Below are 193,234 nucleotides of genomic sequence, written 5' to 3'. Positions count from 1 at the left end.
CCCCACCACCGTCCCGGTACAGACTTTCTCGAAGGAGGCTCGCCCCCGATGGCGAACTACACCGCCGCTGACGTGAAGCGGCTGCGGGAGCTCACCGGCTCCGGAATGATGGATTGTAAGAACGCGCTGGTCGAGACCGAGGGCGATTTCGACAAGGCCGTCGAGCTGCTGCGCATCAAGGGCGCCAAGGATGTCGGCAAGCGGGCCGAGCGCACGACCGCGGAGGGCCTGGTCATCGCCAAGGACGGCGTGATGGTCGAGATCAACTCCGAAACCGACTTCGTCGCCAAGAACGCCGAATTCCAGGCACTGGCCGATAAGATCGCCGCCGCCGCCGCGGCCGCCAAGCCCGCCGATGTGGACGCGCTCAAGGTTGTGGCCCTCGACGGCGGGACCGTCGACGAGGCGCTGCAGGCGCTGGCCGCCAAGATCGGCGAGAAGCTGGAACTGCGTCGCGTCGTCTCCCTGGACGGCCCGGTCGCCACCTATCTGCACAAGCGTGCGTCGGATCTGCCGCCGGCCGTCGGTGTGCTGGTCGAGTACACCGGTTCCGGTGATGCGGCCGCCGAGGTCGCCCGTGCCACCGCCATGCAGGTCGCCGCGCTCAAGGCGAAGTACGTCACCCGCGACGAGGTCCCCGCCGATATCGTCGAGAACGAGCGTCGTATCGCCGAGCAGACCGCCCGCGAAGAGGGTAAGCCCGAGGCCGCGCTCCCGAAGATCACCGAGGGCCGCGTGAACGGTTTCTTCAAGGACGTCGTCCTGCTGGAGCAGCCGTCGGTCACCGACAACAAGAAGACTGTGAAGGCGCTGCTGGACGAAGCCGGGGTCACCGTCACCAAGTTCGCCCGTTTCGAGGTCGGACAGGCCTGAACCGGTCATTGATTCAGAACGAGACCCCCGTCGCGATGGACGCGGCGGGGGTCTCGTTCTGAGATCGGCCCTGGATGGTTCCCGCAGCGGGGCCCTAGTACCAGGGCGCGCGGGGGAGTAGGGCAGGATGGAGGCCGCTTTCTGTTGGTGCCGAGACCGGCCTGCCACATCACGCCCGGACCCGGCCGGCGCGGCCAGCGGATGGGTCTTCGGACCCCGACGACCATCCACGCGCTCGCCACCACCATGAGCAAGACCACCGAGAACACACCGATTGCCGAAGGAGACACCAACCGATGACGCACCCGGGGACCGACCGCCCAGGATACCGCCGGGTACTGCTGAAACTCGGCGGTGAGATGTTCGGCGGCGGTGCGGTGGGCCTGGATCCCGATGTGGTGGAAACCGTGGCGGAACAGATCGCCGAGATCGTGGGATCCGGGGTGCAGGTCGCGGTGGTGATCGGCGGTGGGAACTTCTTCCGCGGCGCCGAACTCGAGGAACGCGGGATGGAACGCGCCCGGTCCGACTACATGGGCATGCTCGGCACCGTGATGAACAGCCTGGCGTTGCAGGATTTCCTGCAGCAGCAAGGGGTGGATACCCGTGTGCAGACCGCCATCACCATGGGGCAGGTGGCCGAGCCCTATCTCCCGTTGCGCGCGAAACGGCATCTGGAGAAGGGGCGCGTCGTGATCTTCGGTGCGGGGATGGGCATGCCGTACTTCTCGACCGACACCACGGCGGCCCAGCGGGCGCTGGAGATCGGCGCCGAGGTGGTGCTCATGGCCAAGGCGGTCGACGGTGTGTTCAACGCCGACCCGCGGCTGGATCCCGATGCCACCATGTACCACGAGATCACGCACAAGGAAGTGATCGAACGCGATCTGAAGGTCGCCGATGCGACGGCGTTCAGTTTGTGCATGGACAACCAGATGCCGATGCTGGTGTTCAATTTGTTGACCAAGGGCAATATCGCCCGGGCGGTGGCCGGTGAGAAGATCGGCACATTGGTTCGATCCTGATACCGCGGGCCCGCGGGTCATGACGATGACGACGCAGTGGAGGAACGGTCGTGATTGAAGAAGCGCTCTTCGACGCCGAGGAGAAGATGGAGAAGGCCGTCTCGGTGGCGAAGGACGATCTCGGCAGAATCCGTACCGGGCGCGCGAATCCGGGAATGTTCTCTCGGGTCGTGGTCGACTACTACGGATCGCCGACCCCGATCACCCAGATGTCGAGTATCACCGTTCCGGAGCCGCGGATGGTGGTGGTCAAACCCTACGAGCAGGCGCAGCTGGGCCCTATCGAGACCGCGATCCGCAACTCCGACCTGGGCGTGAACCCGACCAACAACGGTGACATCCTGCGGATCAGCATCCCGCAGCTCACCGAGGAACGCCGCCGCGAACTGGTCAAACAGTCCAAGCAGAAGGGCGAGGACGCCAAGGTCGCGATCCGCAACGTGCGCCGCAAGGTCATGGAAGAGCTGGGCCGCATCCAGAAGGACGGCGAAGCCGGTGAGGACGAGGTCGGGCGCGCCGAGAAGGAACTGGACAGGACCACTGCCAGATACGTCGGCCAGATCGACGAACTGGTGAAGCACAAGGAATCCGAACTGCTCGAAATCTGAGCGAGGAGACGGCCTGAGACCCACCGGATTCACGGTGGTACCTTGCGCAGGCGTGCCGGTCACGGCCCGGCGCGCAGGATCGTCCGAGAGCGGCACGAGCGGTAGGTGCCGCGCGGAATGCGGTGTTCGTGGTGAACGGGCACCGGACCGGCGGTCGACCCGGCATCCGGCCGGTGGTCTGCCGCACAATGGGAACAGCGGAGCGAGCGACGCCCGCTTCGGGTGGGAACGAACGGAACGACGACGAGTTGAGCGACGGGACAATCGTGGCCGAGAAAGCCGCCGCGACCGGTGCGGCCCGACCGCAGCCGCCGGCCGAGGGCATAGCCGAACCGACACCGGCACCGACCGGCGCGCCCGCGGGTGCCGAGCCCAAGCGGTCTCGGGCGGGACGGAACTTACCGGCGGCCCTGGCGGTCGGTCTGACCCTCGGGGTGCTGTGTATCGCCGTCCTGCTGTTCGTGCCCAAGGTGTTCATCGGTGTCGCCGGTGTCGCGGTCGGCATCGCGACCTGGGAGGTCGCCAAACGGCTGCGGGAAGCCGATGTCCTGGTGCCCCGTACTCCGCTGATCGTCGGTGGCCAGGCGGTGTTCTGGCTGGGCTGGCCGTTCGGTCCCGGCGGAGTGACCGGTGCGTTCGCGGCCACAGCGCTGGTCTGTATGGTGTGGCGTCTGTTCGACCACGGTCTGCACACGGCGCCGCGCAATTTCCTGCGCGATACCGCTATCACGGTGTTCACCCTGACATGGATCCCGCTGCTGGCCTCGTTCGCGGTGCTGCTCCTACTGGAGGAGCCCGACGGCAATCTGCGGGTGCTCACCTTCATGATCCTGGTGGTGTGCTCCGATGTCGGCGGTTATGTCGCCGGGGTGCTGTTCGGCCGCCATCCGATGGTTCCCTCGATCAGCCCGAAGAAGTCCTGGGAGGGTTTCTGCGGTTCGCTCGTCTTCGCGATCATCGGCGGGCTGCTCACGGTGACCTTGCTGCTCGAAGCCAATTCGATGATCGGCGTGGTTCTCGGTATCGGGCTGGTGGTCGTCGCGACCCTCGGCGATCTGGTCGAATCGCAGATCAAACGCGAGCTGGGTATCAAGGATATGGGCACCATGCTGCCCGGCCACGGCGGCATCATGGACCGGCTCGACTCCATGCTGCCTTCGGCCTTCGTATCCTGGCTGGTGCTCAGCACCCTGATCTGAGGCTCAGTCGCGGTGCACAGCGCGGCGCAGCTGGACGATGCGTACCCCGCCCACCAGCGCCATCACCAGGGCTCCGGCGATCACGGACAGCAGGATGGTCACGCCCAGCGGTAGCGAGAAGTTCCAGAACAGCATCTCGACCTGGGTGCTCTCGGAGTTCTGCAGGATGAAGATCAGCAGAACGATACCGAGCAGCGCCGCTATGATCAGCGCGATCCACGCGTTGCCGACGCGGGACTTCTCCACTCCTTTGCGCCCATGGGAGTCGACTGCCGGTTTCCGGCCGGTAGCATCGGGAACGGGCTTCCGTCCGGTGGGTGTGCCGGGCACCCCCACGGGTGGGGAATCCCCGGGTAGCGCGCGGGGCTCGGGTGTCGGGTCGTCAGGGGTCGCCATATGTCGATGATTGCCGACAGCTATGGGTTGCGCACGGATTTCGGGCCCGCCGGTCGGTATCGGTCCGGGTTCGCTCGTCGCGCGGGCGGCTCGGCACAGATCACATTCCGCGAGATGACACACTGATAGGACTATGACCGCCTCCTTGCCCCTGGTTTTCGACGCACCGCGCCGTGGTATGCCGCCCCGCCACCTGGCCGATCTCGACGCCGACGGCCGCCGTGCCGCGATGGCCGAGCTGGGCCTGCCCAAGTTCCGCGCCGATCAGATCGCGCGTCAGTACTACGGGCGGTTGCAGGCCGATGCCGAACAGATGACCGATCTCCCGGCCGCGGTCCGGGAGAAAGTGGCGCAGGCGCTGTTCCCGCCGCTGCTCACCCCGATCCGGCAGATCGCCTGCGATGCCGGGGAGACCCGCAAGACGCTGTGGCGAGCCGGCGACGGAACCCTGCTGGAAAGCGTGCTCATGCGCTACCCCGACCGGGCCACGCTGTGCATCTCCAGCCAGGCCGGTTGCGGTATGGCCTGCCCCTTCTGCGCGACCGGGCAGGGCGGGCTGAACCGCAACCTCTCCACCGCCGAGATAGTCGATCAGGTCCGCGCCGCCGCGGCCGATCTGCGCGAAGGCGCGGTCGCGGGCGGCCCCGGGCGCCTGTCGAACATCGTATTCATGGGGATGGGTGAGCCCCTGGCCAACTACAAGCGCGTGGTGAACGCGGTACGCCGCATCACCTCGCCCGCCCCGGACGGTCTCGGGATCTCCCAGCGCAATGTGGTGGTCTCGACCGTCGGCCTGGCTCCCGCGATCCGCAAACTCGCCGACGAGGATCTCGCGGTGACGCTCGCGGTCTCCCTGCACACCCCCGATGACGAACTCCGCGACACGCTGGTCCCGGTGAACAACCGCTGGCCGGTGGCCGAGGTCCTCGACGCCGCCCGGTACTACGCGGACAAATCGGGTCGGCGGATATCCATCGAGTACGCGCTGATCCGGGATATCAACGACCAGCCGTGGCGCGCGGAAATGCTGGGCCAGAAGTTGCACAGGGCGCTCGGCTCCCGGGTGCACGTCAACGTCATCCCGCTCAACCCCACTCCCGGCAGCAAATGGGACGCCAGCCCGAAGCCGGTGGAGCGGGAATTCGTCCGCCGGGTCGAGGCGCAGGGAGTGCCGTGCACGGTCCGCGATACCCGTGGCCAGGAGATCGCCGCCGCCTGCGGTCAGCTGGCCGCGGAGGGCTGAGCGGTTCCGCCCGGGACGGCTGAGTCGTAATCGGGTCGCTGTGTGGACCGGCGACGTGACCCGGTGGTCAGGGGCGGTTTCGACCTGAAATGATGCCTGTATGAGCGCCCCCGAGGAGCACGAAGAACTGCGTTTGACTGCCGAAGAGTTCACCGATGGTGCCGCGGAGGGACTCGGCGATATCGAGATCGTCGATGGGCGCGTGGTCCGGATGATGGCCCAGAGTCCGCTACACAGCAGGGTTATTCGGCGGTTGGCCGGGCAGTTGGAGAGCGCACGACGTGACGGTGGGCCGTGCATGGTCGTCGATTCGGATATCGCCGCCCGGTTCGCTGATGCGGATTCCTCCGCGTCGGATCGGCGGCTCAACATCCGCTATCCGGATATCTGGATCCGGGACTGCGAACCGTACGACGTCAATTCCGTGCGGGATCACATCCTGTTGATCGTAGAAGTGACCTCCGAATCCACGATAGATGTGGATATCACAGACAAGCGAATCCAATACGCGGCGGCCGGTATACCGCGATATCTGATAATCCGGCTCGATCAGAAAGAGGAACGTATCGAGGAGATCGAGGAGTACCGCTTGGACTGGTCCGGGCGGCGGTATGCGGTGCACACCGTTCATCGGCGGGTCCTGTTGCTCGACGACCCGGTGGAAGTGACAGTGCCGTTCGATGTCATGGAACAGCCTTAGACTGGTCGGCTCGTCCGAAACGAGTGAGAGTACGAGGAGAATGCATGGCCGACCGGGTCGTGGCGATCATCGGGGCCGGGATCTTGGGGCTGGCTGTCGGCCGGGAGATGGCCCGCCGGCGACCGGGTGACCGAATCGTGGTGCTGGAGAAGGAAGACCGCGTCGCGGCGCATCAGACCGGCCGCAACTCCGGTGTGGTGCACGCCGGAATCTATTACCAGCCGGGGAGTCTCAAGGCTGTACTGTGCGCGCGGGGACGGTCGATGTTGCGCGACTACTGCGCCGAGCGGGGATTGCCCTACGAGGAATGCGGGAAACTCGTCGTCGCGGTCGGCGACGACGAGATGCCCCGGCTCGAGGCCCTGCGGGCGCGTGCGGGTGACAACGCGGTCCCCGGCCTGCGCCGGGTGGGCCGGGCGGAGATCCGCGAGATCGAACCATTCGCAGAAGGGATCGCGGCGCTGTATTCGCCGCGGACCGCCATCACCGATTTCCGCCGTGTAGCGGAGGCCTTCGCCGCGGATCTGGTGGATTCCGGTGGGGAAGTGCGGTTGTCGTGTCCGGTGGACGGGATCACTCGGACGGCATCGGGTATCGATCTCGCCACGGGCGAAGAGACACTGCGTGCGGATCGGGTGATCGTCTGTGCGGGTCTGCACGCCGATACCGTCGCCGGGCTGGCGGGTGCCGACCCGGGCCCACGGATCGTGCCGTTCCGCGGCGAATATATGAATGTGGTTGCCGCCAAAGCCGATATGGTCCGCGGGCTGGTCTATCCGGTACCGGACCCGCGGTACCCGTTTCTCGGAGTGCATTTCACCAGGCGCGTCTCCGGGACGGTGGAGGTCGGCCCCAACGCGGTGCTCGCTTTCGCGCGGGAAGGCTACCGGCGCGGAGATTTCTCGCTGCGCGACTTCGCGAACACGGTGCGCTGGCCCGGGTTCCGCCGGATGGCGCGGCAACACTGGCGGACCGGGATCGAGGAGATGTACGGGTCGCTGTCGACGGCAACATATATGCGGCGGGCGCAGCGCTACATTCCGGCCATCGGAGCCACGGATGTGGTGCGCGGGGGCAGCGGGGTGCGGGCACAAGCGGTAGACGTCGACGGCGCCTTGGTGGACGATTTCCGGATCGACCGGATGGGCCCGGTCACTGCCGTCCGCAATGCGCCCTCACCTGCTGCCACCTCGTCCCTGGCGATCGCAGAACACGTGGTCGACGTCATCGAAGGTAAGGGCACCACAGCAATCTGACCCGAGGTGTGGTCCGCAGAGGGAACGAGTGGGCCGAGCGCCCGAACCGGCCCCGACGATCGCCTCGACTCGCGCGACCATGATGCCCGGGCATCAGCTTTGATGCGTCTCCTGCTGTTCGATCATTCTCCGGAAGTCTTCGGCGTGTGGTCCGGTGACTTCGTAGGTGACAGTGGCGGGGGATGCCGGGCCCGGTTCGTCCGGTGCAGGCCCGGGCACCCAGTGCAGTACCAGATCCCGGTACCGGTCGAAGGTCAACGGTTCTGTTTCGCCTCGGAGATCGTCATGCAGGATGCCGTGATCCAGTGGTTTCGTTTCTCCGTCGGACTCGGTGTACATGATGCGTGAGCTGTCCGGATGGCGGCTGTAGTCCGGCCCTTCCGGGCGCGGCCACCACAGCGGCGCAACATCGTCATGGGTGATCAGCGCCGCGTGCAGATCATCGAATCCGATCCGACGACGGCCGTGGGAGGCGGCGATCTCCGCCGCCTCCCGGAGCAGGACGACCACAGCGGGCGCGACCCCGTCGATCGACACGCGACAGCCGTCGTGTTCGTTCGTCATGGCGTGAGCCTAGACCTCCAAACCGACGCAGGTCACCGGCAAGGGCGCGCCACCTACCCACGCGATATGCGGCCGAACACCTGCATGCCGTCGTACACCGGGTCGTTGCGGCAAGTGCAGACCGCCCGGGAAGGCTCGTTCGGATCGAGCACGATATCGACGAACCCCCCGTGGGATTCGCATTGTTCCGGGGTGACAGCGGCGGCCGATCCCGCGCCCAGTAGTACACCGACGGTTGCCGTGAACGCGATCAATGCAAGCCGATACATGAACTGTCGCATCGTTTTCCCCTCCCATTGGTTCACCCCACCATTGACCTCCGGTGAGCTTCTTCCACCCGAGTTTTCCGGAATCTCGACTTGGACGGCAGGGTTCGGCGCCGGCAACCTGCTGGTGCGACATAGGGATCGCGGACCCGTGACTACGTCGCGGTCGCACGGTCGCGCGTGCGTGATCAGGGGAAAAGCTGGATGGGATTGACGATATCGGCTGCGAGGGTGAGCAACATGTACGCACCACCGGCGACCACTACGACGTAGGTGAGTGGAAGTAGTTTCAGATAGTCCACCGGGGCGCCGGGAGCCAGTCCCTTCCATCCGCGGATGGTGTTGCGGATCTTCTCGTAGAGCACCACCGCGATATGACCTCCGTCCAATGGAAGCAGCGGCAGAATGTTGAAAGCGCCGAGGAAAAAGTTCAGACTGGCCAGTATGAGGATGAACGCGTTCCAGTAGCCGCGTTCGGCGGTCTCGCCGCCGATTTTGCTGGCGCCGTACACACTGATGGGGGTTTCCCGATCTCGCTCGCCTCCGGTCACCGCGTCCCACAACGAGACCACCTTGGCAGGCATCTGGGCCAGCGACTGGAAGGTGCGGATGAACATCTCACCGGTGAACGAGGCCGCCGCGGGAATCGCGGCGAATACGCCGTACTGGGCCGGCGGGTAGAACTCCTGGCCGACGCCGACCACGCCCACCTCTTTGCCGGGGCCGCCGTCGCGGGGATAGCGCATGGCCCACTCGGGAACGACCTCGAGGTTGAGCGTCTGCTCGTTGCGTTCGACGGTGTAGGTGAACGGCCCTTTCTGTTGCTGAGTCAGGGCTTGGAATTCGTCCCAGGTCTCCACGCTCTCGCCGTTGATCGCGGTCACCACGTCGCCGCGCTGAAGGCCGGCACGCTGGGCAGGGCCGAGCCCCGTACACGGGCCGGTGGTGCGGTCGGGGTTCTGCGGGGCGACGCAGCTCATGGCGCCGATGGTGGTCTCCGGCGGCTGGTTCAGATTGGGTAGGCCCCAGCCGATCGCCAGTACGACGATCAAGAGGAAGCCCAGCAGGAAGTTCATCCCGATCCCGCCCGACATCACGACGAGGCGTTTCCAGGTGGCCTGGCGGTACATGGCCCGGTCGATCTCTTCGGGTTCGAGTTCGTCGAGCGCCGTCATTCCGGCGATATCGCAGAACCCACCGAGCGGGAGCCATTTCAACCCGTATTCGGTTTCTCCGCGCCGGAACGAGAACACCTTCGGACCGAATCCGATGAAATACCGGCGCACCTTCATGCCGGTGGCCTGCGCGGTCCACATATGCCCGCATTCGTGCAGCGCGATCGAAATCGTGATGCCGAGGGCGAACAGCACGAACCCCAACACGAACAGCATGTGGTCTACAGCCCTCCTGCGGTGCGCAGATCATTACTCCCGGCCCGCACGGAGACCGGAGCGGCCGCGAGCACGTGTCCACAGTAACCGCCCGCGTGCGGTGCTTCGACCGTCCGCGATATCGATTACCGCTGTACGAGGATACTGGCTCGGTCTCGTGCCCAGTTGTCGGCGGCGAGTACTTCGGCGAGTTCGGTGGGTTCGCCGCGCCACTGGCCGGCGTCGCGTACGGCTTGCTCCACTGTGCGCACGATCTCCGGGAACCGGATCCGGCCGTCGAGGAAAGCCTGCACCGCGACCTCGTTGGCGGCGTTGTACACAGCGGTGACGCAGCCGCCGGCGTTACCCGCCTCGCGGGCCAGTTCCACGGCTGGGAAGACTTCGTTGTCCACCGGCTCGAACGTCCAGGCGGCAGCCGTACCGAAGTCACACGCCGCGGCGGCGCCGGGCACCCGATCCGGCCAGCCCAGCGCCAGCGCGATGGGCAGTTTCATATCGGGTGGGCTGGCCTGGGCGAGGGTGGAGCCGTCGGTGAAGGTGACCATGGAATGGACGATCGATTGCGGGTGGACGGTGACCTCGATGCGGTCGTAGGGGATCCCGAACAGCAGATGCGTTTCGATCAGTTCCAGTCCCTTGTTCACCAGGGAAGCCGAGTTCAGGGTGTTCATCGGGCCCATGGACCAGGTCGGATGGGTTTTCGCCTCGGCGGGATTCACCCCGTCCAGCATCTCGGTGGTCCAGCCGCGGAACGGCCCGCCGGAGGCGGTGAGTACCAGCTTGTCGACCTCTTCTGCCCGCCCGCCGCGCAGGCACTGGGCCAGCGCCGAATGTTCCGAATCGACCGGTACGAGTTGTCCGGGATGGGCGGCCCGGGTGACCAGTGATCCGCCGGCCACCAACGATTCCTTGTTCGCCAGCGCCAGCGTCGCGCCCGTTTCCAGCGCGGCCAGGGTCGGCTCCAGGCCCAGCGATCCGACCAGCGCGTTGAGGACGATATCGGCCTCGGTGCGCCGGACCAGTTCGGTCACCGCGCCCGCGCCGGTGAACGGAACCCCCAGTTCGGCCCCCGCGACCGGATCGGCGACAGCGACCGCGGTCGTACCGGTGGCAGCCATCTGCGCGGCGAGGAGTTCGGTGTTCCCGCCGCCCGCGGCGAGGCCGACGACTTCGAATCTGTCCGGGTTGGCGGCGATCACCTCGAGCGCCTGGGTGCCGATGGAACCGGTGCTGCCGAGTAGGAGGACTCTGCGGAGATCTGACACCCGTCCATTGTCACCGACCGTGCCCCTGCTGGCTACGACGGGCGGTCGTATGCCACGATATCGGGCAGTATCCGTTCTCTCGAGGAGGAGCGATCGTGGCCGCCACGGAAGTCGAAACCACCAGCGACAAAGTTGTCACCAAGGTGGACCCCGCAGAGGTTCCGTCGGCGGCCTGGGGTTGGAGCGGGGAATCCCGTAGGACATTCCAGGTGGCCGCGGTCGTGGTGATCATCATCCTGCTGGGGATGCTCGTGGGAAATCACGACGGAAAGGTCGAGGACCTCTACCTGATCGGCTTCGCCGCGGCCTTGGCGATCCTCGTGATCCGGGACGCGGTGCTGCGTCGTAAACCGCGGTAACAGAGGCTTCTCCGAAGGCTGCGATACCGTGGGGAACCGCCGGTTACGGCACGGTGACGTGCCGGTGCCGGTCGAGACTGTTGCCGATGTCTCCATGGCCCCCGGTGGGGGCCGGACTAGACTCGGCACCGACCGGCCGGACCAGTACGAAAGTAGGCAGCCGAAAGTGACCAGCACAATCGGATTGGGGATGCCGACCGCACCGGTCGCGGTGCTCGCACCGCGACGCAAGACCCGTCAACTCATGGTGGGCGGTGTCGGTGTGGGCAGCGACCACCCGATCTCGGTGCAGTCGATGACGACGACCAAAACGCACGATGTGAACGCGACTCTGCAGCAGATCGCGGAGCTCACCGCGTCGGGCTGCGATATCGTGCGCGTGGCGTGCCCGCGGCAGGAGGATGCCGACGCCCTGGCCACGATCGCGAAGAAGTCGCAGATCCCGGTTATCGCCGATATTCATTTCCAGCCGCGCTACATCTTCGCCGCCATCGATGCGGGCTGCGCGGCGGTACGGGTGAACCCGGGCAACATCAAGGAATTCGACGGCCGGGTGAAAGAGGTCGCCAAAGCGGCCGGTGCCGCCGGTATCCCGATCCGGATCGGAGTGAACGCCGGGTCCCTCGACAAACGGATGATGGACAAGTACGGCAAGGCCACCCCGGAAGCGCTGGTGGAATCGGCGCTGTGGGAGGCGGGCCTGTTCGAGGAATACGGATTCGGCGATATCAAGATCTCGGTCAAGCACAACGATCCGGTGGTGATGGTCGAGGCGTACCGGCAACTCGCCGCGCAATCCGACTATCCGCTGCACCTCGGGGTCACCGAGGCGGGCCCGGCGTTCCAGGGCACCGTGAAATCCGCGGTGGCGTTCGGCGCGCTGCTCAGCGAAGGCATCGGCGACACCATCCGGGTTTCGCTGTCCGCGCCACCGGCCGAGGAAGTGAAGGTCGGCGGGCAGATCCTGCAGTCGCTGAACCTGCGCCCCCGCAAGCTCGAGATCGTGTCCTGTCCCTCGTGCGGGCGCGCGCAGGTCGATGTGTACACGCTGGCCAACGAGGTCACCGCGGGTCTGGACGGCCTGGAGGTGCCGTTGCGGGTCGCGGTCATGGGCTGCGTGGTGAACGGTCCGGGTGAGGCCCGGGAGGCCGATCTCGGTGTCGCTTCCGGTAACGGCAGGGGTCAGATCTTCGTCAAGGGCGAGGTCGTGAAAACGGTGCCCGAGGCCCAGATCGTGGAAACCCTCATCGAGGAGGCCATGCGGATCGCCGAGGAGATGGGTGAGGATGCGGAGACCGGGGCACCGGTCATCAGCGTGGGCTGAGTGCCCCGTTACCCCGGCCCACCGCCGCGGCGGGCCGGGGTGTGCTGTCCCGGCTCACCGGCACGGCCACGTGCTTTCCGGATATCCGTACCGTCTCGGCTCGGTTCATGGCAGGCTGTTGTAGGTGCGGAGTCTGCTGGAGCCGACCCGGCGTGCGAAATACGTTCCCGCGCGCCAGCTCGCCAAGCGAGACCTGGCGCAGGTACTCCGGGTCCTCGACGACGATCCGGTGGCGACCTGCATGGTCGCTGCCCGGCTACAGGAATACGGTCTGGACAACCGATGCGGTCAGGGTGAGCTGTGGAGCCACAACGGCCCGTCGGAATCGCTGTGCTTCTCCGGGGTGAACATCATCCCGCTACGCGGCGGGCGTGACGCGCTACGCGCCTTCGCCGATCGCGCGATCCGGTGGCCCCGGATGTGCTCCTCGGTGGTCGGCCGCCAGGAACTGGCCCTGCCGCTGTGGGAGATGCTCGCCGACCACTGGGGTCCGGAACGCGAGATCCGAGGCGCGCAGCCGCTGCTGGCACTCACCGATACCGCCATCGCGGCCGCCGACCCCGAGGTGCGCCAGGTCCGCCCCGAGGAACTGGACCGGTACCTCGCGGCGGCGATCGCGATGTTCATCGAGGAGGTCGGAGTCGATCCCCGGGCCGGGGACGGTGGCCGCGGCTACCGGCGCCGGGTGGCCGGGCTGATCGAGGCCGGCCGGGCCTGGGCGCGGTTCGCCGACGGCGAAGTGGTGTTCAAGGCCGAAGTGGGCGCCCAGTCCCGGCGTACCGGTCAGATCCAGGGTGTCTGGGTGCACCCGGAACACCGCGGACAGGGTCTGGGAACCACGGGAACGGCGGCGGTGGCCAATTCGGTGGTCGCTTCGGGCCGGACTGCCAGCCTGTATGTCAACGACTACAACGAGGTGGCCCGGCGAGCCTATCGGGCGGTCGGATTCCGGCAGATCGCCACCTTCGCGACGGTTCTACTCGACTGATCCGAACCGGATCCGGTGTGCCGCAGGTGATCACCGGGCCCGGTCGCTTACCATCGGCAGCGATGGCGATCCGGTCGGTGCTCGTGATCGTGGTCGCGGCGCTGGCGTTCGCCGTGACCGGCTGTGGGGCGGGCTCTTCCGGACCGATCACCGCCGCGGACAGTTTTCTGGGCGCCTTCACCGCCCGCGATATCGAGACCGCCGCCGACCTGACCAACCGCCCCGAAAAGGCTCTTGCCGCATTGACTTCGGCCTGGGACCAGCTGGATGCCGAAGAACTCCACGCGAATACCGGCGCGGCACGGATCTCCGGCGATACCGCCACCGTCGACTACACCTATGAATGGCGGCTGGCCGGTGGCCGCGGCTGGACCTATTCGGGGCAACTGCCGATGGTGCGAGCCGGCGGTTCCTGGACGGTCCGCTGGAGCGGTGCGGCTGTCCATCCCCGGCTCGGTGACACCCAGACCATGGCACTGTCGGTACAGCAGGCGCCGCGGGCCCGGGTGAACGAACAGTCCGGTAGTGATGTGCTGGTGCCGGGGACCGTCTCGCGGGTGACCTTCGACGCCGCCGGCAGCGCGGATCCGCACCGGGTGGCGGCGGCGTTGTCGCAGGCCCTGGACGATATCGACGAGCGGCTCACACCCGAGCGCATCCTGGATTCCGCGCGCGCCGCCGACGGTGCGTACACAGTGATAGTGCTGAACGAGGTCGAGTTCGGCCGAGCCGGTCCCCGGCTCATCGGGTTACCGGGTGTACGGGTGACCCAGGAGTGGGATATGGCCCCTACCGACCGGAAATTCGCCCCCGATCTGATGGTGCAGGTGCGGCAGACGGTGATCGCCGATGTCGACGGCAGGGCCGGCTGGCGGGTGGTGGCTCGTAACGCCAACGGTGCCGAGACCGGGGTGTTGCAGGAGGTGGCGGCGCAGCCGGCGCCGTCCTTCGCGCTCAGCGTGGACCGCCGGATCCAGAACGCGGCGCAGCGCGCGGTCGACGGACGTCGGGAACAGGCCATGATGGTGGTGATCGAACCCTCGACCGGCGGGATTCTCGCGGTGGCGCAGAATTCGGCGGCCGACCGGGACGGTCCGGTCGCCACGATCGGTCAGTACCCACCCGGTTCGGTGTTCAAAACGGTCACCGCGGCCGCCGCGATGGCGGTGGGAATCGCGACGCCGGACACGGTCGTCTCGTGCCCGAGCGCGATCACCATAGGGGAGCGGATGATCCCGAATTACGAGGGCTTCTCCGTCGGTGACGTTCCCATGACCACCGCGTACGCGCGGTCGTGCAATACCTCGTTCGCCCGATTGGCCAGTGAATTGCCGGAATCCGCGCTCACCGACAGCGCGGCGGCTTTCGGTATCGGCCCGGATTACACCGTGGCGGGGCTGCCGACCTTTTCCGGATCGGTGCCCGCGGCGCAGGACCGCACCCAGCGCACCGAGGACGGGATAGGGCAGGGGCGGGTCGTGGTGAGTCCGTTCGGTATGGCCCTCATGGCCGCGGCCGTCGCCTCCGGGTCGGCGCCGACCCCCTATCTGATCGCCGGGCGGGACACAGCGGTCGACGGCCCGCGGCCCGGCCTCGATCCGGAAGTGGTGCGCGGCCTGCGCGCGATGATGCGTCAGGTGGTCGTCTCGGGCACGGCGGAGCGGATAGCCGATCAAGGGGAAGTGTTCGGCAAGACCGGCGAAGCGGAGGTGGAGGGAGGTTCACATTCCTGGTTCGTCGGTTACCGGGGCGATATCGCCTTCGCGACGCTGCTGGTCAGGGGCGGAAGTTCCGATAACGCCGTGGCCGTGACGCGGGATATGTTCGCTGCGCTGCCCGGCGGGTACTGATCGGCTCCGGGCGGCCGGTCACTGTCCGGCCGATTCGGTACCCGATCGAGTCGCGTAACGATGGCCTATATCGGTGATGCGGGTATCGGTGGTCACCGAATCACTGACCCGCGCGGGGGCGACGACCGATACCGTCCGGTCGGTGACCGGCGCGGACGAGGCGGTATCGGTGCCCAGGATCTCGACGACCCCGGTGCCCCCCAGAATCAATCCGGCGGTGATGAAACCAACGGTGAAACGCTTCATTTCGCGGCTCCCTCCGAATCAGAGGTTCGACAGACAGCGAGCTCGGGTCGCTGCTGAGCGACCGGACTCTGCGGAAGAGTTATCTGATGATTTGCTGCTCAGGCCAACCTAAGCCGGGAGTGCGCACCGAGACAAGATGGAAAGGTGCAGAAAATCGATGACGAGCAAATCGTGACCCGGGTCACCGAGATCCGTGATCTACTCGTTATGTCCCGTTCAGACTTTCTGCAGGCTGGCCGCGAGATGATCCTGTAAGGGCAGGCCCACAGCACCCATCTGCAGGGTGTAGTCGATGACTCCGGCGTGCATATGGATGGTCCGGCTCAGCGCGGTCACGGATTTGGCCGTCGTGCTCAGACCGATCGCGGTCGATTCCAGTTCCATGCGGATCTCGTCGTCGCCGAGCGTGAGTTTTCCCTCGCAGATCTCGGTGATCCCGGTGGGATGGGAGAGAATGAGCTCCACTCGATCGGGGCCGGGACAACGCAGGTAGCCGGTCTCCACGTGCAACGGGCGATTGTCGTCGGCGTGCCGGGTGCGCTGCCGGTAGGTCAGGAACGGGCGGCCCAAATGCCCGAATGTGATCTCCTCCAGATAGCCGAAAGGCTCGATCGTGGGGTAATCACCCTGCCCCGCACCGCGCCAGGTGCCGAGCAATCCGGCCAGCGGGGCGATATCGGGATGCGGGGCGGGTGTCTGCGGTTCGGCCACGGCCCACAAGCGTAGACCCTCATCCGGGTATCGGAAGCATTCGTACCCGTCCGCGTGCCGGGGCGTGCTATTTGTTGCGGCGACGTCCGAACGGCCAGAAGGACCGGGTGCGCCGCCGGGGCAGCGCCGCGTAGACCATGGTCATCTCGGCGAACACCCCCGCCTCGCGTTCCCGGTCGGGACCGAAATCGTCGCGGCCCAGGATCTGGGTGATCGATCCGGGCGCGATCGTGGCGAGCGCGTCGAGCAATGAGGCGTTGAGCGCCCCGAGCGAGATGCGAGTGGTGTCCGGATCCTCGGCCCCCGGCCCGCCGTGGCCCATCAGCATATGACCGATCGCGTGCAGCACGATGTGGTCGGCGTTGCGGCCCGAGGCTGATGCGTCGAAGACGATGATGTCGTCGTTCTTGCGGGCGATCCAGAGGCCGTTACCGTTGCATCCCAGATCGGCCAGCGCCGACCGGTGGGCCGGCTGTAACGAGATCGGCCGCTTCCGGTGCGCGGCCACCTCGGCGAGGTAGGCGTTGAGGTCCCACGGGCTGGGCAGGGGCACCGACCCAGCCGCATCGCCGAACCTGGCGTCCATGCTTGTCATCGGCGAATACGTTACCGATCGCGGGTCCGCTCGTCACTTCCGCGAATTCCTGCCCACCGGTGGAGAACCGGCGACCTGGGCGGGAGCGTGGCAGGCTACTCGATATCGATCCCCGGGCCCAGGGACCGCACATTGTGCTGTTTGTTCCACAGTGCGGTGAACGCCCACAGCACGACACCGACGACGAGCAGCACCCCGGCGATGACGTACTGCTGGGGATTGCGATCGGTGAACGGGGTGGCCAGATACGCACAGCACACCGCGCCGAGCACCGGCAGCGGCGTCGGGGTGCGGAAGTGATCGTGTCCGACCGTGTCGCGCCGCAGCACCAGTACCGCGATATTGACGATGGTGAAGACCACGAGCAGCAGCAGCGCGGTGGTGCCGCCGAGTTCGGGGACATCGTCGACGAAGGCGAGCAGTCCGAAGGCGAGCGCGGTGGTGAACATGATCGCGATATACGGTGTGCGGCGGCCCTGGCCGACCCTGCCCAGCACCCGTGGGACCACCTTGTGCTTGGCCATTCCGTACAGCAGCCGACTGGCCATGAGCATATTGATCAGTGCCGAGTTGGCCACGGCGAACATAGTGATGAAGGCGAAGATCTGAGTCGGGAATCCCGGTGCGCCGATCTTCACGACCTGCAGCAAGGGGGTATCACCCTCGGCGAGTTTCTCGGGTGGGACCAGGGCCACCGCGGTGATGGAGACCACGATGTAGATGGCGCCGGTGATCAGCAGCCCACTGAGCAGGATCTTCGGGAAGATCCGGCTGGGCTCTTTGGTCTCTTCGGCCATATTCACCGAATCCTCGAACCCGACCATGGCATAGAAGGCCAGCGTCGTCGCCGCGATGACTCCGCCGAACGCCGTACGGTCCCCGGTGTCGAATTCGACGATCCGGCCGAAGTCGCCGTTACCGAACCCCAATGCCCACATTCCGATACACACCACGATCAGCAGACCGGATAGTTCCACACAGGTGAGCAGGACATTGGCCTTGACGCTCTCGCCGACGCCGCGCAGGTTGATCGCCGCGACCGCGGCCATGAACGCCAGGGCGATCACGGTGAGCAGTAGTCCGTTGCCGTCGAATTCGAAGGCTTCGGCGAAGTTCGCCGCGAAGGCTTTGGCCGCGGTCGCGGCGGAGGTGATACCGGAACTCATCACCGCGAAGGTCACCATGAAGGTGACGAAATGGATGCCGAATGCCTTGTGTGTGTAGAGCGCGGCCCCGGCGGCCTGCGGGTATTTGGTGACCAGTTCCAGATAGCTGAGGCCGGTGATCATCGCGACCCCGAACGCGACCAGGAACGGGACCCACACCGCCCCGCCGACCTCCCCGGCCACGCGGCCGGTGAGTGCGTAGATACCGGTGCCGAGAATATCGCCGACGATGAACAGCAACAGCAGCCACGGGCCCATGACCCGTTTGAGCTCCGGTTGCTGCGCCGGTCCGGTCCGGTCGGTGACGTCTGCCAAGAGAACCCCTCATCCCCGCAGTGGCCGTACGAGCCGTGAATCGAACAGTCCCGGTCCGGGTACCCACTCGGTGTGGCCCGGACTCCTAGTTCACAGGCTGTTCACAAGATCAGGCCATCGCTTCGGCCGCCGCGGCGGCCTCGGCGATCACCACCGCGGAGTCCCGGGGGCTCAGTGCCATTGCCCGCAGCTGGTCGAACATGACACCGAAACGCCGGATCTCGGTATGCCCCTCGACGAGCGCGTCGCCGGAAATGCCCTCGACATAGACCAGTTCGGGATCGGTGGGGTCGGGGAAATCGAGAATTGTGAACGATCCGGCCATACCCGGGTGGGCGCCCGCGTCGAAGGGGAGGATCTGCAGGATCACGTTCTTGCGTTTGGTCGCCTCACCCAGCCGGCGCAATTGGCCGCTCATGACCTCCGGGCCGCCGACCATCCGGCGGATGGCGGCTTCGTCGAGTACCACCCATAATTCGAGCGGCTCGTCCTTGGCCAGGACCGCGGCCCGGTCCATCCGGGCGCGCGCCCGGCGTTCCAGATCCGATGCCTCCAATTTCGGCATACACGTATCGATCACGGCCATGGCGTACTGCTCGGTCTGCAACAGCCCGGGAATGAAAGAGGTCTGATAATGCCGGGCCGACAGCGCCACCGATTCGAAATTGATGTACGCGGCGTAAACCTCCGACAGGCTCGCCTCGTAGGGCCGCGACATGCCGGGCTTCTGGGCGTCGGACAACAATTCCAGGGCCTCGTCGCGCCGAACCTCTTCGACGCCGTAGAGGTCCAGCATGGTCATCAGTGTGCGACGCTGCGGCCGGGCCTGTGCGGTCTCGATGCGATACAGGGTGGTCACATTGATCCCGGTCCGAGCGCTGACATCCTCTTTGCTCAGCCCGGCGTCGTCGCGCATCTCCAGCAGCAGCACCGAGAGCCGGCGCAGGCCCGCCGTGAGGACGGTGCGTTTGCCTGCCATGTCATCCCTTTCGACTCGCGCGTGGCGTGGTCCGCCGATCACTATCGCTCGCCCGCCACGCCTTCTGTAGAGCAACAATAACGAGGAAAGACCCGCGATGGGACTGGCAGAGGTCACAAACCGGTGCTCACGGCGTGATCTCACGGCGCAACACCTTTCCGGTGGCGTTGCGCGGCAGCGGTGAGGTGGTGATCGTCCAGCGTTCGGGGACCTTGAAGTACGCGAGCCGCTGGGCGGTGAACGCGCGGAGTTCGTCGGCATCGAGCGTATCCGGGTCATCGGTGACCACTACCGCCGCGACTCGCTGACCCAGATCGTCATCGGGCACCCCTAGTACTGCGGACTCCCGCACCGCCGGATGCTCGTCGAGCACATTCTCTATTTCGATGGGGTACACGTTCTCTCCGCCGCGCAGAATGAGATCGGTACGGCGCCCGGCCATCCGGAGCGCACCACCGGAAAGGGTGCCGAAATCGCCGGTCCGCAACCAGCGTCGGCTGTCGATCGCCGCGGCAGTCGCCGCAACGTCTCGCCAGTAGCCGAGCATGACGTACGGGCTGCGAACCCATATCTCACCTTCGGTGCCCTCGGCCACGGGAATCCCGGCAGTATCGCGGATCTCGACGGATACACCCAGAATCGGGCGTCCGACGGTCTCCGGATCACCGGCGAGTTCCGCGGGTGTCGCGACGGTCGCGGCGGTACCACTCTCGGTGAGGCCGTAACTGGTGGTCAGTGCGATTCCGGTGCCGGGAAGCCGGCCCCGTAGCCGCTGCTGGAAGGCGGGTGAGGAGGGAGCGGCGTTCAGTGACAGCGAGGTGAGGGCGGACAGGTCGTACCCGCGCAGATCGTGTTCCAGTAGCCGGGCGGCCAGGGTCGGCACGGCACCCCAGTTGGTCACTCGTTCCCGTTCCATCAGTGCCAGGACCTGTTCGGCGTCGAAGGCGCCGGTGTGCAGGACTACGGCGGCGCCGGTGGTGAGCCGGGGGATCACGAGGTTGTGCAGGCTGGCGATATGGAAGAGGGGCGAGGTGAGCAGGAACCGTTTATCGCTCGGTTCCCGATGCGCGCGGCCGCCCACCGCCGCGCCCAGCGCATCGGTGTAGCGGTGGTAGTCGGTGATCGCGATCAGGTTGCGATGAGTGTGCACCACGCCCTTGGGGCGCCCGGTGGTACCGCTGGTGTAGAGGAGGACCGCCGGATCGTCCTCGGCGACCGGAACCACCGGTGCCGCGCCCCGGTGGCCGGCGATCAGCTGCGGCAGGTCCTCGGTCGTGGTGAGGACGGGGACCCCGGTATCAGCGGCCAGGACAGCGCGTTTCGTGTCCGCGACGATTACCGCCGGTTCGGTGTGCCGGATGCCGTATGCGACTTCCGGGGCAGCCCACCACGCGTTGTAGGCGACCGCGACCGCGCCGAGGCACTGTGCCGCCCAGAAGGCGATCACCCATTCGGGGCCGTTGGCGGCCAGGATGCCGATCCGGTCGCCGCGGCCGACGTCGTACCGGTCGGCGAGGGCCCGCGCCAGCGCCTGGGCTGCGGCTGCGTGCTCGGTGAACGAAATGCGCCGGTCGGCCGTGACCAGGTAGTCGCGCTCACCCCAGGCCTGCGAGGCGTCGAGCAGTTCGCGCAGCGAGCGGCGCCGATGGCGCCGGACGGCGATCGGGGCGCCGAGCACCGTCTCGGTCGACAGTTCGAACGGTCCGCCGGGGCCGGTGAGCTCGGCCGCCGCGCGCGCGGCGGCGGCTCGGGGGTCTGGGGCACTGCTCATCGGGGGACCACATCCTTGTCGACAACTGTCCAGAGAATCCATACCGCATGAGGTGGCCGTGCCGGCGACCGACCGTTGCGATCGTGTCGTGCGCGCGGGCGGCTCGATGACCGGGGAAGCGGAAATGGATCACGGTCCAGGGCATCCGAAGTATCGGCAAATACTTGGCAATCCGAATCGCGCGAGTGACCGTGCATCACGGCTGCACGACCGTTTTCCCGCCGGGTATCCCGAAAGGTCTTGTGCCGACTCCGTCTCGTATGCCCTTGACGGCGGGCGATATCGCCGGGGTCCTTGTGCCGCAGCACCATAGGGATCGGTATGGTTCCCGGTGAGCGGTGCGGATATGTTTCGGCACGGTTGCGATGTGGTCGCGTAGCGCGCGGTCGTGCCTGGTCTCGGCGGTGTGCGGGTATGGTTCGGGGCGGCGGGGATTCGGGCCGCCGGCGGGAACGGTCATGGCGGGTACGTGTTTTCGGTGGGACCGGGTCCGGTCCCGTGGGAAGGGTCGTTAGGCTTGCGCAGGACGCTGTTCGCAACATTGCGTACCGGAGTCTTGTGTTCTTGCATATGTAAGAGCATGATCCAGCTAGCCTTGTTGTGAACAACGATCCGATGTCCGGGATTACCGAATCGAGAGCCGATCATGTTGGTACAGAGTGTGATGGTGCCGGGTGAGTTCGAGGGGTGCGGATGAGCGCACCCACTCTGGGAAGCCTGCCGACTGCGCCACAACTGCTGTGCGCCTTCCAGGGGCGGCGGGTTCAGGAGCGTGTGCTGCTGCGCTTCGCCCACGCGCTGGTCGAACTGCACAAACGCCGCGCGCATGTTCGCGATATGGCGGAGGTCGCGGAAATCGACTGTCGCCGAACGGAACTCGTGGACGAGATCAACGACTGGATCACCCGGAAGATGCCGCAGCACCGCAACGGTGCCTCGTTGCATACCGAAAGCCTCGGTGCGGTGATCGACCGGATGGCGCACAGCTGGGTTGCCGCGAATCAAGCGATCGAGGCCGACGGAGTGCGCAGTGACCGGACGCACCGGCACTGGTACCACCTCGCCGAACTCGTCGACGGTTATACCGATCTGATCGCCGAGGTCGCGGTGGGGCGCCGGCGGCTGCCGGTGCAGTAGGGGTTCGGCGGACCACCGCCACGTCCAGACCTATGGACGTCGTCGAACCTCTGAGTAGGGCACACGAAGACCGCAGAATGTCGAATGGCCTAGACCGGATGGAACTCTACGGCGAATGCCCGGTTAACCCAGCGGTACAGGCCAATTGGAGGTAGTTTCTGCCATGAGGCAGACGGAAGGGGTCGTAGGCGCCGTATCGTCGCGCCGAGACCTCGACACAGTGACAGCATCGGTGCCGGGAATCGCCGCCCTGTCGAAGGTTTACCGGGTACGTGCCGAACTGGACACGATGCTCGGCGAGCTACGCCCCGGCGACCGGGTACCCGCCGAACGGGAACTGGCCGGCCGATTCGGGGTCGCCCGGGAAACAGTCCGTCATGCTCTACGAGATCTCGCGGTGGAGGGGCGCATCCGCAGGCAGGGCCGGGGCACCGTACTGGCCCGCCCGAAAGTGGTCCGCCCGCTGGCCCCCGAACCCACCGCCGAGGACGGATCCGGTGTCGTACGCAGTCTGCTGTCCTGGGAGGACGGCGAGGCCGACGCCGAGATCGCCCGGGACCTCGAACTACCGTTGCAGACCCCGATCATGACCTTGGAACGCCTGCTACACGCCGATGGCGAACCGATCGCGCTGGAGCGCATCGATCTGTCGCTGGACCGATTCGGCTGGCTGCGCGCGGGTTTCGACCCACTCGGGTCGCTATCGGCGACCATCGGTGATTCCGGGGTCGAATACGGCGGTGCCACCGAACGTATCGAGACGGTGCTCGCCGCACCCCGCGAAGCCGGACTGCTCGGCTGCCGGCCCGCTGTTCCGTTGTTCCGGGTGGTGCGCCGCGGTATGGACACCCAGGGGCGCCCGATCGAGCGGGTAGCCGCGCTCTACCGGGGCGACCGGGTCGCCTTCGAGGTCAATACGGGCGGTCGCGGCCGCTGACGCGCGGCCCGGAGCCTCGCGCCCGGGCCGGCGACACCGTTCCCGGCGACCGCCCGGCCTGCGCCGACTACTCTGGGATCATGTCCGTGCGTATCCGCCAGCCGTTGTTTCCCGGAACTCCCACCCCGATCCGCGAGGTCCCTCACCGGATCGAACGGCCGGAGTACGTCTGGAAGAAGACGGCGAAGGAGGGCTCCGAGCCCTGGGTGCAGACTCCCGAGACGATCGACAAGATGCGGATCGCCGGGCAGATCGCCGCCCGGGCGCTGGCCGAGGCTGGTAAGGCGGTCGCGCCGGGAGTCACCACCGACGAGCTGGACCGGATCGCCCACGAGTACATGTGCGATCACGGCGCCTATCCCTCGACGCTCGGGTACAAGGGTTTCCCCAAATCGTGCTGCACCTCGCTCAACGAGGTGATCTGCCACGGTATCCCCGACAACACGGTGGTAGAGGACGGTGACATCGTCAATATCGATGTCACCGCCTATATCCACGGTGTGCACGGTGATACCAACGCCACCTTCCTGGCGGGCGAGGTCGACGAAGAGGTGAAACTGCTCGTCGAACGCACCGAGGAGGCGACCGCGCGCGCTATCAGAGCGGTACGTCCGGGGCGCGCCCTCAACGTGATCGGCCGGGTGATCGAGTCCTACGCGAACCGGTTCGGTTACGGCGTCGTCCGGGATTTCACCGGGCACGGGGTCGGACCCACCTTCCACAGCGGCCTGGTGATCCTGCACTACGACCAGCCCGCGGTCGAATCGGTTATCGAACCCGGGATGACCTTCACCATCGAACCCATGATCAACCTGGGTGGAATCGACTACGAGATCTGGGACGACGGCTGGACCGTGGTCACCAAGGACCGCAAGTGGACGGCCCAGTTCGAGCACACTCTCGTGGTCACCGAGACCGGCGCCGAAATCCTCACCCTGCCGTGAGCCGGCCCGGCGGGGCACTGCTGATCGCCGGGACCACCTCCGACGCCGGTAAGAGCGTGGTGGTCGCCGGGATATGCCGGATGCTGCGGCGGCGCGGGGTGCGAGTGGCGCCGTTCAAGGCGCAGAACATGTCGAACAACTCCGTGGTCACCCTGGACGGCGGGGAGATCGGTCGCGCCCAGGCGCTACAGGCCCAGGCGTGCGGCCTGGAGCCGAGCGTCCGGTTCAACCCGATCCTGCTGAAACCCGGTAGCGACCGGCGCTCTCAGCTGGTGGTGCGCGGCCGGGTGGTGGATACGGTGGGCGCCGCCGACTATTTCACCCATCGCACCCGGCTGCGCGAAGTGGTGGCCGCCGAACTGGCCGCGTTGCGCGCCGAATTCGATGTGGTGATCTGCGAGGGTGCCGGATCGCCCGCCGAGATCAACCTGCGTGCCACCGATCTGGCCAATATGGGCCTGGCCCGGGCGGCCGGCTTACCGGTGCTCGTCGTCGGCGATATCGACCGGGGCGGGGTGCTGGCGCATCTGTTCGGCACCCTCGCGGTGCTCGAACCCGAGGATCAGCGGTTGATCGCCGGATTCGTGATCAACAAGTTCCGCGGCGACGTAGGGCTGCTGCGGCCCGGCCTGGACCAGCTGACAGCGCTCACCGGCCGTCCGACGCTCGGGGTGCTCCCGTACTGCGACGAGCTGTGGATCGACGCCGAGGACTCGCTGAGCACCGTCGCGGGCGCTCCCGTGGGCCGCCCCGCGGCCCCCATCGGCAGCGAATGGCTCACTGTCGCCGCCGTGCGGCTGCCGCGGGTCTCCAACTCCACCGATGTGGAGGCTCTCGCCTGTGAACCCGGGGTCGCGGTGCGCTGGGTGGACGATCCGTCCGGACTGGCCGAGGCCGACCTGGTCGTCGTGCCGGGTAGCAAGGCCACCGTGGACGATCTGGCCTGGTTGCGGCGGACCGGTATGGCCGAGGCGCTGAGCCGGCGGGCCGCGGCGGGTGGGCCGATCCTCGGGATTTGCGGCGGCTATCAGATGCTGGGCCGCCGCATCGTGGATGCCGTGGAATCGGGCGCGGGGGAGGTGGCCGGGCTGGGGCTCCTCGATATGGATATCGAATTCGGGCGAGAGAAGGTTCTGCGCCGCACCACGGCAGTGGGTGCACCCGGTGCGCCGGACGCACCCGCGGGTACGGCAGCGGCCGGGTACGAGATCCATCACGGGCACGTGCGGCGCACCGCCGAGGAGCCGTGGCTGTACATCACAGGCTGGGCGGACGCCGGGGCCGTGGACAACGATGCGGGGTCCTCGGGCGCGGAGCGTATCGCGGAGGGCGGCGTCCGGGGCGCGGTCTGGGGCACCCACCTGCACGGTCTCCTGGAATCCGACCAATTCCGCCGGATCTGGCTCACCCAGGTCGCCCGGTACGCCGGGCGGACCGGGTTCACCGTGGCCCCCGGCACCCGGGTGGCGGCCGTGCGCGCCGCGCAGCTCGATCTGCTGGCCGACCTGGTCTCCGGGCATCTGGATATCGCCGGATTGGAGCGCTTGCTGGCCGAGGGGGTGCCGGGCGGTCTGCCCAGTGTCGGTTCCACGTTGGAAGCGTTGTCGGGGGCGAACTGATCGGGGCCCGGCGCTGCCCGGGACACCGCGCCACGATCTCCGAGTTCCGGACCCGGACACCCCCACGGCACCGGTGGGCGGTGTAGCGTCAACCGGCATGGAATCTCGGCGCATCGCGGTCGGTGACCGGGACTGGACGGTGCGGGTGGACGGGCCGGTGACCCAGCACAGCGTACTGCTGCTACCCGATTCCGGTGATCCACCGGACATCTACGACCGGGTCTGCGCACGGCTGCACAGTTCCGATCTGCGGACCATCGTGTTCGAATCGGCCGAGGGGCTCGACACCGCCGGGGTGTACGCGGCTCTCGACGAGATCGGCGTGCCCTGGGCGAACGTCGCGGGACGGGGCTCCGGTGCCAGTGTGGCGTGGGAGGTGTGCGCGAAGGGCTTCGGCCGTTTTGTCAGCCTGGTCGTCGCCGATCGCGGACATCCAGCGGCACCCGACAGCGCCGGGGAGATACTCGATCCCGGATGCCCGGCGGTCGAACTGCCCACCACCGTGCTGGTGACCAAGCAGCTGCCCCGGCCGGTCGCCGACAGTTCCGGGCGGCATGTCTACGGCGAATTCCGGGTGGTCGGTGTCGACGTCCACAATATCGCCACCGAAGCCGATCAGGAGTTCGCGACCGAGATCGTGCTGCGCACCAGTATGTGGTGAATCAGGCCGGCCGCCCTGCCAGCCAGTCGAGCCAGTTGTCCAGTTCCCGGAACGCCTCGGTCCGGGGAACCTCGGCCGACAGGAACACATCGTGACGGGCGCCGTCGATCGGCACGATATTGGTGCGGCCGCCCAGACAACCCGCCCAGCGCTGGATCTGCGCGACATCGAGCACTGCGTCCGCGACATCCACCGTGGGCCCGTACTCCCGCGCGAACTCGGTGAGTTCGGACCGCAACAGCAGCGCGGGAACACCGATGTTCAGGCCGCGGTGCAGGCGCGCCTGGCCCAGCCGGATCGCGCGCAGCCAGCCGGCCCGCACCGGGAAACCGTCCCGCGGTTTCCAGTCCAGGTCGTAGTCCCATTCCCCGCTCATACTCTGATGCAAGCTGTCGCCATAGGCGCTGGATTTGCCGAGCGGCAACGCGGATTTGCCCCGGAAGCGGCCCACGGTATTGATGAGCTGGGTACCGACGGTGCGCACATAGGCTGGGCCCTGCAGATCGAACCACGGGCTGTTCAGGACCAGCCCGCTGATACCGGCCGCCGCGGTGCCCCCGGCGCGGTGTAGCCGGTCCAGCCACAGCGAGGTCACCAGGCCGCCGGTGGAATGAGCCACCACCAGCACGTTCGCCGTGGTCTCGGTATTGATCACCCGTAGCGCGTCGTCGAGTTCCCGGTCGTAGAACGCGAGGTCGCTGATGAAGTGCGGGGTTTGGCCGGGTTGCAGCGACCGACCGCATTTGCGCAGGTCGAGCGCGTAGAACCGGTGTCCGCGGCCGGTGAAATGGTCGGCGACGTGGCGCTGGAAGAAATAGTCGGTGAACCCGTGGATGTAGAGCACTGCGTCCGCAGTGGCCGTGGCACCGGCGTCGGGCAGATGCCGGACCAGGGTCGCGACGATATCGCCTTCACCGTCGGGGTCGGGCCCGAGTTCCAGAGTGCGGTATTCGTAATCGTCACCGAGGACATCCGGCTGCCATTCGGCGGCTTGTCCGAGGGCGCTGGTACCGGCCGCGGATTCGTTCGTCACGGCCTCCAATCTAGGCGACCGAGGAGTAGTAACGGCAGGCCCGAAGGTGACGAGGAGGAGGAATCTACGTCACAATCGCCGCCCTGGCTGCGGATTCCGGGCGTGTCGAGGTGCACAATTGGCAGTAGTGAACGACGGGTAACCTACATTCGGCCGAGCCCGGAGGGCTCACCATCGCGACCCGTACACAACTGCACAAAGTACCCGTGCCCCAGCGGGCCGCATCCCACGGATGTGCGCCCCGCGCATCAGGACAAGGAAGTCGAACACCCGTGCCGAACGCTGCCCAGACTGAAAAGACCGATGTAGTCCTCATCGGTGCCGGCATCATGAGCGCCACTCTCGGCGCGCTGCTGCGTCAGCTGCAGCCGGACTGGTCGATCTCGGTGTTCGAACGGCTCGACGCCGCCGCGGCCGAGAGCAGTGATCCGTGGAACAACGCCGGTACCGGTCATTCGGCACTGTGTGAGCTCAATTACAGCCCGCAGAAGCCGGACGGTTCGGTCGATATCGGTAAGGCCGTCGATATCAACGAGCGTTTCCAGGTATCGCGCCAGTTCTGGGCCTTCGCGGCGGAGAACGGCATCATCGGCGATCCCTCGCGCTTCATCAACCCCATCCCGCACGTGAGTTTCGTGCACGGCGCCGCCGATGTGGAGTACCTGCGCAAACGCTACGAGGCGCTGTCGCGGCACCCGCTGTTCGCGGGCATGGAGTACATCGACAGTTCCGACGAGTTCGCCCGCCGGCTGCCGCTGATGGCCCGCGGTCGCGATTTCTCCGATCCGGTCGCCCTCAACTGGTCCGATGGCGGCACCGATATCGATTTCGGCTCGCTCACCAAAGAACTGCTCGCCTATATCGGTGCCAGCGGCGGGGAGATCGGTTTCGGCAATGAGGTCCGTAACCTGTCCAAGCAGAAGGACGGTAGCTGGAAGGTCAAGGTGCGCAATACTCGTACCGGACGCACACGCACGCTGATCAGCAATTTCGTCTTCGTCGGGGCCGGCGGCGGGGCGTTGCCGCTGCTGCAGAAGGCGGGAATCGAGGAGATCCGCGGGTTCGCGGGCTTCCCGGTCTCGGGTCAGTTCCTGCGGTGTACCAACACCGACCTGATCGACCAGCACGGAGCCAAGGTGTACGGCAAGGCCGCGGTCGGTGCGCCGCCGATGTCGGTGCCGCATCTGGACACCCGTGTCATCAAGGGCAAGCCCGGCTTGCTGTTCGGCCCTTACGCCGGCTGGACCCCCAAGTTCCTCAAGGACGGCAGTAATGCCGATCTGTTCAAATCGATCAAACCCGGCAACCTGGCCCCGATGCTCGGTGTCGGTGTCACCGAGCTGAGCCTGGTCAAATACCTGGTCACCGAGTTGTTGAAATCGCAGTCCGGCCGGGTCTACACCATGGAGGAGTTCATTCCGCGTGCCGAGGGACGGGACTGGGAACTCATCACCGCCGGGCAGCGGGTGCAGGTGATCCGCCGTAAGGGCGCCGGTGGTGTGCTGGAACTGGGTACCGCCGTTATCGCCGCGCAGGACGGCTCCATCGCCGGGCTCCTGGGGGCCTCGCCGGGCGCGTCGACCTGTGTGACGGCCATGCTGGACGTGCTGGAACGCTGCTTCCCGGCCGAGTACGAGCAGTGGACGCCCAAGCTGAAGGAAATGATCCCCTCGCTGGGTGTGAAGCTGTCGGAGAATCAGCGCCTGTTCGGCGAGGTCTGGGACTGGACCGGTAAAGCGTTGCAGCTCAACCGTTCCGCCGCACCCACGTCGGTCGGTGCCGGGGTCTGATCCGCCGAACCCGGCGACGACGGCCCGCGGAGGACGAAACCTCCGCGGGCCGCGTCGTGTCGCGGTCGCTGTGGACGGTGCGCGCGGGGCATTCACGTGCATATCCGGCTGAGGTGTGATAGCAAGGCGCGATGATGTCAACGGTTGCACTCCGGCGGTCATGGGCGCAGGATCTCGATACCCCCACCCTGTACGAGTTGCTGAAGCTGCGTGTCGAAGTGTTCGTGGTCGAGCAGAAATGCGCGTACCCGGAGTTGGACGGGCAGGATCTGCTGCCGGAGACCCGGCATCTGTGGCTCGACGACGAAGGCGAGGTCATCGCGACCCTGCGGCTGCTCGAAGAGCACGACGACGGCGTGAAATCGTTCCGTATCGGCCGGTTGTGTACCGCGGTCGAGGCGCGCGGGCACGGTTACACCACCCGGCTGCTGCAGGCCGCTCTCGCGGAAACGGGTTCGCATACCGTTCGGCTGAGCGCCCAGACCTACTTGATCGACCTCTACACCAAGCACGGGTTCGAGGTGGACGGCGAGGAGTTCATCGAGGACGGCGTCGCGCACGTACCGATGCGCAGGGGCTAGCCGCGAGCTCCGCCCGGCCGTCTCGGGTAGGGGAGGGCCGGGCCGGGCGGGGCACGTTTTAGAGTGGGGCCGTGTCCTCTACCGAAACCGCCCGGCCCGCGTCCCGATCGATCGCAACCGCCGTGGACGGCGGTGAGGCCGGTTTCCCGTTCTCCGCGGTGGTCGGACAGGAACAATTGCAGCTGGCGCTGATCCTGTGCGCGGTGCACCCGGGAATCGGTGGTGTGCTGGTGCGTGGTGAGAAGGGGACCGCCAAATCCACGGTGGTCCGGGCGCTGGCCCGGCTGCTGCCGCCGGTGGTGGACGAATCGGGTGCCCGCCCGGCACGGCTGGTGGAACTGCCCGTCGGCGCGACCGAGGACCGGGTGGTCGGCTCGCTCGATCTGGAGCGGGTCCTGCGTGACGGAGAACAAGCGTTCCGGCCGGGGCTGCTGGCTGCCGCCCACCACGGCGTCCTGTACGTGGACGAGGTGAACCTGCTGCACGACCATCTGGTCGACGTGCTGCTGGATGCGGCGGCCATGGGCCGGGTACATATCGAACGCGACGGTGTCTCGCATTCGCATCCCGCTCGTTTCGTGCTGGTCGGCACCATGAACCCGGAGGAAGGCGAGCTGCGGCCCCAGCTGCTCGACCGATTCGGCCTGACCGTGGATGTGACCGCCTCCCGCGATGTGGACGTCCGGATGGCGGTTGTCCGGCGCCGCCTGGACTACGAGGCCGACCCGAACGGTTTCGCGGCCTCTTACCTCCCCGCGGACGCCGAGATCGCCGATCGCATCCTCACCGCGCGCGACCGGCTCCCCGGGGTCGCGCTCGACGATGTGGAACTGCGCCGGATCGCAGCGGTCTGCGCCTCCTTCGACGTGGACGGTATGCGCGCGGATCTGGTGGTGGCCCGTACCGCCACCGCGCACGCCGCGTGGTGTGGGCGCGGTGCCGTCACCGCCGCGGATGTGCGGGTCGCGGCCGAGCTGGCATTGCCGCATCGCCGGCGGCGGGACCCGTTCGACGAACCCGGGATCACTCCCGAACAGCTCGACGACGCGATGAGCGACGCGGACGAGCAAGCCGACGGTCGGCAGGATCCGGCGAGCGGGGACGACGCACCCGGATCCGGTGGTGGACCCGACGGCCCCGACGACGGCCCCGACGGCCCCGGTGGTGGCGCCGACGTACCCGGTGACGATACGGCGACGAGCGAGAATTCCGGCACCCCGGGCGGAACCGGGCAGACGAGCGCACCGGTCGCGGCACCGGTCCGGCCACCACGCTGGGAGGTACCGGGGGTCGGTGAAGGAGCACCCGGTCGCCGGTCCCGGGCACAGACCCGGCAGGGCCGGGTGGTGAACACGATCCCGGAGCCCACCGGCGGGCTACATCTGCTGGGTACGCTGCGGGCGGCGGCGCCGCACCAGCGGGCACGTGGACGGCACACCGGTCCGCTGGTGCTCGCGCCCGGTGATCTGCGCGGTGCCCACCGCGAAGGACGCGAGGGCAATCTGGTGCTGTTCGTGGTGGACACCTCCGGTTCCATGGCCGCCCGCGACCGCCTGTCCGCGGTGACCGGCGCGGTGGTGGCTCTGTTGCGTGACGCCTATCAGAGGCGCGACAAGGTCGCGGTGATCTCGGTGCGCGGCAGCGAGGCCGAACTGGTGCTGCCCCCGACTTCCTCGATCGATATCGCCGTCCGGCGCCTCACCGGATTGCGAACCGGCGGAAAAACTCCGCTCGCCACGGGGCTGCGCAAAGCGCGGGAGGTGGTGTACCGGGAACGCGTCCGCGACCCGCACCGCCGGCCGATGCTGGTACTGCTCACCGACGGCCGCGCCACCGGCGGGACCGACCCGGTGCCGCGCGCCCGCGCGGCGGCCGCTCAGCTGGCACGTGACGGTGTGACCTCGGTCGTGGTCGACTGTGAACACGGCATGATCCGGCTGGGTCTTGCCGCCGATCTGGCGACCGCGCTGCGCGGCGCGGTTGTCCGGCTCACCGAACTGACCGGCGCCTCGGTCGCCGAGGTGGTCCGCGCGGGAGCATCCGGCGGCGGCGCACGAGCGGCCTGATCCGATCCGGCCCGCGCCGAATCTCGAAACCCGAACCACACCGAGGAGATCCCATGCCCAAAGGGGTGCCCGAGCAAGTCCCCGACGACGGCCTGACCACGCGCCAGCGGCGCAATCAGCCGGTGCTCGCCGTGCACACCGGTCCGGGTAAGGGTAAATCCACCGCCGCCTTCGGGATGGCGCTGCGCGCCTGGAACCAGGGTTTCGACGTGGCCGTGTTCCAGTTCGTGAAGAGCGCCAAATGGAAAGTCGGGGAGGAAGCGGCCTTCCGGGAACTCGGCCGGCTGCACAGCGAGACCGGCGTGGGCGGGCCGGTGCAGTGGCACAAGATGGGCGAGGGCTGGTCGTGGACACGCAAACAGGGCACCGAAACCGATCACGCCGCCGCGGCGCTGGCCGGCTGGCAGGAGATCGCGCGCCGGTTGCGTGCCGAGGAGCACCGGTTCTATGTCCTCGACGAATTCACCTATCCGCTGAAATGGGGATGGGTCGATATGGCGGAGGTCATCGATACGCTGCGGAACCGCCCGGGTAACCAGCATGTCGTGATCACCGGCCGGGACGCACCGCCGGAACTCGTGGACGCGGCCGATCTGGTGACCGAGATGACCAAGGTGCGCCACCCCATGGACGCCGGTCGCAAGGGCCAGCGGGGTATCGAATGGTGACGCGGACCGGGGCACCCGACGGTGGCCCCGGGACGGGGTGCGCTGCCCGCCGTCCGGCCGGGGACCGCGTGCGATGACCGCCGCACCGGGAGTCGTGCTCGCCGCGCCGGCGTCCGGCAGCGGGAAGACCACTGTCGCGACCGGACTCATCGGCGCGCTGCGCCGCGCGGGCCGCCGGGTCGCTCCGTTCAAAGTGGGACCGGATTACATCGACCCCGGCTACCACGGCCTCGCCGCCGGACGGCCCGGCCGCAATCTCGATCCCGTGCTGGTCGGACACGACCGGATCGCCCCGCTCTACCGGCACGGTGCGCGCGGGTGCGATATCGCGGTGGTGGAGGGCGTGATGGGCCTGTTCGACGGACGGATCGACGAACAGGCCGTCGATCCGGTCGCGGAGGGCTCGACCGCCCAGGTGGCGAGCCTGCTGGGCCTACCGGTGATCCTGGTCGTGGACGCGCGCGGCCACAGCCAGAGCCTGGCCGCGCTGCTGCACGGGTTCGCCACGTTCGATACCGGTGTCCGGCTGGGCGGGGTGGTGCTCAACAGGGTCGGAAGTGCGCGGCACGAACAGGTGCTGCGCGCCGCCTGCGACCGGGTGGGCCTACCGGTGCTCGGCGCGCTGCCCCGGCTGGCCGAGCTCGAGGTCCCGTCCCGGCATCTGGGCCTGATCCCGGCGGTGGAGCACGGAGTCGCCGCGATGCGCGCGGTGGAGGCGATGACCGATCTGGCTGCCCGGCATATCGACCTCGCCGCGGTCGCCGCCCTGGCCGTCGCGCCGGAGTCCGGGCCGAGCTGGGACGCGGCACAGGAAATCGCGGACGACGCACCGCCGCCGGACGGACCGGATCCGGTGATCGTGGTGGCCGGCGGGCCCGCCTTCACATTCGGTTACGCCGAACACCGGGAACTACTCACCGCCGCGGGCGCCCGGGTCGCCGTATTCGATCCGCTGCACGACACACTTCCGGCCGAGGCCGCGGGGCTCGTGCTGCCCGGCGGATTCCCGGAAGAGCACGCGGGCACGCTGGCGGCCAATACCGGATTGCGTGCCGCGGTGGCGGATCGAGCCCGGGAGGGCCTGCCGATCCATGCCGAATGTGCCGGGCTGCTGTACCTCACCAGATCTCTCGACGGCCATCCGATGGCCGGTGTGCTCGACGCGGCCGCCGAATTCGGACCACGCCTCACCCTCGGCTACCGAGAGGCGGTGGCGCTGGGTGATTCGCCGCTGTGGCGGGCCGGTGAACGGGTGCGTGGCCACGAATTCCACCGGACCCGGCTGGTGGAAACCGGGGGTGCCCCGCCCGCCTGGGGGTGGCGTACCGCCGGCGACCGGGTGCGCGAGGGCGCCGTGGTGCACGGGGTGCACGCGTCGTACCTGCACACCCATCCGGCCGGGAACCCGATCGCGGTGCGCCGGTTCGTGGCCGCCGCGCGCGCCCATCAGCGCGCACGTACCGCCGCACGCGCCCGGTGACCCGGGAACACCGCGAGCTCGTGGCGCCGCATTCGGGGAAGCTCGCGGTCGGCTTGGGTCTGCGCCCGGGTATGTCGGCCGATCGGATCCTCGCGGCATTGACCGAGTCTCTTCCGGGGCAGCGGATAGGCTGCCTCGCCACTCTGGACCGCCGCGCCGGCGAACCGGGCCTCCTCGATGCCGCCGCAGCGCTGGGCGTGCCGTTGCACAGTTATTCGGCTGAGCGGATAGCGCAGGTGCCGGTGCCGAACCGGTCGGAACGGGTGGTCGCCGCGCTGGGAATTCCGGGTGTGGCCGAAGCCGCGGCGCTGCTCGCCGGTACCGGGCCGTTGCTGGTGCCGCGACAGGTGGTCGGGGGCATCGTGGTCGCCGCGACCGCCCTGCGCGGCTGACCGGTACGCCGGCGTCGTCGTAGACCTCGACAGCTAGGGCGCCACCGACAGTAGATCCGCGAAACCGGTGGGATCGTGCCGGCCGACGCTCGCGTGTTCGAACAGTCCCCATCCTTCGGCGTCACCGCAGCGGGCGTGCGCGATATGGTCGGTCACGCCCCACGGGATCCGCCCGGCGATCGCCGGATCGGTCAGGTCGTAGCTGTTGGCCCACGACCAGTCGCGGCCCTTCCACTGCCCGTGCTGCCAGTCCGGGTCGCCGCCGTAACCGCAGCCGATGTGCAGCGGTATTCCGGTGACGGTGCGGATATCGATGGTCAGCGGTTTGCCGTCGGGAGTGCGCAGTTCCAGGCTCGCACTTTCTGGATGGCGGGTCCCGGACCGATAGTCGATGGTGATCCGCGGCCAGCCCAGTTGTTCGACCGAACCGTCCGGGAACACCCGGACGGCGTCGTTGAGGGTGCGGTATCCGTCCGGGTTCTCCTGGATGATCACCACCACCGCGAAATCGTCGAAACGCAGCGGTACGTACAGCCACCAGAATCCGCCGGACCCTTCGGTGGCCGCCCGGCCGGGTGGTTCGGCCTCGCCGACGGGACGGATCCCCCAGGACCGGTCCCGGGTTCCCGTCCAGATCGCCGGATCGACCGCGATATCCTCGCCGCCCACCGCGATCGTGCCCTCCCACGCGCCTACCTGTGCGAACCGGGAAGCGTCCAGGGTCGGGCGATTACCGGCGAGCATGACGTGCGGTTGCTCCTGGATCGCGGGGAAGGCGCCGGTCCAGGTGAGGTCCAGGCCCAGATCTTCGTGATCACAGACCAGCCGGATCCGGCGCAGTGGTTCCACGACCTCGATCCGGTATCCGCCGACCGCCATATCCAGGCTCCGGTCGGTGCGGGCGTCGGAGAACCGCACCGAGGTGATCTCGTCGCCGCGGCGCAGCGCCGCGTACGCGTCGACGACGCCGAGATTGGGGTACACCCCGAATCCGGTCACCAGCATGAGGGCGCCGTCGCGGTTGTGCGCGTTGAAATAGCTGCGGTCGTAGAAGTTGCGATCACTGGACGCGGCCCGGGCGATGGGCAGCGGCGTCTGGTGGATCGGATACTCGTCCAGCGGACCCGGTGCTGTGGCCGGGGTGTGGGCGGTGGTTTCGCTCATCTCAGTCCCATCCGTAGGTGCCGTCGAGCATGGCTTCCAGGGTGGCGCGGTGCATGATGTAGTCGTCGCGCTCCGCCGGTGCGGTGTCCTCGCCCATATGGATCATGCGGCGTTTGATGCGGGCCATGACGATCGCGTGCCGCAGCGCGGAATAGGTGAGGTAGAAATCCAGGTCCCGGACCGTGTGGCCGCTGACCTTCTCGTAGTGCGCCACGACCTCGTCGCGGCGCAGGAAATCGGGGAGACCGGGAAAATCGAATCCGGTGGCGATGTCCTGGAAGAAGCGGTGCAGGAAGATCATCCACGCCAGATCGAGCTCGCGCGGGCCCAATGCGGCCATCTCCCAGTCCAATACGGCGATCGGGGAGAACTCGTCGTAGATGATGTTGCCGGGCCGGGCGTCGCCCCAGCTCAGTACATCGGGACCCGGGTCGTCGGGGAAGTTGCGATCCAGCCAGTCGAAAGCGCGCTCGATCAGCGGGATCTCGTATCCGTCGGCGGCCAGTGCCCAGTCGTACCAGGCGCGGTTCGCGTCGAGATGGCGGCGCAGCGCGGTGCCCGGTCCGTCGAGCTCCGGGAACCGTTGCGCCGGATCGGGTAGCGCGTGGATGCGGGCCAGGATATCGAGGGTGTTGCGGGTGAGTTCGGCCCGCTCGGCGGGTGTGGCGTCGTAGAGCCAGCCGGCGAAGACGTAGGGCGGGTTGTCTCCCGGGATCCGTCCCGGTACCCGGTCCATCACGAAGAACGGCGCACCGCAGGCCGCGCTGTCGGTTTCCAGCCAGCGCAACCGCGGTACCGGGACGTCGGTCGCGGCGGCGACCTCGGTGATGACGCGGTACTGCAGTTCCAGATCGTATTTCTCGAAGACCGGGAACGCGCCCTCCTCCGGGATCATCCGCGCGACGAAGGCACCTTCGCCGGGCTCGCCGCCGGATTTCCACTGCGCGTCGAACAGTACCGAGGCGCTGGACAGGCCCCCGGACAACGGGCGCCGCAGGCCGCTGATCACCGGCGGTTCGTCGGCTCCGACCCGCTGCCGTAGCCATTCGGCGAGCTGCCCGGCCAGCGAATCCAGATCACGTTCGCTGGTGGTGAGCCGCATATGTTCGGTGGGGTTCACATCGTCGGGCATCATCGTCCTCCTGACGCCATCCGGCCTCGGCGCGGAGACCGGCCCACCACCATTTCGGTGACACGCCATCGGGCCGCCCGCGTGCGGGAACTGTAACGTGTTTCAGTCCGGGTCGGGACCGATTCGGCGGATCACCGGCCTGTGGGAACCCCGCGTATCGGCCCGCGGACGCGGCAGGCCGACCATAATCCCTTCGACGACCGGGATGATGTGGCGCGCGGGAGGCCAGGGATGAACGTGACGGGGCATCGGCGGAGTGCGGGCACGCCCGGTGCGGCCACTTCGTATCGGTCGATCGGCGGGCGACGGTGAACCGCCTGCGCAACGGGTTCGCCGTTCTCGTGGCGGCCGGGTCGCTGCTGGTACTGGGGGCGGCGGTACGTCCCCTGTTCGTCGACGACCCGGCGGCACCGGAGATCCTGTCCGCCACGGAGATCGGTTTCGTCCAGGATATGGCCGCCCATCACCATCAGGCATTGGTGATGGTGCAGCGGCTCGATCCCGGCGCCGGACCCGCGGTGCAGGGGCTGGCCCGCCAGATCGAGGACACTCAGCTCGCCGAGATCGGCACCCTGCTGGGCTGGCTGCGGCTGGCCGGCGCACCGGTGGCGGGCTCCGAACCGATGAGCTGGATGCCCGGGCAGACCCACGATCACCACGCCGCACCCGATCCGAGCGCGGCCGCCATGCCGGGAATGGCCACCCGGACCGAACTCGATACGCTGTCGGCCGCGCGCGGTCGCGATGCCGCCGTCCAGTTCCTGCGACTCATGCAGCGTCACCACGAGGGCGGTATCGCCATGGCACGGGTAGCCGACGCGCTGCTCACCGAGGGAGTGGTGAAACAGGTGGCCCGGGAGATGATCACCGAGCAGACCCAGGAGTCCGGGCTGATGGCGCTGTTGCTGGCGCAACTGGAAGCGAGTCCGCCGGGCTGAGGCGGAATGAACGTCCACCGGTACGGGTTGCTCGTGATCATGAGCGCTATCTCGTTGCCCGACACCGTCAAGCAGTACATCGACGATGCCAAGTTGTACGTCACCGTGGCCACCATCGGCCGGGACGGACACCCGCATCTGACCGTCACCTGGATCGACCGGGACGGCGACGAATTGCTCTACTCCACCACCACAGACCGGGTGCAGGGCAAGAACCTGGCGCGGGATCCGCGCATCTCGGTACTGATCATCCCGCCGGACAACCCGTACATCTACGCGGAGATCCGCGGGACCGCCACGCTCACCCCGGACCCCGAAATGCTGGTCGGGGACCGGATGTCGATCAAGTACACCGGTAAGCGCTACGCCGATTTCAACCCGGCGGCGGCGGACGACGGCCCCCGGGTGGCGGTGCGGATCACCCCGACCAAGATCACCGGGAGACTGTGACCGCCCGCAACCCAGAGGACTGTCACTCCAGATGGTCAGCGTACGAGGGCTCCGCACGCGCCGCGGAGACGGCGCCATGAACACAGCGGGACCCGCTCCGTTCCGGAGTGACAGCGCGAGGAGCGCAGCGACTGAGCGGTGCAGTCGGCCGTCCCTGTACCGGACGACCATCGAGCACCGACAGAGTCGTGAACCTCCCCAGGCGATCAAGGGTCACGACAACACACACCTCTCACCTCTCGCCTACTCCGGATGGTCCGCCTTCATAGGCGGGGCCCGCCCCGGTTCTGGAGCGACGTAGCGAAGGAGCGCAGCGACTGAGCGAAGGAGTGAAGAACCGGGGTTGACAGGGCCCCGCCCAGCGGCGCCGAAGGCGCCGCAAACAAACACAGCCTCAGGCGGCCTGCGCCTCGTCCTGGGCGTGCTGGGCGCGGGCGACCTCCTGCGCGGTATAGCGCAGGGTCAGCGCGATGAGGCCCACCAGCAACCCGCCGATGGCCGCCACCAGCAGGGCGAGCGTGTAACCGTCACCGAGCGCGGTGATCTCCGCGGCCGTCATCTCGGCCGGTTTCTTGTTGGTTCCGCCCTCGGACAGCGTCCGGGAGGCGGCGATCGGGGTGAGCACACCGATGGCGATGGGCGTACCGAGGTTCAGGAACATCTGGCCGATCGCCGAGAGCGGGCCGATCTCGTCCGGCGGAACCCCGACCAGTACGCACAGTGGGATGAGCACCATGGCGATCCCGATCCCGAAACCGATCACCGAGAAGAGCGGCAGCAGCGTGGACCAGTAACCCACGTCGGCGTCCAGTGTCGAGCCGTAGCCGAGGCCGGCCATGAGCACCACAGCCGCGCCGGACAGCAGCCACCGGGGCGCGATATGCAGGGCCAGCCGGGTGGCCACCGCACTGCCCAGGCCGACGCCGACGGTGAACGGGATGAACGAGACCCCGGCCACCAGCGGGCTGTACCCGACCACGTTCTGCACGAACAGACCCGCGAAGTAGGTGGTGGCGCCCAGGATGCCGCTGGCGAGCAGGATCACCACGAAAGTGGATACGCGGTCGCGGCTGTCGAACAGAGTCCACGGCAGCAGCGGGTTGTCCACCGACCGCTCCGCGAAAACGAAAACCGGCAACAGTACCGCGCCCGCGATCAAGGTGCCGTAGACCAGCGGGTCGCCCCAGCCGAGTTCCGGTCCCTCGGTGGCGCCCCAGACGATCAGGGCGCATGCCAGGGTTCCGAGGAACGCGCCGCGCACATCCAGCGTGAGACGGTGATGGTCGGTATCGCGGAGCGCGTACAGCGCGCCGATCACGATGAGCGCGCCGATCGGCACATTGATCAGGAAGATCCACCGCCAGCTGGCCTCGGTGAGTGCCCCGCCGATCACCAGCCCGCCGACCGAGCCCAGCGCGACCATCGATCCGAAGATGGCGAAGGCCTGGTTGCGTACTTTTCCTGGGGCGAAGGTGCTGGCTACCAACGCGAACGCGGTGGGGGCGGCGAGCGCGGCGCCGGTGCCCTGGAAGGCGCGCGCGGCGACCAGCATCTCTTCGCTCTGCGCCAGGCCACACAGCATCGAGGCCAGCGTGAACAGGCCCACCCCGAGCACGAACATCCGGCGCCGGCCGAACGAATCGCCGATCCGCCCGCCGAGCAGCATCAGGCCCGCGAACGGAAGTCCGTAGGCGGTGATGGTCCAGGCGCTGCCCGAACTGGACAGGCCCATCTCCTCCTGCAGTTTCGGCAGCGCCAGGATCACCACGGTGCCGTCCAGCACCACCATCAGCTGTAACCCGCTCAGCACGAGAATGGCGAGGCCGAAGGCCCGTTTCGTTACCGGATACCGGGTAGCTGGGGGGTTATCGAGCACAGTGGGTCACTGTAACCGACGGTCGCCGGTCGCTATCGCCACGGCGCCGAACCCGGCCGTGGGCCCGATCACAATGATCGCGGGCGGCCGGATACCTTCGGCGCGGACACGTTCGGCCACATCGGCGAGCGTGGCCCGCAGTACCCGCTGGCCACGCAGGGTCCCCTCCTGGATCACGGTGGCCGGGGTGTCAGCGGCCCGGCCACCCTCGCGCAGGACCGCGGCGAACTGTTCGATTCGCTCCACCGCCATCATCAGGACCAGGGTGCCGCGCAGCCGGGCCAGTGCCGGCCAGTCCACCAGCGAATCCGGATGGTCCGGCGGGATATGGCCGCTGACCACCACGAATTCATGAGTGACACCGCGGTGGGTCACCGGGATACCGGCGGCCGCCGGAACCGAGATCGGACTGGTGACCCCGGGCACCACGGTGACCGGCACTCCGGCGTCGACACAGGCCTCGAGTTCCTCGTAGCCGCGTCCGAACACGTAGGGATCGCCGCCCTTGAGCCGGACCACGAACTTGCCCGCCCGCGCGCCCTCGACGAGGGCTTCGTTGATCGCCTCCTGTGCCATCGCGCGCCCGTAAGGGATCTTGGCCGCGTCCACCACCTCTACATCCGGTCCCAGCTCGGCCAGGAGTTCCGGCGGGGCCAGCCGGTCGGCCACCACCAGATCGGCGCGGGCCAGCAACCGGCGGCCACGCACCGTGATCAGATCCGGATCGCCGGGACCACCGCCTACCAGCGCGACGCCCGGTGTCATCGGTGTCGCATCGTCGGTGACCACGCCCGATTGCAATGCCTCGAGCAGGGCGGTGCGGACAGCGGCGGACCGCCGATGCCTGCCACCGGCGAGCACACCCAGGGTCATCCCGTCGTAGCGGGCGGTGGCCGGGGTGACCGCCGTTCCGGACTGCGCGTGATCGGCGCGGACACAGAAGATCCGGCGCCGGGTCGCCGCCGCGACGACGGCGGCATTGGTCTCGGGTTCGTCGGTGCAGGCGATGGCGTACCAGGCGCCGTCGAGATCGCCGTCGGTGTAATCACGCAGGGTGAGGGTGATCTGCCCGGCGGTGGCCATCGCCTCGACCGCGGGAGTGGCCGCACGGGTGATCACCTCGACGGCGGCGCCGGAGGCGATGAGCAGGCCCAAGCGGCGCTGTGCGACTGTGCCCCCGCCGACGACGACGACGCGCCGCTCGTTCAGATCGAGACCCACCAGGTAGTTGGAGTCCCCGGCGGACAGGTTGTCGGTATCGGCTGACGTGTTCGGCACAAGGCTCGAGCCTACGGCCCGGCACGGTGTGCGCCACAGCCGCCCGCCGCGGGCCCGGCGCAGGTCGCGGCCCGGCCGCACCGATCAGGTGAGGACGACCAGCTCGGTATCGGAGGCGATTTCGATACGCAAACCGGCTCTGCCCGCGACCCGGGCGACAGCGCGGATATCGGTGGGGTCGGCCCGGGTGAGTACCAGGGCACGGGCCAGCAGGCCCTTGTGGTGCTTGTTGAAGTGGCTGACCACGCTGCGCGATCCGTCGGGAGCCTCGGTGAGCACCGTCGCGGTGACCGCCCCCGGCACCCGTCCCAGTTGCTGGTAGGTGCCCGAACGGAGGTCCACGACCAGTTCGTCGCCGGCCGCCGCGCGCAGGGCCGGGCCCAGGTGGTCACGCCAGACGGCAGCCAGTGTCGGGCGGCCCGGCAGTTTCGATCCGCCCGACAGCCGGTAGGCGGGGATGGGATCGCCGGCGCGGACCGCGCCGAAAAGGGCCGAACCCACCGCGATCCGGTCCACAGCTTTGGCGCGCTGTGCTTTCGTGAACGAACCGGCGCCCAGCGCGTCGTAGAGGACACCTGTGTAGCGCTCCAGCGCGGGGCGGGTCGGGGAGGTGCGGACCGCGGCGTTGCGGGCCAGCTCGGTATCGGAGTTCTTGCCGAGTCCGAGCGCGACCCGGGACGCCTCCGGATCACCGGCCAGGGTGACCAGATCGCCGACCAGCCGATCGCGGATCTCGGTGAGCGAGCCGAACGCCAGCGCGGACAGATCCAGCGGGCCGCCGGAACCACCGTCGGATTTCGTTTCGGAAGGAGGGAGCAGCACCAGCACGACCGGTTACGGTACCGGTCGTCGCCCGGCGCGCCCGCCTGCCCCGGCGGCGCGGATCGGGGTGTCGCGGCTGGGTCGTACGGTCACCGTCACAGCCGTGCCCGCCACCGGTAATCGAGTGTGGCCGGCGAACGCACAGGGGCTACGCTGGGCAACCGTGATCACCCGCCTCTCCCGACTGTTCCTCCGTACGTTGCGCGACGACCCCGCCGACGCCGAGGTGCCCAGCCACAAGCTGCTGGTGCGCGCCGGCTATGTGCGCCGGATCGCGCCGGGTGTGTACTCGTGGCTGCCGTTGGGCCTGCGGGTGCTGCACAAAGTGGAGGAGGTCGTGCGCGAGGAGATGAACGCCATCGGCGCGCAGGAGATCTCGCTACCCGCGCTGTTGCCGCGCGACCCTTATGAGGCCACCAACCGCTGGACCGAGTACGGCGACGCCTTGTTCCGGCTGCAGGACCGCAAGGGCGCGGACTATCTGCTCGGCCCGACTCACGAGGAACTCTTCGCCCTCACCGTGAAGGGTGAATACAACTCCTACAAGGATTTGCCGGTCACCCTCTACCAGATCCAGGCCAAATACCGTGACGAGGAACGCCCGCGCGCGGGTATCTTGCGCGGCCGCGAGTTCATCATGAAGGACTCCTATTCCTTCGACCTGGACGAGGACGGGCTGAAGGCCAGTTACAACGCGCACCGCGAGGCCTACCAGCGCATCTTCGACCGGCTCGGCGTGAAGTACGTGATCGTCGCCGCGACCTCCGGCGCGATGGGCGGCAGTGCCTCCGAGGAGTTCCTCGCCGACAGTCCGGTCGGCGAGGACACCTACGTCGTATGCCGGGAGTCCGGGTACGCCGCCAATGTGGAGGCCGTGGTCACCGCGGCGCCCGAACCGCTGCCCCTCGAGGGACAGCCCGAAGCGCAGGTGCACGACACCCCGGACACCCCGACCATCGCGACGCTGGTGGATTGGGCGAACGGGGCGGGGATCGCCGAACGCTACGGCCGCCCGGTCACGGCGGCGGACACCTTGAAGAACGTCATGGTGAAACTGCGCCACCCCGATGGCAAGACCGAGATCATCGGTATCGGTGTGCCCGGTGATCGTGAGGTCGACGACAAACGGCTCGGCGCATCGGTCGAACCCGCCGAGGTGGAACTACTCACCGACGCGGATTTCGCCGCCAACCCGTTCCTGGTGAAGGGTTACATCGGCCCGAAGGGTTTGCAGGCCAACGGTATCCGGTATCTGGTCGATCCCCGGGTGGTCAGCGGTACCTCGTGGATCACCGGCGCGGACGCACCCGGCGAACATATCGTCGGTCTGGTGGCCGGTCGTGATTTCACGCCGGACGGCACCATCGAGGCCGCGCAGGTGCGCGACGGGGACATATCGCCCGACGGCCGCGGTCCGCTGGTCTCGGCGCGCGGTATCGAGATCGGCCACATCTTCCAGCTGGGTTACAAGTACACCGACGCGTTCGAGGTCGATGTGCTGGGGGAGAACGGCAAACCGGTGCGGCTGGTGATGGGTTCCTACGGGGTAGGTGTCTCGCGCATGGTCGCGGTCATCGCCGAACAGCAGCACGACGACAAGGGCCTGCGCTGGCCCGCCGAGGCCGCCCCGTACGACCTACACGTGGTGATCGCCAACAAGGACGAGGCAGCCCGGGCCGGGGCCGAGGATGTGGTCTCGGCCTTGAACGCGCAAGGTCTCGACGTTCTCTTCGACGACCGCACCGCCTCGCCCGGAGTGAAGTTCAAGGACGCCGAATTGCTCGGTATGCCCTACGTGCTGGTGATCGGCCGGGGCTGGGCCGAGGGCAAGGTGGAGTTGCGCGACCGGTTCACCGGGGAAACCGAGGATGTTCCCGCCGATTCCGTGGTCGAGGTGGTGCTCGCGCGGGTCCGCGGCTGATAGCAGTTCCGCTCGCCGAGCGAACGGTCAGTTCTTCGTGGCCCGCTCGGCGAGCTGCTGCGCGGCCGCGCGAACGGCCGCCGGTGCGTCCTGCTCGCCGGTGATCGAATAGCTGATGATCGCGCCTTCGTGCAGGCTCAGCAGTTGTATCGCGAGTTGCTCCGGCGCCGCCGCCCCCGCGGCGGCCGCGTGGTCGCGGAAGAAGTCGCGCAGCCAGGTCTTCTCGGCGACGATCACCTGCCTGCCCGGATGATCCGGTTCGGGCAGTTCGGCGAACGCGTTGATGAAACTGCATCCTCTGCTGCTGTCCGGTAGCCATTCGGGGAGGACGTCGAATGGAGTCAGTAACCGGCGGAGGGGGTCGGTCTCCTCGGTGAGGTGTGCGTCGATGCGGGCCCGCCAGCGACGGTCGCGATCTTCGAGATAGATCACCAGCAAGCCGTCCTTGGAACCGAAGCGGTCGTAGAGGGTCCGCTTGGTGACGCCGGATTCGGCGGCGATGGTGTCGACACCGACGGCATGGATACCGCGCGCGTAGAAGAGTTCGGCGGCGGTGTCCAGGATGCGCCGTGCCGCCGGTGTCAGTTTCGTTTCCCCGTGGTGCGCTGTGCCGGACATATCCAACTCCTTGCCTTCACAGACCTGTGTACCTATCGTATAGGAAGCAAGACTTTACAGATCTGTGTAGTGGAGGTCGATATGCAGCAGCGCACGATGCGGGGTCTGATCGGGTTCGCCCGCGATTTCGCGTACGGGGTGCATGCGGGCCATGGGATACGGCACGGTGTGCCGCAGGCGAACGGAGCCGATTGTGCGGGCGGCGACGACCCGTCCGATCGCGTCCGGGCCGAGCCGGTCGAATCCGGGCGGCGGCCCACCGCGGGCGGGTTTCAGGTCTGAGACGTGAATCGCTCGGCCGGGGCTCGGTCGAGCGATCGATATCGAATGGCGCCCGCGGTCCGGGGATCGCGCCACGGTCCGCCGGATGCGGTCAGGGCCGGACGAGGCCGGCGCCCTCCAGTAGGTCTCTGGTGTGCGCGGCGAGTCGCTCCGCCGCAATAGGGTCGAACGGGTCTCCTTCGACGTGGACCGGGGTGTCCTGCATGTATGCGGAAAGCGGTACTGCGGGCGGGGAGTCGAGATGTCGCATGATCCGGGTGACGGCGGTGGTTACGGGTTGCCCACGGCGCCGCATCCCGGCGACGGTTGCCGCATCGGCCGCGGAATAGGAGCCGGTGAATCCGGTGGCGGTCAGTCCGGGGTGTAGCAGCAGATAGCGGATGCGACTGTCCGGGTGGGCTCGTGTGAACGCGACCGCGAGCAGGTCGCTGAGTTTGCCGCACTGGTGCATGACCGCGTCCGGATCATAGGAGCGTGCGGACTGCAGATCGTCCCAATCGATCCGGGCGAGGTCACCGCCGGGTCCCGACAGGTCCAGTACGACCGGCGTGGCGGCCCGTTCCAGTTGCTCGGCCAGGCCGTGGCTCAGCAAGTAGCGGCTCAGATAGAAGAGTGCGAAGGAGGCCTCGAACCCTTCCGTGGTCACCGCGCGTGCGGACCGGTAGTAGCGCGCCCCGAGGATCAAGGTGTCGATGACCGGATAGGCGCTGGTCAACCGGTCGAGTACCCGATGGTTCTCGGAGATTAGGCTCAGATCCGCGCGGCGGAATTCGAGGCGATCGGCTGCGTCGAGCCGAGCCGCCGCGCGGAGGAGACCGGTGCCTTTATCGGCGCTCCGGCCGAGGGCTACGACTCGGTCGCCGCGCTCGAGGTGGGTGAGCGCCAGTGCTCTGCCGATGCCGTCGGTGCCGCCCGTGATCACCACGGTTTTCATGAGGACTCCGATCCAGATGCTCGATGCAGACTGATAAGTCTGCATATTTAGACTCATGAGTCTAGCTCGAGCTCGGTGTCGCTATATCCGTGAGTCCGGAAATCTCCCCTGGCGGGTCTAAAATCGGCAGATGTCCACGGCCCGAACTTCCGCCCGTCCCCATGGCCGTGTCGATAAGCAGCAGGCAATACTCGCCGCCGCCTTCACCGTCTTCGCGCGTAGCGGCTACGCGCAGACCCGCGTCGACCAGATCGCCGCCGAAGCCGGGGTGGCCAAAGCGACGGTGTACAGCCATTTCGGTGACAAGGAGCGGGTATTTCGCGAGGCGGTGCGAGCGCTGTCGGAGGCCGCCTCGGCGGCGAATCTGGCCGTGATCGAGGCATTGGCCGAACCGGCCGAGGACCTCGCGGTCACGCTGCGGACTGTGGGCGGGGAACTGGTCCGGTGCTACTGCTCGCCGGAATCGCGGGCACTGCGCCGTCTGGTCTGTGCCGAGGCCGGGCAGTTCCCCGACCTGACCGAAATGGTCGACGATGTGGCTGCCCGGGTCGGCCGAGCACTCGCCGATCGCCTCGCTCGGCTGGCGCTGTCCGGCGCACTCCGTATCGACGACCCTGATATGGCCGCCGCGCAATGGGCTGCCCTGCTCACGGGCCCGCTCCGGACCCGCTACCAGTTCGGAGTCGAAGCGCTGCCCGAATCCGAACTGAACGCGGTGACCGCCGCGGCGGTCACGACGTTCTTGGCCGCTTTCGGGCCCTGAGTTCACCTGAAGCCGGCCGGCGACCGTGCGCCGGGGCGGCGTTACTTGTGCGGGACCCCGGTGACCAGGCCGCCGTCCACCACGAACTCGCTACCGGTGGCGTAGGAGGATTCGTCACTGGCCAAGAAGAGAATGAAGGTGGCGACCTCCGCGGATTCGGCGGGGCGGCCCAGGGGGATCGTCACCAGGTCATCGGGAATGCCCTCGGTCATCGGGGTGCGAATGAGGCCGGGGTGCACGGAGTTCACCCGGATACCGTGCGGAGCCAACTCCAATGCCGCTGATTTCGCCAGACCTCGGACGCCCCATTTGGACGCGACATATCCGTGCGCGAACGGCGCTCCGCGCAGGCCTTCGACGGAGGAGACGTTGATGATCGATCCGCCGCCGGCGGCGATCATGGGCTCGACGGCGGCGCGCATGCCCAAGAAGGTGCCGACCAGGTTCACCTCCAGAACGGCGCGGAACTTCTCCAGGGAGAGTTTCTGCAGCGGAGCGCCGTTCACGATTCCGGCATTGTTCACCAGGACATCGAGCGTGCCGAATTCGGTGACGGCCGTGGTGACGGCGGCATCCCACTGTTCGGGTTCGGTGACGTCCAGCGGCACGTAGCGTGCGGCGGTGCCGATCTCGTCGGCCAGGGCCTTGCCCTCGTCGTGGAGAACATCGCCGATGACGACCTGTGCGCCCTCGGCCACGAGCAGTTTCGCGTGGGCGGCGCCCATCCCCCGCGCGCCGCCACTGATCAGGGCAACTTTGCCGTCTACACGTCCCATGGCGGTGACGCTACCATGAAACTGGAACACGTTCTAGACACTGGTCCGGAGCCGTGCTCAGAGCTGGAAGGCGCCGGTGGAACAGTGATTTCGCCGCCGCGAGCCCCGTATCTAGGAGAATCAATGGCCCAACGCGTCGTCCTCGTCGGCACCGGCAACGCCGGTCGGATCGCCCTGACACAGCTCATCACCGACGAGCGCTTCGAACTCGTCGGGGTATGGGTGTCCAGCCCGGAGAAGATCGGGATCGACGCGGGGGAGTTGGCCGGCCTGGGCATCAGCACCGGGATCAGGGCGGTCGGTGACCTCGACGAGCTGCTGGCCACGCGGCCGGATTGCGCCGTGTACTGCGCGATGGGCGATACCCGGCTGGTCGAGGCGATGGCCGATATCCGCCGCTTCCTCGCCGCCGGGGTGAATGTGGTGGGCACCGCGCCCGGGCTGCTGATGTACCCGTGGGGGACACTGCCGCCGAAATTCTTCGCCGACGTCGAAGCGGCGGCCACGGCGGGGAACGCGAGCCTGTTCGTCAATGGAGTGGACCCCGGTTTCGTCAACGATCTGATCCCGTTCGCACTGGCCTCCACCTGCCGGCAGATCGAACAGGTGCGGTGTCTGGAACTGGCGGACTACGCCACCTACGACGGGTCCACCGTCATGTTCGACGTGATGGGGTTCGGCACAGCCCTCGAGCAGACCCCCATGCTGCTGCAACCGGGTGTGCTGGGTATCGCCTGGGGTGCGGGTATGCGGGCGCTCGCCGCCGGGCTCGGGGTACAGATCGACGAGATCACCGAGACCTACGAGCGTGAACCGGCACCCGAGAGTTTCGAGATCGCGGTGGGCGAGGTCGCGAAGGGCACCCAGGCGGCACTGCGATTCGAGATCACCGGTCATGTGGACGGCCGGCCCGCGATCGTGGTCGAACACATCACCCGGCTGCGCGACGATCTGCGACCCGACTGGGCGCGACCCGCGCAACCCGGCGGGTCCTACCGGGTCGAGATCACCGGCGAACCCTCCTACGCGGTGGATATCTGCCCGTCCAGCCGACACGGGGACCACAACTACGCGGCGATCCTGGCCGGTGTCGGCCGGGTGGTCAACGCCATACCTGCCGTCGTGGCCGCCGAACCGGGTATCCGAACCACCGGTGACCTGCCGTTGTACACCGGCCCCGGACTCACCGCCCCCGCGTGACCGGTGGAACCGTTCCGAGGGATTGGGCGGCGGTCCGGCAACGCACCTAAGCTCGGACAGTGGAGCGTACGAGCCGCTGGCTCGGCGCCGAACCCCCAGGGAAGGTGCGCTTGTATGTATGAGCCCGAACGGTCCGGCCCACGTGAGCCGAACCTGACCGAACTGCGCGAACGGGCCGCGCACGGCGATTCCGACGCCGTCGCGCAACTGCTGGATATCGGGGACGAACGCACCGATGCCGTGGACCTGAGCGAGTACGACCTCGGCGTGGACACCGCGCAGGGCACCGAGGCCGACAAGTAACGGCCCGGCCCCGCGAAACCCATCGGCGACCCGGCCGGAGTACAGATCCATCGGTACTCCGGCCGGGTCGCTTGTAGGGTGGGTCGACATGGGAACCGCTCCGGCTGTCACACCGGAGCGAACGTCTATCCGGAACCGGGCCACGCCCCCGGTGCGAGTAGGGGCTGCGCTGCGGAATCGGCTGCGGGTCCGGGGAGCCACCGTGCTGTGCGCGGCGGGCGCGCTCATCGTGATCCAGCTCGGCATCCGCGTGTGGGTGACCGCGAACGGATACTTCTACTGGGACGATCTGATCCTGGCCGGCCGCGCCGGGACCCTGCCGCTGCTGTCCGGGGATCTGCTCCTGCACGATCACGACGGGCATTTCATGCCGCTGGCCTTCGCGGTGTCCTGGCTGGTCACGGCCATCGCGCCGCTCGACTGGGGTGCGACCGCTGCGGTCCTGCTGATCGGTCAGCTCGCGGCCTCGCTGGCGGTGTTGCGCATGCTGCTGGTGCTGCTCGGCCGGCGCCGAACGCTGCTGGTTCCGCTGGCCTTCTATCTGTTCTGTCCCCTGACGCTGCCGGCCTTCGCGTGGTGGTCCGCCGCTCTCAATGCCCTGCCACTCCAGATCGCGCTCGCCTGGGTGGTGGCCGACGCGGTACTACTGGACCGCACCGGGCGCCGCCGCTACGCGATCTCCGGTGTCCTGGTCACGACCGTGGGGCTGCTGTTCTTCGAGAAGGCGGTCGTGGTGCCGTTCGTGGCGTTTGCCGTGGTGCTGCTGCGGCGCTACGTCGACGGGCGGCGACCGGCGGTACGGGAGGTACTGCGGCGCGGGGTGGGCCTTTGGGGCGGTTCCGCGGCGGTCCTCGGCCTGTGGACGGTGTTCTACCTGGCGGCGGTGGGAATATCGAGCGGCGAGGGCGGCTCTGGAGATCTGGCCCATATGCTCCCCCGCGCGGCCTGGGCCGGTGTGGTGACCGCGCTGCTGGGCGGGCCGTGGGGCTGGGAACGGTGGGTGCCCTCCGCGCCGTGGGCGGTCGCACCGGGCTGGGCGGTCTGGGCGGCGTGGCTGCTGCTGGCCGCCGGGATACTGCTGACGATCCGGGCCCGGCGAGTGGTCTGGCCGGTATGGGTCGCGGCGGTGGTGTACCTACCCGCGGTGCAGATTCCCGTCGTGCTGATGCGCGCCGGACCGAACACCGTCGACGAGCTGATGATGTCGCTACGCTATCTGGCCGACGCCGCGGTGGTCCTCACCGCGGCCGGCGCGCTGATACTGCGGGCCTTCGCGCGTCCGCGCACGGCCACCGGTATCGCCGGCGACCGCGCGCCGCGGTGCGCCGGGGCGTGGTGGCGCGGGCCGGTTCCGGCGACTCTCGTGGTCGCGGTATTCGTCCTGAGCAGCCTCTGGTCGACCTGGACCTTTGCCCACAGCTGGTCCGAGGGACCGACGAAAACCTATGTGACCACCGTGAAATCGGAATTCGCGCACTGGGACGGGTCACCGCTGCTCGCGCAGGAGGTGCCGTGGAACGTGCTGAACCCGACGGCCTACCCGGAGAACGAGGCGGGCCGGGTGTTGTCCTCGATCGCCCCGCCCGGCGCGTTCGCCGCGGCCACCGATCATCTGCGCATGATCACCGACACCGGGGAATTCACCGACGCTCGGGTCTGGTGGAACCGCGGAATCCGCCCGGGACCGGACCCGGACTGTGGTTACCGGATCGGCGGTGACCGCTCGGTCCGTGTCCTGCTCGACGGCCCTATGATCGCCCACGAATGGACGGCCCAGCTCAACTATTTCGCCGACCGCGACGCGGCGCTCACAGTGGGTCTGGAACGCGGTGACCGGGCCGAGGTCCCGGTGCGGGCCGGTTTGAACACGGTCTACGCACGAGTCACCGGAAGTGGGTCGGCCTTGATCGTCCGGAATCGGACGCCGGGATCGGTGGTATGCCTGGGAACGGGGCCCGTCGGGGTCGCGTCGTACTCGTAGCGCGGTTCGGCCGCGACGTGCCACAGCGCCCGGCGCCGACGCGCCGACCAAGGCCATCGAGACCGGGCCGGGGCCGGGTCGCTCGACCGCCGCCGTAGTTTCGCGGGCGATCCCCGTATCCCTCTCTGCCTGCGTGCCGGTCGCCTCCGTGGCGGCCCGGGCGAGACCATCGTCGCGCGAGGGGAGGAGCACTCGCTTCGCCGGGTTCCGCTCGCCGAGACTTCCCACTCCCGGTGGTATCGGCCGGATGTAACGGTGGTTACGTGTCAGGTGTCGCGTGGTGTCCGGGCTCGCGTGCGCGGGGCCGGATTCGTACGGCACCGGCGGCGGGAGGTTTCGTGCACAGTGCAACGGCCTGGGTCATGAAGGCCGGTGGCCCGATGGTGAGGCGGGGCGGTGATGATGACCGAGGACGGTGCATCCGTGGACTCCGTCACCGGAGAGCTCACCACCAGACTCGGGGCGGTCGGGGGAGTCGCCGGTGAGGCGGTCCGGCGCAGCGTCCGGGACGCGGCCGGCGGAGCGCAGACCATCGCACTGCTGGTGGAGGCGGACGCGGCGGGTGCACGGCACGCAGAACCGGCCGATATCGCCGCCCCGGCCGCTCCTGGACCGGCTGCTCCCGGGGTTCCCGGGTCGGCGGAGATCCCGGCTCCGGCGGAACACCCTGCCGGGACCGGTGCGGTCGATCCCTACATGGCCGGTGACCGTCCGGCGCCGGACGCGCCCTCGGATTCCCCCGCGCCCGCTGCGAGTGCTGATCCAGGGGGCGACCGGCCGGGCCCGGATCCGGCCGCGAAACCGCCCGCGGCAGCCGGGAAGCATCAGGACCCGCCCACCGCCCCCGCGCCGGTACCACCCGGGAACGCCGCGGATCCGCCGGGACACGCGCAGCATCCAGCGGCCCCGGCCCCCAGCGCCGACGCCCCGGCCCGGACCGCGGTCGCGCTGCCGCCGATGGACCCGGTCGCCGACGCGAGCTCCGTGGCGGCCGGGCACACCCCCTGGACCCCGGGCGCGGGGACGGAGACGGGGACCGAGCAGGCTACCGGCCATACACCCGGATCCACCCCCTGGAATTCGGGTGCGGGTTCGTCGATGCCCTACCCACCTGGGATGCCGGGTGGGCTGGGTTCGCTGACTCCGCAGGAACGTCCACCGCGTGGGAGCGCGCCCTGGTCGCGCGGCCGCGAGAACAAGGACGGAACAGTGTTCCCCCGCCCCCGGGGCCGGCCCGATCAGCCGGCCTCCACCAACCGCACCGAATGGGCTCCGCCCTGATTCCGTGTCCGGTCAGGGCTGTCCGGGGAACGCGACGGACACCGGTGCGGCACCGGAAGCCGCCTGCCAGGAGGCCCGCCGGCCGGCGGATTCGGTGAGCGCCTCCACCCCCGTGCGCCGGGTCGTCTCGGTAGCAGCGCGTTCCACGACCGCGCGCCAGGCCACTGTGGTATCGGTCTCCACCACGATGGCCAGCTGTGCCGCCGACGCGGGATCGATCACCTCGACGGGCACGGTGTATGCGGGTTCCGCCGGTGGTGCGCTGGTGCCGTCGCCGGTGAGGAGGTCGACTGTGGCATCACGGCGGGCCCGGTGCGCGGCGGTGTGCTCGTTGACCGTGCGCCGCTGCTCCGGGCTCGTATGGGCGGCGATCAGTCCGTAGGCGTAGACCGCCGCGTATTCGGCGTCGAGCGCCTCGCGCAGCGCCTGCTGTTCGGTACCGCTCATACCAGCAGCACCCCTACCTGAACCGCGCAGGAGGCGCTGATCGAGGCGAGCAGCCCGGCCCGATAGCCGGACTGGGTGACGGCCAGATCGGCCGCGGCCCGCTGTGAGGCGGTCAGCTGATCGCGCAGAGAGGCGATACTCGGCGGTGCGTCGGGGGCCGGTGTGGTGGTGGCCGCCGGGGTACGTACGGCGGGGGTCGTACCGTCGCCGTAGACGCCGATCGCCCGATCGATCTCGGTGCGGAGCGCCTGTGCGTGCGCGGTGCGTTCGGCGGCGACAGTGGTGAGCGCATCGGTGCGCTGTGGATCGATCGCGATGGCGGCAGCGGCCGCCGCGGCATCGCTGCGGGCCGAGAACTCCTGGGCGACGAGCACATCCGGTTCGGTGATCGGTTCTTCCGCGCACCCGGCGAGAGCTCCGGCGGCGAACAATCCGACCGTACCGCCCCCCGCGACCCGTAGCGCCGTACGGCGATTCACCCGACGGGCGCCGCCGTACCGGTCGGAGGAGGGGCCGCGGGGATACCCGGCCGCGGGCCGGTCGGTAACGCGCTCGGTCACCGGACCATCGTGCCAGACCGGTGGCGTCACCCCGGTACGGGCACCACCGGGTGGACTTACCGCCGACCACTGGTCCTTTACCTTCTCCGGGCGCGTTACGCTAGGTCACCGGCACAGAACATTCCGTCCGAGTGACAACTGAACCAGGAGCTGCCCATATGCCCATGCCGACCGAGGAGAGGGTGAGCCGGCTCGTCGCCGGACTCGTCGCCGGTCGAGGATTCGATCTCGAGGGTGTCGAGGTTTCGACCGCGGCGGGGCAGACCCGGGTGCGGGTCGTCGTGGACAGTGACCGCAGCGCCGACTTGGACACCATCGCCGAGCTCAGCGCGCAGGTGTCGGCTTGTCTGGACGAAGCGGACGACGAATTCGAGACCGCCCGATATCTGCTCGAGGTGACCACGCCCGGGATCGACCGGCCGCTCACCGCCCCCAGACATTGGCGCCGGGCCCGCGGTCGCAAGGCCGAGATCACCGTCAAGCCGGGTGTTACGCCACCGGAGCCTGCGCTGCCGGCGCATTTCACCGCGCGGATCGGCGCCCTCGAGGATGACCGGATCGCGCTGGTGCTGGGTGGTAAACGCGGACCACGGCTGGTGACCGTGGATCTGGAGGATATCGACCGTGCCGTGGTGGAGGTGGAGTTCTCCCCCCCGAATGCGCGCGAACTCGAACTCGCCGGGGGCGTCGCCGCCGGCCGCCCACCCGCGGGAGCGGACGCCGCGGAGCTCACCGAAACTGCTGTCGCCGCGTCCGATTCGACCGAAGGGACCATGGAATGAACATCGAAATCGAAGCCCTGCGCGCCATCGTGGCGGACAAGGGGATCTCGATCGAGACCGTGATCTCCGCGATCGAGTCCGCCTTACTCACCGCTTACAAGCACACCGAGGGGCACCAGGCCAACGCCCGGGTCGAGATCAACCAGCGCACCGGTGTCGTGCGGGTGCTGGCCACCGAACTCGACGCCGACGGCAATGTGATCTCCGAATGGGACGACACCCCCGAGGGTTTCGGCCGTATCGCCGCCACTACCGCCCGGCAGGTCGTGCTGCAGCGTCTGCGCGATGCCGAGAACGAGAAATCCTTCGGTGAGTTCTCGACCCACGAGGGCGATATCGTCGGCGGTGTGGTGCAGCGCGACGCGCGTGCCAATGCCCGCGGCACCATAGTGGTGCGGATCGGCAGTGAACTGCACGGCGCCGAGGGGCTGATCCCGTCCGCCGAACAGGTGCCCGGGGAGAACTACGAGCACGGCGATCGGATCAAGTGCTACGTGGTGGGAGTATCGCGCGGTCCGCGTGGCCCGCAGATCACGCTGTCACGGACCCATCCCAATCTGGTCCGGCGCCTGTTCGCGCTGGAGGTGCCGGAGATCGCGGACGGATCGGTGGAAATCGTGGCGGTGGCCCGGGAGGCGGGGCACCGCTCCAAGATCGCGGTCCGCTCCACCGTTTCCGGAGTGAACGCCAAGGGCGCCTGTATCGGCCCGATGGGGCAGCGGGTGCGCAATGTGATGAGCGAACTGGCGGGCGAGAAGATCGACATCATCGATTACGCCGACGATCCGGCGACTTTCGTGGGTAACGCACTCTCGCCGTCGAAAGTGGTTTCCGTCACAGTTGTGGATCCGGATGCGCGGGCCGCCCGGGTCGTCGTGCCGGATTTCCAGCTCTCACTGGCCATCGGCAAAGAGGGGCAGAACGCCCGTCTCGCGGCCCGGCTCACCGGCTGGCGCATCGATATCCGCAGCGACGCCGCCCCCGACGCCGGTGGAACGGTGCGGACGGAGGCGCATCGCCGGTGATACCCGACCCCGAATCGGCATCTGCGCGGTCACTGTCCCGCGACCAGCGAACACATCGCGCCGACTCGCCCCGAGCTACATCATCGGGGGCGGGGTTGGAGACCAGTGAGTGGTCGGCGGTAGAGTGGTACGAGGTTCGGTCCGAGTCTTCGGTTACCGACCGCGAACGTGATGGTCAGTCGGCGGCGCTTCGGCGCCCGACGGCTCCAATGCGAACGTGTGTCGGTTGCCGGAAACGCGAACCGGCCCCCGAACTGCTGCGGATCGTGGCGTGTGGATGTTCGACCGGCGACGGTGCGGACGTTGTCACGATCGTTCCCGATCCTCGGCGCAGGCTTTCCGGGCGGGGTGCGTGGCTGCACCCCCTATCGGCTTGTCTGAGCACAGCGGTCCGGCGCCGAGCGATCGGCAGAGCACTACGAGTGTCCGGACATCTGGATATCTCAGCCGTTGAGCTACACCTCGAGAACAGGCACGAGCACTCATGAGCACACCGTGAAGTCCCAACGATGAACGTCCATCGGAGTTAACCCGAGGTCGTGCGGGTCCCCGCCAGCAGGCGGGAGGCACTGCTCGACCTCTCAGTGAGGAGAGCAGTGGCAGGCAAGGCCCGCGTGCACGAGTTGGCCAAAGAACTCGGTGTCACGAGTAAAGATCTACTCGCGAAGCTCAAGGAGCAGGGCGAGTTCGTGAAGTCGGCTTCGTCGACGGTGGAAGCACCCGTCGCGCGTCGACTCCGCGAATCCTTCGCGGCGAAATCCGCCCCGGCGAAATCCGGGTCCAACGGATCCAAGTCCGCCGCGCGCCCCGGTCCCTCGGCCGCGGCGAAACCCGCGGCGCCCGGCCCGCGTCCCGGCCCGCGGACCCCCGCGGCCCCGAGCCCGGCCGATACCGCGCCGACCGCCGAGTCCCCCGCGGCTCCGGTCGCCGGTAACGCCCCGAGACCTGCGGGCCCGCGTCCCGGTCCTGCGGTGAAACCGGGTCCGGCCGCCCCCGCCCCCGCCCGGGAACCGGCGCAGCCGCAAGCCCAGGCTCAGGCTCAGGCTCAGGCCCCCGAGGCCACCCCCGGCCAGCGTCCGGCCGCCGGCGCCCCGCGTCCCGGTCAGCCGCGTCCGGCCGCCCCCGGTCAGAGCCCGGCCCGTCAGGGGCCGAAACCCGGCCCCAAGACCCCCCGCGTCGGCAACAACCCGTTCTCGTCGGCTCCCGAACGTGAGCGTCCGTCTCCGCGTCCACAGCCGGGCCCCCGCCCGGCTCCGGGGCAGGGTGGCCCGCGTCCGGGTCCGGCTCAGGGCGGTCCGCGCCCGCAGGGCGGCCCCCGTCCCGGCCAGAACGCCCCGCGTCCCGGCCCCGGTGGCCCCCGTCCCGCGGCCGCTCAGGGCGGTCCCCGTCCCGGTGGCCCGCGTCCGAGCCCGAACTCCATGCCCCCGCGTCCGACCCCCGGTGCGATGCCCCAGCGTTCGGCCCGTCCGGGTCCGGCCGCCGGTGGTCGTCCCGGTCGTCCGGGTGGCGGTCCCGGTGGTGGCGGCGGTCGTCCCGGTGGTGGCGGCGGTGGCGGTGGCTACCGCGGTGGCGGCGGTGCTCCCGCGGGTACCGGTGCTCCCGCCGGTGGTGGCGGTTTCCGCGGCCGTCCCGGTGGTGGCGGTGGCCGTCCCGGTGGTCCCGGTGGCCGTGGTGGTGCGGCCGGTGCGTTCGGTCGTCCCGGTGGCGCGCCCCGGCGCGGTCGCAAGTCGAAGCGGCAGAAGCGCCAGGAATACGATTCGATGCAGGCCCCGTCGGTCGGCGGCGTGCGGTTGCCCCGTGGCAACGGTGAGGTGATCCGCCTCGCTCGTGGTGCTTCGCTGTCCGATTTCGCGGAGAAGATCGACGCCAACCCGGCTGCCTTGGTCCAGGCCCTGTTCAACTTGGGCGAGATGGTCACGGCGACCCAGTCGGTCAACGACGAGACCCTCGAGCTGCTCGGCGGCGAGATGAACTACGTCGTGCACGTGGTCAGCCCCGAGGACGAGGACCGGGAGCTGCTGGAATCGTTCGACCTGACCTACGGCGAGGACGAGGGCGGCGAGGACGAGCTCGAACAGCGTCCGCCGGTGGTGACCGTGATGGGTCACGTCGACCACGGTAAGACCCGACTGCTGGACACCATCCGTAAGGCCAATGTCCGTGAGGGCGAGGCCGGCGGTATCACCCAGCACATCGGTGCCTACCAGGTGCCCACCCATCTCGGTGACGACGAACGCCTGATCACCTTCATCGATACCCCGGGTCACGAGGCGTTCACCGCCATGCGTGCCCGTGGTGCGAAGGCCACCGATATCGCGATTCTGGTGGTCGCCGCCGACGACGGTGTGATGCCGCAGACGGTGGAAGCGATCAACCACGCGCAGGCGGCCGAGGTGCCGATCGTGGTGGCGGTCAACAAGATCGACAAGGAAGGCGCGAACCCGGAGAAGATCCGGCAGCAGCTGACCGAATACAACCTGGTGGCCGAGGAGTACGGCGGCGAAACCATGTTCGTCGACATCTCCGCGAAACAGGGCACCAACATCGAGGCGCTGCTGGAGGCGGTGCTGCTCACCGCGGACGCCGCCCTCGACCTGCGGGCCAATCCGGAGCAGGACGCCCAGGGTGTGGCCATCGAAGCGCATCTGGACCGCGGTCGCGGTCCGGTCGCCACGGTGCTCATCCAGCGCGGCACGCTGCGGGTCGGTGATTCGATCGTGGCCGGCGACGCCTACGGGCGCGTCCGCCGGATGGTCGACGAGCACGGCGCGGATGTCGAGGCGGCCCTGCCGTCGCGTCCGGTGCAGGTCATCGGTTTCACCTCGGTGCCCGGCGCCGGCGACAACCTCCTCGTCGTCGACGAGGACCGGATCGCCCGCCAGATCGCCGACCGGCGCAATGCGCGTAAGCGCAACGCACTGGCCGCGCGCAGCCGCAAGCGGATCAGCCTGGAGGATCTGGATGCCGCGCTGAAGGAAACCAGCGAGTTGAACCTCATCCTCAAGGGTGACAACTCCGGTACCGTCGAGGCGCTCGAAGAGGCCCTGCTCGGGATCCAGATCGACGACGAGGTCCGGCTCCGGGTCATCGACCGCGGTGTCGGTGGTGTCACCGAGACCAACGTCAACCTGGCGTCGGCGTCGAACGCGATCATCATCGGATTCAATGTCCGGGCCGAGGGCAAGGCGACCGAACTCGCCAACCGCGAAGGCGTGGACATCCGGTACTACTCGGTGATCTATCAGGCCATCGACGAGATCGAGAAGGCGCTCAAGGGCATGCTCAAGCCCATCTACGAAGAGGTGGAACTGGGCCGGGCCGAGATCCGCGCCATCTTCCGCTCCTCGAAGATCGGTCTCATCGCCGGCTGCATGGTCACCTCGGGCAGCGTCAAACGCAATGCCAAGGCCCGTCTGCTGCGCGATAACGTGGTGATCGCCGAATCCACGACGATCAGCTCACTGCGCCGCGAGAAGGACGATGCCACCGAGGTCCGCGAGGGCTTCGAATGCGGTATGACGCTGACCTACTCCGATATCAAGGAAGGCGACATCATCGAGGCCTACGAGTTGCGCGAGAAGCCGCGCGACTGATGTGAGAAGGGCCGGGCGGATCTTTTCGCCCGGCCCGACTAGCGATATCGGCAACACAATGGCGGGCCTGCCCGGCGGGCAGGTACCGCCGGGCCGGATCGTCGCTACAACCGGGAGGATCGCGTGTACCTGGGTGCACTCGAATTCGACATCCTGCTGGGTGATGTGCACTCGTTGAAGGAGAAGCGTTCGGTGATCCGGCCGATCCTGGCCGAACTGCAGCGCTTCGGGGTGAGCACCGCCGAGGCGGGGGAACACGACCGGTACCGCCGCACCCTGCTCGGGGTGGGGATGGTGTCGGCAGAAATGGACCATCTGACGGCCGTGCTCGATCGATGCGAGCGGCATGTCGCGGCACGTCCGGAGTTACAGTTGCTGGCAGTACGCCGGCGTGTCTTCGGACCCGAGGACTGACCGGCCGCGAGTGATATCAGCGGTGGCCGCGGTCCGTGCCGCAGCGTTCGCGCGCGGACCGTCCCACCGTCGCTGAAAAGGAAAGGAGCGGCCATGGTGGATCAAGCCAGGGCACGCCGGCTCGCCAAGCGGATCTCCGCGATCGTGGCCACGGCGATCGAATACGAGGTCAAGGATCCGCGGTTACGTTTCGTCACCGTCACCGATGCGCGGGTGACCGGTGACCTGCACGACGCCACCATCTTCTACACGGTGATGGGTGAAACCGTCGACGCCGAACCCGACTATCAGGCTGCGGCCGCCGGTCTGGAGAAGGCCAAGGGAGTACTGCGTTCCAAGGTGGGCGCGGGTACCGGGGTGAAGTTCACTCCCACGCTGAGCTTCGTGCTCGATACCGTGCCCGATGCGGCGCGGCAGATGGAGGATCTGCTGGCGCGGGCGCGGGCGGCCGACGACGAAGTCGCGCGGGTGGCCGCCGAAGCCCGTCCCGCCGGTGACGCGGACCCGTACAAGACACCTCGCGACGACGACTGAGCCGCGGCCGATATGACCACAACCGGTGCCGCCGTCGATTTCACCGCGGCAGTCGGGGCGCTGGACAGCGCGCGTTCGGTGACCGTCCTGTGCCATATCCAGCCCGATGCCGACACCCTGGGTAGCGGTCTGGCGTTGGCGGCGGTCCTGGACCGGCGCGGCGTTCCGGTGCGGGTGTCCTTCGCCGAACCGGCGGAACCGGCCGTAGGATTGCGCACTCTGCCGGGGTCGCGGTTCCTGGTGCCGCCCGCCGAGGTACCCGCCGAGGTCGATCTGCTGGTCACGGTGGACTGCGGGAGCGCGGGCCGGCTCGGCGCGCTCGCCGACCGGCTGCCCGGGGCGGTGCGGACCCTGGTGATCGACCACCATCGGTCCAACACCCGATTCGGGCAGATCAACCTGATCGATCCGGACGCGGTGTCCACCGCCAGTGTCATCACGGCGCTGCTGGACGCGTGGGGCGAGCCGATCGATGCCGATATCGCGCACTGTCTTTTCGCCGGGCTGGCCACCGACAGCGGTTCCTTCCGCTGGGTGACCCCGGGGACGCACGCGCTGGCCGAACGCCTGCTCGCCACCGGTATCGACGGTGCCGCCATCACGCGCACCCTGATGGATACTCACCCCTTCGCGTGGTTGCGGATGCTGTCGACCGTGCTCGCCTCCGCCCAGCTCGATCGCGAAGCGCACGGCGGAACCGGGCTGGTCGCGGCGTTCGTGCTGGCCGCCGATCTCGCGGAGGTGCGCCAGGAAGAGGCCGAGAGCGTCGTCGATATCGTGCGCTCGACCGCGGAGGCCGGGATCGCGGCAGTGTTCAAGGAAGCCCGGCCTGCCGATGAGCGCCGGCGCTGGACGGTTTCGCTGCGCTCCAAGGACAGCGGCACCGGTACCGATGACGGCGCCGATGTCGCCGCGGTCGCCGCGGACCTCGGTGGTGGCGGCCACCGCTACGCGGCGGGATACACCACCTACGGTGAGCCGACGGAAATCCTGGCGCAGTTGCGCGCGGCCCTCGGCCGGCGTGTGAACGAGCCGCGGTAGGCGACAGGGAGCCGCTACGCCGACAACCCGGGGCGGATCGGGTCGCGCGTGGAGCGAGTACGGATGGAAAGCGAAGGATGCACACTGAGGTGACCGGGCCACCGGCCCCGGTAGTGGAGGCCGGACCGCGACGGATCCTGGGTCTGGCAGTGCCGACGCTCGGTGTGCTGGTGGCCGAACCGATCTATCTGCTGTTCGATCTCGCGGTGGTCGGCCGGTTGGGTGCGCTGGCACTCGCGGGGCTGGCCGTCGGCGGTCTGGTTCTCGTGCAGGTCAGTTCGCAGCTGACCTTCCTCGCCTACGGTACGACCGCCCGGTCGGCGCGGCGGCACGGCGCGGGGGACGAGCCCGGGGCTGTCGAGGAAGGTGTGCAGGCGAGCTGGCTCGCGGCCGGTATCGGCCTGGCGATCCTGTTGGTGGTGCAGGCGGCGGCGGTACCGATCGTCGGCGCGATCGCCGGGGACGCGGAGATCGCCGCCGCGGCGCTGGCGTGGCTGCGGATCGCGTTGTTCGGGGTTCCGCTGATCCTGCTGTCCATGGCCGGCAACGGATGGATGCGGGGCGTGCAGCAGACCCGGCGACCGCTCACCTATGTCGTCCTGGGTCTCGGACTGTCGGCGGTGCTGTGCCCGCTGCTGGTACACGGCCTGGCCGGGTTTCCGCGGCTCGGGCTGCCCGGGTCGGCGGTGGCGAACGTGGTGGGTCAGGCGGTGACGGGCGGACTGTTCCTGGCCGCGCTCGTACGAGCTCGGGTGCCACTCGCGCCGCGGCCGTCGGTGATGAAGGCGCAGCTGGTATTGGGTCGCGATCTCATCGCCCGCAGCCTCGCCTTCCAAGCCTGTTTCGTATCCGCCGCCGCCGTCGCCGCGCGGTTCGGGGCGGCATCGGTGGCGGCGCATCAACTCGTCCTGCAACTGTGGAATTTCCTCGCACTCACCCTGGATTCGCTGGCCATCGCGGCGCAGACGCTGGTGGGGTCGGCACTGGGCGCCCGCAACGCGGCCGGGGCGCGAGCGGTGGCCCGCCGGGTCACCGGATGGTCGGAGGTGTTCGCGCTGGCCCTGGCCGGGTTGTTCGCGGCCGCGGCGGCCCTGATCCCGCCATTGTTCACCGACGACGCGGCGGTCCTGGACCGGACCGCGGTGGTGTGGTGGTACTTCGTGGCGATGATCCCGGTGGCCGGTGTGGTGTTCGCGCTGGACGGGGTGCTGCTGGGCGCCGGGGACGCGGCTTATCTGCGTACCACGACGCTGGGTGCGGCGCTGGTCGGGTTCCTACCGGCTATCTGGCTGTCGCTGGCCTTCGATTGGGGTATCGGCGGAATCTGGTGCGGCCTGATCGCGTTCATGCTGTTGCGGTTGGCAGCGGTGACCGGGCGGGCGCTATCGGGGCGCTGGATCCGTGTCGGTGCCGAAATCCCGTCGTGACCGTGGGACACGGCAGGTGTTCCGGTACGGATGTATCGGGCGGAACAGGCGATATGCGAAGGTGGGTGTGGTGATACCCAAGTTGATGGCGGTGAGCGATATTCATGTCGGTCACCAGGGCAACAAACCGGTGGTCGAGGATATCCGTCCCGACTCCCCGGAGGACTGGCTGATCGTCGCCGGTGATGTCGCCGAACGCAGCGACGATATCCGCTGGGCGTTGAAACTGTTGCGGGAGCGGTTCGCCACCGTGATCTGGGTGCCCGGTAACCACGAACTGTGGACCACCGCCAAGGATCCGGTGCAGATGCACGGCGCGGCGCGCTACGACTACCTGGTCTCGCTGTGCCGGGATCTGGATGTGCTCACTCCGGAGGATCCGTTCCCGGTGTGGACCGGGGCGGGCGCGGAGGCCCACGGTGGTGCGGTGACCATCGCCCCGCTGTTCCTGCTCTACGACTATTCCTTCCTGCCCGAGGGGGCGCGCACCAAGGCAGAGGGCCTGGCCATCGCCCGGGAGCGCAATGTTGTGGCCACCGACGAGTTCCTGCTCTCGCCGGATCCCTACCTCACCCGCGACGCCTGGTGTGATGCCCGGCTGCGCGCCACCCGGCGTAAGCTCGACAATCTGCCCGAGGGCACCCCGCTGGTGCTGATCAACCATTTCCCGCTGCTGCGCGAGCAGACGGATATGCTCTGGTACCCCGAGTTCGCACTGTGGTGCGGTACCGAGCACACCGCCGACTGGCATACTCGCTACAACGTGCTGTGCGCCGTCTACGGTCATCTGCACATCCCGCGGACCACCTTCCACGACGGCGTTCGGTTCGAGGAGGTCTCGCTCGGCTATCCCCGGGAATGGCAGAAACGCGGTAAGCCCGACAAGCTGCTGCGCCAGATCCTGCCCGACCCCGAGTACGCCCCGGGCGATCTCAACGAATGGGGCGGTCATTTCCGGGTGACCCCCGAGATGGCAGCGGCCGCGGCGGAAATGCGGGCCAAGGCACAGCGGCGCCGCGGGCTCGATTGAGAGGTTCGGCCGGCTCTGCGCGACGGCCCACGGCCGGACCCCGGGCACCAGGTGCGGACGGTGGGTGGAGTGCCCGGCGTCGCCGGGCGCGCACCCAGTAGGCTCGGCGGCGATGATCGAGACAATCCTGCCCGCCGACGTCGCTTCCGCCGAGTTGCTCGACTACCCGGAAGATCTGAAGCCGCATCCCGCCGAAGCGCATTTCATCGCGAAATCGGTGGACAAGCGGCGGCGTGACTTCATCGGCGCGCGGCACTGCGCCCGCTTGGCTCTGGCCGAGCTGGGCGAGCCGGCTGTGGCCATCGGCAAAGGTGAGCGGGGCGCGCCGGTCTGGCCGCGCGGAATCGTCGGCAGCCTCACCCACTGTGACGGTTTCCGCGGAGCGGCGCTGGCACACAAGTTGCGCTATCGCTCGATCGGGATCGACGCCGAACCGCACGATATCCTCCCGGAAGGCGTCCTGGATTCGGTGAGCCTGCCCGCCGAACGGGAGTGGTTGCGCACCAGCGATTCCCCGCTACACCTGGACCGGCTGCTGTTCTGTGCGAAAGAAGCCACCTACAAGGCGTGGTTCCCGCTGACCACGCGCTGGCTCGGATTCGAGGACGCGCACATCACCTTCACTGTCGACGAAGCCACGGATACCACGGGCTCGGGCACGTTCCGCTCCCAGCTGCTGGTACCCGGGCAGACCGGCGACGGGGGGCTACCGCTGACCTCGTTCGACGGACGCTGGCGGATCACCGGCAGCTTCATCCTGACCGCGATCGCGCACAGCTGATGGCCGATCTCCTGGGCGGTCTGCTGATCGTCGACAAACCCGGCGGTCCCACCAGCCACGATATCGTGGCGAAGGCGCGGAAACTGTTGCGCACCAAGAAGGTCGGCCATGCGGGCACGCTCGACCCGATGGCCACCGGAGTGCTGGTGCTCGGTGTGGAACGCGCCACCAAACTGCTGGGACTGCTCACTCTCACCACGAAGAGCTATACCGCGACCATCCGTCTGGGCCGATCCACCACCACCGACGACGCGGAGGGGGAGGTGCTCACCACCGTGGCGGCCGGTGGAGTCACCGACGCCGGGATCGCGCGGGTCGTCGCCACTCTCACCGGTGAGATCCAGCAGGTTCCGGCCACCGTGAGCGCGATCAAGGTCGACGGGGAACGCGCCTATGCCCGGCATCGCGCCGGTGAAGAAGTGAAACTCGCGGCGCGGCCGGTCACCGTCTCCCGGTTCGACGTGCTGGAGCGCCGCGATCTCCCGGCGGAGGGTCTGGTCGATCTGGATGTGGCGGTCGACTGTTCATCGGGCACCTATATCCGGGCGCTGGCACGCGATCTCGGTGCGGCGCTCGGGGTGGGGGGCCATCTGACCGCGTTGCGGCGCACCCGCGTAGGACCGTTCACGCTGGAGCACGCGCGCACGCTGGAGGAACTGGCCGAGGATCCGGCGCCCAGCCTGGATATCGATACCGCGGTGCGGCTGTCCTTTCCGCGGCGAAGCATCGACGCCGGCGAAGCGGAGAAGCTGCGGGACGGTCGCTGGCTGGAACCGGTCGGGACGGCGGGCGTATACGCCGCCCTCACCGCCGACGAGAAAGTGATCGCCCTGCTCCAGGAGAAGGGTAACCGTGCGGCACCGGTGCTGGTGGTGCGGCCGCGCGGGTTGATCGACTGATCGACCCGGTCAGCCGGGGATCGGTTCTCCGGCGTACCGGACGCGCAGCCGCTGGACCGCGTCGTCCATATGGTCGCGCAGCATCTGGTGCACCCGCGGTACCGCCGCGGCCCCGATCGCCTCGCGCAATGCCACATGTTCCTGGGCCTGTTCCCGCAGATCGGGGTAGGTGGTCTGCAGGGCGCCGAGGCACATCCTGGTTTCGATCAGCAGCGTTCGCGCCGCCCGGACCAGCCGCGCGCTTCCGGCGGCCGCGACCAGCGCCTCGTGGAACTGCCGGTCGGCATCGGAGACCCCGGCGGCATCATGCGCCTCGGCCCGTTCGAGCATGGTCGCGACGCTCGGCGCCAGCGCCTCGTAGGCGATCTCGCGGCGGCCGTCGAGGATCAGGGTGAGGGCGCCGCCCTCGATGGCCGTCCGGGACCGATAGATATCGACCACGTCGGCGAGTGTCAGTTCGATGACGAAGATCCCGCGGTTGCGGATGCTGTGCAGTAAGCCTTCCGACACCAGTCGCTGCATCGCCTCCCGTACCGGTCCCCGCGAGACCCCGAACTGCGCGGCCAGATCGGCCTCACCCAGCTGCGCCCCCGGTTCGAGTCCGCCGCGCACGATCGCCTCGCGCAGCTTGTCCGCGATCATCTCGGCCGTGGACCGCTGATTGACCGGTTCGAAATCAACCACCGACATGGACAGACCTTTCCGCGAACAATGCGCCCAGCGACGACGATATCGGGGTCGCGCCGGCGAGCCGCAATCCTTCCCAGATCGTGACCTGGTTGGCGGTGAGCACCGGTTTGCCCAGCGCGGCCTCCAGTCGCGGCAGCACCTCGAGCGTGTGCATGGCGGTATCGGGGATCAGCAGCGCCTCCGCCTCGGGATGGTCGCCTGCGACCGCGAGTTCGAGCACCTGCTCGGCGGTGAGCGTGCCCACCTCCGCAGCGGTTTCGATACCCGCGCTCCCGAATGCCACGATCGTGATCCCGGCAGCTGCCAGGAAATCGGTGAACAGGCGTGCGACCTCGTCGGGATAGCTCGCCGCCACCGCCACCCGCTCTACGCCGAGCGCCCGGGCGGCCTCCACGAACGCGAAACTGGTGCTGGTGGCGGGCACTCCCGCGGCCTTTGCCAGCTCGCGGACCTGTTCGCGGGCGCCGTCCGGGCCGCGTACGAAGCTGCCGGAGGTACAGGCCCATACGACCACCTGCGGATCGTGCGCGGCCAGTTGCGCGGCCCCGTGCCGGAGCTTGCCGGGGCTGCCCAGATCCAGCAGTTCCGGGACCGCGTGCAGGTCGGTGCCGTAGATATGGGCGACCGGCAGCCGGACACCGAGTATCGACTCGGCCCTGGGGTAGTCGTCCTCCGCGGCGTGGTCGGGGTAGATGAAACCGATCGTCGGTACCGGCATGAGGACTCCGTTCCTGGGCTGGGTTCCGTTCGGGGACATGGTGTTTCAGAAGACTTCCAGGAGCCACCGGCCGGGCCCCATCATCGGCAGTTTCATCCGCCCGAGGCAGGCCCACATGGTGAGCTGGTTGGCGGTGAGAATCGGTTTGCCCACCATTTTCTCCAGCGGCTCGATGATGTCGTAGGTGGGCAGATTGGTACAGCTGACGAAGATCGCCTCGGCTCGGGGGTCGTCGGCGCCGAGGATGCGTTCGGCGATGGTGCGGTAGTTGACCTTCCAGATACCGCCGCCGAGACCCAGATGTTCGGAGCGGACCACGGTGCAGCCCGCTTCGTCGAGGAAATCGCGGAGTTTGCCGGTCAGGAGTTCGTCGTAGGGGGTCATGATGGAGATCTGCCCGATGTTGAGATGCCGGATGGCTTCGAGCAGGGCTCCGGAGGTGGTGACCGCGTTGGCGGCACCGGCCCGGCAGATCGTGTCGCACAGGGATCGCTCGTACTCGATCCCTTTGATGAAACTGCCGGAGTTGCACAGATAGGCGACGACCTCGGGTTCCACGTGCAGCACATTGCGGGTCGCGGCGGTGAGATGCACGGCGTCGGAGACCAGTTCGGCCATGGCCAGTGACACCGGCACCGGTTCATACGGTGTGCGGGCAAGGTGCAGGCTCACCTCCAGTGGCACCCAGCGCCAGAGTTCGCGCTCCAACGCCAGGTCGAACGGTGCGATCACACCGATGCCCCGTTGCGCGACCGGACCCTCCATATCGGGAAAATCGAACTCCACTGCGGCCCCTCTCGCACTCAGCCGGGAAGACCTCCGAGAACGATCGGATTGTTGACAATCATACGATGTGACCATACCGTGTCAATATGGAATCGGGCCCAATTGTCACCGTTGTGCACAGTGGCCGGCCGCCCGATCCGGCCCTCATGGCGCCGGTGAGTGCACGGGCCGCAGTGCGGTACACCGACTCCGCCGGATTGGCGGACGCGCTGCCCGGCGCGCAGGTGCTGTTCGTCTACGACTTCCAGACGCGCGCACTGCCCGGCGCCTGGCCCGCGGCCGACCGGCTGCGCTGGGTGCATATCGCCGCGACCGGTGTCGATTCGGTGCTGTTCCCCGAACTGTGTGCCAGCGAGGTGATCGTCACCAACACCCGTGGCGTCTTCGATACCGCGATCGCCGAATACGTCCTCGGGCAGATTCTCGATTTCGCCAAGGATCTCACCGGCTCCAATCGTTTACAGCAGCAACAGGTCTGGAAGCATCGCGAATCCGAGCGTATCGCGGGATCCACCGCGCTGGTCGTCGGGACCGGGGCGATCGGCCGCGCCATCGCCGGTCTGCTGCGTGCCGCCGGGATGCGGGTGCGCGCGGTCGGCCGCCGGGCGCGCAACGACGATCCGGACTTCGGTGTCGTGACCACCGATCTGTACGCCGAACTTCCCTGCGCCGACTACGTCGTCGCCATCGCCCCGCTCACCGACCGCACCCGGCACATGTTCGACGCTCGCGCGTTCGGCGCCATGAAGCCGCACGCCCGGTTCATCAATGTGGGACGCGGCGAACTGGTGGTGACCGACGATCTCGTCGGCGCGCTGCGCTCGGGCGGGATCGCCGGTGCCGCACTGGACGTGGTCGACCCGGAGCCGCTACCGTCCGGCCATCCACTGTGGACACTGCCCACCGCACGCGTCACGCCGCACAATTCCGGTGATTTCATCGGCTGGCGTGCCGAGATGGTCTCCGCGTTCGCCGCCAATTTCGACCGCTGGTCGGCCGGCCGTCCGCTGGACAATGTCGTCGACAAAACGCTGGGGTACGTGCCCGGCCGAAGGAGGGCCTCAGAATGAGCCACCCCGAGACCGCCCGACCGACCGACCCCGTCGAGATGACCGCGGTCGAACTGGTCTCGGCCTACGCCGCCGGGACCCTGTCCCCGGTCGAAGCCACCGAGGCCGTGCTCGCCGCCATCACCGCGCGCGATACCGATATCAACGCCTTCTGCCTGGTCGACCCCGACCGGGCGCTGGTGCAGGCCAAGGATTCCGAGGCCCGCTGGCAGTCCGGGCACGTCCGCGGCCTGCTCGACGGCGTCCCGATCTCGATCAAGGATATTTTTCTCACCGAGGACTGGCCCACCCGCCGAGGTTCCCTGAGCATCGGCCCGGAAGGCCCCTGGACGGTGGACAGTCCCGTCGCGGCCCGGGTCCGAGAGGACGGCATGGTGATGGTCGGTAAGACCACCACCCCCGAGATCGCCTGGAAGGGTGTGACGGACAGCCCGCTCACCGGGATCACCCGTAACCCCGTCGACCCCACCCGCACCGCCGGTGGATCCTCCGGCGGTAGCGCCGCGGCGGTCGCGGGGGGTATGGGTCCGGTCTCGGTCGGCACCGACGGCGGCGGCAGTGTCCGTATCCCTGCTTCTTTCTGCGGGATCGTGGGTTTCAAACCGACCCACGGCCGCATCCCGCTGTACCCGGCCAGTCCGTTCGGCCCGCTCGCCCATGCGGGCCCACTGACCCGCACGGTCGAGGACGCCGCGCTGATGCTGGATATTCTCGCTCTCCCCGACCCGCGCGACCCCACCGCGCTCGCGCCCACCCTGACCACCTTCCGCGGCCAGATCCAGCGTGATGTCCGCGGCGTGACCGCCGCCTACTCTCCGACGCTCGGCTATGTACGGCCCGACCCGGAGGTCGAGGCGATCGTGTCCGGGGCCGTACGGGTACTCGAGGCGGCGGGGCTGCGCGTGTCGGCGGCCGATCCAGGGTTCACCGACCCGCGGGAAGCCTTCGACGTCATGTGGGCCGCAGGCGCCGCCGCCATGCTCGCGGCCTTCCCTCCGGGTGCCCGGGAGAATGCGGATCCCGGACTGCGCCGGGTCTGGGAACACGGTGAAACCCTCGCCGCGACCGACTATCTCGATGCCCGCGCCGTCGCCGCCCAGGTGGCGATCACCATGGGCACGTTCCACACGGCCTACGACATCCTCATCACACCCACGGTCCCGATTCCCGCGTTCGCGGCCGGCCACGACGTCCCACCCGGTAGCGGAATGGCGGACTGGCCGGACTGGACGCCCTACACCTATCCGTTCAACCTCACCCAGCAGCCCGCGCTGAGTATCCCGGCCGGGTACACGAGCGACGGACTGCCGGTGGGTTTGCAGATCGTGGGGCCCCGGCATTCCGACGATCTCGTTCTCGCGATCGGACGGTTCGCGGAGCTGTGTTTATCGGCGGCGCCTTCGGCGCCGCTGGCGGGGCCCTGTTAACCCCGGTTCTTCACTCCTGCGCTCAGTCGCTTCGTCGCTCCGGAACCGGGGCGGGCCCCGCCGCTGAGGTGGACCATCCGGAGTAGACGGAAGGGGTGTAGAGGTGGGTCTCGATCAGTCGGCCCGGGTAGGTTCACGGCACTGTGAGTGCTCGATGGTCGCCGCCTGCCGCGGTGTGACATTCGGTCTTGCCCGGGGCGGGTCTGCTCGACGATCGCATGGCACACCGGCGAAGGTGGTGGGTGCGACCTGCCCATGAAGGATCGCGGCCCCGCGCCGCCGGTGATGTCGTGGATCGAGGCCACGACTCATGATCGAATCGACCCGCGGCAGCCGCGAGTTCGCGAAACTCTGGGCCGCGCATACGGTGGGTGACTGCGGCGGCGCCGCTCGCACCTTTCACCATCCCATTGTCGGCGCCATGGCGCTCATGACCCTTCCGGACGACGAGGGCGACCGCCTACGCCCGGGCGAAGGCGAGGGTTTCTCCGGCCACCCCGTGCAACCAGAGGGCGTTGCAGGCGCCCGCGAGCTCGGCCAGACCGTCCTCGATGGTGGCGAAGACATTGCCGGGAACCCAGCCGAGGTCGCCGTTGATGAGCAAGTTGTTGCGGCCGTAGAAGAGGGCGAGATCGGTGGCGCCCTGATCGTGGTGGGCGGTCGACCCCGGCTCGTACCCGTAGGCGGGGTTGCCGATCTCCCAGGGTTCGAAATCGAACAGGCAGACGTCACCCGGAATCGGGGTGACGGTGGGGTTCTCCCGGTGCGGGGCGCCGGGGATCCGCGGCACCAGCGTGTACACCTCGTTGCGGGCGTACTTGGCGTGGAAGGCGTCCCCTTCCTGGGGGAGCGCCTCCCATACCGCGGCGCAGGTGCGGGGCGCCTCGTCGTCGAGCAGCCGGGCGCGGCAGGTGATTCCGGCCTTGGCGAGGGTGATCGTGATGTAGCGCGCCATCAATCCGTCCTGTGGGTCGTACGCGAGCCCGGCGGCGGTGCCGGGGATTTCGCGGGATCGGTCAGAGTCCCAGTCCGGTGAGCACCTCGGACCAGATGGTCAGGGCATCGGTGACCTGGTCTTCGGAGACGATGAGCGGCGGGATCATCCGCACCACGTTCATATGGGCGCCGCAGGTCAGCAACAGCAGACCCTTCTCGGCGGCGAGTTGCTGGGCAGCGGTGGCGGTCTCCCGGTCGGGAGTGCCGTCGGGCGTGGTGAACTCCGCGCCCACCAGCAGGCCCAGACCCCGGATGTCGCCGATGGCCTTGGATTCGGCCGCCCGCACGCCGGCCAGCAGTTGGTCGCCGCGGACAGCCGCGTTCTCGACCAACCCCTCGGACTCGATCACGTCCAGTGTGGCCAGCGCGGCGGCGCAGGCCACGGCGTTACCGCCGTAGGTGCCGCCCTGCGATCCGGGCCAGGCGCGGCCCATCAGTTCGGCCGAAGCGGCGATCCCGGAGATGGGGAACCCGCTGGCCAGCCCTTTCGCCATGGTGATCACATCGGGCCGGACATCGAAATGCTGGTGGCCGAAAAACTTTCCGGTACGGCCGAATCCGGTCTGGATCTCGTCGAAGATCAGCAGGATGCCGTACCGGTCGGCGCGTTCGCGCAGCCCCTGGAAGAACTCACGGTTGCCGGGAACGTAACCACCCTCGCCGAGTACCGGTTCCACGATGAACGCGGCGGTCTCCGTGGGCGAGGTGAGGGTAGCGAAGAGGTAGTCGAGTTCGCGCAACGCGAAGGCGGTGGCCTCGGCCTCGGTCCAGCCGTACCGGAAGGCAGTGGGGAAGGGGGCCACGTGTACGCCGGGCATCAGTGGGCTGAAACCGGCGGAGAAGCGGGTCCCGGAGGTGGTCATGCTCGCGGCGGCGACGGTGCGGCCGTGGAAACCGCCGTGGAAGACGATCACATTGGGGCGGCCGGTCGCCTGCCGGGCCAGTCGCAGTGCCGCTTCCACCGCCTCGCTGCCGGAATTGGCATAGAACACCGAGTCGAGCCCGTCGGGCAATACCGTGCCCAGCCGCTCGGTGAGTTCCAGCATCGGCCGGTGCATCACGGTCGTGTACTGGCCGTGGATCAGCTTGCCGACCTGCTCCTGCGCCGCAGCGACCACCCGGGGATGGCAGTGTCCGGTGCTGGTGACCCCGATACCGGCGGTGAAGTCGAGGAACCGGCGGCCGTCGAGGTCGTAGAGGTAGCAGCCGGCGCCGTGATCGACGGTGACCGGTGTGGCCTGCTTCAGGATCGGAGAAAGTTCGGCCATGATGTTCCGCCTCCCGGGACGGTCGGTACGGCGGGCCGGACCGACGGGTGTGCGAGGCCGAGTGGACACCACTCGGAATTGTCGGATTGTTGACAATATGAATAGCACGGCGGCCCGGTCCAGGGCAATGGTTACGCCGCGCGGTTCGCGAGTCTCCGGGGTAGCCGTCGTGGATCTGTGGACCGCGGGAATTCTGCGGCCGCGGTCGTGCGGTGGTTGTCGGCGTTGTCCGGCCGGGTCGTTTCCGCGGTACCGACCGGCGGCGCGGATCAGTCCCGGAGCCAGATGGCCTCGGCGGCGATACTGCCGAGGTCGGTGAGGGTCTCCTCGCGCCCGATCCGCACCGCGATGGTGCCCGCGAAATCACGTCGCTCCACTACCACGATCACCGTGTCCAGGGCTATACCCACCGAATCGAAATACCGCAGCATCTCCGGATCGGAATCGGAGATCCGGGCCACCCGCCCCGATTCACCGGCCTCGAAATCGATCAACCGGCGGGCGGGCGGAGTCGGCACCGCGCCGTCCACCGAGGGAATCGGATCACCGTGCGGATCGCGGTCCGGGAAACCCAGTTTCGCGTCGATCCGCGCCATCAGCAGATCCGAGACCGCGTGCTCGAGGATCTCCGCCTCGTCGTGCACCTCGTCCCAGCCGTAACCCAGCTCGCTCACCAGAAAGGTCTCGATCAGGCGGTGCCGGCGCACCATCGCGATGGCGGCCCGGCGGCCTTCCTCGGTCAGCGTGATGGAACCGTAGCGGGCGTGCTCCACCAGGCCCTGGTCCGATAACTTGCGTACGGCCTCGGACACCGTGGAGGCGGAGACGCCGATCCGCTCGGCGAGCAGTTTGGTGCTCACCCGCTCCTGCGACCACTCCTGGGCCGTCCAGATGACTTTCAGATAGTCCTGCGCCACCGACGACAGTCCCGGAGCGACCGATTCCCCGGCGTCGGCGAGGTCCCGTCGGGTGGCGATATCTCGTTTTCCGGGCACGGTCACGAGCTTAAGCATTTCCGCGGCGATCCACCTAGACAGCACTGTCGGGTGTGGCCCGTCCGTAGTCTGCGCATGGCCGGAGCGAATGCGGAGGTACGCCTGGACGGCGCTGTCGGGTGTGGCCCGTCCGTAGTCTGCGCATGGCCGGAGCGAATGCGGAGGTACGCCTGGGTGGCGCAGCCCATATTCCGCACCTTGCCCGCCGCCTCCGGGAAACCCGGTGTTCGTCCGGGCGTTGCGCAGTCGAACACCGGCCGCACCCGAATACGGTACGGGCGCATGTTTGCGTAGGCTTGGCGTCTGTGCAGAGGTGGCGAAGTCTGGACGACGTACCCGCGGACTGGGGTCGGTGCGTTCTCACGATCGGCGTGTTCGACGGTGTTCATCGCGGGCATGCGCAGTTGATCAGCCGGGCGGTGAAGTCCGCTGCCGCGCGTGATGTCCCGGCGGTACTGATGACTTTCGACCCGCATCCGATGGAGGTGATCCGGCCCGGGTCCCATCCCGCGCAGCTCACCACGCTCACCCGGCGCGCCGAACTGGCCGAGGAACTGGGTGTCGACGTCTTCTGTGTCATCCCGTTCACCCACGACTTCATGAAGCTCACCCCGGGTGAGTACGTGCACGATCTGCTGGTGGAGCGGTTGCATGTCAGCGAAGTGGTGGTCGGCGACAATTTCACCTTCGGTAAGAAGGCCGCGGGCACCGTGGACACCATGCGCGAACTCGGTGGCCGGTTCGGTTTCGAGGTCGACGCGGTGACGCTGCTCGGCGAGCACGCCGTCACCTTCTCCTCCACCTATATCCGGGCCTGCGTGGACGCCGGTGATATGGCCGCCGCCGCCGACGCGCTGGGCCGCCCGCACCGGGTCGAGGGTGTGGTCGTGCGCGGTGACGGCCGCGGCCGCACTCTGGGATTCCCGACTGCCAATGTCGCCCCGCCGATGCATGCCGCTATTCCGGCGGACGGGGTCTACGCGGGCTGGTTCACCGTACTGGGACCCGGCCCCACCATCGGTACCGTGACCCCCGGTGAACCGGTCATGGCCGCGATCTCGGTCGGTACCAACCCCACCTTCTCCGGCCGCGCCCGGACGGTCGAGGCCTACGTCCTGGATCGCGAGGCCGACCTCTACGGGCAGCATGTGGCCGTGGATTTCGTGGACCATCTGCGCGGGATGCGGAAATTCGATTCGGTCGACGAACTGGTCGCGGTGATGGGCCGGGACGTGGAGACCACCCGCAAGATCCTCGGTTCGGCGAACTGACCCGGGCCCCGCGCGGGCGTGCGGTGACAGCTCGGGTAAGGTTTCGCGTCGGGTCTGCTGCGGTCCGCGGCGGCGCCCATCCCGGATACCCGGCCGGATCACCACGATATGCGCCTTCGGCGATATCGGGTGATGCGGTCACCGGGCTCTTGCGCGCGGAACTGAGAAACAGGAGTGGATGCCGCATGGCGTTGACCACCGAGCAGAAGAAGACCATTCTCGCGGAGTACGGTCTGCACGAGACCGATACCGGTTCGCCGGAGGCGCAGATCGCCCTGCTGACCAAGCGGATCTCCGATATCACCGAGCACCTGAAGGTGCACAAGCACGATCACCACACCCGCCACGGGCTGATGGCGCTGATCGGTCGCCGCAAGCGGCTGTCGAAGTACCTGGCGAACAACGACATCAACCGGTACCGCAGCCTGATCGAACGCCTCGGCCTGCGGCGCTGATCTTGAACACGCCCGGTTCCATGAGCCGGGCGGTACGTATGCCGACGGGGCGCATACAATCGCCTCGTCGGCATTTTCGTGTACCGGGGGTCTCCCGGATGCGAAACGACAGAACCAGCCGTGCACACCCGCGCTCGTGGCGTCGGTCTTCGGTAGTGGCTTTTCGGCCCGGTCGTGAACGCCGGAGAGCTTCGATCGATGACCGCCTCCGCGTCGCCGGCTCCAAGGGGAGCCCGGCCGGGTGTACGCGCCGCAGCACGAATACGGCCACCGCTGACCCGAACGGTCACCGCGGTTCCGCTGACGCGCCGCGTTCGAACCTGGTACGGCTGACACAGCCGGATCGCGCCACCGGGCGCTGTATCCGGCGAGACGAGAGGTTGAGAACAGAGAAATGCCAGAAACGATTGAACGCTCGAAGAGCTCGGCCATCGAGGTCGAACCGGGTGTTTTCGAATCCGTCGCGCTGATCGACAACGGCGCCTTCGGCACCCGCACGATTCGCTTCGAAACGGGCCGGCTCGCGAAACAAGCCGCCGGATCTGTCGTCGCCTATCTGGACGACGAGACCATGCTGCTGTCGGCGACCACCGCCGGTAAGCACCCCAAGGACCAGTTCGATTTCTTCCCGCTGACCGTCGATGTCGAAGAGCGGATGTACGCGGCGGGCCGGATCCCCGGTTCGTTCTTCCGGCGCGAGGGCCGCCCCTCCACCGACGCGATCCTCACCTGCCGCCTGATCGACCGGCCGCTGCGCCCGTCGTTCGTCGACGGCCTGCGCAACGAGATCCAGGTCGTGGTGACCGTGCTGAGCCTGGATCCCGAGGATCTCTACGACGTGGTCGCCATCAATGCGGCTTCGGCGTCCACCCAACTCTCGGGCCTGCCGTTCTCCGGCCCGGTCGGCGGTGTGCGGGTCGCCCTGATCAACGATCCCGCGGCGGGTACCGCCGAGGGCGGTCAGTGGGTCGCCTTCCCCACCGTCGCGCAGCTGGAGAAGGCTGTTTTCGATATGGTCGTGGCCGGCCGGGTCACCGAGACCGGTGATGTGGCGATCATGATGGTCGAGGCCGAGGCCACCGATAATGTGATCGCGCTGATCGACGGCGGTGCGCAGGCGCCGACCGAGGCCGTGGTCGCCGAGGGCCTGGAGGCCGCCAAACCGTTCATCGCGCGGCTGTGCCGGGCGCAGCAGGACCTGGCCGAACTCGCGGCCAAGCCCACCGAGGAATTCCCGCTGTTCCCGCCGTACGCCGAGGACACCTACGCCGCTGTCGAGGATGCCGCGAAGGCGCCGCTGTCGGAGGCGCTGAGCATCGCCGGTAAGCAGGAGCGCGACGAGAAGATCGACGAGATCAAACTCGATGTGCTGTCCCGGCTGGGCGAATCGTTCGAGGGCCGGGAGAAGGAACTGGGGGCCGCGTTCCGCTCGGTCACCAAGAAACTGGTCCGTCAGCGCATCCTCACCGACGGGTTCCGTATCGACGGCCGCGGTCTGGCCGATATCCGGGAGCTGTCGGCCGAGGTCGCCGTGGTGCCGCGGGCACACGGTTCGGCGCTGTTCGAGCGTGGCGAAACCCAGATCATGGGTGTGACCACCCTCGATATGGTCAAGATGGCGCAGCAGGTCGATTCGCTCGGCCCGGAAACCTCCAAGCGCTATATGCACCATTACAACTTCCCGCCGTACTCCACCGGTGAGACCGGTCGCGTCGGTTCGCCGAAGCGCCGCGAGATCGGGCACGGCGCATTGGCCGAGCGGGCGCTGATCCCGGTGCTGCCGAGCCAGGAGGAGTTCCCCTACGCCATCCGTCAGGTGTCGGAGGCGCTGAGCTCCAACGGTTCCACCTCGATGGGTTCGGTCTGCGCGTCGACCCTGTCGCTGCTCAACGCCGGTGTGCCGCTGAAGGCGCCCGTCGCGGGTATCGCCATGGGCCTGGTATCGGACACCGTCACCAACGACGCCGGTGCGCAGGAGGTCCGCTATGTGGCGCTGACCGATATCCTCGGCGCCGAGGACGCCTTCGGCGATATGGACTTCAAGGTCGCCGGTACCCGGGGCTTCGTCACCGCTCTGCAGCTCGACACCAAGCTGGACGGTATCCCCTCGCAGGTGCTCGCCGGTGCGCTGAGCCAGGCGCACGACGCCCGCACCACCATCCTGGACGTGATGGCCGAGGCCATCGCCACCCCGGACGAGATGAGCCCGTACGCGCCGCGGGTCACCGCGATCAAGATCCCGGTCGACAAGATCGGTGAGGTCATCGGCCCCAAGGGCAAGATGATCAACCAGATCACCGAGGAAACCGGCGCCAATATCTCCATCGAGGACGACGGCACCGTTTTCGTCGGCGCGACCGACGGCCCGTCGGCGCAGGCGGCGATCGACGCGATCAACGCCATCGCCAACCCGCAGCTGCCCAAGGTCGGCGAGCGGTTCCTCGGCACGGTCGTCAAGACCACGGCATTCGGCGCGTTCGTCTCGCTGCTGCCCGGTCGCGACGGTCTGGTGCACATCTCCAAGCTGGGCAACGGCAAGCGCGTGGCCAAGGTCGAGGACGTGGTGAACGTCGGCGACAAACTGCGCGTGGAGATCGCCGATATCGACAACCGCGGCAAGATCTCGCTGGTCCCCGTCGACGAGACCGCCGACGAGGCGCCCGCCGATGCGGACGCGGCAGCGACCGAGTAGTACTGGTCGTGTGACGGAGCAGAATACGACGGCCCCCCTGCGCCCGAGTGGGCAGGGGGGTTCGTCATCGGCGTGGCGGATCGGCGAAACGGTCGATATCGACAACGGGGTGCGGCGTACCGTCCTGCCGGGTGGTCTGCGGGTGGTGACCGAGCATGTGCCCGGTGTCCGTTCGGCGTCTGTCGGGGTCTGGGTCGGGGTGGGCTCGCGCGATGAGGGTCCGACCGTCGCCGGTGCCGCGCATTTCCTGGAGCATCTGCTGTTCAAGGCCACGCCGACCCGTTCGGCGCTGGATATCGCCGAATCGATGGACGCGGTCGGTGGCGAGCTGAACGCGTTCACCGCCAAGGAGCAGACCTGCTACTACGCGCATGTGGTGGACGAGGATCTGCCGCTGGCGGTGGATCTGGTCACCGATGTGGTGCTCAACGGGTTGTGCCGGGCGGCGGACGTCGATGTGGAACGACAGGTCGTTCTGGAAGAGATCGCGATGCGTGACGACGATCCGGAGGATCTCGTCGGCGACGCCTTTCTCACCGCGCTGTTCGGCGATCACCCGATCGGCCGGCCGATCATCGGGTCGGTGGAATCCATCGAGGGCATGCGGGCGAGTCAGCTGCGCTCCTTCCATCAGCGCCGCTACACCCCCGACCGGATGGTCGTCGCGGTGGCGGGAAATGTCGAACACGAACATACGGTGGAACTGGTGCACCGCGCGGTCGCCGGTCGGCTCGATCCGGGCGCGCTGCCCGCGCCGCGGCGCGAGGGTCGCTTCCGGACCCGGGAGGAGCCACGGCTGACCTGGTCCTACCGGGACAGCGAACAGGCGCATCTGGTGTTCGGCGTGCGGGCCTACGGTCGCCACGAAGGACAGCTGCGGTGGCCGCTGTCGGTGCTCAACACGGTAATCGGCGGGGGACTGAGTTCCCGCCTGTTCCAGCGCATCCGGGAGGAACGCGGGCTCGCCTACTCGGTGTACTCGAGTGTGGATACCTTCGCCGATACCGGTGCGTTCTCGGTGTATCTGGGCTGCCAGCCGGAGAATCTCGGAGAGGTGGCGACGCTGGCCCGTGGGGTCCTGGAAGAGATCGCCGCCGACGGCATCACCGATGCCGAATGTGCCCGCGCGAAGGGTTCACTGCGTGGTGGGCTGGTGCTGGGGCTGGAGGATTCGGCGTCCCGGATGAACCGGATCGGCCGCAGCGAACTGAGCTACGGCAACCATCGCAGCGTCTCCGAGACGCTGGCCCGGATCGATGCGGTGACCACCGAGGAGGTCGGGGAGGTCGCGGCCGCGCTGCTGTCCCGGCCGTTCGCGGCCTCGGTCGCCGGTCCGTATCAACGCGTGCGTGATCTGCCGGCGCCGGTGCGCCGGTTGGCCGCGAGCTGATCCGCGGGGCGTACGCCGCGTACGTCCGCGCGGCGGCGGCCGAATCACTCGGCGCGGCGGTGCCCGCGATCAGGTAGGCCGGGCAGATACCCCGGCCTCGCCGATCTTCGTGCCGCGACCGAGCGTCTCGGTGCCGGCCCGGCGTGCGGCCGGCGCGATCCGCCGCACGACCGTCAGCGGTTCGATTCCGGGGTGGCGCGGTTGGCCGCGCCGACCACCGAGTCCAGCAGGCCGGGCAGGGCTCGGTCCAGATCGGTGGTGCGCAGTCGCTGATGGGTCTGCCCTTCGAGCATCAGCCGTTCGATCACGCCCGCTTCGCGCAGCACTTTGAAATGGTGTGTGGCGGTCGACTTGTTGATCACCTCGTAGAGCGCGGCGCAGCGGACGGCGTCGTCCGCGTTGTGCAGGCGGCGGACCATCTCGAGGCGCACCGGGTCCTGGAGTGCGGCCAGGACCACGGGTAGCGGGGCCACCGGTGGGTTCGGAGAGTCCGTGGTCGGTGTGGTCTGCGTCATCATCTACTCGCTCGGGTTTGATGATCATCGAACCTCGGATAGGCTCGATGAAGTTCGATCAACGTCAAACTTACCTGTTTCGGGGTTCTCATGGCAGCGACAGCGGCGGTACTCACCGACGACGCAACGATCCAACCCTGGGCCTACGGGCTGGTCCTGAGCGCTACGGGGGTGGCGCTCGGCGTCTCCGGTGTGCCCGCGCCGCTCTACGGTCTCTACGAACAGCAGTGGCATCTCTCGCCGCTGACCACCACCCTCGTCTTCGCGGTCTACGCGATCGCCGCCCTCGGCGCCGTCCTCGTCTCGGGACGGATCTCCGATGTGATCGGTCGCAAACCCGTCCTGCTCGGCGCGTTCGCGGTGATGATCGCCGGCCTCGTGGTGTTCGTACTCGCCGATACCGTCCCCATGCTGCTCGCCGCCCGCGCCCTGCACGGGATGGCCGTCGGTGCGACCGTGGTCGCGGGCGCGGCGGCACTGCTCGACCTGCGGCCGCATCGTGGCGCGCGCTCGGGCCAGCTCACCGGTGTCGCGTTCAACGTGGGGATGGCCGTGGCCATCATGGGCTCGGCACTGCTCGCCCAGTACGCACCCCACCCGTTGCGCACACCGTACGTGGTGATCAGCGTGATCTGCCTGCTCGTCACCGCGGGTGTGCTGGCGCTACGCGAACCACACGCCACGCGGGTCGCCGGCCGCATCCGGATCGCCCGTCCCGCCGTACCCCGGGAGATCCGCGCCGACTTCTGGTTCGCGGCGATGGGTGTCATGGCCGCCTGGTCGGTGCTCGGCGTACTGCTGTCGCTGTATCCGTCGCTGGCCGCGCAGCAGACCGGCATCCACAACCTCGTCTTCGGCGGTGTCGTGGTGGCGGCGACGGCCACCGCGGCCGCTGTCGTGCAGCTGTTCGCCACCGCGATCCCGGCCCGGCGCGCGGCCGTCGCCGGTGATATCGGTATGGCGGTGGCCCTGATCCTGACCGTGCCCGCACTCGCTACGCACAACTGGGTAGTGGTGCTGGCCGCCGGTGTCCTGCTGGGTTCCACCTTCGGCCTCGGCTTCGGCGGATCGCTGCGCCACCTCTCCCACGTGGTGCCGGAACACCGGCGCGGCGAGACCATGTCGGCCTACTACCTGCTGGCCTACACCTCGATGGCGCTGCCGACCATCCTCGCCGGCTGGGCCGCGACCACCTGGGGCCTGCGCACGGTGTTCCCCTGGTTCGTCGGCATCGTCGCCGTGGCCTGCCTGGGCGCCGCGACGCTGGGATTGCGCCGCGGCGACCGCTAGGGCTACGCCGGCCATCCCCCGTAGGGGACCGTGATCAACTCCAGGTAATGACCATTGGGATCCAGGAAGTACACGCCACGCCCACCGTCGTTCCGGTTGATCTCGCCCGCGGCCCGCTGATGCGGATCGGCCCAGTGCTCGAGACCGTAGCGCTGGATCTTGGCGTAGGCGGCGTCGAATTCCTGCTCCGAGATCAGGAACGCGTAGTGCTGACCCTGGATCTCGGTGATGTGATCGGGGACGTTCGCGAAATCGAACGTGACCCCGTTGCCGGTCACCAGTGGAATGAACGGACCCCACTCGGCACCTGGTCGTACGCCCAGGATATCGGCCCAGAATTCGGCCGATTCCCGGTTGTCACGACATCCGACAATGGTGTGGTTGAACTGAACGGACAAAGGAATATCTCCTCGAGTCGTGATGATCCCGACCCCGGGCTCGGTACAAGGCGGCCAACGGGAGCACCATCACGGCATACCAGGATAGTCCGAACCGGATCATGATCAAATCCTCGGCGCGGCCTACCGTGGTGAGCATGAGAATTCGTGGGGCAGTCCTGGAACGGATCGGCGCACCGGCGCCGTACGCCGACTCGGCGCCGATCACCATCGGTGAACTCGATCTCGCCGACCCCGGCCCCGGCGAACTCCTGGTGCGCATCGAAGCCGCCGGGCTCTGCCATTCCGACCTGTCGGTGATCGACGGCAACCGGGTGCGGCCGGTACCGATGCTGCTCGGTCACGAAGCTTCCGGCCGGGTCGTCCAGGCGGGTCCGGGCGCCGGCCTCCCCGTCGGGCAGCGGGTCGCGATGACCTTCCTGCCCCGCTGTGGCGAATGCGCCGGATGCGCCTCCGGCGGCCGGACTCCGTGCATTCCCGGCAGCGCGTCGAACAATGCGGGCGAACTGCTCCGCGGCGGCCGGCGCCTGCACCGCGACGGCGCCGAAGTGCACCACCATCTCGGAGTCTCCGGATTCGCCACCCATGCGGTGGTGGACCAACGCTCGGTGGTCCCGGTGGACGACGACGTACCACCGGAGGTCGCCGCGGTCCTCGGCTGCGCGGTACTGACCGGCGGCGGAGCGCTGCTGAACTCGGCGAAACCTTCCGTCACCGACCGAGTCATGGTGGTCGGGCTCGGCGGTGTGGGTATGGCGGCCGTCCTGGTCGCGGTATCGCTGGGCGTGCGGGAGGTCATCGCCGTCGATACGGTCCCGGACAAGCTGGCCCTGGCCCGTGAACTCGGTGCCGGCAGCGCGTTCACCCCCGCTGAGATCGCGGACCAGGGCGTTCAGGCGGAAGTGGTCGTCGAGGCGGTCGGTTCCGCGCGCGCGTTCGAAAGCGCGGTCGCGGCCACCGCACCCGGCGGTGTCACGGTGACGGTGGGCCTGCCCGCCCCCGATGCCCGTGCGAGCATCTCACCGCTGGGTCTGGTGGCCCAGGGGCGCTCGATCATCGGCAGCTACCTCGGCTCGGCGGTCCCCTCGCGCGATATTCCGGAGTACGTCCGGATGTGGCGGGAAGGTCGGCTGCCGGTCGAGAAACTGATCTCCGCGCGGATCGGATTGGCGGATATCAACGCGGCCATGGACGAACTCGCGGCCGGGCACGCACTACGCCAGGTGATCATCTTCTGAATTTTCGGCGTCGCCTTCGGCGCCGCGGGGCGGGGCCCTATCAACCCCGGTTCTTCACTCCTTCGCTCGGTCGCTGCGCTCCTTCGCTTCGTCGCTCCAGAACCGGGGCGGGCCTCGCCGTTGAGGTGGACGCTTCGGAGTGGACGGAAGGTTCGTGTATGTGCAGCTTCAGCCTGGGGGCTTACGACTCTGTGAGTGCTCGATGCTCGCCGATCTATGGGTGGCCGACTGCATGCGCTCGGTCGCTGTGCTCCTTCGCTTCGTCGCTGCAGAACAGGGGCGGGCCCCGCTTACGGAGGTGGACCATCCGGAGTAGACGAAAGGGTGGGTGAGGGCGTGCGCCTTGATCACCTGGGTAGGCTCACGGCACTGGAGGTGCTCAATGGTCGCCAACCTGTGGACGGTCGGCTGCACGCGCAGGTGGCGTGAACAGACACAGTAGGCTCGATTCGCAGTCCGACTACAGGTAGGGAGTGGCGAGGTGACGGAACCGATTCGGGTTGGCGTTCTGGGAGCGCGGGGCAAGGTCGGGCAGGCCATCTGCGCGGCCGTCGAGGCGGCCGCCGACCTCGATCTCGCCGCCGCGGTCGACAAGGACGATCCGCTGAGCCGGTTCGTCGATTCGGGCACCCAGGTGGTCGTCGACTTCACTCACCCGGATGTGGTGATGGGCAACCTCGAGTTCCTGGTGGAGAACGGGATCCACGCGGTCGTCGGTACCACCGGCTTCGATAACGCCCGGCTCGATCAGGTGCGCGGCTGGCTGGCCGGAAAGCCTGAGGTGGGGGTGCTGATCGCGCCGAACTTCGCGATCGGGGCGGTCCTGTCCATGCGCTTCGCCGAACAGGCCGCACGGTTCTTCGAATCGGTCGAGGTGATCGAACTCCATCATCCGAACAAGGCCGACGCACCCTCCGGCACTGCCTACCGAACGGCAGGAATCATCGCCGAAGCCCGCAAACAGGCCGGAGCTGCCCCCGTGCCCGATGCCACCAGCACCGAACTCGACGGCGCCCGCGGCGCCGAGGTCGACGGGGTCCGGGTGCATTCGGTGCGGCTGGCGGGGCTCGTCGCTCATCAGGAGGTCTTGTTCGGGACCCAGGGGGAGACGCTCACCATCCGCCACGATTCGATCGATCGCTCCTCGTTCGCCCCCGGCGTTCTGCTGGGAATCCGGCAGATCGGACAACGCCCGGGGCTCACTGTCGGGCTCGACCCCTTCCTGGACCTGTGAACGAAAACGCAGGTGATCCGGGCGAATCCCAGCCGGACCGCGCTGTTCTCAAAATCCTGGTGCTGCTCGCGGCACTGGTCTTCGCGCTGGGCTTCTACTTTCTGTGGCTCGGCCGGATCGCAGTGGAACTGATCATCTCCGGTGGAGGCGCCGCTATCGCACTCGGTATCGGGGTGCTGATCCTGCCGCTGCTGGGAGTGTGGATGGTCGGCTCCACCATCCGGTCCGCACTGGACCATCAGCGGCTGGCCCGCAGGATCCGTGACGAGGGACTGGAATTGGATACCTCGGATCTGCCGCGCCGGCCGTCGGGCCGCATCGAGCGCGCGGCCGCCGACGACCTGTTCCTCTCGATCAAGAAGGAATGGGAGGCCGACCCCGACAACTGGCGGATCTCCTACCGATTGGCCCGCGCCTACGATCACGCCGGTGACCGCTCCCGGGCGCGGGACACCATGCGCCGCGCAGTGGAATTGGAGAAGCGCGAACGCGAGAGCGGAGCCTGACCCCTCGCCCGGGTCGCGCCGGAGGTGCCGAACAAACGGCTTCGCGCGATCCGCGGCTATGCCGCCGCGCGGTGCTGGAAAGCTTCTGTGGTGCGGCACAGTCGTTAGGCTCGGCGATGTGCCCCGGTTGCTGATCGTCCACCACACCCCGTCGCCACATATGCAGGCGATGTTCGAAGCCGTCCTGGCCGGGGCGACCGATCCGGAGATCGAAGGTGTAGAGGTGGTGCGGCGGGCGGCGCTGGCACTCACTCCGGACGAGATGCTGGCCGCCGACGGCTATCTGCTGGGCACCCCGGCCAATCTGGGCTACATGTCCGGCGCGTTGAAGCACGCGTTCGACACCTGCTACTACCCGTGCCTGGACAGCACTCGTGGCCGGCCGTACGGCTTGTACGTACACGGGAACGAGGGCACCGAGGGCGCGGAGCGGAGTGTGGAATCGGTGACCACCGGCCTCGGCTGGGTCAAGGCAGCGAGTTCGGTTGTGGTGATGGGCAAACCGGAGAAGGACGATCTCGAGCGGTGCTGGGAACTGGGTGCCACGGTGGCCGCACAGTTGATGGGCTGAGGGCCTGGCGGATTCCTCGGCCGGGTGTGCGGTCGGTGGTGGCGATGATCTCGCAGATGTGGAGGCGGGTCGGGCGGCGGCCTGCACTAGTACACAGCGCGGTGATCGTGTCGTGCGAGAACGCCTTTCGGGCGGGGGTTCCTACGGTGTTCTCATGAGGTATCTGGAAGGTCATTTCGCGCCCGTAGAGGTGGAGGTCACGGCCTACGACTTGCCGGTGACCGGGCGTATCCCGGCCGAACTCGGTGGCCGATATGTGCGCAACGGTCCTAACCCGGTGGGCGTGGAGGACCCCGGCACCCACGTGTGGGGGATGGGTCAGGGCATGGTGCACGGGGTGCGGCTGCGCGATGGGCGGGCCGAGTGGTATCGCAACCGTTTCGTGCGTGTCCCGGGATATGCGCCCATGGTGCATGTGATCGAACATGCGGGGCAGATCTTCGCCATGGCGGAAGGCGGACTACCGCCGGCCCTGCTGGACGACGAGCTGAACACCGTGGGCTTCTGCCGATTGGGCGCGACGGCGGAGGGGTTCACCGCGGGTGCGCATTCCAAACACGACCCACGCACCGGGGAGTTGCATTCCCTGTCTTATATGGCCGGTCGTGATTTCGTGCAGTACATCGTGACCGATACCGCGGGGGCGGTGGTTCGTGCGGTGCCGATCGCGATGACGCGGACCCCGTTTCTGCACGACTTCGCGCTCACCGGCGACCACGTAGTGCTCTGGGATACCCCGCTGGGTTTCGATGGATTCGACTGCCGATGGCTGCCGGGGCACCCCACACGTGTGGGCGTGATGCCGCGGACGGGTGGTGAGGTCCGCTGGCACGATATCGACCCTGTGCATGTCAGTCATACGCTCAACGCCTACGACGACGGTGATTCGGTCGTCGTGGACCTGGTCACCGCGCGAGGCCCGTTCGATCCCGCCGACCCCGGCGCGATCCGGCCGGTGCTGGATCGTTGGACCATCACCACCGACGAGGCCCAGCAGCAACGCATCGATGACCGGCCGCAGGATTTTCCCCGCATCAACGACGCCTACGCCGGGCACCCCCACCGCTACGGCTACTCCGCCGCGACGGCCCTGTACGGGATACCGTTCGCCCCGGAGGGCGCGGCCCCGGACGCGGCCTTCTCCAACGCGCTGGTGAAACATGATTTCCAGCGGTGCACCGCGGAGGTGCACGCATTCGGGGCAGAAGAAACCGTGGGCGAGGCGGTGTTCGTGGCCACCGGGTCCGGCGAAGACGAGGGATATCTACTCACCTACGTACACGATCCGCACCGCAACGCCGCCGATCTGGTCGTGCTGGCCGCTCGGGACTTCACCGGTGAACCCATCGCGCGTATCCACCTGCCCGCCCGCGTACCGCTGGGCCTGCACGGCAACTGGCTGCCCGACCACTGACTCGTGCCAGCATGATGGTGTGACCGATGCCCGACCGCCCTACCTCCGAATCGTCGCCGAGATCGAGCGGCGCATCGCCGCGGGATTGCTGCGGCCGGGCGATCCGGTTCCCACCACCAGGGCCATCGCGCGCGAATGGGGCGTCGCCATCGCCACTGCCACCAAAGCCCTGGCCGCGCTCAAACACTCGGGCACCATCGAATCGACCTCGCGCGTCGGCGCCGTGGTCGCTGCGCGTCGGCTGCCCTCGCGAACCATCGCAGGGCTCGAACGCGAGCGCGTCGTGCGCGCCGCGATGCGGATCGCCGACAGCGGCGGTCTGACAGCACTGTCCCTGCGGGCAGTGGCCGCCGAACTCGGCGTCGCGACGATCACGCTGCGCCGCTACCTCGACGCCGACGCCGAACTCACTCAGCTACTCGCGGACGCCGCGTTCGCCGAGATCGACTACCCCGAATCGCCCCCGGGGTGGCGCTCACATCTGCGCGTGGCCGCGCGACTGCAATGGGCTGTCTACCAGCGCCATCCATGGGTGCCACCGCTGGTGTCCATCACCCGCCCGGCCACCCTGCCGGCCATGATCGCCTACGGACTGTGGACTCTGCGCGCCTTCGACGACCTGGAACTGGATTCCTCCACCCGGCTCCACATCTACGCCACCTTGGTCAATTACGTGCGGGGCACAGCAATGAACATCGAAAGCGAAGCCCGCGCCGAACTGGACTCCGGAATGACGAGCAAACAGTGGGGCGCTGCCCGGCTCGCCGTCGACCGACCACTGATCACCCAGCTCACAGAACCGGATACCCAGGTGGACCTGGAATCACTGTTCGCGTTCGGACTGGAACGACTACTCGACGGCCTGACCATCGTGATGACACCGCCGACGACTCGGCGACCGCGGACGTGACCGCAACCCGGGACCAACCGCGAACCGCTCACCGCGGTACCGAACGAATCGGCCACAGGCAGTGGCATGCTTTCAGGGCTGCGGGCTGCGGGCTGCGGGCTGCGGGCTGCGGGCTGCGGGCTGCGGGCTGCGGGCTGCGGGCTGCGGGCTGCGGGCTGCGGGCTGCGGGCTGCGGGCTGCGGGCTGCGGCGCCGGGCGCGGCGGCCCAGGAGTTCACGCTCGACCTGACAGCGGGCGTCGGACAGTGGGTCAGGCTTCGACCGATCCGGCGATGTTGGTGTTGTGCACCGAACAGGCCCACCATTTCTTGTTGCGCTCGAGCAGGACCCAGGTGCCTCGGTTGGCGACGGAGAATTCTGCGGTGTGCAGTGTTTGCTCGACGGTGACGACTGCGTGTTCGGGTGTCAGGAGACGTAGGGAAAGCAGCTCGAAGTGGGCTCGCGCGTCCGGGCCGTCGCCCAGGCGTTTGCGGTGGTAGCCGTGTAGTTCGTCCCAGCCGCGGAAGATCGCGCCCGCCGGCGTGACGAAGACGACGTCTTCGGTGAATGGCTGGTCGAAGGCTGCTGCGTCTTTGGCCTCCAATGCGGATTCCAGTGTCCGGAACAGGGCTTCGATCTCAACAGTCGTGGCTGTGTCGGCGTCGGAGATCCCGGCCGTGGGGCGGGCGCTGGACGGGGCGTGCTCGCGAGAACTCACTCGCCGCACGCTACGCCGCCGCATTCCCACCGCTAGCGTTCGGGCAACCCCGCGATCGACTGCGTGGGTTGCCCTCCCCTGACGAATACCTGAGCCGGAGGAATGAGGCCTTCTGTCCATCTTGCTCTGGGAACTTGTCGCGATCGGTCTCGGTGGTCGGTAACTCTGTGGCGTGTGGCCGTGGATTGTTTCGTCGAGTGGCCCGGAGGGTGGGACGGGCTACCGGTGGCCCGGCAACGGTGCGGCGGTCACAGTGGGTGGGAGGCCACCGTGACCGGGAACGGTTTCACCGGCCAGATAGTGCGCTCGCCTGGTGTGCGGGGTCCCGCGCTGGTCCGGGGTGATCTGTGGCGTGTGATGCGGGCAAGGGCGGTTGGTGGCGTGTGTGGCTCGTCTGTGCAGGTGGATCGCTGTCAGGGCACTGACCACGGTCGAGCGGACGGGGAGGTCCGCGGTGCGGGGGTCGCCGGCGGCGAGGCGGGCGATGTTCAGATCGGTGGTGACCAGGCAGATTTCGGTGCCGTTGCGCCGGTACTGGCGTGCGTCTCGGGCCAGGGCAGCCAAGGTGCGTAGCGATAGGAAGTCGAGCCGGCCGGCGTCGATGATCACGGCGCAGTCCGCGCGGGCTGCCTCCTCGACGGCGTCGCGGACTTTGTCTCGCCACAGTGGCAGGGTGAAGGCGTCGGCCTCGCCGCGCGCCGATACGATGACGGCCTCGCCGCGGCGCCGGGTGCGGAAACTCAGCTGGTCAGCGGGGGTTCTGGAGTTCGCCGACGTGGCCGCGGCGGCGGGGGCGGGGGCAGTCGGTGAAGCGGCAACAGTCTGTTTCATAGGCACTCACATGGGTCACATGGGTCGATATGCAATGACGGCGTTGCTGTAGGGCCGAGGGGGTGGGGACGTGCAGAGATCCGCTGGCCCGTACCGGGCAGGCTAGGCGATCGTGCCCGCACCGCCAACCGGTTGATCGAAACGTTCCCACCAGGCAATTCTGCCGTTATCGGGATACCTCGCGAGGTCACACGGTGATATCGGCTCGGCCGCTCCGGGGCGGCCGACGAGGAAGAACCTCATCGCCTGCATCTTTCGATGGCTGCCCGGGCGCGGCAGACACCGGATGTCAGCGTTGTGATGATCCGTGGTCGCGGAGCCGATCGCGTTCGGTGGTGAGGGCGGCGTTGGCGTCGCGGAGCGTGGTGTTGGCGTCTTCGAGTTCGAGGATGCGCACGATCGCGGTGAGGTGGATACCCTGCCCGGTCAGTTCGGTGATGCGCTGTAGCCGTGCCAGATCGTCGGGGCTGTAGCGGCGGGTGCCGCCCGCGCTGCGCGCCGGGGTGATCAACCCGTATTGCTCATAGAGCCGCAGCGTCTGAACTCCGACACCGGCCAGTTCCGCGGCCACCGATATCGCGTACACGCCCTGCCCGGCCCCGGGCAGGTTACCGCCGTGCTGATCCGCACCCGTCACCCTCTTCACCATCCTCTCGACATTATCTGCAGATACTACTTGCACTCTCCTTCGAGGAGTGCTAGATATTAGTTCTGTCAGTAGACAGAGATTATCTGGTTTCTCTTCGAGAGTTAAGGAGTGACTGGAGGTGGCGACCATGTTGATGCGCACCGATCCCTTCCGTGATCTGGATCGTTTGACCCAGCAAGTTTTCGGCACGCCCGCGCGTCCGGCGGCGATGCCGATGGATGCCTGGCGCGAGGGTGACGACTTCTTCGTCGAACTCGATCTACCCGGCATCGACCCGGACTCCCTGGACTTGGATGTCGAACGCAATGTGGTGACCGTGCGGGCATCGCGCCCGGAATTGGACTCGGGCCGGTCGATGATCGCCGCCGAGCGCACCCGCGGCGTGTTCAGCCGACAGCTGTTCCTGGGTGAGAACCTCGATACCGCCGCGATCCGCGCCGACTACCGTGACGGGGTGCTGCGGCTGGTGATTCCGATCTCGGAAAAGGCCAAGCCCCGCAAAATCGAGGTCGCGCGCCACGACCACGAGCATCAGGCCATCAACGCCTGACCGTCCGGGTCGGCGCCACCACAGGAGCCCGGCCGTGAACGCATCGACCGGTGCCGGCGAAAACCGGCTGGGAAATGGGAGTCCCCGGCTGATCGCGCTGGATCCCGACTTCGAGGAGCTGTTCGCCGAGGTCGACGAGGCGCTGCGCACGGCCCGGGTCCGATGGGTGCGACGGCTGCGCACGACCGGTGCCCGGCCGTCGCGACCCACCGGCTCCAGGTGTGGACCTCCCCGGCCACAGCGGCGGCGGCCGGATCGGTTCCGGGCCCGCGAACGCGGCCCGCCCGAACGCCGCAGAAGCCCCCGACACCCAACAGGCAGGGAAGTGAGGTGATGCCCGTTCCCACACACGCGATACAGGGTCGGCGAGGGGCGCCGAACCCGCAGGCCTGCACTGAGAGCAGCGACGCGCCCCCAGCGGCGCGCGTGCACAGCCACCGAACGTGGCATGCCAGGCCGAACTGTTCCCGGCCCCGCCGACCCTGGCCTTCGGTTCTCCCAATTCCATCCAGCGACGGGTGGGCCCGGTCAGCACGGTTCTTCCGGGCCCACCCGGACTTCCCGGGAAATTGTTCCGCAGACCATAGTTCGAGAGGAACGATGCCATGACCATGCCCGCGACCGGCACCGGCCTCGATCGCCTCGGGCCGCCCGGCCCCCGATCCGCAGCCGCCCGGTGCCGCACCCCGAACCCCGCCGGAAGCGGTGCAGCCGCCGCTGCTGATGTGCACTGGCCCGATCCCAGCCCGCTGCACCATTGGTGGACCGAGGTCATGGACGGCGCACTCCTACCCCGACGCCGCCGCGCCGCCTGAATCCGGCGGGATCCGCGACCACCGGCAAAGCCCCCGCCCCACGCTCTGCACTAGTCAACGAAGCTGAAGATCGAGGCGATGATGCCCAGGTCATTGGCTGCCACGCCGAACCGCTCTGGTCGCGCGGCAAGCAGCCGACGTCGCCCCGCTCTCCGGCGGCCGACTACGACTCGGAGTCGGTATCGGCTGGAGCCCTGTCGAATACGACGCTCTCGGCCAGGACTTCGGCACCCGCGGAACCTGAGAAGAAGAGCAGATCGAGTGGCAGGCGGCACCCACGCCGCCGTAGCGACCATGGGCTTCGGCCTGGACTCCGTCGACGCCCACATCGACTACCTCACCACGGTCGCGGACGCACTGAACATCATCTGAACCAGTGCATCGAGGTGTTCCGGCCGCCGGGCGAGCCACACTCAGGACATCTGAGCAGTGCCCTGCCACTTCAGTCGAGCACTGGGATCACCGCGCTCGATATGCCTACGTCCCGCTCGATGAAGTTGGGCACAGCCTGGTCAGTCGCAGAATACGGCCCACCACCACACACCGGCTCGGGCAGACACGCCGCCCGGCATCGCCCGCATTCCCCCGGAATCTGGGGCTGACCCCGCCGTACGCGGACCGCCATACTGCTGAGCAGGTGGATCGTTCGTGCGTGATGGGAGTTTGTGCGGTGACGAAGAGCGTTGCGGGAGTGAATGGGGTGCCACGCCGGATCGGGCTGGTGGAGGACCACGAGTCGGTAGCGATCGGATTGGCCGCGATGCTCGGCCCGCATCCGGATCTGGCGCTGGTCGCGACGGCGGGCACCGTCGCCGGACTGCTGGAGGATCCGGAATGCCGGCTCGGCGAGCAGTGGTCGTTGGATCTGGCGGTTCTGGATCTGCGGCTCGCCGACGATTCCACGCCCGAGGACAACGTGCGGACACTGCGCGAGAACGGGGTCGAGGTGCTGGTGTTCACCGGTGCGGACAATTCCTATCTGGTGCGTTCGGCCGCGCGGGCCGGTGTGCTCGGTGTGCTCCGTAAATCGGAGGATGTGGCCGCGGTGGTCGCCGCGGTACGGCGGGCAGCCTCTGGGGAGCAGGTGGTGACGACGGATTGGGCGGCCGCCATCGACGGTGATCCGCAACTGTCCAGTGTCGGATTGAGTCCCCGGCAGGAAGAAGTGCTCACCCTGTACGCGGCGGGCGAGAAGGCATCCCGGGTGGCGCGGCTGACGGGACTGTCGGAGCAGACCGTCAACGACTATCTGGGCCGTATACGGCAGAAATACGCCGATGCGGGCCGCCCCGCCCCCACCAAGACCGATCTCTACAAAAGGGCGGTGGAGGACGGTTGGCTGCCGGTCCCGGAACGTCGCCGCTGATGGACGCGTCCGTTGTAGCACCGGCGAGAGCGGCACGGCAGCGGCCCGATAGCGCGAGGTGGTCACGCCGCGCACTGCTGCACCGGGACCGCGACACCGGCCCCGAATCCGCCGCCGATCGGGTGTTGCGCGGTTTCGGCCTGGTGATAGGGCTCGTCGGGACGATCGCCGGCCTGCTCGAACTTCCCGAGATCATCGTGCAGCATCGGGAAGTAGCGCTGTTCTGGACTCTGGTTACCGTATCGACCGCGTTCGGCCTGCTACCGGTGCTCGCGGTGGTGTCGCTGATCGACCGGCCGCAGCTGATCCGGCCGGTCGCGGGAGCCGCCGCGCTCGGCTACCTCACCGCCATGGTTCTCGTACTGGCCTACTTTCCCCAGGTCGAAGCGGCACCGGGGCCGATCTGGGTGTATCGGCTGGTCGCGATCGGGATGCTGGCTGCCGCGCTGGCCTGGCGCCTGCTGTTCGCCGGCGTCTATCTCGTGGTGGCGGCGGCCTTTCCGGGCATCGTCGCCTACCTCATGCTCGACGGGACCTCGTGGATGAACGTACTCGTCAGTTTCGCGCGACAGATCGGTTTGTGCATGCTGCTCCTGTGGTGTGTGGCCTATGCGCGCCGCGCGGGAGTACGAGTCGACCGGGAAACGGTGCGGGCGAGCGAACAGGCCGCAGCGGTCGCGGGTACCGCGGCCCGGGAGCGTGAACGTGCTCGATTCGCCGCTCTCATCCACGACGCGGTGCTGTCCACACTGTTGGACGCCTCCCGCGACTCCGGTACCTCACCGGTTCTGCGCGAACAGGCCCAGCGCACCCTCGACCAACTCGACGAGACCCGGTTCGCCGAGTCCGATATGGACACTCTGGATGCCGATTCGGCGGTCGGATTCCTGCGCGCGGCGGTGCACGAGGTGAATCGCAGCGTCGAATTCACCGCACGACAGGGTGATAACGGAGCAGCGCTGCGAATGCCGGTGGAGGCGGCGGGGACCCTGGCGGCGGCGCTGGCCGAGGCGACCCGTAACAGCCTGCGGCACGCGGCGGTACCCGGCCGTACCGTTCAGCGCACCGTCACCGTCACCATCGGCGCGGGTGGGTTACAGGTGGTCGTACGCGACGACGGCGAGGGTTTCGATCGAGGGGCCGTACCGGCGGACCGGCTCGGCGTCTCGGTGAGCATTCTGGGCCGGATGCGGCAGCTGCCCGGTGGCGCCGCCTTTGTGGAATCGGGTCCGGGGAAGGGAACCACGGTGACGTTGGTGTGGGGTAGCGCCGGCGGTGGCGACGATGTCTGAGCCGGACAGCGATACCGAGTTGCGGGCACTGCTCGGGATGCGCGGCCCGGGCGGCTGGTTCTTCCTGACCGGGCTCGTGATGATCATTACGCTGCATATGATCCCGACGTTCGGCATCGTCCCGGCCGAGCAGGCGGGCACCGCGTTCGCCGCGATGCTGGGCGCCGGTGCCATCGTGCTGCTGGTTGCCGGTGATCCACTACCGTGGCCGGCCACGGTCACGGTGCTACTGGCGGGTCTGACGGCGGTGGTGCTGACCTCTCTGAATTCCTACGAGGGCGCGGTCCGGGAGCCATGGGCGGCCTTTGCCTTCTCGTTCGTACTGGCCGTGCTGCCCCTACGTAGCAGGATCGGTGCGGCGTGGGCGGGCGCGGCCGCGGTGGCGGTGGCGCTCGCCGCCGCCGATATCGCCCTCGATGTCGATTTCGGCTCGCTGTTCGTGCCGATTGTCGCGCTGGCCACATTGGCCGGTGCCTCGGTATGCGCGCTGATTCTGCGCCCGACACAGCGTTCGTTGCGACTGCTGCACGAGGACGCCGCGATGCGGGCGGCGGCCGAGGCGACGATGGCGGCGGAGCATTCCGAGCGCATCCGGCAGCTGGCCCGGCTGGACCGGGTCGCGCGGCCGATGCTCGAACGGATCGCCCGGGGCGCCGACTTGTCCGCCGCCGAACGGGAGAAATGCCGGCTACTGGAGGCCGAATTGCGCGACAGCCTGCGGGCGCCCCAGCTGGTGACCGATCGCCTCAACAGCGCGGCGCGCGGGGCCCGGTCCCGCGGGGCCGAGGTACTACTGCTCGACGACGGCGGTTTCGCCGAGGTTCCCGGCGCGGTGCGGGATCTGGTCGTGCAGTTCGCGATCCGGGCCCTGGACGCCGCCGACGGGGGTGCCGTCACGGTGCGGGTGTTGCCCGCCGGTCGCCGAAATATCGCGACGGTGCTGGTCAGCGGCACGGACGGGGACCGGCGTACCGATATCGGAAGGTCCGGTGAAGTCTCGGTCTTCGAATGAGCTCCCGACGGTATCGTCCGGCGATCAGGACTGGTCGTCGCGCTTCGGTGCGCCGTAGCCGCCGCGCATCTGGTCGCGCAACGCTCCGGAGACGACGCTGGACATCCAGGAGTTCAACGACTGCCCGCTCTGTGCGGCGGCCTCCTCGGCGCGGGCCTTCACCTGCTCGACCAGACGCAGGGTCACCCGGCTGATATCGCCGGTCACCTCCTCGAAACTGGGGTTGTCGCCGGACGGGGCGCGCCGCACCTCGACGCTCGCCTCGGTGCCGTGTAGGGAGACACGCACGGTGCGGTCGCCCAATTCGGCGGTGACGGTATCGGCGAGTTCGGTGAGCGCGGAGAGCAGGGCCAGCCGGGCCGAATTCTCCACCGCGGTGGCCAGCGCCTCCGCTGTGGCCTGCGTTTTCTCGTCGCCCAGGGCCGCGGCGGCCACCAGGTCCTCGCGGATGCGGGCGGTGTATCGGGTCAGATCCATGACACCAGTGTGACGCCATATTTGATGTCGTTCAAGTAAAGAAATGACGGCACTATGGCTGTATCATGCCGTCGGCCGGAGATGTGGGCGGCCGAGAACACAGACGAGGGTGTCGAGGCATATCAGGTGACCGGGTAGCCTTTCTGACCATGACGAACGGTGAATCGACGCCCCCGGTGTTGAGCGCGTCCGGCACAGTAGGTGTCGCGATGGTGACCCCCTTCAGTGCCGAGGGCAAGCTCGACATAGACACCGGCGTCTCCCTGGCACATCGTCTGGTCGATCGGGGCGTCGACCTGCTCGCGATCTCCGGCACCACCGGCGAATCGCCGACAACCACCGAATCGGAGAAGGCGGATCTGCTGCGCGCGGTCGTCGACGCGGTCGGCAACCGGGCCACCGTGATCGCCGGCGCCGGCACCTACGACACCGCGCATTCGATCGAGTTGGCACGCAACGCACAGCGCGCGGGCGCGCACGGCCTGCTGGTGGTGACGCCCTACTATTCGCGGCCGACCCAAGAAGGCCTGTACGCGCATTTCACCGCGGTCGCCGACGCCACCGACCTACCGGTCACCCTGTACGACATTCCGCCGCGATCGGTGGTACCGATCGCTTCCGATACGATTCGCCGGCTCGCCGAACATCCGCGGATCGTCGCAGTCAAGGACGCCAAGGGCGATCTGAACGCGGGTGCCGCGCTCATCGCCGAAACCGATCTGGCCTTCTACTCCGGCGACGATATGTTGAATCTGCCGTGGCTGGCGATGGGCGCGGTGGGCTTCATCAGCGTGATCGGGCATCTGGTCCCGGAGCGGCTGCGCGAGATGGTGGACGCCTTCAGCGCCGGTGATGTGGTGCGCGCCCGCGATATCAACACCAGCCTGCTGTGGCTCAATGCCGCGATGGCCCGGCTCGGTGGTGTCGCGATGACGAAGGGCGGGCTCCGATTGCTCGGTATCGATACGGGTGAACCGCGGCTGCCGCAGATCATGCCCAGCCCGGAACAACTCGAAGATCTGGCGGCGGATCTGCGGGCGGCCGGGGTGCTCGAATGAGTGAACCCACCGCTCGCCGTCCTCGCCGTACCGCGCGGCGCGACGCGGGTGCGCCCGCGCCCGTGCCGGAGCCGCAACCCGAGCCCACGCCCGCCGCTCCGGTCGCCGAACCCGCCGGATCCACTGTCGAAAGGGAAACCGAGACCGTGGCAACCGAACCCGAGTCCGCCGCCGCAGCCGCCCCGGAGGCCCGTAGCCAGCGGTCACGTCGCGGCGGCCGGAGCAAGCAGCCGGGTCGCGGTCGTAACGAGCCGGCCCGTTCCGCGCCCGCCGTCACCCCGGAGGCCGCCGCGCAGGACCGGCTCTCGCTGCCCCCGAAACTGCCGAAGCAGGGCCTGCGGGTCTTCGCGCTCGGCGGGATCGGTGAGATCGGTCGCAATATGACCGTTTTCGAATACGGCGGCAAACTGCTGATCGTCGACTGCGGTGTGCTGTTTCCCGAGGACCAGCAGCCCGGCGTGGACCTGATCCTGCCCGATTTCCGGCCGATCGAGGACCGTATCGACGATGTGGTGGCCGTGGTGCTGACACACGGGCACGAGGACCATATCGGCGCCGTACCGTTCCTGCTGCGATTGCGCCCCGATATCCCGGTGATCGGTTCGAAGTTCACCCTCGCTCTGGTCGCCGCGAAATGCCGGGAACACCGGTTGCATCCGAAGCTGCTGGAGGTCACCGAGGGACAGCGCACCGAGCACGGCCCGTTCGAATGCGAGTACTTCGCGGTCAACCACTCCATCCCCGACGCCCTCGCGGTGGCCATCCGCACGCCGGCGGGAACCGTGCTGCATACCGGCGATATCAAACTCGATCAGTTGCCGCTCGACGGCCGGCTCACCGACCTGGCCGGTTTCTCCCGGCTCGGCGACGAGGGCGTGGATCTGTTCCTGGTCGACTCCACCAATGCCGAGGTCCCCGGTTTCGTCACTCCGGAACGGGAGATCGGCGGTGTCCTGGACACCGTGATCGGCAAGGCGCGCAACCGGGTGATCGTGGCATCCTTCGCCAGCCATGTGCACCGGATCCAGCAGGTGGTGGATGTGGCGCAGAAGTTCGGGCGCCGGGTGTGCTTCGTCGGCCGGTCCATGGTGCGCAATATGCAGATCGCCCAGGACCTGGGCTACCTCACGGTGCCCGACGGGCTCGTGGTCGATCTCGATCAGGCCGCCACCCTGCCCGGTAACAAACTGGTTCTCATCTCCACCGGATCCCAGGGTGAACCGCTGTCGGCGCTGTCCCGGATGGCTCGCGGCGAGCACCGGCAGATCCACATCCGTGCCGACGATCTGGTCGTGCTGGCCTCCTCGCTCATCCCGGGCAACGAGAACTCGGTGTTCGCGGTCGTCAACGGGCTGGCGCGGCTCGGCGCCACGGTGATCACCCAACAGAACGCGAAGGTGCACGTCTCCGGGCACGCATCGGCCGGGGAACTGCTGTACCTGTACAACGCGGTCCGGCCGACCAATGCCATGCCGGTACACGGCGAATGGCGCCATCTGCGCGCCAATGCCGCACTCGCGGTCGCCACGGGAGTGCCCGAGGAGCGGGTGGTGCTGGCCGAGGACGGTGTGGTGGTGGATCTGGTCGACGGGATCGCCTCCATCGTCGGCCGGGTCCCGGTCGGGCACGTCTACGTGGACGGACTGTCGGTCGGCGATGTCGGCGAATCCACGCTGTCGGACCGGCTCGTGCTCGGCGAGGGCGGTTTCATCGCCATCACGGTGGCCGTGGACGAGACGACCGGTAAGGCGGTCAGCCCGCCGGAGGTGAGTGGTCGCGGATTCTCCGACGATCCCACCGCACTGGCCGGAGCGGCCGAACTGGTGGAGGCCGAACTGCTGCGTCTGGCAGGGGAAGGCGTCACCGATACGCACCGCATCGCGCAGGCCGTACGGCGGATCGTGGGCCGCTGGGTGGCCGATACCTACCGGCGGCGCCCGATGATCGTGCCGACGGTGCTCGGAGTCTGACTCCCGGAACAGACGAAACCGCCGGAGGGTTCAGCCCTCCGGCGGTTTCTCGTTATCGGTACAGCTACTCGCGGATCAGGAATCTTCCTGGCAGGCCGCCGAATCCAGCTGCGCGGATTTGACGATATTGCACGCGAACCCGTGCGCGATCTTCCACTGATCGCCCTCGGCCACGAAATCGACGGTCGCGTTCTCCACCGGGCTACCACCGATGGTGACATCGGCATCGGCGGTCACCTTGCCGTCGGCCGGTTCGCCGACATTGGTGATCTTTACCGTTACTTCGTTCTTCTTGGCTGCCTCGACCAGCTTGTCGACCAGCTGCGGATCCTGTTCGGCGTCTTCGATCCAGACCAGCTTCTCGTCCTCGCCGACCGAACCGTCGAGCGCCCGGTTGATCTTGTCGTTGAGTTCTTCGGCCGTGGGCTTCGGCAGGTTCGGCGCGGGTGTGGTGGTCGGCGCCTTGCCCTCCTCACGGCCGTCCTGGGTTTTACCCGATTCGAACTCGGCGGCGGCCTCGGTGCTGGTGGCGGCGGCATCGGCCGAGGAGTCCTCGGTGGACGAGCACGCGGTGAAGGTGAGGGCGGCGACGGCCATCGTTGCGGCGGCCACGACCCGGATCGGTCGAATTTTCACAGTTCTGATTCCCCTACGGAGTAGTCGGCGAGTTCGGCGCCGGCCGGAAATGATGGACGGTACGAACTCACAGGTCGTAGCCGGAAGTGCAGTTCCAGTGCTCGATGTAGGCGTTGCCCGGGTTGTTGGCCAGCGCCTCGGAGCGGGCCGCGGCCCGGTTCGAACCGGAGCCATAGCTCAGCCAGTTGTCCGAAACCGCCAGTGCACCACAGCCGTTGCGCCAGGAGATCTTGGCGACACAGTCGGCGGCGCCGCATTTGCTCTCGGCGGCCTGCTCGGCTTCGGAGTAGCTGTCGTAGTCGTAGGACCAGCCGTAGTTGCCGGTGGACAGCGATACCGCGATGGCGCCGTAGTAGCTGCTGTACTGAGCATGCGCCGGCGTCACCGAAGCGACGAACATAGAACCGATGGTCGCCACCAGAACGGCGGCAACGGTGAGAAACTTCTTCAAAGGTGTTCCCATCTGTGCGTTTCGGACCACGACCCTTATGGACCGAATGACAAAGTACAGAGCATCTCTGCCGCGGAGCAACCGGATCGGTAACGCATTCCCTCCCCGATGGCTGGGTCTCGGCTAGATTCATCGTGTGAACATGGCTCAGCGTGAACGCCGTGCATTGGTCGAAACGATGAAGGGCACCGGCCCGGACGCGCCTACCCTATGTGGTGAGTGGACCGTGCGCGACCTCGCCGCGCACCTGGTCGTGCGGGAGCGACGTCCCGATGCCGCGCCGGGGATCATGTTGCGTCCCCTCGCCGGTTATCTGCAGAAGGTGCAGGACAAGGCGGCGGGACGGGAATTCGGCGAACTGCTGGAGAAGGTCCGCACCGGCCCGCCGTGGTGGTCGCCGCTGCGCCCGGTGGACGCGATCGCCAATCTGAGCGAGATGTTCGTCCACCACGAGGATGTCCGGCGGGCGAGTTCGGGCTGGGAACCGCGGGAACTGTCCGCCGAGGATCAGCAGCGGCTGTGGTCGACACTTCGCAAGATGGGGAAGATGGCGTATCGGAAATCGCCGGTACCGGTGGAAATCTCGACACCCGGCGGGGAGGCGGTGCGGCTCGTGGACGGCACCGGTCCCGCGGTGAGCCTGATCGGGGAGCCCTCGGAACTGCTGCTGCACGCCTTCGGGCGTGATCAGGTCCGGATCGAATTCTCCGGCGAACCCGACGCGGTCCGGCAGGTGCTCGAACTCGACCGTTCCATCTGAGCGCCTCCGGACGAGAGCAAGGGCGCGGGCGGGACCGCCCGGCGCTTGCCGCGTCCCGCGCCGGATATCGACGGCGTGCGAGGGCGAATCGCCGACGATGATCATCCCGCGACGACCGGCACGTCCATCGACGACGATCGGCATTTCGCACCGTCGCGGCGGCGGTAACCAGTGTTGCGGATGGTCCCGATGGGGTTGTTGCGGCTAGCCTGAGGCAATGGCAGGTAAGTCCCGCGGCACGACCACACCTGGTACGCGGGCGGGATCGGCTCGGGGGCGGACCACCGCTGCGCGTTCTCGTTCGGACAATTCACGCGGTACGGCCGGCGCGGCCGCGGCCCAGGGTCCGGCTCGTAGAACCACACGTAAGGCTGCCGCGCGCCCGGCCGCCGGCGCCCGCCCACATCGCCGCACCGCGGCCCGCCGGCCCGCCGCCGCGCGACGTTCGGAGACCGCGCCGCTGGCGGTGTTCAGCCGGATGGTGAGCGGCGGTTGGACGATGGCGGCCCGTGGGCTGGGTGCCACCACCCGGGCCATCAGCCGGGCGGGGGAGATCGAGCACGGTCATCGACGCGACGGAGCCGCCCTCGGATTGATCGCACTCAGCGCGGTGATCGCGGCCGCCGTCTGGCTGTCCGCGGGCGGACCCATCGGGCGCGCGGTGGACGCGGTCATCCGTGCGGTCACCGGTTCGGCTTCGGCGCTGCTGCCGTTCGTCGCCTCCGGTATAGCGGTGGTGCTCATGCGTACCGAGCCCCGCCCGGAGATCCGGCCCCGGCTGGTATTGGGCGGTCTGCTGATCGGGTTGCCGCTGCTCGGGTTGTGGCATATCGCCGACGGAGCCCCCACCGGCGCGGCCGGACGTGCCGATGCGGCCGGGTTCGTGGGATTCGTCATCGGCGGGCCGGTGACCGACGGTCTCACCGCCTGGCTGTCGGTGCCCATCCTGCTGCTGGCCATGGTGTTCGGTGTGCTGCTGGTGACCGGGACGACGGTGCGGGAAGCGCCGCAGCGGCTGCGCGAATTCTTCGGAGCGCCCGGCTACGAGGGGGAGGCGGACTACCGGGACGGCTACGACCCGGTCGACGAGTACGAGGCCGGCGCCGGGGAGGTACCCACCAGATCTCGCCGCCGCAGCCGTACCCCCACCGAGAACTACCCGGCCGACGAATTCGTGGGGCCCGCGGCCGGAGGTACCGGCGAGCCGCCGCTGCGCGACGCCAAACCGATCACGGCCCCGGGCGGGGAACAACCCGGGAAGCGCAAGAAGCGCAAACCCGCCGTGCCCGCGGTGGTCGATCAGACCCCGCCGCCACTGCCGGAACCGGAGTTCGTCACCGATCGGGTCATCGAGGGTGATTACACCCTGCCGCCGATCAATCTCCTCGTCGAGGGCGACCCGCCCCGTAAGCGCAGCGCCGCCAATGAATCGATGATCGAGGCGATCACCGAGGTACTGGTGCAATTCAAGATCGACGCCGCGGTGACCGGTTTCGTGCGGGGCCCGACCGTCACCCGGTACGAGGTGGAACTCGGGCCGGGTGTGAAGGTCGAGAAGATCACCGCGCTGACCCGCAATATCGCCTATGCCGTGGCCACCGAGAACGTGCGCCTACTCGCGCCGATCCCGGGGAAATCCGCTGTCGGCATCGAGGTGCCCAACGCCGACCGGGAACTGGTCCGGCTTGCCGACGTGCTCACCGCGCCGTCCACCCGAAACGACCATCATCCGCTGGTCATCGGCCTCGGCAAGAACATCGAGGGCGAGTTCGTATCGGCCAATCTGGCCAAGATGCCGCATCTGCTGGTAGCGGGTTCCACCGGTTCCGGTAAATCGAGTTTCGTGAACTCGATGCTGGTGTCGCTGTTGCAGCGGGCCACACCGGACGAGGTCCGGATGATCCTGATCGACCCGAAGATGGTGGAACTGACTCCCTACGAGGGGATCCCGCATCTGATCACACCCATCATCACCCAGCCGAAGAAGGCTGCCGCGGCGCTGGCCTGGCTGGTGGAGGAGATGGAGCAGCGGTATCAGGATATGCAGGCCAGTAAGGTCCGCCATATCGATGATTTCAACCGCAAGGTGAAATCCGGCGCCATCACCACGCCGCTGGGCAGCGAACGGGTGTACCGGCCCTACCCGTACATCCTGGCCATCGTGGACGAACTCGCCGATCTGATGATGACCGCGCCCCGCGATGTCGAGGACGCCATCGTCCGGATCACGCAGAAGGCGCGGGCCGCCGGTATCCATCTGGTACTGGCCACCCAGCGGCCGTCGGTGGATGTGGTGACGGGCCTGATCAAGACGAATGTGCCGTCCCGGCTGGCCTTCGCGACCTCCTCGCTCACCGATTCGCGCGTTATCCTCGATCAGCCCGGCGCCGAGAAACTCATCGGTATGGGTGACGGCTTGTTCCTGCCGATGGGCGCCGGTAAACCGACCCGGTTGCAGGGTGCCTTCATCAGCGACGAGGAGATCCACGGGGTCGTCGAGTTCGCCAAGAACCAGGCCGAGCCGGAGTACACCGAGGGCGTCACGGCGGCCAAGGCCGGGGAGAAGAAGGATGTCGACCCGGATATCGGCGACGATCTCGATGTCTTCCTCCAGGCAGTGGAGTTGGTGGTCACCTCTCAGTTCGGGTCCACCTCGATGCTGCAGCGCAAACTGCGGGTCGGGTTCGCGAAGGCGGGACGGTTGATGGATCTGATGGAGACCCGCGGTGTGGTGGGGCCGAGCGAAGGCTCCAAGGCGCGCGATGTGCTGGTCAAACCGGACGAGCTGGACGGGCTGCTCTGGTCGATTCGCGGCGGGGGCGACGAGGAGGAGTCGGACACCGAATGACCGGTGTGCTGCCGATCGGCAGGGTCGCCGATATGCGACGATAGCGGGCAACCACCCCGCAAGTCGGCTGAATCGGTCATATCGGGCATGATTGATGCCATGACTCGTACCGCTGAACGGATCGCCGTATGCAGGTAACCGCTCTCGTCTGGGGAATCACCATCGTGGTGATCCTCGGGTTGTTCGTCTTCGACTTCTTCGCCCATGTGCGCACCCCGCACGAACCGACCTTCCGCGAGTCCGGCTTCTGGTCCGCGGTGTACATCGGCCTGGCCCTGGCTTTCGGCGGGGTGATCGCCTGGAAATGGGGCGGGACATTCGCCGGTGAGTACTACGCCGGTTTCGTCACCGAGAAGGCGCTCTCGGTGGACAACCTGTTCGTCTTCCTGATCATCATGTCCACCTTCGCGGTACCCCGGATCTACCAGCAGAAGGTGCTGCTCATCGGCATCGTGGTGGCCCTGGCCATGCGCGGTGGCTTCATCGCGGTCGGCGCGGCCGCGATCAGCGCCTTCAGCTGGGTCTTCTACCTGTTCGGCTTCTTCCTCGTCTACACCGCGGTCAAACTGCTCAAGGAGAGCGGCCACGAGGTCGAAGAGGAGCAAAAACGTGACAGCCGGATCGTCGCGCTGGTCAAACGCCTGGTGCCGACCACCGAGACCTACGATGGCGACAAACTGATCACTCGTATCGACGGCCGCCGGACGGTGACCCCGATGCTGCTCGCGCTACTGGCTATCGGTTTCGCCGATCTGCTGTTCGCGCTCGATTCGATCCCGGCCATCTACGGCCTCACCGAAGAGCCCTACATCGTGTTCACTGCCAACGCATTCGCGCTGATGGGACTGCGCCAGCTCTATTTCCTGATCGGTGGCCTGCTCGACCGGCTGGTCTACCTGTCCTACGGTCTGGCGGCCATCCTCGCCTTCATCGGCGTCAAGTTGGTGCTGCACGCGCTGCACGAGAACAGCCTGCCGTTCATCAACGGCGGTGAGCATGTGAGTGTCCCGGAGATCTCCACCGCGGTGTCGCTGTTGGTGATCCTCGGCATCCTGGTCGTCGCGACCGTCGCCAGCCTGCTGCGCACCCGCGGACAGGCCCGGTCGAAATCGGCCTCGGGCCCCGGCGAGTAGCGCCGGGGGACCGCCCCCGTCCGGGCCGGTGCCCGGGCGGGGGTCAGCCGGCGAATACTCCGAGAACGGGCTGCCATTCGACCGCTCGCACCTCGTCGATCAGCTTCTCCTGAGCGAACGGGTCCTGCGCCAGCAGATCCTCCAGTGCGGCGGCATCTGCCGCGCGGAACAGCAACAGCGCTCCGGACCCGTCCGGGTAGGGGCCACTGCTGAGCAGTGCGTTATCGGTCAGCCGGTCGGCCAGCCAGGCGCGGTGGCGCGGGCGATGGGTATCCCGCGCGGGCACGGTGGCTTCGGAATAAGTGTAGTGAACAGCGAAAATGGGCACCGGTCGACTCTAGTGCGCACCCGGACTCGGGGGATGGTCCCGGGAGCGGCGGCGTGCAGCGCCGGCCCGGCGACCTCACAGTGTGAGCAGCATCCGGGTATTGCCGAGAGTGTTCGGTTTCACAAAGCTCAGGTCCAGGAACTCCGCTACGCCGGTGTCGTAGGACCGGCACATCTCCGCGTACACCTCCGCGGTCACCGGGGTGCCCTCGATCTCCGCGAAACCGTGCCGGGCGAAGAACTCGACCTCGAAGGTGAGCACGAACAACCGCCGCAGTTCCAGCTCCCGGGCCACATCGACCAGCTGTTCCACGATGAGTTTGCCCACACCGTGGCCCTTGACCTCCGGGTGTACCGCCACCGTGCGCACCTCACCGAGATCGGCCCACAGCACGTGCAAGGCACCGCAGCCCACCACCCGGTCGCCGAGTTCGGCCACCCAGAACTCCTGTACCGATTCGTACAGGTTGACGAGGTTCTTCTCCAGCAGAATGCGACCCGCGTACACATCGACGAGTGATTTGATCGCCGGGACATCGGAGGTGCGGGCGCGACGCACCCGCACGGTGGCGGTCTGCGTATCGAGCGCGTCGCTGGTCGAACCACTCAGCGGTCCCCGTGAGGTCATGGGGTGCACAGTAGTCGGCCGGGCTACCGATAGTCTGAGTGTGTGCCGCAGACTCCGCCCTCCCGTTCGACCCTGCGCGCCTGTCCCGGCGCGGTGGCGCAGAGGCGGCCATGAGCGTGCACCCCGAGGAGATGGACCGGCGTCTCACCGTGCCCGGACCACCGCGCGGCAATCTCGTACCCGCGCCCGCCGAATCAGCGGTCCCGTTACTGAACATCGCCAACGTTCTCACCATGATCCGGATCGCGCTGGTACCGCTGTTCGTCCTGGCCCTGTTCGCCGGCGGGGGGCACCAGACCGGATGGCGGATCACCGCGACCGTTGTTTTCGCGCTCGCCGCCGTCACCGACCGATTCGACGGGCAGCTGGCCCGCAAATACGGTCTCGTCACCGATTTCGGAAAACTCGCCGACCCCATCGCCGACAAAGCGCTCATCGGTTCGGCGCTCATCGGGCTCTCACTCCTGGGTGATCTGCCGTGGTGGATGACCGTCGTCATCTGCGCGCGCGAGATCGGAGTCACCCTGCTACGGCTCGCGGTGGTGCGCCGGGGAGTCATCCCGGCCGGTCGCGGCGGGAAACTCAAAACACTCGTCCAGTCGGTGGCCATCGGTGTGCTGCTGCTGCCGCTGTCGGGTGGCTTCGCTACCGCGGGAATGACGCTGATGTGGATCGCGTTGGTGCTGACAGTGGTAACGGGGCTGGACTACGTCGGCCAGGCCGCCAGGCTCTGGCTGGCCGGACCTCACCGCACCCGCGGATGACCGCCGAGCACACCGGCCCGCTGACCGCCGGTAGCGCGGCCGCCGAACTGGTCGTCGCCCTACGGGACAGCGGACAGACCGTCGCCACCGCCGAATCGCTCACCGCCGGCCTGGTATCGGCCACGATCGCCGGTGTGCCCGGTGCCAGTGCCGTGCTGCGTGGCGGGCTGGTGGTGTACGCGACGGATCTCAAGCACAGTCTCGCCGGGGTCGACGAGCAGGTACTCGCCGGCGAGGGCCCGGTGTCCGCGAGTACCGCGGAACAGCTCGCGGTCGGGGCACGGATCCGCTGCGGCGCCGACTGGGGAATCGCACTCACCGGGGTCGCCGGACCGGACCCGCAGGACGGAATCGGTGCCGGCACCGTCTTCCTCGGACTGGCCGGGCCCGGCCATACCGAGGTGATGCGGTTGAAACTCTCCGGCGACCGGTGGAATATCAGGTTCACAGCGACGCAGGCAGCGGTACAGGAACTGCTGCGGTGCGTGCGGGGCGAATCACTCACCCGGTGAGCAGTTCCGTGGCCGGCCCGGGAACCCACGGGGCCTGTTCCGACGTTGTGCGAAGAGAGAACCGCGTGCGTGCCGTGGGCGACGCCTACCGGGAGAAGGAGAACTCGATGACGCTGTTGCGAGAAGCGATCGGGGACAGTCTGCGGCGTGCGCGCCTCGCCCAGAGCCGGACCCTGCGCGAAGTATCGACCTCGGCGCGGGTGAGCCTGGGCTACCTCTCCGAAGTCGAGCGTGGCCGCAAGGAGGCGTCCAGCGAACTGCTGGCCGCCATCTGCGAGGCGCTCGATGTCCCGCTGTCGCGGGTGCTGTGGGATGTGAGCACCGCGATCGCCGGTGAGGACCTGCCCGTAACCGCCGCCCCGGCCGGAGAACCGGCCCGGACCGCCGCTGTCCCGGAGTCCGTCGAGGCGGCCGCCGAACCCGCTCCCTCGACGGCGGCCGTCGCCACCGGGTCGGCCGGTCCCGGAACCCGGACCCAGGTGGACGGGGATACCAGGATCGTCATTCCCGCGCCTACCAACGGACCTCTGGTCCTGGTCGAAGCCGCCTGACCGGTTATAGCGGCGGTATATCCGATCGTGACAATGCGCGCGGCGCATGGGAACGGATAGATTCGTAGGTACGCGCCGACGCGGGCCGCTCTCGTGAGACGCGGCGTCGTTCGGTGGCCGGTACCCGGCACCGCATGGTGGAGGATAGGCATGTATCGAGTGCGTGACGGTCGCGCACTCCGAGTCGCCCAGGCGGCACAGCAGATGGAGGCGGGATCAACCGATGGCTAATCCGTTCACGAAGGCCTGGAAATATCTGATGGCCCTCTTCGATTCCAAGATCGAGGAGCACGCGGATCCGAAGGTCCAGATTCAGCAGGCTATCGAAGAGGCTCAGCGTCAGCACCAGGCCCTGTCCCAGCAGGCCGCCTCGGTGATCGGAAACCAGCGTCAGCTGGAGATGAAACTGAACCGGCAGCTCGACGAGGTCGAGAAGCTCAACGCCAATGCCCGCCAGGCCGTCGTCCTCGCCGATCAGGCCAATGCCGCGAGTGATGCCGAGAAGGCGATCCAGTACACCAACGCCGCCGAGGCGTTCGCCGCGCAGCTGGTCACCGCCGAACAGTCGGTCGAGGACCTGAAGGTGCTGCACGACCAGTCACTGCAGGCCGCCGCCCAGGCCAAGAAGGCGGTGGAGCAGAACGCGATGCTGCTGCAGCAGAAGGTCGCCGAGCGCACCAAACTGCTCAGCCAGCTCGAACAGGCCAAGATGCAGGAACAGGTCAGCGCGTCCCTGCAGCAGATGGACAGCACGCTGTCCGCACCCGGCAGCGTGCCAAGCCTGGACGCGGTGCGGGAGAAGATCGAGCGCCGCTACGCCACCGCACTCGGGTCCGCCGAACTCGCCCAGAACACCGTCCAGGGGCGCATGCTCGAAGTCCAGCAGGCCAGCGTCCAGATGGCCGGGCACAGCAGGCTCGAGCAGATCCGCGCCTCGATGCGCGGCGATTCGCTGCCCGCCGGCAACACCAATGCGGCGATCGACGCCGGCGAGTCCGCGACCGAACCCGCACAACCACAACCACAGATGAACAAGGGTCAGACCGCGCAGCAGTAGCGGCCCCACGAGTTCGGCGAGGACAGCGATGAAGTCTGACAGGCCCCGATTCCCGACCGGGTCCCGGGAATCCGCCCGTGCGTGGCCCGAGTTGCAGCCGCAGGCCGCCTACGTCGCCGACACTCTGCGTGATGCCGGAGAAAACGCGCTCGTCGCGGTCCGCCGCTGGGCCGATCCGCGAGAACGCGAACTCCGGCGGCGCCGCCGCGCCCGGCGGCGCAGTATCGGTCTCGGCACTGCCTCCGGTCTCACCACCGCCGGAGCGGTCGGGCTGGTGATCCTGTCCGCCCCCGCCTGGGCTGTTGTGGTGCTCGGCGGTGGAGCGGTCGCCTTGGTCACCGGCGCCGCCCTGAGCACCCGCCGCTATCTGCGGTTGCGGCGGGCTCCACTACCACTCGCCGGGTACGTCCCGCGCAAACTCCCCGCCGCCCGATCCGCCGGCCGTCCCGCGATAACGCGTTTGGCTCGCGCCGAACGGGCGCTGCACGAGGTCGCCGGTCAGATCGCCCGCTCGCGGCGCCTGCCCGCCGGTGAGCTCGAGGATCTGGTCGCCACCGCCGGCTCCGGCGCTGCCGCGCTCACCGCACTCGCCGCCGATATCGCCACGATGGAAAGTGCGGTCCGCACCCTCAGCGGGGGCGCGGGCGAGATCACCGATGCGGCCGACGTCCATCGGCTCCGCGAAACCCTCCAGTCGATCGTCGTACGGCTCGACGGCGGTGTCGCCGAATACGAACAGGTGGTCGCGGCGGCCACCCGGGTTCTCGCGGTCGACGAAACCGGCGCGCTCCGCTACGAGTTCGACGGTATCGTCGCCGACCTGCGGCAGGCCGCCGACCGGATGGACGGCTGGGCCCAGGCACTCACCGAACTCGCCGACCGCGTTCCCGGATCGTTGCTGCCACCGGCCGCTGGACGGGCCCCGTGGCAGACACCGATGGAGGCGGACGCGCCCCAGCGCCGAGCCCGCCGGTAACCCCTCAGGGACAACCCTGATCTTCCCCGGATATTGCATTTCACCTGGTGATTTCCCGTCTCGGCGGTGTCATGCTCGAAGCAGGAACAACCGCTGGGAGGCACAAATGCTGTGGAAGATCATCGGCGTGGTCGCCGTCGTCTGGATCGCGCTGGCGGTGATCGGCGCACTGATCAAAGGACTGTTCCCGATCCTGGTGATCGGAGCGGTGGTGTTCGGGCTGTATCTGCTCTACAAGGCGATCGCCGGTTCGGACGACAACTCGGTTACCAAGGTCTGACCGCCCCGGGCGCGAATTCGTGGCCGGATGACCCTCTGCTACCCGGAGAGTCATCCGGCTTTTCTGTGTCACCGGGCATGGGGCGGTGTTTGAATGGCGTCATGCAGCACCTTCCGGAGGACTGGCAGCGCGCCGTGGTGATCGTCGCGCACCCCGACGATATCGAGTACGGGGTCGCCGCCGCGGTGGCCCGCTGGACCGGTCAGGGCAAGGACGTCCGGTACGTGCTGGTGACCTCCGGGGAAGCCGGAATCGCGGGTATGCCGCCCGCGCAGGCCCGGCCGTTGCGGGAGGCGGAGGAACGCGCCTCGGCCGCTGTCGTCGGGGTCCGTGAGGTGGAGTTCCTCGGTCATCCCGACGGCCGGATCGAAGCGAACCCCGCATTGCGGCGCGATCTGGCCGCCGCCATCCGCCGGCACCGCCCGGAGTTGGTGGTGCTCGGCCATTTCGGGCCGACCTGGGCGCCCGGGATCGTCAACAGCGCCGATCACCGGGCCGTCGGCCGGGCGGCCCTCGACGCCGTCTCCGACGCCGGCAACGAATGGATATTCCCCGAGCTCACCGATCCGCCGCCGTGGACCGCCCGCTGGGCCGCAGTGGCCGTCCCGACCGGCGCCACCCACGCGGTGGATGTCACCGCCGCCGTGCCCGCCGCCGAGGCATCACTGGCCGAACACCGCCGCTACCTGGAGGTGCTGAGCCCGGAACCGGTGGCCGACCAGGTGCGTGCGGTGGTCACTGTGACGACGGCGCCGCTGGACGGGTTCGACGCCGAGCGCGCTGTCGGATTCGAACTGTTCACCTTCGCCGGGTGAGGTGTTTTCGGGGCGTCGCGGTGCGGAACAACGGGGCCTCGAATCGGCATGCGCCGGCACGCCGATAGCATGGCCCGATGCGAGTGGCTGTTGTCGCCGGTCCCGATCCGGGTCATGCGTTTCCCGCTATCGCGTTGTGCCTGCGGTTCCGGGACGCGGGCGACGATCCTGTTCTCTTCACCGGCCCCCGCTGGTTCGAGGCCGCGCGGGCGGCCGGTATCGGGGTGCGGCGGCTGAAAGGGCTGGCGCCCAGGCCGACCGACGACGATAGTGACGCCGGTGCCCGGATCCATCAACGGGCCGCTTATATCTCGACCGAGATCCTGCCCGAACTCGGTGCCATGCTGCCGGAACTGGTTGTGTCGGATGTGCTCACCGCGGGCGGCGGCCTGGCCGCCGAGCGGCTGCGGGTGCCGTGGGTCGAGCTCTCGCCGCATCCGCTGTATCTGCCGTCGAAAGGTCTGCCGCCCATCGGGAGCGGGCTCGCACCGGGCACCGGGGTGCGCGGACGTGCCCGCGATTCGGTGCTGCGGAGGTTCACCGCTCGCGCGGTGCGCAACGGGCTGCGGCAACGGGAAGCCGCCAGAGCCGGGGTGGGTCTGCCGGCGACCGATCCGGGACCGGCCGCGCGGTTGATCGCGACCCTGCCCGCACTGGAGGTTTCGCGTCCGGACTGGCCGGAGGAGGCCGAATTGGTCGGGCCGCTGCTGTGGGAGCCCACCGAGCGGCGATTGGATCTGCCGCCGGGGGACGGCCCCCTCGTGGTCGTGGCGCCCTCCACCGCGCACACCGGGGTGGCGGGGATGGCGGAGACAGTACTCGAAGCACTCGACGGAACGGGGGTCCGCGTGGCGATCTCCACGCTCGACGAACCGCCGCGGTCGCTACCGGAATGGGCGAGCGCCGGTCTCGGGCGGCAGGACGAACTGCTGACCCACGCCGCTGTCGTGGTCGGTGGTGGTGGACACGGCCTGCTGGCGAAATCACTATCCGCGGGAGTGCCCGTGGTGACTGTGCCCGGTGGCGGTGACCAGTGGGAACTCGCCAATCGCGCACAACGCCAGGGTTCCTCACTGCTGGTCCGGCCGCTCACTCCGGAGGCGGTGCGTGCGGCGGTACTGCGAGTGCTGGCCGAACCGGGTTTCACCGAGGCGGCTCGGGCCGCGGCCGCCGGGGTCTCCGATGTCGCCGATCCGGTGCGGATCTGTCACCGGGTACTCGATTCGGTGCGGGCGCACTGACCGCGCCGTGGTGGGCCGCATCGACCGCACCGTGGCGGGACGACGCACCGACCGCACCGCGGCCGTGGCGGCCGTGCGGGTAACTTGTGCACGGTGCGGTTGACGGAATTCCAGGAACTCATGCACACCGAATTCGGCGAGGCCCGAGGCGACACTCTGCTCAGCGATCACAGCATCCTCGCGCTCGGTGGCCGGACCGGCGCCGCTGCCATCGAAGCCGGTGTCGATCCTCGCGAGGTATGGCGTGCACTGTGCGCCGAGTTCGACGTCCCGCGATCGCGTTGGTGAACCCGCCCGCTGTCCGGGCGGATCAGGTCCTGCGTGCGTGATGCCGCGCCGCTTTGGCCCGGTTGCCGCAGGTGGTCATCGAATGCCAGCGGCGGGTTCCGTTCTTGGACGTGTCGTAGAAGAAAAGGACGCAGTCCGGGTGGGCGCAGCGGCGGATGCGGTCGGGGGCGTCGGCCAGCAGGGTCAGCAGGTTGTCCGCCGCCAGCCACCCGGGTAACCAGGCCGGGTCGGCGACCTCGGGTGTCGCGGCCGGGCCGGTTTCGGTGAGGTGGTGCCGGATCCGGCCCCGCTCGAGCACCTCGTTGAGAGCATCGCGGGTGCCGTGCACGACCGCGTCGTACACGGCGGTCCGGGCGGTGAGCACGGCGTCCAGCGTGCGTTCGTCCGCGGTGGACGCGCCGGGCAGTTCCGCCGACGCCAGCCAGATCCGCAGACCGGCCACATCGGTGAGCAGGTCACGTGGGCCGTGCTCCATCCACCGCGTGTTCAGCAGGTCCAGAGCTGGCGGTTCACCGAGGTGGGGGCGTGGATCGAGCATGCCTGAGGGTAACGGTCTCCTCGTTCGTGTCCGAGTGTGTGAAACCAGTCTAACTGTCTAAATTAATTTTGCCGGTTGACGGTGGGCGCTCTCGCGCGCTAGCTTCTAACCGTTCAAAGTAGTTTGACGGTTAGAAGCAAAGGATGGAACATGGGCACAGCTGTCGCGCCACGGCTCACCACCGGGCATATCGGTTTGAACGTCGCGGAACTGGACCGCTCGGTGCTTTTCTACCGAGACGTCCTGGGCTTCGAGGAACTCGCTACCGGCGCCGACGGTGATCGGCGGTGGGCCTTTCTCGGCTCGGCGGGAGAGCTCGTGCTCACGCTGTGGCAGCAGAGTGCGGGGAAGTTCGCGGTGGACCGGCCCGGGCTGCACCACCTCTCGTTCGGGGTTTCCTCCCTCGATCAGGTGCGGCAGGTGGAGGCCGCGCTGACCGAACGCGCGGTCACCTTCCTCTACGACGGCGTGGTCGCGCACGGTGAAGGGGTGGGTTCCGGCGGTATCTTCTTCGCGGATCCGGACGGAATCCGGCTCGAGGTCTTCGCGCCGTCGGGAGCCGAATCCGCGCCCGCGCCCAGCGGTGCGGCGCCTACCTGCGGTTTCTTCTGAGCGGCACGGTCGCACGATGAACGTCTTCCATCCGGGTGAACTGGCTGTCCAGCGCCGAGCCGGGCAGGCGGGTATCGCCGAGAAGGTCGGACGGACGATCCGCACCACGATTCCCGACGCCGCCGCCCACTTCCTGGCCGAGCAGCCGATGGTCGTGATCGCCGCGGCGGACGAAGCGGGTCGTCCCTGGGTCACCCAATTGGCCGGGTCGCCGGGCTTCGTGCGGATCCTCGACGAGCGCACGCTCGAGATCGGGGCGGTACCGGAGGTGGGGGATCCGCTGACCCCGCCGAACGGACCGTGGCGGCTCGGGCTCATCGCCATCGAACCGGGGCGCCGGCGGCGGATGCGGGCCAACGGTACGGTGCGGCGGATCGGCGATCGGTTGCGTATGACCGTGGAGCAGGTCTATTCGAACTGCCCGAAATACATTTCCCGGCGGCATATCGTTTCCGGTGCCGTAGCGCCGCGGCCGTGGGGGGAGGTTCGCCGCGGCGCCGAGCTGAACGCCCGGCAGCGGGCCGCGGCAGCCGCGGCCGATGCCTTCTTCGTGGGCAGTGCGGATACGGCGGGCCGGGCCGACGCATCCCATCGTGGAGGCGCTCCCGGCTTCCTGGAAGTACGGTCGCCCACCCGGCTGTACTGGCCGGAGTACCGCGGCAACTCGATGTTCATGACCCTCGGCAACCTCGCGGTGGAGCCCCGCTGTGGTGTGCTGATCCCGGACTGGAACACCGGCGGTCTGCTCCAGCTCACCGGCACGGCCGAACTGTCGTGGGCGGACGGTCCGGCCGGCCCCGGCCCCGCCGGGGTCGAATTCACCGTGCGCGAGGTGGCCGAACGTACCGTAGGGCCACTGCGCTGGAGTCCGCCCGAACTGTCACCTGTCAACCCGTGAAAGGAGTCGCTCGGATGCGACCACCCCTGCCCCCGTTCGATGCCGTGACCGCCGCGGCCAAAGTGCGCGCGGCCGAGAATGCCTGGAACACCCGGGACCCCGAGCTCGTGGCCGCCGCGTACACCGTCGACACGGCCTGGCGTAACCGCGACGAGTACTTCACCGGCCGCCCGGCCGTTGTGGACTTCCTGACGCGAAAATGGGCGAAAGAGAACGGCTATGCCCTGCGCAAGGAGTTGTGGGCCTGGTCGGGCGATCGTATCGCCGTACGTTTCCAGTACGAATGGCACGACGACACCGAGCAGTGGTGGCGCAGCTACGGCAACGAACAGTGGGAGTTCGCGCCGGACGGTCTGATGGCACGCCGGGAGGCGAGTATCGACGATGTGCCCATCACGCAGGCGCAACGGCGTATCCACGGGCCCCGACCGGAAGGGGATGCGACCGAACTCCCGCAGTGGTGAACCGGCCCCGGCGCGCTCTCGCGACGCGCGGAACCGTAGCTTGACTCGAACATCTGTTCGTCTAGGCTGATGCCGGAACTTGTCGGTGCCGACCTCTACTGTGGGCGCCAACCACACCACCTACCTACCCACCCGGTGAAAAGGGGAGTCACGATGGCGCCACAGGCCTACGACCGCGACAAAGCGCTCGAACTCGCACTCGCGCAGGTCGAGAAGAGTTTCGGCAAGGGAGCGGTGATGCGTCTCGGTGAGGAGGCCCGGCAGCCGATATCGGTGATCCCGACCGGTTCGATCGCGCTCGACGTCGCACTGGGTATCGGCGGCCTGCCGCGTGGCCGGGTCGTGGAGATCTACGGTCCGGAAGCCTCCGGTAAGACCACGGTCGCGTTGCACGCGGTCGCCAATGCGCAGGCAGCCGGCGGTGTCGCCGCCTTCATCGACGCCGAACACGCGCTCGACCCCGATTACGCCGCCAAACTCGGTGTCGATACCGACGCGCTGCTGGTGTCCCAGCCGGATACCGGTGAACAGGCTCTGGAAATCGCCGATATGCTGGTCCGCTCCGGCGCCATCGACATCATCGTTATCGACTCGGTGGCCGCCCTGGTGCCCCGTGCCGAGATCGAAGGCGAAATGGGTGACAGTCACGTCGGTCTGCAGGCCCGCCTGATGAGCCAGGCACTGCGCAAGATGACCAGTGCTCTGAACAATTCCGGTACCACCGCCATCTTCATCAACCAGCTGCGCGAGAAGATCGGCGTCATGTTCGGTTCCCCCGAAACGACCACGGGTGGCAAGGCGCTCAAGTTCTACGCGTCCGTGCGGCTCGATGTGCGCCGTATCGAAACGTTGAAGGACGGCAGCGACGCGGTGGGTAACCGGACCCGGGTCAAGGTCGTGAAGAACAAGGTTTCGCCGCCGTTCAAACAGGCCGAATTCGATATTCTGTACGGCCACGGAATTTCGAAGGAGGGCTCGCTGATCGATATGGGCGTGGAGCACGGATTCATTCGTAAATCCGGCTCCTGGTACACCTACGAAGGTGATCAGCTGGGGCAGGGCAAGGAGAACGCCCGGAAATTCCTCCTGGAGAACACCGATGTCCGGGACGAGGTCGAGAAGAAGATCAAGGAAAAGCTGGGGATCGGCGCGGATGTGACCGCGATGGAAGAGACCCCGGCCGATTTCTGACCCGATGGCCGAACGGACCAGGGCGCACGCCGAGACCACCGATCCGGTGGCGGAGGTGCGGCGCCGACTCGACGAACTCCTGGCGGCGGGTGGCGCAGCCCCCGGTGCCGCCCGGGGCTCACGGCCGGACGAGCCCGATCCGCAGCGGGCTCGTCCGGCCGACTCCGGCGCACCTGATGGGGCGTCGGTCCAGCGGCGAAGCGCTTCTCGCGAATCCGCAGGCGGCGATGCCGCGGGCAGCCTCGAACAGGCCAAGGAAGTCTGCCTTCGATTACTGGCCGTACGTGCGCGCAGCCGTGCGGAACTCGCCCAGCGACTATCCGCCAAGGAATACCCGCCCGAGGTGATCGATCAGGTACTCGACCGGCTGGCCGAAATCGGGCTGATCGACGATATCGATTTCGCGCAGCAATGGGTGCGGCAGCGGCACGGTTTCTCGGGGAAGGGCCGGCGTGCCCTGGAACAGGAACTGCGGCGCAAAGGGGTATCGCAGGAGGATTCGGCCGTCGCGCTGGAGACCGTCACTGCCGACGACGAATATGAGCGCGCTACCGAACTGGTGCGCCGCAAACTCCGGAGCCTACCCGCGGGTCTGGAGCGGGAGAAGGCCATCCGGCGGCTGGTTGGGATGCTGGCCCGCCGCGGTTACGGACATTCCGTGGCATATGCGGTGGTCAAAGCCGAATGGGACGGGGCCGATGGGCTCGGCCACGAGGATGCTCCGCTGGATTGACAGCGGCCGAGATCGGCTCAGCGCTGATCGGCACTCGGATCGAGAGCGCCAGGGCGGCAGCTCCGTGTTGATTCGGGATCGACTCAGCGCGCGCCGGTCCGCTGTGCCCGACCCAGCGGGGCCGGACACAGCGGGTCGGACTACTTGGTGATATCCACCCCGGGGGCCGCGTCCCCGATCACCGAATCGGCCGGGACGACCGCTGCGCCACGTTTGCGGCGACCGGACCGCAGGCGCTTCTCCAACGAGGTGGCGATCGTGGAGAGCAGCACATTCAGCACGATCATGATGATGGCGACCACGATGAGCGCGGGGATCGTATTGGATTCCGCGGCCCCGAGCTGCTGGGCGCTGCGGACGACCTCCTCGTAGGTGATCACGTAGCCCAGTGCCGAATCCTTCAGCGCGACCACCATCTGGGAGATCAGCGCCGGCAGCATGGCGGTGATCGCCTGCGGGAGCAGAATGAGCCGCATCAGCTGACCCTTGCGCAGACCGAGCGCCACACCGGCTTCGGTCTGTCCCTTGGGCAGCGACAGGATTCCGGCGCGCACGATCTCGGCGATCACCGATCCGTTGTAGATCGTCAGTGCCGTCACCACGGCACCCAGCGCCAAATACTCGGATTCGAATAGGTCGTATTCGGAGTACAGGGCGAACAAGAAGATCATCAGGATCAGCACCGGGATGGCGCGGGCGATCTCGACGATCGTGCCCGCGGTCCAGCGCACCCAGCGGTGATCCGAGAGCCGGGCGATCCCGAAGATCATGCCGATCACCAACGCGAGCACGATGGACAGCAGCGCCGCGACCACCGTGCCGCGCAGGCCGGGCAGGATATAGGTGCTCCACACCGCCCCGTCCAGGAACGGTTCCCATTTCTCGGCCGTGAACTGCCCTTTATCGGCGAAGCCGCGGTAGACGAACCAGCCCGCGGCCACGACGACCGCGAACACCAGGACGGAATAGGCGATATTGCGAACCCGGGCGGCGGGGCCCGGGGAATCATAGAGAACGGAAGCCTGGCGTGTCATAGCGCCTCCCACGAAGCAGATTCATGCGGTCCGCGGAGGCCGCAGCGAAGGCGGAGGTATCGCATCATCGTGCCTCCCACGGAACGGGTTGATGCGGTCCGCGGAGGCCGCAGCGAAGGCGGAGGTATCGCATCATCGTGCCTCCCACGGAACGGGTTGATGCGGTCCGCGGAGGCCGCAGCGAAGGCGGAGGTATCGCAGTATCGCATCATCGGGCCACCTCGAATCGTTTGGCCAGATGCCCGAACAGCAGGCCGGCGGGCAGCGTCAGAATCACGAAACCGAGTGTGAAGATCAAGCCGATGGCCAGCAGCGCCGCCTCGGTTTCGATCATGTTCTTCATCAGGAACGACGCTTCGGCGACACTGATCGCGGAGGCGACCGTCGTGTTCTTGGTCAGCGCGATGAACACGCTGCCCAGTGGCGCGATCACCGCACGGAACGCCTGCGGCAGCACGATGATCCGCAGGTTCTGCAGAAAGCCCAGGCCCAGCGAGCGTCCGGCCTCGGACTGGCCTATCGGTACGGTGTTGATACCGGCTCGCAGCGATTCACAGACGAATGCCGCCGTGTACACGCTCAGTCCGATGACGGCCCAGCGGAAGTTGTTGTCGGCCAGCGAGGTGGGGCCCTCCGAGGCCAGGTTCATCCCGAGTGTGGAGTAGAGACCCAGCGAACAGAACACCAGGATGAGGGTGAGCGGGGTGTTGCGGAACACGGCTACGTAAGCCGTGCCGACCCAGCGGGCCACGGGGATCGGCGATACCCGCATTCCGGCGACGACGGTGCCCAGCACCAGGGAGCCCACCGCCGAGAGCGCGGTCAGTTTTATGGTCATCCAGAATGCGTCGAGCAGCTGGGTGTCGTATTCCGAGATCAAATCGAACACGGTGGTTGCGCGCCTCCGATCGGCGGGATAGGCCGGGATCGGAGGGCCGGGTCGCGCTCGCGACCCGGCCCTCCGATGCGGTGGTCAGTACCGGTCGACCTGCGGGGTCTGCGGGGTTTCGTAGCTCGCGGCCTTACCGACCGTTTCCTGGAAAGCGGTGTCCCAGGCGCCCGAGCTGATCATTTCCGCGATCGCGTCGTTGATCTTGTTACGGGTGTCCTGATCGCCCTTCTTCAGGCCGATCCCGTAGTTCTCGGTGGTGAACTTCTCGCCGACGACCTTGTACTTGCCCGGTGCCTGCGAGGCGTAACCGGCCAGGATGATGTCGTCGGTGGTCACCGCCGCGACGGCACCGCTGTTGAGACCCTCGAGGCACAGCGAGTAGGTGTCGTAGGTCTGCAGCTGGGTGTCGGGATACTTCTTCTGGATGTTCTGCGCCGGCGTCGAGCCGGTTACCGAGCACACCGTCTTACCTTTGAGGCTCTCCGGACCGGTGATCTCGTTGTTGTCGGCTCGCACCAGCAGGCTCTGGCCCGCGACGTAGTAGGGGCCGGCGAAATCGACCTTCTCCTTGCGCGCGTCGGTGATCGAGTAGGTGGCGACGACGAAATCGACCTGCCCGTTCTCGATCAGGGTTTCGCGCTGCGCGGAGGGCGCTTCCTTGAAGGTGATGCCGTCCGGCTGGACGCCGAGTTTGGAGGCCACGTACTTGGCCACTTCGATATCGAAGCCGCTGTAGGTCCCGTCGGTATTACGCAGGCCCAGACCGGGCTGATCGTATTTGACGCCGATGGTGAGCTCGCCTTCCTGGGCGTTCTCCAGCGCGGTTTTATCGCTGCCGCCGCCGCAGGCCGCGGTGGTGGCCGCGGTGACGGCCACCGCGACCGCGCCGACCGCGATGCGGAGTGCTCGATTGATCCTCATCGGTTTCCTTCCCTCATCTCCTCGACGGCGCGATGCCCTCGAGTTTGTGCCTGTCTATCCGCCGGACAGATTCAGTGACTGAGAATCTTGCCCAGGAAGTCCTTGGCACGATCGGACTTCGGTGCGCTGAAGAACGTCTCGGGGTCGGTGTCCTCCACGACCTGGCCGTCGGCCATGAACAGCACCCGGTCGCCGGCGCGGCGGGCGAAGCCCATCTCATGGGTGACCACCAGCATGGTCATGCCCTCTTTGGCCAGCGAGACCATCACGTCGAGGACTTCGTTGACCATTTCCGGGTCGAGGGCCGAGGTCGGCTCGTCGAAGAGCATCACCTTGGGGTTCATGGCCAGCGCCCGGGCGATGGCGACACGTTGCTGCTGACCGCCGGAGAGTTGTGCGGGGTACTTATCGGCCTGGTTGGCGATACCGACACGTTCCAGCAGTTCCATCGCATGCCGGCGGGTCTCGTCCTTCTTGGTCCCGCGGACCTTCAACGGCGCGAGCATGACGTTCTCCAGGATCGTCTTGTGCGCGAAGAGGTTGAACGATTGGAAGACCATGCCGACATCGGCGCGCAGCGCGGCGAGGGCGCGACCCTCGGCGGGCAGCGGCACTCCGTCGACGCTGATCTCGCCGGAATCGATCGGCTCCAGCCGGTTGATGGTGCGGCAGAGTGTCGATTTCCCGGAGCCCGACGGCCCGAGCACGATCACGACCTGCCCGCGGGGCACCTCGAGGTTGATATCGCGCAGGACATGCAGGGCACCGAAGTGCTTGTCGACGGCGCGTAGGGTGATCATGGGCGGAGCGGTGGTGTCGCCGGCCGCCCCGGGCGCGTCGGCGTCGGTGTCGGTCATGGAACTGACCTTAAGCCGAAATTCCGGTTTTGCGAGCCTTTCGGCGACACACCCCGACGCCACACCGAGCCGAAATTCGGGTTTAACCCGATGGTAATCCGCTGTAATCCGTTTGCTCGGCCGGGATTTGCCTTCCACGGGCCGCACGGAAAGATCGCGCGGAATTGCCGGGCCGGCGCAGCTGCTGTGACGGGGGCCACCGTGCCGTCCCCGCCGCGGCGCGGGCGGGCGCCGTCCCGGGTGCGGCCGCCGCCGCGGAGGTGCGGATCTGCTGGAAAACGCCCGGACCCCGGCCCGTACCCTGGACGCGTGGATTCGATCGGACAGGTAGCGCTCCCCACCCGGATCGAGCCGCCGGGCGCGCGTAGTTACGAGGTCCGCACCTTCGGTTGCCAGATGAACGTGCACGATTCCGAACGCTTGTCCGGCCTGCTCGAGGATGCGGGATACCGGAAGGCCGCGCCCGGGGCGCCGGCCGACCTGGTGGTCTTCAACACCTGCGCGGTGCGGGAGAACGCGGACAACAAGCTGTACGGCACCCTCGGCCATCTCGCGCCGATCAAGGCCTCGCGACCCGGTATGCAGATCGCCGTGGGCGGCTGCCTGGCCCAGAAGGATCGCGATTCGGTGCTGAGCCGGGCGCCCTGGGTGGACGTGGTGTTCGGTACGCACAACATCGGTTCGCTACCGGTACTGCTGGAACGGGCCCGGCACAACGACGAGGCCCAGGTCGAGATCCTGGAATCGCTCGAGGCGTTTCCCTCGACCCTGCCGGCCCGACGCGAATCGGCGTACGCGGGCTGGGTATCGATCTCGGTCGGGTGCAACAACACCTGCACCTTCTGTATCGTGCCCGCGCTGCGCGGTAAAGAGGTGGACCGGCGACCCGGCGATATTCTGGCCGAGGTACAGGCCCTGGTGGACCAGGGTGTGCTGGAGGTGACGCTGCTCGGGCAGAACGTCAACGCCTACGGTGCCTCCTTCGCCGACCCCGACCAGCCCCGTGACCGGGGGGCGTTCGCTAAACTGCTGCGCGCCTGCGGCGGCATCGAGGGCCTGGAGCGGGTGCGCTTCACCTCTCCGCATCCGGCGGAGTTCACCGACGACGTCATCGAGGCGATGGCCGAGACTCCGAACGTCTGCCCGCAACTGCATATGCCGTTGCAGTCGGGTTCGGACCGCGTGCTGAAATCCATGCGCCGGTCCTACCGGCAGGCGCGCTACCTCGGGATCATCGAGAAGGTTCGGGCGGCGATGCCGCATGCCGCGATCACCACCGACATCATCGTCGGTTTCCCCGGGGAGACCGAGGAGGATTTCCAGCAGACCCTCGACGTGGTGCGCCAGGCCCGTTTCACGAGCGCCTTCACCTTCCAGTATTCGCCGCGACCGGGCACCCCGGCCGCCGAGATGGCGGATCAGGTGCCCAAGAAGGTGGTGCAGGAGCGTTACGACCGGCTCATCGCACTCCAGGAACAGGTCTGTCTGGAAGCCAACCACGCCCTGGTCGGGACCGAGGTCGAACTGCTGGTGGCCGACGGCGCGGGCAGGAAGAACGCGGCGACCGCCCGGATGAGCGGACGGGCCCGGGACGGCAGGCTGGTGCACTTCCGGCCGGACGGGGCAGCCACGCGGATCCGCCCGGGCGATCTGGTCACCGTCGAGGTGACCGGTGCGGCCCCGCACCACCTGGTGGCGGATGCGGGACTCCGGGATCACCGCCGGACCCGGGCCGGCGACGCGCACGAGGCCGGGACCACTCCGAAGACCGCCCCGATCGGTGTGGGGCTGGGGCTGCCGCGGATCGGGGCCCCCGCTCCGGAACCGGTCGCTTCGGGTTGTGCCTCCGGATGCGGGATATGAGCGCGACCGGCGACGACGATCGCGACGAGGGCCGCTCACCGGAGAACGGCCGGGACGCCGTATCGCCGACGGGTGCGACGCCGGGAACCCCGGCCGCGGGAGACGGATCAGGCGAGGGAAACGAGGACGAAGTGAATCCGGCCGAAACCGAGCAGTTCGAAGAATTCCGGGAAGACCTCGACGCGGTGGAACGCCGGATCGCCGGTGAGATCGACCCCGGTGTGCGGGCCATGGTGGTGGCGGGCGCGGTATTCGTCCTGCTGCTATCGCTGGTGCTGCCACATACCGGTGGCGCGCGCGGTTTCGATGTCCTGCTCGGGTCGGAGGCCGCCACAGCCGAGCACATCGGGTTGCCGTCGCGGATCTTCGTCTGGTTCGTGCTGATCTTCGGGATCGGGTTCTCGTTGCTGGCCCTGATGACCCGGCGCTGGGTACTGGCGTGGGTCGCGGTGGCCGGGTCGGCGATCGCCAGCGCGTTCGGAGTGTTCTCGATCTGGCACCGGCAGACCCCGGGCCTGAACAACTACGTGGGAGCCGGGCCGGGACTCGGCCTGGTAGTGGGCACACTCGCGGTCATGGTGCTGACTTTCCACTGGGTGAAGGTCGTCTGGAGCCGCACCGCGGTACAGCTGGCAGCCGAGGAACAGCGGCGGATCGCCGCGGCCCGCGAGGAGGAAAGGCAGCGGCGGGAGCGGTTCGGAAAGGACTGAGCCCGCAAACAGGTCCGTCCGCCGCGATCGGCGCGGCGGACGGAGCGGTACCAGTGGGACCGGTCAGAGATTGCTGACCGCGCCCTCCGCCGCGTCGGCCCATTCCCGCCACTGCTGGGCTTGCGCGAGAGCCTTCTCCGCGTCCCGGGTTTTACCGGCGGCTGTGGCCTTCGCGGCCTGCTCCTCGAACTGGGCCACTCGCTCGCGGAACTGTGCGGCCCGGGCCAGGGCCTCCGGGTCGGTGCGGCGCCACTGGGCGTCGGCGGCCTGCCGGACCCGCTTCTCCAGAGCACGCAACCGGCCCTCGAGATCGTGCATCCGCTCGCGCGGGACCTTGCCCACGGCGTCCCAGCGTTCCTGCAGATCACGTAGTGCGGCCCGGGCACCCTCGAGATCGGTATCGGGGTCGATGGCCGGTTCGTAGCTGCGCAGCAGCTCTTCCTTGGCGACCGCGTTATCGGCGAACTCGGCGTCGCGTTCGTTCGCCGCCGCGTTGCGGCCGGCGAAGAAGACGTCCTGGGCGCTCTTGAACCGCCGCCACAGCGCCTCGTCGGCTTCCCTGGGAGCGCGGCCCGCGTTCTTCCATTCGACCAGCAGTTCCCGGAAGACCGCGGCGGTGGCGGGCCAATCGGTGGAGCCGGAAAGTTCCTCGGCCTGGACGCAGAGCTCTTCCTTGCGAGTCTTGGCAGCGGCCCGTTCCCGGTCCAGTTCGGCGAAATGAGCACCCCGGCGGCGGTTGAAGGCCTCCCTGGCCTTCGAATACCGCCGCCAGAGGGCGTCGTCGACCTTGCGGTCGACGCCCCGGATGGTCTTCCACTCGTCCAGGATTTCGCGCAACCGGTCGCCGGCGGCCTTCCACTGGCTGGATTCGGCGGCGATCTGCTCGGCTTCGGCGGCGAGCGCTTCCTTGCGCTCGGTGTGTTCGTGCCGGGTCCGTTCTTTCTCCTCCTTGGCCTGGGCGGCGGCTTCGTCGGAATGTTCGGCGATCGCGCCCAGCCGGATGGCCAGACCCTCGATATCGCCGATGACCGCGGCCGTGGGCAGTGTTTCGGCCAGGGCGAGGGCTGCGGCCTTGGTCTTGCGGGCGTCGGTGCCGGCGGCGAGCCGGGCCTCCAGCAGGGCGACTTCGGTGGCCAGATCGTCGAAGCGGCGGCCGAAATGCGCCAGCCCTTCGGCGGCGTCTCCGGCCTGCCAGGAGCCGACGACTCGTTCGCCCTCGGGGGTCTTGACCCAGGCGGTGCCATCCTCGTCGACCCGCCCCCAGACGCTGGGGTCGGTGGCGCTCGGCACGATCACCGGATGCGGATGTTCGGTGGCCGGACCGGACGCTTTCATCGCGGCCGGGGTGGGATGCGGTTCGCCGGGTTTGGGACGGTTACCGGGCTTGGGAGCACTCGAGGGGCGACCGGGCTTGCCCGGGCCGGGTTTGGCGGTTCCGTTGCTGTGGGTCATTGCTCCTCGTCCCTGCCGCGCGTCACGGCTGCCTGGTTTACGCGCTGCGCATTCTGGCTATGCTCTGCTCATTCTGGCTACGCCCGCTCATTCTGGCTATGTCTGCCCGTCCGGCCGTGCTGGGGTCGACCGTGCATATGTTGTCCGCGCTGTCGCACGCTCTCCCATTCAACCCGGCCGTGCTCCCGCAAACCACACCGCCGACAGTGGCGGCATATAGCCGGACCTGCGGATCCGGACCTGTCGGACCTGGTCCGGATACTTCGCACCCTAGCAATTGCCGCCCGGTTTCCGGGAGAGACACTCGTACCGTGCGCGGGTAGGTGAACCGGCCCCGTCGCTGGTCGGCGGGCACGAGCTACGGTTGACGGCGTGTTCTGTCTAGCGGCTGTGATTCCCTCGCCGCCCGTTCTGGTCCCCGCGCTGTGTGGTGGCGCGCCGGCGGCCTGCCCGGGTTCCGCTCCCGATCCGGGTACTCCGGACAGCGCGGTGATCGAGCTCCGCGGTGCTGTTCTCGCGGCGGGTGCGGCGCTGGCCGAGGCGACACCGTACTGGACCGTGCTCGGGGTCGGGTCGTCGGAGCGGTCCTACGGCGCCGATACGGCGGGCACTTTCCGCGGGTTCGGCGTCGATGTGCGGGTGAACCTGGGCGGACCCGGAGCCGAACTGTCCGCCGACCCCGACCCCGATCTGCCACTGGCCCTTCTCGTCGCCGGCTGGTTACGCGCGGCGGTGGCGCCGCATGTCTCGGCGCGGGCGCGGGTGCTCGCCGCCGACACCTCGGCCCGGAACTGTGCCGAGATCGGCGCGAAACTGCGTGCGGAGCTCGACGCAGAGCACGAACCGCAGGGTGTACTGGTGGTCGCCGACGGCGCCGCGACGCTGTCCACCGCGGCGCCCGGCTACTTCGACGAACGGTCGCCGCGGGTACAGAAGGCGCTCGACCAGGCTGTCGCCACGGGCGATAGGCAGGCTCTGCTGGCTCTGGACCCGGCCTTGTGCGCCGATTTGATGATGTCCGGCCGGGCCGCGTACCAGGCACTGGCCGGACTCTTCGCCGCGGACGCCGCGCCGCCGGTGGTGACCGAGCGGTACCGGGGCGCGCCCTTCGGTGTCGGCTGGTTCGCCGGGTTGTGGCGACCGGCCGGCATGGACCGATGAGCGGGGACCCGCGTCCGATCGCGGTGGTCGGGCCGACCGCCACCGGGAAATCGGATCTGGCCCTCGACCTGGCCGAGAGGCTGGGCGGTGAGATCGTCAATATCGATGCGATGCAGCTGTACCGCGGGATGGATATCGGTACCGCGAAACTGCCGGCCGACCAGCGGCGGGGGATTCCGCATCATCAACTCGACGTACTCGATATCACCGAAACAGCGACGGTCGCGGCGTATCAGATCGCCGCGACCGCCGATATCGAGGCGATCGTGGCCCGTGGACGGGTCCCCGTGGTGGTCGGCGGTTCGATGATGTACGTGCAGGCGCTGCTCGACCAGTGGGAATTCCCGGCCACCGATCCCGCGGTCCGGGCGAAATGGGAGGAACTGCTCGCCGGGCGGGGCGTGGCCGCCGTGCACGCGGCGTTGCGGCGGGCCGACCCGGCCGCGGCCGCGACCATCCTGCCCACCGACGGACGCCGCATGGTGCGGGCGCTCGAGGTCGTCGAACTCACCGGACGGCCGTTCGCCGCTTCCGCGCCGGTGATCGGTGAACCGAGGTGGGGGACCCGGATCCTCGGGGTGGACCGCGATACCACCGCCCTCGACGAACGGATCGCCCGCCGCACCGCGGCGATGTTCGAGCAGGGGTTGCTCGAGGAGGTGCGCGAATTGGTCGATCGGGGGCTGCGCGAGGGGCAGACTGCACGCAGAGCTATCGGTTACGCCCAGGCGCTGGCCTATTTCGACGGCGAGTACGACCTGGCCGAGGCCGAGGAGCGTACCTTCATCGGGACCCGCCGCTATGTCCGGCGGCAGCGCTCGTGGTTCCGGCGCGACCGGCGGGTGCGCTGGGTGGACGGCGCCGATCCGTCCTCGGCCGAGACCGCCCTGTCGCTGCTGGCAGACTCTGTGGCGTCCGATTCACCGTCGCCCGGTCCGCGGGCATCCGATCGTCTACCCGAGGAGCGCACCCGCTCGTGACCCGGCAGATCCACCGCCGCAACGCCGCCGTCCAGGTGTGGACGGCATATCTGGACAACCGCGCCAAACGCAACCGGGACGCCCGCTTCCTGGTGCACGGGGTCCGGCCGATCACACAGGCGCTCGCGCACGATTGGCCGCTGGAGACCCTGCTGTACCGCCTGGGCGATCCGGGGCTCTCCTCGTGGGCGCGGGAGATCCTCGATACCAGCACGGTTCCCGCCGTCGGATTGGCTCCGGAACTGATGGCAGATCTGGGGGAGAAGTCGGGCGGGCCGCCCGAATTGGTGGCGGTCGCGGAGTACGCGCGCGGCGAGCTGGCGAGTTTCGAACTCGGTGAGCCGGGCGAGGCCCCGGTGGTCGTCGTTTTCGACCGGCCCAATTCGCCCGGGAACCTGGGCACACTGATCAGGTCGGCGGACGCGTTCGGAGCCTCGGCGGTGATCGTCTCGGGCCACGGCGCCGACCAGTACGATCCGCGCTGTGTCCGGGCCTCCACCGGATCGCTGTTCTCCGTCCCCGTGTTCCGGGTATCGGGCACCACGGAGGTATCGGAGTTCCGGGACCGGCAGATCGATCGTGGCGTGCCCACCCGGATCGTGGGTACCGACGAGAACGGTGAGCGCGCGATCTTCGACGACGATCTGCTCGATGCGACGATCCTGGTGGTCGGCAACGAGACCAGCGGTATGAGCGCCGCCTGGCTCGCGGCCTGCGACCGGACGGTCACCATCCCGATGGGCGGCAGCGCCAGCTCCCTGGGGGCCCCGTCGGCCGCGGCGGTGGCCCTGTACGAAATTTCCCGGCAGCGCCGGACGTTCACCCGATGAGAACAGAGGACGAGGAGACCCGAACCGACGTGCACAACAGTCCCGATCAGTCCCTGAGCTCCAACGACAAGGATGTGGAGTTCACCAAGGGCCACGGCACCCAGAACGATTTCGTGGTGCTGCCCGATCCCGAGGTGCGGCTCGACCTGACCGTCTCCCGTGTCGCCGCGCTGTGCGACCGGCGCCGCGGTCTCGGTGCCGACGGTGTACTGCGCGTCGCGCGGGCGGGTGAGTTGCTCTCCGCCGGTGTCCTCGACGGATACCCGGAGGGTGTCGGCGCGCGCGACTGGTTCATGGATTACCGCAACGCGGACGGTTCGATCGCGGAGATGTGCGGGAACGGGGTGCGGGTCTTCGCTCATTATCTGGTGGCCCGCGGTCTGGCCGACGGTAACGAATTCGTGGTGGGCAGCCGGGCCGGGGCGCGCCCGGTCGTGGTGCACTCGGCCGGTGCGGTCGCCGGGGAGGTGACCGTCGATATGGGCCGAGTCCGGGTGCTCGGCGCCTCGACCGCCACGGTGGCCGGCTGGGGATATCCCGGTCTGGGGATCGATGTCGGCAATCCCCATCTGGCCTGTGTCGCCGCTGACCTGTCGGCCGGTGCCCTGGCCGAACTGGATCTCACAGCACCCCCGGGATACGACCCCGATATGTTCCCCCGCGGCGTGAACGTGGAGATCCTGACCGGTCTGGACGCGGACGGGGCGGTCGATATGCGGGTCTACGAGCGTGGTGTCGGCGAGACCCGCTCCTGCGGCACCGGCACGGTTGCCGCGGCGGCCGCGGCACTGGCGGCCGATGGCTTCGATCTGGCCGGCGGGACCGGCGAGGTGGGCGTCCGGGTTCCCGGCGGCGAGGTGCGGGTCGGGGTGAGCACGGGCGCGGCATGGCTGCGCGGGCCATCGGAATTGCTCGCCTCCGGTCGGCTCGCCGCGCAGTGGTGGGATACGCAGTAGCGGTCCCGCTCGAAAATTCACATGCGCCGACCAGCGCATCAGTGGCAGCATGGACGGTGTATGAGAAATTCTGATGTTTCCGGGACCACGGATCGGTCCCCTGAATCGTTCGACGTGGAATCGACGGAGACGGATCCGGTCGCAACCGTCGACGATACCGACACGGGCGCGCGAGGCGCGAACGTATCCGGGCCGGTGTTCCGGCGCGGCGGTTGGTCCACCGACCCCACCACCGGCGAACTCCAACTCGACGAACGCAGCGCACTGCGCCGTATCGCCGGGCTGTCGACCGAGCTCACCGATATCACCGAGGTCGAGTATCGGCAGCTGCGGCTGGAACGGGTCGTGCTGGTCGGTGTGTGGACCGAGGGCAGCGTGGCACGGGCGGAGGCGAGTATGGCCGAATTGGCCCAGCTCGCCGAAACCGCGGGCTCCGAGGTACTCGAAGCACTCATCCAGCGCCGCGATCGGCCGGACCCGGCGACCTATATCGGCTCGGGCAAGGCCGAGGAACTGCGGGCGGTGGTGCTGGCGACCGGCGCGGATACGGTGATCTGCGACGGTGAACTCACCCCGGCCCAGCTCACCGCGCTGGAGAAGGTGGTCAAGGTCAAGGTGGTCGATCGCACCGCCCTGATCCTGGATATCTTCGCCCAGCACGCGACCTCCCGTGAAGGTAAGGCGCAGGTCGCGCTCGCCCAGATGGAGTACATGCTGCCGCGGCTGCGCGGCTGGGGTGAGTCGATGTCGCGCCAGGCGGGTGGCCGGGCCGGTAGCAACGGCGGTGTGGGTCTGCGTGGCCCCGGTGAGACCAAGATCGAGACCGATCGGCGGCGGATCAGGGAGCGCATGGCCAAACTGCGCCGGGAGATCCGCGAGATGAAAACGGCCCGCGATACGAAACGCGCGCGCCGCACCTCCAGCGGAGTGCCGTCGGTGGCGATCGTGGGCTATACCAATGCCGGGAAATCGAGCCTGATGAATGTGCTCACCGGTTCGGGAGTCCTCGTGCAGGACGCGCTGTTCGCCACCCTGGACCCGACCACCCGGCGGGCCGAGCTGGAGGACGGCCGCGAGGTCGTGTTCACCGATACCGTCGGCTTCGTTCGGCATCTGCCGACCCAGCTGATCGAGGCGTTCCGGTCCACGCTGGAAGAGGTCACCGGCGCCGATCTGCTGCTGCACGTGGTGGACGGTTCCGATACGCTGCCCGCCGAGCAGATCAAGGCGGTCCGTGAGGTCATCACCGATGTGATCCGGGAATCGGGTCACCCCGCGCCGCCCGAACTGCTGGTGGTCAACAAGATCGACGAGGTCGATCCGGTGGAGTTGACCCGGTTGCGGGGTCTGCTGCCCGGTGCCGAGTTCGTGTCCGCGCACAAAGATCTCGGTATCGACCGGTTGCGTACCAGGCTTGACGAGGTGCTCGGCGGCCTGGATGTGGAAATCAGTGTGCTGCTTCCGTACACTCGCGGCGATCTGCTCGCCAGAATCCACGCCGACGGCAGGATCTTGCGTTCCGAACACACCGAGAACGGGACCCGTGTCCAAGCGCGAGTACCGAGTTCCCTGGCAGCGGCCCTTTCCGGCTACGCCCACGCGGGCACGGCGCAAGCGTGACCGTTACGGGCCGAAGTCGCCCCGGCTAACTCTGGTCGCGAAAATGTGGGACATCGCATAACCCTGTGGGATATCCGCCCGTGTCGATTCACAATCGGTATGAGTCGACTACGGGAGGTTTTATGTCACAGAAGGGCCGTACCGCTATCAGCGGCGACGACCGGCAGCGCGGCGCGCTGATGGATCGGGCCGGGCTCAGCGACGGCGCGCCGGCTTCGGTCGATCTCGGTGCGATCGACCTCCGGGTTCTCGAAGCGGCCCTGGCGCCGCTGCGGGCCTGGAGCAGTCCCCGTTTCTTCGGTTTGGACAACATCCCCGCCGAAGGGCCGGTGCTACTGGTCGCCAATCACAATCTGCTCGGCTTGATCGACGCGCCGCTGCTGCTGCCGGAGGTGCTGCGTACGCGTGGCCGGTTGATCCGCGGTCTCGCCGAGAATCTGCTCATCTCCGTACCGGGTGTGCGGCATCTGCTGCACTACTACGGTTCGGTACGTGGGACCCGGGGCAATTGCCGGGCCCTGCTCGAACAGGGCGAAGTAGTACTCGTCTTTCCCGGTGGTGGCCGGGAGGCGATCCGCCGTAAAGGGGAGAAGTACGCCTTGCGCTGGGAGGGTCGCACCGGCTTCGCGCGGATGGCGATCGAATGTGGTGCCCCGATCGTGCCGGTGGCGATGATCGGTATCGACGATGCCTACGACATCGTCGCCGACAAGGACGATCGGGTACTGCGCCCACTGCGCCGATTGGTCGAGGCACTCGGCATCCACACCGAACTCACCCCGCCGCTGGTGCGCGGTATCGGTCTCACACCCATCCCACGGCCCGAGCGGTTCTATTTCACCGCCGGTACGCCGATCGATCCGGGGCCCTGGCGTGAGACCGGTGATATCGACGAGGCCGCGGGTCAGTTGTCGGTGGTCGTTCAGAAGGCGGTCCGGGAAGAACTGCTCTTCCTGCTCGGCCATCAGGCCGTCGACCGCGGCCGGACGCTCGGTGGGCGGTTGCGCGAGCTGCTGCCGGTCTGAGTGCGCCTCGACCCGACCGCCGGTGAATGGCAAGGTTGTGCGTTTGCTCGACGGCGGGCCGGAGCACCAGCGAATTCCGACAGCGAAGTGAACAACGATTCGCACTCCGGGTACGGTGGATCACAGCGACGGGCCGGCGCGGTCCCGTCCGAAGTGTTCACTAGGAGGTTGGTGTGGAGCGCACACTGTTCGAGCCCGAGCACGAGCTGTTCCGGGAGTCGTACCGCAAGTTTCTCGAGACGAATGTGGCGCCGTTCCACGACCAGTGGGCGGAGCGGGGCGTCGTGGACCGTTCCGTCTGGCTCGAGGCCGGGAAGCAGGGCTTCCTGGGGATGGCGATGCCGGAGGAGTACGGCGGCGGCGGCGTGAAGGATTTCCGCTACAACGCCATCATCACCGAGGAGTCGGTGCGCGGTCAGTACTCCGGGCTCGGATTCGGCCTGCACAACGATGTCATCGCACCCTACCTGCTGGAGCTGGCCAACGACGAGCAGAAGCAGCGCTGGCTGCCGAAGTTCTGTTCCGGCGAACTCATCACCGCCATCGCCATGACCGAACCCGGTACCGGTTCGGACCTGCAGGGCATCAAGACCCGCGCGGTCCGCGACGGGGACGACTGGGTCCTCAACGGCGCCAAGACCTTCATCACCAACGGCATCAACTCCGATATCGTCATCGTGGTCGCCCAGACCGACCCGTCGGCCGGCGCCCTGGGCTTCAGTCTGCTGGTGGTCGAGCGCGGGATGCCGGGCTTCGAACGGGGCCGGAACCTGGACAAGTTGGGCCTCAAGGCGCAGGACACTGCCGAACTCAGCTTCAGCGATGTCCGGGTGCCCGCCGCCAACCTGCTGGGCGAAGAGGGCAAGGGCTTCATCCACCTGATGCAGAATCTGCCGCAGGAGCGGTTGTCGATCGCGGTCATGGCCGCCGCGGCGATGGAGACCTGCCTGGAATACACCTGCCAGTACGTCCGCGACCGCAAGGCCTTCGGTAAGCCGATCGGCGCGCTGCAGAACACCCGGTTCGTACTCGCCGAACTGGCCACCAAGGCCACCGCCGTGCGGGTCCTGGTAGACCGGTCCATCACCGAGCTCAACGCGGGCACCCTCTCCGCCGAGGACGCCGCGATGGCCAAGTGGTGGAGCACCGAGGAGCAGGTCGATCTGATCGACCGCTGCCTGCAGCTGCACGGCGGCTACGGCTATATGCGGGAATACCCGATCGCCCAGGCATACCTGGACGCGCGGGTGCAGACCATCTACGGCGGTACCACCGAGATCATGAAGGAGATCATCGGGCGCAGCCTGAAACTCTCCTGATCGCGCCGATCCGTACGGATCGGGTGCGCACCATCGACGGGGCGGGTATTCGATACCCGCCCCGTTTCGCATCGGCCGGATCGCCGCCGGAAACCGCTGCGGCCTCCGCGGGTAGCCGCGACCGCTTCGACCTGTCACAGGAGTGTATTAGCCTCCGGCGCATGGGATTGTCCGTGGGCTACGAGCGGTTGGTGTCCGGTCGCGGGTCCGCAGCCGGACACGAACCGAAGCTCCGCGAGTGCGTCCCGCGCGCAGCGGGTGACGATCCCGACGATTACCCGGCCGCAGGGGCGGGGTCTTCGTGGCGAGGGTCGAAACCTATGAGGCGTCGGGATCGTTGCGTACGGCCCCCGGCCCGGTGACCAGCGGGAGATCCAGGGTCGTGCGAATTCCCGGTGCGGCCGCTACCACAGCGGGAATCGCGTTGACCACCCGCATGGCCGTCGCCACCAGCCCCGCATGGTTGTGGTCGCCGTTGTCACTGGACAGGCAGAGGTCCATGGCGTAGTTCGGTTCGCCGGTGACCTCGACGCGGTAGGAACCGCCCTCCTGGGCCGGCTGGGGCCATTCGGGCGCCAGATCGGCCCGCAGTCGCGTGACGTGTTCCAGCACGGTGACCACCCGGTCGCCGACCATTCCGCGGACCTCGAAGCGCATCGCCGCAGTGGTACCGGTCGCGACCGTGCCGGCGGCGATCTCGACCTCCTCCGGCGCGGGGATCCGTTCGTGGAATTCGGTGACCGCGTCGAGTTCCACCCCCAGTCCGGCGGCCAGCTGGCGCACTACGCTGCCCCATGCCAGGGAGAGCACCCCCGGCTGTAGCAGCATGGGGGTCTCGTCCAGGGGCTTGCCGAAGCCCATGATGTCGAACATGACCGTGGCGTTGTCGTAGGTCGCGTAGTCGAGGATCTCCATACAGCGGAGCTGGTCGACCCGTCGGCACGTACCGGCCAGCGCGAGCGGCAGCAGGTCGTTGGCGAACCCGGGATCGATACCGTTGACGAATAGGGAGGCACCACCTGCCGCGGCAGCCTCCTCGATCGGGGTGAGCATGTCCTGTGGCAGCACCCCCCACGGATACTGAAGGAAGACGGGAGCGCTGGCTACGATGTCGATCCCGGCGGCAAGGATCGTCCGCAGATCCTCGAGTGCCTCGACGAGCCGATTGTCGGCCATCGCGGTGTAGACCACACAGTCCGGTCGCAGGGCGAGCAGGGCGGCGGAATCGGTGGTGGCCGAGACCCCGGTACGGATATCGAGCCCCGCCAGCTCCCCGGCGTCGTGCCCTTCCTTCGCGCTGCCGGACACCTTGACGCCGATCAGTTCGAGCCGGGAGTCGTCGATGATTCCGGCCAGTGCGTGTTTGCCGACATTGCCGGTGCCCCAGTGCACCACGCGGTATGTCACAGGTCTCTCCTCACAGATCCGGAATCGGGATATCGAGATTCGGGGCGATCAGACCGCCGTCGGTCTCGATGACTTTCCCGGTCAAATAGCCGCCTGCCGGTGCGGCGAGGAACAACGCGGTGGCCGCGATATCGGCCGGGTCCCCGATCCGGCGCAGCGGGGTCGCCTTCTCCACGGACCCGCGCAGCTGCTCGTCGGCGGCGACGACCTCCAGTGCGGAGGTCGCGATGGAGCCGGGAGCGATGGCGTTGACCCGGATTCGCGGACAGAGATCCATGGCGGCCAGCCGGGTGTAGTGCGCGAGCGCGGCCTTCGCGGTGCCGTAGGCGGCGAAGGCCCGGCCGGGCAGGCGCCCCATCGCCGAGGTGATGTTGATGATCGATCCGCCGCCGGCGGTGTCCAGCATGATCGGTACGGCGGCCCGGACCAGCGCGTGGGCATTGGCGACGTTGAAACCGAACGCCTGCGTCAGGGCGTCCGGTGTGGTGTCGAGCAGCGGTGTGGGCATTGCCCCGCCGACATTGTTCACCACGATATCGAGCCGGCCGAACTCCGCGGCCGCGGTCTCCGCCAGCGCGGCGCAGGCCGCTGGATCGGCCAGGTCGGCGACCACGATATGAGCCCTGCGGCCCAGCTGCCGGATCTGCTCGGCGATATTCGAAAGCTCGGATTCGGTACGGGCGGCGATCAGGACATCGGCCCCCGCCTCGGCGAAGCCGAGGGCGATGGCGGCGCCCAGCCCGCGGCCGGCGCCGGTCACGATGGCGACCCGGTCGTCGAGCCGGAAGCGGTCCAGAATCATGGCTCCTCCTGAACTATGCTGATGACGAGTATTCGACGTTCTTTCAACGAATAGTCGATGCAGTGTAGATCCCGGGTTACCGGGCGACAAGGGAGCCGCGGATATGGCCACAGCCGGATCTCCGCCGACACGCCGAGTGGTGTCGGTGGTCGAACTGCTCGCGGAATCCGAGCGGGCACTGACCGTGTCGGAGATCGTCGAACGTCTGTCACTCGCCCGGGCGACGGTTACCGCGGTGCTCGCCGAGTTGTGCGAGGCGAACTGGGTGGTCCGGGACGCGAGCCTGGCCTACCGGCGCGGACCTGCCCTGGCTCGCCTGTCACCCGCCGAACCCGTCGGCGCGGCCGTCGCGGTGGGCGCTGAGCTGGCGGCGCTGGCCGAGGCGGCAGGCTGCGGAGCCACCTTGAGCCGGATCTCCGACGATCGGCTCACCATCGTCGCCAAACAGTACGCGGGAGCGCGCATAGTGCCGGGACTGTCCGTCGGACAGTCGGTCCCGGTGGTCTATCCCGCCGGTGCCGCCGTGATGCCGTGGCGGACCCCCGCCGAACGGCGGCGCTGGCTGGCGACGACGAACGGGCGGCCCGGCGCGGCGGAACTGCTCGACTTCGTCACCGCGCACGGCTTCGCCATGTTCCGGCCCGAAGCCGACGACGCCGGTCTGGTCGATCTGCTGACCGAACTGCTCGGCGCGCTCGGCGCCGAACTGCTGCAACCCGCGCTGCGGGCCGAGGCGCTGCGCCAGCTCGGGCGATTGACTTCGCGCGCGTACACCGAGGCCGATATCGAAACCGGGGACGCGCTGCCGCTCAGCTATGTCTCCGCGCCGGTATTCCACGGTGACCAGGCGCCTTACGAGGTCCAGTTGGGGCCGCTGCGGGCGGCGGCGGGCCCCGCGGATCGGGCGCGCTATTCCGAGATCGTCCGCGCGGGTGCCGGTGCGATCTCGGTGGCGTTACGCACCTACGAATCCGCTTCCTCTCGGAGTAGTCCGGCGACTCGTTCCGAAGTCCAGTGACCGGCCGCTCCCGGACGAGTGGCCAGATAACCCGCGGTATCGCCGATCGACCAACTGTGTGCCGCGCGTAGACCGGTCGCGATATGGCGCAGATAGGTGGCGGCCGGAGGATTTCCGCCGATCTCACGCCAACGCCACGGGGCGGTGAAGGTGACGACGGGTATGCCGTCGAACATGCCGGGGCAGACCAGGGTTTCGTAGCGCCCGGGGCCGAGCCGGGACCGGCCGGTGCGCAAGACCTCGGTGAGATCGAGATCGGTTCCGGACCGGCGATACATCTCCTGGGCGGCGATATCGCTGAACTGTGAGAGGGTCAGCAGATAGGCGCGCACCGGGGTTTCGGCGGGGGTGGTGGGATCGTAGAAGGCGCGGCCGCCGGACCAGATCACCGATTCGGTGGCGAAATAGAGCAGTCCGGGGAGTACGAGAGCGACCGAACGCGCCGGTGGTGTGTGGTCGCGGCATCCGCTCGGTGAGATGCCGGGCGCGGGGCGCAGTGCGCCGCGCGGCCCGCTTCCGTCGAGGTAGCCGGCCAGGCGGTCCGGATTCGTATTCGAACCGTAGGCGGCGTACCAGATCCGGTCCGGAACCGGTGAGCGGTCGAATGCGGAACGCGGCCGGAGGGCCGCGACCTCGTATGTAGCCATCGGCTTCTCGCTCCGGTGTCGAGCAGCGGTCCGACCACCGGCGCGCACCTCGACGGGACGCGCGCCGGTCGGCGGCTCAGATCTTGCGGATCACGGTGACTACCTTGCCGAGAATCTGCGCGTCGTTACCCGGTATGGGCTCGAAATGCGGATTGTGCGGCATCAGCCAGACATCCTTACCGCTGCGTTTGAATGTTTTCACCGTCGCCTCGCCGTCCAGCATCGCCGCGACGATATCGCCGTTGTCCGCCACGTTCTGCTGCCGGACGACCACCCAGTCGCCGTCGCAGATGGCCGCGTCGACCATGGATTCGCCGACCACTTTCAGCAGGAACAGCGAACCGTCGCCGACCAGTTCGCGGGGGAGTGGGAACACGTCTTCCACCGCCTGTTCGGCCAGTATCGGTCCACCGGCGGCGATCCGTCCGAGCACCGGTACATAGGTCGGGATCGGCTGATCGGTGGTATCGGCCGAGACCGCCCCCCGGGCGGGACCGGCCGGGTCCAGAGTGGTCACCGAGCGGACCGCTTCGTCCATCCCGCGGACGTCCACGGCGCGTGGGCGATTGGGATCGCGCCGCAGGTACCCCTTGCGTTCCAGCGTCCGCAGCTGGTGCGCGACAGAGGAGGTGGAGTTCAAGCCGACCGCGTCGCCGATCTCGCGAATGCTGGGTGGGTAGCCGCGCAGGTTCACCGAGGAACGGATGACCTCGAGCACCTTGCGCTGACGCACGGTGAGATCCACACCGGTCGTCCCCGGTTCGGTGCCGGGGCCAGCCCCGGCACCCGTGTCGTCTGATCGGCTCACCACAACCGCCCTTTCTCGTCGGTTTCCGGCCCGGTGACCGCGGTCCCGGCAGACCGCCCGGACCGGCTGTGCCCGAAGTTTGATGTCGTGCAGTGAATCTAGTCGGCGTACTCCGATCTATCAAACATCTGTTCGAGGCATGTCCGGTGTTGCTACTGACATTATCCCTCTCGCGTGGTAGAAATCGAACACCAGTTCGTCGAACACTTGATCGAATACCGCATATGGTTCCGCGAGCGACCAGCACGGAGGTCTATCCGATGAACACTGCGATCAGCGTGACCGGCACCGACACGCGGGAAGACGTCAGCGCCCGGGTACGGCCCGGTCCGGTTCCGCCGGGGGCGGCCGGCACGGCCGCCTCGGACGAGGGCGGGTTGCCGGGTCCGGACACGTGGCCGGATCGCCCGTCCCGTCCCTGCGGCACCGCGACGTACCGGGACGGGACGGGCGGATACCGTCCGATCGCCCGGCCGCCGGCCCCGGTGGTGCGCCGGGGCCCGGCCGTGCGGCCGTTGTCCCGGCCGCCCGAACCCGGCGAACTGGTCGAGCGGGCACGGGCCGGCTACGCGGCGACTGCCTTGACGGCCGTGATCAGCGCGACGGTGGTTGTCGCCTTCCTCGCGCTCGCCCATCTCCGGGCTCCCGATCCGGCGCCCCAGCCGATTCCGTCCGGGATCCCGGGCCCGGTGGTGCCCGGCCCGGGCACCGATGCTCCCGGATCGCGGTAGCGTGACGGCGCCGCGTATGCCCGGGCCAGGGGTGAGCGCAACCACGGCACACCCCGTACCGGTATCCTCGATGTGTTATGCACTCGAGCCGGTGCGCGTGACCGGCCCACCTGTATCCGGGCACCGGCCCGGTACCCGCGCTCGCCGGACCTGCGACCGGCGCCGGTTCGGCCGCGAGCGTTCGCAGCGACGAAGGACCCCGGATGCACTGCCCGTACTGCCGACACCCCGACTCCCGGGTCGTCGACTCGCGACTGGCCGACGAGGGCGCCGCCATTCGCCGCAGACGCTCCTGCCCGGAGTGTGGCCGTCGTTTCACCACGGTGGAGACGGCGATCCTGTCGGTGGTCAAAAGGAGCGGGGTCACCGAGCCGTTCAGCCGGGAGAAGGTGATCCGGGGAGTACGCCGCGCCTGCCAGGGCCGCGAGGTCGACGACGACGCATTGAACCTGCTGGCTCAGCAAGTGGAGGACGCGGTCCGGGCGAAGGGGTCACCGGAAGTGCCGAGCCATGAGGTCGGCCTGGCGATTCTCGGGCCGCTACGCGAACTGGACGAGGTGGCGTATCTGCGCTTCGCCTCGGTCTATCGATCCTTCACCTCCGCTGCGGATTTCGAACGCGAGATCCTGGACATGCGCCAGGCCCGGGCGGCGGTCGGCACCGGGGACTGAGCTGTCACGGTCAGCGGCGTACAGCCGCGATCGCCTTCTGGATCCGCTTCGTCGAGACCGGATACGGCGTGCCCACCTTCTGAGCGAACAGACTCACCCGCAATTCCTGGATCATCCACCAGATCTCGGTGATATCCGATGATCGCCGCCGCCCCTCCGATAGCCGGGTCAGCAATTGATCGTAGGCGGCCAGGGCGGTGTCCACTTCCGCTATGGCCTGGCGATCGCGTACCGCGGACCCGGGTAGCGCGGCGAGCCGGACGCCGGCCGCACGCAGATACCGGGGCAGTTCGCGCAGCCGGACCGGACCCCATTCGGAGACGAACCCGTCGAACAGCAGATCTGCCAGCTGATCCCGCACATCGCCGGCGATATCGGATTCCCGGACACCGGTCAGGGCCGTCGACACCTCGTGCGCCTCGGCCAGGACCGGGACGACCAGCCGGATGATCCTGGTGACCACCTCGTTCAACTTCGGCCGCAACGCCACCAGCAGCCGGTCGAACTGGGCGGGGTCGCGGACCGGGCCACCGGCGGCGGCGATGAGCTGGTCGGCGGCCGCGGCGCGGCAGTCCTCGACCAGCGCGTCGACCGAACCGTAGGGGTTCTGGCTGAGCACCAGCCGGTCCGCCGGAGACAGGCTCGCGGTGACGGCGCGCACCGAGGTCGGGATCGCGTCGAGTACCAGGGCCCGGGTTCCGGCACGCATGGCCGCTGCCTGCTCGGCGGGTGATTTGAGCACCCTGACCGCGACTCCTCCGCTCTCCGGGACCAGCGCCGGATATCCGGTGACGGTCTGCCCGCCGACCTCGCTACGCACCGTGGCGTCGAGAGTGCCCAACGACTCCGAGGTCCACACCGTGGCGGGTGCGCGTTCGGCGTTCGCGGTGGCGGCGGCCACCGATGCGGAGACCTGGTCGGCCAGACGGGTCCGCAGGTGCGCCAGGCTCTTGCTGGTGGCCAGTACCCGGCCGTCGGCATCGGTGGCGGCGAAGGTCATCCGGAGGTGTTCGGGGAGCGCGGCCGGGTCCAGGTCGGCGGCGGAGATCGGCGTGGCGGCGAGCCGGGTGAGTTCCCGGGAAAGCCCGGTACGCAGCGGTTCGGCCCGCGGCGTGAGGACACGTAGCGCGGCAGCGGCGAAATCCGGTGCGGGGACGACCGTGCGCCGCAACTGTTTGGGCAGTGTCTTGATCAGTGCCGCGGCCAGTTCGGCGCGCATCCCGGGTACCAGCCAGTCGAACCCGACGGCCCGGACATGGGCCAGCTGGGCCACCGGAATCCGCACGGTCACACCGTCGTCGGCCTGCCCCGGCTCGAACTGGTAGGTGAGCGGGAAGGACAACTCGCCCTGACGCCAGGCGTCCGGGAAATCCGTGGGGTCCAGTCGCTTCGCGGTGTCGTTGACCACCGTATCGGTCGTGAAGTCGAGCTGGTGGGGGTCCTGCCGACCGGCGGATTTCCACCAGGTGTCGAAATGCCGGACCGAGACGATATCGGCCGGGATCCGGCGGTCGTAGAACTCGAACAGCACCTCGTCGTCGACGAGGATATCCCGGCGCCGGGCGCGCTGTTCGAGGTCGGCGATATCGTCGATCAGCGCGCGATTGCGCTGGAAGAACTCGTGCCGGGTCTGCCATTCGCCCTGGACCAGCGCGTGCCGCAGGAACAGTTCGCGCGAGATCTCCGGATCGATGCGGCCGTAGTCGACCGGACGACCGGTCACCAGGGGGACGCCGTAGAGCGTGACGCGTTCGTAGGCCCGGGCGGCACCGCGTTTGGCCGACCAATGTGGTTCGGAGTAGATACGTTTCACCAGATCGCCGGCCAGCCGTTCGGCCCATTCGGGTTCGACGCGGGCGGCGATCCGGCCCCACAGGCGTGAGGTCTCCACCAGTTCGGCCGCCATGACCCACCGCGGCGGCTTCTTGGCCAGCGATGAGCCCGGGAAGATCATGAACTTGGCGTTGCGGGCGCCCAGGAACTCGCGGGATTCGGCCTCGCGGACCCCGATATGCGACAACATGCCCGACAACAGTGCCTGGTGGATCGCGGTCGCGTCCCATGGATCGGTATCAGGAGTCATCTCCTCGACCGGCCGGGGCTCGGGCGACCCTGGGTGGTGCTGCCGCCCGGCTTCCTGCTCCGGTTCGGGCCGGTTGTGGCCGCGCCGTCGCCGCGGGCCCGGCCCAGGGCGTCCGGTGCGGTCGTCCTTCGCCTCCGGTTCCGCGTTCGCCTCGTGCAGCGACCAGCCCATTCCCTTGGTGATCGTGCGCAGTTGGCCGTACAGATCCTGCCACTCCCGGATCCGCAGGTAGTGCAGGAATTCTTCGCGGCACATGCGCCGGAAACGGTTGGCCGACAAGGCCCGCCGCTGACCGGTGAGGTATTCCCACAGCCGCAGATACGCCAGGAAATCCGAATTCGGCACGGTGAACCGGGCATGTCGCGCGTCGGCGGCCTGCTGCTGATCGGCCGGCCGCTCCCGGACGTCCTGGATCGACAGCGCGGCCACGATCACCAGCATTTCGGCCAGGCAACCGTTGCGATGGGCCTCGACGAGCATCCGCCCCATCCGCGGATCCACCGGCAGGCGAGCCATCTCCCGGCCCGTCGGAGTAAGCGTGGGACCCGATGCGGGCGCGCGGCGTTTCCCGCCGGAGCGGGCCGGATCGGCCTGCGCTGCGGAATCCGGTGCCGGGGCGGCGTGCTCCGCCTCCGGTGCCGTCGCGGGGGTGTCCTGGGGTGTGTGTTTCTCCGCGGTACGGCGGGCGAGGGCGCCCAGTTCCTCCAGCAGAGCGACCCCGTCGCGTACCGCGCGGTTGTCGGGAGCCTCCACGAACGGGAACCGTTCCATCTCACCCAGCCCGAGCGCGGTCATCTGCAGGATGACCGCGGCGAGATTGGTACGCAGGATCTCCGGGTCGGTGAACGTCGGCCGGGATTCGAAATCGTCCTCGGAGTACAGGCGGATACAGATACCGTCGGCGACGCGCCCACAGCGTCCGGCCCGTTGCCGGGCCGAGGCCTGCGAGATCGGTTCGATCGGCAGGCGCTGCACCTTGGTGCGGATGGAATAGCGCGAGATCCGCGCGGTTCCGGGGTCGACGACGTAGCGGATACCCGGGACCGTGAGCGAGGTCTCGGCGACATTGGTCGCCAGCACCACCCGCCGGCCGGTGTGCGGGGCGAACACCCGATGCTGTTCGGCCGCCGACAGCCGCGCGTAGAGCGGCAGAATCTCTGTCCGGGGCATTTTCAGATCGGCGAGCGCGTCGGCGGTATCACGGATCTCCCGCTCACCGGACAGGAATACCAGCACGTCGCCGTCGCCCTCGGCGAACAGTTCGGTGACCGCCGCGCAGATCGCGTCCACCGGGTCCCGATCCACGGGACGGTGGTCTTCTTCCTCGTCTTCCGCCGCGGGCGCCGGCAGGGCCAGCGGCCGATACCGCAGTTCCACCGGGTAGGACCGGCCCGAGACCTCCACGATCGGCGCCGGGCGGCCCGCGGCGTCGGCGAAATGCCGGGCGAACAGTTCCGGGTCGATGGTGGCCGAGGTGATGACGATCTTCAGGTCCGGCCGCCGGGGCAGCAGCTGCTTCAGGTAGCCGAGCAGGAAATCGATATTGAGACTGCGCTCGTGCGCCTCGTCGATGATGATCGTGTCGTAGGCGCGTAACAGCCGGTCCCGCTGGATCTCGGCGAGCAGGATACCGTCGGTCATCAGCTTGACCAGCGTGTGCTCGGCGGCGTGATCGGTGAACCGGACCGTGTAACCGACGGTATCTCCCAGTTCGGTGCCCAGTTCTTCGGCGATACGCTCGGCGACCGTGCGCGCCGCCAGTCGGCGAGGCTGGGTATGCCCGATCGCCCCACGGATACCCCGGCCCAGCTCCAGGCAGATCTTCGGGATCTGGGTGGTTTTGCCGGATCCGGTTTCGCCGGCCACTATCACGACCTGATGGGCGGCGATGGCGGCGGCGATATCGTCGCGACGCCCTGTGACCGGCAGTTGCTCCGGATAGGTGATGGCCGGGACCGCCGCGCGGCGGGCCGCGATACGTGCCTCGGCGGCCGTGATGTCCGGCTCGATCCGGGAGAGGTCGCCATCGCGCACTCGATCCAGCTGCCGCTGCAGCCGGTGTTCGTCGCGGAGGGTGAGAGAAGCCAGCCGGGTACGGAGCTCCCGGTGTGTGACTGCGGTCCTGGTCATTGCGTCGACCAGCCTAGCGAAACCGGGCGTCCGGCCGGGTCGCGGCCCGGCCCGGTACGGCCGGGCCGGGGCAGTATGCGAGTCGTACGGCGGGCCGAAGGGCTCCCTGCGCACGGTGGGTCGTGCGAATATGGATGGGTTGCGCGTTTCTCGAAAGGCGGTGCGGCATGGCCGGATTCGTACTGGACCAGCCCGGGGCGCGGGCCTTGGCCGCGCTGGCGTTCGGGGTGGCGGCCCTGGTCGTGCTGGCTCGTGTGATGTTCGCCGAGCCGATGCTCACAACGGGGGAACACGGTGCCGTGGGCTGCGCCGGGCACAGCGGCGGCACCGCGCACGGTGGCGATCACGAATCCGATGCGGCGCATCTGCTGATGTGCGCGGTCATGGTGGCGATGGTGCTGTTCCCCGCCGAGGCCCACGCGCACACCCTGCACGGTGTGCTGCTCGCGATGACGCTGGTCTTCACGCTGTTGCTCGGAGACAGACTCGTGCGCTGGTACCGCGGGGACCATCCGCGGGCCGGGCACCGGGCGGCGGCCATCGGTTATCACCTCGCCGCGGCCGTGGTGATGTTGTTCACGATGTCCGGACATTCCGGGCACGGCGCGGGTCACGCAGGAGGCCCGGCGCTCGTATTCGCGGCGCTGTTCCTCGTGGACGCGGCGGTGGTGATGGTGTCCGCGCGCCGCGGCCGAGCGCATTGGTGGGCCGCGCATCCGGTCGCGCCGGAACCGGGACGCGGAGTGTCCGTCGCGGCCTGGCCGCACCTGATCATGGACCTCGGAATGGCCTACATGCTGGTGGCGTGACCGGGTGACGCCTCCGGTGCGGCGCCGGCCGCGGCCCGGCCGCGCAGTACGGTAGAGATCCGCACGTGTTCGGGTGCGAGCGCGGCGCGAAGTAGCTCGGCCACTCGGCCGGCACTGTCCGCCGCGGTACCGCAGGTGAACACATCGACGAAGATGTCACCGGTTTCCGGATAGGTGTGCAGCGAAGCATGTGATTCGGCCAGCAGCGCCAGCACGGTCACCCCGTGCGGGTCGAACTGTTTGCCGACTATCTCGCAGACTGTCACACCCGCGGCGGTCAGCGCGTACCGCAGCGCGCTCTCCAGCGCGACCATATCGTCGCAGAGCGCGCGCTCGACCCCGCCGAACTCGGCCAGCACATGCCGGCCGGTGAATTCCGCCGCCACCATCCCGCCCAACTCACTCGTATCCGGCGCCGACGATCAACCCGATACCACCGTGACCTCGTCGAACACCACATCACCGGCCGCATCGGATTCGGCCAGATCGACGGTCGCGAGCAGCGCCCAGCCGTGATCGCCGGCCGGGTCGTCGAGAACCTGGCGTACCTGCCAGAAACCGGGCCGCGTCTCGACCCGGAACAGTTGCGGTCCACGTGCGTCCGGCCCGGTGCCGATGCTGTCGTATTCGTCGAAATAGGGGGCGAGGTCGGCCGCCCAGTCCGGGCCCGGAGACATTTCCGTCAGTTCGTTCCAGCGCCGCCTCGAGGCGAGCTCGACCCGGCGGAACACGGCGTTGCGCACCATCACCCGGAAAGCCCGTTCGTTGGCGGTGACCGGTCGCACACTCTCGCCGCCGAACGCGATCTGCCCGGCATCGGTCTCCGCACCCGCCCCGGTCAGCTGCTCCCATTCGTCGAGCAGGCTGGAATCCACCTGCCGCACGAGTTCGCCCAGCCATTCGGTGAGATCGTCGAGTTCCTCGGTGCGCGCCGCGTCGGGGACCGTGCGCCGCAACGCACGGTAGGCGTCGGCGAGATAGCGCAGCACCACCCCCTCGGACCGGGCGAGTTCGTAGTAGGAGATCAGCTCGGTGAAGGTCATCGCCCGTTCGACCATATCGCGGACCACCGATTTCGGTGACGGTGCGAACTCCGACAGCCACGGGTGCCCGGCCCGGTACGTCTCGTAGGCGCCCTCGATCAGCTCCGCGAGCGGTTTCGGCCAGGTGATCTCCTCGAGCAGTTCCATCCGCTCGTCGTATTCGATTCCCTCGGCCTTCATCTCGGCCACGGCCTCCCCGCGGGCCTTGTGCTGCTGCGCCATCAACAGCTGCCGGGGATCCTCGAGCGTGGCCTCGACCAGCGAGACCATATCGAGCGCATAGCCGGGCGCGGCACCGTCGAGCAGTTCGAACGCGGCGAGCGCGAACGGCGACAGCGGCTGGTCCAGCGCGAAATTCTGCTGAAGGTCCACGGTGAGCCGGGCGTAGCGTCCCTGCTCGTCGGGTTCGGGGAGTTGCTGGACCACGCCCGCGTCGCGCAGCGCCCGGTAGAGCCGGACGGCCCGCAGAATATGGCGCCGCTGGGCCGGCCGCGGTTCGTGATTGTCCTCGAGCAGATGCCGCATCGCCTGGAAACAGTTGCCCGGGCGCGCGATCACGTTCAGCAGCATCGCGTTGGTGACGGTAAAACGCGACACCATCGGTTCGGGTGCGGCCGAGACCAACCGGTCGAAGGTCTCCTCGCTCCACGATACGAAACCCTCGGGCGGTTTGCGCCGCTGCACTTTCCGCATCTTTTTGGGGTCGTTACCGGCCTTGGCCAACAACCGGGTGTTCTCGACCTCGTGCTCGGGCGCCTGCACCACCACCGTCCCCATGGTGTCGAAACCGGCCCGCCCGGCCCGGCCCGCGATCTGATGGAATTCTCGTGCCTTGAGGCGCCGGGTGCGGACGCCGTCGAATTTGGTGAGACCGGTCAGCAGCACCGTGCGGATCGGGACATTGATACCGACCCCCAGCGTGTCGGTCCCGCAGACGACTTTGAGCAGCCCGTCCTGGGCGAGGCGCTCCACCAGACGGCGGTATTTGGGCAACATGCCCGCGTGGTGGACACCGATCCCGTGCCGGATCAGCCGCGACAGGGTTTTGCCGAAGCCCGAGGAGAAACGGAACTCGCCCAGCGCCTCGGCGATCGCGTCCTTCTCCGCGCGGCTGGCGAAATTCGCGCTGGTCAACGCCTGGGCCCGCTCCAGTGCCGCGGCCTGCGTGAAGTGGACGACGTACACCGGCGCCTGGTGAGTGGTCACCAGTTCGGTCAGCGTCTCGGTGATCGGGGTGCGCGCATAGGAGAAGTGCAGCGGCACCGGGCGCTGCGTACCCGCGACCACGGCAGTGCTGCGGCCGGTGCGGCGCTCGAGATCCGCGGCGAAGAAATCGACCTCACCGAGCGTGGCGGACATGAGCAGGAACTGCGCACGCGGCAGTTCGAGCAACGGAACCTGCCAGGCCCAGCCGCGATCGGGATCGGAGTAGAAATGGAATTCGTCCATCACCACCTGCCCGACCTCGGCATCCGAGCCTTCCCGCAGAGCGAGGTTGGCAAGGATCTCGGCGGTAGCGCAGATGATGGGGGCGGTCGGGTTCACCGCGGCGTCCCCGGTGACCATGCCGACCCGTTCGGCACCGAAGATCTCGCACAATGCGAAGAATTTCTCGCTCACCAGCGCCTTGATCGGCGCGGTGTAGTAACTGCGCAGGCCCTGCGTCAACGCGAACAGATGCGCGCCGACGGCGACCAGCGATTTCCCCGAACCCGTCGGGGTGGCGAGAATGACATGGGATCCGGCCGCGAGTTCCATCACGGCCTCGTCCTGAGCGGGATACAGCGCCGTTCCCTGCTCGGCGGCCCATATCGCGAACGACTCGTACAGTGCGTCGGCGTCGGTCCCCGGTATCTCGAGCAGTTCGGTCAGATCCACCCGGGACACCCTACGGGCTGCGGTGCGCCGATCACCGGCACGGTGTGCGTGTGCCGGTGATCATCCGGCCCGGCGCCTCAGCCGCGTTCTTCGTCGTCGCCGTAGCCACCCTGCTCGGCGAGGAAACGTTCGAATTCGGCGCCCAGTTCGTCGCCACTGGGCAGTTCGCCCTCGCCGACCAACAGGCTGGACTGCCGTTCCTGCGCGCTGACGAAGGTGTCGTACTGGCGCTCCAGCGCATGCACCACCGTCTCCACCTCGGAGTTTCCGGCGATATGCTCGTTGACCTGCTCGCGTACCCGGGCCGCGGCTTCGCCCAGCGCGGCGAGCGGTAACGCGAGTCCGGTGTTCTCGCCGACGTACTCGAGCAAGGTCTGCGCGGCCTCCGGATAGGAGGTCTGGGCCAGGTAGTGCGGCACGTGGACGGAGAAACCCAGCGATTCGTGGCCGTGCTGGGCCATCCGGTACTCGAGCAGGGTCGCGGCACTCGCCGGTACCTGCAGCTCGCCCGGCCAGCGTTGGTTGTCCGGGATCAGATCACGGTTGGACGAGTGCGCGGTGAGCCCCAGCGGACGCGTATGCGGCACCGCCATGGGAATGGCACTCAGGCCGACACTGCGGCGCACTCCGAGCTGCTCGGCCAGCAACCGCACCGCGGTGGTGAACTTCTCCCATCGCAGATCCGGCTCCATACCGGCGAGCAGCAGGAACGGGGTGCCCGCGGTATCGCGCAGCGCCCACAGATTGAGCTCGGGCTCGGCGTAATCGGAGAAATGGTCGGTCTTGAAGGTCATCAGGGGACGCCGCGACCGATAGTCCAGTAGCTCGTCCACATCGAACGAGGCGACGAGTTCGCCCTCCAAGCTCTCTCGCAGATGTGTGGTGGCCAGCCGGACCGCGTGACCCGCGTCGGAATAACCCTCAAGGCCGTGCACCAGCACCGGCCCCGAACCGTCGTCCGACGACAGCTGCGGAGCGGGGAACTCCAGTTCGTACATTCGCGACTCGTAGTCCATCGCGTACTCCTTCCTGCGCGATCCGTGGCGGGCGGGTCGAGCAACACTGCTGTATCCGCTACCGCGCCGCGAGCCGCGAATCGCTGTCCATTGTCCCCCACGCAGATATACGGCCACACGCGACCGTATATCGACTCTCAGTGCTGACAACAGCGGTCGCCGCCGGTGAATTCCCCGGTCCCGGCGGGGCGGGGGACGGGGTCGATGTGGTCTTGTGGCCGGTGAACGCACGGGGAGTCTGGCACACTCCGTAAGCGGATGTACCCGATTTTCGTCTCGGCAACCCGGGATCGGTGAACGCGCCGGAAGCGGACCACCGTGAAACCGGAGTTGTCCACAGGCCGTGAGTTGTCCACAGACGTGCTCGGGTTGAGTATTTGCCCAGCTCACGGCCGAAACGAGCGGGATGCCGTGCCGCATGCTCGGCCCATGACTTCCGCCGCACCGTCCTCCCGTCCCGCTGCTCCTACCGCCCGGCCGCCACAGTGTGGACCCGGTGGGCTCCGCCGTCCGGACACCACACCGCCCACAGCGGACGGGTCCCCCGCGTGGTGCCCCACGGCACGGGCGCTCGCGGCGGGCGGACTGCCACGCCCGGTTCCGGCCATCCGGGCACCCGAGGTGCCCGTTCCGGGTTCGCGTCACCCGGATGCGGAAACCTACCGCCGCACCCCGGCCGTTCGTGCCCGCTGTGCCGATCACACCGGCGACGAATACGACCGCCGACTCGTTCCGGGGCCCTCCCGGCTCGACGACCCGGGAGACCTGATCGCCGCGATACCGGCTCTGCTCGGTTTCCGGCCGGAGCGTTCGCTGGTGCTGGCCGTCCTGTGCGCGGCGCCGACCGCGGAGAGTGCGGTGATCGATCTCGTCGTGCGCTTCGATCTCCGGCATCCGGACACCGGTTTCCCCTCCGATACCGAGACGGTGGCCGCCGCGGCCACGCGTGTCTGTGCCCGGCCGGGAGTGGCGGGCGTCCTCGTGATATTGGTGGACGACCAGCAGGATGACGGAGATCGGCTGCTGCGACAACGGGTTCCGGTTCTGCGGGAATTGGAGCAGCAGTTGGCGGCCCGCGCCGTACCGGTCCGCGGAGCCTGGGCGACGCGGTCCATAGCGGCCGGGCACCTGTGGTGGAGCGTGGCCGGCCCGCCGCGCCAAGGAAGGATCTCCGATCCGGCGGCTTCGACAGTGACCCTGGGCCGGGTGCTGGAAGGGCGGCCGATACGCCGCAGCCGGGACGAACTGACCGGATTGGTCGCCCCGGACGGTGCCCTGCGCGAACAGGTTTCGAGCGAACTGGCCGGCGCTCGTGATCGTGCCAAGGACCGGTACGTGGCCGCCGCCCAGCAGGGTGATCCGGCCGGTTACCTACGCGGCGAACTGAGCACGGTGCTCTGGCTGATCGCGAATGCCGAATCTGGTGGGGGGCTCGGATCGCGGGAGCTGGCCCAGATCGCGGTGGCCCTGCGCGACCGGGAGATCCGCGACTCCGTGTTCGCGGTGGCCGATACGGTGCACGCCGAAGCCACCGAGAGCCTGCTGGCGCGGCTGACCCGCGCCCTGGACGGCGCCGATCGAGCCGAGGCGGCAACTCTGCTGGGGTTCTTCGCATACGTCCGGGGTGACGGCCCGTTCGCCGGGATCGCCCTGGACGTCGCGCTGGATTCCGATCCACACCACTCCATGGCCGCACTGCTGCACACGGCGCTGGAAGCCGGTATGCGGCCGGAACGCCTCCGCGATCTGGCGCAGTGCGGCCGGGACACCGCTGCCGCCCTCGGCGTCGATCTGGCCGGGGTGTGGTGAGGTCCGGTACAGGCTGCTCAGCGGGCGCTGTGCGCGTGCGAGCCGAGACCTCGGAGATAGCTCCAAGCGGTGGATACGATCTCGTCGAGGTCGTTGTGCTCGGGTTTCCAGCCGAGTTCGTCGACAGCGCGCCGGCTGGACGCGATCAGTACGGCCGGGTCACCGGCGCGGCGCGGAGCGTCGACCGCGGCGATGGGCCCACCGGTGACCCGCTCACACGCCGAGATGACTTCACGCACCGAGAATCCGGTGCCACTGCCCAGGTTGAACACTCGATGGGTGCCCGTCGCGGCGGATTCCAGGGCCAGCAGATGCGCCTGCGCCAGATCCAGGATGTGGATGTAGTCGCGGACCGCCGTGCCGTCCGGGGTCGGCCAATCGGTACCGAACACCGAGATGGAATCCCGGTGTCCCGCAGCCACCTGCAGTACCAGCGGGATCAGATGTGTTTCCACCACCCGGTTCTCACCGAGGCCGCCGTAGGCGCCCGCAACATTGAAATAGCGCAGGCTCGTGGCGGCCAGACCATGCGCTACGGAATACGACGTGATGGCGTGGTCGATCGCCAGTTTCGAGGCCCCGTAGGGGTTGGTGGGCCGGGCCGGCGCGTCCTCGGTGATGGGGACCTGCTCCGGCTCGCCGTACACCGCGGCGGTCGAGGAGAAGACCAGTCGCCGGGTATCGGTCTCCCGCATCGCTTCGAGCAGCGCGAGCGTTTTCACCACATTGCCGTACCAGTACTTCTCGGGCCGCTGCACCGATTCGCCGACCAGCGATTGCGCCGCGAAATGCAGTACGCCGTCGAACTTCCGCGTGCGCAGCAGATCCGGGGCGGCCTCGGCGATATCACCCTCGACGAATTCGACGCCCTCGGGAACGCCGGCGGTATTGCCCGTCGACAGATCGTCGACGACCACCACCTCATGTCCCTGCTCCCGCAGTACGAGCGCGCAGACCCCACCCACATATCCGGCTCCGCCGGTGACCAGCAGTTTCATCGATCAGACCAGCTTCACTTGGACGGCGTGGGCCATCTCGTCGGGCAGTTCGAAACCCCCCGAATGGCCCGGCACCGTGATGACCACGGCGCCCGGTTTGCTCTCGACGGTGACCCGGGCGTCGGGCACCACGCCCGCTTCCCGCAGTCGGCCGATCACCTCGGGATCGGTCTGGATATGTTCGGCCAGCCGCCGGACCACCACCGCATGCGTACGGCCCTGCGGCAGTTCCGACAGCCGCTTCAGCGGCTCCTCCAGCAACTGCGCCGCGGCGATACCGAGTTCGTCCAAGCCGGGAATGGGGTTGCCGTAAGGGGAAGTGGTGGGGTGATTGAGGACCTCCACCAGCCGTCGCTCGACATCCTCGCTCATCACATGTTCCCAGCGACAGGCTTCGGCGTGCACGTTCTGCCAGTCCAGCCCGATGATATCGACGAGCAGCCGCTCGGCGAGCCGGTGTTTGCGCATGACCGCGACCGCCATACTGCGGCCCTTCTCGGTCAGTTCGAGATGCCGGTCACCAGCGACGAGCAGCAGTCCGTCGCGTTCCATCCGCGCCACGGTCTGACTGACCGTGGGGCCGCTCTGCTCGAGGCGCTCGGCGATCCGGGCACGCAGGGGTACTACGCCCTCCTCCTCGAGGTCGTAGATGGTACGGAGATACATCTCCGTGGTGTCGACCAGATCCTTCACTGTTGCCCCTTCGTCGGCACGAATTCTACCTGCGCACCAGCAACCCCGGTCCAATCGAACGGGTCACGTGACGCCATGGGAATACACTCGGCGCGCGGCCCTACGCCGCAGTCGCACATACATGTATTTCTACTGCATGACAACGTGCGATGGGGTTTCACCCTTCCCGATACGGTTGCGATCATGACCACTGCATCGCCGGATCCGAACCCCGCCGCCGGGGAACCGGGGACGGTCGTCTGGACCGACCGCTTCCTGGACTACTCGTGGACCCCCGAGCATCCGATGAAACCCGTCCGGCTGCAGTACACGATGGCACTGGCGCGCGCACTCGGAGTGCTCGACGGTATCGAACTCCTGGAGCCCGGCGCGGCCGATACCGCCGACTTGCTTCGGGTACACACCGGGGACTACATCGACGCGGTGCGCGCGGCGGAACCGCGGCAGACGATCGGCGATCCACCGACAGATCCGCCGTACGGGCTCGGATCCACCGACAACCCGATATTTCCCCGGATGCACGAGGCCGCGTCGGTGATCGTCGGCGGGACCCTCGCCGCCGCCCGTGCCATCGCCACGGGCGTCACCCGGCGCGCGGTGAGCATCGGCGGTGGTATGCACCACGCCATGCCCGGCCGGGCCGCCGGTTTCTGCGTGTACAACGACGCGGCGGTGGCCATTTCCTGGCTACTCGACCACGGCTTCGACCGGATCGCCTACCTCGATGTGGACGTCCACCACGGTGACGGTGTGCAGCGCGCGTTCTATCGCGATCCACGGGTTCTCACCGTTTCGATCCATCAGCATCCGGCCACGCTCTGGCCGAATACGGGCTGGCCGGACGAGACCGGTAGCGACGCCGGAGACGGCACTGTGATCAATCTCCCGCTCCTGCCGGGCACTCGGGACCCGCAATGGTTGCGCGCCTTCCACGCGGTGGTTCCGGGCGCGGTGGCGGCCTTCCGGCCCCAGCTGGTGGTCAGCCAATGCGGGGTGGACACCCATCGAGAGGATCCGCTCGCCGAGTTGGAACTGGGTATCGAGGGGCAGCGGGCGGCGTTCCTCGCCATGCGGGAATTGGCCGACCGTTACGCCGAGGGCCGGTGGCTAGCGGTCGGCGGGGGCGGGTACGGACTGGTCCGGGTGGTGCCGCGGGCCTGGACCCACCTGCTGGGTATCGCACTCGACCGCCCGGTGGACCCGGCGACCGCGATACCGCAGGATTGGATCGATCTCGTGCACACCGACAGGCCGCGGATATCGGCGCCCCGCACCATGGGCGACGGTGTGAATATCGCGTTCCAGCGCTGGGACGGCCCGGGGGGGACCGCGGAAACCGGGGACGCCCGGGTCGACCGTGCTCAGCGTGCGGTCGATACTGCCGTTCTCGCCACCCGTCGAGCGTGCTTCGGCCCGCTCGGCCTGGACCCGGAGGATCCGCGTGACTGAATCCAGCGACAGCACCCCCGACGATCCGCCGCCCGCGCCCCTGCACTGGCAGGCCGACGTGCTGGCCTCCGACGGAGGTGTGGTGCGGTTGCGCCCGATCACTCCCGGCGATGCCGAGGAACTGCAGCGGTTCCATACCGCTCTGTCCGAGCGCAGCCGCTACCTGCGGTATTTCGGCCCCTATCCCCGGATCTCGCCGAAGGATCTGCACCGCACGACCCATGTCGACTATCACGACCGGGTCGGGCTGGTCGTCGTCCTGGGGGAGGCGATCATCGCCGTCGGTCGCTACGAACTGCTCGACCGGACCGGTCCCCGGGCCGCCGAGGTCGCCTTCGTGGTGGCCGACGAGCATCAGGGGCGCGGTCTGGGATCCATCCTCCTCGAGCATCTGGCGGGCGCGGCCGCGGAGAACCGGATCGATACCTTCGTCGCCGAGGTACTGGCGGAGAACGCGGTGATGGTCACGGTCTTCCGCGAAGCGGGTTATCAGGTGGAGCGCAGCCGCGACGGTTCGGTGCTGCATCTCGAATTCGCCATCGACCCCACCGAGGCATTGCGGTCGGTGCGTGACGCGCGGGAACGCGCGTCGGAAGCGCGCAGCGTCGGTAACCTGCTGGCCCCCCGTTCGGTGGCGGTGATCGGTGCGACCCCGAGCACCGGCCGGGTCGGCGGCGTGGTGCTGGCCAACCTGCTGGACGGAACTTTCCAGGGTGCGGTGTACCCGGTGAACCCCGAACGGCGTTCGGTGCGTGGAGTGCACGCCTATCCGACGGTTCGCGATATCCCGGACGAGGTGGATCTGGCCGTTGTCGCGGTCCCGGCGGACGCCATCGGCTCGGTCCTCGACGACTGTATGGCCAAGGGTGTCAAGGGCCTGCTGGTGTTATCGGCGGGTTTCGGGGAGATGGGGGAGCAGGGACGGACCGCGGAAGCCGAGCTCGTCGAGGCTGCACGCGGGCACGGGATGCGGGTGGTGGGGCCGAGTGCGCTGGGTATCGCCAATACCGATCCCGCGGTGGGGCTCAACGCCACGCTGGCCACCTTGCTGCCGGGTCGCGGCCGGATCGGATTCTTCTGCCAGTCGGGCCCGCTCGGCGTCGCGATCCTCGCCGAGGCCGCCACCCGAAACCTGGGTTTGTCCACATTCGTATCCGCCGGCAATCGCGCCGACGTCTCCGGTAACGATCTATTGCAGTACTGGGACACCGATGCCGATACCGACGTGATCCTGCTGTACCTGGAGAGTTTCGGTAATCCGCGCAAATTCTCCCGGATCGCCCGCCGGGTAGCCCGTAACAAGCCCATTGTTGCGGTGAGTCCCAGTCGGCTGGCCGCCCGCGGGATGTCCGACGGTGAACTGGATCGCTCCATCGTCCGCGATCTTTTCGCGCAATCCGGTGTGGTGCAGGCAGATTCGATCTCCGAGATGTTCGACTGCGCGGCGCTGCTGGGCTATCAGCCGCTGCCACGCGGTCCCCGTCCCGCGGTGGTGGGCAACAGCACCGCGCTCAACTGGCTCACCTCCGATGCCGCGCGCAGTGAAGGACTCACCGTGGTGGATACGGTGGACCTGGGCCCGCAGGCCACGCCCGAGGATTACCTGACCGCCGTCGCCGCAGCGCTCGAATCCGACGAGACCGATGCGGTGATCGTCATCTTCGCGCCCCCAATTCCGCTGCCGCAGACCGGATATGCCGAGGCGATCCGGGCGGCCGTGGCCTCGGTGCCCGAATCCAAACCGGTACTCACCACATTCGCCAGCGGCGACGGTATCCCGAATCTGCTGGCTGTGCGTGGTCCGGGCGCGTCCGCGATCCGGGGTTCGATCCCGTCCTTCCCGGATCCGGCACGTGCGGTCCGTGCCCTGGCCCGGGTGCACCGTTACGCTCGCTGGCGCGATCTGCCCGCATCCCAGCTTCCGGATGCCGCTCATATCAATGGTGACAACGGACGCCCGGCGGATATCGACAGCGAACGGGCCGTCCGGCTGATGGCGGACTGGGCGACCGATCCATCGGATCGGTGGTTGACCGACGACGAAACCGTCCTGCTGCTCGATTGCTACGGCATCTCCGTGGTGGAGTTCCGGGCGGTCCGCGACGCGGAGGCGGCCGTGGCGGCCGCGGCGGAACTGGGCTACCCGGTGGCGGCGAAGGCCACCAACGAGAGCTGGCGGCGCCGCACCGATATGAGCTGGGTACGCCTGGATCTGTGGCGCCCTGAGGCGGTCCGCCAGGCCTACCGTGATCTGGCCGAACTGTGCGGAGATCCGCTGGTGCATATCCAGCGAATGGCCCCGAAAGGGGTCGGGTGCGTGCTGAAGGTGCAGGACGATCCGGCTTTCGGCTCGGTGATCGAATTCGGTCTTTCCGGGCCGATCATCGAACTGCTCGGCGACCGGGCCTATCGCGCACTCCCACTGTCCGCCCAGGAGGCGGCCGCATTGATCGACGCGCCACGCGCCGCGCCACTGCTGAACGGGACCCCGGCGAGTCCGCGGGTCGACAAAGTGGCCCTGATCGAACTCACCCGGCGTATCTCGGCGATGTTCGACGATCTGCCGGAGATGCGGGAACTGTCGTGCGAGCCGGTCCTGGCCGCCCCGGAGTCCGCGGCGATTCTCTACGCCCGGGCGCGGATCGGGCCGCAACCGAGCCGCTTCGACATCGGGCCGCGCCGTCTGGGGTGAACGCCTCCGGTCAGGTGCGCCATAGCGCCAGGGGCTACGCCACCGGGGGATTCGAACTGTGTGACCGGCCGGGAAGTGGCCGGTCACCGGTTCCGCGAGTAGCGGTCAGCTGGCGTAGGCGCGCAGCCGGTCGGCCCGCTCACCCTTGCGGAGCTTGGACATGACCTCGCGTTCGATCTGCCGGACACGTTCCCGGGACAGGCCGAACAGTTTGCCGATCTGGTCCAGAGTGCGCGGCTGGCCGTCGTCCAGGCCGAACCGCAGCCGGATCACCTGCTGTTCGCGTTCGTCCAGGGTTTTGAGGACGCTGCGCACATCGTGATGGAGCAGGCCGGCGATCACGGCACTCTCGGCCGAGGTGGCCTCGGAATCCTCGATGAAATCGCCCAGGGGGGCTTCTTCGTCGTTACCGACCGGCATATCCAGGCTCACCGGGTCCCGGCTGTGGTCGAGCAGATCGGCGATCTTCTCCACCGCGATACCCGATTCGGCCGCCAGTTCGGCGTCGGTGGCCTCCCGGCCGAGTTGCTGATGCAGTTCGCGCTTGATCCGGGCGAGTTTGTTGACCTGCTCGACGAGGTGGACCGGCAGCCGGATGGTGCGGCTCTGATCGGCCATACCTCTGGTGATCGCCTGGCGGATCCACCAGGTGGCATAGGTCGAGAACTTGAAGCCCTTGGCGTAGTCGAACTTCTCCATCGCGCGGATCAGGCCCAGATTGCCCTCTTGGATGAGATCAAGCAGCGGCATTCCCCGGCCCGTGTACCGCTTGGCGAGCGAGACGACCAGACGCAGGTTGGCTTCCAGCAGGTGCGATCGCGCGGCCTGGCCCTCCCGGACGACCATCGCCAGATCACGCTTGCGGGTCGCCGACAAACGCTTGCCGGTCTCCAGCAGGTGCTGGGCGTAGAGACCCGCCTCGATACGCCTGGCCAGTTCGACTTCGTCGGCAGCTGTGAGCAGTGCGGTCCGGCCGATCCCATTCAGGTACACACGTACCAGGTCTGCGGCGGGGCTCTGAGCGTCGAGGTCCGTATCACTGGGGCGCATACGAGTGGTGGCGGGGCTTGTCATGACTTGCCTCCTGTCGGTGGTGTCTCACTCCGAACAACGGACCCGACATAGGGAAAGTTCCCTCGCCGAGAGCGGTTAAACCGCTCTGAACTGCGGTTTTCACGGTAGCGTTCTGAGAAGTTCCTGAGAAGGAGAGCCCATCGGCGGAAGGCGGGACACGCTGGCCGGGCGTGCCCCTAACGCGGTACGGGATGGATCAACCCGTGCCTCACCAGCCCGGTGACCACGCCGAGCGCGGCATCCGCGAACTCGGGGGAGGCCTCCTCTGCTCCCTGTGACAGTGCCAGCAGTTCGATCAGTTCGTACAACGGCAGGCCGTCGGGCCGCATTCCCGCCAGCAGCGAGACGGTCGTCTCGTCCACTTCGTGCTGCCACCGCGGCCCGTCGCCCCGGTGCAGGCGAGCTACCTGCTGCTGCCAGCCCTCGGCGCCCGGTAGCGATACCCGCTCGAGCGCGGTCGCCGGATCGACCCGGTACCGGGATCGCCAGGCCCGCGCCGGGTCGGCGGCGGTATCGCGTAACCAGGCCGACCGTTCGAAATAGGCGAGCGCCTCCGTGCCGAGCGGGTCGTCGAAGCCGTGGGTGAGATCCTCGGCCAGGAGTTCGGTGGGTGCGTCCACGGCGCGCAGATAGACGAATCCGAATCCGACCCCGGTCACCCCGGCCTGTTCCAGCGCCGTGAGCCATGCGCCGGCTCGCTGCTGGGCCTCGGGGCTGCGCGGGTCGAGACCGGCATCGCGCAGCCAGGTCCCCACGTACAGCGCGGGGTCGGCGATATCGCGCTGGACGACCCAGGCATCGATACCGTGCGCGGGCAGCCACCCGGCGACCCGCTGCCGCCAGTCCTGCTCCTCGGTGTGCACCCACGCCGACAGCACCGCCGCGGTCCCGCCGGGCGTCAGCAGCTCGGGGACGCCCGACATCACCAGTTCGCTGGCACCGTCGAGCGCGAGACCGGAATCACGGTAGGTGTGCTCGATCCGGGCGGGACCGACCACGAACGGCGGATTGGCCACCACCTGGTCGAAGCGGCGTCCGGTGACCGGCTCGAACCACGACCCCGGGACCAGTTCGATCTCCAGCTCGTTGAGCGCGGCGGTGGCCTCGGCCAGCCACAGGGCGCGCGGATTCACATCCGTGGCGGTGACCGACCGGGCGTAGGACGCGGCGTGCACGGCCTGGATACCGCAACCGGTGCCCAGATCCAGCACCGATCCCACCGGTGCGGTCGGGGTGGCCCGCAACAGCGAGAGCGAGGCATGGCCCACCCCGAGCACATGGTCCTCGGTCAGGGTGCGTCGATGCATCGAATCGTCCAGGTCGGACAGGATCCAGCGGTTACCGGCACCGATATCGGTCGGGCGTAGATCCAGCGCCGCGCGGACCACACCGCCGCTGCGGGTCAGCAATCCCGCCGCCACGGCCTCGTCGATCCGCACCGGCGCCAGCGCGGCGGCTACCTCTAGCTCGTCCAGCGCGTCGCCGAGAAGCAGCAGGCGGACGAGGACACCCAGATCGCCCGCCGCGCGGGCGGCGCGCCGCACCGGCACCGGTTCTCCGCGGCCCAGGGCGCTGTGCGCCGCATCGCCCAGCGCCTCGAGCAAGGTGTCGGCGTCGTACTCGACCCTGGTCAGCGCGGTGCGCAGGGGCGGGGCCAGGGCGGCCAGCGGTGAGCGGACGGTCGATCCGTAGGTGGGCACAGCGGTACTCTGCCACCTCCGGTTACCCGGCCCGATCGCCGCACCGGCCAGGTGCGGTGCGGTTGCCGTATGCGGGTGGCTAGCCGTCGATCTCGTCGTGCCGGCGTTCCTCCAGCGCGGGACGCGGGCGGTCCCAGCGGCTGGGTTCGTTCTTCTCCCGGGGCGGCCGGTCGTTCGCGACGAGGACCGCGATCCACGGCAGGGGGACCGAGGCCGCCATGATGAGGATCGAGACCAGGGCGTTGCCGAACGCCGAGTAGGCCACGGCGGCCAGGATCAGCGCCGGGATCCGGAACGCCATGATGATGGTGTACCGGCGGACCCGGGCCCGATGCTGCTCCTCGAAGGAGGGTGCGGCCGCGGTGATCAGCGCCGCGTGTTCGGCATCGTCGCCGGGGAAGAAACCGCGCGAACGGGAGGGACGGGCCGGTCGCGGTGTGCCGAGGTGCTCACCGGGACCGCTCGCACCGGCGTCGAGGTGCTCCGGGCCGCGCCCGGAGTCTTCGCCGTGCTGCTGCATACCTTCGAGTCTTGCACTATCGCCACCATCGTGTACAACGCGTCCGGCCACAACCCTGCCCTGCGGCCGGCGCAGCGGGAAGTCGAGTGTTCTCACCCGGTCGGACCGCGGTCCCACACGCCGGTGCTACCCGGTCGCGGGGGTGATCGTGCGAGCGCGGCGCCCGGATGCGGCATCATGGAGGGCGTGAGTACCGATACTCTGGTCCGCCCCGATACGACCACCGACGAGACCACCGCCGACGACACCCCCAAGTTCTTCCACTACGTGAAGAAGAACAAGATCGCCGAGAGTGCCGTGATGGGCACGATGGTGGTCGCGTTGTGCGGTGAAGTCTTCCCGGTGACGCGCTCGGCGAAGCCGGGTTCCCCGGTCTGCCCGGAGTGCAAGAAGGTCTACGAGAGCCTTCGTAAGGGCGACTGAGCACGTTCCTGCCTCGGCCGGCCGGTGTACCGGCCGATGGTGACCTCGTGCGGCCGGCCGCCATGCCGCGCGATGTCCGGCCCGGCGGCTCCGGAGCGAGCGCACGAACAAGCGCGTCCAGCCCATGGCGCTCGTCGCGTGCCCGTCTATAGAGGCCGTTCAGTGCGTGATCATCGGGGCGGGTGTTGCGCCGGTGGGGCCTTCCTCGGGCCCGTCATCGCCGCGTCGTGCGCCACGGCGCCGCGGTATCCGGTGTGAGCCGGGATCGGCGGGTTCGGTGTCGCGGCCGGTCTGTGCCGCGTCGCGCCGCCTGGCCAGCCATGTTTTGAACTGCTCCATCCGGGTGGCGCGGGCCGGCCAGAACTCCTGGACCGCGGCGTTGAACTCCGCGCCGAGGATCACCGCGAAGCCCAGGAAGAACGTGAACAGCAGGAAGGCGATCGGGGTGGCGAGTGCGCCGTAGGTGACCCCGGTCCGGGTCACCAGGGCCAGATAGTGGCGCAGGATATCGCTGGCCGCCATGAAGAACACCGCCGCCAGCAGTGCGCCGCAGAACAGCCGGTGATAGGGCAGCGAACTGTGCAGTGCGAGTTTGTACAACGTGGCCAGGCCGATGATGAGCAGCAGGCCCACCGCGGGGTAATAGAAGGTGTCGATCAATCGCAGCCCCGGTTCGAGCCAGGAGTCCGGCAGTATCCGTCCGATCAGCACCGGGCCCAGCGCGACGAGCGGCAGGATGAAGATCGCCGCGATGAGGAACTGGACGTAGAGCAGCAGGGCGAAGATGCGTTGCCAGATCGGATTCCGGGCGTCCTGCTGGCCGTGTGCCTCCACGATCGCGTCGACGAAGGTCGCCATCGCCGATGATCCAGCCCACAGCGAGAGCACGAAACCCACCGAGACGAACGCGGCGCGGCCACGCCCGAGCACATCGCGGATCGTGGGTTCGATCAGATCGGTGACCACACTCGGACTGAACAGATCACGGCTGAACGTGAGGGCTTTCGATTCCACGATCTCCACGGTGTCGGGCCCGAAGACATTGCTCACGTAGCCGAGACCGCCGAGCAGGCCGAACAGCAGCGGTACCAGCGACAGGGTCTGCCAGAAGGCCGCCGCGGCGGCCTTGGCGAAAATCGAGTCGTCCCAGGCTTTGACGGCCACGCGCAGGATCAAGCGGCCTATCTGGGTGAGGGCGCGCCGGACCCACGCGGTCCCCGACGGGTCCGCGCCGGGTTCGCGTCCGTAACTGTGCATGGTCTGTCCAGCATCGCGCACCCGGGGGCCCAGCGATATGGCAGCGGGCAACGTGTCGGGGGTCGACGGGTGAATCGCCGGTTACCGGGTACGGCCCGCGAGCCGCTCGGACCCTGTGTGACACCCGTCGCGACGCCCGCGCCGGTTTGGCGCCACGGCCGCTACGGCCGCTAGTGTTTGTCTCCGTGACCGATCTGAGCGGTGCTATTGCGACGGAGGTTCCGGGCGGATCCCTGCGCGCGTGGCAGCGGCGCGCGCTCACCCGGTACCTGGCGACCAAACCCCGGGATTTCCTCGCTGTCGCGACTCCTGGGGCCGGTAAAACCACCTTCGCGCTGCGGGTTGCCGCGGAACTGCTCGCCGATCGGACGGTCGACCAGGTCACCGTGGTCGCGCCGACCGAACATCTGAAGCATCAGTGGGCCGCGTCCGGGGCGCGTTCCGGGCTGGCGCTGGATTCGAACTTCTCCAACACCACCGGTGGCACCTCGGGCGACTATCACGGCGTGGTCGTCACCTACGCCCAGGTCGCCGCGCATCCGTTCAAGCACCGGGTCCGTACCGAGAACCGGCGCACCCTGGTGATCCTGGACGAGATTCATCATGCGGGCGATTCGAAGAGCTGGGGCGACGCGGTAGCCGAGGCGTTCGGCGACGCCACCCGCCGGCTGGCGCTGACCGGAACCCCGTTCCGCAGCGACGACAGTCAGATTCCGTTCATCACCTACGAGCCGGACGAGGCCGGTCTGCCGCGTTCCCGGGCCGATCACAGCTACGGCTACACCGAGGCACTCACCGACGGGGTCGTGCGGCCCGTGGTCTTCCTCGCCTATTCGGGTGAGGCGCACTGGCGCGACAGCGCGGGCGAGGAGTACACGGCCCGGCTCGGTGAACCGTTGAACGCCGAGCAGACGGCCCGGGCCTGGCGCACTGCCCTGGATCCGGCGGGTGACTGGATCTACGCGGTGCTGCGCGCGGCGGATATGCGGTTGGCGCAGCTGCGCGAGGGCGGAATGCACGATGCCGGCGGTCTGGTGATCGCCTCCGATCAGGAACGGGCCCGCGCCTACGCGGAACTGATCGAGCACCTCACCGGTACCCGGCCGGTGCTGGTGCTCTCCGACGATCCGACCTCCTCGGCCCGGATCGGTGAGTTCGGGGCCGGTACCCAGCCGTGGATGGTCGCGGTGCGTATGGTGTCCGAGGGCGTGGACGTCCCCCGGCTGGCGGTCGGTGTCTACGCCACCAGCGCCTCCACCCCGCTCTATTTCGCTCAGGCCATCGGCCGTTTCGTGCGTGCCCGGCGCCCGGGTGAGACCGCCAGCGTGTTCCTGCCCTCCGTTCCGGTGCTACTCGATCTGGCCGCGCAGCTCGAGGTGCAGCGCGATCATGTCATCGGTAAACCGCACCGGGAGAAGGACGGTCTCGACGACGAGCTGCTGACCGAGGCGAACAAGCAGCAGGACGAACCGGGCGAGGCGGAGAAGGCATTCGTGCCACTGGCGGCCGACGCCGAACTGGACCAGGTGATCTACGACGGGTCTTCGTTCGGTACCGCGACGTTCGCCGGCAGCGCCGAAGAAGCCGACTACCTGGGTATCCCTGGTCTGCTCGATGGCGAGCAGATGCGCGCACTGTTGCGTGAGCGCCAGGCCCGGCAGATCGCCGACCGGTCCAAAGCGGAGCCGGTGGTCCCGGCTCCCGCGGCACCGGCGGCGGGCAATGCCGCCGAACGGGTGGCAACCGCCGAAAAACTGGGCGAATTGCGGCGCGAACTGAACAGCCTGGTCGCGATGCACCACCATCGCACCGGGAAACCGCACGGGGTGATCCACGGTGAGCTGCGGCGCCAGTGCGGTGGCCCGCCGACCGCACTGGCCACCGCCGATCAACTCGGCGAGCGGATTTCGGCGCTGCGCCGGATGTAACCGGCCGCCGCGGCTTCCCCGGCTGGAGCTCGACGGGCACGCGGTCGCTCCACCGTCACCCCTGCGGCTCACACCTCGAAGAACATCGCGGGGTCCAGGGTGTTGAGCGGTATCCAGCGCGGTGTTTCCGGCGCTCCACCGGAATCGCCCGGCGCGGCACCGTGGTCCGGATGATCGAACCCCTGCAGGTCCAGGCTCAGCCGCGGATCCTCGTCGACGCGACGCGCGAGATCGTAGAACGTTGCCAGCACATGGACACAGCGCGCGGTACGCGCACTGCACGAGCAGTCGATCGCCGCGAGCTCCGGCGCCACCGGGATATCCGCGGCGCGGGCCGCCGCATGCATCTCGTCGGTGAGCAGGGTGGGTTCGACGCCGACGATCCCGGTCAATGCCGTGACGGCGGTGCGGGCCAGCGGTGTCAGTTCGATATGGGTGACCGAGGCCTGCCCGCCCCGGTGGATCTGCGCGCGGACGATCCGCCCCTCCGTCACGGCGTGGACTCCGTCGTTGCGGGCGATACTGCGTGCCCGGGGGAGCAGCGGATCGGGGCGGGTCTGCCGGAGTGGCTCGGCCAGCCTGACCCAGTCCATACCCCAGGTGGTGTATCCGAATTCGTTGTCCGCCATCAGTTTCCCCGCTTCCGGCGCAGTACTTCCAGCAACTGTTCGTCGTCGAGCCGGGCCAGATCGGCGATACCGCTACCGTCCGAGAGATCGGTGAGCGCGGATTTGCGGCGCTGCATACTCGCGATATGTTCCTCCACGGTGGTCGCCGAGGTCAGTGTGGTGACGGTGACCGTGCGTGTCTGCCCGATCCGGTGCACTCGATCGGAGGCCTGGGATTCGACGGCGGGATTCCACCACCGATCGAAATGGATCACATCGGCGGCACGGGTGAGGGTGAGTCCGGTCCCCGCCGCGCGCAGACTGAGCACCAGTACCGGCGGCCCGTCGGGGGACTGGAACCGGGTGACGATCTCCGCCCGTTCGGACTGGCTCAGCCCACCGTGGAAGAAGGGCGCCGTGATCGCGAACTGTGCGGCCAGATGCCGCACGAGGAGATCGCCGGTGGCGCGGTACTGGGTGAAGATCAACGTGGGCGCAGCGTTGTCGAGATTGGCGGCGACGATATCGGTGCACAGGTCGAGTTTCCCGGAACGACCGCTCAATTCGCCCCGGTCGCCGTCGACGAGTCCAGGGTGATTGCACACCTGCTTCAGCGCGGTGAGCGCTGCCAGTACCCGGGTCTGCCGCTGTGTGCCGGTGCCGAAACCGTCCGCCACCGCGCGGTCGAGCAACCGATCGTAGAGTTTCTCCTGTTCCGGGGTGAGATCGCACAGTAGATCGTTGTGGATCTTGGCCGGTAGCGCGGCGGCGACCTCAGCCTTGCGCCGGGCGAGCAGGACCGGTTCGATCGCGTCCTGCAGCCGAGCGGCCGCGGTGGCAGACCCCTGCTCGATGGGTTTGACGAAGCGGCGGCGGAACTGGGCGCGATGTCCGAACAGCCTGGGCGCCACCAGGTGCAGGAGCGCCCACAGCTCCTCCAGATGGTTCTCCACCGGGGTCCCGGTCAGCGCGACGACGGCCGCGGCATCGAGCGCCCGGGCTGCCTTCGACACCTGTGTCCGCGGATTCTTCAGCGCCTGTGCCTCGTCGAACACCACCGTCGCCCATTCGTTTCCGGTGATCCGGTGGCCGTGCAATCGCAGTACGGGGTACCCCGTGACGATGACATCACCGGCCGCGGTGGTGATATCGCCACCGCGCCAGGCCATCGGCCGCAGCCCGGGTGCGAAGCGGGCGATTTCGTGTACCCAGTTGCCCACCAGCGAGGTCGGGCAGACCACGAGTTGCGCGCCGAGCGCGGCCCGGCCCAGCAGCAGGCCGATCGCCTGCACGGTTTTGCCGAGACCCATCTCGTCGGCGAGGATCGCCCCGCCGTGGCGGGTGACGGTCTCGCGCAGCCAGCCGATCCCACGTGCCTGATAGGGCCGCAGTTCGGCGTGCAGTTCGCCGCGCAGGCTGCCGGCGACGGCCGCGGTGTCGTGGAGGGCCGACAAGGCGTGGTCGCGGGTGAGTACCGCGGTCCCCTGGGCGTTGGGAAACGCGTGTCCAGCGAGGGGGATGTCCGCCTGTTCCCCGGCCAGGATCGCCTGCCAGGCGCGGGTGGAGACGCCCGGATCGGCCGGGACGAGTCCGGCGAAACCGGTGGGGTCCACCAGTGCGCAGTCGACCTGGGCCACTTCCAGGGTGATACTTCCCGCGCGGGCCTGCGCCCGGGTTCCGCCGGGTACAACGAGTGCGAGGGTCGCGGCTTCGCCGATTGTCTCGGGTGCCGGGCCGGGTTCGCGGCCGGTCCAGGTCCACAGGGCGAACATATGGCGGTCGGGCAGATAGGTGGTCTCGATGGTCGGCAGCGTGCACCCCTATGATCAACGTATGGCGTACGGAGTATTAGGCCAACGCGCACAGTACCGGATTTGTTCCGGTACGGTCCGATCGGTTCACAGGTGGTCTCTGGAGCGGTGAAAGGAAACGATGATCAGCGACAGCGTCTCGGCCCCGCCACTCGGCGGCCGAGGCGGAGCGCATCCCCGAAGTCCGGGCGCGGCCCGCGTACTGCCCGGCTCGATCTCTCACGTCCGCGTCGGCTCCCTCCCCACCGGGGCCCCCGAGCGCATCGCCGTCGAACAGCGCGCCGTCGCCGAATACCCCGCGACCCGGCATGCGGGCTCTATGGGACCCGCGCAGTCCGAGCCCTCTCGGGGGCGGCTGTGACCCCCGCCACCGATCCCGCCCGTGCCCTGCTCGAACTACTGTGGCGGCACGAACTGCCGCCCCGGCGTGGGGGACGCGGTCCCCGGCAGACCGTGAGCGTCGACGAGGTGGTGGCGGCGGCGATCGGCCTCGCCGACCGGGACGGCTACGACAAGGTCTCCGTCCGTACGGTCGCGGCGGAACTGGGGCTGCGGCCGATGAGTCTGTACACCTATGTACCGAGCAAGGACGCGCTCACCACTCTGATGGTCGACGCGGTCGCGCTCGACGACCCCCCGATCCCCGCCGAACTCCCGGTCCGTGACCGGCTGATGGCGATCGCGCGGCAGGTCCGGGACGAGTACCTGGCCCATCCGTGGCTGTTCGAAGTACCTGCCTGGCGGATGGTGCTGGGACCCGGGCGGATGCGGCGCTACGAGCGGCACCTGGCGGCGGTGGACGGGGCCGGCCTGGACGATGTGGAAATGGACCGGGTGATCTCGGTGCTGTCGCAGTTCGCGACCGGTAACGCCCGGACCGCGCTCGCCGCGGCGCGCAGCGCACGGGAACAGTCCGACGCCGACTGGTGGGAGGCTCACGGCCCGGTGCTCACGCAGGTCATGCCCACCACCGACTTCCCGCTGTCCTCCCGGGTGGGTGCGGCCGTCGGCGAGCTATACCAGGCGCCGGGCGACCCGGCCGGTGATTTCGATTACGGTTTGCGGCGGTTGATCGACGGCATCCTGCCCGCGTGAACGCCCGTGGCGGGCGACCGGAATGGTCGCCCGCCACGGAAGCGGTGTTCTGTTGTTCGATGCTGTTGTGTCGGACGCGAGGACGGGTCAGAGTGCGGGAGCGGATTCCGTATCGATCACGGCTTCGAGTTCGCGCAGTCGGTCCATATGTTCGTTCGCGTGATGCTGGCAGAAGAGCAACTCGCCACCTGCGGGCAGAACGGCACGCACACGCGCCGCCGCCCCGCAGCGATCGCAGCGATCGACCGCGGTCAGTGGGGTGCTTGTCAGGGTTCCTGGCATGACTCCTCCGTCCTGGCTTCCGGCACAATACCGTTCACCTGGTGTGAGGCCCGTGGTCACTCCGCGGGCTCGCTTCCGCTACTTCCCAGCAGTGGTGTAACTACTCTGTCAGACGTTCGGGGCATCGGCTTTGTTCCCACTGGGGAACCACTGTGTTTTCCCTAACACGACCAGCGGTTTCCGCCTGTGGCGAACACCGCGGGGCGGGTGATGAAAACGTAGTGCCGCTGCTCCGTACCGACTGTCGAGTTGTGTATCGGAGGTTACCCGTGCCCTGTGACACTCACACCCTTGTTCACCTCTGCACTCCCGGTGAGTGGACACTCGCCCGGGAACGAGGTGCGCATCGGCCCGATTCGCTGCGCTCGGAGGGGTTCGTCCACCTCTCCGCGCCGCAGCAGGTCCACCTACCCGCGAACAGGCTTTTCGCAGGTCGGCGTGATCTGCTGTTGCTCCGGCTGGACCCGGACCTGCTCGCGGCGCCGGTGCGCTGGGAACCGGGGGCGCCCAGTGACGATCCGGCGTTGCGTTTCCCGCATCTGTACGGTCCGCTGCCCGTCGAGTCCGTGGTCGGTGTCGACAGCTATCTGCCGGGTTCCGACGGGGTCTTCGCGCCGCTGGCCGGCTGACCCGGAGATCCGGCCGGCCCGGCTACCGGTGCCCGGTGGCGCCGTCGCCGAGTTCGCGCGCCAGGATCGCGGCCTGTACACGCGAGCGCATCCCCAGTTTGGTGAGAACACGTGAGACATGTGTTTTCACGGTGGTCTCGCCGATGAACAGCCGCGCCGCGATCTGGGCGTTGGACAGCCCCGCGCCCAGGCAATCGAACACCTCCTTCTCCCTCCCGGTGAGCTCGGCCATACCCGGGGGCGGCTCGGGCATCCGCTCGGACGGTGTTCCGGCGAAGGCCTCGATCACCGCGCGGGTGACCTCCGGCGCCAGGACCCCCTCGCCCGCGGCGACCGCCCGGACCGCATCCACGAGCGCGGGCCCGGAGACGGACTTCAGCACGAAACCCGAGGCGCCCGCGCGCAGACTGCGGAACACGTACTCGTCCAGATCGAAAGTGGTGAGGACGAGCACCCGGGCCAGCCCCTCCCCGATGACCCGGGTGGTCGCGGTGATGCCGTCCACTCCGGGCATCCGCACGTCCATCAGCACCACATCCGGTCGTAACGCGCGAGCCTGGGTCACCGCGACTTCACCGTCGGCGGCCTCACCGACGACCTCGATATCGCCGGCCGCGTCCAGAATCATGCGCAGACCGGCGCGGATCGCGGCATGGTCGTCGGCGATGAGCACCCGGACCGTCACCGCGGACCACCCGCGGTCTCGGGTACCGCCGCCAGCGGCAGCCGGGCCCGCACCCACCAGGCGCCGGTTTCCGGGCCCGCTCGCAACGTCCCGCCCAGCGCGGCCGCGCGTTCGCGCATATTCGTCAGCCCGCGCCGGTCGGCAACGGCCGAGCCGGGCCCCGCCACCGGTGGTGTTCCGGCGGTCAGGGTGTTGCGTATCGTCACTACCAATGCCGTGGAGTCGGCGTGCACGTCGATATCCACCTCCTGTCCGGGTGCGTGTTTCATCACATTGGTCACCGCTTCCTGAACGATCCGGTAAGCAGCCTGGTCGACCGCGCCGGCCGGAACGGTCTCGCCCAGGTCCACCCGGACCCGTACCGGCATTCCTGCCTGCCGGGCAGCCGACACCAGCCCCGGTAACTGGGCGAGCCGCCCGGGCGCGGTGGTCTGGTCGGCGTCGTCGTCGCGGCGCAGCAGACCGATCATCGTCCGCATCTCCCGTAGTGCTTCGACGCTGTTGGTGCGGATGGACCCCAGCACTCCGGCCAGCCGCGGGTCGGCGCCGGTGCCGTCGAGAGTGCCCAGCGCCGCTTCGGATTGCAGGGCGATCGCCGACAGATGCCCGGCGATCACATCGTGCAGATCGCGGGCCATGGCCTTGCGTTCGTCGTCCACCGCCGCCTGCCGGTCCAGTTCGGCGACCAGAGATTGAGCGCGGGCACGGGCCCGCTCGGCGTCGGCGGTCTCCTTGTGCGCGCGCACGGTCAGGCCCCACCACAGCGAAGTCCCGACGAAGGCCGCCGCCAGTACCAGCGCCAGCGACATCAGATGCCAGTCGCCGGTGATCGCCAGCACCACGCCCGCCGCGGTCGCCGAGAGCGTCAGCCAGGCGACCACCGCACCTTGCATCTGGCGGCGGGTGCCGTACACCACCGCGGCGTAGATGAGGTCGGTGTAGACCAGCCAGATCGGCAGTGTCGGGCCGAGCGAGAGATCCGATGCCAGCGGTATCAGGCCGAGCAACATGGCCGTGATCGGCGCCCGGCGCCGGACCAGCAGGACCGAACTCGCCAGCGCGAGGATCACCAGCCGCGGCCACAGCGGGCCGGCCTGCGTCTCGGCGGCGAACATCATGTGGAAACCGGCCAGATACAGGAGCACGCCGAACAGGAACCAGCCGCCCGCGACGACGACGTCACGTGCCGTCGCCGATAACGCCGACCACCGTCCCATCCGTTCATCTCAGCACACCCATTCGCGGCCCGGATCCATCGAAGGGATGAGCACGGTGCCGGTCCGGATCGCCGCGCCGCCGGGCACCGAGGCCCGCCGGCCACCGCGCTGTCCGGCGCGTGAATCCACCGGCGGCGGTAATCTTCGGATGCACGGTGTATTTCGGCCGCCACGCGACCGGTCCGGTGGCCGCCACCGGCCCGGCGGCCACGGCGGCCCGGACGGACGGGATCCGGATGAAGGTCTACACCCAGCGACTCGGCGGTACGAACCATCACTTCCACGGCCTCGTGGACGTACTGGCCAAGGCCACGCCCCGGCGCAGCGGAGACGAACTGGCGGGCTGTGCCGCGAACACCGACGCCGAGCGGGCGGCCGCGCAATGGGTGCTGGCCGATATACCGCTGACGGAGTTCCTCGACGAGCCCGTGGTTCCCTACGAAACCGACGAGGTCACCCGGCTGATCCTGGATACCCACGACCGCGCGGCATTCGCCCCGATCGCCACGCTCACCGTCGGAGGCCTGCGGGATCGGCTACTCGGTGTCGCCGCCGGTGAGGGGACCGCCGATCCGGCCGCCACGCTGCACGATCTAGCGCCCGGATTGACCCCGGAAATGGTCGCCGCGGTCAGCAAGATCATGCGCAACCAGGACCTGATCGCCGTAGCGCACGCCGCCCGGGTGGGTTCGGCCTTCCGGACCACCATCGGTGTCCCGGGCACGCTGGCCACCCGGTTACAGCCCAACCACCCCACCGACGACCCCGAAGGTATCGCCGCCGCGGTTCTCGACGGCCTACTGCTCGGCTGCGGGGATGCCGTTATCGGCGTCAACCCGGCCACCGACTCCCCCCGCGCCGCGGCCGAGCTGCTCGAGCTGCTCGACGATATCCGCACCCGCTTCGATATCCCGGCCCAGTCGTGCGTGCTGGCCCATCTCACCACCACCATCGATCTGATCTCGGCCGGGGCGCCGGTGGATCTGGTGTTCCAGTCCGTCGCCGGAACGCAGGCGGCCAACACCGCGTTCGGGGTGGATCTGGCGCTGTTACGCGAGGCGAACGAGGCCGGGCGGTCCCTGCGCCGCGGCACCGTCGGCGACAACGTGATGTACCTGGAGACCGGCCAGGGCTCGGCGCTGTCGGCCGGCGCGCACCTCGGAACGGACGGGAAACCGGTTGATCAGCAGACCCTCGAGGCCCGCGCCTACGGCGTCGCCCGGGAGCTGCGCCCGCTGCTGGTGAACACCGTGGTCGGGTTCATCGGACCGGAGTACCTGTACGACGGGAAACAGATCGTGCGGGCGGGTCTGGAGGATCATTTCTGTGGCAAACTGCTGGGCCTGCCGATGGGGGTCGACGTCTGCTACACCAATCACGCCGAGGCCGACCAGGACGATATGGACACCCTGCTCACCCTGCTCGGGGCCGCCGGATGTGCTTTCGTCATCGCGGTTCCCGGCGCCGATGATGTGATGCTCGGCTACCAGAGCCTGAGTTTTCACGACGCGCTCTACGCCCGCCGGGTGCTGGGCCTGCGGCCGGCCCCGGAGTTCGCGCAATGGCTGGACCGGCTGGGGATGCTGGACGAGACGGGCCGGATCCTGCCGGTGGCGCCGGCCGCCTCACCGCTGCGCGCGCTGACAGCGGGCCGATGACCGCCGACGGAGGGCCGATGGACGACGAACAGACCCAGGCGTTCTGGACCGGACTGCGGTCGTTCACCCAGGCCCGGATCGGCCTGGGCCGGGCGGGTGACGCATTGCCCACCCGCCGGGTCCTGGAATTCGCCGCCGCGCATGCCGCCGCTCGCGACGCGGTGCACACACCGCTGGATGTACCGGTGCTGAGTGCGCGGCTGGCCGAACTCGGTATCGGCGAACCGATGCATATCGCCAGCCGGGCACGGGACCGTGCCGAATACCTGCGCCGCCCCGATCTGGGCCGTCTCCCGGCCGGTGAACCCGGTACGGGGAGCGGGAGCTCGGAACAGGCGTTGCCGCACTCCGGCGCCGAGATCGGCCTGGTCCTCGCCGACGGCCTGTCCGCCCGGGCGCTCGCCGAACACGGCCCGCCCACCGTCGCGGCACTCCTGGAGGTGCTGCGCCCGCGCTGTTCGATAGCGCCACCGGTGGTGGCCACGCAGGCGCGGGTGGCGCTCGGCGACCATATAGGTGCGGCGCTGGGGGTTTCGACGGTACTGGTGCTGATCGGGGAACGCCCCGGCCTCTCGGTGGCCGACAGCCTCGGCGTCTATCTGACCCACCTGCCGCGTCCCGGCCGCACCGACGCCGACCGCAACTGCGTCTCGAATATCCACCCGCCCGAGGGACTGGGCTACCGCCGGGCGGCCGAGGTGATCGCCACCCTGGTGGCCGGAGCCCTCCTGCTCGGTCGCTCCGGCGTCGGCCTGAAGGACACCTCCCGGGATGCGATGCTCACGGGACCTTCCGGTGAGTTACCGGAGAACGAAACGGGATAGACGCGCGACAACCCCTGGGCACCGCCGGGAACCGATGGTTCCGGATGTGCTCAGGGGCTGTCGCGTACGCTGCCGGAACTCAGTCCAGGTAGTCGCGCAGGACCTGCGACCGGCTGGGGTGCCGGAGTTTGCTCATGGTCTTGGATTCGATCTGCCGGATCCGCTCACGGGTGACCCCGTAGACCTGGCCGATCTCGTCCAGGGTGCGCGGCTGTCCGTCGGTGAGACCGAACCGCAGTCGCACCACACCCGCCTCGCGTTCGGACAGGGTCTCCAGCACCGACTGCAGCTGATCCTGCAGCAGGGTGAAGCTGACCGCGTCCACCGCGACCACGGCCTCGGAATCCTCGATGAAATCACCGAGCTGGCTGTCGCCCTCGTCGCCGATGGTCTGATCCAGCGAAATGGGCTCCCGGGCGTACTGCTGGATCTCCAGCACCTTCTCCGGGGTGATATCCATTTCCTTGGCCAGTTCCTCCGGAGTGGGCTCACGGCCCAGATCCTGGAGCAGCTCGCGCTGGATACGCCCGAGCTTGTTGATGACCTCCACCATGTGCACCGGGATACGGATGGTGCGGGCCTGGTCGGCCATGGCGCGGGTGATGGCCTGCCGGATCCACCAGGTGGCGTAGGTGGAGAACTTGTAGCCCTTGGTGTAGTCGAACTTCTCGACCGCGCGGATCAGGCCCAGGTTGCCCTCCTGGATGAGATCCAGGAACGCCATACCGCGGCCGGTGTAGCGCTTGGCCAGCGAGACCACCAGGCGCAGGTTCGCCTCGAGCAGATGGTTCTTGGCGCGGTTGCCGTCGCGGATGATCCAGTTGAAATCGCGGCGCGTGGCTACGGGGAGCTTCTCCCCGGCCTCGGTGAACTCACGCATCTTCTCCGCGGCGTAGAGCCCGGCCTCGATCCGTTTGGCGAGTTCGACCTCCTCCTCGGCGTTGAGCAGTGCGACCTTGCCGATCTGCTTGAGGTAGGCACGCACCGAGTCGGCGGAGGCGGTGAGTTCGGCGTCCTTACGCGCTTGGCGCAGGGCCTCGGACTCCTCCTCGTCCCAGACGAAATCGCCGGAGGCCTTGTCCGCCGCGGTGGGTTCGGAGGTGCCGTCCCCGGCCGCCTCGCCCTCGGTTTCCTCCTCGGCGACCACGGCTACGAGATCATCGCCCTCCTCGGTGAGATCGTCCTCGGAGACCTCCAGGTCACCGAGATCGGCCTCCTCCAGCGAATCGTCTTCGATCTGCTCCTCGCCGGTGCCCGGGGCGCCCGCGCTCCCGGCCTTCTTGGCCGGAGCTTTCTTGGCGGCTCCCTTCTTGGCGGCGGCCTTCTTGGCCGGCGCCTTCTTGGCGGCGGCCTTTTTCGCCGGGGCCTTTTTGGCCACGGCCTTGCGAGCCGGGCGTGCCGCGGGAACTTCCGTGGCCTCGGCGTCGGCCGATTCGGCTGTCTGACGGGTATTCGTGGCTACCACGTACGCCCTTTCGTGACGGTCTCGTGCGGCGTCACGCCAGAGTAGTATTCCGGCGGAGCGGTCTGTCGGGTTTACCGGCTAAAACGCCGGTCGGGGGTCCGGCTTACCGCCGGGTGCTTCCATTGTAACGATCCGACCAGTGTGCACTGGCCTGTGCCGTGGACAACCTCAGGGGGTGATCCCGGCATCGACAGCCATGGCCGCGCCGACGATACCCGCTGTGTTCCTCAGGTTCGCGGGGACCACGCGGGTGCGGTTGGTCAGCAGGGGAATCCACTGGTCGGCGTCGCGGCTGATCCCGCCGCCGGCCACGAACACCGTCGGCCAGAACAGATCCTCCAAACCGCTCAGCACCGTGCTGACCCGGGCGGCCCATTCGGGGTAGCCGAGGTTCTCCCGCTCCTTGACCGAAGCCGCGGCCCGATGCTCGGTTTCCATACCACCGATCTCGAGATGCCCGAGTTCGGTGTTCGGGACGAGGGTGCCGTTGATGAGCAGGGCGGAACCGATTCCGGTACCGAAGGTCAGCAGGAGTACCAGGCCGTCGATATCACGGGCCGCGCCGTAGCGGTCCTCGGCCAGCCCCGCGGCATCGGCGTCGTTGAGCACGGTCACCTCGCGACCACCGAGTGCCGTCGCGAACAGCGCCCGGGCGTCGGTGCCGATCCAGGCCTTGTCGACGTTGGCGGCGGTGTGCGCGACACCGTCGAGGACGACACACGGCAGGGTGAGACCCACCGGCCCGTCCCAATCCGCGGTCTCGATCAACTCGGCCACGGCCGCCGTCACCGCGCCGGGGGTGGACGGATGCGGGGTCGCGATCTTGATGCGATCGTGCACGAGCTCCCCGGTGTCCAGATCGACCGTAGCGCCCTTGACGCCGCTACCGCCGATATCGATACCGAACGCGTGCCGTCGAACGGACATGCGGGTTCCCTCGTTCCCTGTGCTGGGCTGATGTGGTCGTGCGCCGCTGGCTGATGGGTCGTGCGCACCACCGGTTTTCGTGTGGCTCGGGCCGCGCGCGAGGAACTCCGGACGGCGTCGGCCGGCCACACGCGTCGCGCTGCCTCCTCCGGAGCCGCGGTCGGCCGGTGTGGTGTGCACGACAAGACTAATGTGCGTGCCCGAATGCCCCGACCGCAGGATCTGTGCTGCGATGGAAGGCGTGCCGGAATCGAATTGGTCTCTCACCGCTGCCACCGAACCCGCCCCCGCCGATGCGCACGTGCTGCGCCGGATAGCCACCCATCTGGCCGGTGTCGCCGCCGCGCACGTACGGGCCCGCCGTCCCGAAGTCTTCGCCTCCGCCGCTGCCACCCGGGCCGCGGTCCGCACCAAGAGCACGCCCACTGATCCGGTGACCGTCGTCGATACCGAGACCGAACAGCTGATCCGCGACGAGTTGGCGCGGTTGCGTCCCGGTGATCACATCCTCGGCGAGGAAGGCGGCGGCGATCCGGCCGCGGCGGCCGACGACGAGGTGATCTGGGTGGTGGACCCGATCGACGGCACCGTGAACTTCCTCTACGGGATCCCGGCGTACGCGGTATCGGTGGCCGCGGTGCGTGGTGGCCGGCCGGTCGCCGGCGCTGTCGCCGATATCGCCGCGTCGACGGTCTACACCGCGGCGTCCGGGGCGGGCGCGCTGCGGATCGGGCCTGGTGGTACCGATACGCCGCTGCGTTGCAACCCGGTGCGTTCTACGCAGCTGGCGCTGGTCGCCACAGGTTTCGCCTACGGAGTGCCACGACGGACCCGGCAGGCGGCCTGCATCGCCGAACTGCTCCCGCATGTGCGCGATATCCGCCGGATCGGGGCGGCCGCGCTGGACCTGTGCATGGTCGCCGAGGGGCGGGTGGACGCGCACTACGAACACGGCCTGAACCCGTGGGACTGGGCGGCCGGCGCGCTGATCGCGGCCGAGGCCGGTGCGGTGCTGCGGTTGCCGCCGATGCCGACGACCGGCGCCGAGGGGGCGCTCGTGGCGGCCGCGGCACCCGGTATCGGGGACGAACTGTTCGCACTGCTCGACCGGCTGGGTGTCTCGGCCCCGATCCCGGAACCCTGACCGCCCCGCACGGGGCGCCCGGCGGTCAGCAGCGAGCGGTCCGGGCGGCTTCGAGCATATCCGGGTCGATCGCGGGACTTTCCCCGCTGACCGGGTTCTTCAGCAACCGCAGCACCTCTTCGGCGTCGTTGTTCGGCTGGAGGTCACCACCGAACAGAGACCCGAGCACCAGATCTACGGTTTCGTCGGACCGTTTGTCCTCGACCAGCTCGGCGCAGGGGACGGCGAGCTGTACCGCCGCCGCGATCGGGCGACCGTTCTCACCGAACCGGATCTGCCCCGTGCACTCCAGGTCGCCGTTGGCGTATACCGGATCGTTACCGTAAGGATCGCCGGGCGGGCTGCCGAAACCCAGATCACCGAGCTGTGCGGCGACATGCGCGGCCTGGCCGCGCTGTCCGTTGGCGTTCAGGACACGCACCTTCGTGCCCCCCATCGGCGCGGGCTCCACATCCTCGAGGCGGCTCGCCCCGACCCGCTGGCCGGGCAGCGGCTGCGGTCCGGCTTTGGGATCGGTGGCGGGGGTCGGCGAACTGCACGCCATCGGCGTGTGGTCGTCGTCGTTGGTGGTGAGCGCCTTGATCCACAGACCTGCGCAAACAACCGTGAGCGCGACGACGAGTATCAGCCACGGCCGGGGCCGTCGACGCGGGTATGGACGGCCTTTGGTATCCGTCGGACTGCCTTCGGTGATCAGTGAAACCACGTCGATACTGTACGTACCCACAACCGTGCGCCGCGCATTACCCGGGCCGCTCCGGGCGCGTTACCGGGGCCGGTCACGGCACGCTCCGGGCCGCATATCGATTGCCCAGCGGTTTCGACACGGCTGGGTTTCGATTACGACATTTTCCGCGCCGTCCGCTATTGTCTGGCCGCCCAGACCGAAATATCCATGAGTAAATCAGCGTTCGGTCGTGGGAACAAGCAGGGCAACTCATGCGTTGTCCGGACGCTATCGGAGATGAGTCCGTCGGATTCGCCCTGATAGAGGACCGGTGCGGGTGTGAAGTGCACCACCGGCGGGGCGGCGGGCGCGGTCGAGAAGACAGCGTGCGCCGATCCGGATATACGGAGTAAGGACGAGGGGAAGACGACATGGCAACCGACTATGACGCACCGAGGCGCACCGAATCCGACGAGGTGTCGGAGGATTCGCTGGAGGAGCTGAAGGCTCGTCGCAACGAGGCTCAGTCCGCCGTCGTGGATGTCGACGAATCCGATACCGCGGAGTCGTTCGAGCTCCCCGGCGCGGACCTGTCCGAGGAAGTGCTGACGGTTCGGGTGATCCCGAAACAGGCCGACGAGTTCACCTGCTCGAGCTGTTTCCTGGTACATCACCGCAGCCGACTGGCCAGCGAGAGCGGCGGTCAGCTCATCTGCATGGATTGCGCGGCCTGAGCGGCACCAGAGGTCATACCGCGCTCGGGATCCCGAGCGCGGCAAGGACCGCTGCGGGCCGGCGCGTGCTGACCAGCCAGTAGGGCGTCGGGTCATCGGGATCGTCGAGCACCAGCAGCACCAGGGTGCCGATCCACGGGCGGTGCTGGACGTAGGCCGCGGGATCGAGCTGACGTCCCAGCGCCGCGCTCTTGGCGCTCTTGGGCACCACGGTCGCGCGAGCGACGAACGACACCGGCAGATGGGCCCGATCCACCCGCAGTTCGGAGGTGCCCGTCGCGTCCGGTGCGACTTCGAGCCGATGCCGGCTCATCCACAGCAGCACCCAGACGGGGACCGGGAACAGCAGGACGTAGGGCAGCCAGGCGCGCAGGCCGGGCGCTCCCATATGGATCTCCGCGGCGAGCAGACCGGCAAGGGCGAAGCCCACCGGCCACCACCACAGCGGCACCCAGAGGCGCTCGCGATAGGTGGCTGGTTCCGGTCGCGCGCGGTGTTGGGTTTCGCGCTCCGCGAGGTGCTCGGTTTCGGTGGGTCGAGGCTGGTCGGACACGACTCAACACTAAGCGACACTCGCACCGGGCCTGCGCGTAGGCTGATCGGACGTGAACGCACTCTCACCGATACCGCTGCTCCGGCTGGACCCCGGGATCCCGATGCCGACGCGCGCCCACGAAGGCGACGCGGGCGTGGATCTGTGCACCGCCGAGGATGTCGTCCTGGAGCCGGGCGAGCGGGTACTGGTCGGTACCGGTATCGCCGTCGCGCTGCCGGTGGGCACCGTGGGCCTGATCCATCCCCGCTCCGGGCTGGCGGCCAAGACCGGACTATCCGTGGTGAACACACCGGGGACCATCGACGCCGGGTATCGGGGCGAGATCAAGGTCTGCCTGATCAACCACGATCCGCGCACCGCTGTCGAGTTGCGCCGCGGTGACCGGATCGCGCAGCTGCTGGTGCAGCGGGTGGAACTGGTCGATTTCGTGGCGGTGGACCGGCTCGACGAATCGGCACGGGGTTCGGGCGGTCACGGATCCAGCGGAGGACACGCGAGTTTGACGCCGGGCGGGGCGGACACCGCCGACGGCAAGGAGGCCTGACATGTTCGGACGACGGAAATCCGGCGGACGCAGATCCGATGACGGGCACGACACCGGCGAGTACAGCACCGGCGAGTACGAAACCGGCGAATACGAGGACTACGACGACGGTGGGTATCACCGTGCCGATTACGACAAGTCCTACAGCGGCGAATACGACGACAGCTACGACGACGGGTACGGCGGCGCCGCCTACAGCGACGCCTACGATGCCGCGATCGACGATCCCGACACCGAACCCCAGCGGCGCGGTCCCTACGACTACGACGATGTCGCCGAGGTGCTGGAGACCTTCGCCGATACCCGGCTCGATCTGGGCTCGGTGATCCTGCCGGTGCCGCCGGGCGGGCAGTTGCAGGTCGAGATGACCCCGCAGGGCACCCCGCAGGCGGTCCACCTGGCCACCGAACACGGCCGCATCACCGTCGCGGCCTACGCCGCGCCCAAATCCAAGGGTCAGTGGCGTACGGTCGCCGCCGATCTCGCGGAATCGTTGCGCAAGGACGGTGCCCGGGTCTCGGTGGAGAAGGGCCCGTGGGGCCGGGAACTGGTGGCGGTCACCGAGGGCGCGGATCTGCGGTTCATCGGTGTGGACGGCGCTCGCTGGATGATCCGGCTGGTGGCGGCGGGCCCGTCCGGTTCGACCGCGGCGGGTGGGCCGCTGGTCGTTGCGGCGCGTACGGTGCTGAGCGAAACGATCATCCGGCGCGGTACCGATGCGCTGCCGGTGCGCGAACCGCTGCCGGTGGTCTTGCCGCAGCAGCTCGCCGAGCAGCTCACCGCCGCCCATCAGCAGCAGCAACAGCAGGCCCAGCAACAGGTCGCGACCCCGCCCCCCGGGGCTCGGCCGTCGCCGACGCCCGCGGTGCTCCCGCCGCAGCAGCCGCAGCAGCCGCGCCGTGGTGCCGAGGGGTCGGCGATGCAGCAGCTCGGCCGGAACTGACCGATCGCGTCCTGTTCCCGCTCCAGGTGGGAACAGGACCGGCGTCAGCCGAGGTGCCGCAGCGCCAACCGGCCGAGCACGGCCGGATCGGCGCCGAGTTCGGCCAAGGTCACCTCGGCGAGCGCCGAGCGGGGCGCGCGGCGTGCCCATTCCCGTCCCACGATCGCCGGATGCACCGGATCGTCCGCCGCGGCGACCACCGCGAGCGGGACAGCCAGTGCGTCCAGCAGGGCGGGCTCGGGCCATTTGTACTGCGCGGCCTCCTCCAGCGCTCCCGGGAGTCCGGGCCACTGGGACCGCCACGATCGGGTCAGCGCATCGGCAAGCCAGGTGGGGCTGCTCGCCCGCATCCGGGCGAGGACCGGTTCCAGGCCCTCAGCGCGCAACTGCGCCGCGGTCGCCGCGGCGCTGAGCGTCGCGGGACAGTCCGCGGTATCGGGGCCCGTCCAGGCGGGTAGTGCCGCGACGATGCCGCTGATATCGGCCGGGTCCCGGCCGGCAGCCCATTCGACGGCGACCGCGGCTCCGAGCGAGATCCCGGCGGCCAATACGGGGCCGCGGACCGCGGCGTCGTCCAGGGCTGTGCGGTAGCTCTCGATCACCGCGTCCGGATCGGGGTCGACGGCGACGAAATCGAGGCCGGCGGCGGCGGATGCGGGACCGAACGCGCGGCGGGCGAAATGTGCGTCGGAACCGGTTCCGGGCAGCGCGACGACGACGGCCGGACGTGGGGAATCGAACATCGGACCGAGCGTAGCGGTGCCGCCGGTACCCATCTACAGTGGCGGGTGCGGCCACAGCCGGGCCGTAGCAGGAAATTCGGATGACGTGCAATCCATGTCATCCGCGCACAGGAGAGCAGGCGATGTCTTCCGCGGCAGGAAGAAAAGCGGGCGCCAAGTCCGCGACCGGATATTTTCGCAGGCTCGGCCGCAGATTGACCGAGGATCTCGATCAGCTCGACGCCGAGCAGTTGGCGGAGACAGCGGACGCTTCGGGCGCCTGCCGGGTCTCGGAGTGCCGGCGCGGTGAGGAGGCGACGATGCTGGGCCGTTTGCGCAGTGTCGACTCCTGTCCCCAGGCTTCGGGTGCGAGCATGCAGGCGGAGTTCTTCGACGGCACCGATGCCATCACGCTGGTGTGGATCGGGCGGCGCCGGATTCCCGGTATCGAATCGGGACGACGCATCATGGTGCGTGGCCGGATCGGCGAACGTGAAGGCCGTAAGGTGATCTTCAACCCCTACTACGAATTGCGCGGAAACAGCTGACGTATGCCATCGAGCGACGAGTACGCCACCACGCGGCTGCCCCGGGCCGTGACCGGACCGGAACCCGCGCCTGCGGAAGATCCCCCCGACGACACCGCTGAGGGACCGGCGCAGCAGACCCTGCTGGAGCAGCTGGGAGGCTTCGGCGGCCTGATCTACTCGACGCTGCCGGTGCTGCTCTTCGTACCGGTGAACACTCTGTTCGGGCTCACCGCGGCGATCTGGGCGGCGCTGGGGGTGGCGGCGGCCATCCTGGTGTGGCGGCTGATACGGCGCGAGCCCATCCAACCGGCGATCTCCGGTTTCGTGGGCGTGGGTATCTGCGCCCTGATCGCCTGGCGGGTGGGGGAGGCCAAGGGCTTCTTCCTGTTCGGCATCTACACCAGTCTGATCTACGGCGCCGCGTTCCTGATCTCGATCCTGGTCCGCCGGCCGCTGGTCGGTGTGGTGTGGGGTGTTCTCAACGGCCACGGCGGCGATTGGCGCGGCGATTCGCGGGTGGTCCGCCTCTACGACATCGCGACTGTCGCCTGGGTGCTCGTGTTCGGCGCCCGCTACCTGGTCCAGCACCACCTCTACGACGCGGACAGCACGGGCTGGCTCGCCACCGCGCGGATCGCGATGGGCTGGCCGCTCACCGCCATCGCGCTGGTGGTGACGGTCTGGGCGGTGCGCCGCGCCGGGCATCTGCCCGCCGCTTCCGGGCGGCACTCCGCCGACGCGGACTGATCCCGCGTACTGCCCGCATCATCGGGAGGACCGGGCTGCACCGGAAGGGTGGACCAGGACCCACCCTTTGGTGTCTATCTCCGGGCCGCCGTTCATCGGACGATCGTCTACAGGAAGACGATCTGCCGAGAGGACTGGCGAATGCGAACCGAGCAGCACGCGATCACACGCCCGGAGCGGGGGTACGAGCACCCGGTGCGGTCCCAGAGCCGCCGGGTCTCCGCGGAACTGGATATTCTCGTCCCGGCAGCGGCCGCGGGTGACCGCGCCGCCGTGGCCGAGATCCTGCGACTTGTCCAGCCCCTGGTCCAGCGCTACTGCCGGACTCGCCTCGGTAATGCGACCCATCTGCACGTCACCGCCGACGATGTCGCGCAGGAGGTGCTGATGGCCACCGTGCAGGCCCTCGGGCGCTACCGGGACCAGGGGAAGTCGTTCCTCGCCTTCGTGTACGGCATCGCGGCGAACAAGGTGTCCGATGCCTTCCGGGGCGCACAGGTCCACCCGGCCTACCCCGTGGCCGACTTCCCGGATGCGATGTCGACCGCGGCCGGACCGGAGGAGCGGGCACTGGCCGCCGAACGCGGCGACCTGGCCCGCGAGTTGATGGCGCAGCTCAACCCCGTGCATCGCAAGGTGCTGGTGATGCGGATCGTGCTGGGATGGAGTGCGGCCGAGACCGCGGCGGCGATCGGCACCACCCCCGGTGTCGTCCGGGTAATGCAGTATCGGGCGTTGAACAAGCTGCGCTCGCGCGCCGCGCAGCCCGTCGCCGCCTGACAGCCGGGCTCAGGAGCAGGCCGAGTGCTGTCGGGTGGTCAGTATTCGGCGTCCTGCGCGGGCGTCAGGCCGGTGGTGTGGCCGGGCGGCGGTTCGATACCGTGCGGTCCCAGCACGGCACGCAATTCCTCCTCGGCGGTGGCGGAGACCACGAACAGCAATTCGTCGTCGCCTTCGAAAGGGTCGTCGGGCTGCGGCACGATGACCCGGCCGCCGCGCAGAATGGTGACCAGCGCGGAATCACGCGGCAGGGTCAGGCTGCGTACCGGCTTCCCGGCCAGCGTCGTATCCGGGGGCAGGGTGAGTTCGACCAGGTTGGCCTGGCCCTGCCGCAGAGTCATCAGCCGGACCAGATCACCCACCGAGACCGCTTCCTCCACGAGCGAGGCGAGCAGGCGGGGCGTGGAGACGGCGACATCGACCCCCCACGAATCGTCGAAGAGCCATTCGTTGCGCGGATCGTTGACCCGCGCGACCACCCGGCGGACCCCGAATTCGGTTTTCGCCAGCAGACTGTGGACGAGATTGGTCTTGTCGTCGCCGGTCGCGGCGATGACCACTTCGTAGTCCTCCAGACCGGCGTCCTCGAGCAACGCGAGTTCGCAGGCGTCGGCGTGTACCCAGACGGCATCGGGGACCGCATCGCGGTCGATATGATCGAGCTGGCGTTCGAGCAGCATCACGCTGTGTCCCGAACGTAGTAGTTCGCGGGCGATGGAGCGGCCCACGGCCCCGGCCCCGGCAATGGCCACTTTCATGATCAGTCCTTGCTAGCTGGAGGTTTCGCGGCCAGTGCGACGGCCTCACCGGCGGAGCCGGACGTGGCCGCCACGTACACGATGTCGTCGGCCTGCACGACGGTCTTGGCATCGGGCAGGATGCCCTGTCCGAACCGGATGACGAACGCGACCCGCGCCCCGGTGGCGGCCTCGAGTTCGCTGACCGTGCGTCCGTACCAGTCCTCGTGCAGGAGCAGCTGGGCGACGGCCACGGTCCCGGTGGGATCGCGCCAGGTGGTGGTGCCGGCGTCACCGATCAGTGTGTGCAGGAAACGGTCGGTCGTCCAGGGCACTGTCGCGATGGTCGGGATACCGAGCCGCTCGTAGACGGCGGCGCGTTTGGCGTCGTAGATACGGGCGACCACCCGCTCGATACCGAACATCTCCCGCGCCACCCGGGCGGAGATGATGTTGGAGTTGTCACCCGAGGAGACCGCCGCGAAGGCCCCGGCCCGCTCGATTCCGGCGCGGCGCAGGACCTCGCGGTCGAAACCGACACCCACGACCTGCTCGCCGGGGAAATCCGCGCCCAACCGGCGGAACGCGTCCGGATTCCGGTCGATCACGGCGACCTCGTGACCTATCCGGACCAGGGCGCGGGCCAGCGACGCCCCCACCCGGCCGCATCCCATGATCACCACGTACACGGTGAACCTCGCTCCTGACTCGGTCTGCCCTACGGCAAGTGAAACAGCCGTGTGGCTGCTGCGAAAACGAACCGTACTCGCTGGTTCTCGCCCTCAGCCACGTTCCCCCCGCGGGGGGTGGTCAAACCCCGCCTTCCGGTGATGCGTCGCAGCGCAGTGGGGCGCGGGGGCTTATGCTCCGTCCGGTGTCGAAGTTGACGACCGCCACCAAGCGTCTGGTGTTGGGGCGGCCATTCCGTAGTGACTCCCTGGGCCACACCCTGCTGCCGAAAAGAATCGCGTTGCCGGTGTTCGCCTCGGACGCGATGTCCTCTGTCGCCTACGCGCCCGAGGAGATCTTCCTCGTGCTGTCGGTGTCCGGACTCGCCGGTTACGCCTACGCCCCGTGGCTCGGATTGGCCGTTGCGGTCGTTCTGGTCATCGTGGTCACCAGCTATCGCCAGAACGTGCACGCCTACCCGTCCGGCGGGGGTGATTTCGAGGTGGTCACCACGAACCTCGGTGCCACGGCCGGTTTGACGGTCGGCAGTGCGCTGCTGGTGGACTATGTGCTGACCGTCGCCGTCTCGATCTCGTCGGCCGCCTCGACGATCGGCTCGGCGATCCCGTTCATCGCCACGCACAAAGTGCTGTTCGCGGTGGCCGCCATCGCGCTGATCACCGCGATGAACCTGCGCGGAGTCCGCGAGTCCGGCCGGTTGTTCGCACTGCTGTCGTATGCCTTCCTGTTCGGTATGTTCACCATGCTGGTATGGGGGCTGATCCGGATCTTCGTCCTGGACGACGAGGTGCGCGCCGAATCGGCGTCCTTCGAACTGCGTGCCGAGGACGAACATCTGGCCGGGCTGGCGCTGATCTTCCTGCTCGCGCGCGCGTTCTCCTCGGGATGTGCGGCACTCACCGGTGTGGAGGCGATCAGCAACGGAGTCCCGGCCTTCCGTAAGCCGAAATCGCGCAATGCCGCGACCACGTTGCTGATGCTGGGCACGATCGCCATCGTGTTGTTGCTCGGCATGATCGTGCTCGCCCGGCAGGCGCATGTGGTGTTCGCCGAACATCCCGAACAGCTCGTCGGCGCGCCCGAGGGATACCACCAGAAAACGCTGATCGCGCAGATCGCGCACGCGGTGTTCAGCGGTTTCACCCCGGGCTTCTACTTCGTCGCCGTCGTCACCGCGGTCATCCTGGTACTCGCCGCCAATACGGCTTTCAACGGATTCCCGGTCCTCGGCTCGGTTCTGGCGCAGGCGCGGTTCCTGCCGCGCCAGCTGCACACCCGCGGCGATCGGCTCGCGTTCAGTAACGGGATCCTGTTTTTGGCCGTGGGTGCGATCGCGTTCGTCATCGCCTTCGACGCGGAGGTGACCCGGCTGATCCAGCTCTACATCATCGGCGTATTCGTCTCGTTCACCCTCAGCCAGACAGGCATGCTGCGACACTGGAGCCGGCTGCTGAGCCGGGAAACCGATCCGGCCGAACGGCGCCGGATGATGCGCTCCCGCGCCATCAACGCGCTCGGCCTGGTGGCCACCGGCGCCGTACTGGTGATCGTGTTGATCACGAAATTCTTCGCCGGCGCCTGGATCGCCATCGTCACCATGGCGGTGATCTTCGTGATCATGAAGATGATCCATCACCACTACAACTCGGTGGCCCGGGAACTGGAGGAACACGAATGGGACGGGGTGCTCCCGAGCCGCACCCATTCGATCGTCCTGGTGTCGAAACTGCACCTGCCGACGCGCCGGGCACTGGCCTACGCTCGGGCCGGGCGGCCGGACACGCTGGAGGCGATCACAGTGAACGTCGACGAGGACGACACCCGCGTGCTCGTGCGGGACTGGGAGAGAAGCGATAACCCGGTACCGCTGAAGGTGATCGAATCGCCCTACCGCGAGATCACCAAACCGGTACTCGACTACGTGAAGCGGGTGCGCAAGGACGCGCCGCGCGATGTGGTGACGGTCTTCATCCCCGAGTACGTGGTCGGGCACTGGTGGGAACAGGTACTGCACAACCAGAGCGCGCTGCGGTTGAAGGGCCGTTTGCTGTTCGAACCGGGTGTGATGGTGACCAGTGTGCCGTGGCAGCTCAGTTCCTCGGCCCGCGCCCGCGCGGCGGGCGAACCCGCGGCGCCGGGAGCAGTTCGTCGCGGATACGGCGACAACGGATGAGGTGTCATGAGTTCCTGGCGTGATCGTGTGCTCGTGGTACGGCTCGGGAAGCCGGGACACGGCGGGTTCTGCGTGGCCCGCCACGAAGGCCGGGTGGTTTTCGTCCGGCACGGGCTGCCCGGTGAACTGGTGCGGGCCCGGGTCACCGAGGATCGAGGCGGTGCGTTCTGCCGGGCCGAGGCCGTAGAGATCGTCGAGGCCTCGCCGGACCGGGTCCCGGCCACCTGCCCGGTCTCGGGTCCGGGCGGGGCGGGGTGCTGTGATTTCTCCTACGCCACCGTGGCGGCGCAGCGGCGGCTCAAGGCCGCGGTGGTGGCCGAGCAGCTGAGCCGGATCACCGGAATCGAGCGCGCGGTCGAGGTGGAACCCATCACCGGGTCCGGTGCCGACACCGGCGGCTGGCGTACCCGGATCAGGCTCGCGGTGGACGCCGCGGGCCGGGCCGGTGTGCACCGCTACCGCAGTACCGGCGTGCTGACCGATCTCCGCTGCCCGCAGCCGGTGCCCGATGCCCTGGACGGTATCGATCGAGGCCGCTGGACACCGGGTGCGGAGCTGGTGATCGCGATCGACGACACCGGAGCCAGGCATATCGTCGAAATCGCGCCACCGGCACCGGAGACCGGCCGCCGCGGCGGCAACCGGCACGGCGGCCGGTCCGGACCGGGCGGCCGGGCGGACAGACGCAGCAGCGGTTCGCGCGGCCCACGTTCGGTTTCCGAGCGCGCCGAGGCGGCGGACACGGAGCCGGAGACACCGGGCGCGCAACGCCGCCGTACCGCGGCCCGGCGGGCCGCCGCCCGTACCGACCGCGACGAATGGGTGGTCGAGGGCAGCGGCCGGGCCGTGCAGTATGTGGCCGGCCGCCGCTGGGAGGTGTCCGCGGCCGGATTCTGGCAGGCACATCGCGGTGCCGCGCAGTGCTATTCGGATATCGTCGCCGACTGGTCCGATCCGGGTGCCGGCGCGACCGCGTGGGATCTGTACAGCGGTGCGGGGGTCTTCGCGGCGCGGCTCGCCGAACAGGTCGGACCCACCGGTGCGGTCCTGGCCCTGGAATCCGCGCCCGCCGCGGTATCCGACGGTCACGCGGCCCTGGGCGACCTGCCGTGGCTGGAACTACGCGCCGGCAGGGTGGAACAGTGGGCCGGCGCGCACCGTGGGGCGCGGCCCCGGGTCGTGGTACTCGATCCGCCGCGTGCCGGAGCGGGCAAACCCGTGGTGCACGCCGTGGCGGCCGCCGAGCCGGACCGGATCGTGCACATCGGTTGCGATCCGGCGTCCTTCGCCCGCGATCTGCGTCTCTATCTGGATGCCGGATACGGGCTGACCGCACTGCGTGCCTTCGACGCCTTCCCCGCCACCCACCACGTGGAATGTCTTGCGCTCCTGGAACGCTGAGCGTCCCGGGCGCCGACGCGCGCCTACTTCAGCTGCCAGGTCGCCCGCAACGTCGCGCTGATCTCGGTTTCACCCGATTCGATCGGAACCGCCGCCGGGGCGGACGCGGCGACCAAGCGGATGCCGCCGGGTTCGGCGGGCTGCTGCGGGGGCGGCGCGGTGGTGTGTTCGGTGATCTCGAGCACGGATCCCAGCTCGCGCGCGGCGCGCCGGGCGTACTGCCGCGCCTTGTCCAGTGCGTTGTCCCATGCGGCGTCACGCGCGCGCTCCAGTAGACGCTCCCGGTCGGCGAAGGTGTGCCGCAGACCACCCAGCCGCGCGTCGTCGCCGCCCGCCGCCACGGCATGGGCGACGATCTCCGACGGGGCCGGGCGCGCGGGATCGGCCGCGGCCGCGAGGGTGACCGTGAGCGAGCTGGTCGCGATATAGCCGATAACCCGTGAAGTGCCGTCCTGCCAGGCGGTATCCGAGCGCACCGAGAGCATGCCGGTATCGATATCGGAGCCCGGGACGCCGTCCTCGCGCAGCGCGGACGTCAATGCCGTCACGCTCCGGCCGGCCCGGTCGTAGGCCAGGGCCACGGTGCTCGCGCGACATTCGACGCCTATCGTCAGCACGATCAGGTCGGGGGCGGCACGTACGCTGCCGTACCCGAATACGGTCACCGTTCCCACCTGCGGCTGGGTCATCCGGTCTCCTCGTGATCGGTCTCCGGCGCCCGTCGGTGCGCCGCTGTCCCGGGGCCTGCGGCCGGACGCGGTTCGCGCGGCACCCGCTACTCACCTTAGGCTGGACCGATACGCCGGACCGCGGTTCCGGCCCGGTGCGGAGGCGCGTACGGCGCGCCGCCCGGGTGGTGCAGTCGGCCGCGGCTCCTAGACTGGTCGGATCAACTGCGCTATCCGGAGGGAGCGAATCAGGTGGGAGTGCTTTCCCGGGTCGATACGCCCGAAGACGTGCGTCGGCTCTCGGCACCGCAACTGCGGGAGCTGGCGGCCGAGATCCGCGAATTCCTGGTGCACAAGGTCGCCGTCACCGGCGGGCACCTGGGACCCAACCTCGGGGTGGTGGAGCTCACCCTCGCCCTGCACCGGGTTTTCGATTCGCCCGCCGACCCGTTGATCTTCGACACCGGGCATCAGGCCTATGTGCACAAGATCGTGACCGGTCGCAAGGACCGGTTCGACACCCTGCGACGCAAGGACGGCCTGTCGGGTTATCCGAGCCGCTCCGAGAGCGAACACGATTGGGTGGAGTCCTCACACGCTTCGGCGTCGCTGTCCTATGCCGACGGTCTGGCCAAGGCGTTCGCGCTCACCGGACAGGACCGTCACGTCGTGGCCGTGGTCGGTGACGGGGCACTCACCGGCGGGATGTGCTGGGAGGCCCTGAACAATATCGCCGCCGGCGAAGACCGCCCGGTGGTGATCGTGGTCAACGACAACGGCCGCTCCTACGCACCCACAATCGGCGGGCTGGCCGATCGGCTCACCGCGCTGCGCACCCAGCCGGTGTACGAGCATATGCTCGACACCGGTCGCCGATTCCTGAAAAGCATTCCTGGCGTGGGGGATTCCGCGTACTCGATGGTGCACGCGGTGAAGGCCGGGATAAAGGACGCGGTGAGCCCGCAAGAGCTCTTCAGCGATCTCGGCCTCAAATACGTCGGTCCGGTCGACGGGCACGATCTCATCGCGCTCGAATCGGCGCTGCGCCACGCCAAAGATTTCGGCGGGCCGGTGGTGGTGCACGCGGTCACACAGAAGGGCCACGGTTACGAACCGGCCGAGAACCACGAGGCCGATCAGATGCACGCCTGCGGCCCCATCGACCCGCTCACCGGCGAATCCGTGAGCACCGGGACCGCGGTCAGCTGGACCTCGGTGTTCTCCAGAGAACTCATCGCCCACGCCGAGCGCCGCGAGGACATCGTCGCGATCACGGCGGCCATGCCGGGGCCCACCGGGTTGTCCGCGTTCGGTGATCGCTTCCCGGACCGGCTCTTCGATGTCGGTATCGCCGAACAGCACGCGCTCGCTTCCGCGTCGGGTCTCGCGCTCGGCGGGCTGCATCCGGTGGTCGCCATCTACTCGACCTTCCTCAACCGGGCCTTCGATCAGCTGCTGATGGATATCGCCCTGCTGAAACAACCGGTCACTCTGGTACTCGACCGCGCCGGTATCACCGGCGCGGACGGCGCCAGCCACAACGGCATGTGGGATCTATCGCTGCTCGGCATCGTGCCGGGTATGCGGGTCGCCGCGCCGCGCGACGCCGCGACCCTGGCCGAGGAACTGACCGAGGCGCTCGCGGTGAGCGACGGCCCGACGGCATTGCGGTTCCCCAAGGACAATGTGGGCGCCGATATCCGGGCGATGGAACGGCTCGACGGCGTGGATGTGCTGTGGCTGCCGGACCGCGAGGGACCGTCGGCGCAGGCCCAGCGTGGTGATGTGCTGTTCGTGGCCGTCGGTGCGCTGGTACCGGCCGCGCTGCAGGCCGCGGAGCTGCTGGAGGCCGACGGAATCACCGCTACGGTCATCGATCCGCGCTGGGTGCTGCCGGTCTCCGACACCATCGTCAAACTGGCCGAGAACTACCGCCTGGTGGTGACCTTGGAGGACAGCGGCCTGCACGGCGGGATCGGCGCGACCGTTTCGGCCCGGCTGCGCGCCTCGGGACTGGATGTACCCGCGCGGGATATCGGTATCCCGCAGGAGTTCCTGGACCACGGCAGTATCTCCCAGGTCCGGCAGGAACTCGGCCTCACCGCCCCCGATATCGCCCGTCGCGTCACCGGCTGGCTGGACGCGCCCTGACCGCGGGCGTGCGGGACCGGTAGCGCACGCGGCGCTGCCGGGGGCGCGCCGAGGCGTCGGCTGTCAATTCTCGGGCTGGTCGCTCAAGGCGGTCGTGAGCGGCTCGGCGGCGAGTTCCCGCTGCCAGGGCCGGGCACCGTGGGTTTTCAGGAAACCGTCGACCGCCGTGGCGACCGCGCCGGCGGCCTCCGGGTCGCTGCGGTAATCGGACAGACCGTCCCAGCACAGCCGGCGTACCAGATCGGGGGAGAGCAGATTCTCCACCGGCACCGCGACCTGCTCGGATATCCGGTTCATCACCGCGCGGGCCCGGGCCAGCCGGGCCGCGGCCGCGGGATCGCGGCGTTCCCAGCGGTTCACCGGTGGCGGGCCGTCGTAGGGCTGACTCATCCGCGGCAGGTCCTCGTCCGGCAGCAGGCGGGCGCGTTCCACCGCACCCAGCCATTCGCGGGAGTAGCGGCGCTGACGTGGGCCGCCGAAGACCGGTAGCTCCCGCAGTTGCCCGATGGACGCAGGGTCGGCTTTCGCGGCCGCGATGATCGCGGAATCCGGCAGGATCCGCGACGGCGCGATATCCCGGCTGCGCGCCAGGGTGTCGCGGGTGGTCCACAGCTCGCGCACGATCGCCAGCTGACGGGCCCGGCGCAGGGTATGGATTCCGGAGGTGCGCCGCCAGCGGTCCGGCTTCGGCGCGGAGGGTTCGAGTAGCCGGATATGTTCGAATTCCTGCGCGGCCCATTCGGTTTTACCCTGTTCGGCCAATGATGCGGCCACGGCCGCGCGGAGTTCGATCAGCAGTTCCACATCCAGCGCGGCATAGTTGAGCCAGGCCTCCGGCAGGGGCCGGGTGGACCAGTCCGCGGCGCCGTGCCCTTTGCGCAGCGCCCGGCCGAGCAACTGCTCGACCATGGCCGCCAGACCGACCCGGGGGAATCCGGCCAGTCGCCCGCCCAGTTCGGTATCGAACAATGCCGCCGGCCGCAGCCCCAATTCGCCCAGACCGGGTAAGTCCTGGTCGGCGGAATGCAGAATCCACTCCAGGCCGTTGATGGCCGCGGCCAGTGGCGCCAGCGCATCGGCTACCGGTATCGGATCGATGAGCACGGTGCCCGCGCCCGCCCGGCGCAACTGGATCAGGTACGCCCGCGACGAGTACCGGAAACCCGAGGCCCGTTCGGCGTCCACCGCCAGCGGCCCGGAACCGGCGGCGAGACGTTCGGCGGCCTCGGCCACGGCCTCGGCGGTACGGCAGACCGAGGGTATTCCTTCGGCGGGGACCAGCAGCGGAACGGCCGTGGGCTCGGACGGATCGGATTCGGGCCCAGACGCGGCAGCGTCGTCCCGTGGCTCCGGATCGAACGCCGGAGGCAAGCCGGTGCCACCATCCGGGTGGTCACCGGACAGGTGTTCGGGCTCCTCTACTACCGGCATAAAGGGCCACTCTACGTGGCCGGGTCTACCGCCGAGTTTCAACCACGGTCGGTATCGCCGGCCGGGGAGGGGCGCAGATCGGTGATCCCGGCCGGTGGCAGACCCGCCGCGTAGGCCAGGACTTCCCCGAACGCTTCCACATGGGGTCGCATCTCGGTGGTGCGGGCGGTCCACGATGCCCGCAGTTCCAGCTGGTGCGCCCGCGGTGGACCGGCGATATCGCCGTAGCGCACCGAACTGGTGGAGGTCACCGTTCCGCCGAGCGCGGTGAACGGTCCCTCCCTCGATTCCAGGGCGTCCACCAGCCAGCTCCAGGCGACCTCCGGCAGCAGCGGATCGGCGGCCAGCGCGCCGTCGATATCGGCCTGGATATAGGCGACCAGGCGGAACACGCCGTGCCACGCCTCGTCGCCGTTGGGGTCGTGGAGCAGAATGAGGCGCCCGAAGGCGTCCCCGTCGGAATCGATCGGTACGACGGGCGAGTCCTCGTGGATCACCTCGGCGCCGAGCGCGTAGGAGTAGGGGGCGAGACGCTGCGGCGGACGGATCGGGGACAGCTCGATCCGCGGGTGTACGGACGCGGCGCCCATCGCCGAGACGGCAGCACGAAACGATGCGGGTTCGTCGCCGGACCCGTCGTCGGGTGCGCCGTCGCGGATATCGAGCGGTGTCACGGGGAATGACGGTAGACCTGTAGCACCCGGGGCGCGCGGAGGCGCGCCGGGCGACCGTTGTTGCTGCGTGGGCGCGGCCCCTCGTGGTAAACACCGCGCAACCCGCCCGGGAGAGCAGCTACTCACCGCCCAGGACGGCGGATCGCGGGTGGTCGGTGATCCCGGCGGTGGTGTGCGGGCGTGCGCGCCGGGTCGCGCGCGGCCGCATACGATGGCGGGTGATGAGCACATATACGCGCCGCCGGTTGTCCGATGCCCCGTTCCTGGCCGCCGCCACCGGCGCCGCACCGGTCCGGCGGCCGGTGTGGTTCATGCGCCAGGCGGGCCGGTCGCTGCCGGAATACCGCGAGGTCCGGGCGGGTGTCGGGATGCTGCAGTCGTGTTTCGACCCCGAACTCGTCTGCGAGATCACCATGCAGCCGATCCGCCGCCACGGAGTCGACGCGGCCATTCTGTTCTCCGATATCGTCGTTCCGCTCAAGGCGGCCGGAATCGATCTCGATATCGTGCCGGGTGTCGGCCCGGTGGTGGCCGCGCCGGTGCGTACGGCCGCCGATGTGCAGGCGCTGCCGCGGCTGCGGCCCGAGGAAGTGGGCGCGGTCACCGACGGGGTGCGGCTGCTGGTGGGCGAACTCGGGCAGACCCCGCTCATCGGTTTCGCGGGCGCGCCGTTCACGCTGGCGTCGTATCTGGTGGAGGGCGGCCCCAGCAAACACCACGAGCGCACCAAGGCCATGATGTACGGCGATCCGACGGCCTGGCACGCGCTGCTCGGCGCGCTCACCGATATGACCATCGTGTTCCTGCGCGCCCAGCTCGAGGCCGGGGTCGACGCGCTGCAACTGTTCGATTCGTGGGCCGGGGCGCTATCGCTGGCCGATTACCGCCGCTATGTGCTGCCGCATTCGGAGCGGGTGTTCGCCGAACTCGCCGAGGCCGATGTGCCCAAGATCCACTTCGGGGTGGGCACCGGAGAACTGCTCGGTGCGATGGGTGAGGCCGGCGCCGATGTGGTCGGCGTCGATTGGCGGTTGCCGCTGACCGAAGCGGTGCGCCGGGTCGGTGCCGGGAAAGCGTTGCAGGGCAACCTCGATCCGGCGGTGCTCTTCGCGGGCTGGCCGGTGGTGGAGGCCGAGGCACGCCGGATCGCCGAGGAGGCGGATGCGGCCATTGCTTTGGGGGCCGCGGGTCATATCTTCAATCTGGGCCACGGTGTGCCCCCCGAGACCGACCCGGGGGTGCTGACCGCGCTGGTCGAGCTGGTCCACGAATTGTGAGGCGACCGCGGGCGCAGGCCCGCGGCGGCACGAACCCGCACCGGTGACGCGGCTGTCGCGGCATCCCGTCCGGGGCCGGGTTATCCGCCCGGTCTGTGCGTGGAGGGTGGGATCTCCGGGCGCGGAGACGCCGGATACGGTCGGGGTATGAGAATCGCGGTGGTCGGTGGGGGGATCAGCGGGCTCGTCGCGGCGTACCGGTTGCGCCGGTCGCTGGGGGAATCGGCCGCGATCACCGTGGCCGATATCCGGGACCGGATCGGCGGGGTTCTGCGGACCAGCGAGATCGCCGGTGAGCCGTTCGACCTGGGGGCCGAGGCGTTCGTCGGCCGCCGCCCGGAGGTCCCGGAACTGCTGCGCGAACTCGGTATCGCCGATCAACTGGTACATCCGGCCGGTCTGCGCCCGCTGATCTGGTCGGGTGGGCGGACCCATCCGCTGCCCGGACGAACCCTGATGGGTATCCCGGCGACGGCGGCAGCCGTGGCGGGGCTGGTCGACGCCGAGACGGTCGCACGGATCGCCGCCGAACCCGAGCGGCCGCTGACCTGGCGGCCCGGCACCGATACCGATGTCCACTCGCTGGTGGCCGACCGGTTCGGGGAGCAGACCGTGGCGCGCAGTGTCGACCCGCTGCTCGGCGGTGTGTACGCGGGCAGCGCCCGCTCCATCGGGGTACGGGCGGCACTGCCCACGCTGGCGGCCGCGCTGGACGGGGGCGCGGAGAGCCTCACCGAAGCGGTATCGGCCGTGCTGCCCCCGCCGTCGGACGCACCGGTCTTCGGCGCGCTGCGCGACGGCTACGGCGCGCTGCTGGCGGCTTTGGCCGCGCATACCGCGGCGGTGACCGTCCAGGAGACCGCGATCACCGGTCTCCGGCGGGTATCCGGCGGATGGGCGGTGGATCCGATCGGGGAGTTCGAGGCGGTCGTGCTCGCGACCCCGGCCCCGGTGACGGCCCGGCTGCTGGTCGATATCGCGCCCGCGGCGGCGAACGCCGCCGCCGGGATCGAGCTGTCCTCCTCGGCGCTGGTCGCGCTCGAGTTGCCGAAGGACACAGCACTGCCGCCGAATTCGGGTGTTCTGGTCGCGACCGGGGAACCGCTGCGGGCCAAGGCGTTCACCCTGTCCAGCCGGAAATGGGCGCATCTGGCCGCGCGCGGTACGGCGCTGGTGCGGGTGTCCTTCGGTCGTTTCGGGGACGACGCGGTGCTGGGCCTGTCCGACGCCGAGCTCATCGATGCCGCCACCGCCGATCTGGCGACGGTGACAGGGGCGCCGATCATCCCGCGTTCCGCGATCGTGCAGCGCTGGCCGGGTGGGCTCGCTCAGTACGCACCGGGCCACACCGAACGGATCGCCGAAATCGAATCCGCGCTGGCCGGTTTCGACGATCTCGCGGTGACCGGTGCCTATCTGCACGGTGTCGGTGTACCGGCCTGCGTCGCGGCGGCGACGCGAGCGGCGGCCCGTATCGCCGCGGCCGGGACCACGGCATCGGCCCGAAGGCCGTCCCACGGCGTAGCGGAGGTGGTGGGGCGGGTACCCGATGGCCCGGCCCCGCCTCGTAGGTGATCGGGCGAGTGGCACGATGGGGCCATGGCGCGACTCGATTACCAGTCTCTCAACTCCAGCATCCGCTATCTCATGTTCTCCGTGTACCAGGTACGGCCCGGAGCCCTGGGGGACGACCGCGCGACGGCGCTGAAGGAGGCCCGCGAGTTCTTCGACGGCCTGGCCGATCGCGGGGTCGTGGTGCGCGGCGTGTACGACGTGGCCGGGATGCGCGCCGACGCCGATTTCATGGTGTGGACCCACGCCGAACGGGTCGAGGATCTACAGGCCGCCTACGCCGATTTCCGGCGCACCACCGAACTCGGCCGGGCCAGTACCCCGGTCTGGAGCAATGTGGCACTGCACCGGCCCGCGGAGTTCAACAAGAGCCATATCCCGGCGTTCCTGGCCGGTGAGGAGGCCGGGAACTACATCTGTGTCTACCCGTTCGTCCGGTCCTACGAGTGGTATCTGCTGCCCGACGACGAACGCCGCAAGATGCTCGCCGACCACGGCAAGGAAGCGCGCGGCTATCCCGATGTGCGGGCCAATACCGTCGCCTCGTTCGCGCTCGGCGACTACGAGTGGATTCTGGCGTTCGAGGCACCGGAATTGCACCGCATCGTCGATCTGATGCGTGACCTGCGCGCCACCGAGGCCCGGAGGCACGTCCGGGAGGAGACCCCGTTCTACACCGGGCCGCGGGTCGAACTCGACCAGCTCATCGCCGCGCTGCCCTGATTCCCGGACGGCCACCCGATACGAGCCCCCGGAACTGGGGGCATGCCGGCCGGGTGGTCGTTACGTAACGTACCGCTGGGCAAACGGTGAGTTCACTCCGCTGTGCTGGTCGAGGGGTGCAGCCGCAGGGATATCGAGTTGATGCAGTACCGCTTGTCCGTGGGTGTCGGGTACCCCTCACCCTCGAAGACGTGTCCGAGGTGGCTGTGGCAGTTGGCGCACAGCACTTCGACACGGCGCATCCCCAGCGAATCGTCCTCGCGCAGCAGTACCGCCTCCGAGGCCGCCGGGTCGAAGAAGGACGGCCAGCCGCAATGCGATTCGAACTTCTCCGTACTGCGGAAGAGTTCGGCGCCGCAGGCGCGGCAGCTGTAGACCCCTTCGGTCTTCGTATCGGTGTATTCGCCGATGAACGGCCGCTCGGTGCCTGCTTCGCGGAGCACCGCGTACTCCGCGGGATCCAGCTTCGCGCGCCATTCCTGCGGGCTCAGCTGGATCTTCGGGGCGGGCAGGGAGATATCGGTCGCATCCGATTCGGAGCTCATGATCCCACGCTACGCGGTCGGCGTGACGCGGGGTCTCAGCCGTGGACGCTCTGCGTCTCGGCGACGCGTGTACCGGCCGGCTCCGGGGTCGAGGGTGCGGTGGGAGCCGGGGGGCGGCCCGGTTGTGCCGGCGTGGCGAAACCGTCTGTGCCGCCGTCCCGGGGATCGGGCGCATCGGCCATCCACGCCGGGTCCAGGTTCGGCAACCGGCCTTCCCGGCGGGCCGCCAGGTACCGGTCGCCCAGAACACAGAACACGACGACCAGCAGCAGGCCCCAGCCGAAGGTGATGCGCAGGTACTCCAGGTTGCGGCCGATATCGGGCCAGCGGTCGGACAGCCATTTGTCGTAGGACAGGAACCCGAACACCGCCAGCCAGGCCGGCCAGTTGCGCAGCACGGAATTGCGCAGCACCACCGACATGAGGAACGGGAACAGCATCATCGAGTAGTACATCTGACCCAGCGACGCGAGCAGCCACGAGGCGGTGAGCAGGACACCGGAGGCGGTCGTGAC

General features: G+C 68.4%; 191 protein-coding genes and 1 pseudogene (1 of these 192 only partly in view). 117 read left to right on the top strand and 75 right to left on the bottom strand.

The features are described 5' to 3' along the window. The first annotated feature begins 48 nt into the window (after nt 1-48). The 4 genes from tsf (at nt 49) to IEY68_RS04105 (ending at nt 3,705) form a co-directional block, all read left to right on the top strand. The gene (tsf, locus tag IEY68_RS04120) at nt 49-873 is read left to right on the top strand and encodes a translation elongation factor Ts (protein ID WP_062996253.1); all 825 of its coding nucleotides are present in this window, start codon (nt 49-51) and stop codon (nt 871-873) included. 296 nt (nt 874-1,169) lie between these two features. Further along, nucleotides 1,170-1,898: a UMP kinase gene (gene pyrH / locus IEY68_RS04115; protein WP_062996251.1), complete on the top strand. Its 729-nt coding sequence runs from the start codon at nt 1,170-1,172 to the stop codon at nt 1,896-1,898. A 50-nt stretch (nt 1,899-1,948) separates the two neighbouring features. Beyond that, nucleotides 1,949-2,506, top strand: coding sequence for a ribosome recycling factor (gene frr / locus IEY68_RS04110; RefSeq protein WP_062996249.1), 558 nt, complete (start codon nt 1,949-1,951; stop codon nt 2,504-2,506). Nucleotides 2,507-2,754: 248 nt separating this feature from the next. Beyond that, complete coding sequence (locus IEY68_RS04105; protein ID WP_373292936.1) at nt 2,755-3,705, top strand: phosphatidate cytidylyltransferase; 951 nt, start codon at nt 2,755-2,757, stop codon at nt 3,703-3,705. A gap of 3 nt (nt 3,706-3,708) precedes the next feature. Here IEY68_RS04105 and IEY68_RS04100 read toward each other — a convergent pair whose 3' ends face one another. Beyond that, nucleotides 3,709-4,101, bottom strand: a complete 393-nt coding sequence (locus IEY68_RS04100) for a LapA family protein (RefSeq protein WP_063916196.1) — start codon at nt 4,099-4,101, stop codon at nt 3,709-3,711. Nucleotides 4,102-4,234: 133 nt separating this feature from the next. On the opposite strand from IEY68_RS04100, the gene rlmN reads away from it, so the two are divergent. From rlmN to lhgD, 3 genes are all read left to right on the top strand, one after another. Continuing rightward, nucleotides 4,235-5,344, top strand: coding sequence for a dual-specificity RNA methyltransferase RlmN (gene rlmN, locus IEY68_RS04095; protein ID WP_062996247.1), 1,110 nt, complete (start codon nt 4,235-4,237; stop codon nt 5,342-5,344). A 100-nt stretch (nt 5,345-5,444) separates the two neighbouring features. After that, the gene (locus tag IEY68_RS04090) at nt 5,445-6,044 is read left to right on the top strand and encodes a Uma2 family endonuclease (protein WP_062996245.1); all 600 of its coding nucleotides are present in this window, start codon (nt 5,445-5,447) and stop codon (nt 6,042-6,044) included. Between the two features lie 44 nt (nt 6,045-6,088). Then, nucleotides 6,089-7,300: an L-2-hydroxyglutarate dehydrogenase gene (lhgD, locus tag IEY68_RS04085; RefSeq protein WP_062996243.1), complete on the top strand. Its 1,212-nt coding sequence runs from the start codon at nt 6,089-6,091 to the stop codon at nt 7,298-7,300. A gap of 93 nt (nt 7,301-7,393) precedes the next feature. Here lhgD and IEY68_RS04080 read toward each other — a convergent pair whose 3' ends face one another. The 4 genes from IEY68_RS04080 to dxr all read right to left on the bottom strand — a co-directional run bounded on the left by IEY68_RS04080 (nt 7,394) and on the right by dxr (nt 10,786). After that, complete coding sequence (locus IEY68_RS04080) at nt 7,394-7,864, bottom strand: hypothetical protein (RefSeq protein ID WP_062996241.1); 471 nt, start codon at nt 7,862-7,864, stop codon at nt 7,394-7,396. A 53-nt stretch (nt 7,865-7,917) separates the two neighbouring features. Next, complete coding sequence (locus IEY68_RS04075) at nt 7,918-8,145, bottom strand: hypothetical protein (RefSeq protein WP_189094020.1); 228 nt, start codon at nt 8,143-8,145, stop codon at nt 7,918-7,920. 173 nt (nt 8,146-8,318) lie between these two features. After that, a complete protein-coding gene (locus IEY68_RS04070; protein ID WP_062996237.1) occupies nt 8,319-9,521 on the bottom strand; it encodes a M50 family metallopeptidase in 1,203 nt (400 codons plus the stop codon). 125 nt (nt 9,522-9,646) lie between these two features. Further along, nucleotides 9,647-10,786: a 1-deoxy-D-xylulose-5-phosphate reductoisomerase gene (gene dxr, locus IEY68_RS04065; protein ID WP_062996235.1), complete on the bottom strand. Its 1,140-nt coding sequence runs from the start codon at nt 10,784-10,786 to the stop codon at nt 9,647-9,649. A 95-nt stretch (nt 10,787-10,881) separates the two neighbouring features. Between dxr and IEY68_RS04060 the strand changes: the two genes are divergently transcribed. From IEY68_RS04060 to IEY68_RS04045, 4 genes are all read left to right on the top strand, one after another. After that, on the top strand, nt 10,882-11,145 hold the full coding sequence (locus IEY68_RS04060; protein ID WP_062996233.1) for a DUF2631 domain-containing protein: 264 nt from the start codon (nt 10,882-10,884) through the stop codon (nt 11,143-11,145). Between the two features lie 166 nt (nt 11,146-11,311). Next, nucleotides 11,312-12,469 carry a flavodoxin-dependent (E)-4-hydroxy-3-methylbut-2-enyl-diphosphate synthase gene (gene ispG, locus IEY68_RS04055; RefSeq protein ID WP_062996231.1) on the top strand — a complete coding sequence of 386 codons (1,158 nt, stop codon included), beginning with the start codon at nt 11,312-11,314 and terminating at the stop codon, nt 12,467-12,469. A gap of 124 nt (nt 12,470-12,593) precedes the next feature. Then, nucleotides 12,594-13,457 (top strand): GNAT family N-acetyltransferase, encoded by an 864-nt coding sequence (locus tag IEY68_RS04050; protein ID WP_189094019.1) that lies wholly within the window; start codon nt 12,594-12,596, stop codon nt 13,455-13,457. A gap of 62 nt (nt 13,458-13,519) precedes the next feature. After that, on the top strand, nt 13,520-15,307 hold the full coding sequence (locus tag IEY68_RS04045) for a penicillin-binding transpeptidase domain-containing protein (protein ID WP_062996295.1): 1,788 nt from the start codon (nt 13,520-13,522) through the stop codon (nt 15,305-15,307). Nucleotides 15,308-15,325: 18 nt separating this feature from the next. Here IEY68_RS04045 and IEY68_RS04040 read toward each other — a convergent pair whose 3' ends face one another. From IEY68_RS04040 to casG, 6 genes are all read right to left on the bottom strand, one after another. Beyond that, nucleotides 15,326-15,553 carry a hypothetical protein gene (locus IEY68_RS04040; RefSeq protein ID WP_062996229.1) on the bottom strand — a complete coding sequence of 76 codons (228 nt, stop codon included), beginning with the start codon at nt 15,551-15,553 and terminating at the stop codon, nt 15,326-15,328. A gap of 216 nt (nt 15,554-15,769) precedes the next feature. Continuing rightward, nucleotides 15,770-16,264, bottom strand: coding sequence for a peroxynitrite isomerase (locus IEY68_RS04035; RefSeq protein WP_062996227.1), 495 nt, complete (start codon nt 16,262-16,264; stop codon nt 15,770-15,772). Between the two features lie 67 nt (nt 16,265-16,331). Further along, the gene (locus tag IEY68_RS04030; protein WP_063916195.1) at nt 16,332-16,859 is read right to left on the bottom strand and encodes a hypothetical protein; all 528 of its coding nucleotides are present in this window, start codon (nt 16,857-16,859) and stop codon (nt 16,332-16,334) included. A 95-nt stretch (nt 16,860-16,954) separates the two neighbouring features. After that, nucleotides 16,955-18,283 carry an APC family permease gene (locus IEY68_RS04025; protein WP_189094051.1) on the bottom strand — a complete coding sequence of 443 codons (1,329 nt, stop codon included), beginning with the start codon at nt 18,281-18,283 and terminating at the stop codon, nt 16,955-16,957. A gap of 166 nt (nt 18,284-18,449) precedes the next feature. Continuing rightward, nucleotides 18,450-19,319: a helix-turn-helix domain-containing protein gene (locus tag IEY68_RS04020; RefSeq protein WP_062996221.1), complete on the bottom strand. Its 870-nt coding sequence runs from the start codon at nt 19,317-19,319 to the stop codon at nt 18,450-18,452. Nucleotides 19,320-19,446: 127 nt separating this feature from the next. After that, a complete protein-coding gene (gene casG / locus IEY68_RS04015; protein WP_062996219.1) occupies nt 19,447-21,090 on the bottom strand; it encodes a steroid-24-oyl-CoA synthetase in 1,644 nt (547 codons plus the stop codon). Nucleotides 21,091-21,867: 777 nt separating this feature from the next. Between casG and IEY68_RS04010 the strand changes: the two genes are divergently transcribed. The 5 genes from IEY68_RS04010 to IEY68_RS03990 all read left to right on the top strand — a co-directional run bounded on the left by IEY68_RS04010 (nt 21,868) and on the right by IEY68_RS03990 (nt 26,388). Then, nucleotides 21,868-22,227, top strand: coding sequence for a DUF4254 domain-containing protein (locus IEY68_RS04010; RefSeq protein ID WP_062996293.1), 360 nt, complete (start codon nt 21,868-21,870; stop codon nt 22,225-22,227). Between the two features lie 163 nt (nt 22,228-22,390). After that, nucleotides 22,391-23,164, top strand: a complete 774-nt coding sequence (locus tag IEY68_RS04005; RefSeq protein ID WP_189094018.1) for a GntR family transcriptional regulator — start codon at nt 22,391-22,393, stop codon at nt 23,162-23,164. Between the two features lie 80 nt (nt 23,165-23,244). Next, nucleotides 23,245-24,108, top strand: a complete 864-nt coding sequence (gene map / locus IEY68_RS04000; protein ID WP_062996217.1) for a type I methionyl aminopeptidase — start codon at nt 23,245-23,247, stop codon at nt 24,106-24,108. After that, nucleotides 24,105-25,727 carry a cobyric acid synthase gene (locus IEY68_RS03995; RefSeq protein ID WP_062996215.1) on the top strand — a complete coding sequence of 541 codons (1,623 nt, stop codon included), beginning with the start codon at nt 24,105-24,107 and terminating at the stop codon, nt 25,725-25,727. The genes map and IEY68_RS03995 overlap by 4 nt, the downstream gene beginning before the upstream one ends. Nucleotides 25,728-25,824: 97 nt before the next feature. Next, the gene (locus IEY68_RS03990; RefSeq protein WP_062996213.1) at nt 25,825-26,388 is read left to right on the top strand and encodes a hypothetical protein; all 564 of its coding nucleotides are present in this window, start codon (nt 25,825-25,827) and stop codon (nt 26,386-26,388) included. Nucleotide 26,389: 1 nt separating this feature from the next. On the opposite strand, the gene IEY68_RS03985 is transcribed toward IEY68_RS03990, so the two are convergent. Beyond that, a complete protein-coding gene (locus tag IEY68_RS03985; protein WP_062996211.1) occupies nt 26,390-27,421 on the bottom strand; it encodes an alpha/beta hydrolase in 1,032 nt (343 codons plus the stop codon). A 329-nt stretch (nt 27,422-27,750) separates the two neighbouring features. On the opposite strand from IEY68_RS03985, the gene mqo reads away from it, so the two are divergent. The 6 genes from mqo to IEY68_RS03955 all read left to right on the top strand — a co-directional run bounded on the left by mqo (nt 27,751) and on the right by IEY68_RS03955 (nt 34,398). Next, nucleotides 27,751-29,211 (top strand): malate dehydrogenase (quinone), encoded by a 1,461-nt coding sequence (gene mqo / locus IEY68_RS03980; RefSeq protein WP_229718584.1) that lies wholly within the window; start codon nt 27,751-27,753, stop codon nt 29,209-29,211. A gap of 131 nt (nt 29,212-29,342) precedes the next feature. Then, nucleotides 29,343-29,792: a GNAT family N-acetyltransferase gene (locus IEY68_RS03975; protein WP_062996207.1), complete on the top strand. Its 450-nt coding sequence runs from the start codon at nt 29,343-29,345 to the stop codon at nt 29,790-29,792. 122 nt (nt 29,793-29,914) lie between these two features. Then, nucleotides 29,915-31,858, top strand: a complete 1,944-nt coding sequence (locus IEY68_RS03970; RefSeq protein ID WP_229718608.1) for a magnesium chelatase subunit D family protein — start codon at nt 29,915-29,917, stop codon at nt 31,856-31,858. A gap of 53 nt (nt 31,859-31,911) precedes the next feature. After that, a complete protein-coding gene (gene cobO, locus IEY68_RS03965; protein WP_062996205.1) occupies nt 31,912-32,526 on the top strand; it encodes a cob(I)yrinic acid a,c-diamide adenosyltransferase in 615 nt (204 codons plus the stop codon). Between the two features lie 73 nt (nt 32,527-32,599). Then, nucleotides 32,600-34,006 (top strand): cobyrinic acid a,c-diamide synthase CobB, encoded by a 1,407-nt coding sequence (locus IEY68_RS03960; RefSeq protein ID WP_062996203.1) that lies wholly within the window; start codon nt 32,600-32,602, stop codon nt 34,004-34,006. Nucleotides 34,007-34,026: 20 nt separating this feature from the next. Then, on the top strand, nt 34,027-34,398 hold the full coding sequence (locus IEY68_RS03955) for a cobalamin biosynthesis protein (protein ID WP_229718583.1): 372 nt from the start codon (nt 34,027-34,029) through the stop codon (nt 34,396-34,398). Nucleotides 34,399-34,431: 33 nt separating this feature from the next. Here IEY68_RS03955 and IEY68_RS03950 read toward each other — a convergent pair whose 3' ends face one another. Together IEY68_RS03950 and IEY68_RS03945 are read right to left on the bottom strand one after the other, a co-directional pair. Next, nucleotides 34,432-35,562, bottom strand: a complete 1,131-nt coding sequence (locus IEY68_RS03950) for an Rv3169 family protein (protein WP_062996201.1) — start codon at nt 35,560-35,562, stop codon at nt 34,432-34,434. 1 nt (nt 35,563) lies between these two features. Beyond that, nucleotides 35,564-36,697, bottom strand: coding sequence for a phosphotransferase family protein (locus IEY68_RS03945; protein WP_308434940.1), 1,134 nt, complete (start codon nt 36,695-36,697; stop codon nt 35,564-35,566). A gap of 305 nt (nt 36,698-37,002) precedes the next feature. Here IEY68_RS03945 and IEY68_RS03940 point away from each other — a divergent pair, with 305 nt between their 5' ends. Then, nucleotides 37,003-37,632, top strand: coding sequence for a DUF305 domain-containing protein (locus IEY68_RS03940; protein WP_062996199.1), 630 nt, complete (start codon nt 37,003-37,005; stop codon nt 37,630-37,632). 6 nt (nt 37,633-37,638) lie between these two features. Beyond that, entirely contained in the window at nt 37,639-38,082 is a 444-nt protein-coding gene (locus tag IEY68_RS03935) for a PPOX class F420-dependent oxidoreductase (protein WP_229718582.1), read from the top strand. A 394-nt stretch (nt 38,083-38,476) separates the two neighbouring features. Here IEY68_RS03935 and IEY68_RS03930 read toward each other — a convergent pair whose 3' ends face one another. From IEY68_RS03930 to yaaA, 3 genes are all read right to left on the bottom strand, one after another. Next, nucleotides 38,477-39,958, bottom strand: a complete 1,482-nt coding sequence (locus tag IEY68_RS03930; RefSeq protein ID WP_062996192.1) for an MFS transporter — start codon at nt 39,956-39,958, stop codon at nt 38,477-38,479. A gap of 6 nt (nt 39,959-39,964) precedes the next feature. Continuing rightward, nucleotides 39,965-41,236: a uroporphyrinogen-III C-methyltransferase gene (gene cobA, locus IEY68_RS03925; RefSeq protein WP_062996190.1), complete on the bottom strand. Its 1,272-nt coding sequence runs from the start codon at nt 41,234-41,236 to the stop codon at nt 39,965-39,967. A gap of 84 nt (nt 41,237-41,320) precedes the next feature. Then, nucleotides 41,321-42,064 (bottom strand): peroxide stress protein YaaA, encoded by a 744-nt coding sequence (gene yaaA / locus IEY68_RS03920; protein ID WP_062996187.1) that lies wholly within the window; start codon nt 42,062-42,064, stop codon nt 41,321-41,323. Nucleotides 42,065-42,221: 157 nt separating this feature from the next. Here yaaA and IEY68_RS03915 point away from each other — a divergent pair, with 157 nt between their 5' ends. Then, nucleotides 42,222-43,979 (top strand): proline--tRNA ligase, encoded by a 1,758-nt coding sequence (locus tag IEY68_RS03915; RefSeq protein ID WP_062996198.1) that lies wholly within the window; start codon nt 42,222-42,224, stop codon nt 43,977-43,979. A 27-nt stretch (nt 43,980-44,006) separates the two neighbouring features. Here the strand turns inward: IEY68_RS03915 and IEY68_RS03910 are convergent, their stop codons facing one another. After that, complete coding sequence (locus tag IEY68_RS03910; RefSeq protein ID WP_062996185.1) at nt 44,007-44,597, bottom strand: TetR/AcrR family transcriptional regulator; 591 nt, start codon at nt 44,595-44,597, stop codon at nt 44,007-44,009. An 81-nt stretch (nt 44,598-44,678) separates the two neighbouring features. Here IEY68_RS03910 and IEY68_RS03905 point away from each other — a divergent pair, with 81 nt between their 5' ends. Further along, nucleotides 44,679-44,879 carry a hypothetical protein gene (locus IEY68_RS03905; RefSeq protein ID WP_189094017.1) on the top strand — a complete coding sequence of 67 codons (201 nt, stop codon included), beginning with the start codon at nt 44,679-44,681 and terminating at the stop codon, nt 44,877-44,879. A gap of 91 nt (nt 44,880-44,970) precedes the next feature. On the opposite strand, the gene IEY68_RS03900 is transcribed toward IEY68_RS03905, so the two are convergent. Continuing rightward, nucleotides 44,971-45,813 (bottom strand): SDR family NAD(P)-dependent oxidoreductase, encoded by an 843-nt coding sequence (locus IEY68_RS03900; protein ID WP_062996181.1) that lies wholly within the window; start codon nt 45,811-45,813, stop codon nt 44,971-44,973. A gap of 130 nt (nt 45,814-45,943) precedes the next feature. Here IEY68_RS03900 and IEY68_RS03895 point away from each other — a divergent pair, with 130 nt between their 5' ends. Continuing rightward, nucleotides 45,944-46,576, top strand: coding sequence for a TetR/AcrR family transcriptional regulator (locus IEY68_RS03895; protein ID WP_062996179.1), 633 nt, complete (start codon nt 45,944-45,946; stop codon nt 46,574-46,576). A gap of 41 nt (nt 46,577-46,617) precedes the next feature. Here IEY68_RS03895 and IEY68_RS03890 read toward each other — a convergent pair whose 3' ends face one another. After that, entirely contained in the window at nt 46,618-47,352 is a 735-nt protein-coding gene (locus IEY68_RS03890; protein ID WP_062996196.1) for a glucose 1-dehydrogenase, read from the bottom strand. A 123-nt stretch (nt 47,353-47,475) separates the two neighbouring features. On the opposite strand from IEY68_RS03890, the gene IEY68_RS03885 reads away from it, so the two are divergent. The 4 genes from IEY68_RS03885 (at nt 47,476) to IEY68_RS03870 (ending at nt 52,117) form a co-directional block, all read left to right on the top strand. Next, complete coding sequence (locus IEY68_RS03885) at nt 47,476-48,552, top strand: NAD(P)H-dependent amine dehydrogenase family protein (RefSeq protein WP_062996177.1); 1,077 nt, start codon at nt 47,476-47,478, stop codon at nt 48,550-48,552. A gap of 114 nt (nt 48,553-48,666) precedes the next feature. Next, nucleotides 48,667-48,855 carry a hypothetical protein gene (locus tag IEY68_RS03880; protein WP_062996175.1) on the top strand — a complete coding sequence of 63 codons (189 nt, stop codon included), beginning with the start codon at nt 48,667-48,669 and terminating at the stop codon, nt 48,853-48,855. Between the two features lie 88 nt (nt 48,856-48,943). Then, nucleotides 48,944-50,836: a hypothetical protein gene (locus IEY68_RS03875; protein ID WP_229718581.1), complete on the top strand. Its 1,893-nt coding sequence runs from the start codon at nt 48,944-48,946 to the stop codon at nt 50,834-50,836. A gap of 423 nt (nt 50,837-51,259) precedes the next feature. Further along, nucleotides 51,260-52,117: a hypothetical protein gene (locus IEY68_RS03870; protein ID WP_189094016.1), complete on the top strand. Its 858-nt coding sequence runs from the start codon at nt 51,260-51,262 to the stop codon at nt 52,115-52,117. A 12-nt stretch (nt 52,118-52,129) separates the two neighbouring features. On the opposite strand, the gene IEY68_RS03865 is transcribed toward IEY68_RS03870, so the two are convergent. Beyond that, nucleotides 52,130-52,564 carry a ferritin-like domain-containing protein gene (locus IEY68_RS03865; protein ID WP_062996169.1) on the bottom strand — a complete coding sequence of 145 codons (435 nt, stop codon included), beginning with the start codon at nt 52,562-52,564 and terminating at the stop codon, nt 52,130-52,132. Beyond that, the gene (locus tag IEY68_RS03860) at nt 52,561-53,124 is read right to left on the bottom strand and encodes a hypothetical protein (RefSeq protein ID WP_308434939.1); all 564 of its coding nucleotides are present in this window, start codon (nt 53,122-53,124) and stop codon (nt 52,561-52,563) included. Before IEY68_RS03860 ends, IEY68_RS03865 begins: the two co-directional genes overlap by 4 nt. Before the next feature lie 158 nt (nt 53,125-53,282). Between IEY68_RS03860 and rimP the strand changes: the two genes are divergently transcribed. From rimP to truB, 11 genes are all read left to right on the top strand, one after another. Beyond that, a complete protein-coding gene (gene rimP, locus IEY68_RS03855; protein WP_062996167.1) occupies nt 53,283-53,906 on the top strand; it encodes a ribosome maturation factor RimP in 624 nt (207 codons plus the stop codon). Next, nucleotides 53,903-54,931, top strand: a complete 1,029-nt coding sequence (nusA, locus tag IEY68_RS03850; RefSeq protein ID WP_062996165.1) for a transcription termination factor NusA — start codon at nt 53,903-53,905, stop codon at nt 54,929-54,931. The genes rimP and nusA overlap by 4 nt, the downstream gene beginning before the upstream one ends. 209 nt (nt 54,932-55,140) lie before the next feature. Next, nucleotides 55,141-55,419 (top strand): YlxR family protein, encoded by a 279-nt coding sequence (locus tag IEY68_RS03845; RefSeq protein WP_189094015.1) that lies wholly within the window; start codon nt 55,141-55,143, stop codon nt 55,417-55,419. Between the two features lie 108 nt (nt 55,420-55,527). Continuing rightward, a complete protein-coding gene (gene infB, locus IEY68_RS03840; RefSeq protein WP_189094014.1) occupies nt 55,528-58,524 on the top strand; it encodes a translation initiation factor IF-2 in 2,997 nt (998 codons plus the stop codon). Between the two features lie 123 nt (nt 58,525-58,647). Then, a complete protein-coding gene (locus IEY68_RS03835) occupies nt 58,648-58,938 on the top strand; it encodes a DUF503 domain-containing protein (RefSeq protein ID WP_058853987.1) in 291 nt (96 codons plus the stop codon). A 93-nt stretch (nt 58,939-59,031) separates the two neighbouring features. Then, nucleotides 59,032-59,472, top strand: coding sequence for a 30S ribosome-binding factor RbfA (gene rbfA, locus IEY68_RS03830; RefSeq protein ID WP_058853988.1), 441 nt, complete (start codon nt 59,032-59,034; stop codon nt 59,470-59,472). Nucleotides 59,473-59,484: 12 nt separating this feature from the next. Beyond that, the gene (locus tag IEY68_RS03825; RefSeq protein WP_058853989.1) at nt 59,485-60,513 is read left to right on the top strand and encodes a DHH family phosphoesterase; all 1,029 of its coding nucleotides are present in this window, start codon (nt 59,485-59,487) and stop codon (nt 60,511-60,513) included. Nucleotides 60,514-60,590: 77 nt separating this feature from the next. Continuing rightward, a complete protein-coding gene (locus tag IEY68_RS03820; RefSeq protein WP_058853990.1) occupies nt 60,591-61,940 on the top strand; it encodes an MATE family efflux transporter in 1,350 nt (449 codons plus the stop codon). Between the two features lie 70 nt (nt 61,941-62,010). After that, nucleotides 62,011-62,970: a metallophosphoesterase family protein gene (locus IEY68_RS03815; RefSeq protein ID WP_156426087.1), complete on the top strand. Its 960-nt coding sequence runs from the start codon at nt 62,011-62,013 to the stop codon at nt 62,968-62,970. A 112-nt stretch (nt 62,971-63,082) separates the two neighbouring features. Continuing rightward, on the top strand, nt 63,083-63,751 hold the full coding sequence (gene npt / locus IEY68_RS03810) for a 4'-phosphopantetheinyl transferase Npt (protein WP_058853991.1): 669 nt from the start codon (nt 63,083-63,085) through the stop codon (nt 63,749-63,751). After that, nucleotides 63,751-64,650, top strand: a complete 900-nt coding sequence (gene truB / locus IEY68_RS03805; RefSeq protein WP_058853992.1) for a tRNA pseudouridine(55) synthase TruB — start codon at nt 63,751-63,753, stop codon at nt 64,648-64,650. The genes npt and truB overlap by 1 nt, the downstream gene beginning before the upstream one ends. 9 nt (nt 64,651-64,659) lie before the next feature. Here truB and IEY68_RS03800 read toward each other — a convergent pair whose 3' ends face one another. The 3 genes from IEY68_RS03800 to IEY68_RS03790 are packed head-to-tail and all read right to left on the bottom strand — an operon-like array spanning nt 64,660 to nt 66,823. Then, nucleotides 64,660-65,340, bottom strand: a complete 681-nt coding sequence (locus IEY68_RS03800) for a GntR family transcriptional regulator (RefSeq protein ID WP_058853993.1) — start codon at nt 65,338-65,340, stop codon at nt 64,660-64,662. Beyond that, a complete protein-coding gene (locus IEY68_RS03795; protein ID WP_058853994.1) occupies nt 65,327-66,058 on the bottom strand; it encodes a maleate cis-trans isomerase family protein in 732 nt (243 codons plus the stop codon). Before IEY68_RS03795 ends, IEY68_RS03800 begins: the two co-directional genes overlap by 14 nt. Nucleotides 66,059-66,103: 45 nt before the next feature. Beyond that, the gene (locus IEY68_RS03790) at nt 66,104-66,823 is read right to left on the bottom strand and encodes a maleate cis-trans isomerase family protein (RefSeq protein ID WP_199804892.1); all 720 of its coding nucleotides are present in this window, start codon (nt 66,821-66,823) and stop codon (nt 66,104-66,106) included. 107 nt (nt 66,824-66,930) lie between these two features. Here IEY68_RS03790 and IEY68_RS03785 point away from each other — a divergent pair, with 107 nt between their 5' ends. The 3 genes and pseudogenes from IEY68_RS03785 to IEY68_RS37010 form a co-directional block, all read left to right on the top strand. Further along, nucleotides 66,931-67,914: a D-2-hydroxyacid dehydrogenase gene (locus IEY68_RS03785; protein WP_058853996.1), complete on the top strand. Its 984-nt coding sequence runs from the start codon at nt 66,931-66,933 to the stop codon at nt 67,912-67,914. Beyond that, nucleotides 67,911-69,341, top strand: coding sequence for an amidase (locus IEY68_RS03780; protein ID WP_189094013.1), 1,431 nt, complete (start codon nt 67,911-67,913; stop codon nt 69,339-69,341). Before IEY68_RS03785 ends, IEY68_RS03780 begins: the two co-directional genes overlap by 4 nt. Before the next feature lie 310 nt (nt 69,342-69,651). Further along, nucleotides 69,652-69,762 (top strand): annotated as a pseudogene (locus IEY68_RS37010) (MmyB family transcriptional regulator); the annotation flags it as partial. 39 nt (nt 69,763-69,801) lie between these two features. On the opposite strand, the gene IEY68_RS03770 reads toward IEY68_RS37010, so the two are convergent. The 3 genes from IEY68_RS03770 to IEY68_RS03760 all read right to left on the bottom strand — a co-directional run bounded on the left by IEY68_RS03770 (nt 69,802) and on the right by IEY68_RS03760 (nt 72,618). After that, a complete protein-coding gene (locus IEY68_RS03770; protein ID WP_058853997.1) occupies nt 69,802-70,296 on the bottom strand; it encodes a DUF3830 family protein in 495 nt (164 codons plus the stop codon). Between the two features lie 61 nt (nt 70,297-70,357). Beyond that, nucleotides 70,358-71,605 carry an aspartate aminotransferase family protein gene (locus tag IEY68_RS03765; protein WP_058853998.1) on the bottom strand — a complete coding sequence of 416 codons (1,248 nt, stop codon included), beginning with the start codon at nt 71,603-71,605 and terminating at the stop codon, nt 70,358-70,360. A 269-nt stretch (nt 71,606-71,874) separates the two neighbouring features. Further along, nucleotides 71,875-72,618, bottom strand: coding sequence for a metal-dependent transcriptional regulator (locus tag IEY68_RS03760; protein ID WP_082681212.1), 744 nt, complete (start codon nt 72,616-72,618; stop codon nt 71,875-71,877). A 287-nt stretch (nt 72,619-72,905) separates the two neighbouring features. Between IEY68_RS03760 and IEY68_RS03755 the strand changes: the two genes are divergently transcribed. The 4 genes from IEY68_RS03755 to IEY68_RS03740 all read left to right on the top strand — a co-directional run bounded on the left by IEY68_RS03755 (nt 72,906) and on the right by IEY68_RS03740 (nt 78,408). Beyond that, a complete protein-coding gene (locus IEY68_RS03755) occupies nt 72,906-73,871 on the top strand; it encodes a bifunctional riboflavin kinase/FAD synthetase (protein ID WP_062996088.1) in 966 nt (321 codons plus the stop codon). Between the two features lie 185 nt (nt 73,872-74,056). Further along, the gene (gene rpsO, locus IEY68_RS03750; protein WP_058854000.1) at nt 74,057-74,326 is read left to right on the top strand and encodes a 30S ribosomal protein S15; all 270 of its coding nucleotides are present in this window, start codon (nt 74,057-74,059) and stop codon (nt 74,324-74,326) included. Nucleotides 74,327-74,720: 394 nt separating this feature from the next. Then, the gene (locus IEY68_RS03745; RefSeq protein WP_058854001.1) at nt 74,721-77,018 is read left to right on the top strand and encodes a polyribonucleotide nucleotidyltransferase; all 2,298 of its coding nucleotides are present in this window, start codon (nt 74,721-74,723) and stop codon (nt 77,016-77,018) included. Beyond that, on the top strand, nt 76,993-78,408 hold the full coding sequence (locus tag IEY68_RS03740; RefSeq protein ID WP_082681213.1) for a M16 family metallopeptidase: 1,416 nt from the start codon (nt 76,993-76,995) through the stop codon (nt 78,406-78,408). The genes IEY68_RS03745 and IEY68_RS03740 overlap by 26 nt, the downstream gene beginning before the upstream one ends. Before the next feature lie 173 nt (nt 78,409-78,581). On the opposite strand, the gene IEY68_RS03735 is transcribed toward IEY68_RS03740, so the two are convergent. Further along, nucleotides 78,582-78,923, bottom strand: coding sequence for an ArsR/SmtB family transcription factor (locus IEY68_RS03735; protein ID WP_058854013.1), 342 nt, complete (start codon nt 78,921-78,923; stop codon nt 78,582-78,584). A gap of 90 nt (nt 78,924-79,013) precedes the next feature. Between IEY68_RS03735 and IEY68_RS03730 the strand changes: the two genes are divergently transcribed. Beyond that, nucleotides 79,014-80,213, top strand: a complete 1,200-nt coding sequence (locus IEY68_RS03730) for an MFS transporter (protein ID WP_058854002.1) — start codon at nt 79,014-79,016, stop codon at nt 80,211-80,213. Between the two features lie 2 nt (nt 80,214-80,215). Here the strand turns inward: IEY68_RS03730 and IEY68_RS03725 are convergent, their stop codons facing one another. Then, nucleotides 80,216-80,611: a VOC family protein gene (locus tag IEY68_RS03725; protein ID WP_058854003.1), complete on the bottom strand. Its 396-nt coding sequence runs from the start codon at nt 80,609-80,611 to the stop codon at nt 80,216-80,218. Nucleotides 80,612-80,748: 137 nt separating this feature from the next. Here IEY68_RS03725 and IEY68_RS03720 point away from each other — a divergent pair, with 137 nt between their 5' ends. From IEY68_RS03720 to IEY68_RS03695, 6 genes are all read left to right on the top strand, one after another. Then, nucleotides 80,749-81,849, top strand: coding sequence for an alcohol dehydrogenase catalytic domain-containing protein (locus IEY68_RS03720; RefSeq protein ID WP_058854014.1), 1,101 nt, complete (start codon nt 80,749-80,751; stop codon nt 81,847-81,849). 481 nt (nt 81,850-82,330) lie between these two features. Beyond that, nucleotides 82,331-83,083: a 4-hydroxy-tetrahydrodipicolinate reductase gene (dapB, locus tag IEY68_RS03715; RefSeq protein WP_058854004.1), complete on the top strand. Its 753-nt coding sequence runs from the start codon at nt 82,331-82,333 to the stop codon at nt 83,081-83,083. After that, nucleotides 83,080-83,589 carry an NfeD family protein gene (locus IEY68_RS03710; RefSeq protein WP_058854005.1) on the top strand — a complete coding sequence of 170 codons (510 nt, stop codon included), beginning with the start codon at nt 83,080-83,082 and terminating at the stop codon, nt 83,587-83,589. The genes dapB and IEY68_RS03710 overlap by 4 nt, the downstream gene beginning before the upstream one ends. A 118-nt stretch (nt 83,590-83,707) precedes the next feature. Continuing rightward, entirely contained in the window at nt 83,708-84,160 is a 453-nt protein-coding gene (locus IEY68_RS03705; protein ID WP_058854006.1) for a flavodoxin family protein, read from the top strand. Between the two features lie 154 nt (nt 84,161-84,314). Continuing rightward, entirely contained in the window at nt 84,315-85,574 is a 1,260-nt protein-coding gene (locus IEY68_RS03700; protein WP_058854007.1) for a carotenoid oxygenase family protein, read from the top strand. Nucleotides 85,575-85,593: 19 nt separating this feature from the next. Continuing rightward, complete coding sequence (locus IEY68_RS03695; RefSeq protein WP_058854008.1) at nt 85,594-86,484, top strand: GntR family transcriptional regulator; 891 nt, start codon at nt 85,594-85,596, stop codon at nt 86,482-86,484. 249 nt (nt 86,485-86,733) lie between these two features. Here the strand turns inward: IEY68_RS03695 and IEY68_RS03690 are convergent, their stop codons facing one another. From IEY68_RS03690 to IEY68_RS03680, 3 genes are all read right to left on the bottom strand, one after another. Next, nucleotides 86,734-87,180 carry a YybH family protein gene (locus IEY68_RS03690; protein ID WP_189094012.1) on the bottom strand — a complete coding sequence of 149 codons (447 nt, stop codon included), beginning with the start codon at nt 87,178-87,180 and terminating at the stop codon, nt 86,734-86,736. A 219-nt stretch (nt 87,181-87,399) separates the two neighbouring features. Then, a complete protein-coding gene (locus IEY68_RS03685) occupies nt 87,400-88,011 on the bottom strand; it encodes an STAS domain-containing protein (protein WP_058853002.1) in 612 nt (203 codons plus the stop codon). 289 nt (nt 88,012-88,300) lie between these two features. Beyond that, nucleotides 88,301-88,660, bottom strand: coding sequence for a MerR family transcriptional regulator (locus IEY68_RS03680; protein ID WP_058853001.1), 360 nt, complete (start codon nt 88,658-88,660; stop codon nt 88,301-88,303). A gap of 112 nt (nt 88,661-88,772) precedes the next feature. Here IEY68_RS03680 and IEY68_RS03675 point away from each other — a divergent pair, with 112 nt between their 5' ends. The 6 genes from IEY68_RS03675 (at nt 88,773) to IEY68_RS03650 (ending at nt 93,695) form a co-directional block, all read left to right on the top strand. Continuing rightward, nucleotides 88,773-89,210 (top strand): Hsp20/alpha crystallin family protein, encoded by a 438-nt coding sequence (locus IEY68_RS03675; RefSeq protein WP_082681072.1) that lies wholly within the window; start codon nt 88,773-88,775, stop codon nt 89,208-89,210. Between the two features lie 605 nt (nt 89,211-89,815). Then, entirely contained in the window at nt 89,816-90,025 is a 210-nt protein-coding gene (locus IEY68_RS03670; protein ID WP_058853000.1) for a hypothetical protein, read from the top strand. A 97-nt stretch (nt 90,026-90,122) separates the two neighbouring features. Beyond that, complete coding sequence (locus tag IEY68_RS03665; protein ID WP_082681074.1) at nt 90,123-90,269, top strand: LLM class flavin-dependent oxidoreductase; 147 nt, start codon at nt 90,123-90,125, stop codon at nt 90,267-90,269. 411 nt (nt 90,270-90,680) lie between these two features. Beyond that, nucleotides 90,681-91,391: a response regulator transcription factor gene (locus IEY68_RS03660; RefSeq protein ID WP_058852999.1), complete on the top strand. Its 711-nt coding sequence runs from the start codon at nt 90,681-90,683 to the stop codon at nt 91,389-91,391. After that, nucleotides 91,391-92,683, top strand: a complete 1,293-nt coding sequence (locus IEY68_RS03655) for a sensor histidine kinase (protein ID WP_058853004.1) — start codon at nt 91,391-91,393, stop codon at nt 92,681-92,683. The genes IEY68_RS03660 and IEY68_RS03655 overlap by 1 nt, the downstream gene beginning before the upstream one ends. Further along, nucleotides 92,676-93,695, top strand: a complete 1,020-nt coding sequence (locus IEY68_RS03650) for a DUF8320 family protein (RefSeq protein WP_058852998.1) — start codon at nt 92,676-92,678, stop codon at nt 93,693-93,695. Before IEY68_RS03655 ends, IEY68_RS03650 begins: the two co-directional genes overlap by 8 nt. 24 nt (nt 93,696-93,719) lie before the next feature. On the opposite strand, the gene IEY68_RS03645 is transcribed toward IEY68_RS03650, so the two are convergent. After that, the gene (locus IEY68_RS03645) at nt 93,720-94,172 is read right to left on the bottom strand and encodes a hypothetical protein (RefSeq protein WP_058852997.1); all 453 of its coding nucleotides are present in this window, start codon (nt 94,170-94,172) and stop codon (nt 93,720-93,722) included. Nucleotides 94,173-94,321: 149 nt separating this feature from the next. Between IEY68_RS03645 and dapA the strand changes: the two genes are divergently transcribed. Continuing rightward, entirely contained in the window at nt 94,322-95,230 is a 909-nt protein-coding gene (gene dapA / locus IEY68_RS03640; protein WP_058852996.1) for a 4-hydroxy-tetrahydrodipicolinate synthase, read from the top strand. Then, on the top strand, nt 95,227-97,200 hold the full coding sequence (locus IEY68_RS03635) for a ribonuclease J (RefSeq protein ID WP_058852995.1): 1,974 nt from the start codon (nt 95,227-95,229) through the stop codon (nt 97,198-97,200). The genes dapA and IEY68_RS03635 overlap by 4 nt, the downstream gene beginning before the upstream one ends. Before the next feature lie 75 nt (nt 97,201-97,275). Here the strand turns inward: IEY68_RS03635 and IEY68_RS03630 are convergent, their stop codons facing one another. Continuing rightward, on the bottom strand, nt 97,276-97,836 hold the full coding sequence (locus IEY68_RS03630) for a WKL family lipoprotein (protein WP_229718578.1): 561 nt from the start codon (nt 97,834-97,836) through the stop codon (nt 97,276-97,278). Nucleotides 97,837-97,903: 67 nt separating this feature from the next. Beyond that, entirely contained in the window at nt 97,904-98,299 is a 396-nt protein-coding gene (locus tag IEY68_RS03625; protein WP_058852993.1) for a DUF4189 domain-containing protein, read from the bottom strand. Between the two features lie 124 nt (nt 98,300-98,423). On the opposite strand from IEY68_RS03625, the gene IEY68_RS03620 reads away from it, so the two are divergent. The 3 genes from IEY68_RS03620 to IEY68_RS03610 all read left to right on the top strand — a co-directional run bounded on the left by IEY68_RS03620 (nt 98,424) and on the right by IEY68_RS03610 (nt 103,028). Then, nucleotides 98,424-99,047, top strand: coding sequence for a TIGR03085 family metal-binding protein (locus IEY68_RS03620; RefSeq protein ID WP_189094011.1), 624 nt, complete (start codon nt 98,424-98,426; stop codon nt 99,045-99,047). 217 nt (nt 99,048-99,264) lie between these two features. Beyond that, on the top strand, nt 99,265-101,895 hold the full coding sequence (locus IEY68_RS03615; protein WP_195826241.1) for a DNA translocase FtsK: 2,631 nt from the start codon (nt 99,265-99,267) through the stop codon (nt 101,893-101,895). A gap of 128 nt (nt 101,896-102,023) precedes the next feature. After that, nucleotides 102,024-103,028 carry a TerC family protein gene (locus IEY68_RS03610; protein WP_062996086.1) on the top strand — a complete coding sequence of 335 codons (1,005 nt, stop codon included), beginning with the start codon at nt 102,024-102,026 and terminating at the stop codon, nt 103,026-103,028. A gap of 43 nt (nt 103,029-103,071) precedes the next feature. Here IEY68_RS03610 and IEY68_RS03605 read toward each other — a convergent pair whose 3' ends face one another. Next, nucleotides 103,072-103,356, bottom strand: a complete 285-nt coding sequence (locus tag IEY68_RS03605; RefSeq protein ID WP_062996084.1) for a YciI family protein — start codon at nt 103,354-103,356, stop codon at nt 103,072-103,074. A 75-nt stretch (nt 103,357-103,431) separates the two neighbouring features. Next, nucleotides 103,432-103,983: an amino-acid N-acetyltransferase gene (locus tag IEY68_RS03600; RefSeq protein ID WP_062996082.1), complete on the bottom strand. Its 552-nt coding sequence runs from the start codon at nt 103,981-103,983 to the stop codon at nt 103,432-103,434. Between the two features lie 131 nt (nt 103,984-104,114). Between IEY68_RS03600 and pgsA the strand changes: the two genes are divergently transcribed. From pgsA to IEY68_RS03555, 9 genes are all read left to right on the top strand, one after another. Further along, nucleotides 104,115-104,747 carry a CDP-diacylglycerol--glycerol-3-phosphate 3-phosphatidyltransferase gene (pgsA, locus tag IEY68_RS03595; RefSeq protein WP_062996161.1) on the top strand — a complete coding sequence of 211 codons (633 nt, stop codon included), beginning with the start codon at nt 104,115-104,117 and terminating at the stop codon, nt 104,745-104,747. Continuing rightward, nucleotides 104,744-105,259, top strand: a complete 516-nt coding sequence (locus IEY68_RS03590) for a CinA family protein (protein WP_062996080.1) — start codon at nt 104,744-104,746, stop codon at nt 105,257-105,259. Before pgsA ends, IEY68_RS03590 begins: the two co-directional genes overlap by 4 nt. Before the next feature lie 107 nt (nt 105,260-105,366). After that, nucleotides 105,367-105,810 (top strand): helix-turn-helix domain-containing protein, encoded by a 444-nt coding sequence (locus IEY68_RS03585; protein WP_062996159.1) that lies wholly within the window; start codon nt 105,367-105,369, stop codon nt 105,808-105,810. A 223-nt stretch (nt 105,811-106,033) separates the two neighbouring features. After that, on the top strand, nt 106,034-106,867 hold the full coding sequence (gene pspA / locus IEY68_RS03580) for a phage shock protein PspA (RefSeq protein WP_062996078.1): 834 nt from the start codon (nt 106,034-106,036) through the stop codon (nt 106,865-106,867). A 28-nt stretch (nt 106,868-106,895) separates the two neighbouring features. Further along, on the top strand, nt 106,896-107,843 hold the full coding sequence (gene pspM / locus IEY68_RS03575; protein ID WP_063916188.1) for a phage shock envelope stress response protein PspM: 948 nt from the start codon (nt 106,896-106,898) through the stop codon (nt 107,841-107,843). Between the two features lie 106 nt (nt 107,844-107,949). Further along, on the top strand, nt 107,950-108,123 hold the full coding sequence (locus tag IEY68_RS03570; RefSeq protein ID WP_189094009.1) for a hypothetical protein: 174 nt from the start codon (nt 107,950-107,952) through the stop codon (nt 108,121-108,123). Nucleotides 108,124-108,224: 101 nt separating this feature from the next. Then, nucleotides 108,225-108,938, top strand: a complete 714-nt coding sequence (locus tag IEY68_RS03565; RefSeq protein ID WP_062996076.1) for a PIG-L deacetylase family protein — start codon at nt 108,225-108,227, stop codon at nt 108,936-108,938. Between the two features lie 77 nt (nt 108,939-109,015). Then, nucleotides 109,016-110,179, top strand: coding sequence for a glycosyltransferase (locus IEY68_RS03560; protein WP_062996074.1), 1,164 nt, complete (start codon nt 109,016-109,018; stop codon nt 110,177-110,179). A 93-nt stretch (nt 110,180-110,272) separates the two neighbouring features. After that, the gene (locus tag IEY68_RS03555) at nt 110,273-110,467 is read left to right on the top strand and encodes a DUF3046 domain-containing protein (protein WP_062996157.1); all 195 of its coding nucleotides are present in this window, start codon (nt 110,273-110,275) and stop codon (nt 110,465-110,467) included. 22 nt (nt 110,468-110,489) lie between these two features. Here IEY68_RS03555 and IEY68_RS03550 read toward each other — a convergent pair whose 3' ends face one another. Continuing rightward, complete coding sequence (locus tag IEY68_RS03550; protein ID WP_062996072.1) at nt 110,490-111,005, bottom strand: CGNR zinc finger domain-containing protein; 516 nt, start codon at nt 111,003-111,005, stop codon at nt 110,490-110,492. Between the two features lie 150 nt (nt 111,006-111,155). On the opposite strand from IEY68_RS03550, the gene IEY68_RS03545 reads away from it, so the two are divergent. From IEY68_RS03545 to recX, 5 genes are all read left to right on the top strand, one after another. Next, nucleotides 111,156-111,617 (top strand): VOC family protein, encoded by a 462-nt coding sequence (locus IEY68_RS03545; RefSeq protein WP_062996064.1) that lies wholly within the window; start codon nt 111,156-111,158, stop codon nt 111,615-111,617. A 16-nt stretch (nt 111,618-111,633) separates the two neighbouring features. Further along, nucleotides 111,634-112,515 carry a pyridoxamine 5'-phosphate oxidase family protein gene (locus IEY68_RS03540; RefSeq protein WP_062996062.1) on the top strand — a complete coding sequence of 294 codons (882 nt, stop codon included), beginning with the start codon at nt 111,634-111,636 and terminating at the stop codon, nt 112,513-112,515. 14 nt (nt 112,516-112,529) lie between these two features. Beyond that, nucleotides 112,530-112,979 carry a nuclear transport factor 2 family protein gene (locus IEY68_RS03535; protein ID WP_062996155.1) on the top strand — a complete coding sequence of 150 codons (450 nt, stop codon included), beginning with the start codon at nt 112,530-112,532 and terminating at the stop codon, nt 112,977-112,979. Between the two features lie 153 nt (nt 112,980-113,132). Further along, a complete protein-coding gene (recA, locus tag IEY68_RS03530; protein WP_062996060.1) occupies nt 113,133-114,170 on the top strand; it encodes a recombinase RecA in 1,038 nt (345 codons plus the stop codon). A gap of 79 nt (nt 114,171-114,249) precedes the next feature. Beyond that, nucleotides 114,250-114,903, top strand: coding sequence for a recombination regulator RecX (gene recX / locus IEY68_RS03525; protein WP_229718607.1), 654 nt, complete (start codon nt 114,250-114,252; stop codon nt 114,901-114,903). A 140-nt stretch (nt 114,904-115,043) separates the two neighbouring features. Here the strand turns inward: recX and IEY68_RS03520 are convergent, their stop codons facing one another. The 4 genes from IEY68_RS03520 to IEY68_RS03505 all read right to left on the bottom strand — a co-directional run bounded on the left by IEY68_RS03520 (nt 115,044) and on the right by IEY68_RS03505 (nt 118,550). Next, complete coding sequence (locus IEY68_RS03520) at nt 115,044-115,937, bottom strand: amino acid ABC transporter permease (protein WP_062996058.1); 894 nt, start codon at nt 115,935-115,937, stop codon at nt 115,044-115,046. A gap of 208 nt (nt 115,938-116,145) precedes the next feature. Next, complete coding sequence (locus IEY68_RS03515) at nt 116,146-116,826, bottom strand: amino acid ABC transporter permease (RefSeq protein ID WP_189094007.1); 681 nt, start codon at nt 116,824-116,826, stop codon at nt 116,146-116,148. 84 nt (nt 116,827-116,910) lie between these two features. After that, on the bottom strand, nt 116,911-117,750 hold the full coding sequence (locus tag IEY68_RS03510) for a glutamate ABC transporter substrate-binding protein (RefSeq protein ID WP_062996056.1): 840 nt from the start codon (nt 117,748-117,750) through the stop codon (nt 116,911-116,913). A 71-nt stretch (nt 117,751-117,821) separates the two neighbouring features. After that, complete coding sequence (locus IEY68_RS03505; RefSeq protein WP_189094047.1) at nt 117,822-118,550, bottom strand: amino acid ABC transporter ATP-binding protein; 729 nt, start codon at nt 118,548-118,550, stop codon at nt 117,822-117,824. A 366-nt stretch (nt 118,551-118,916) separates the two neighbouring features. Between IEY68_RS03505 and miaB the strand changes: the two genes are divergently transcribed. Together miaB and IEY68_RS03495 are read left to right on the top strand one after the other, a co-directional pair. Continuing rightward, entirely contained in the window at nt 118,917-120,470 is a 1,554-nt protein-coding gene (miaB, locus tag IEY68_RS03500) for a tRNA (N6-isopentenyl adenosine(37)-C2)-methylthiotransferase MiaB (protein WP_268241615.1), read from the top strand. Then, entirely contained in the window at nt 120,458-121,180 is a 723-nt protein-coding gene (locus tag IEY68_RS03495) for an Rv2732c family membrane protein (RefSeq protein WP_373292935.1), read from the top strand. Before miaB ends, IEY68_RS03495 begins: the two co-directional genes overlap by 13 nt. A 63-nt stretch (nt 121,181-121,243) precedes the next feature. Here the strand turns inward: IEY68_RS03495 and IEY68_RS03490 are convergent, their stop codons facing one another. Continuing rightward, nucleotides 121,244-122,632 (bottom strand): DUF349 domain-containing protein, encoded by a 1,389-nt coding sequence (locus IEY68_RS03490; protein WP_062996052.1) that lies wholly within the window; start codon nt 122,630-122,632, stop codon nt 121,244-121,246. Between the two features lie 372 nt (nt 122,633-123,004). Between IEY68_RS03490 and IEY68_RS03485 the strand changes: the two genes are divergently transcribed. The 7 genes from IEY68_RS03485 (at nt 123,005) to IEY68_RS03455 (ending at nt 130,523) form a co-directional block, all read left to right on the top strand. Next, nucleotides 123,005-123,793: a class III extradiol ring-cleavage dioxygenase family protein gene (locus IEY68_RS03485; RefSeq protein WP_062996049.1), complete on the top strand. Its 789-nt coding sequence runs from the start codon at nt 123,005-123,007 to the stop codon at nt 123,791-123,793. Further along, complete coding sequence (miaA, locus tag IEY68_RS03480; protein WP_062996144.1) at nt 123,790-124,773, top strand: tRNA (adenosine(37)-N6)-dimethylallyltransferase MiaA; 984 nt, start codon at nt 123,790-123,792, stop codon at nt 124,771-124,773. The genes IEY68_RS03485 and miaA overlap by 4 nt, the downstream gene beginning before the upstream one ends. Further along, nucleotides 124,770-125,603 (top strand): TrmH family RNA methyltransferase, encoded by an 834-nt coding sequence (locus IEY68_RS03475; protein WP_189094006.1) that lies wholly within the window; start codon nt 124,770-124,772, stop codon nt 125,601-125,603. Before miaA ends, IEY68_RS03475 begins: the two co-directional genes overlap by 4 nt. A 74-nt stretch (nt 125,604-125,677) precedes the next feature. Further along, nucleotides 125,678-126,559 carry a diaminopimelate epimerase gene (gene dapF, locus IEY68_RS03470; protein WP_062996142.1) on the top strand — a complete coding sequence of 294 codons (882 nt, stop codon included), beginning with the start codon at nt 125,678-125,680 and terminating at the stop codon, nt 126,557-126,559. A gap of 60 nt (nt 126,560-126,619) precedes the next feature. Further along, nucleotides 126,620-128,179, top strand: a complete 1,560-nt coding sequence (gene hflX / locus IEY68_RS03465) for a GTPase HflX (RefSeq protein WP_189094005.1) — start codon at nt 126,620-126,622, stop codon at nt 128,177-128,179. 122 nt (nt 128,180-128,301) lie between these two features. Continuing rightward, nucleotides 128,302-129,204 (top strand): lysophospholipid acyltransferase family protein, encoded by a 903-nt coding sequence (locus IEY68_RS03460; protein WP_062996046.1) that lies wholly within the window; start codon nt 128,302-128,304, stop codon nt 129,202-129,204. Nucleotides 129,205-129,377: 173 nt separating this feature from the next. Beyond that, on the top strand, nt 129,378-130,523 hold the full coding sequence (locus tag IEY68_RS03455; protein ID WP_062996045.1) for an acyl-CoA dehydrogenase family protein: 1,146 nt from the start codon (nt 129,378-129,380) through the stop codon (nt 130,521-130,523). A 318-nt stretch (nt 130,524-130,841) separates the two neighbouring features. Here the strand turns inward: IEY68_RS03455 and IEY68_RS03450 are convergent, their stop codons facing one another. Beyond that, on the bottom strand, nt 130,842-131,930 hold the full coding sequence (locus IEY68_RS03450) for an NAD(P)H-dependent amine dehydrogenase family protein (RefSeq protein ID WP_062996043.1): 1,089 nt from the start codon (nt 131,928-131,930) through the stop codon (nt 130,842-130,844). 10 nt (nt 131,931-131,940) lie between these two features. Beyond that, a complete protein-coding gene (locus tag IEY68_RS03445) occupies nt 131,941-132,732 on the bottom strand; it encodes an SDR family oxidoreductase (protein ID WP_062996041.1) in 792 nt (263 codons plus the stop codon). Between the two features lie 103 nt (nt 132,733-132,835). Between IEY68_RS03445 and IEY68_RS03440 the strand changes: the two genes are divergently transcribed. Next, nucleotides 132,836-133,750: a helix-turn-helix domain-containing protein gene (locus IEY68_RS03440; RefSeq protein ID WP_062996039.1), complete on the top strand. Its 915-nt coding sequence runs from the start codon at nt 132,836-132,838 to the stop codon at nt 133,748-133,750. Here IEY68_RS03440 and IEY68_RS03435 read toward each other — a convergent pair. Then, the gene (locus IEY68_RS03435; protein WP_189094004.1) at nt 133,696-134,397 is read right to left on the bottom strand and encodes a histone deacetylase; all 702 of its coding nucleotides are present in this window, start codon (nt 134,395-134,397) and stop codon (nt 133,696-133,698) included. The genes IEY68_RS03440 and IEY68_RS03435 overlap by 55 nt on opposite strands. Before the next feature lie 76 nt (nt 134,398-134,473). Beyond that, nucleotides 134,474-135,205 carry a transcriptional repressor LexA gene (gene lexA / locus IEY68_RS03430; RefSeq protein ID WP_062996137.1) on the bottom strand — a complete coding sequence of 244 codons (732 nt, stop codon included), beginning with the start codon at nt 135,203-135,205 and terminating at the stop codon, nt 134,474-134,476. 260 nt (nt 135,206-135,465) lie between these two features. Here lexA and IEY68_RS03425 point away from each other — a divergent pair, with 260 nt between their 5' ends. Further along, nucleotides 135,466-135,936 (top strand): hypothetical protein, encoded by a 471-nt coding sequence (locus IEY68_RS03425; protein ID WP_189094003.1) that lies wholly within the window; start codon nt 135,466-135,468, stop codon nt 135,934-135,936. Nucleotides 135,937-136,139: 203 nt separating this feature from the next. After that, the gene (gene nrdR / locus IEY68_RS03420) at nt 136,140-136,607 is read left to right on the top strand and encodes a transcriptional regulator NrdR (protein WP_062996035.1); all 468 of its coding nucleotides are present in this window, start codon (nt 136,140-136,142) and stop codon (nt 136,605-136,607) included. A 10-nt stretch (nt 136,608-136,617) separates the two neighbouring features. Here the strand turns inward: nrdR and hrpA are convergent, their stop codons facing one another. Next, nucleotides 136,618-140,820 carry an ATP-dependent RNA helicase HrpA gene (hrpA, locus tag IEY68_RS03415; RefSeq protein WP_062996033.1) on the bottom strand — a complete coding sequence of 1,401 codons (4,203 nt, stop codon included), beginning with the start codon at nt 140,818-140,820 and terminating at the stop codon, nt 136,618-136,620. A 167-nt stretch (nt 140,821-140,987) separates the two neighbouring features. On the opposite strand from hrpA, the gene IEY68_RS03410 reads away from it, so the two are divergent. After that, entirely contained in the window at nt 140,988-141,629 is a 642-nt protein-coding gene (locus IEY68_RS03410) for a DUF5134 domain-containing protein (protein WP_062996030.1), read from the top strand. Here IEY68_RS03410 and speD read toward each other — a convergent pair. The 3 genes from speD to IEY68_RS03395 form a co-directional block, all read right to left on the bottom strand. After that, the gene (gene speD, locus IEY68_RS03405; RefSeq protein WP_062996028.1) at nt 141,611-142,018 is read right to left on the bottom strand and encodes an adenosylmethionine decarboxylase; all 408 of its coding nucleotides are present in this window, start codon (nt 142,016-142,018) and stop codon (nt 141,611-141,613) included. The two genes, IEY68_RS03410 and speD, sit on opposite strands and share 19 nt — an antisense overlap. A gap of 33 nt (nt 142,019-142,051) precedes the next feature. Next, nucleotides 142,052-144,550 (bottom strand): DEAD/DEAH box helicase, encoded by a 2,499-nt coding sequence (locus IEY68_RS03400; RefSeq protein WP_062996026.1) that lies wholly within the window; start codon nt 144,548-144,550, stop codon nt 142,052-142,054. A 77-nt stretch (nt 144,551-144,627) separates the two neighbouring features. After that, nucleotides 144,628-145,566 carry a PAC2 family protein gene (locus IEY68_RS03395; protein ID WP_062996024.1) on the bottom strand — a complete coding sequence of 313 codons (939 nt, stop codon included), beginning with the start codon at nt 145,564-145,566 and terminating at the stop codon, nt 144,628-144,630. A gap of 429 nt (nt 145,567-145,995) precedes the next feature. Here IEY68_RS03395 and IEY68_RS03390 point away from each other — a divergent pair, with 429 nt between their 5' ends. Beyond that, nucleotides 145,996-147,375 carry a DUF4192 domain-containing protein gene (locus IEY68_RS03390; RefSeq protein ID WP_189094002.1) on the top strand — a complete coding sequence of 460 codons (1,380 nt, stop codon included), beginning with the start codon at nt 145,996-145,998 and terminating at the stop codon, nt 147,373-147,375. Nucleotides 147,376-147,392: 17 nt separating this feature from the next. On the opposite strand, the gene galE is transcribed toward IEY68_RS03390, so the two are convergent. Then, nucleotides 147,393-148,373 carry a UDP-glucose 4-epimerase GalE gene (gene galE / locus IEY68_RS03385; protein ID WP_062996020.1) on the bottom strand — a complete coding sequence of 327 codons (981 nt, stop codon included), beginning with the start codon at nt 148,371-148,373 and terminating at the stop codon, nt 147,393-147,395. 3 nt (nt 148,374-148,376) lie between these two features. Beyond that, nucleotides 148,377-149,066, bottom strand: coding sequence for an iron-dependent transcriptional repressor DtxR (locus IEY68_RS03380; RefSeq protein ID WP_062996018.1), 690 nt, complete (start codon nt 149,064-149,066; stop codon nt 148,377-148,379). Nucleotides 149,067-149,249: 183 nt separating this feature from the next. Between IEY68_RS03380 and IEY68_RS03375 the strand changes: the two genes are divergently transcribed. Beyond that, a complete protein-coding gene (locus tag IEY68_RS03375) occupies nt 149,250-150,515 on the top strand; it encodes an acetoin utilization protein AcuC (RefSeq protein ID WP_062996017.1) in 1,266 nt (421 codons plus the stop codon). After that, nucleotides 150,508-153,207 (top strand): bifunctional acetate--CoA ligase family protein/GNAT family N-acetyltransferase, encoded by a 2,700-nt coding sequence (locus tag IEY68_RS03370; protein WP_062996015.1) that lies wholly within the window; start codon nt 150,508-150,510, stop codon nt 153,205-153,207. The genes IEY68_RS03375 and IEY68_RS03370 overlap by 8 nt, the downstream gene beginning before the upstream one ends. A 105-nt stretch (nt 153,208-153,312) precedes the next feature. Here IEY68_RS03370 and IEY68_RS03365 read toward each other — a convergent pair whose 3' ends face one another. The 3 genes from IEY68_RS03365 to IEY68_RS03355 all read right to left on the bottom strand — a co-directional run bounded on the left by IEY68_RS03365 (nt 153,313) and on the right by IEY68_RS03355 (nt 156,501). Then, on the bottom strand, nt 153,313-154,281 hold the full coding sequence (locus IEY68_RS03365) for a sigma-70 family RNA polymerase sigma factor (RefSeq protein WP_062996013.1): 969 nt from the start codon (nt 154,279-154,281) through the stop codon (nt 153,313-153,315). A 176-nt stretch (nt 154,282-154,457) separates the two neighbouring features. Continuing rightward, nucleotides 154,458-155,981, bottom strand: coding sequence for a DUF7782 domain-containing protein (locus IEY68_RS03360; protein WP_062996011.1), 1,524 nt, complete (start codon nt 155,979-155,981; stop codon nt 154,458-154,460). Nucleotides 155,982-156,060: 79 nt separating this feature from the next. After that, nucleotides 156,061-156,501, bottom strand: coding sequence for a DUF3099 domain-containing protein (locus IEY68_RS03355; protein ID WP_189094001.1), 441 nt, complete (start codon nt 156,499-156,501; stop codon nt 156,061-156,063). Nucleotides 156,502-156,687: 186 nt separating this feature from the next. Between IEY68_RS03355 and IEY68_RS03350 the strand changes: the two genes are divergently transcribed. Further along, entirely contained in the window at nt 156,688-156,924 is a 237-nt protein-coding gene (locus tag IEY68_RS03350; protein ID WP_189094000.1) for a DUF3039 domain-containing protein, read from the top strand. A gap of 159 nt (nt 156,925-157,083) precedes the next feature. On the opposite strand, the gene IEY68_RS03345 is transcribed toward IEY68_RS03350, so the two are convergent. Next, on the bottom strand, nt 157,084-158,181 hold the full coding sequence (locus IEY68_RS03345; RefSeq protein WP_189094045.1) for a YihY/virulence factor BrkB family protein: 1,098 nt from the start codon (nt 158,179-158,181) through the stop codon (nt 157,084-157,086). A gap of 185 nt (nt 158,182-158,366) precedes the next feature. On the opposite strand from IEY68_RS03345, the gene IEY68_RS03340 reads away from it, so the two are divergent. After that, nucleotides 158,367-160,109: a DEAD/DEAH box helicase gene (locus IEY68_RS03340; protein ID WP_189093999.1), complete on the top strand. Its 1,743-nt coding sequence runs from the start codon at nt 158,367-158,369 to the stop codon at nt 160,107-160,109. 68 nt (nt 160,110-160,177) lie between these two features. Here IEY68_RS03340 and IEY68_RS03335 read toward each other — a convergent pair whose 3' ends face one another. Both IEY68_RS03335 and IEY68_RS03330 read right to left on the bottom strand, forming a co-directional pair. After that, entirely contained in the window at nt 160,178-160,738 is a 561-nt protein-coding gene (locus tag IEY68_RS03335) for a hypothetical protein (RefSeq protein ID WP_062996006.1), read from the bottom strand. Continuing rightward, on the bottom strand, nt 160,738-162,489 hold the full coding sequence (locus tag IEY68_RS03330; protein ID WP_062996004.1) for a DEAD/DEAH box helicase: 1,752 nt from the start codon (nt 162,487-162,489) through the stop codon (nt 160,738-160,740). Before IEY68_RS03330 ends, IEY68_RS03335 begins: the two co-directional genes overlap by 1 nt. Nucleotides 162,490-162,649: 160 nt before the next feature. Here IEY68_RS03330 and IEY68_RS35905 point away from each other — a divergent pair, with 160 nt between their 5' ends. Together IEY68_RS35905 and IEY68_RS03325 are read left to right on the top strand one after the other, a co-directional pair. Further along, nucleotides 162,650-162,889: a hypothetical protein gene (locus tag IEY68_RS35905; RefSeq protein WP_229718575.1), complete on the top strand. Its 240-nt coding sequence runs from the start codon at nt 162,650-162,652 to the stop codon at nt 162,887-162,889. Next, the gene (locus IEY68_RS03325; protein WP_062996003.1) at nt 162,886-163,623 is read left to right on the top strand and encodes a TetR/AcrR family transcriptional regulator; all 738 of its coding nucleotides are present in this window, start codon (nt 162,886-162,888) and stop codon (nt 163,621-163,623) included. The genes IEY68_RS35905 and IEY68_RS03325 overlap by 4 nt, the downstream gene beginning before the upstream one ends. An 87-nt stretch (nt 163,624-163,710) precedes the next feature. Here IEY68_RS03325 and IEY68_RS03320 read toward each other — a convergent pair whose 3' ends face one another. Further along, nucleotides 163,711-163,905: a DUF7455 domain-containing protein gene (locus IEY68_RS03320; RefSeq protein WP_029903635.1), complete on the bottom strand. Its 195-nt coding sequence runs from the start codon at nt 163,903-163,905 to the stop codon at nt 163,711-163,713. 269 nt (nt 163,906-164,174) lie between these two features. Between IEY68_RS03320 and IEY68_RS03315 the strand changes: the two genes are divergently transcribed. Next, nucleotides 164,175-164,534: a DUF952 domain-containing protein gene (locus tag IEY68_RS03315; RefSeq protein ID WP_062996001.1), complete on the top strand. Its 360-nt coding sequence runs from the start codon at nt 164,175-164,177 to the stop codon at nt 164,532-164,534. A gap of 22 nt (nt 164,535-164,556) precedes the next feature. Here IEY68_RS03315 and IEY68_RS03310 read toward each other — a convergent pair whose 3' ends face one another. Both IEY68_RS03310 and IEY68_RS03305 read right to left on the bottom strand, forming a co-directional pair. Next, the gene (locus IEY68_RS03310) at nt 164,557-165,219 is read right to left on the bottom strand and encodes a response regulator (RefSeq protein ID WP_062996128.1); all 663 of its coding nucleotides are present in this window, start codon (nt 165,217-165,219) and stop codon (nt 164,557-164,559) included. Beyond that, nucleotides 165,216-166,436, bottom strand: coding sequence for a sensor histidine kinase (locus IEY68_RS03305; protein ID WP_062995999.1), 1,221 nt, complete (start codon nt 166,434-166,436; stop codon nt 165,216-165,218). Before IEY68_RS03305 ends, IEY68_RS03310 begins: the two co-directional genes overlap by 4 nt. Nucleotides 166,437-166,672: 236 nt before the next feature. Between IEY68_RS03305 and IEY68_RS03300 the strand changes: the two genes are divergently transcribed. Then, on the top strand, nt 166,673-168,094 hold the full coding sequence (locus IEY68_RS03300) for an ethanolamine ammonia-lyase subunit EutB (protein WP_062996126.1): 1,422 nt from the start codon (nt 166,673-166,675) through the stop codon (nt 168,092-168,094). Between the two features lie 17 nt (nt 168,095-168,111). Beyond that, nucleotides 168,112-168,918 carry an ethanolamine ammonia-lyase subunit EutC gene (gene eutC, locus IEY68_RS03295; RefSeq protein WP_062996127.1) on the top strand — a complete coding sequence of 269 codons (807 nt, stop codon included), beginning with the start codon at nt 168,112-168,114 and terminating at the stop codon, nt 168,916-168,918. A gap of 79 nt (nt 168,919-168,997) precedes the next feature. On the opposite strand, the gene IEY68_RS03290 is transcribed toward eutC, so the two are convergent. After that, complete coding sequence (locus IEY68_RS03290; protein WP_062995995.1) at nt 168,998-170,383, bottom strand: RNA polymerase sigma factor; 1,386 nt, start codon at nt 170,381-170,383, stop codon at nt 168,998-169,000. A 168-nt stretch (nt 170,384-170,551) separates the two neighbouring features. Continuing rightward, nucleotides 170,552-171,310 carry a polyphosphate--glucose phosphotransferase gene (gene ppgK / locus IEY68_RS03285; protein WP_062995993.1) on the bottom strand — a complete coding sequence of 253 codons (759 nt, stop codon included), beginning with the start codon at nt 171,308-171,310 and terminating at the stop codon, nt 170,552-170,554. 232 nt (nt 171,311-171,542) lie between these two features. On the opposite strand from ppgK, the gene IEY68_RS03280 reads away from it, so the two are divergent. Further along, nucleotides 171,543-172,454 carry an inositol monophosphatase family protein gene (locus tag IEY68_RS03280; protein ID WP_062995991.1) on the top strand — a complete coding sequence of 304 codons (912 nt, stop codon included), beginning with the start codon at nt 171,543-171,545 and terminating at the stop codon, nt 172,452-172,454. Between the two features lie 25 nt (nt 172,455-172,479). On the opposite strand, the gene cei is transcribed toward IEY68_RS03280, so the two are convergent. Further along, on the bottom strand, nt 172,480-173,160 hold the full coding sequence (gene cei, locus IEY68_RS03275) for an envelope integrity protein Cei (RefSeq protein WP_062996124.1): 681 nt from the start codon (nt 173,158-173,160) through the stop codon (nt 172,480-172,482). A 392-nt stretch (nt 173,161-173,552) separates the two neighbouring features. On the opposite strand from cei, the gene IEY68_RS03270 reads away from it, so the two are divergent. After that, on the top strand, nt 173,553-173,855 hold the full coding sequence (locus tag IEY68_RS03270) for a DUF4193 domain-containing protein (RefSeq protein ID WP_062995989.1): 303 nt from the start codon (nt 173,553-173,555) through the stop codon (nt 173,853-173,855). 13 nt (nt 173,856-173,868) lie between these two features. On the opposite strand, the gene IEY68_RS03265 is transcribed toward IEY68_RS03270, so the two are convergent. Continuing rightward, nucleotides 173,869-174,408, bottom strand: a complete 540-nt coding sequence (locus IEY68_RS03265) for a DUF3093 domain-containing protein (RefSeq protein ID WP_189093997.1) — start codon at nt 174,406-174,408, stop codon at nt 173,869-173,871. Between the two features lie 52 nt (nt 174,409-174,460). On the opposite strand from IEY68_RS03265, the gene dut reads away from it, so the two are divergent. Both dut and IEY68_RS03255 read left to right on the top strand, forming a co-directional pair. After that, nucleotides 174,461-174,955: a dUTP diphosphatase gene (dut, locus tag IEY68_RS03260; protein ID WP_189093996.1), complete on the top strand. Its 495-nt coding sequence runs from the start codon at nt 174,461-174,463 to the stop codon at nt 174,953-174,955. 1 nt (nt 174,956) lies between these two features. Then, nucleotides 174,957-175,898, top strand: coding sequence for a DUF3710 domain-containing protein (locus IEY68_RS03255; RefSeq protein WP_062995987.1), 942 nt, complete (start codon nt 174,957-174,959; stop codon nt 175,896-175,898). A gap of 44 nt (nt 175,899-175,942) precedes the next feature. Here the strand turns inward: IEY68_RS03255 and IEY68_RS03250 are convergent, their stop codons facing one another. Continuing rightward, complete coding sequence (locus IEY68_RS03250) at nt 175,943-176,641, bottom strand: alpha/beta fold hydrolase (RefSeq protein WP_062996119.1); 699 nt, start codon at nt 176,639-176,641, stop codon at nt 175,943-175,945. Between the two features lie 122 nt (nt 176,642-176,763). Between IEY68_RS03250 and IEY68_RS03245 the strand changes: the two genes are divergently transcribed. From IEY68_RS03245 to shbA, 3 genes are all read left to right on the top strand, one after another. Next, entirely contained in the window at nt 176,764-177,168 is a 405-nt protein-coding gene (locus tag IEY68_RS03245) for an OB-fold nucleic acid binding domain-containing protein (RefSeq protein WP_062995985.1), read from the top strand. A 3-nt stretch (nt 177,169-177,171) separates the two neighbouring features. After that, complete coding sequence (locus tag IEY68_RS03240) at nt 177,172-177,897, top strand: DUF3159 domain-containing protein (RefSeq protein ID WP_062995983.1); 726 nt, start codon at nt 177,172-177,174, stop codon at nt 177,895-177,897. A gap of 141 nt (nt 177,898-178,038) precedes the next feature. Beyond that, nucleotides 178,039-178,677, top strand: a complete 639-nt coding sequence (shbA, locus tag IEY68_RS03235) for an RNA polymerase sigma factor ShbA (protein WP_189093995.1) — start codon at nt 178,039-178,041, stop codon at nt 178,675-178,677. 38 nt (nt 178,678-178,715) lie between these two features. On the opposite strand, the gene IEY68_RS03230 is transcribed toward shbA, so the two are convergent. Further along, a complete protein-coding gene (locus IEY68_RS03230) occupies nt 178,716-179,435 on the bottom strand; it encodes a potassium channel family protein (RefSeq protein WP_062995981.1) in 720 nt (239 codons plus the stop codon). Nucleotides 179,436-179,437: 2 nt separating this feature from the next. Further along, entirely contained in the window at nt 179,438-180,103 is a 666-nt protein-coding gene (locus tag IEY68_RS03225) for a potassium channel family protein (RefSeq protein WP_062995979.1), read from the bottom strand. Between the two features lie 185 nt (nt 180,104-180,288). Between IEY68_RS03225 and IEY68_RS03220 the strand changes: the two genes are divergently transcribed. Further along, nucleotides 180,289-182,277: an APC family permease gene (locus IEY68_RS03220; protein WP_062996116.1), complete on the top strand. Its 1,989-nt coding sequence runs from the start codon at nt 180,289-180,291 to the stop codon at nt 182,275-182,277. A gap of 6 nt (nt 182,278-182,283) precedes the next feature. Next, a complete protein-coding gene (locus IEY68_RS03215; RefSeq protein ID WP_062995977.1) occupies nt 182,284-183,678 on the top strand; it encodes a class I SAM-dependent RNA methyltransferase in 1,395 nt (464 codons plus the stop codon). 23 nt (nt 183,679-183,701) lie between these two features. On the opposite strand, the gene IEY68_RS03210 is transcribed toward IEY68_RS03215, so the two are convergent. Next, nucleotides 183,702-184,367, bottom strand: coding sequence for an SIMPL domain-containing protein (locus IEY68_RS03210; RefSeq protein ID WP_062995975.1), 666 nt, complete (start codon nt 184,365-184,367; stop codon nt 183,702-183,704). A 231-nt stretch (nt 184,368-184,598) separates the two neighbouring features. On the opposite strand from IEY68_RS03210, the gene dxs reads away from it, so the two are divergent. Then, a complete protein-coding gene (gene dxs, locus IEY68_RS03205; RefSeq protein WP_062995973.1) occupies nt 184,599-186,497 on the top strand; it encodes a 1-deoxy-D-xylulose-5-phosphate synthase in 1,899 nt (632 codons plus the stop codon). Nucleotides 186,498-186,560: 63 nt separating this feature from the next. Here the strand turns inward: dxs and IEY68_RS03200 are convergent, their stop codons facing one another. Both IEY68_RS03200 and IEY68_RS03195 read right to left on the bottom strand, forming a co-directional pair. Then, nucleotides 186,561-187,928, bottom strand: a complete 1,368-nt coding sequence (locus tag IEY68_RS03200) for an HRDC domain-containing protein (protein ID WP_189093994.1) — start codon at nt 187,926-187,928, stop codon at nt 186,561-186,563. Between the two features lie 38 nt (nt 187,929-187,966). Further along, a complete protein-coding gene (locus IEY68_RS03195; protein WP_062996114.1) occupies nt 187,967-188,518 on the bottom strand; it encodes a DUF3000 domain-containing protein in 552 nt (183 codons plus the stop codon). Nucleotides 188,519-188,823: 305 nt separating this feature from the next. Here IEY68_RS03195 and hemE point away from each other — a divergent pair, with 305 nt between their 5' ends. The 3 genes from hemE (at nt 188,824) to hemQ (ending at nt 192,174) form a co-directional block, all read left to right on the top strand. Further along, a complete protein-coding gene (hemE, locus tag IEY68_RS03190; RefSeq protein ID WP_062995971.1) occupies nt 188,824-189,879 on the top strand; it encodes a uroporphyrinogen decarboxylase in 1,056 nt (351 codons plus the stop codon). 147 nt (nt 189,880-190,026) lie between these two features. After that, nucleotides 190,027-191,454 (top strand): protoporphyrinogen oxidase, encoded by a 1,428-nt coding sequence (locus IEY68_RS03185; protein WP_189093992.1) that lies wholly within the window; start codon nt 190,027-190,029, stop codon nt 191,452-191,454. Between the two features lie 24 nt (nt 191,455-191,478). Next, nucleotides 191,479-192,174 (top strand): hydrogen peroxide-dependent heme synthase, encoded by a 696-nt coding sequence (gene hemQ / locus IEY68_RS03180; RefSeq protein ID WP_062995969.1) that lies wholly within the window; start codon nt 191,479-191,481, stop codon nt 192,172-192,174. Nucleotides 192,175-192,266: 92 nt separating this feature from the next. On the opposite strand, the gene msrB is transcribed toward hemQ, so the two are convergent. Together msrB and IEY68_RS03170 are read right to left on the bottom strand one after the other, a co-directional pair. Next, nucleotides 192,267-192,719 (bottom strand): peptide-methionine (R)-S-oxide reductase MsrB, encoded by a 453-nt coding sequence (gene msrB / locus IEY68_RS03175; RefSeq protein WP_062995967.1) that lies wholly within the window; start codon nt 192,717-192,719, stop codon nt 192,267-192,269. Between the two features lie 35 nt (nt 192,720-192,754). Then, nucleotides 192,755-193,234, bottom strand: partial view of a glycosyltransferase family 87 protein gene (locus tag IEY68_RS03170; protein WP_062996113.1) — the end only. Its footprint extends 867 nt past the window's final position; 480 of the gene's 1,347 nt are visible here — the last part of the coding sequence; its start codon lies beyond the right edge, outside the window; it ends in the stop codon at nt 192,755-192,757.

This window comes from Nocardia jinanensis, from assembly GCF_014645735.1.
Classification (GTDB): Bacteria; Actinomycetota; Actinomycetes; order Mycobacteriales; family Mycobacteriaceae; genus Nocardia; species Nocardia jinanensis.
Note: the sequence above shows the minus strand (reverse complement) of the source record. Positions and strands in the feature narration are given on the sequence as shown.

Coding starts and splice junctions, on each gene's coding strand:
- tsf (WP_062996253.1), top strand. CDS start 49: ATGGCGAACTACACCGCCGCTGACGTGAAGCGGCTGCGGGAGCTCACC.
- pyrH (WP_062996251.1), top strand. CDS start 1,170: ATGACGCACCCGGGGACCGACCGCCCAGGATACCGCCGGGTACTGCTG.
- IEY68_RS04100 (WP_063916196.1), bottom strand. CDS start 4,101: ATGGCGACCCCTGACGACCCGACACCCGAGCCCCGCGCGCTACCCGGG.
- rlmN (WP_062996247.1), top strand. CDS start 4,235: ATGACCGCCTCCTTGCCCCTGGTTTTCGACGCACCGCGCCGTGGTATG.
- IEY68_RS04090 (WP_062996245.1), top strand. CDS start 5,445: ATGAGCGCCCCCGAGGAGCACGAAGAACTGCGTTTGACTGCCGAAGAG.
- lhgD (WP_062996243.1), top strand. CDS start 6,089: ATGGCCGACCGGGTCGTGGCGATCATCGGGGCCGGGATCTTGGGGCTG.
- IEY68_RS04080 (WP_062996241.1), bottom strand. CDS start 7,864: ATGACGAACGAACACGACGGCTGTCGCGTGTCGATCGACGGGGTCGCG.
- IEY68_RS04075 (WP_189094020.1), bottom strand. CDS start 8,145: ATGCGACAGTTCATGTATCGGCTTGCATTGATCGCGTTCACGGCAACC.
- IEY68_RS04070 (WP_062996237.1), bottom strand. CDS start 9,521: ATGCTGTTCGTGTTGGGGTTCGTGCTGTTCGCCCTCGGCATCACGATT.
- IEY68_RS04045 (WP_062996295.1), top strand. CDS start 13,520: ATGGCGATCCGGTCGGTGCTCGTGATCGTGGTCGCGGCGCTGGCGTTC.
- IEY68_RS04040 (WP_062996229.1), bottom strand. CDS start 15,553: ATGAAGCGTTTCACCGTTGGTTTCATCACCGCCGGATTGATTCTGGGG.
- IEY68_RS04030 (WP_063916195.1), bottom strand. CDS start 16,859: ATGACAAGCATGGACGCCAGGTTCGGCGATGCGGCTGGGTCGGTGCCC.
- IEY68_RS04025 (WP_189094051.1), bottom strand. CDS start 18,283: ATGGGCCCGTGGCTGCTGTTGCTGTTCATCGTCGGCGATATTCTCGGC.
- IEY68_RS04020 (WP_062996221.1), bottom strand. CDS start 19,319: ATGGCAGGCAAACGCACCGTCCTCACGGCGGGCCTGCGCCGGCTCTCG.
- casG (WP_062996219.1), bottom strand. CDS start 21,090: ATGAGCAGTGCCCCAGACCCCCGAGCCGCCGCCGCGCGCGCGGCGGCC.
- IEY68_RS04005 (WP_189094018.1), top strand. CDS start 22,391: ATGAGGCAGACGGAAGGGGTCGTAGGCGCCGTATCGTCGCGCCGAGAC.
- map (WP_062996217.1), top strand. CDS start 23,245: ATGTCCGTGCGTATCCGCCAGCCGTTGTTTCCCGGAACTCCCACCCCG.
- IEY68_RS03990 (WP_062996213.1), top strand. CDS start 25,825: ATGGAATCTCGGCGCATCGCGGTCGGTGACCGGGACTGGACGGTGCGG.
- mqo (WP_229718584.1), top strand. CDS start 27,751: ATGAGCGCCACTCTCGGCGCGCTGCTGCGTCAGCTGCAGCCGGACTGG.
- IEY68_RS03975 (WP_062996207.1), top strand. CDS start 29,343: ATGATGTCAACGGTTGCACTCCGGCGGTCATGGGCGCAGGATCTCGAT.
- cobO (WP_062996205.1), top strand. CDS start 31,912: ATGCCCAAAGGGGTGCCCGAGCAAGTCCCCGACGACGGCCTGACCACG.
- IEY68_RS03960 (WP_062996203.1), top strand. CDS start 32,600: ATGACCGCCGCACCGGGAGTCGTGCTCGCCGCGCCGGCGTCCGGCAGC.
- IEY68_RS03950 (WP_062996201.1), bottom strand. CDS start 35,562: ATGAGCGAAACCACCGCCCACACCCCGGCCACAGCACCGGGTCCGCTG.
- IEY68_RS03945 (WP_308434940.1), bottom strand. CDS start 36,697: ATGATGCCCGACGATGTGAACCCCACCGAACATATGCGGCTCACCACC.
- IEY68_RS03935 (WP_229718582.1), top strand. CDS start 37,639: ATGAACGTCCACCGGTACGGGTTGCTCGTGATCATGAGCGCTATCTCG.
- IEY68_RS03910 (WP_062996185.1), bottom strand. CDS start 44,597: ATGTCCGGCACAGCGCACCACGGGGAAACGAAACTGACACCGGCGGCA.
- IEY68_RS03905 (WP_189094017.1), top strand. CDS start 44,679: ATGCAGCAGCGCACGATGCGGGGTCTGATCGGGTTCGCCCGCGATTTC.
- IEY68_RS03900 (WP_062996181.1), bottom strand. CDS start 45,813: ATGAAAACCGTGGTGATCACGGGCGGCACCGACGGCATCGGCAGAGCA.
- IEY68_RS03895 (WP_062996179.1), top strand. CDS start 45,944: ATGTCCACGGCCCGAACTTCCGCCCGTCCCCATGGCCGTGTCGATAAG.
- IEY68_RS03890 (WP_062996196.1), bottom strand. CDS start 47,352: ATGGGACGTGTAGACGGCAAAGTTGCCCTGATCAGTGGCGGCGCGCGG.
- IEY68_RS03885 (WP_062996177.1), top strand. CDS start 47,476: ATGGCCCAACGCGTCGTCCTCGTCGGCACCGGCAACGCCGGTCGGATC.
- IEY68_RS03880 (WP_062996175.1), top strand. CDS start 48,667: ATGTATGAGCCCGAACGGTCCGGCCCACGTGAGCCGAACCTGACCGAA.
- IEY68_RS03875 (WP_229718581.1), top strand. CDS start 48,944: ATGGGAACCGCTCCGGCTGTCACACCGGAGCGAACGTCTATCCGGAAC.
- IEY68_RS03865 (WP_062996169.1), bottom strand. CDS start 52,564: ATGAGCGGTACCGAACAGCAGGCGCTGCGCGAGGCGCTCGACGCCGAA.
- rimP (WP_062996167.1), top strand. CDS start 53,283: ATGCCCATGCCGACCGAGGAGAGGGTGAGCCGGCTCGTCGCCGGACTC.
- nusA (WP_062996165.1), top strand. CDS start 53,903: ATGAACATCGAAATCGAAGCCCTGCGCGCCATCGTGGCGGACAAGGGG.
- IEY68_RS03845 (WP_189094015.1), top strand. CDS start 55,141: ATGCGAACGTGTGTCGGTTGCCGGAAACGCGAACCGGCCCCCGAACTG.
- rbfA (WP_058853988.1), top strand. CDS start 59,032: ATGGTGGATCAAGCCAGGGCACGCCGGCTCGCCAAGCGGATCTCCGCG.
- IEY68_RS03825 (WP_058853989.1), top strand. CDS start 59,485: ATGACCACAACCGGTGCCGCCGTCGATTTCACCGCGGCAGTCGGGGCG.
- IEY68_RS03820 (WP_058853990.1), top strand. CDS start 60,591: ATGCACACTGAGGTGACCGGGCCACCGGCCCCGGTAGTGGAGGCCGGA.
- npt (WP_058853991.1), top strand. CDS start 63,083: ATGATCGAGACAATCCTGCCCGCCGACGTCGCTTCCGCCGAGTTGCTC.
- truB (WP_058853992.1), top strand. CDS start 63,751: ATGGCCGATCTCCTGGGCGGTCTGCTGATCGTCGACAAACCCGGCGGT.
- IEY68_RS03800 (WP_058853993.1), bottom strand. CDS start 65,340: ATGTCGGTGGTTGATTTCGAACCGGTCAATCAGCGGTCCACGGCCGAG.
- IEY68_RS03795 (WP_058853994.1), bottom strand. CDS start 66,058: ATGCCGGTACCGACGATCGGTTTCATCTACCCCGACCACGCCGCGGAG.
- IEY68_RS03790 (WP_199804892.1), bottom strand. CDS start 66,823: ATGGAGGGTCCGGTCGCGCAACGGGGCATCGGTGTGATCGCACCGTTC.
- IEY68_RS03785 (WP_058853996.1), top strand. CDS start 66,931: ATGGAATCGGGCCCAATTGTCACCGTTGTGCACAGTGGCCGGCCGCCC.
- IEY68_RS03780 (WP_189094013.1), top strand. CDS start 67,911: ATGAGCCACCCCGAGACCGCCCGACCGACCGACCCCGTCGAGATGACC.
- IEY68_RS03770 (WP_058853997.1), bottom strand. CDS start 70,296: ATGGCGCGCTACATCACGATCACCCTCGCCAAGGCCGGAATCACCTGC.
- IEY68_RS03765 (WP_058853998.1), bottom strand. CDS start 71,605: ATGGCCGAACTTTCTCCGATCCTGAAGCAGGCCACACCGGTCACCGTC.
- IEY68_RS03760 (WP_082681212.1), bottom strand. CDS start 72,618: ATGCTTAAGCTCGTGACCGTGCCCGGAAAACGAGATATCGCCACCCGA.
- rpsO (WP_058854000.1), top strand. CDS start 74,057: ATGGCGTTGACCACCGAGCAGAAGAAGACCATTCTCGCGGAGTACGGT.
- IEY68_RS03745 (WP_058854001.1), top strand. CDS start 74,721: ATGCCAGAAACGATTGAACGCTCGAAGAGCTCGGCCATCGAGGTCGAA.
- IEY68_RS03740 (WP_082681213.1), top strand. CDS start 76,993: ATGCGGACGCGGCAGCGACCGAGTAGTACTGGTCGTGTGACGGAGCAG.
- IEY68_RS03735 (WP_058854013.1), bottom strand. CDS start 78,923: ATGACGCAGACCACACCGACCACGGACTCTCCGAACCCACCGGTGGCC.
- IEY68_RS03730 (WP_058854002.1), top strand. CDS start 79,014: ATGGCAGCGACAGCGGCGGTACTCACCGACGACGCAACGATCCAACCC.
- IEY68_RS03720 (WP_058854014.1), top strand. CDS start 80,749: ATGAGAATTCGTGGGGCAGTCCTGGAACGGATCGGCGCACCGGCGCCG.
- IEY68_RS03700 (WP_058854007.1), top strand. CDS start 84,315: ATGAGGTATCTGGAAGGTCATTTCGCGCCCGTAGAGGTGGAGGTCACG.
- IEY68_RS03685 (WP_058853002.1), bottom strand. CDS start 88,011: ATGAAACAGACTGTTGCCGCTTCACCGACTGCCCCCGCCCCCGCCGCC.
- IEY68_RS03680 (WP_058853001.1), bottom strand. CDS start 88,660: ATGGTGAAGAGGGTGACGGGTGCGGATCAGCACGGCGGTAACCTGCCC.
- IEY68_RS03670 (WP_058853000.1), top strand. CDS start 89,816: ATGACCATGCCCGCGACCGGCACCGGCCTCGATCGCCTCGGGCCGCCC.
- IEY68_RS03660 (WP_058852999.1), top strand. CDS start 90,681: ATGGGAGTTTGTGCGGTGACGAAGAGCGTTGCGGGAGTGAATGGGGTG.
- IEY68_RS03655 (WP_058853004.1), top strand. CDS start 91,391: ATGGACGCGTCCGTTGTAGCACCGGCGAGAGCGGCACGGCAGCGGCCC.
- IEY68_RS03650 (WP_058852998.1), top strand. CDS start 92,676: ATGTCTGAGCCGGACAGCGATACCGAGTTGCGGGCACTGCTCGGGATG.
- IEY68_RS03645 (WP_058852997.1), bottom strand. CDS start 94,172: ATGGATCTGACCCGATACACCGCCCGCATCCGCGAGGACCTGGTGGCC.
- dapA (WP_058852996.1), top strand. CDS start 94,322: ATGACGAACGGTGAATCGACGCCCCCGGTGTTGAGCGCGTCCGGCACA.
- IEY68_RS03635 (WP_058852995.1), top strand. CDS start 95,227: ATGAGTGAACCCACCGCTCGCCGTCCTCGCCGTACCGCGCGGCGCGAC.
- IEY68_RS03625 (WP_058852993.1), bottom strand. CDS start 98,299: ATGGGAACACCTTTGAAGAAGTTTCTCACCGTTGCCGCCGTTCTGGTG.
- IEY68_RS03615 (WP_195826241.1), top strand. CDS start 99,265: ATGGCAGGTAAGTCCCGCGGCACGACCACACCTGGTACGCGGGCGGGA.
- IEY68_RS03610 (WP_062996086.1), top strand. CDS start 102,024: ATGCAGGTAACCGCTCTCGTCTGGGGAATCACCATCGTGGTGATCCTC.
- IEY68_RS03600 (WP_062996082.1), bottom strand. CDS start 103,983: ATGACCTCACGGGGACCGCTGAGTGGTTCGACCAGCGACGCGCTCGAT.
- pgsA (WP_062996161.1), top strand. CDS start 104,115: ATGGACCGGCGTCTCACCGTGCCCGGACCACCGCGCGGCAATCTCGTA.
- IEY68_RS03590 (WP_062996080.1), top strand. CDS start 104,744: ATGACCGCCGAGCACACCGGCCCGCTGACCGCCGGTAGCGCGGCCGCC.
- IEY68_RS03585 (WP_062996159.1), top strand. CDS start 105,367: ATGACGCTGTTGCGAGAAGCGATCGGGGACAGTCTGCGGCGTGCGCGC.
- pspA (WP_062996078.1), top strand. CDS start 106,034: ATGGCTAATCCGTTCACGAAGGCCTGGAAATATCTGATGGCCCTCTTC.
- pspM (WP_063916188.1), top strand. CDS start 106,896: ATGAAGTCTGACAGGCCCCGATTCCCGACCGGGTCCCGGGAATCCGCC.
- IEY68_RS03570 (WP_189094009.1), top strand. CDS start 107,950: ATGCTGTGGAAGATCATCGGCGTGGTCGCCGTCGTCTGGATCGCGCTG.
- IEY68_RS03565 (WP_062996076.1), top strand. CDS start 108,225: ATGCAGCACCTTCCGGAGGACTGGCAGCGCGCCGTGGTGATCGTCGCG.
- IEY68_RS03560 (WP_062996074.1), top strand. CDS start 109,016: ATGCGAGTGGCTGTTGTCGCCGGTCCCGATCCGGGTCATGCGTTTCCC.
- IEY68_RS03550 (WP_062996072.1), bottom strand. CDS start 111,005: ATGCTCGATCCACGCCCCCACCTCGGTGAACCGCCAGCTCTGGACCTG.
- IEY68_RS03545 (WP_062996064.1), top strand. CDS start 111,156: ATGGGCACAGCTGTCGCGCCACGGCTCACCACCGGGCATATCGGTTTG.
- IEY68_RS03540 (WP_062996062.1), top strand. CDS start 111,634: ATGAACGTCTTCCATCCGGGTGAACTGGCTGTCCAGCGCCGAGCCGGG.
- IEY68_RS03535 (WP_062996155.1), top strand. CDS start 112,530: ATGCGACCACCCCTGCCCCCGTTCGATGCCGTGACCGCCGCGGCCAAA.
- recA (WP_062996060.1), top strand. CDS start 113,133: ATGGCGCCACAGGCCTACGACCGCGACAAAGCGCTCGAACTCGCACTC.
- IEY68_RS03520 (WP_062996058.1), bottom strand. CDS start 115,937: ATGACACGCCAGGCTTCCGTTCTCTATGATTCCCCGGGCCCCGCCGCC.
- IEY68_RS03510 (WP_062996056.1), bottom strand. CDS start 117,750: ATGAGGATCAATCGAGCACTCCGCATCGCGGTCGGCGCGGTCGCGGTG.
- IEY68_RS03505 (WP_189094047.1), bottom strand. CDS start 118,550: ATGATCACCCTACGCGCCGTCGACAAGCACTTCGGTGCCCTGCATGTC.
- IEY68_RS03495 (WP_373292935.1), top strand. CDS start 120,458: ATGCGGGATATGAGCGCGACCGGCGACGACGATCGCGACGAGGGCCGC.
- IEY68_RS03490 (WP_062996052.1), bottom strand. CDS start 122,632: ATGACCCACAGCAACGGAACCGCCAAACCCGGCCCGGGCAAGCCCGGT.
- miaA (WP_062996144.1), top strand. CDS start 123,790: ATGAGCGGGGACCCGCGTCCGATCGCGGTGGTCGGGCCGACCGCCACC.
- hflX (WP_189094005.1), top strand. CDS start 126,620: ATGAGAAATTCTGATGTTTCCGGGACCACGGATCGGTCCCCTGAATCG.
- IEY68_RS03460 (WP_062996046.1), top strand. CDS start 128,302: ATGTCACAGAAGGGCCGTACCGCTATCAGCGGCGACGACCGGCAGCGC.
- IEY68_RS03445 (WP_062996041.1), bottom strand. CDS start 132,732: ATGATTCTGGACCGCTTCCGGCTCGACGACCGGGTCGCCATCGTGACC.
- IEY68_RS03440 (WP_062996039.1), top strand. CDS start 132,836: ATGGCCACAGCCGGATCTCCGCCGACACGCCGAGTGGTGTCGGTGGTC.
- IEY68_RS03435 (WP_189094004.1), bottom strand. CDS start 134,397: ATGGCTACATACGAGGTCGCGGCCCTCCGGCCGCGTTCCGCATTCGAC.
- IEY68_RS03425 (WP_189094003.1), top strand. CDS start 135,466: ATGAACACTGCGATCAGCGTGACCGGCACCGACACGCGGGAAGACGTC.
- nrdR (WP_062996035.1), top strand. CDS start 136,140: ATGCACTGCCCGTACTGCCGACACCCCGACTCCCGGGTCGTCGACTCG.
- hrpA (WP_062996033.1), bottom strand. CDS start 140,820: ATGACCAGGACCGCAGTCACACACCGGGAGCTCCGTACCCGGCTGGCT.
- IEY68_RS03410 (WP_062996030.1), top strand. CDS start 140,988: ATGGCCGGATTCGTACTGGACCAGCCCGGGGCGCGGGCCTTGGCCGCG.
- speD (WP_062996028.1), bottom strand. CDS start 142,018: ATGGTGGCGGCGGAATTCACCGGCCGGCATGTGCTGGCCGAGTTCGGC.
- IEY68_RS03395 (WP_062996024.1), bottom strand. CDS start 145,566: ATGGACTACGAGTCGCGAATGTACGAACTGGAGTTCCCCGCTCCGCAG.
- IEY68_RS03390 (WP_189094002.1), top strand. CDS start 145,996: ATGACTTCCGCCGCACCGTCCTCCCGTCCCGCTGCTCCTACCGCCCGG.
- galE (WP_062996020.1), bottom strand. CDS start 148,373: ATGAAACTGCTGGTCACCGGCGGAGCCGGATATGTGGGTGGGGTCTGC.
- IEY68_RS03375 (WP_062996017.1), top strand. CDS start 149,250: ATGACCACTGCATCGCCGGATCCGAACCCCGCCGCCGGGGAACCGGGG.
- IEY68_RS03365 (WP_062996013.1), bottom strand. CDS start 154,281: ATGACAAGCCCCGCCACCACTCGTATGCGCCCCAGTGATACGGACCTC.
- IEY68_RS03355 (WP_189094001.1), bottom strand. CDS start 156,501: ATGCAGCAGCACGGCGAAGACTCCGGGCGCGGCCCGGAGCACCTCGAC.
- IEY68_RS03345 (WP_189094045.1), bottom strand. CDS start 158,181: ATGCACAGTTACGGACGCGAACCCGGCGCGGACCCGTCGGGGACCGCG.
- IEY68_RS03335 (WP_062996006.1), bottom strand. CDS start 160,738: ATGGCGGACAACGAATTCGGATACACCACCTGGGGTATGGACTGGGTC.
- IEY68_RS03330 (WP_062996004.1), bottom strand. CDS start 162,489: ATGTTCGCCCTGTGGACCTGGACCGGCCGCGAACCCGGCCCGGCACCC.
- IEY68_RS35905 (WP_229718575.1), top strand. CDS start 162,650: ATGATCAGCGACAGCGTCTCGGCCCCGCCACTCGGCGGCCGAGGCGGA.
- IEY68_RS03320 (WP_029903635.1), bottom strand. CDS start 163,905: ATGCCAGGAACCCTGACAAGCACCCCACTGACCGCGGTCGATCGCTGC.
- IEY68_RS03305 (WP_062995999.1), bottom strand. CDS start 166,436: ATGGGACGGTGGTCGGCGTTATCGGCGACGGCACGTGACGTCGTCGTC.
- IEY68_RS03300 (WP_062996126.1), top strand. CDS start 166,673: ATGAAGGTCTACACCCAGCGACTCGGCGGTACGAACCATCACTTCCAC.
- eutC (WP_062996127.1), top strand. CDS start 168,112: ATGGACGACGAACAGACCCAGGCGTTCTGGACCGGACTGCGGTCGTTC.
- ppgK (WP_062995993.1), bottom strand. CDS start 171,310: ATGTCCGTTCGACGGCACGCGTTCGGTATCGATATCGGCGGTAGCGGC.
- IEY68_RS03280 (WP_062995991.1), top strand. CDS start 171,543: ATGGAAGGCGTGCCGGAATCGAATTGGTCTCTCACCGCTGCCACCGAA.
- IEY68_RS03270 (WP_062995989.1), top strand. CDS start 173,553: ATGGCAACCGACTATGACGCACCGAGGCGCACCGAATCCGACGAGGTG.
- IEY68_RS03255 (WP_062995987.1), top strand. CDS start 174,957: ATGTTCGGACGACGGAAATCCGGCGGACGCAGATCCGATGACGGGCAC.
- IEY68_RS03250 (WP_062996119.1), bottom strand. CDS start 176,641: ATGTTCGATTCCCCACGTCCGGCCGTCGTCGTCGCGCTGCCCGGAACC.
- IEY68_RS03245 (WP_062995985.1), top strand. CDS start 176,764: ATGTCTTCCGCGGCAGGAAGAAAAGCGGGCGCCAAGTCCGCGACCGGA.
- IEY68_RS03240 (WP_062995983.1), top strand. CDS start 177,172: ATGCCATCGAGCGACGAGTACGCCACCACGCGGCTGCCCCGGGCCGTG.
- shbA (WP_189093995.1), top strand. CDS start 178,039: ATGCGAACCGAGCAGCACGCGATCACACGCCCGGAGCGGGGGTACGAG.
- IEY68_RS03230 (WP_062995981.1), bottom strand. CDS start 179,435: ATGAAAGTGGCCATTGCCGGGGCCGGGGCCGTGGGCCGCTCCATCGCC.
- IEY68_RS03215 (WP_062995977.1), top strand. CDS start 182,284: ATGAGTTCCTGGCGTGATCGTGTGCTCGTGGTACGGCTCGGGAAGCCG.
- IEY68_RS03210 (WP_062995975.1), bottom strand. CDS start 184,367: ATGACCCAGCCGCAGGTGGGAACGGTGACCGTATTCGGGTACGGCAGC.
- IEY68_RS03200 (WP_189093994.1), bottom strand. CDS start 187,928: ATGCCGGTAGTAGAGGAGCCCGAACACCTGTCCGGTGACCACCCGGAT.
- IEY68_RS03195 (WP_062996114.1), bottom strand. CDS start 188,518: ATGGGCGCCGCGTCCGTACACCCGCGGATCGAGCTGTCCCCGATCCGT.
- hemE (WP_062995971.1), top strand. CDS start 188,824: ATGAGCACATATACGCGCCGCCGGTTGTCCGATGCCCCGTTCCTGGCC.
- IEY68_RS03185 (WP_189093992.1), top strand. CDS start 190,027: ATGAGAATCGCGGTGGTCGGTGGGGGGATCAGCGGGCTCGTCGCGGCG.
- hemQ (WP_062995969.1), top strand. CDS start 191,479: ATGGCGCGACTCGATTACCAGTCTCTCAACTCCAGCATCCGCTATCTC.
- msrB (WP_062995967.1), bottom strand. CDS start 192,719: ATGAGCTCCGAATCGGATGCGACCGATATCTCCCTGCCCGCCCCGAAG.